General features: G+C 73.0%; 197 protein-coding genes and 2 tRNA genes (2 of these 199 only partly in view). 112 read left to right on the top strand and 87 right to left on the bottom strand.

Annotated features, from left to right (window positions below; genetic code table 11):
* A protein-coding gene (locus KG111_RS17065; protein WP_205289943.1) for an adenylate/guanylate cyclase domain-containing protein crosses the window boundary here: on the bottom strand, window positions 1-808 show its 5' portion. Its footprint begins 806 nt before the window's first position; 808 of the gene's 1,614 nt are visible here — the first part of the coding sequence; its start codon is at window positions 806-808; its stop codon lies beyond the left edge, outside the window.
* Window positions 809-875: 67 nt separating this feature from the next.
* On the opposite strand from KG111_RS17065, the gene KG111_RS17060 reads away from it, so the two are divergent.
* The 7 genes from KG111_RS17060 (at window position 876) to KG111_RS17030 (ending at window position 12,068) form a co-directional block, all read left to right on the top strand.
* Window positions 876-1,391: a nuclear transport factor 2 family protein gene (locus KG111_RS17060; protein WP_205289942.1), complete on the top strand. Its 516-nt coding sequence runs from the start codon at window positions 876-878 to the stop codon at window positions 1,389-1,391.
* Window positions 1,388-1,978: a PGPGW domain-containing protein gene (locus KG111_RS17055; RefSeq protein ID WP_205289941.1), complete on the top strand. Its 591-nt coding sequence runs from the start codon at window positions 1,388-1,390 to the stop codon at window positions 1,976-1,978. The genes KG111_RS17060 and KG111_RS17055 overlap by 4 nt, the downstream gene beginning before the upstream one ends.
* Window positions 1,975-2,595, top strand: a complete 621-nt coding sequence (locus KG111_RS17050) for a sugar O-acetyltransferase (protein WP_249666197.1) — start codon at window positions 1,975-1,977, stop codon at window positions 2,593-2,595. The genes KG111_RS17055 and KG111_RS17050 overlap by 4 nt, the downstream gene beginning before the upstream one ends.
* Window positions 2,596-2,672: 77 nt before the next feature.
* Window positions 2,673-6,077: an exodeoxyribonuclease V subunit gamma gene (gene recC, locus KG111_RS17045; RefSeq protein ID WP_205289940.1), complete on the top strand. Its 3,405-nt coding sequence runs from the start codon at window positions 2,673-2,675 to the stop codon at window positions 6,075-6,077.
* The gene (locus KG111_RS17040) at window positions 6,074-9,568 is read left to right on the top strand and encodes a UvrD-helicase domain-containing protein (protein WP_249666196.1); all 3,495 of its coding nucleotides are present in this window, start codon (window positions 6,074-6,076) and stop codon (window positions 9,566-9,568) included. Before recC ends, KG111_RS17040 begins: the two co-directional genes overlap by 4 nt.
* Window positions 9,565-11,352, top strand: a complete 1,788-nt coding sequence (recD, locus tag KG111_RS17035) for an exodeoxyribonuclease V subunit alpha (RefSeq protein ID WP_205289939.1) — start codon at window positions 9,565-9,567, stop codon at window positions 11,350-11,352. The genes KG111_RS17040 and recD overlap by 4 nt, the downstream gene beginning before the upstream one ends.
* Before the next feature lie 116 nt (window positions 11,353-11,468).
* A complete protein-coding gene (locus tag KG111_RS17030; RefSeq protein WP_372440118.1) occupies window positions 11,469-12,068 on the top strand; it encodes an ACT domain-containing protein in 600 nt (199 codons plus the stop codon).
* A gap of 48 nt (window positions 12,069-12,116) precedes the next feature.
* Here the strand turns inward: KG111_RS17030 and KG111_RS17025 are convergent, their stop codons facing one another.
* A complete protein-coding gene (locus KG111_RS17025) occupies window positions 12,117-12,566 on the bottom strand; it encodes a nitroreductase family deazaflavin-dependent oxidoreductase (RefSeq protein ID WP_205289937.1) in 450 nt (149 codons plus the stop codon).
* Between the two features lie 120 nt (window positions 12,567-12,686).
* Here KG111_RS17025 and KG111_RS17020 point away from each other — a divergent pair, with 120 nt between their 5' ends.
* The 3 genes from KG111_RS17020 (at window position 12,687) to KG111_RS17010 (ending at window position 14,867) form a co-directional block, all read left to right on the top strand.
* Complete coding sequence (locus KG111_RS17020) at window positions 12,687-13,541, top strand: sigma-70 family RNA polymerase sigma factor (protein ID WP_205289936.1); 855 nt, start codon at window positions 12,687-12,689, stop codon at window positions 13,539-13,541.
* A gap of 98 nt (window positions 13,542-13,639) precedes the next feature.
* Window positions 13,640-13,891 (top strand): DUF1059 domain-containing protein, encoded by a 252-nt coding sequence (locus KG111_RS17015; protein WP_205289935.1) that lies wholly within the window; start codon window positions 13,640-13,642, stop codon window positions 13,889-13,891.
* Between the two features lie 31 nt (window positions 13,892-13,922).
* A complete protein-coding gene (locus tag KG111_RS17010) occupies window positions 13,923-14,867 on the top strand; it encodes a 1,4-dihydroxy-2-naphthoyl-CoA synthase (protein ID WP_205289934.1) in 945 nt (314 codons plus the stop codon).
* Window positions 14,868-14,883: 16 nt separating this feature from the next.
* Here KG111_RS17010 and KG111_RS17005 read toward each other — a convergent pair whose 3' ends face one another.
* Entirely contained in the window at window positions 14,884-15,372 is a 489-nt protein-coding gene (locus KG111_RS17005) for a DUF4262 domain-containing protein (protein ID WP_205289933.1), read from the bottom strand.
* Between the two features lie 207 nt (window positions 15,373-15,579).
* Window positions 15,580-16,977 (bottom strand): MFS transporter, encoded by a 1,398-nt coding sequence (locus tag KG111_RS17000; RefSeq protein WP_205289932.1) that lies wholly within the window; start codon window positions 16,975-16,977, stop codon window positions 15,580-15,582.
* A gap of 139 nt (window positions 16,978-17,116) precedes the next feature.
* On the opposite strand from KG111_RS17000, the gene KG111_RS16995 reads away from it, so the two are divergent.
* The 6 genes from KG111_RS16995 to KG111_RS16970 all read left to right on the top strand — a co-directional run bounded on the left by KG111_RS16995 (window position 17,117) and on the right by KG111_RS16970 (window position 23,295).
* Window positions 17,117-17,800: an IclR family transcriptional regulator gene (locus KG111_RS16995; protein ID WP_205289931.1), complete on the top strand. Its 684-nt coding sequence runs from the start codon at window positions 17,117-17,119 to the stop codon at window positions 17,798-17,800.
* 153 nt (window positions 17,801-17,953) lie between these two features.
* Window positions 17,954-18,826 (top strand): alpha/beta fold hydrolase, encoded by an 873-nt coding sequence (locus tag KG111_RS16990; RefSeq protein ID WP_205289930.1) that lies wholly within the window; start codon window positions 17,954-17,956, stop codon window positions 18,824-18,826.
* Entirely contained in the window at window positions 18,823-20,685 is a 1,863-nt protein-coding gene (gene mhpA, locus KG111_RS16985; protein WP_205289929.1) for a bifunctional 3-(3-hydroxy-phenyl)propionate/3-hydroxycinnamic acid hydroxylase MhpA, read from the top strand. Before KG111_RS16990 ends, mhpA begins: the two co-directional genes overlap by 4 nt.
* Window positions 20,682-21,623 carry a 3-carboxyethylcatechol 2,3-dioxygenase gene (locus tag KG111_RS16980; protein WP_205289928.1) on the top strand — a complete coding sequence of 314 codons (942 nt, stop codon included), beginning with the start codon at window positions 20,682-20,684 and terminating at the stop codon, window positions 21,621-21,623. Before mhpA ends, KG111_RS16980 begins: the two co-directional genes overlap by 4 nt.
* 138 nt (window positions 21,624-21,761) lie before the next feature.
* A complete protein-coding gene (cobB, locus tag KG111_RS16975) occupies window positions 21,762-22,454 on the top strand; it encodes a Sir2 family NAD+-dependent deacetylase (RefSeq protein WP_205289927.1) in 693 nt (230 codons plus the stop codon).
* 97 nt (window positions 22,455-22,551) lie between these two features.
* Window positions 22,552-23,295, top strand: coding sequence for a hemerythrin domain-containing protein (locus KG111_RS16970; RefSeq protein WP_205289926.1), 744 nt, complete (start codon window positions 22,552-22,554; stop codon window positions 23,293-23,295).
* 6 nt (window positions 23,296-23,301) lie between these two features.
* Here KG111_RS16970 and KG111_RS16965 read toward each other — a convergent pair whose 3' ends face one another.
* Complete coding sequence (locus KG111_RS16965) at window positions 23,302-24,063, bottom strand: TetR/AcrR family transcriptional regulator (RefSeq protein WP_205289925.1); 762 nt, start codon at window positions 24,061-24,063, stop codon at window positions 23,302-23,304.
* Between the two features lie 106 nt (window positions 24,064-24,169).
* Here KG111_RS16965 and KG111_RS16960 point away from each other — a divergent pair, with 106 nt between their 5' ends.
* Window positions 24,170-26,383 (top strand): MMPL family transporter, encoded by a 2,214-nt coding sequence (locus tag KG111_RS16960; protein WP_205289924.1) that lies wholly within the window; start codon window positions 24,170-24,172, stop codon window positions 26,381-26,383.
* A gap of 43 nt (window positions 26,384-26,426) precedes the next feature.
* A complete protein-coding gene (locus KG111_RS16955; protein ID WP_205289923.1) occupies window positions 26,427-28,340 on the top strand; it encodes a serine/threonine-protein kinase in 1,914 nt (637 codons plus the stop codon).
* A gap of 45 nt (window positions 28,341-28,385) precedes the next feature.
* Here the strand turns inward: KG111_RS16955 and KG111_RS16950 are convergent, their stop codons facing one another.
* The gene (locus tag KG111_RS16950; RefSeq protein WP_205289922.1) at window positions 28,386-29,111 is read right to left on the bottom strand and encodes a CDP-alcohol phosphatidyltransferase family protein; all 726 of its coding nucleotides are present in this window, start codon (window positions 29,109-29,111) and stop codon (window positions 28,386-28,388) included.
* A gap of 193 nt (window positions 29,112-29,304) precedes the next feature.
* Between KG111_RS16950 and KG111_RS16945 the strand changes: the two genes are divergently transcribed.
* Window positions 29,305-31,125, top strand: coding sequence for an aminotransferase class I/II-fold pyridoxal phosphate-dependent enzyme (locus tag KG111_RS16945; RefSeq protein ID WP_205289921.1), 1,821 nt, complete (start codon window positions 29,305-29,307; stop codon window positions 31,123-31,125).
* 43 nt (window positions 31,126-31,168) lie between these two features.
* On the opposite strand, the gene KG111_RS16940 is transcribed toward KG111_RS16945, so the two are convergent.
* On the bottom strand, window positions 31,169-31,921 hold the full coding sequence (locus KG111_RS16940; protein WP_205289920.1) for an ABC transporter permease: 753 nt from the start codon (window positions 31,919-31,921) through the stop codon (window positions 31,169-31,171).
* A complete protein-coding gene (locus KG111_RS16935; protein WP_205289919.1) occupies window positions 31,918-32,994 on the bottom strand; it encodes an ATP-binding cassette domain-containing protein in 1,077 nt (358 codons plus the stop codon). The genes KG111_RS16940 and KG111_RS16935 overlap by 4 nt, the downstream gene beginning before the upstream one ends.
* 131 nt (window positions 32,995-33,125) lie before the next feature.
* Between KG111_RS16935 and KG111_RS16930 the strand changes: the two genes are divergently transcribed.
* Both KG111_RS16930 and thpR read left to right on the top strand, forming a co-directional pair.
* On the top strand, window positions 33,126-33,869 hold the full coding sequence (locus KG111_RS16930) for a VIT1/CCC1 transporter family protein (RefSeq protein WP_249666195.1): 744 nt from the start codon (window positions 33,126-33,128) through the stop codon (window positions 33,867-33,869).
* 2 nt (window positions 33,870-33,871) lie between these two features.
* Window positions 33,872-34,438: an RNA 2',3'-cyclic phosphodiesterase gene (gene thpR, locus KG111_RS16925; RefSeq protein WP_249666194.1), complete on the top strand. Its 567-nt coding sequence runs from the start codon at window positions 33,872-33,874 to the stop codon at window positions 34,436-34,438.
* Between the two features lie 77 nt (window positions 34,439-34,515).
* On the opposite strand, the gene pntB is transcribed toward thpR, so the two are convergent.
* The 3 genes from pntB to upp all read right to left on the bottom strand — a co-directional run bounded on the left by pntB (window position 34,516) and on the right by upp (window position 38,311).
* Window positions 34,516-35,955, bottom strand: a complete 1,440-nt coding sequence (gene pntB / locus KG111_RS16920; RefSeq protein WP_205289918.1) for a Re/Si-specific NAD(P)(+) transhydrogenase subunit beta — start codon at window positions 35,953-35,955, stop codon at window positions 34,516-34,518.
* A 2-nt stretch (window positions 35,956-35,957) separates the two neighbouring features.
* Window positions 35,958-37,493 carry a Re/Si-specific NAD(P)(+) transhydrogenase subunit alpha gene (locus tag KG111_RS16915; protein WP_205289917.1) on the bottom strand — a complete coding sequence of 512 codons (1,536 nt, stop codon included), beginning with the start codon at window positions 37,491-37,493 and terminating at the stop codon, window positions 35,958-35,960.
* A gap of 173 nt (window positions 37,494-37,666) precedes the next feature.
* Window positions 37,667-38,311 carry a uracil phosphoribosyltransferase gene (upp, locus tag KG111_RS16910; RefSeq protein WP_205289916.1) on the bottom strand — a complete coding sequence of 215 codons (645 nt, stop codon included), beginning with the start codon at window positions 38,309-38,311 and terminating at the stop codon, window positions 37,667-37,669.
* A 120-nt stretch (window positions 38,312-38,431) separates the two neighbouring features.
* Between upp and KG111_RS16905 the strand changes: the two genes are divergently transcribed.
* The 3 genes from KG111_RS16905 (at window position 38,432) to KG111_RS16895 (ending at window position 39,533) form a co-directional block, all read left to right on the top strand.
* On the top strand, window positions 38,432-38,914 hold the full coding sequence (locus tag KG111_RS16905) for a tRNA adenosine deaminase-associated protein (protein ID WP_205289915.1): 483 nt from the start codon (window positions 38,432-38,434) through the stop codon (window positions 38,912-38,914).
* A gap of 35 nt (window positions 38,915-38,949) precedes the next feature.
* Window positions 38,950-39,384 carry a tRNA adenosine(34) deaminase TadA gene (tadA, locus tag KG111_RS16900; protein ID WP_205290053.1) on the top strand — a complete coding sequence of 145 codons (435 nt, stop codon included), beginning with the start codon at window positions 38,950-38,952 and terminating at the stop codon, window positions 39,382-39,384.
* A 59-nt stretch (window positions 39,385-39,443) separates the two neighbouring features.
* Window positions 39,444-39,533 (top strand) — tRNA-Ser (locus KG111_RS16895).
* A 74-nt stretch (window positions 39,534-39,607) separates the two neighbouring features.
* Here KG111_RS16895 and KG111_RS16890 read toward each other — a convergent pair.
* Window positions 39,608-39,997: a hypothetical protein gene (locus KG111_RS16890; RefSeq protein WP_205289914.1), complete on the bottom strand. Its 390-nt coding sequence runs from the start codon at window positions 39,995-39,997 to the stop codon at window positions 39,608-39,610.
* 167 nt (window positions 39,998-40,164) lie between these two features.
* Here KG111_RS16890 and KG111_RS16885 point away from each other — a divergent pair, with 167 nt between their 5' ends.
* Together KG111_RS16885 and KG111_RS16880 are read left to right on the top strand one after the other, a co-directional pair.
* The gene (locus tag KG111_RS16885) at window positions 40,165-41,040 is read left to right on the top strand and encodes an AAA family ATPase (RefSeq protein WP_240195204.1); all 876 of its coding nucleotides are present in this window, start codon (window positions 40,165-40,167) and stop codon (window positions 41,038-41,040) included.
* Between the two features lie 2 nt (window positions 41,041-41,042).
* On the top strand, window positions 41,043-42,449 hold the full coding sequence (locus KG111_RS16880) for a VWA domain-containing protein (protein ID WP_205289912.1): 1,407 nt from the start codon (window positions 41,043-41,045) through the stop codon (window positions 42,447-42,449).
* 262 nt (window positions 42,450-42,711) lie between these two features.
* On the opposite strand, the gene KG111_RS16875 is transcribed toward KG111_RS16880, so the two are convergent.
* The 6 genes from KG111_RS16875 to KG111_RS16850 all read right to left on the bottom strand — a co-directional run bounded on the left by KG111_RS16875 (window position 42,712) and on the right by KG111_RS16850 (window position 49,930).
* Window positions 42,712-44,211, bottom strand: a complete 1,500-nt coding sequence (locus KG111_RS16875) for a flavin-containing monooxygenase (protein ID WP_205289911.1) — start codon at window positions 44,209-44,211, stop codon at window positions 42,712-42,714.
* Window positions 44,208-45,689, bottom strand: a complete 1,482-nt coding sequence (locus KG111_RS16870; RefSeq protein ID WP_205289910.1) for a hypothetical protein — start codon at window positions 45,687-45,689, stop codon at window positions 44,208-44,210. The genes KG111_RS16875 and KG111_RS16870 overlap by 4 nt, the downstream gene beginning before the upstream one ends.
* On the bottom strand, window positions 45,686-46,654 hold the full coding sequence (locus KG111_RS16865; RefSeq protein WP_205289909.1) for a hypothetical protein: 969 nt from the start codon (window positions 46,652-46,654) through the stop codon (window positions 45,686-45,688). Before KG111_RS16865 ends, KG111_RS16870 begins: the two co-directional genes overlap by 4 nt.
* Before the next feature lie 3 nt (window positions 46,655-46,657).
* Window positions 46,658-47,125: a WXG100 family type VII secretion target gene (locus KG111_RS16860; RefSeq protein ID WP_205289908.1), complete on the bottom strand. Its 468-nt coding sequence runs from the start codon at window positions 47,123-47,125 to the stop codon at window positions 46,658-46,660.
* 68 nt (window positions 47,126-47,193) lie between these two features.
* The gene (locus tag KG111_RS16855; protein ID WP_249666193.1) at window positions 47,194-48,363 is read right to left on the bottom strand and encodes a pyridoxal phosphate-dependent aminotransferase; all 1,170 of its coding nucleotides are present in this window, start codon (window positions 48,361-48,363) and stop codon (window positions 47,194-47,196) included.
* Window positions 48,364-48,436: 73 nt separating this feature from the next.
* Window positions 48,437-49,930 (bottom strand): FAD-binding protein, encoded by a 1,494-nt coding sequence (locus KG111_RS16850; RefSeq protein WP_205289906.1) that lies wholly within the window; start codon window positions 49,928-49,930, stop codon window positions 48,437-48,439.
* 173 nt (window positions 49,931-50,103) lie between these two features.
* On the opposite strand from KG111_RS16850, the gene KG111_RS16845 reads away from it, so the two are divergent.
* Window positions 50,104-51,609, top strand: a complete 1,506-nt coding sequence (locus KG111_RS16845) for a potassium/proton antiporter (RefSeq protein ID WP_240195203.1) — start codon at window positions 50,104-50,106, stop codon at window positions 51,607-51,609.
* A gap of 39 nt (window positions 51,610-51,648) precedes the next feature.
* On the opposite strand, the gene KG111_RS16840 is transcribed toward KG111_RS16845, so the two are convergent.
* The 3 genes from KG111_RS16840 to KG111_RS16830 form a co-directional block, all read right to left on the bottom strand.
* Window positions 51,649-52,185: a LytR C-terminal domain-containing protein gene (locus KG111_RS16840; RefSeq protein WP_205289904.1), complete on the bottom strand. Its 537-nt coding sequence runs from the start codon at window positions 52,183-52,185 to the stop codon at window positions 51,649-51,651.
* Window positions 52,186-52,190: 5 nt separating this feature from the next.
* Window positions 52,191-52,487: a type II toxin-antitoxin system VapB family antitoxin gene (locus tag KG111_RS16835; RefSeq protein ID WP_205289903.1), complete on the bottom strand. Its 297-nt coding sequence runs from the start codon at window positions 52,485-52,487 to the stop codon at window positions 52,191-52,193.
* 141 nt (window positions 52,488-52,628) lie between these two features.
* Window positions 52,629-52,856: a hypothetical protein gene (locus tag KG111_RS16830; protein WP_205290068.1), complete on the bottom strand. Its 228-nt coding sequence runs from the start codon at window positions 52,854-52,856 to the stop codon at window positions 52,629-52,631.
* A 94-nt stretch (window positions 52,857-52,950) separates the two neighbouring features.
* Here KG111_RS16830 and KG111_RS16825 point away from each other — a divergent pair, with 94 nt between their 5' ends.
* A complete protein-coding gene (locus tag KG111_RS16825) occupies window positions 52,951-53,424 on the top strand; it encodes a nuclear transport factor 2 family protein (RefSeq protein ID WP_205289902.1) in 474 nt (157 codons plus the stop codon).
* A 41-nt stretch (window positions 53,425-53,465) separates the two neighbouring features.
* Here KG111_RS16825 and KG111_RS16820 read toward each other — a convergent pair whose 3' ends face one another.
* Window positions 53,466-54,215 carry a helical backbone metal receptor gene (locus KG111_RS16820; RefSeq protein WP_205289901.1) on the bottom strand — a complete coding sequence of 250 codons (750 nt, stop codon included), beginning with the start codon at window positions 54,213-54,215 and terminating at the stop codon, window positions 53,466-53,468.
* Between the two features lie 44 nt (window positions 54,216-54,259).
* Complete coding sequence (locus KG111_RS16815; protein WP_205289900.1) at window positions 54,260-54,757, bottom strand: thioesterase family protein; 498 nt, start codon at window positions 54,755-54,757, stop codon at window positions 54,260-54,262.
* Between the two features lie 146 nt (window positions 54,758-54,903).
* Here KG111_RS16815 and KG111_RS16810 point away from each other — a divergent pair, with 146 nt between their 5' ends.
* On the top strand, window positions 54,904-56,190 hold the full coding sequence (locus KG111_RS16810; RefSeq protein WP_205289899.1) for an MFS transporter: 1,287 nt from the start codon (window positions 54,904-54,906) through the stop codon (window positions 56,188-56,190).
* 113 nt (window positions 56,191-56,303) lie between these two features.
* Here KG111_RS16810 and icmF read toward each other — a convergent pair whose 3' ends face one another.
* Complete coding sequence (gene icmF / locus KG111_RS16805) at window positions 56,304-59,468, bottom strand: fused isobutyryl-CoA mutase/GTPase IcmF (RefSeq protein ID WP_205289898.1); 3,165 nt, start codon at window positions 59,466-59,468, stop codon at window positions 56,304-56,306.
* A gap of 131 nt (window positions 59,469-59,599) precedes the next feature.
* Here icmF and KG111_RS16800 point away from each other — a divergent pair, with 131 nt between their 5' ends.
* Window positions 59,600-60,103, top strand: coding sequence for a MarR family winged helix-turn-helix transcriptional regulator (locus KG111_RS16800; RefSeq protein ID WP_205289897.1), 504 nt, complete (start codon window positions 59,600-59,602; stop codon window positions 60,101-60,103).
* 168 nt (window positions 60,104-60,271) lie between these two features.
* On the opposite strand, the gene KG111_RS16795 is transcribed toward KG111_RS16800, so the two are convergent.
* The 5 genes from KG111_RS16795 to KG111_RS16775 form a co-directional block, all read right to left on the bottom strand.
* Window positions 60,272-61,291 carry a hypothetical protein gene (locus KG111_RS16795; RefSeq protein WP_205289896.1) on the bottom strand — a complete coding sequence of 340 codons (1,020 nt, stop codon included), beginning with the start codon at window positions 61,289-61,291 and terminating at the stop codon, window positions 60,272-60,274.
* A 207-nt stretch (window positions 61,292-61,498) separates the two neighbouring features.
* Window positions 61,499-62,344, bottom strand: a complete 846-nt coding sequence (locus KG111_RS16790; protein WP_283770616.1) for a 3-hydroxybutyryl-CoA dehydrogenase — start codon at window positions 62,342-62,344, stop codon at window positions 61,499-61,501.
* Window positions 62,345-62,515: 171 nt separating this feature from the next.
* Window positions 62,516-63,022: a low molecular weight protein-tyrosine-phosphatase gene (locus KG111_RS16785; protein WP_249666192.1), complete on the bottom strand. Its 507-nt coding sequence runs from the start codon at window positions 63,020-63,022 to the stop codon at window positions 62,516-62,518.
* On the bottom strand, window positions 63,023-63,415 hold the full coding sequence (locus KG111_RS16780) for a phage holin family protein (protein ID WP_205289894.1): 393 nt from the start codon (window positions 63,413-63,415) through the stop codon (window positions 63,023-63,025).
* A gap of 46 nt (window positions 63,416-63,461) precedes the next feature.
* Entirely contained in the window at window positions 63,462-64,259 is a 798-nt protein-coding gene (locus KG111_RS16775; RefSeq protein ID WP_205289893.1) for an SDR family NAD(P)-dependent oxidoreductase, read from the bottom strand.
* A gap of 101 nt (window positions 64,260-64,360) precedes the next feature.
* Between KG111_RS16775 and KG111_RS16770 the strand changes: the two genes are divergently transcribed.
* The 11 genes from KG111_RS16770 (at window position 64,361) to KG111_RS16720 (ending at window position 79,312) form a co-directional block, all read left to right on the top strand.
* Entirely contained in the window at window positions 64,361-67,870 is a 3,510-nt protein-coding gene (locus KG111_RS16770) for a transglutaminase family protein (protein ID WP_205289892.1), read from the top strand.
* The gene (locus tag KG111_RS16765) at window positions 67,867-70,356 is read left to right on the top strand and encodes a circularly permuted type 2 ATP-grasp protein (protein ID WP_205289891.1); all 2,490 of its coding nucleotides are present in this window, start codon (window positions 67,867-67,869) and stop codon (window positions 70,354-70,356) included. The genes KG111_RS16770 and KG111_RS16765 overlap by 4 nt, the downstream gene beginning before the upstream one ends.
* A complete protein-coding gene (locus KG111_RS16760) occupies window positions 70,353-71,228 on the top strand; it encodes a transglutaminase family protein (RefSeq protein WP_205289890.1) in 876 nt (291 codons plus the stop codon). The genes KG111_RS16765 and KG111_RS16760 overlap by 4 nt, the downstream gene beginning before the upstream one ends.
* 56 nt (window positions 71,229-71,284) lie before the next feature.
* A complete protein-coding gene (locus tag KG111_RS16755) occupies window positions 71,285-71,521 on the top strand; it encodes a hypothetical protein (RefSeq protein ID WP_205289889.1) in 237 nt (78 codons plus the stop codon).
* A gap of 17 nt (window positions 71,522-71,538) precedes the next feature.
* Window positions 71,539-72,525, top strand: coding sequence for a zinc-binding metallopeptidase family protein (locus KG111_RS16750; protein ID WP_205289888.1), 987 nt, complete (start codon window positions 71,539-71,541; stop codon window positions 72,523-72,525).
* Between the two features lie 94 nt (window positions 72,526-72,619).
* On the top strand, window positions 72,620-73,699 hold the full coding sequence (locus tag KG111_RS16745; RefSeq protein ID WP_213450007.1) for a DUF2510 domain-containing protein: 1,080 nt from the start codon (window positions 72,620-72,622) through the stop codon (window positions 73,697-73,699).
* Window positions 73,700-73,781: 82 nt separating this feature from the next.
* Window positions 73,782-74,669, top strand: a complete 888-nt coding sequence (locus KG111_RS16740; protein WP_205289887.1) for a hypothetical protein — start codon at window positions 73,782-73,784, stop codon at window positions 74,667-74,669.
* Window positions 74,670-74,679: 10 nt separating this feature from the next.
* Window positions 74,680-75,516 carry a hypothetical protein gene (locus tag KG111_RS16735; RefSeq protein ID WP_205289886.1) on the top strand — a complete coding sequence of 279 codons (837 nt, stop codon included), beginning with the start codon at window positions 74,680-74,682 and terminating at the stop codon, window positions 75,514-75,516.
* A gap of 160 nt (window positions 75,517-75,676) precedes the next feature.
* Window positions 75,677-76,816: a pyruvate dehydrogenase (acetyl-transferring) E1 component subunit alpha gene (pdhA, locus tag KG111_RS16730; protein ID WP_205289885.1), complete on the top strand. Its 1,140-nt coding sequence runs from the start codon at window positions 75,677-75,679 to the stop codon at window positions 76,814-76,816.
* Window positions 76,813-77,790 carry an alpha-ketoacid dehydrogenase subunit beta gene (locus KG111_RS16725; protein WP_205289884.1) on the top strand — a complete coding sequence of 326 codons (978 nt, stop codon included), beginning with the start codon at window positions 76,813-76,815 and terminating at the stop codon, window positions 77,788-77,790. The genes pdhA and KG111_RS16725 overlap by 4 nt, the downstream gene beginning before the upstream one ends.
* 10 nt (window positions 77,791-77,800) lie before the next feature.
* The gene (locus KG111_RS16720) at window positions 77,801-79,312 is read left to right on the top strand and encodes a dihydrolipoamide acetyltransferase family protein (protein ID WP_205289883.1); all 1,512 of its coding nucleotides are present in this window, start codon (window positions 77,801-77,803) and stop codon (window positions 79,310-79,312) included.
* Between the two features lie 143 nt (window positions 79,313-79,455).
* On the opposite strand, the gene KG111_RS16715 is transcribed toward KG111_RS16720, so the two are convergent.
* Window positions 79,456-80,619 (bottom strand): serine/threonine-protein kinase, encoded by a 1,164-nt coding sequence (locus KG111_RS16715; RefSeq protein WP_205289882.1) that lies wholly within the window; start codon window positions 80,617-80,619, stop codon window positions 79,456-79,458.
* Between the two features lie 266 nt (window positions 80,620-80,885).
* Here KG111_RS16715 and KG111_RS16710 point away from each other — a divergent pair, with 266 nt between their 5' ends.
* From KG111_RS16710 to KG111_RS16695, 4 genes are read left to right on the top strand one after another with little or no spacing between them, the layout of a single operon-like run.
* A complete protein-coding gene (locus tag KG111_RS16710) occupies window positions 80,886-82,001 on the top strand; it encodes an LLM class flavin-dependent oxidoreductase (RefSeq protein WP_205289881.1) in 1,116 nt (371 codons plus the stop codon).
* Entirely contained in the window at window positions 81,998-82,876 is an 879-nt protein-coding gene (locus KG111_RS16705) for an ABC transporter permease (RefSeq protein ID WP_205289880.1), read from the top strand. Before KG111_RS16710 ends, KG111_RS16705 begins: the two co-directional genes overlap by 4 nt.
* Window positions 82,873-83,631 carry an ABC transporter ATP-binding protein gene (locus KG111_RS16700; protein ID WP_205289879.1) on the top strand — a complete coding sequence of 253 codons (759 nt, stop codon included), beginning with the start codon at window positions 82,873-82,875 and terminating at the stop codon, window positions 83,629-83,631. Before KG111_RS16705 ends, KG111_RS16700 begins: the two co-directional genes overlap by 4 nt.
* 55 nt (window positions 83,632-83,686) lie before the next feature.
* Window positions 83,687-84,670: an ABC transporter substrate-binding protein gene (locus KG111_RS16695; RefSeq protein WP_205289878.1), complete on the top strand. Its 984-nt coding sequence runs from the start codon at window positions 83,687-83,689 to the stop codon at window positions 84,668-84,670.
* 81 nt (window positions 84,671-84,751) lie between these two features.
* Here KG111_RS16695 and KG111_RS16690 read toward each other — a convergent pair whose 3' ends face one another.
* Entirely contained in the window at window positions 84,752-86,254 is a 1,503-nt protein-coding gene (locus KG111_RS16690; RefSeq protein ID WP_205289877.1) for a M1 family metallopeptidase, read from the bottom strand.
* A 223-nt stretch (window positions 86,255-86,477) separates the two neighbouring features.
* Between KG111_RS16690 and KG111_RS16685 the strand changes: the two genes are divergently transcribed.
* Entirely contained in the window at window positions 86,478-90,191 is a 3,714-nt protein-coding gene (locus KG111_RS16685) for a heterodisulfide reductase-related iron-sulfur binding cluster (RefSeq protein WP_205289876.1), read from the top strand.
* A gap of 170 nt (window positions 90,192-90,361) precedes the next feature.
* Window positions 90,362-92,470, top strand: coding sequence for a CocE/NonD family hydrolase (locus KG111_RS16680; protein ID WP_205289875.1), 2,109 nt, complete (start codon window positions 90,362-90,364; stop codon window positions 92,468-92,470).
* On the opposite strand, the gene KG111_RS16675 is transcribed toward KG111_RS16680, so the two are convergent.
* From KG111_RS16675 to dcd, 6 genes are all read right to left on the bottom strand, one after another.
* Window positions 92,437-93,468, bottom strand: coding sequence for a siderophore-interacting protein (locus tag KG111_RS16675; RefSeq protein WP_240195202.1), 1,032 nt, complete (start codon window positions 93,466-93,468; stop codon window positions 92,437-92,439). The two genes, KG111_RS16680 and KG111_RS16675, sit on opposite strands and share 34 nt — an antisense overlap.
* Entirely contained in the window at window positions 93,468-94,313 is an 846-nt protein-coding gene (locus tag KG111_RS16670; protein WP_205289874.1) for an ABC transporter ATP-binding protein, read from the bottom strand. The genes KG111_RS16675 and KG111_RS16670 overlap by 1 nt, the downstream gene beginning before the upstream one ends.
* Window positions 94,310-95,368: a FecCD family ABC transporter permease gene (locus KG111_RS16665; RefSeq protein ID WP_249666191.1), complete on the bottom strand. Its 1,059-nt coding sequence runs from the start codon at window positions 95,366-95,368 to the stop codon at window positions 94,310-94,312. Before KG111_RS16665 ends, KG111_RS16670 begins: the two co-directional genes overlap by 4 nt.
* Window positions 95,365-96,294, bottom strand: a complete 930-nt coding sequence (locus KG111_RS16660; RefSeq protein ID WP_275890030.1) for a FecCD family ABC transporter permease — start codon at window positions 96,292-96,294, stop codon at window positions 95,365-95,367. The genes KG111_RS16665 and KG111_RS16660 overlap by 4 nt, the downstream gene beginning before the upstream one ends.
* 100 nt (window positions 96,295-96,394) lie before the next feature.
* The gene (locus tag KG111_RS16655) at window positions 96,395-97,453 is read right to left on the bottom strand and encodes an ABC transporter substrate-binding protein (RefSeq protein WP_205289873.1); all 1,059 of its coding nucleotides are present in this window, start codon (window positions 97,451-97,453) and stop codon (window positions 96,395-96,397) included.
* 90 nt (window positions 97,454-97,543) lie between these two features.
* Window positions 97,544-98,119 (bottom strand): dCTP deaminase, encoded by a 576-nt coding sequence (gene dcd, locus KG111_RS16650; protein WP_205289872.1) that lies wholly within the window; start codon window positions 98,117-98,119, stop codon window positions 97,544-97,546.
* A gap of 73 nt (window positions 98,120-98,192) precedes the next feature.
* Here dcd and KG111_RS16645 point away from each other — a divergent pair, with 73 nt between their 5' ends.
* Window positions 98,193-98,966 carry an SGNH/GDSL hydrolase family protein gene (locus KG111_RS16645; protein ID WP_205289871.1) on the top strand — a complete coding sequence of 258 codons (774 nt, stop codon included), beginning with the start codon at window positions 98,193-98,195 and terminating at the stop codon, window positions 98,964-98,966.
* 30 nt (window positions 98,967-98,996) lie between these two features.
* A tRNA-Gly gene (locus tag KG111_RS16640) sits at window positions 98,997-99,072 on the top strand.
* A 33-nt stretch (window positions 99,073-99,105) separates the two neighbouring features.
* On the opposite strand, the gene KG111_RS16635 is transcribed toward KG111_RS16640, so the two are convergent.
* A complete protein-coding gene (locus KG111_RS16635; RefSeq protein ID WP_205289870.1) occupies window positions 99,106-99,327 on the bottom strand; it encodes a hypothetical protein in 222 nt (73 codons plus the stop codon).
* Between the two features lie 98 nt (window positions 99,328-99,425).
* Between KG111_RS16635 and KG111_RS16630 the strand changes: the two genes are divergently transcribed.
* Window positions 99,426-100,058: a DUF2461 domain-containing protein gene (locus KG111_RS16630; protein ID WP_205289869.1), complete on the top strand. Its 633-nt coding sequence runs from the start codon at window positions 99,426-99,428 to the stop codon at window positions 100,056-100,058.
* 58 nt (window positions 100,059-100,116) lie between these two features.
* Here the strand turns inward: KG111_RS16630 and KG111_RS16625 are convergent, their stop codons facing one another.
* Window positions 100,117-100,572 carry a nuclear transport factor 2 family protein gene (locus KG111_RS16625; RefSeq protein ID WP_205289868.1) on the bottom strand — a complete coding sequence of 152 codons (456 nt, stop codon included), beginning with the start codon at window positions 100,570-100,572 and terminating at the stop codon, window positions 100,117-100,119.
* Between the two features lie 138 nt (window positions 100,573-100,710).
* Between KG111_RS16625 and KG111_RS16620 the strand changes: the two genes are divergently transcribed.
* Complete coding sequence (locus KG111_RS16620; protein ID WP_205289867.1) at window positions 100,711-101,373, top strand: hypothetical protein; 663 nt, start codon at window positions 100,711-100,713, stop codon at window positions 101,371-101,373.
* Window positions 101,374-101,407: 34 nt separating this feature from the next.
* Here KG111_RS16620 and KG111_RS16615 read toward each other — a convergent pair whose 3' ends face one another.
* Complete coding sequence (locus KG111_RS16615; protein WP_205289866.1) at window positions 101,408-101,866, bottom strand: RrF2 family transcriptional regulator; 459 nt, start codon at window positions 101,864-101,866, stop codon at window positions 101,408-101,410.
* 204 nt (window positions 101,867-102,070) lie between these two features.
* Between KG111_RS16615 and KG111_RS16610 the strand changes: the two genes are divergently transcribed.
* From KG111_RS16610 to KG111_RS16595, 4 genes are all read left to right on the top strand, one after another.
* Window positions 102,071-103,945: an acyl-CoA dehydrogenase gene (locus KG111_RS16610; protein ID WP_205289865.1), complete on the top strand. Its 1,875-nt coding sequence runs from the start codon at window positions 102,071-102,073 to the stop codon at window positions 103,943-103,945.
* Between the two features lie 103 nt (window positions 103,946-104,048).
* Complete coding sequence (locus KG111_RS16605) at window positions 104,049-104,729, top strand: hypothetical protein (RefSeq protein ID WP_205289864.1); 681 nt, start codon at window positions 104,049-104,051, stop codon at window positions 104,727-104,729.
* A 21-nt stretch (window positions 104,730-104,750) separates the two neighbouring features.
* Window positions 104,751-105,566, top strand: coding sequence for a maleylpyruvate isomerase family mycothiol-dependent enzyme (locus tag KG111_RS16600; protein WP_205289863.1), 816 nt, complete (start codon window positions 104,751-104,753; stop codon window positions 105,564-105,566).
* A gap of 55 nt (window positions 105,567-105,621) precedes the next feature.
* Window positions 105,622-106,545: an oxidoreductase gene (locus KG111_RS16595; RefSeq protein WP_205289862.1), complete on the top strand. Its 924-nt coding sequence runs from the start codon at window positions 105,622-105,624 to the stop codon at window positions 106,543-106,545.
* Between the two features lie 21 nt (window positions 106,546-106,566).
* Here the strand turns inward: KG111_RS16595 and KG111_RS16590 are convergent, their stop codons facing one another.
* The 7 genes from KG111_RS16590 to KG111_RS16560 all read right to left on the bottom strand — a co-directional run bounded on the left by KG111_RS16590 (window position 106,567) and on the right by KG111_RS16560 (window position 117,959).
* The gene (locus KG111_RS16590) at window positions 106,567-107,361 is read right to left on the bottom strand and encodes a crotonase/enoyl-CoA hydratase family protein (RefSeq protein WP_205289861.1); all 795 of its coding nucleotides are present in this window, start codon (window positions 107,359-107,361) and stop codon (window positions 106,567-106,569) included.
* A 44-nt stretch (window positions 107,362-107,405) separates the two neighbouring features.
* Window positions 107,406-108,914 (bottom strand): sugar transferase, encoded by a 1,509-nt coding sequence (locus KG111_RS16585; protein ID WP_205289860.1) that lies wholly within the window; start codon window positions 108,912-108,914, stop codon window positions 107,406-107,408.
* Window positions 108,911-109,408 carry a glycosyltransferase gene (locus KG111_RS16580; RefSeq protein ID WP_205289859.1) on the bottom strand — a complete coding sequence of 166 codons (498 nt, stop codon included), beginning with the start codon at window positions 109,406-109,408 and terminating at the stop codon, window positions 108,911-108,913. The genes KG111_RS16585 and KG111_RS16580 overlap by 4 nt, the downstream gene beginning before the upstream one ends.
* A complete protein-coding gene (locus KG111_RS16575; protein ID WP_205289858.1) occupies window positions 109,405-109,851 on the bottom strand; it encodes a glycosyltransferase family protein in 447 nt (148 codons plus the stop codon). Before KG111_RS16575 ends, KG111_RS16580 begins: the two co-directional genes overlap by 4 nt.
* A 176-nt stretch (window positions 109,852-110,027) precedes the next feature.
* Window positions 110,028-110,711, bottom strand: a complete 684-nt coding sequence (locus KG111_RS16570; RefSeq protein ID WP_205289857.1) for a LuxR C-terminal-related transcriptional regulator — start codon at window positions 110,709-110,711, stop codon at window positions 110,028-110,030.
* Window positions 110,708-112,252, bottom strand: coding sequence for a sensor histidine kinase (locus tag KG111_RS16565; RefSeq protein ID WP_205289856.1), 1,545 nt, complete (start codon window positions 112,250-112,252; stop codon window positions 110,708-110,710). The genes KG111_RS16570 and KG111_RS16565 overlap by 4 nt, the downstream gene beginning before the upstream one ends.
* Before the next feature lie 199 nt (window positions 112,253-112,451).
* Window positions 112,452-117,959, bottom strand: coding sequence for a PKD domain-containing protein (locus tag KG111_RS16560; protein WP_205289855.1), 5,508 nt, complete (start codon window positions 117,957-117,959; stop codon window positions 112,452-112,454).
* A 263-nt stretch (window positions 117,960-118,222) separates the two neighbouring features.
* On the opposite strand from KG111_RS16560, the gene KG111_RS16555 reads away from it, so the two are divergent.
* The 5 genes from KG111_RS16555 to KG111_RS16535 are packed head-to-tail and all read left to right on the top strand — an operon-like array spanning window position 118,223 to window position 124,514.
* On the top strand, window positions 118,223-119,686 hold the full coding sequence (locus KG111_RS16555) for a GumC domain-containing protein (protein WP_205289854.1): 1,464 nt from the start codon (window positions 118,223-118,225) through the stop codon (window positions 119,684-119,686).
* Complete coding sequence (locus KG111_RS16550; RefSeq protein ID WP_205289853.1) at window positions 119,676-121,181, top strand: lipopolysaccharide biosynthesis protein; 1,506 nt, start codon at window positions 119,676-119,678, stop codon at window positions 121,179-121,181. Before KG111_RS16555 ends, KG111_RS16550 begins: the two co-directional genes overlap by 11 nt.
* Window positions 121,178-122,059, top strand: a complete 882-nt coding sequence (locus KG111_RS16545; RefSeq protein ID WP_205289852.1) for a sulfotransferase domain-containing protein — start codon at window positions 121,178-121,180, stop codon at window positions 122,057-122,059. The genes KG111_RS16550 and KG111_RS16545 overlap by 4 nt, the downstream gene beginning before the upstream one ends.
* Complete coding sequence (locus KG111_RS16540; protein WP_205289851.1) at window positions 122,056-123,306, top strand: ParB N-terminal domain-containing protein; 1,251 nt, start codon at window positions 122,056-122,058, stop codon at window positions 123,304-123,306. The genes KG111_RS16545 and KG111_RS16540 overlap by 4 nt, the downstream gene beginning before the upstream one ends.
* Before the next feature lie 14 nt (window positions 123,307-123,320).
* On the top strand, window positions 123,321-124,514 hold the full coding sequence (locus KG111_RS16535) for a hypothetical protein (protein ID WP_205289850.1): 1,194 nt from the start codon (window positions 123,321-123,323) through the stop codon (window positions 124,512-124,514).
* 49 nt (window positions 124,515-124,563) lie between these two features.
* Here the strand turns inward: KG111_RS16535 and KG111_RS16530 are convergent, their stop codons facing one another.
* The 3 genes from KG111_RS16530 to KG111_RS16520 form a co-directional block, all read right to left on the bottom strand.
* Entirely contained in the window at window positions 124,564-125,952 is a 1,389-nt protein-coding gene (locus tag KG111_RS16530; RefSeq protein ID WP_205289849.1) for a cellulase family glycosylhydrolase, read from the bottom strand.
* A gap of 216 nt (window positions 125,953-126,168) precedes the next feature.
* On the bottom strand, window positions 126,169-127,086 hold the full coding sequence (locus KG111_RS16525; RefSeq protein WP_205289848.1) for a glycosyltransferase family 2 protein: 918 nt from the start codon (window positions 127,084-127,086) through the stop codon (window positions 126,169-126,171).
* A complete protein-coding gene (locus KG111_RS16520; RefSeq protein ID WP_213450006.1) occupies window positions 127,083-129,107 on the bottom strand; it encodes a hypothetical protein in 2,025 nt (674 codons plus the stop codon). The genes KG111_RS16525 and KG111_RS16520 overlap by 4 nt, the downstream gene beginning before the upstream one ends.
* 153 nt (window positions 129,108-129,260) lie before the next feature.
* On the opposite strand from KG111_RS16520, the gene KG111_RS16515 reads away from it, so the two are divergent.
* Both KG111_RS16515 and KG111_RS16510 read left to right on the top strand, forming a co-directional pair.
* Window positions 129,261-130,115 carry a hypothetical protein gene (locus tag KG111_RS16515; protein ID WP_205289846.1) on the top strand — a complete coding sequence of 285 codons (855 nt, stop codon included), beginning with the start codon at window positions 129,261-129,263 and terminating at the stop codon, window positions 130,113-130,115.
* Window positions 130,093-130,788: a helix-turn-helix transcriptional regulator gene (locus KG111_RS16510; protein ID WP_205289845.1), complete on the top strand. Its 696-nt coding sequence runs from the start codon at window positions 130,093-130,095 to the stop codon at window positions 130,786-130,788. Before KG111_RS16515 ends, KG111_RS16510 begins: the two co-directional genes overlap by 23 nt.
* Window positions 130,789-130,807: 19 nt before the next feature.
* Here the strand turns inward: KG111_RS16510 and KG111_RS16505 are convergent, their stop codons facing one another.
* Window positions 130,808-132,067 (bottom strand): fatty acid desaturase family protein, encoded by a 1,260-nt coding sequence (locus KG111_RS16505; RefSeq protein WP_205289844.1) that lies wholly within the window; start codon window positions 132,065-132,067, stop codon window positions 130,808-130,810.
* Entirely contained in the window at window positions 132,064-133,227 is a 1,164-nt protein-coding gene (locus tag KG111_RS16500; RefSeq protein WP_249666189.1) for a ferredoxin reductase, read from the bottom strand. Before KG111_RS16500 ends, KG111_RS16505 begins: the two co-directional genes overlap by 4 nt.
* 95 nt (window positions 133,228-133,322) lie before the next feature.
* Here KG111_RS16500 and KG111_RS16495 point away from each other — a divergent pair, with 95 nt between their 5' ends.
* The 3 genes from KG111_RS16495 (at window position 133,323) to KG111_RS16485 (ending at window position 136,857) form a co-directional block, all read left to right on the top strand.
* Window positions 133,323-134,513, top strand: a complete 1,191-nt coding sequence (locus tag KG111_RS16495; RefSeq protein WP_249666188.1) for a PucR family transcriptional regulator — start codon at window positions 133,323-133,325, stop codon at window positions 134,511-134,513.
* On the top strand, window positions 134,510-135,460 hold the full coding sequence (locus KG111_RS16490) for an SGNH/GDSL hydrolase family protein (RefSeq protein WP_205289842.1): 951 nt from the start codon (window positions 134,510-134,512) through the stop codon (window positions 135,458-135,460). The genes KG111_RS16495 and KG111_RS16490 overlap by 4 nt, the downstream gene beginning before the upstream one ends.
* Before the next feature lie 104 nt (window positions 135,461-135,564).
* Complete coding sequence (locus KG111_RS16485; protein WP_205289841.1) at window positions 135,565-136,857, top strand: cation:proton antiporter; 1,293 nt, start codon at window positions 135,565-135,567, stop codon at window positions 136,855-136,857.
* A gap of 35 nt (window positions 136,858-136,892) precedes the next feature.
* On the opposite strand, the gene KG111_RS16480 is transcribed toward KG111_RS16485, so the two are convergent.
* From KG111_RS16480 to KG111_RS16460, 5 genes are all read right to left on the bottom strand, one after another.
* Window positions 136,893-137,759, bottom strand: coding sequence for an HpcH/HpaI aldolase/citrate lyase family protein (locus KG111_RS16480; protein ID WP_205289840.1), 867 nt, complete (start codon window positions 137,757-137,759; stop codon window positions 136,893-136,895).
* 3 nt (window positions 137,760-137,762) lie between these two features.
* Window positions 137,763-138,851 (bottom strand): HpcH/HpaI aldolase/citrate lyase family protein, encoded by a 1,089-nt coding sequence (locus tag KG111_RS16475; RefSeq protein ID WP_205289839.1) that lies wholly within the window; start codon window positions 138,849-138,851, stop codon window positions 137,763-137,765.
* A 59-nt stretch (window positions 138,852-138,910) separates the two neighbouring features.
* Window positions 138,911-139,462, bottom strand: a complete 552-nt coding sequence (locus KG111_RS16470; RefSeq protein ID WP_205289838.1) for a DnaJ family domain-containing protein — start codon at window positions 139,460-139,462, stop codon at window positions 138,911-138,913.
* A gap of 63 nt (window positions 139,463-139,525) precedes the next feature.
* The gene (locus KG111_RS16465; protein ID WP_205289837.1) at window positions 139,526-141,103 is read right to left on the bottom strand and encodes a potassium/proton antiporter; all 1,578 of its coding nucleotides are present in this window, start codon (window positions 141,101-141,103) and stop codon (window positions 139,526-139,528) included.
* Window positions 141,090-141,545, bottom strand: a complete 456-nt coding sequence (locus KG111_RS16460) for a hypothetical protein (protein WP_205289836.1) — start codon at window positions 141,543-141,545, stop codon at window positions 141,090-141,092. The genes KG111_RS16465 and KG111_RS16460 overlap by 14 nt, the downstream gene beginning before the upstream one ends.
* A gap of 154 nt (window positions 141,546-141,699) precedes the next feature.
* Here KG111_RS16460 and KG111_RS16455 point away from each other — a divergent pair, with 154 nt between their 5' ends.
* A complete protein-coding gene (locus tag KG111_RS16455) occupies window positions 141,700-142,698 on the top strand; it encodes a sensor histidine kinase (RefSeq protein WP_249666187.1) in 999 nt (332 codons plus the stop codon).
* Window positions 142,695-143,339, top strand: coding sequence for a response regulator (locus KG111_RS16450; protein ID WP_249666186.1), 645 nt, complete (start codon window positions 142,695-142,697; stop codon window positions 143,337-143,339). The genes KG111_RS16455 and KG111_RS16450 overlap by 4 nt, the downstream gene beginning before the upstream one ends.
* Before the next feature lie 6 nt (window positions 143,340-143,345).
* Here the strand turns inward: KG111_RS16450 and KG111_RS16445 are convergent, their stop codons facing one another.
* Both KG111_RS16445 and KG111_RS16440 read right to left on the bottom strand, forming a co-directional pair.
* Window positions 143,346-145,310, bottom strand: a complete 1,965-nt coding sequence (locus tag KG111_RS16445) for an ABC transporter ATP-binding protein (protein WP_205289834.1) — start codon at window positions 145,308-145,310, stop codon at window positions 143,346-143,348.
* The gene (locus tag KG111_RS16440) at window positions 145,310-146,005 is read right to left on the bottom strand and encodes a nitroreductase family protein (RefSeq protein ID WP_205289833.1); all 696 of its coding nucleotides are present in this window, start codon (window positions 146,003-146,005) and stop codon (window positions 145,310-145,312) included. The genes KG111_RS16445 and KG111_RS16440 overlap by 1 nt, the downstream gene beginning before the upstream one ends.
* Window positions 146,006-146,165: 160 nt before the next feature.
* Between KG111_RS16440 and KG111_RS16435 the strand changes: the two genes are divergently transcribed.
* Both KG111_RS16435 and KG111_RS18505 read left to right on the top strand, forming a co-directional pair.
* Window positions 146,166-146,315 (top strand): hypothetical protein, encoded by a 150-nt coding sequence (locus KG111_RS16435; protein ID WP_205289832.1) that lies wholly within the window; start codon window positions 146,166-146,168, stop codon window positions 146,313-146,315.
* A gap of 64 nt (window positions 146,316-146,379) precedes the next feature.
* Window positions 146,380-149,394 (top strand): helix-turn-helix transcriptional regulator, encoded by a 3,015-nt coding sequence (locus KG111_RS18505; RefSeq protein ID WP_205289831.1) that lies wholly within the window; start codon window positions 146,380-146,382, stop codon window positions 149,392-149,394.
* A gap of 103 nt (window positions 149,395-149,497) precedes the next feature.
* Here KG111_RS18505 and KG111_RS16425 read toward each other — a convergent pair whose 3' ends face one another.
* Entirely contained in the window at window positions 149,498-152,473 is a 2,976-nt protein-coding gene (locus tag KG111_RS16425) for a type II toxin-antitoxin system Rv0910 family toxin (RefSeq protein ID WP_205289830.1), read from the bottom strand.
* Window positions 152,474-152,544: 71 nt separating this feature from the next.
* Here KG111_RS16425 and KG111_RS16420 point away from each other — a divergent pair, with 71 nt between their 5' ends.
* On the top strand, window positions 152,545-153,204 hold the full coding sequence (locus KG111_RS16420; RefSeq protein WP_205289829.1) for a TetR/AcrR family transcriptional regulator: 660 nt from the start codon (window positions 152,545-152,547) through the stop codon (window positions 153,202-153,204).
* Between the two features lie 32 nt (window positions 153,205-153,236).
* Here KG111_RS16420 and KG111_RS16415 read toward each other — a convergent pair whose 3' ends face one another.
* Entirely contained in the window at window positions 153,237-153,701 is a 465-nt protein-coding gene (locus KG111_RS16415) for a hypothetical protein (RefSeq protein ID WP_205289828.1), read from the bottom strand.
* 157 nt (window positions 153,702-153,858) lie between these two features.
* Between KG111_RS16415 and KG111_RS16410 the strand changes: the two genes are divergently transcribed.
* The gene (locus KG111_RS16410; protein ID WP_205289827.1) at window positions 153,859-154,218 is read left to right on the top strand and encodes a VOC family protein; all 360 of its coding nucleotides are present in this window, start codon (window positions 153,859-153,861) and stop codon (window positions 154,216-154,218) included.
* A 16-nt stretch (window positions 154,219-154,234) separates the two neighbouring features.
* Here the strand turns inward: KG111_RS16410 and KG111_RS16405 are convergent, their stop codons facing one another.
* From KG111_RS16405 to KG111_RS16385, 5 genes are all read right to left on the bottom strand, one after another.
* On the bottom strand, window positions 154,235-155,392 hold the full coding sequence (locus KG111_RS16405) for a sulfotransferase family protein (RefSeq protein ID WP_205289826.1): 1,158 nt from the start codon (window positions 155,390-155,392) through the stop codon (window positions 154,235-154,237).
* Entirely contained in the window at window positions 155,389-156,183 is a 795-nt protein-coding gene (locus KG111_RS16400) for an SDR family oxidoreductase (RefSeq protein ID WP_205289825.1), read from the bottom strand. The genes KG111_RS16405 and KG111_RS16400 overlap by 4 nt, the downstream gene beginning before the upstream one ends.
* Window positions 156,184-156,223: 40 nt before the next feature.
* Complete coding sequence (locus KG111_RS16395) at window positions 156,224-157,105, bottom strand: alpha/beta fold hydrolase (RefSeq protein ID WP_205289824.1); 882 nt, start codon at window positions 157,103-157,105, stop codon at window positions 156,224-156,226.
* A gap of 65 nt (window positions 157,106-157,170) precedes the next feature.
* A complete protein-coding gene (locus tag KG111_RS16390; protein ID WP_249666185.1) occupies window positions 157,171-158,343 on the bottom strand; it encodes a hypothetical protein in 1,173 nt (390 codons plus the stop codon).
* On the bottom strand, window positions 158,340-159,230 hold the full coding sequence (locus KG111_RS16385) for a TIGR03619 family F420-dependent LLM class oxidoreductase (protein ID WP_205289823.1): 891 nt from the start codon (window positions 159,228-159,230) through the stop codon (window positions 158,340-158,342). The genes KG111_RS16390 and KG111_RS16385 overlap by 4 nt, the downstream gene beginning before the upstream one ends.
* 45 nt (window positions 159,231-159,275) lie before the next feature.
* Here KG111_RS16385 and KG111_RS16380 point away from each other — a divergent pair, with 45 nt between their 5' ends.
* The 9 genes from KG111_RS16380 (at window position 159,276) to KG111_RS16340 (ending at window position 168,152) form a co-directional block, all read left to right on the top strand.
* The gene (locus tag KG111_RS16380; protein ID WP_205289822.1) at window positions 159,276-159,761 is read left to right on the top strand and encodes a nitroreductase family deazaflavin-dependent oxidoreductase; all 486 of its coding nucleotides are present in this window, start codon (window positions 159,276-159,278) and stop codon (window positions 159,759-159,761) included.
* 102 nt (window positions 159,762-159,863) lie between these two features.
* Complete coding sequence (locus KG111_RS16375) at window positions 159,864-160,295, top strand: nuclear transport factor 2 family protein (protein ID WP_205289821.1); 432 nt, start codon at window positions 159,864-159,866, stop codon at window positions 160,293-160,295.
* A gap of 29 nt (window positions 160,296-160,324) precedes the next feature.
* Window positions 160,325-160,924, top strand: coding sequence for a hypothetical protein (locus tag KG111_RS16370; RefSeq protein ID WP_205289820.1), 600 nt, complete (start codon window positions 160,325-160,327; stop codon window positions 160,922-160,924).
* 210 nt (window positions 160,925-161,134) lie between these two features.
* Complete coding sequence (gene dnaK / locus KG111_RS16365) at window positions 161,135-162,988, top strand: molecular chaperone DnaK (protein ID WP_205289819.1); 1,854 nt, start codon at window positions 161,135-161,137, stop codon at window positions 162,986-162,988.
* A complete protein-coding gene (gene grpE, locus KG111_RS16360) occupies window positions 162,985-163,635 on the top strand; it encodes a nucleotide exchange factor GrpE (protein ID WP_249666184.1) in 651 nt (216 codons plus the stop codon). The genes dnaK and grpE overlap by 4 nt, the downstream gene beginning before the upstream one ends.
* A gap of 195 nt (window positions 163,636-163,830) precedes the next feature.
* Complete coding sequence (gene dnaJ / locus KG111_RS16355) at window positions 163,831-164,997, top strand: molecular chaperone DnaJ (RefSeq protein WP_205289818.1); 1,167 nt, start codon at window positions 163,831-163,833, stop codon at window positions 164,995-164,997.
* Window positions 164,997-165,533 (top strand): heat shock protein transcriptional repressor HspR, encoded by a 537-nt coding sequence (locus KG111_RS16350; protein WP_205289817.1) that lies wholly within the window; start codon window positions 164,997-164,999, stop codon window positions 165,531-165,533. The genes dnaJ and KG111_RS16350 overlap by 1 nt, the downstream gene beginning before the upstream one ends.
* 149 nt (window positions 165,534-165,682) lie before the next feature.
* Entirely contained in the window at window positions 165,683-167,011 is a 1,329-nt protein-coding gene (locus KG111_RS16345; protein WP_249666183.1) for a DUF445 domain-containing protein, read from the top strand.
* A gap of 31 nt (window positions 167,012-167,042) precedes the next feature.
* Window positions 167,043-168,152 carry an Abi-alpha family protein gene (locus KG111_RS16340; protein WP_205289815.1) on the top strand — a complete coding sequence of 370 codons (1,110 nt, stop codon included), beginning with the start codon at window positions 167,043-167,045 and terminating at the stop codon, window positions 168,150-168,152.
* A gap of 32 nt (window positions 168,153-168,184) precedes the next feature.
* Here KG111_RS16340 and KG111_RS16335 read toward each other — a convergent pair whose 3' ends face one another.
* Window positions 168,185-169,687, bottom strand: coding sequence for a helix-turn-helix domain-containing protein (locus KG111_RS16335; RefSeq protein WP_205289814.1), 1,503 nt, complete (start codon window positions 169,685-169,687; stop codon window positions 168,185-168,187).
* Window positions 169,688-170,202: 515 nt separating this feature from the next.
* Here KG111_RS16335 and clpB point away from each other — a divergent pair.
* Both clpB and KG111_RS16325 read left to right on the top strand, forming a co-directional pair.
* Window positions 170,203-172,836, top strand: a complete 2,634-nt coding sequence (clpB, locus tag KG111_RS16330; protein ID WP_205289813.1) for an ATP-dependent chaperone ClpB — start codon at window positions 170,203-170,205, stop codon at window positions 172,834-172,836.
* 138 nt (window positions 172,837-172,974) lie between these two features.
* Complete coding sequence (locus KG111_RS16325) at window positions 172,975-174,096, top strand: hypothetical protein (RefSeq protein ID WP_205289812.1); 1,122 nt, start codon at window positions 172,975-172,977, stop codon at window positions 174,094-174,096.
* 22 nt (window positions 174,097-174,118) lie between these two features.
* Here the strand turns inward: KG111_RS16325 and KG111_RS18610 are convergent, their stop codons facing one another.
* Both KG111_RS18610 and KG111_RS16315 read right to left on the bottom strand, forming a co-directional pair.
* Window positions 174,119-174,328 (bottom strand): DUF2510 domain-containing protein, encoded by a 210-nt coding sequence (locus tag KG111_RS18610; RefSeq protein WP_205289811.1) that lies wholly within the window; start codon window positions 174,326-174,328, stop codon window positions 174,119-174,121.
* A gap of 259 nt (window positions 174,329-174,587) precedes the next feature.
* The gene (locus tag KG111_RS16315; protein WP_205289810.1) at window positions 174,588-175,766 is read right to left on the bottom strand and encodes a pyridoxal phosphate-dependent aminotransferase; all 1,179 of its coding nucleotides are present in this window, start codon (window positions 175,764-175,766) and stop codon (window positions 174,588-174,590) included.
* Window positions 175,767-175,849: 83 nt separating this feature from the next.
* On the opposite strand from KG111_RS16315, the gene KG111_RS16310 reads away from it, so the two are divergent.
* Genes KG111_RS16310 through KG111_RS16300 form a run of 3 tightly spaced genes read left to right on the top strand, consistent with a single transcriptional unit; the run spans window position 175,850 to window position 178,608 of the window.
* Entirely contained in the window at window positions 175,850-177,313 is a 1,464-nt protein-coding gene (locus tag KG111_RS16310) for a hypothetical protein (RefSeq protein ID WP_205289809.1), read from the top strand.
* 48 nt (window positions 177,314-177,361) lie between these two features.
* The gene (gene pyrE, locus KG111_RS16305; protein WP_205289808.1) at window positions 177,362-177,901 is read left to right on the top strand and encodes an orotate phosphoribosyltransferase; all 540 of its coding nucleotides are present in this window, start codon (window positions 177,362-177,364) and stop codon (window positions 177,899-177,901) included.
* Complete coding sequence (locus KG111_RS16300) at window positions 177,898-178,608, top strand: DedA family protein (protein ID WP_249666182.1); 711 nt, start codon at window positions 177,898-177,900, stop codon at window positions 178,606-178,608. Before pyrE ends, KG111_RS16300 begins: the two co-directional genes overlap by 4 nt.
* A 42-nt stretch (window positions 178,609-178,650) precedes the next feature.
* Here KG111_RS16300 and KG111_RS16295 read toward each other — a convergent pair whose 3' ends face one another.
* Window positions 178,651-179,433 carry a DedA family protein gene (locus tag KG111_RS16295; RefSeq protein WP_249666181.1) on the bottom strand — a complete coding sequence of 261 codons (783 nt, stop codon included), beginning with the start codon at window positions 179,431-179,433 and terminating at the stop codon, window positions 178,651-178,653.
* Window positions 179,434-179,545: 112 nt separating this feature from the next.
* On the opposite strand from KG111_RS16295, the gene KG111_RS16290 reads away from it, so the two are divergent.
* Window positions 179,546-180,211, top strand: a complete 666-nt coding sequence (locus KG111_RS16290; RefSeq protein WP_205290043.1) for a TrmH family RNA methyltransferase — start codon at window positions 179,546-179,548, stop codon at window positions 180,209-180,211.
* A gap of 34 nt (window positions 180,212-180,245) precedes the next feature.
* Here the strand turns inward: KG111_RS16290 and KG111_RS16285 are convergent, their stop codons facing one another.
* Entirely contained in the window at window positions 180,246-180,740 is a 495-nt protein-coding gene (locus KG111_RS16285) for a SigE family RNA polymerase sigma factor (RefSeq protein ID WP_205289807.1), read from the bottom strand.
* Entirely contained in the window at window positions 180,737-181,645 is a 909-nt protein-coding gene (locus KG111_RS16280) for a hypothetical protein (protein WP_205289806.1), read from the bottom strand. Before KG111_RS16280 ends, KG111_RS16285 begins: the two co-directional genes overlap by 4 nt.
* A gap of 118 nt (window positions 181,646-181,763) precedes the next feature.
* On the opposite strand from KG111_RS16280, the gene fbaA reads away from it, so the two are divergent.
* The 4 genes from fbaA (at window position 181,764) to KG111_RS16260 (ending at window position 186,024) form a co-directional block, all read left to right on the top strand.
* Window positions 181,764-182,795, top strand: a complete 1,032-nt coding sequence (gene fbaA / locus KG111_RS16275; protein WP_205289805.1) for a class II fructose-bisphosphate aldolase — start codon at window positions 181,764-181,766, stop codon at window positions 182,793-182,795.
* 2 nt (window positions 182,796-182,797) lie between these two features.
* A complete protein-coding gene (ilvA, locus tag KG111_RS16270) occupies window positions 182,798-184,096 on the top strand; it encodes a threonine ammonia-lyase IlvA (RefSeq protein ID WP_249666180.1) in 1,299 nt (432 codons plus the stop codon).
* Window positions 184,097-184,350: 254 nt separating this feature from the next.
* Window positions 184,351-184,770, top strand: a complete 420-nt coding sequence (locus tag KG111_RS16265; protein ID WP_205289804.1) for a DUF3151 domain-containing protein — start codon at window positions 184,351-184,353, stop codon at window positions 184,768-184,770.
* Between the two features lie 225 nt (window positions 184,771-184,995).
* Window positions 184,996-186,024 (top strand): type IV toxin-antitoxin system AbiEi family antitoxin domain-containing protein, encoded by a 1,029-nt coding sequence (locus KG111_RS16260; protein ID WP_205289803.1) that lies wholly within the window; start codon window positions 184,996-184,998, stop codon window positions 186,022-186,024.
* A 159-nt stretch (window positions 186,025-186,183) separates the two neighbouring features.
* Here the strand turns inward: KG111_RS16260 and lysS are convergent, their stop codons facing one another.
* Window positions 186,184-187,881 (bottom strand): lysine--tRNA ligase, encoded by a 1,698-nt coding sequence (lysS, locus tag KG111_RS16255; protein WP_205289802.1) that lies wholly within the window; start codon window positions 187,879-187,881, stop codon window positions 186,184-186,186.
* An 11-nt stretch (window positions 187,882-187,892) separates the two neighbouring features.
* The gene (locus tag KG111_RS16250) at window positions 187,893-188,846 is read right to left on the bottom strand and encodes a diacylglycerol/lipid kinase family protein (RefSeq protein WP_249666179.1); all 954 of its coding nucleotides are present in this window, start codon (window positions 188,844-188,846) and stop codon (window positions 187,893-187,895) included.
* Between the two features lie 41 nt (window positions 188,847-188,887).
* Between KG111_RS16250 and KG111_RS16245 the strand changes: the two genes are divergently transcribed.
* Window positions 188,888-190,330 (top strand): carboxyl transferase domain-containing protein, encoded by a 1,443-nt coding sequence (locus KG111_RS16245; protein ID WP_205289801.1) that lies wholly within the window; start codon window positions 188,888-188,890, stop codon window positions 190,328-190,330.
* 65 nt (window positions 190,331-190,395) lie between these two features.
* On the opposite strand, the gene KG111_RS16240 is transcribed toward KG111_RS16245, so the two are convergent.
* The gene (locus KG111_RS16240; protein WP_205289800.1) at window positions 190,396-190,770 is read right to left on the bottom strand and encodes a nuclear transport factor 2 family protein; all 375 of its coding nucleotides are present in this window, start codon (window positions 190,768-190,770) and stop codon (window positions 190,396-190,398) included.
* A 101-nt stretch (window positions 190,771-190,871) separates the two neighbouring features.
* A complete protein-coding gene (locus KG111_RS16235) occupies window positions 190,872-191,915 on the bottom strand; it encodes a GGDEF domain-containing protein (protein ID WP_205289799.1) in 1,044 nt (347 codons plus the stop codon).
* A gap of 355 nt (window positions 191,916-192,270) precedes the next feature.
* Here KG111_RS16235 and KG111_RS16230 point away from each other — a divergent pair, with 355 nt between their 5' ends.
* A complete protein-coding gene (locus KG111_RS16230) occupies window positions 192,271-193,563 on the top strand; it encodes an adenylosuccinate synthase (protein WP_205289798.1) in 1,293 nt (430 codons plus the stop codon).
* 75 nt (window positions 193,564-193,638) lie between these two features.
* On the opposite strand, the gene KG111_RS16225 is transcribed toward KG111_RS16230, so the two are convergent.
* The gene (locus KG111_RS16225; protein WP_205289797.1) at window positions 193,639-194,670 is read right to left on the bottom strand and encodes a hypothetical protein; all 1,032 of its coding nucleotides are present in this window, start codon (window positions 194,668-194,670) and stop codon (window positions 193,639-193,641) included.
* A 120-nt stretch (window positions 194,671-194,790) separates the two neighbouring features.
* On the opposite strand from KG111_RS16225, the gene purD reads away from it, so the two are divergent.
* From purD to purB, 4 genes are all read left to right on the top strand, one after another.
* A complete protein-coding gene (gene purD / locus KG111_RS16220) occupies window positions 194,791-196,089 on the top strand; it encodes a phosphoribosylamine--glycine ligase (protein WP_205290040.1) in 1,299 nt (432 codons plus the stop codon).
* A 3-nt stretch (window positions 196,090-196,092) separates the two neighbouring features.
* Window positions 196,093-196,656, top strand: a complete 564-nt coding sequence (locus tag KG111_RS16215) for a GNAT family N-acetyltransferase (protein ID WP_249666178.1) — start codon at window positions 196,093-196,095, stop codon at window positions 196,654-196,656.
* Window positions 196,653-197,159 carry a GNAT family N-acetyltransferase gene (locus tag KG111_RS16210; RefSeq protein WP_205289796.1) on the top strand — a complete coding sequence of 169 codons (507 nt, stop codon included), beginning with the start codon at window positions 196,653-196,655 and terminating at the stop codon, window positions 197,157-197,159. Before KG111_RS16215 ends, KG111_RS16210 begins: the two co-directional genes overlap by 4 nt.
* A 205-nt stretch (window positions 197,160-197,364) precedes the next feature.
* Window positions 197,365-198,801, top strand: coding sequence for an adenylosuccinate lyase (purB, locus tag KG111_RS16205; RefSeq protein WP_205289795.1), 1,437 nt, complete (start codon window positions 197,365-197,367; stop codon window positions 198,799-198,801).
* Between the two features lie 17 nt (window positions 198,802-198,818).
* Here purB and KG111_RS16200 read toward each other — a convergent pair whose 3' ends face one another.
* Window positions 198,819-199,226, bottom strand: coding sequence for an SRPBCC family protein (locus KG111_RS16200; RefSeq protein ID WP_205289794.1), 408 nt, complete (start codon window positions 199,224-199,226; stop codon window positions 198,819-198,821).
* Between the two features lie 203 nt (window positions 199,227-199,429).
* Between KG111_RS16200 and KG111_RS16195 the strand changes: the two genes are divergently transcribed.
* The 6 genes from KG111_RS16195 (at window position 199,430) to KG111_RS16170 (ending at window position 206,322) form a co-directional block, all read left to right on the top strand.
* A complete protein-coding gene (locus KG111_RS16195; protein ID WP_205289793.1) occupies window positions 199,430-200,218 on the top strand; it encodes an ABC transporter ATP-binding protein in 789 nt (262 codons plus the stop codon).
* The gene (locus KG111_RS16190) at window positions 200,215-201,114 is read left to right on the top strand and encodes an ABC transporter ATP-binding protein (RefSeq protein ID WP_249666177.1); all 900 of its coding nucleotides are present in this window, start codon (window positions 200,215-200,217) and stop codon (window positions 201,112-201,114) included. Before KG111_RS16195 ends, KG111_RS16190 begins: the two co-directional genes overlap by 4 nt.
* Window positions 201,111-202,946, top strand: coding sequence for an AMP-dependent synthetase/ligase (locus tag KG111_RS16185; RefSeq protein WP_205289791.1), 1,836 nt, complete (start codon window positions 201,111-201,113; stop codon window positions 202,944-202,946). The genes KG111_RS16190 and KG111_RS16185 overlap by 4 nt, the downstream gene beginning before the upstream one ends.
* Window positions 202,943-203,830 (top strand): branched-chain amino acid ABC transporter permease, encoded by an 888-nt coding sequence (locus KG111_RS16180; protein WP_205289790.1) that lies wholly within the window; start codon window positions 202,943-202,945, stop codon window positions 203,828-203,830. Before KG111_RS16185 ends, KG111_RS16180 begins: the two co-directional genes overlap by 4 nt.
* Window positions 203,827-204,951, top strand: coding sequence for a branched-chain amino acid ABC transporter permease (locus KG111_RS16175; protein WP_205289789.1), 1,125 nt, complete (start codon window positions 203,827-203,829; stop codon window positions 204,949-204,951). The genes KG111_RS16180 and KG111_RS16175 overlap by 4 nt, the downstream gene beginning before the upstream one ends.
* A gap of 90 nt (window positions 204,952-205,041) precedes the next feature.
* Window positions 205,042-206,322: an ABC transporter substrate-binding protein gene (locus KG111_RS16170; protein ID WP_205289788.1), complete on the top strand. Its 1,281-nt coding sequence runs from the start codon at window positions 205,042-205,044 to the stop codon at window positions 206,320-206,322.
* Between the two features lie 74 nt (window positions 206,323-206,396).
* On the opposite strand, the gene KG111_RS16165 is transcribed toward KG111_RS16170, so the two are convergent.
* Entirely contained in the window at window positions 206,397-206,714 is a 318-nt protein-coding gene (locus KG111_RS16165; RefSeq protein WP_205289787.1) for an antibiotic biosynthesis monooxygenase family protein, read from the bottom strand.
* Window positions 206,715-206,820: 106 nt separating this feature from the next.
* Window positions 206,821-211,002, bottom strand: a complete 4,182-nt coding sequence (locus KG111_RS16160; RefSeq protein ID WP_213450004.1) for a hypothetical protein — start codon at window positions 211,000-211,002, stop codon at window positions 206,821-206,823.
* Window positions 211,003-211,186: 184 nt separating this feature from the next.
* Between KG111_RS16160 and KG111_RS16155 the strand changes: the two genes are divergently transcribed.
* Window positions 211,187-212,731 (top strand): MFS transporter, encoded by a 1,545-nt coding sequence (locus KG111_RS16155; RefSeq protein ID WP_205289785.1) that lies wholly within the window; start codon window positions 211,187-211,189, stop codon window positions 212,729-212,731.
* Here the strand turns inward: KG111_RS16155 and KG111_RS18500 are convergent.
* Together KG111_RS18500 and KG111_RS16145 are read right to left on the bottom strand one after the other, a co-directional pair.
* Window positions 212,688-215,318, bottom strand: a complete 2,631-nt coding sequence (locus KG111_RS18500) for a helix-turn-helix transcriptional regulator (protein WP_275889995.1) — start codon at window positions 215,316-215,318, stop codon at window positions 212,688-212,690. The two genes, KG111_RS16155 and KG111_RS18500, sit on opposite strands and share 44 nt — an antisense overlap.
* Window positions 215,319-215,377: 59 nt before the next feature.
* Complete coding sequence (locus KG111_RS16145; RefSeq protein WP_205289784.1) at window positions 215,378-215,812, bottom strand: hypothetical protein; 435 nt, start codon at window positions 215,810-215,812, stop codon at window positions 215,378-215,380.
* 116 nt (window positions 215,813-215,928) lie between these two features.
* Here KG111_RS16145 and KG111_RS16140 point away from each other — a divergent pair, with 116 nt between their 5' ends.
* Complete coding sequence (locus tag KG111_RS16140) at window positions 215,929-216,846, top strand: hypothetical protein (protein WP_205289783.1); 918 nt, start codon at window positions 215,929-215,931, stop codon at window positions 216,844-216,846.
* On the opposite strand, the gene KG111_RS16135 is transcribed toward KG111_RS16140, so the two are convergent.
* On the bottom strand, window positions 216,830-217,807 hold the full coding sequence (locus tag KG111_RS16135) for a sulfotransferase family protein (protein ID WP_205289782.1): 978 nt from the start codon (window positions 217,805-217,807) through the stop codon (window positions 216,830-216,832). The two genes, KG111_RS16140 and KG111_RS16135, sit on opposite strands and share 17 nt — an antisense overlap.
* Before the next feature lie 108 nt (window positions 217,808-217,915).
* Here KG111_RS16135 and KG111_RS16130 point away from each other — a divergent pair, with 108 nt between their 5' ends.
* A complete protein-coding gene (locus tag KG111_RS16130; protein ID WP_205289781.1) occupies window positions 217,916-218,833 on the top strand; it encodes a phosphoribosylaminoimidazolesuccinocarboxamide synthase in 918 nt (305 codons plus the stop codon).
* A 71-nt stretch (window positions 218,834-218,904) separates the two neighbouring features.
* A complete protein-coding gene (locus KG111_RS16125) occupies window positions 218,905-220,467 on the top strand; it encodes a long-chain-fatty-acid--CoA ligase (RefSeq protein WP_205289780.1) in 1,563 nt (520 codons plus the stop codon).
* 57 nt (window positions 220,468-220,524) lie between these two features.
* Here the strand turns inward: KG111_RS16125 and KG111_RS16120 are convergent, their stop codons facing one another.
* Window positions 220,525-221,037: a YflT domain-containing protein gene (locus KG111_RS16120; RefSeq protein ID WP_205289779.1), complete on the bottom strand. Its 513-nt coding sequence runs from the start codon at window positions 221,035-221,037 to the stop codon at window positions 220,525-220,527.
* A gap of 75 nt (window positions 221,038-221,112) precedes the next feature.
* On the opposite strand from KG111_RS16120, the gene purS reads away from it, so the two are divergent.
* A complete protein-coding gene (purS, locus tag KG111_RS16115) occupies window positions 221,113-221,358 on the top strand; it encodes a phosphoribosylformylglycinamidine synthase subunit PurS (RefSeq protein WP_205289778.1) in 246 nt (81 codons plus the stop codon).
* Window positions 221,355-222,023 carry a phosphoribosylformylglycinamidine synthase subunit PurQ gene (gene purQ, locus KG111_RS16110; protein WP_205289777.1) on the top strand — a complete coding sequence of 223 codons (669 nt, stop codon included), beginning with the start codon at window positions 221,355-221,357 and terminating at the stop codon, window positions 222,021-222,023. The genes purS and purQ overlap by 4 nt, the downstream gene beginning before the upstream one ends.
* A 19-nt stretch (window positions 222,024-222,042) precedes the next feature.
* Here purQ and KG111_RS16105 read toward each other — a convergent pair whose 3' ends face one another.
* Complete coding sequence (locus tag KG111_RS16105) at window positions 222,043-222,876, bottom strand: hypothetical protein (protein ID WP_205289776.1); 834 nt, start codon at window positions 222,874-222,876, stop codon at window positions 222,043-222,045.
* A 163-nt stretch (window positions 222,877-223,039) separates the two neighbouring features.
* Complete coding sequence (locus KG111_RS16100; protein WP_205289775.1) at window positions 223,040-224,518, bottom strand: glycoside hydrolase domain-containing protein; 1,479 nt, start codon at window positions 224,516-224,518, stop codon at window positions 223,040-223,042.
* Window positions 224,519-224,689: 171 nt separating this feature from the next.
* Here KG111_RS16100 and purL point away from each other — a divergent pair, with 171 nt between their 5' ends.
* Genes purL through KG111_RS16085 form a run of 3 tightly spaced genes read left to right on the top strand, consistent with a single transcriptional unit; the run spans window position 224,690 to window position 228,122 of the window.
* Window positions 224,690-226,984 (top strand): phosphoribosylformylglycinamidine synthase subunit PurL, encoded by a 2,295-nt coding sequence (gene purL, locus KG111_RS16095; protein WP_205289774.1) that lies wholly within the window; start codon window positions 224,690-224,692, stop codon window positions 226,982-226,984.
* A gap of 3 nt (window positions 226,985-226,987) precedes the next feature.
* Window positions 226,988-227,413, top strand: a complete 426-nt coding sequence (gene arfB, locus KG111_RS16090) for an alternative ribosome rescue aminoacyl-tRNA hydrolase ArfB (RefSeq protein ID WP_205289773.1) — start codon at window positions 226,988-226,990, stop codon at window positions 227,411-227,413.
* 16 nt (window positions 227,414-227,429) lie between these two features.
* Entirely contained in the window at window positions 227,430-228,122 is a 693-nt protein-coding gene (locus KG111_RS16085) for an alpha/beta hydrolase family protein (RefSeq protein WP_205289772.1), read from the top strand.
* A 6-nt stretch (window positions 228,123-228,128) separates the two neighbouring features.
* Here the strand turns inward: KG111_RS16085 and KG111_RS16080 are convergent, their stop codons facing one another.
* Window positions 228,129-229,193 (bottom strand): DUF2776 family protein, encoded by a 1,065-nt coding sequence (locus KG111_RS16080; protein WP_205289771.1) that lies wholly within the window; start codon window positions 229,191-229,193, stop codon window positions 228,129-228,131.
* A gap of 383 nt (window positions 229,194-229,576) precedes the next feature.
* Here KG111_RS16080 and KG111_RS16075 point away from each other — a divergent pair, with 383 nt between their 5' ends.
* Window positions 229,577-229,928: the 5' portion of a sterol carrier family protein gene (locus KG111_RS16075; RefSeq protein WP_205289770.1), read on the top strand. It continues 23 nt past the right edge of the window; 352 of the gene's 375 nt are visible here — the first part of the coding sequence; it begins with the start codon at window positions 229,577-229,579; its stop codon lies beyond the right edge, outside the window.

Raw genomic sequence — 229,928 nt, 5'->3', positions numbered from 1 at the left:
CCGAGAGCACCGGGGCGACGACGGCGCGGGCGCTGAGGTCGGTGAGCAGGAAGCCGAAGACCAGCACGGCGGCGCCGACCACGATGGTGACCACGGCGAGCTGCTCCAGGTCGGCGTCGTTGCTGGGGGTGAGCGCGAGGATCGCGGCGATCAGCAGCCCGATGACCGGCGCTCCCGTGCCGAGCAGCCAGAAGATGGTCAGCCGCGGCCCGACGCCGACGCCGCGCACCTGGTGGGTCACCCGGGAGTCGCTGAGCGCCCGCGCGGCGATGGGGCGCAGCGAGAACTCGGTGAGCAGGTAGGAGATGCCGGCGACGACGACGGCGCCGATGCCCACCGTCAAGCCGGTGCCGAGCGCACGGGAGGGCTGCAGCACCACGGTGAGCACCGTGAACAGCACCGTGCCGACCAGCCAGATCAGGAACTGCAGCACGGTCAGGTGCAGCGGCACCCGCAGGGCGCGGGTGCGTTGGGTGCGGTCCGGGTCGACCTCGGGCTGGGTGGCCCAGCGCAGCGCCCTCAGCGACTTGGTGGTGCCCCACACCACGCCGACCAGCGCGGCGAGGACCACGTAGCTGGGGATCGCGATGGCCAGCGCCACCACCATCGCCCGCGACGGAGCGGGGGAGGGGATCGCCCAGGTGTTGATCACGAACACCACGAGCGCACCGAGGAGGTTCGTGGTGAGCAGCAGCAGCGTGAGCAGCACCTGGATGCGGATCCGCAGCCGCAGCGGGTCCTGGTCGCGGGGGCCGAGCAGCCGGGAGCCGAAAGGGCCGCGCCGCGGGGGAGCGTGACGGCGCACCATGGGGCGAGCCTAGGGTGTGGGTCCGCATTGCCGGGCTCGTTCGCCAGGTACCTGATTGGATCTGTCCATGACCGGTTCGTCCGCAGTCGCGTTCACCGCTGCAGAGATCACCGAGGCGTACGCCGCCTTCCACGACCGGGTCGCCGGTTTCGCGGCCACCGGGGACTGGTCCGGCTACGCCGACCTGTTCACCCCCGACGCCGTGTACGTCGAGCACGCCATGGGCACCTTCGCCGGCCGTGAGGAGATCCGGGCGTGGGTGACGCGGACGATGACGTCGTACCCGGGGCGGTTGATGCCGTCGTTCCCGATCGGGTGGCAGGTCGTCGACGCCGAGCAGAACCGGCTGGTGTGCGAGGTGGGGAACCCGATGCCGGATCCCGGCGACGGCACCGAGCTGTGCGAGCCGAACATCACGATCATGACGTACGCCGGCGACGGGCTCTTCTCCCGCGAGGAGGACGTCTACAACCCGCTGCGCTTCCACGCCATGGCGCTGCGGTGGGCGCGGATCGCCGCCGCGCACGGCAACGCCGACGACGACGTGCTGGCCTGGCTGGAGAAGTTCGGGGGTGCGCGATGACCGGGGCGGCGAAGCGACTGCTGCTGGAGACCCTCGGCTGGCTGCTGCTCGTCGCCGGGGTGGCCGCCCTGGTGCTGCCCGGCCCGGGCCTGCTGCTGATCGCGGCCGGGCTGGCGGTGCTGTCGCGGCAGTACGCCTGGGCGGACAACCTGCTCGAACCGGTGCTGCTGCGCGCGCTGCGCGCCGCCGCCGAGGGCGTGGAGACCTGGCCGCGGATCCTGATGTCGACGCTCTTCGCGCTGGGCATCGGCGCCGTCGGCGTGCTGTGGCTGGCCGGCCCGGAAGCACCCGGCTGGTGGCCGCTCGACGCCGCCTGGTGGCTGCTCGGCGGGCCCTGGACGGGGGTCACCCTGCTGGTGTCCTGCGTCATCGCGCTGGTGCTGATCGTCTACTCCTACCGCCGCTTCCACGACAACCCCGACGCGGTCGCCGCTCTGCAGGGCGAGATCGAGGAGGCCGACGAGGAGGCCCACGAGCAGCGCGAGCGGATGCGCCACCTGCGGGAGCGGCGCGCCCACGAGCACCCGGAGGAGCCTGGGAAGCACTCTGGTGACGCGCCTGGGAAGCAGCCGGGGGACGAGCGGTGACGGAACCGACTCCTCGCGCCGGCGATCCGCTGGGCGCCGACCCGCTGGGCGACGACTCACGCAGCATGCACGAGCGGATGCTCGCCGGCGACCTCTACCTGGCTGATGACCCCGAGATCGTCGAGGCGCACCTGCGTGCCGTCGACCTGGCCACCGCCTACAACGCCACCACGGCGCGCGAGGACGCCGAGCGGGAACGGCTGCTCGGCGAGCTCCTCGGCGCGGTCGGGGCGGAGACCAGGATCCGCCCGCCGTTGCACGTCGACTACGGCAGCCGGATCCGGATCGGCGCCCGCTGCTTCGTGAACTTCGGACTGGTGGCCCTCGACGTCGTCGACATCGTCATCGGCGACGACGTGCAGATCGGGCCGAACGTGCAGCTGCTCACCCCCACCCACCCGCTCGAGGCCGGCCTGCGCCGCGCCAAGTGGGAGGCCGCACAACCGATCACGATCGGCGACAACGTGTGGCTCGGCGGCGGCGTGATCGTGTGCCCCGGCGTCACCATCGGCGCGAACACGGTGGTCGGCGCCGGCTCCGTGGTCACCGGCGACCTGCCCGCGGGCGTGCTCGCGCTCGGCACCCCGGCCCGTGTGGTGCGTGAGCTGCCCGACTGAGCCGGCTCGTCTTGCCGGCCACCTGACCTGCCTGCCCGGCTGACCTGGGTCGGACGCCCCCACTAACCTCGTCGCCGATGCCCCTGATCCTGCACCGCGCACCGCGCACCGACCTGCTCGCCGACGAGCTCGGTGCGCTGCTGGCGGTGCCGCTGCCCGACCCCTTCGCCACCGAGGTGGTCGTCGTGCCCGCCCGCGGCGTGGAGCGCTGGTTGACCCAGCGACTCTCCCACCGCCTCGGCACGGGCGAGCGTGGCGGCGACGGCGTCTGCGCCGGCGTGCAGTTCCTGCAGCCGGCCTCCCTGGTCGGGCTGCTGCTCGGCCGCGACCGCGAGGACCCGTGGCACCCCGACCGGCTCGTCTGGCCGCTGCTGGCGACCATCGACGCGAACCTCGACGACCCCGCGTTCCGCACCCTGGCCACCCACCTCGGCCACGGCCTGGGCGGCGAGGAGGGCGAGCTGCGCCGCAGCCGCCGCTGGTCGGTGGCCCGCCGTCTCGCCGACCGCTTCGCGTCGTACGGCGTGCAGCGGCCCGCGCTCGTCGCCGACTGGCGCGAGGGCCGCGACACCGACGGCACCGGGGCGGCGCTGCCCGTCGACCTGCGCTGGGAGCCCGAGCTGTGGCGCCGGCTGCTGGCACGGATGGCCGACCTCGGCCACCCCGAGCCGCCCGACCTGCGGCACGCCCGGGTCTGCGTCGGGCTGCGCGCCGGCGACCCGGAGGTGCTGGCCACGCTCGACCTGCCCGACCGGCTCTCCCTGTTCGGGCACACCCGGCTGCCGGCCACCGAGCTCGACCTGCTCGCCGCGCTCGGCGCGCACCGCGAGGTCCACCTCTGGCTCGCCCAGCCCTCGGAGGCCCTGTGGCAGGCGGTGCAGGCCGCCGCGGTGCCGATTGCGCCGCGCGCGGAGGCGCGCTGCGCCGACCTCGTCGCGCACCCGTTGCTCGCCTCGCTGGGCCGCGACTCCCGGGAGCTGGCCACCGTGCTCACCGACCGGGTCCGCACCGGGCAGGCCGTCGACGCCGGCGCCGTGCCCGACCCCGCCGCCCCCGACACGCTGCTCGGCTGGCTGCAGGCCGACATCCGCGGCAACCGCGCCCCCGACCCCGACCGGCGGGCGGCCCGCGTGCTCGCCGCCGACGACCGCAGCGTGCAGGTGCACGCCTGCCACGGCCCCGCCCGGCAGGTCGACGTGCTCCGCGAGCTGCTCGTCGGCCTGCTCCAGGACGACCCCACCCTCGAGCCGCGCGACATCGTCGTGATGTGCCCCGACATCGAGACCTACGCGCCGCTGATCTCCGCCGGCTTCGGTCTCGGCGAGCTCATCGCCGACACCCCGACGGGCGGCGCCGACCGGCTGCACCCCGCCCACCGGCTGCGGGTGCGCCTCGCCGACCGAGCGGTCAGCGCCACCAACCCGCTGCTCGGCGTGGCCGTCGCGCTGGTCGAGCTCGCCGGCGGCCGGGCCGGCGCCTCCGAGGTCGTTGACCTGCTCTCCCGCGACGTGTGCCGGCGCCGGTTCGGGTTCAGCGACGACGACCTCGCCCGGATCGGCACCTGGGTCGCCGACGCCGGGATCCGGTGGGGGATGGACGCGCGGCAGCGGGCGTCGTACGGGCTGGGCGGCTTCGAGCACAACACCTGGCGCGCCGGCATGGACCGACTCCTGCTGGGCGTCGCGATGAGCGGCGACGAGCACCGCCACCTCGGCCGCGGGCTGCCCGTCGACGACGTCGGCAGCGGCGAGATCGAGCTCGTCGGCCGGCTCGGTGAGGCCGTGGCCCGGCTGGGCGAGTGCCTGGCCGCCCTGGCCTCGGCGGTCGCCGCCGACGAGTGGTTCTCCGCGATCAGCACCGGGGTCCGCGACCTGTGCGAGGTCGAGGGCGACAACGCCTGGCAGCTGCCACAGTTCGAGCGCGAGCTCGCCCGGGCGCGGGCCAGCGCGGAGGAGACCCAGGGCGAGGTGCCGCTGCGGCTGGCCGACGTGCGGGCCCTGCTCGCCGCCCGGCTGGCCGGCCGACCCACCCGGTCCAGCTTCCGCACCGGCACCCTCACCGTGTGCACGATGGTGCCGATGCGCTCGGTGCCGCACCGGGTGGTGTGCCTGGTCGGACTCGACGACGGCGTCTTCCCGCGCGTCACCGGCGTCGACGGCGACGACGTCTTGGCCCGCAAGCCGCTGGTCGGTGAGCGCGACCTGCGCGGCGAGGACCGTCAGCTGCTGCTCGACGCGATCCTGGCCGCCGGTGAGCGGCTGGTCATCACCTACACCGGCGCCGCCGAGCAGACGGGGCAGCCCCGCCCGCCTGCCGTCCCCCTCGGCGAGCTGCTCGACACCCTCGACCGCACCGCGGCCGCGCCCGTCCGCGACGCCGTCGTGGTGCGCCACCCGCTGCAGCCCTACGACGCCCGCAACCACGTGCCGGGCGCCCTGGTGGGCGAGGCCCCGTTCAGCTTCGACACCGCCTCGCTGGCCGGGGCGCGGGCCGCGGTCCGCGAGCGCCGCGAGGTGCCTGCGTTCCTGACCGGCGAGCTGCCGGCGCTGCCGCCGGGCGACGTCACCCTCGACGACCTGCGCACCTTCCTGCACCACCCGGCGCGCACGTTCCTGCGGCAGCGGCTCGACGTGGCGACCCCCTTCGAGCCGGACCAGGTCGCCGACGCGGTCCCGGTGACCCTGAACGGCCTGGAGAAGTGGCAGATCGGCGACCGGCTGCTGCGGGAGGTGCTCGCCGCCCCGCACGACCCCGGCGGCACCGCCACCGCGGTGATGATCGCCGAGCAGCTGCGCGGCACGCTGCCGCCGTTCGAGCTCGGCCGCGGCGTGCTCGACGAGATCGCCCGCGACTGCCAGGCCCTGCTGCAGCAGAGCGCCGGGCTGCGCGCCGGCACCGCGCGCAGCCTCGACGTCGAGATCGACCTCGGCGGCGGCCGCCGGCTGATCGGCACCGTGCCCCGCGTCTTCGGCAACCAGGTCGTCACCGTCAGCTACTCCCGACTCAAGCCCAAGCAGCGGCTCTCCACCTGGCTCGACGTGCTCGCCCTCTCCGCCACCTACCCCGACGAGAACTGGACCGGCCACGCCGTCGCCAAGGGCCGCGCCGGCCCGCAGCGCGCCCTGGTCGGCCCGCTCGACCACCGCTGCACCGAGTGGCTGGCCACGCTGGTCGAGCTGCGCGACCGCGGCCTGCGCAGCCCGCTGCCGATCCCGCTCGGCACCGCCGCCGCCTGGGCCGAGGCCCGCGCCAAGCAGCTGCGGGGGATGGACATCGACCCCGTCGAGGCCGCGGCCCGGGAGTGGACCACCGACCCCTACAACGAGTGGGGGATCAAGGGCGAGGACGACGACCCGGTGCACCGGCGGATCTACGGACCCGGCGCGCCGGTCGAGGTGCTCGTCGCAGCCGGCCTGCCCGAGCACGCCTGGACGGTGTGGGAGCCGCTGCTCGGCGGCGCGGAGAAGGTGGGTGCGCTGTGAGCGTGCGCCACCCCGCCCTGCCGCCCGCCGAGCCGTTCGACATCGCCAGCGAGGAGCTGCCGCAGGGCACCACCCTGCTCGAGGCCAGCGCCGGCACCGGCAAGACCTGGACCATCGGCGCCCTGGTCGCCCGGTACGTCGCCGAGGTGGGGGTGCCGCTCGAGCAGCTGCTCGTCGTCACCTTCGGCCGTGCCGCCAGCCAGGAGCTGCGCGAACAGGTCCGCCGCCAGCTGGTCGAGGCCGAGCAGGCCCTCTCCTCCGAGCCCGCGACCCCGGAGCCCGACACCGAGCCGAGCGCGGTGATCACCAAGCTGCTCGACTGCGACCCGGACACCCGGCGGACCCGGCACGCCCGGGTCGTGCAGGCGCTGGCCGACTTCGACGCCGCCACCATCGCCACCATCCACCAGTTCTGCTCGCTCGTGCTCGACTCCCTCGGCGTCGCCGGCGACACCGACGCCCGCGCCCGGCTCGTGGAGGACCTCGACGACCGCCTGGTGGAGGTGGTCGACGACCTCTACCTGCGCGCCTTCGCCCGGCCCGCGGCGGGCACCGAGACCGGCCCCTCGTTCACCCACGCCGAGGCACTGGCCATCGCCCGCGCCGCGGTCGCCGACCCCCAGGCCCACCTCGAGCCGGCCGACCTGGACCGCACCCACCCCGCCGGTCGCCGAGTCGCGTTCGCGCACGCCGTACGGGCGGAGCTGGACCGGCGCAAGCGCCGCCTCGGCGTGCTCTCGTACGACGACCTGCTCAGCCAGCTCGCCGAGGCGCTCGCCGCGGACGACTCCCCGGCCCGGGTCCGGATGCGCGACCGGTGGCGGATCGTGCTGGTCGACGAGTTCCAGGACACCGACCCGGTGCAGTGGCAGGTGTTCGACCGGGCGTTCTCCGGTCACGCCACGATGGTGCTGATCGGCGACCCGAAGCAGGCGATCTACGCCTTCCGCGGCGGCGACGTGACGACGTACCTGACCGCGGCGGCCAGCGCCACCCACCGCCAGACGCTCGCCGTCAACCGGCGCAGCGACGCCGGCCTGCTCGACGGCATCCAGCAGCTGATGCGCGGTGCCGAGCTCGGCGACGACCGGATCGTGGTGCACGACGTCAGCGCGCACCACAGCGAGCCGCGGCTGGCCGGCGCCCCGCGGCCGGCGCCGTTCCGGCTGCGGGTGGTGCGCCGGGAGTCCTTCGGGCGCCGCGGCACCGCCACCCTTCCCGTCGGCAAGGTGCGTCCGTTCATCGCCGACGACCTGGCCCACGACATCCGTGCCCTGCTGGCCGCCCGGCCGACGTTCGAGGGCCGGCCGTTGCAGCCCAGCGACGTCGCGGTGATCTGCTACCGCCACGCCGACCTGGCCGCGGCCCGCGCCGCCCTGCAGGCGATCGGGGTGCCGGCGGTGATCGCCGGCGGCGGCAGCGTGTTCGCCACGCCGGCCGCCACCGAGTGGATGGCGCTGCTGGAGGCGCTCGAGCAGCCGCACCGCACCGCCCGCGTCCGGGCGGCCGCGCTGACCTGCTTCCTCGGCCACGACGCCGCCGGCCTCGCCGCCGGCGGGGACGACCTGACCGACGAGCTCGGCGACCGGCTGCGCGGCTGGTCCGAGGCGCTGGCCCGGCGCGGCGTGGCGGCCGTCCTGGAGGCGGCCACCTCCGGCGGCATGCCGGCGCGGCTGCTCGGCCAGGTCGGCGGCGAGCGGCTGCTCACCGACGTGCGGCACGTCGGCGAGGTGCTGCACGAGGTGGCGCTGCGCGACGGCCTCGGCGCGGTCGCGCTGCTCGCCTGGCTGCGCCAGCAGGTGCTGGAGGCGCGCGAGGGCCGCGGCGTCGAGCGCACCCGACGCCTGGACTCCGACGCGGCCGCGGTGCAGCTGGTCACGATCCACGCCAGCAAGGGATTGCAGTACCCGGTCGTCTACCTGCCCTCGCTCGCCGACCGCTACGTGGGCACCCCCAAGCGGCCGCTGTACCACGACGCCGACGACCGTCGCTGCCTCGACGTCGGCGGGTCCGGACCGCAGTGGGCCGAGCACTGCCGGCGCTGGGCCGAGGAGGAGGCGGGGGAGTGGCTGCGCCTGCTGTACGTCGCCCTGACCCGCGCGCAGAGCCAGGTGGTGGCCTGGTGGGCGCCGACCAGGAACGCCGAGTGCTCGCCGCTGCACCGGATGCTGATGCGGGCGGTCGCCGAGGACGGCTCGCTGCTCGCGGAGGTGCCCGACGCGCCGCCGGTGCCCGACGAGGACACCGCGACCCGGCTGTTCACCACCTGGCGCGACCGGGGCGGCCCGTCCCCGGAGATGGCACAGCCGGTGCCCAGCACCGACCCGCTGCCGCTGCCCGTGCCCGGTGAGCTCGGTGCGCGCCGGTTCACCCGCACCGTCGACGGCGGGTGGCGTCGTACCTCCTACTCGTCGCTGAGCAAGGTGGACGTCGCCGCCGACGCCGCCCGGCCCGGCGTGGACAGCGAGCCGGAGATCGACGCCAAGGACGACGAGCAGCTCGGCGACGTCGCCGGCGTGGTCACGGTGCCGGACCCGGGCCGGCCGGAGGAGTCGGGGGAGTCGGGACAGCCGGGGGAGCCTGGCCGCGCCGAGGTCGGCGCCGACCCGCTCGTGATGGCCTCGCCGATGGCGACGCTGCCCGTCGGGGCCACGTTCGGGTCGCTGGTGCACGCCGTCCTCGAGCACGCCGACCCCGCAGCGCCCGACCTGCGCGCCGAGCTGCTCGCCCACATCGACGAGCAGCTCACCTGGTGGCCGGTGCCGGTGGAGGCCGAGGACCTGGCCGACGCGCTCCTCGCCGTGCTGGACACCCCGCTCGGGCCGCTCTTCGAGGACACCACGCTGCGTCGGATCGGGGTCCGCGACCGGCTCTGCGAGCTGGACTTCGAGCTGCCGCTCGCCGGCGGCGACGCCGCTCGTCCCGCAGGCCGGGTGCAGCCGGGCGAGGAGGTGCTGCTGGGCGACCTGGCCGGGCTGCTGCGCCGCCACCTGCCCGCGGGCGACCCGGTCCGCGCCTACGCCGACGCGCTGGAGGACCCGCTGCTCGGCGGGCAGACGCTGCGCGGCTACCTGACCGGCTCGATCGACGTGGTGCTGCGGCTCGGGGACCCGGCCGCCCCCCGCTACGTGGTGGTCGACTACAAGACCAACTGGCTCGGCCCGATGGAGCAGCCGTTGACGGCGGCGGCCTACCGCCCCGCCGCGCTCGCCGAGGCGATGGGGCACTCCGACTACCCGCTGCAGGCGCTGCTGTACGCCGTGGTGCTGCACCGGTTCCTGCGCTGGCGCCAACCCGGCTACGATCCGCAGCGTCACTTCGGCGGTGTCGCCTACCTGTACCTGCGCGGCATGTGCGGCCCCGAGACCCCGGTCGTCGACGGCCAGCCGTGCGGCGTGTTCACCTGGCAGCCGCCCCTCGCGCTGGTCATCGAGCTCTCCGACCTGCTCGACGGCCACCGCCCCGACGACGCAGCAGGAGGGGCACGATGATCGGGCTGTTCGAGGCGACCTCCCCGCACGACCCCCGCCTGGCGCGTGGGGTGGACGGCCTGCTGGGTGCGTTCAACGCCGCCGGGGTGGTCGACGCCGCCGACGTCCGGGTGGCGCAACGGGTCGCCGCCCTCGGCGGGGAGACCGACGAACGGGTGCAGCTCGCCGTGGCGATGGCCGTGCGGTCCGTGCGGGGCGGCTCCGTCGGGCTGGACCTGGAGGGTCTGCCGGACCTCCTCGCCCTGGGCGCCGAGGTCGCCTGGCCGCCGTACGACGAGTGGACGGCCGCCATCGCGGCCTCCCCGCTGCTCGCCGCCGGCGTGTTGCACCACGAGTTCGGCCTGGTCTACCTGGACCGCTACCACCGTCTCGAGCGGCAGGTCGCCGACGACCTGGCCGAGCGGATCGCGCTCGGGCGCCCCGACGTCGACGAGCCGGTGCTCGCCGCGACCCTGCGCCGGGTGAGCGGTGCCCGGCTGAGCGAGGAGCAGGCCCGCGCGGTCGAGCACGCCGCCCGGCATCGCACCACCGTGCTCACCGGCGGGCCCGGCACCGGCAAGACCACCACCGTGGCGCGGGTCGTGCTCGCCCTGGCCGACCAGTTCCGCCTCGCCCACGACCGTCGGATGTCGATCGCGCTCGCTGCCCCCACCGGGAAGGCGGCGACCCGGCTGCAGGAGGCGGTGGCCGCGGAGCTGGGTGCGCTCGGCGTGCTGGGGGCCGGGCCGGACCAGCTGCAGCCGCCGGAGGCGATGACGCTGCACCGGCTGCTCGGTTGGCGCCGCGACAACACGACCCGCTTCGTGCACGGGCGCGACAACCGGCTCAAGTACGACCTGGTGGTCATCGACGAGGCCTCGATGGTCGACCTGACGATGATGGCCCGGCTGCTGGAGGCGGTGCGTCCCGACAGCCGCCTCGTGCTGGTCGGCGACCCCCGGCAGCTGACCTCGGTCGGGGCCGGTGCGGTGCTGTCCGACCTGGTCGCCGGGTTCGCCGAGCACCCAGACTCCCCGGTGGTGGCGCTGCAGGAGAACCACCGCTCCACCGAGGAGATCAAGGGCCTGGCCGCCGCGCTGCGCGGCGACGGCCCCGACACCGAGGACCGCGTGCTGGAGGTGCTGCGGGCCGGCACGGGTGAGGTCACCTGGGTGGAGACCGACGACCCGGTGCCGACGCTGCGCGCGGAGTGCACCGCCGCGGCGCTGCGGGTGCGGGCGGCCGCCGTCGAGGACGGACCGCAGGCCGCGCTGGGTGCGCTCGACTCCTTCCGGCTGCTGTGCGCGCACCGCGAGGGGCCGCACGGGGTGCGGGTGTGGAACGCCCACACCGAGCAGTGGCTGGCCGCGGAGCTGGGCACGCCGCTGAGCACCACCGGCTCCGCCTGGTACCCGGGCCGCCCGCTGCTAGTGACGGCCAACGACTACGCCCTCGACGTCTACAACGGCGAGACCGGGGTGGTGGTCGCCGAGCCCGACGGCCGGCCGCGGGCCTGGATCGCCGGCGTCGGTGCGCCCCGACCGTTCGCACCCGCCCGGCTGGGTGCGGTCGACACCATGCACGCGATGACGATCCACAAGTCCCAGGGCAGCCAGGCGCGGCGGATCGTGGTGCTGCTCCCGGACGCCGACTCCCGGCTGCTGACCCGCGAGCTCTTCTACACCGCCGTGACCCGCGCCCAGGAGAGCCTGCTCGTGGTGGGCTCCGAGGCGTCCGTGCGCGCCGCGGTGGCCACCACCGCCCAGCGCGCCACCGGTCTGCGGCAGCGGCTGAGCCTGCCCTGAGCCTGCCGACTTCTGCGGGTCCGCGCTCCTGAACGTCTCCTGTGGACCTGCCACCAACCCGGCGGGCCACGACCCACACGGCGCCCGCGACGGTTAATGTCGGCACCATGCCGTTCCTGCTTCGCGTGCTGCTTCCCGACGTCCCCGGTTCGCTGGGTCGCGTCGCGACAGCGATCGGTATGGCCGGCGGTGACATCGAGGCGATCGAGATCGTCGAGAAGCGCCCCGACGCCACGGTCGTCGACGACGTGCTGCTCGACCTTCCGGGCGGCACCATGCCCGACTCGGTGGTCTCGGCCTGCACGGCGCTGGAGGGCGTGGAGGTGCTGTGGATCAGCCGCTACCCGGCCGGCGGCAGCCTCGTGATGGACCTCGAGGTCGTCGAGGAGCTCACCGCCTCACCCTCCACCGCCTACGACCGGCTCGTGGACCTGCTGCCCGCGACGTTCCGCGTCGACTGGGGCGCCCGGGTGCACCGGGCGAAGGGACTGGTGCACCGCACCAACGCCGCGCCCGACGACCTCGAGTTCCTCGAGATCGAGGCACCGGTGCAGCTGGAGTCGCCCGAGGACGAGGTGACGCTGTTCGCCGCCGCCCGCTTGGACGGCAACGAGATCGTCATCGTGGGTCGTCGCGGTGGTCCGGCCTTCGCCGACTCCGAGATCGCCCGGCTCGGGCACCTGTGCGGCCTGGCGCACACCATCGCCAACCCCTGAGCCTGCGCGTCGTACGGCGCGCCAGCGCGAGGTCGCCGGTGAGATCGCTCAGTCGGTGACCGGCTCCAGCACGAACACCGGGATCTGCCGGTCGGTCTTCTCCTGATACTCCGCGTAGGTCGGCCACGTGGCGACGGCGTGCGCCCACCACTTGGTGCGCTCGTCGCCGGTGACCAGGCGGGCGCGGTAGGGGCGCACCTCGGCACCGTCCTGCACGTCCACCCGCGGGTGGGCGACGAAGTTGGCGTACCAGCTGGGGTTCTCCGGCGCGCCGCCCTTGGAGGCGATCGCGACGTAGGTGCCCTCCTTCTCCACGCGCATCACCGGGTTCTTGCGCAGCTTGCCGGACTTCGCTCCGACGGAGGTGATCACGATGATCTTGTCGTCGGTGCCGGGCAGCTTGTCGGCCTCCTTGCCGCCGGAGGCCTCGTATGCGGCGACCTGCTCGCGCACCCACTCCGAGGGGCTGGGCTCGTACTCACCTTCGAGAAGCGTCATGGCTGTGCAATGCCTCATTCCCGCATTGCTATTCCGCCGAGTCTCGCGAGGTCCGGTCACACCTGTCTGTTCTGCGTCGTCGACACCTATGACGACGCCGATCGTGGAAGGGTGAGGAACATGGACGTGACCGAGGCGTTCGCCGCGGAGCGCGCGCGGCTGGTGGGGCTGGCCGCCAGGGTGCTGGGGGACGCCGCCGAGGCGGAGGACATCGCGCAGCAGGCGTGGCTGCGGCTGCACGGCACCGACGCGCAGATCGACAACCTGCCGGCCTGGTTGACCACCGTCACCACCCGGCTGTGCCTGGACCGGCTCCGGGCGCGGACCCCGGTGCCGCAGGCCGACCTGGGGCAGGACGACGACCCCGGCCTCGGCTCCGAGCCTGCCTCCGATCCGGCCGAGGACGTCGCCCTGGCGGCCGCGGTCGGTACGGCGCTGCAGGTGGTGCTCGACCGGCTCAGCCCCAACGAGCGGGTGGCGTTCGTGCTGCACGACAGCTTCGGGTTCGACTTCCCGACCATCGCCACGCTGCTCGACGTCACCCCGGTCGCCGCCCGCAAGCTGGCCTCGCGCGCCCGCGCCAAGGTCGCCCAGCCCAGCACCCGCGACGCGTTGGACGACTGGGAGGTGGTGGACGCCTTCATGGCCGCGGCCCGTGAGGGCGACTTCGCCCGCCTGGTGCGGCTGCTGGCCCCCGACGCCGTCGTGGCGGGCGACGCGGCCGCGGTCGCGCTGGGCACCCCGGAGCGGATCGCCGGCGGCAACGAGATCGCCACGTTCTTCAACGGTGCCGCGCACGCCGCGCTGCCCGTCTACGTCGCCGACCGGCCCGGCTCGGCCTGGTTCGACCGTGGCACCGCCCGCGTCGTCTTCGACTTCACCGTCGTCGACGGCCGGGTGGCGCGCATCGACTTCCGCGCCGCCGACGAGGTGCTCGCGCAGGTCGTCCGGCGCCGTGGGGCGGAGCGCCGCTGAGACGCGGCGACGAGGAATTTCCGCGAGACGGTCACACCCGCGCGACGTCGTACGTCGAACAGATGAGGCAGCAAGTCCCGAACCGAAGGAGAACAGAGATGAAGTCCATGACGTGCCGCGACCTGGGTGGCCCCTGCGACCTGGTGCACACCGGCAAGGACGCCGACGAGGTGATCGTCGCGCAGGACAAGCACCTCAAGGAGGTGGTCAAGGCCGGCGACGAGGCGCACCAGCAGGCACGGCAGGAGATGAAGTACCGCTGGATGCACCCGAAGAAGTCGCTGGGTTGGTACAACGACGTGAAGGAGCGGTACGCGGCGCTCCCCGACGAGGCCACCTCCGAGGGGTGAGCGTGCCGGCGACGGGCTAGCGTTCGGTGCCATGAGTGCGATCGAGGGCGTGAGCGAGACGTTCGATGCGAGCCAGTGGGACGTGGTGCCCGGGTTCGAGGACCTGAGTGACCTGACCTACCACCGGGCCAAGGCGCACGGCACGGTCCGGATCGCCTTCGACCGCCCCGACGTGCTCAACGCGTTCCGGCCGCACACCGTCGACGAGCTGCTCCGCACGATGGAGCACGCCCGGACCTCCGCCGACGTGGGCTGCGTGCTGCTCACCGGCAACGGGCCGAGTGAGAAGAACGGCAAGCGCAGCTTCTGCACCGGCGGCGACCAGCGGATCCGCGGGCGCGCCGGCTACCAGTACGAGGACAAGACGATCGGCTCGGGTGACACCGGCGCCGAGGAGCCCAGTGCGATCGACAAGGCCAAGCTGGCCCGGCTGCACATCCTGGAGGTGCAGCGGCTGATCCGGTTCATGCCGAAGGTCGTCATCGCGGTCGTGCCCGGCTGGTGCGCCGGCGGCGGGCACAGCCTGTTCGTCACCTGCGACCTGGCGATCGCCTCGCTGGAGCACGCCCGGTTCAAGCAGACCGACGCCGACGTGGGGTCCTTCGACGGCGGCTACGGCTCGGCGTACCTGGCCCGGCAGGTCGGCCAGAAGTTCGCCCGGGAGATCTTCTTCCTCGGCCAGGAGTACTCCGCCGAGGACGCCGTGCGGATGGGTGCGGCCAACCGGGCGGTGCCGCACGCCGAGCTCGAGGCCACCGCGCTGGAGTGGGGCCGGCTGGTCAACGGCAAGTCGCCGACCGCGCAGCGGATGCTGAAGTACTCCTTCAACCTCCTCGACGACGGCCTGGTCGGCCAGCAGATGTTCGCCGGCGAGACCACGCGCCTGGCGTACATGACCGACGAGGCGCAGGAGGGCCGCGACCAGTTCCTCGAGAAGCGCGAGCCGGACTGGTCGCCGTACCCCTGGTACTACTGACCCGCCTCACGCCGCTTCACCCTGCCCGCACGTCCGCGCGCGGTCCGAGCACCGGCTGGTCACCGCGGAACCCGACCTGCCAGGGCCAGCGTCCCCGGTCGTCGACGTAGACGAGCTGCACCGCACGGATGTGCGGTCCGAAGATCTCCTCGGCCATGAGGAGGTGCGCGGTCGGCACCGCCACGTCGACGACCTCCATCTGGGCGGGTATCTCGGGGTGCTCCGGCCAGGCATGCAGGTCCCCGGCCACGTAGTCGGGGGCCGCGTGGAACCTGAGGCCATGGGCGATCCGGTTCAGGCACGGGCCCGCGCGGCGCTGGTGCATCCCGGTCACCAGCAGCTCGGGGTGACCGAGCATCGTGAGTCCCACGGTGTAGGTGAACGGTGGTCGCCACCGGTCCTTCTCCACGTGCTGGAGGAAGACGCCGTGCTCGGCGATCGTGCCCACGATCAGGTCCAGGTAGTCGGCTCGGGTCTTGTCGGGGTTGTCGCAGTGCCAGCACATGGGGTCCTCGTCTCGTGGGGAGGAGCCCAGAGTCGAGAGCACGTCCGACGTCCCAGGGCCGCTGTCCACAGGCAGGGCTCGGGCGAGACCGTCGTCCACAGGGGCGCGGCCCGTGTGGGACCGCCACGGGACGGAAAACGACGAAGCTCCCGGCGGCGGGGTGTGGGGCCCCGCCGCCGGGAGCAGCTCAGGTGGTCGAGCGGACCCTCAGTGGGCCGCCTCGACGGGCCGCCCGTCGGCCGGCTGCGCAGCGCGGGCCTCGTCGAGCGCCCGCTCCTCGGCGTCCTCGAGGTCCATCGCGTCCTTCTGGCCGCGGTAGGTCAGGTGCAGCGCGACGACCGCCACGGCGGAGACGGCCAGCACGCCGCCGTACAGCCGGTAGAGGTCCTCGGGGGAGAAGCCCCGGCTCTGCAGCGCGGTGGCGATGTTGGGGGCGAAGAAGGCGATCGCCCGGCCCAGGCCCATCATCAGGCCGACCGCGGCGGAGCGGATGGCCAGGGAGTAGATGGAGGGGCTGATCGCGTAGTACGCCGCGAGGCCGCCGTTGACGGCGAGACCCACCAGGACGGCGAGGATCAGCACCATCGTGTTGTTGGTGAAGTAGTTGGCGAAGGCGAAGAAGATGCCGAAGCCGGCCACCATCACGAGCCCGGTCACCAGGCGCGGGTGGATCCACCGGGCGAGCAGCGCGAACAGCAGGGCGCCGACGACGCCGCCGGCCGCGACCAGCGACTGCGCGGTGATGCCGAACTCGGGGTCCCCGGTGGTCTCGGCGACGAGCTTCGCGGTGAGGCTGTTGGCGAAGTAGAAGGACGCGATGAGCGTGCCGTAGGCCAGCCACAGCAGCAGGGTGCGCGGCAGCATGATGCCCTGGAACAGGCCGCGAGCGAAGGTCGCCGACGCGGCGCGCACGGGGGCGGGCGGCAGGGCCGCGGCGGGCGCGACGCCGATCCGGGCGGCGATCCGGTTGTAGCTGCGCAGGGCGCCCTTGGGGCGCTTGCCGACGAGGAAGGAGACCGACTCGGGCAGCACGGCCGCCGACAGCAGCACCAGCAGCGCGGTGAGGATGGCGGAGAAGAAGAACGGCCCGCGCCAGGTGAAGGAGTCGATCAGCCACACCGACAGGAAGCCGCCGAGCGCGGCGCCCAGCGGCAGGCCGATCCCGTAGACGCCCATCACCGCGCCGCGTCGGGTCTGGTTGCAGAACTCCGCGACCAGCACGTTGACGCTGGGCACGATCGCGCCCAGGAAGAGGCCGCTGATGAAGCGGAACACCAGGAACGTCTCGAACGAGCTCGCCATCCCGGACAGGCTCATGAAGACGGTGATCAGCACCATCGCGCCGATGATGTGGCGCCGGCGCCCGATCCGGTCGGCCAGCGGGCTGAGGAAGATCGCACCCACGCCCATGCCCAGGGTGCCGAGGGAGGCGACGAGGCCCTGCTGGCCGTTGCTCAGCGCCCACTCCTCGGTCAGGGCGGGCAGGGCGTACGACGTCACGAGGATCTCGTAGCCGTCGACCATCGTGATCAGGATGCAGATCGCCACGACGAGCCACTGGTAGCGGCTCATCGGGTTCTGGCGAATTGCCTGGGTGAGTTCCATGCTGCCTCGCGTTCAGAAGATTCTTTGCGTGTGCAAGTAACGCACGACATCGTGCATATAGCGAGAAAGAGTGTGGGTCGTCACAGGTGATGTCAACCCGACCGGGGCAATCGATGCGGTGCCGTTACGCTCGGGCGGCATGAGCGAGGCACGTCCGGCGCCCGGTGCGCAGACCTTGGCCCGCGGCCTGCGTGCCCTCGAGAGCATCGCCGTCGCCCCGGACGGGCTGAGCATCCTCGAGCTCGCCGAGATGCTCGGCGTCCACCGCTCCATCGCCTCCCGGCTGCTCGCCACGCTGGCCGAGTTCCGGATGGTGATCCGCGGCGCCGACGGCCGCTACCGGGTCGGGTCCGGGCTGGCCGCCCTCGCCTCCGGCATCCACAGCACGCTGCGGGTCGCGGCCGAGCCGGTGCTGCGCGAGCTCGCCGAGAGCCTCGGCGCCACGATCGCCCTGCTGGTGGCCGAGGGCGAGGAGGCGGTCGCGCTCTCCGTGGTCGCGCCCGCCCAGACGACGTACCACCTCAGCTTCCGCGCCGGTGGGCGTCACCCGCTCGACCGTGCCGCGGGTGGGGTCGCCCTGCTGGCGGGCATGCCGCCGCGTCCCGGCGAGCCCGCGCGGGTCGCCGAGGCCCGGGAGCGTGGCTATGCGCTGACCTTCGCCGAGGTCGAGCCTGGGGCGTACGGCGTCGGCGTACCGATCCCCGCGGTGCCCGGCATGCCGACCGCCTGCGTCAACCTGATCACCCACCGCGAGGAGATCGCGCGCACCTCCCCGCCGGCCCTGGTCGCCGCCGCGGCCCGGATCGCCGCGTCCCTGTCCTGAGCCGGGCCTGCCGCCGTCGGCCCGCCTTCGGCGCCAGGGCTCACGCCGGGACGGTTGACACAGGGGGAAGCGGCGTCCGATGATGCTGCTCGTTCACTGGTGTGTAAATAACGCTTAACACTGTGCATATAAAGCACGAAGGAGTGACGAGCTGTGACCCTGACCAAAGAGACCTCCGCCCGCGAGGTCGACCTCGCCTCCGGCCACCACCTGCGTTACTACGAGGCCGGCGACCCCGCCGCGCCCACCGTGGTGCTGCTGCACGGCTCCGGTCCGGGTGCCACCGGTTGGTCCAACTTCTCCGGCAACATCGGCCCCATCGCCGAGGCCGGCTTCCACGTGCTCGCCCCCGACATGCCCGGGTGGGGCGACTCCTCGGCCGTCGCCACCCGCGACATGGACCACGACGCCGACCTGGTCGGCTTCCTCGACGCGCTCGGCATCGACAAGGCCGCCCTCGTCGGCAACTCGATGGGCGCGCACACCGCCGTCCGGTTCACCACCCTGCACCCCGAGCGGGTCACCCACCTGGTCACGATGGGCGCCTCGCTCGGCCGCGGCCCCGCGTCCCTGTTCGTTCCCGGCGGCGGCCCCAGCGAGGGCCTCAAGGTGCTGGTCCAGGCCTACCGGGACCCCAGCCCGGAGAACATGCGTGCCCTCGTCGAGATCATGACCTACGACAACGCCCGCTTCGCCACCCCCGAGCTCGCCGCCGCGCGCTCCGAGGCCGCGCTGGCCCGCCCCGACCACCTCCAGAACTACGTCGAGGGCCTGGCCCACGGCGCCCCGATCCCGATCAAGGTCGACCGCTCCCTGCTGCCCTCGATCACCGCCCCGACCCTGCTGATCCACGGCCGGGACGACCGGGTGCTGCACTTCGAGGTCTCCCTCAACCTGCTCGCCAACATCCCCGACTCCCGCCTCGTGCTGCTCAACCGGTGCGGGCACTGGGCGATGATCGAGCACGCCGAGGAGTTCAACCGCCTCGTCGTGGACTTCCTGGCCCACGCCGGAGACCGCGCATGAAGAGCCCCGACGTCGACGTCCTGATCATCGGCGCCGGTCCCGTCGGCCTCACCCTCGCCAACCTCCTCGGCGCCCGCGGCCGCTCCGCCCTCGTGCTCGAGCAGCGCGCCACGCTCATCGACTATCCCCGCGGCGTCGGGCTCGACGACGAGTCCATCCGCACCCTGGCCACCGCCGGGCTGTGGGAGCGCATCGAGCGCTACACGGTGCCCCAGCACGTCGTGCGCTTCGTCAACGGCAAGGGCCAGGTGCTCGCCACCAACGACCCGCAGACCCGCGAGTTCGGCTACGTGCGCAAGCACGGCTTCATCCAGCCGCTGGTCGACCAGGAGCTCGCCGCCGGCCTCGACCGCTTCGCCGGCACCGAGCTCCGCTTCGGCCACCGCGTCGCCGGTCTCACCGAGCACGCCGACGGCGTCGACGTCACCGTCGAGGTGCTCGACGCCGACGAGCAGGTCGTCGGCACCGAGGTGCTCACCGCGTCGTACGTCGTCGGCGCGGAGGGGGGACGCTCCTTCACCCGCAACTGGCTCGGCGAGCACCACGGCGTCGAGTTCGAGGGCAAGTCGCCCTCGACCCGCTGGCTGGTCGTGGACGTGGAGAACGACCCGATCGGCACCCCGAGCGTCTACCTCGGCGCCGACCCGCGCCGGCCCTACGTCTCCATCGGCCTGCCGCTGGGCATCCGCCGCTGGGAGTTCATGCTCTTCGACGACGAGCCGACCGAGCTCGTCGACACCCCGGAGTTCCGGGCCGAGCTGCTCGCCCCGCACGTGCCCGACCCGGCCGCGGTGAGCATCATCAACCAGCGCGTCTTCACCCACCACGGCCGCGTCGCGACCTCCTTCCGCAAGGGCCGCGTCATGCTCGCCGGCGACGCCGCGCACCTGATGCCGGTGTGGCTGGGCCAGGGCTGGAACTCCGGGATCCGCGACGCCACCAACCTGGCCTGGAAGCTGACCGCGGTCCTGCGCGGCGAGGCCTCCGAGGACCTCCTCGACACCTACACCTCCGAGCGCCACGGCCACGTCGCCGCGATGATCGACGTCAACATGGCCGCCGGGTCGATCATGAAGTGCGGCCCGGTGAAGGGCTGGCTGCGTGACCGTGCCGCCACCGCCCTCAACGTGGTGCCGTCGGTGAAGGCCTACTTCTCCGAGCTCCGGTTCAAGCCGATGCCGCGCTACGACACCGGGGTCGTCGTCGACCAGGCCACGCTCACCCCCGGTCGCTCCGACGTCTCCTTCAAGCCCGGCGCCCTCAAGTCCGGCGCTCTCAAGCCCGGCAAGGGCCTGCGCCGCAGGTCGGCCGCGGCCACGGCGCTGCACCCGTTCACCGACAGCGCCGGCGCGGCCTCGCCGGTCGGCCTGCAGTTCATCCAGCCGCGGGTCAGCACGGCGAGCGCGAACGACGTCCTGCTCGACGAGGCCACCGGGGACTGGTGGACGCTGGCCGCCTGGGGCAACGACCCGGCCCGGCTGCTGTCGGATGAGGACCTCGCGCTCGTCGAGCGGCTGGGGATCCGGCTGGTCGCGTTCTACCCCGAGACCCAGCGCGCCTGGGCCGAGGAGCGCTTCGCCGGCTCGCCGACCACCGTCATCGGCGACACCACCGGCGCGCTCAAGGACTGGTTCGACACCCGCGCCTGCGGGTTCGTGGTGCTGCGGCCCGACCGGTTCGTCGCCGCGGCCTCGCTGGCCCAGCAGGCCTCCCAGGCATTCCGCGCCACCCTCACCGCGGCGTCGTACGACGTGGCGGAGCGGGCCGCGGTGGCAGGCGTCCTTGCTGCCGACATCGAGCCCACCGTCGCGGCCGCCCACACGGAGCTGGCCGGGCTGACCGAGGAGGTGCCCGCATGAGCATCGCGTTGGTGACCATGTCCCACAGCCCGCTGCTGGACTACAACGACCCCGCACCGGAGGTGAAGGCCGAGGTCGACGCCGCGTTCGCCACGGCCTGCGACTTCGTGGCGGACTTCGACCCCACCCTGGTCGTCTCGTTCGCCCCCGACCACTACAACGGCTTCTTCTACGACCTGATGCCGCCGTTCTGCATCGGCTACGAGGCGCTGGGGGTCGGCGACTACGGCACCGCCGAGGGCCCGCTCGACGTGCCCACCGAGCTTGCCGAGCGGATGGCGGAGTGGGTCGCCGAGCGCGACCTCGACGTGGCCATCTCGCGACGGATGGAGATCGACCACGGCGCGGTCCAGCCGCTGGAGATCCTCTTCGGCGGCATCGATGCCGTGCCCACCATCCCGGTGTTCGTCAACGGCGTGGCCAAGCCGTTCGTGAAGATGGCGCGGGTGCGCCGCCTCGGTGAGGTGATCGGCTCCTTCCTCGCCACGCTGGACGACGAGCGGGTACTGGTCGTGGGCTCCGGCGGGCTCTCCCACGACCCGCCGGTGCCGCAGTGGGCCACGGCCACCGAGCCGCAGCGGGCGCTGCTGCTCAACGGCCGGCACCCCACCGCGGCCGCGCGCGACGCCCGGCAGCAGCGGGTGATCGACGCGGGCCGCGCGTTCGCCGCCGACTCCACCGCGACCTCCATGCGCGACCTCAACCCCGAGTGGGACACCGCGCTCATGGACGTGCTCGCCTCCGGCGACCTCTCGCCCATCGACGCCATGGACCCCGCCCAGATGGCCGTCGACGCCGGCAACTCCGCCCACGAGGTCCGCACCTGGGTGGCTGCCTTCGCCGCGCTCGGTGCCGCCGGGCCGTACACGGTGCGCTCGCGCTACTACCGCCCGATCCGGGAGTACATCGCGGGCTTCGGGGTGATGACCGCCCGCTGAGGCGGGCGGTTTATCGGCGCCGCCTCCCAAGCAGATTTGTCGCAATAACGGCGAATCGCGACAAATCTGCTTGGGGCGCGGTGGTGGGCCACCGGGATGGTGAGGGCGGACCGCGACGCGGGCAGGTAGCCTCCCTGCGTGCCCCAGATCGTCGTGCTCACCGGTGCCGGTATCTCCGCGGAGAGCGGGGTGCCGACGTTCCGGGACGCCGACGGGCTCTGGGAGGGCCACCACGTCGACGACGTCGCCACCCCCGAGGGCTTCGACCGGGACCGCGGCACCGTGCAGCGCTTCTACGACGAGCGCCGCGCCGCGCTGCGCCAGGTGGAGCCCAACGCCGCGCACCGGGCGCTGGCCGAGCTCGAGGAGACCGTCGGCGACGCGCTGCTCGTGATCACCCAGAACATCGACGACCTGCACGAGCGCGCCGGCTCCCGCAACGTCGTGCACATGCACGGCGAGCTGCTCAAGGCGCGCTGCCGTGCCTGCGGGTCGGTGCACGTCTGGCAGGACACCCTGTACGACGAGCCCGACTGCCCCGGGTGCGGCGTGGCGGACCTGCGCCCCGACGTGGTGTGGTTCGGCGAGGTGCCCTACGAGATGGACCGGATCAGCGCCGCGCTCGCCGAGGCCAGCCACTTCGTCTCCATCGGCACCTCCGGTGCGGTGTACCCGGCGGCCGGCTTCGTGCAGCACGCCCGCCGGCACGGGGCGCACACCCTGGAGCTCAACCTGGAGAGGTCCGAGGGCAGCCACTTCTTCCACGAAGCACGCCAGGGCCGGGCGGGCGAGCTGGTGCCGGCCTGGGCCCGCGAGATCCTCTGGGCCTGAGGGCCCCCTCCTTCCCGGGGGCCCCCCGCGAGCCACCCCTGCGGGCTGCCAGCCGACCCCCAGCGAACTCCCAGCGGCCGCGCCGATGCTCGGCTCCATGACCAGCACACCTCCGGGCGGCGAGACGGCCGCCCCTCTTCTGCTGCCCGGCCAGGCCGCGGCACCCGCCGGGCCCTGCGACATGAGCGGCATGCACCTGATGCACCACGGTTTCCGCCGCGACCTCGACGACTTCATCGCCGCCGCCACCCACACCCCGCCCGGCGAGCGGGCCACCTGGGCCGCGATCTCGCAGCGCTGGGAGCGCTTCGCCCACCTGCTGCACGAGCACCACGACGTGGAGGACCGCGTGCTGTGGCCGCTGCTCACCGAGCGGGTCACCGCCGCCGGTGACACCGCCGGGGCCGGCGTCCTCGAGGCGATGGAGGCCGAGCACGCGCTCATCGACCCGTTGCTCGGGCAGGTGCGCGACCAGCTCGACCGCATCCTCGTCGGCGACGAGCAGGCGAAGGAGCGGGCGCGCACGGCACTGGTCGACGTCCTCGCCCGCACCCGTGAGGTGCTCGACGACCACCTCGCCCACGAGGAGCGCGACGCCGTCGCGCTGGTGCAGCGCCACGTCGCCGGGGAGGAGTGGGAGGCCCTGGAGCGCAAGGAGTTCCGCGGTCGGCCCAGCATGTCCGAGCTGCGGTTCCAGCTGCCCTGGATGGTGCACGAGGTGCCCGACGAGGTGGTCCGGCCGCTGGTCAAGGCCAGCGGTGCGCCGTTCGCCGTCCTGCTGCGCCTGTCCCGCCGTGGTTTCGCCCGCCAGCAGCGGGCCGCGTTCCGGTACGTGCCCTGAGCGGGCTCAGCCCGCAGCCAGCTCCTCGTCGAGGATCGCGACCAGCCGGTCGCGCTCGTCGCTGAGGCCGAGCCGGGGCAGCCAGTCCAGCAGGGTCGCCCGGAACAGGTGGCCGGACGCGATCACCCGGGGGTCGCAGTGCCCGGTCGACTCCAGCGCCACCACGCCGTACAGCGAGGACCAGGCGCGCATGTAGACCCACAGCAGGCCGCGTTGCTCGGCCGGTATCTGCTCGGTGCGGGCGGGGATGAGCGGGTCCAGCACGGCCTCGCGGACGACCGGGTCCAGCTCGTCGAGGGTCGGGTAGGCGAAGTGGGTGCGCTGCTGGATCTGCCAGAGCAGGTCGGTGAAGTGGTGCCCGGAGGTGGACAGGGTGTGCAGGTCGCGGCGCTCGGTGTGCTCGAGGGCGACGGGGTTGGCGAAGACGAGGGCGAAGCGGCGCGGCTTGGCCAGCGCCCAGTTGCGGAACCGCACGCAGCTGACGGTGAGCCGCGCGGCGGGGTCCTCGGCGTCGTACCGCTCGGCGGCGGCCGCCCACTCGGCGGTGGCGGCGCGGTCGAGCTCGAAGGCGACCAGGTCGACGAGGTCCTGGTAGCTGGCCACGTAGCGGTACAGCGCCGGCGCGGTCAGCCCCATCCGGGCGGCCACCGCGCGCAACGACAGGTCCGCCCCCTCGTCGAGCAGGGCGGCGGAGACCTCGACGATCTCGGCGTACGTCGCCTCGCGGTGGCGCTCGCGACGGGTGAGGGGGACGCGAAGGTTCCGCACGCAGGCAGCCTCCTCGGCAGGGAACTTCCTTGCGGCCAGGAGTTTACACCGTTTACTGTTTACGCCGTTCACTGATGGTTCTTCCCCCTGCTCCCGAGGAGACCAGATGCTCGAGCGTTGGGCCGCCGTGCTCGTACGACGCGCGGTCGCCGTCCTGCTGATCGGGCTCGGCCTGGCCGCAGCCGCCGGCGTCGCCGGCATCGGCCTGGAGGACCGGCTCGCCACGGGCGGGTTCGACGACCCCGGCAGCGAGGCCGTCGCCGAGCTCGACATCGAGCGGGCCACCTTCGGCAACCGCTCCGTCGACGCCGTCGTCATCTTCACCAGCGACACGCTGCCCGCCGACGACCCCGCCTTCCGCAGCGAGGTCGAGGAGGCGCTGGCCGCCGCCCCGCGCGACAGCGTCGTCTCGGTGCTCACCTGGTACGACACCGACGACCCCGGCATGCTCAGCAAGGACCGGCGCGCCACGCTCGCCTACATCTCGCTCGCCGGCACCTCCCAGGACGAGTTCGGCGACTCCTTCGCCCGGTTCCGCCCCGCCGTCGAGGACGCCGCCGCCGAGACCTCCCTCGACGTCGAGCTCGCCGGGCAGTACGCCGTCTACAGCGACGTCACCGAGCAGACCAAGACCGACCTGCTGCGCGCCGAGCTCGTCTCCCTGCCGGTGGTGCTGCTGCTCTCGCTGATCATCTTCCGCAGCGTCGTCGCCGCGCTGATGCCGCTCCTGGTCGGTGTCGTCGCCGTGCTCGGCGCCCGGGCGGCCGTCTCCGGGCTCAACGAGCTCGTCGAGGTCTCCATCTTCGCGCCCAACGTCGTCACCCTGCTCGGGCTCGGGCTGGCCATCGACTACGCGCTGTTCGTGGTCTCCCGCTTCCGCGAGGAGATCGCCGCCACCCCGGAGGAGGTCGGCGCGGCGATGGTGCGCACGATGGCCACCGCCGGGCGCACGGTCGCGTTCTCCGCCCTCACCGTGGCGGCCGCGATGAGCTCGCTGCTGGTCTTCCCGCAGACGTTCCTGAAGTCGCTGGGCTACGGCGGCATCGCGGCGGTGCTCGTGGCGATGGTCGGCGCGCTCACCGTGCTCCCGGCCGCGCTCGTGCTGCTGGGCACCCGGATCGACGCGCTGCAGGTGCCGTTCCTGCGGCGCTCCGGCGCCGTGGAGTCCGACGACGGCGCGTGGGCCCGGCTGGCGCGCGGCGTGATGCGCCGCCCGGTCGTCGTCGCGCTCGGCGTGGTCGTGCTGCTGCTCGTGGTCGCCTCCCCGTTCCTGGGGGTGAAGTGGGGCAGCGTCGACTACCGGGTGCTGCCCGCCGACACCCCCTCCTACGTCGCCTCCGAGCGCCTCAACACCGAGTTCGGTCCCGAGCGCTCCACCGCCAACGTGATCGTCACCGGCGCCGACGAGGCCGACCTCGCGGCCTACACCGCACGGGTGGAGCGGGAGGTCGCGGCCGTCACCGACGTGCGGCCCGTGGCCGCCGAGGGTGACGTCTCGTTGGTCCGGGTGAGCTGGGAGGGCAACAGCCAGTCCGAGGACTCCCAGCAGGTCGTCACCGCACTGCGCGCCGTGGCCGCACCTGAGGGCGGCGAGGCGCTGGTCGGCGGGATGACCGCCAACACCGTCGACCTCGTCGACTCCATCGGCGACCACCTGCCGCTGATGGGGCTGATCGTGGTCTCGGTGATGCTGGTGCTGCTCTTCATCGCCTTCGGGTCGGTGGTGCTGCCGCTCAAGGCCGTGCTGATGAACGCCTTCTCGCTGACCGCCTCCTTCGGCGTCGTGGCGTGGATCTTCAGCGACGGCCACCTGCACGAGCTGCTGCACTTCACCCCGCAGGGGTTCGTCGACATCACGCAGCCGATCGTGATGCTCGCGGTGCTCTTCGGGCTGTCCATGGACTACGAGGTCTTCCTGCTCTCCCGCGTCCGCGAGCAGTGGGACGCCGGTGCCGCCCTGGCCGACCCGGGCGCCCGCAACGACCTCGCCGTGCAGACCGGGGTGCAGAAGACCGGCCGGATCATCACCAGCGCCGCGCTGCTGCTCGCCGTGGTGATCGGCGCCTTCGGCCTCTCCGGGGTGGTGTTCATGAAGATGATGGGCATCGGGATGCTGGTGGCGATCCTCATCGACGCCACCGTCGTGCGCGCCCTGCTGGTGCCGGCCACCATGAAGCTGCTCGGGTCGTGGAACTGGTGGGCCCCCGCCCCGCTGGCGCGCTGGTGGCAGCGGCACGGGTTCCGCGAGACCGGCGACGCAGGGCCCCCGCCGGCGGGCGCGATCCGAGACCCGTCGCTGACCGGGGCGGTCGGGGAGTAGTCCGCTGCCCGGTCCGGCGCCTGAGTTCGGGTAGAACAGTCGTGTGTCCTCCCCTCCCGGCGCCGCGCGCGCACCCGTCCCGGGTTCGCGCATCGGCCGGTTCCTGCTGCTCGAGCAGCTCGGCCAGGGCGGGATGGGCGTGGTGTTCCGCGCCCGCGAGGAGAACCTCGGCCGCGAGGTGGCCCTGAAGGTCATCGCCCCGCTCTACGCCCACGACCCGGAGTTCCGGGCCCGGTTCACCCGGGAGGCGCGAGCGCAGGCCTCGCTGGAGTCGGCCCACGTCGTCGCCGTCTATGCCCACGGCGAGGAGGACGGTCACCTCTACATCGCCTCCCAGCTCATCAGCGGCGGCGACCTCGGGGCACTGATCCGCAACGAGGGCACCCCCAGCCTGGTCGAGGCGCTGGAGATCATCGAGCAGGTGGCCAGCGGGCTCGGCGACGCCCACCACGCCGGCCTGGTGCACCGCGACATCAAGCCGGGCAACGTGCTGGTCCGCCGGCGACCGGGCTCCGTGCGCGCCTACCTGGCCGACTTCGGCATCGCGCGGCGGATGAGCGCCGAGGCCACCCGGTTCAGCGCGACCGCGGCCGGCACGCCGTCGTACATGGCCCCCGAGCTGCACAGCGGCTCCCGGGCGAACCCGGGCAGCGACATCTACGCGCTCGGCTGCGTGCTGTGGGTGGCGCTCACCGGCACCCCGCCCTACGTAGGCACCTCCGACTACCAGGTCATCGCCGCCCACGTGCACGACCCGGTGCCGCAGCTCGCCGGCACCAGCCCGATGGTCAACGCCACCAACCGGATCCTGCGCACCGCGATGGCCAAGGACCCCGCCGAGCGGTACCGCACCGCCACCGAGCTCGGCGCCGACCTGCAGGCCGCGCTGCGCCTGCCCGTCACCCCCGGCGCCGCGGTTCCGGACGGCCCCGGCAGCACCGCGCTGCGGCCCGCCGAGCGTCCCGGCGCCCCCGGTCCCGGGTCCCGGCCGACCCCGCCCCGGGTCCCCGGTGCGGCCGCGCCGACCCCGGAGCCCATCGCGCCGCCGCCCACCATCCCCCCGGCCGTCGGACCGGCCACTCCGGCGGACCCCTCCACTCCGGCGGGCCCCTCCGCTCGGCCGGCCGCTCCGCCTGCCGCTCCACCGGCTGCCGCGGTGCCGGTGCCGCCGCCCCCGGCGTTCTTGCGCCCCCCGCCCGCCCGACGTCGTACGACGAGGGGCCGGTGGCTGGCCGCCGCGGGGGCGGCGCTGACGGCGCTCGTGGCCGGGGTCGTGGTGGCGCTGGTGGTCGACGGCGGCTCCGCCACGAAGCGCCCCGACCCGGAGCGCGACTTCCTGGACAGCGAGCCGAAGGAGATGGTGCGCGCCTCGGAGATGGCGATGGTGGTGCTGGAGACCGCCCGGATCTCCGGGCAGTTCGACGACGGAGGCGACCCGGTCGAGGTCGACGTGGTCGCGACCAGTCGCGGCGACTGCCAGGGCACCATGACGGCGACCAGCTCCGGCGGGGTCGCGGAGGTGCGCCGGGTGGACGACAACGTCTACCTGCGCGCCGACGCCGCCTACTGGCGCGGGGTCATCGGCACCGACGGCGTGGACCGGGTGCTCGACCTGATCGGTGACCGGTGGGTGAAGGAGAACGACCTGCTCACCTCCACCGAGTCGTTCTGCGACCTCGACGAGTTCCTGGAGCGTGACGGCCGGGAGGACGCCACGGCAGTGCTGCTCGGCACCGGCGAGGTCGATGGCGAGGAGGTCGCGGAGGTCGAGCAGACCGAGGGCGCGGACCGCGAGGTGCTGCACATCCGCGTCGCGGAGCCGCACTACCTGCTCAAGGTGGAGGAGAGCGACGTGGACTTCTTCGAGTTCTCCGAGTTCGACCGCGACGTGGACATCACCGCGCCGGCCGCCGACGAGGTCTTCGACATCGACGCCCTGCTGGAGTCGCTCGGCTGACCGGCGGCGCCGCGCAGAGGTGTCGCGCAGAGCGCGCCCGAGCCGTCAGGCCGCCGCGTCGAGGTGGGCGGCCACCCGCCAGACCCGACGGGCGTTGAGCAGGTCGGCGACGACGTAGAAGGCCAGTGCGGTCAGCAGCGCCGCCGGGAGCAGGCTCGCGGGCAGCAGCAGCGGAGCCAGGCCGAGGGTGGCGATCTCCATCTCCACCGCCCACGGGACCGCGGAGACCCCGCGGGCGTCGCAGAAGGCGACCCACCGGCCCACCGGGCCGCGCGAGCGACGCCACCGGTGCGCCGAGCCGCCGCTGCCCAGCCCGGCCTCCGCGGCCAGCCGCTTGCGGTGGCCCAGCAGCCAGTTGTAGAGCCCGAGCGCGCCGAGGAGCGCGAAGGCCCAGGTGGCGGCGAGGTCGCCACGCTCCACGACGTACCAGCCGAGGGCGGCGTACCCGGCCGTGACGCCGATGATGTCGGCGCCGAGGTCCGCGAACGCCCCGCGCGTGGAGCAGGTCCCCTGCATCCGGGCGACGGTCCCGTCGAGACAGTCCACGAAGTAGCGCAGCAGGAAGAGAGCCCCGGCCCCGCGCGGGTGGCCGGTCCCCAGGAGGACGGCGGCGGTGACGCCGAGCAGCAGCGCGAGCGCGGTGAGCCGGTTCGGGGTGACCCACGGGACCCGCGCCAGCCTCCGCGCCAGCGGCACGCCGACGGGGTCGACGGCGAAGAACGTCCACAGCTCGGTGAGCTGGCGTCCCGCTTCGGGCGGGGCGACGGGCATGGTCCTCACACCTCCGTGCTGGGTCGGGCCGATCCGAGACCCCAGCGAACCCGGCGGGGGCGGCTCACGAGTCACCAAATTGCGGGTTATTGCCCGGCGGCGGGCGCCTCGCCCGCCCTGCTTCGCCTTCACTTGCGCGGAGGGCACGGCCGGGAGCGGCCGGGGGAGAGGCCCGGGGGAGACGAGGTCGCACGTGCAGGCACTCATCCTGGCCGCAGGGGTCGGACGGCGCCTGGGGCGGCTGACCAGGGACCGCACCAAGTGCATGGTCGAGGTGCACGGACGCACGCTGCTCGAGCGCAGCCTGGACGCGTTGGTGGAGCACGGCATCGAGCGCGTCGTGATCGTGGTCGGCCACCACGGCCAGGGCGTCCGCGACGCGGTCGGCTCCGCCTACCGCGGCGTCCCGGTGACGTACGTCGAGAACGTCGACCACGCGACGACCAACAACATCCACTCCCTCTACCTCGCCGCGGGCGAGTTCGCCACCGACGACACCCTCCTGCTGGAGAGCGACCTGATCTTCGAGCCGCGGATCATCGAGCGGCTGCTCGCGCACCCCGCGCCCGACGTCGCCGCGGTGGCGGCGTACCAGCCCTGGATGGACGGCACGATGGTCACCCTCGGCCGCGACGACGTGATCGAGGCGTTCGTCCCCAAGCGTCTGGTCGACGGCTCCGCGATGGGGCAGTACTTCAAGACCGTCAACATCTACAAGCTCTCCCAGCAGTTCATCAAGGACAGCTACCTGCCGTTCCTGGAGGCCTACGTGCGTTCGGTGGGACCGAACGACTACTACGAGCAGGTGCTGCGGGTGATCGCCGGCCTGGACCACCACGGGCTCGTCGGCATGCCGCTCGAGGGTGAGGCCTGGTACGAGATCGACGACGTCCAGGACCACCAGATCGCCGAGACGCTCTTCGCCCCGACCGAGGTGCGCTACGACCACTACCTGCGCCGGCACGGCGGGTTCTGGCGCTTCCCCGGCCTCCTGGACTACTGCTACCTGGTCAACCCCTACTTCCCGACGCCGGCGCTGCGCCAGGAGCTCGCCCGCTCCTTCGAGACCCTGCTGACCGAGTACCCCTCCGGCTCGGCGGTGCAGAGCCACCTCGGCGCCAAGATGTTCGGCGGCGAGCCCGACTGCTTCCTGGTCGGCAACGGCGCCGCCGAGCTCATCGTCGCCCTCGGCGAGGAGGTCGAGGCCCGCACCGTCGGCGTGACGGTCCCGACCTTCGAGGAGTACGTCAAGCGCTTCCCGCACGCCGAGGTGATCACCGCCCGCGGCCCCGGCGGGGGCTTCGAGACCGACCTGGCCCACTACCTGCGCCTGCTGGAGCGGGTCGACCTGCTGGTGCTGGTCAACCCCGACAACCCCTCGGGCCGGTGCCTGCGCACCGAGGAGGTCCTCACCCTGCTGGACCGAGCCGAACGCTCCGGCAAGCGGGTGCTCCTGGACGAGTCCTTCGTCGACTTCGCCGACCCGGCGCACGCCACCAGCCTGCTCACCCAGGACGTCCTCGACGCCCACCCGGCGGCCGTCGTGGTCAAGAGCATCAGCAAGAGCTACGGCGTCCCGGGCGCCCGGCTGGGCGTCCTGGCCACCCGCGACGCCAAGCTCCTGGCCCGAGTCGCGCGGCGGCTGTCGGTGTGGAACGTCAACTCCGTCGGGGAGTACTTCCTGCAGGTCATCGGCCACCACCAGGCCGAGTACGTCGAGGCGTGCGAGCAGCTGCGCGCCGAGCGCGACCACCTCACCGCCGAGCTCACGGCGACCGACGGGCTGCGCGTGCTGCCCTCCCAGGCCAACTACCTGCTGTGCGAGGTGACGACGGGCGCCAGCGGCACGGACGTCGCCTCCCGGCTGCTCCGCGAGCACCGCGTGCTGGTCAAGGACTGCGCGGGCAAGCCGGGCTTCGGGGGCCTCGGCCCGCACCTGCGCGTCGCCGTCCGCGACCGGGCGGACAACGAGGTGCTGGTGCGGGCGTTGCGCGTGGTGCTCTCGACGGCCTGATCGACGGGCAGACCCTCCCGACGTACAGGGAGAGAGCGAGCCGTCAGGCGTTCTCCTTCTGGAACACCGCGGTGCCCCACCACACCGCCGCACCGAACAGCACCGCGGTCCACCCCACGCCCCACAGCATGGCGACGGAGAAGTCGCCGAAGAACGCGTCGCGCACCGCGTCCACGATGTGCCGGATCGGCATGAAGTCGCTGAGCCGCTCCAGCCACCCGGCCCCGAAGCTCATCGGCAGCAGGATCCCGCTCAGCAGCAGCACCGGCATCATCACGACGTTGATCATCGGCGCCATCACGTCCTCGGACTTGGTCATCAGCGCCAGCGCGTTGGAGGCCGCGGCACAGCCGCCCCCGAGGAACAACGTCAGCAGCACGCCGACCACGATCCCGCCGGGGGAGGCCTCCATGCCCATGGCGGTGCCCAGCGCCACCAGGATGACCGCCTGCACCAGCAGCTGTAGCAGGTCCCGGCCGAGCCGGCCCACGAGCAGTGCCGAGCGGTGCGCGGGGGTGACCCGCTCCGCCTCGATCACGCCCTCGCGCCACTCCCCGATGAGGGAGAAGCCGGCGAAGAAGGCACCGAAGATGCCGAGCTGGACGAGCATCCCGGGCACGAACCAGGTGTAGTGGTTGCCGCCGAGCTGGGAGATCACCGGCTTCAGCAGCGGCCCGAACAGCAGCAGGTAGAGCACCGGCTGCAGCATCCCGATGATCACCCAGGCCGGGTTGCGCAGGTTCATCCGCAGCTGGCGGTTGAACACGATCCACGACTCGCGCACGAACAGCGTCATGCCGACACCCCTTCCTCCGTGGCGGCGGAAGCGCCCGCCGGTGACCCACCCGGCCCGCCCTCGTCCGGACCCGGGCCCCCTGCGTCCAAGTCCGTGTCCGCCACAGCCGCGTCCGCCTCGGCGTCACGCAGCGAGCGCCCGGTCAGGGTCAGGAACACGTCGTCGAGCGTGGGGCGCAGCACCTCGATGGACTCGAGCGCGACGCCGGCGCCCTCCAGGTCGCGCAGCAGCCCGGGCACGGCCCGCCCGGCCCGGGGGACCCGGCCGCGGACGTGGTGACCCTCGACCACCACGTCGGCGCTGATCGAGGCCAGCTTGTCCCGGGTGATCGCCACCTGCTCGGGGCCGGCCACCTCCAGGTCGACCAGGTCGCCGGCGACGGCGGCCTTGAGGTTGTCGGCGGTGTCGCTGGCCACGATCTCGCCGCGGTCGATGATCACGATCCGGTCGGCCAGGGCGTCGGCCTCGTCCAGGTAGTGGGTGGTGAGGAAGATCGTGGCGCCCTCCTTGGTGCGCAGGTCGGCGATGTGCTGCCACAGGTTGATCCGCGCCTGCGGGTCCAGGCCGGTGGTGGGCTCGTCGAGGAACACCAGCGAGGGGGAGTGGATGAGCGCCATCGCGATGTCGAGGCGCCGCTTCTGCCCGCCCGACATGTTCTTCGGCATCCGCCGCCACAGCCCGTCGAGCTGGAGCCGGTCGAAGAGCTCGTGGCCCTTGGCCACCGCGGCGCGCTTGGACATCCCGTAGAGCATCCCGTGGTCGACGACCTCGTCCCCGGCGTAGGCGCCGGAGAAGGTCGAGCCGACCTGCGAGCAGTAGCCGATGCTGCGGCGCACCTGCACCGGCTGGGTCGCGACGTCGTACCCGGCGACGGTGGCGGTGCCCGCCGTCGGCTTGAGCAGCGTGGTCAGGATCCGCAGCGTGGTGGTCTTGCCGGCGCCGTTGGGGCCGAGGAAGCCGACCACCTCGCCCTCGGCGACGTCCAGGTCGACGCCGCGCACCGCCTGCACCTCGCGGCGCTGCTTGCCCTGACCGGTGTGGAAGGTATGCACGAGTCCTCGTGCTCGGATCATCGGTTCCTCCATGCTCTCTCGCCGCGGCCCCTGGTGGGGTCCGCCGCCGTGCAGACCATCCTGGCGGACCCGACTCATCGCCCGCACCCGGGTTTCACCGCGCCGGTCCGCTCACGGGTCATGATGGACCGGTGAGCACCCCTGAGGCGGACGGCGCCGCGGTGTCGGCCGGTGGCCCGCACCCGCAGGAGCCGCACGGAAGCAACATCGGCGACAAGCTGAACTGGCTGCGCGCCGGCGTCCTCGGGGCCAACGACGGGATCGTGTCGACGGCCGGCGTGGTGCTCGGCGTCGCCGGCGCCACGGCCGAGAGCTCGGCGTTGCTGGTCGCCGGCGTCGCGGGGGCCGTCGCAGGGGCGATGAGCATGGCGGCCGGTGAGTACGTCTCGGTCAGCACGCAGCGTGACTCCGAGGAGGCCCTGCTCGCCCTGGAGCGTCGCGAGCTGCGCGAGGACCCCGAGGAGGAGCTCGCCGAGCTGACCGGCCTGTACGTCGAGCGGGGGCTCGACCCCGACCTGGCGCAGCAGGTGGCCGAGCAGCTCACGGCGAAGGACGCCCTCGCCGCGCACGCCGAGGTCGAGCTGGGGCTGGACCCCGAGGCGCTGACCAGCCCGTGGAAGGCGGCGCTGGCTTCGATGGCCGCGTTCACCCTGGGGGCGCTGCTGCCGCTGCTGACGATCCTGCTGGTCGGGGCGGACCTGCGGGTGCCGGTGACGGTGGCGGCCGTCATCGTGGCGTTGGCCTGTACCGGCTGGATCAGCGCCCGGCTGGGGTACGGCTCCGTGAAGCGCGCCGTGGTGCGCAACGTGTTCGGCGGTGCGCTGGCGATGGCGGTCACCCACGGCATCGGCCTGCTGATCGGCACCCAGGTCTGAGCGTGGTGCGCCTCTTCGCCGCCGTCGTGCCACCGCCGCAGGCCATCGAGCACCTCGATGCGTTCCTCGAGCCGCGGCGCGCCGCCGCCGACCTGCGCTGGACCCGGCCCGAGCAGCTGCACCTCACCTTGGCGTTCATGGCCGAGGTCCCCACCCGCCGTCTCGAGCCGTACGTCGAGACGCTGGCCACCTCCCTCGACGACCTGGCGCCCTGCGAGCTGTCGCTGGCCGGCGCCGTGGTGTTCCCCGACGTGAGCCGCGCCCGGGTGCTCGCCGTCGGCGCCACCGGGGCGCCCGCGGACCTGGACCTGTTGGGCACGCTCGCGGTCCGCACCCGCAACGCGGCGGTGAACAGCGGCATCGCGGTCGACGGCCAACGGTTCCGCCCGCACGTCACCGTCGCGCGCACCGGCGGCCGCCCGATGGAGATGACCAGCTGGGTGCGGCTGCTGGACACCTACGCCGGACCGTCGTGGTCGCTCGACTCGGTCACCCTCGTCGCCTCGCACCTCGGCGAGGGGCCGCGCCGTACGCCGCGCTACGAGACCGTCGCGCAAGTCCTGCTCTGAGGCGAGGGGTGCTCCGCTGACGCGACGAGGGGCCGGTCCCGTGCGGGACCGGCCCCTCGTGCGGGGTGGCTCGGGGCTCAGCCCAGGGCGCGGACGATGTCCTCGACGCGGTCCTTGGCGTCGCCGAAGAGCATCTGGCTGTTGTCGCGGAAGAACAGCGGGTTCTGCACGCCGGCGTAGCCGGCGGCCATGGACCGCTTGAACACGATCACGTCCTTGGCGTTCCAGACCTCCAGCACCGGCATGCCGGCGATGGGGGAGGAGGGGTCCTCGGACGCCGCGGGGTTGACGGTGTCGTTGGCGCCGATGACCAGGACGACGTCGGTGCCGGCGAAGTCGTCGTTGATCTCGTCCATCTCGAGCACGATGTCGTAGGGCACCTTGGCCTCGGCGAGCAGCACGTTCATGTGTCCGGGCAGGCGGCCGGCGACGGGGTGGATCCCGAACCGGACGTCGACGCCCTTGGCGCGCAGCTTCGCGGTGAGGTCCGCGACGGGGTACTGGGCCTGCGCCACCGCCATGCCGTAGCCGGGGGTGATGACCACCGAGGAGGCGTTCGCGAGCAGCTCGGCGGCGGCGTCGGACTGGATCTCGCGGTGCTCGCCGTAGTCCACGTCGGCCCCGGCGGGGGCCGCGATGCCGAACCCGCCGGCGATGACGGAGATGAACGAGCGGTTCATCGCCTTGCACATGATGTAGGACAGGTACGCACCCGAGGAGCCGACGAGCGCACCGGTGACGATGAGCAGGTCGTTGCCGAGCAGGAAGCCCGACGCCGCGGCGGCCCAGCCGGAGTAGCTGTTGAGCATCGAGACCACGACCGGCATGTCGCCGCCGCCGATGGAGGCGACGAGGTGCCAGCCGAGCGCCAGCGCGACCAGGGTGATGACGCCGAGCAGGATGGTGGCGCCGACGCTGGTGTCGCCGTTGGCGGTGTGGGTGTCGAGGGAGACGTAGATGGCGGTGAGGACCGCGAACAGCACCAGCGAGCCGATGTTGATCAGGTTCTTGCCGGGCAGCATCAGCGGCGCGGACTTCATCTTCGCCGACAGCTTCAGGTTGGCCACGATGGAGCCGGTGAAGGTGACCGCGCCGATGAAGATGCCGATCGCGACCTCGGCCTCGTGGATGTTGACCAGGCTGGCCATGGACTCGTGGGAGCCGATGATGTGGCCGTTCCAGCCGATCGCGACGGCGGCGAGGCCGACGAAGGAGTGCAGCAGCGCGATGAGCTCGGGCATGCCGGTCATCTCGACGATCTTCGCGCGCCACAGGCCGATCGCGGCACCGATGACGATGGCGAGAAGCATCAGCGTGATGACCAGCGCCTGCCGGTCGAGCAGGTCGCTGACGTCGATCACGGTGGCGACGGTGGCGACCAGGGCGACGCCCATGCCGACGATGCCGTAGGTGAGGCCGCTGCGCGCGGACTCGTGCTTGGACAGCCCGGCCAGGGACAGGATGAACAGCAGGGAGGCGACGAGGTACGCCGCTCCGGTCATGGAGAAGATGTCCATCGTCAGGCTCCCTTGCTGAACATCGCGAGCATGCGGCGAGTCACCGCGAAGCCGCCGAAGACGTTGATCGAGGCGAGCAGGATCGCCGCGGACGACAGGCCGATGACCAGGAGGTCGTCGCTGGCGACCTGCACCAGCGCGCCGACCACCACGACTCCGGAGATGGCGTTGGTGACGCTCATCAGCGGGGTGTGCAGGGCGTGGGCGACCTTGCCGATGACGTAGTAGCCGATGACGATGGAGAGCATCAGCACGGTGAAGTGCCGGCGCAGGTCGTCGGTGGGGGCCAGGGCGTTGATCAGCCAGAACAGGGCGACCCCGGCGAGCACGAGCCCGACCTTGGCGCCCGCGGTCATCGGCTTCTTCTCCGGCTTCGGCTCTGCGGCAGCGGCGGGCGCCGCGGCGGGCGCGGCGGAGACCTGCACCGCCGGCGGCGGCCAGGTCGACTCGCCGTCACGCACCACGGTGATGCCGCGCTGCACGACGTCGTCGAAGTCCAGCGTCAGCACGCCGTCCTTGGCGGGGGTGATCAGCTTGAGCAGGTTGACGATGTTGGTGCCGTACAGCTGCGAGGTCTGCGCGGCCAGCCGGCCGGCGAGGTCGGTGTAGCCGAGGATCGTCACGCCGTTGTCGGTGACGATCTTCTGGTCGGTCACGGTGCCGGTGGCGTTGCCGCCGTTGGCGGCGGCCATGTCGACGATGACCGAGCCGTTGCGCATCCCGGCGATCGTCTCGGCGGTGATCAGCTTCGGGGCGGGGCGTCCGGGGATCAGCGCGGTGGTGATGACGATGTCGGCCTCTCGGGCCTCCTCGTCGTACATCGCGGCGGTCGCGGCGACCTGCTCGGCGGACATCTCCTTGGCGTAGCCGTCGGTGGAGACCTCGGCCTCGAAGTCGACGTGCACGAACTGCGCACCCATCGACTCGACCTGCTCTGCGACCTCGGGGCGTACGTCGAAGGCGCGGACGACCGCACCCATCGCGGAGGCGGCGCCGATCGCGGCCAGTCCGGCGACACCGGCGCCGACCACGAACACCCGCGCCGGGGGGATCTTGCCCGCGGCGGTGACCTGGCCGGTGAACATCCGGCCGAACTCGTGGGCAGCCTCGACCACGGCGCGGTAGCCGGCGACGTTGGCCATCGAGGACAGCACGTCCATCGACTGCGCGCGGCTGATCCGCGGCACCGCGTCCATCGCCAGCGCGGTCACACCGGCGGCCTGGAGCTGGTCGAGCAGCTCGGGGCTGCGGGCGGGCGCCATCATCGAGATGATCGTCGCGCCGCGGCGCAGGCGGGTGATCTCCTCGGGCGTGGGCGCGTTGACCTTGACCACGACGTCGGCGGACCACACCTGCTCCGAGGTACCGATCCGCACCCCGGCGTCGGTGAACGCCTGGTCGGACTGGTCAGCCAGCTCGCCGGCACCGGACTCGACGATGACGTCGTAGCCGAGATTGGTCAGTTGGGTCACGGACTTCGCCGTCGCCGCGACGAGAGTCTCGCCCGGTTTCGACTCGCGTGGTATGCCGATGAGCACGGGTCCTCCAGCCTTCTTTGGACAAAGTGCTGGTCAACCTACACACGGCTCAGCGTGTGCGGTCCCCGTCTCGGATGTGACGTACCTCTACTGCGCGGCTGTCCCGATGGGCGGAATTCGCACTGGACGGACAGGCCCGCGCTAGGCCTTCCCGGAGGGGACGTGACGGCGGCTCAGCCGGCGGCGACGCCGTACATCCGGTCGCCGGCGTCGCCGAGGCCGGGCACGATGTAGCCCTTCTCGTTGAGCCGCTCGTCGAGGGCGGAGGTGACGATGGTGACCGGCACGTCGAGGTCGGCGAGCTCCTCCTCGAGCCGGGCCAGGCCCTCGGGGGCGACCAGCAGGCAGACCGCCGTGATGTGGTCGGCGCCGCGGTCCACCAGGAACCGGATCGCCGCCGCCAGGGTGCCGCCGGTGGCGAGCATCGGGTCCAGCACGTAGCACTGCCGCCCGGACAGGTCGTCGGGCAGGCGCTCGGCGTAGGTGGCGGCCTCGAGCGTCTCCTCGTTGCGCACCATGCCCAGGAAGCCGACCTCGGCGGTCGGCAGCAGCCGCATCATGCCCTCGAGCATGCCCAGCCCGGCCCGCAGGATCGGTACGACGAGGGGGCCCGGGGTGGCCAGCCGCACACCGGTCGTGGGCGCCACCGGGGTGTGGATCTCGCAGGCCTCGACCCGGACGTCGCGGGTGGCCTCGTAGGCCAGCAGGGTGACGAGCTCCTCGGTCAGGGACCGGAAGGTGGGGGAGTCGGTGGCCTGGTCCCGCAGCACGGTCAGCTTGTGGGCGACGAGCGGGTGGTCAACGACGTGGGTGCGCATGGGGCTCAGCCTAGTGTGCGGAGACCGGCGGGCGTGCCTGGAGACCCGAGCCGGCCGGCAGGGGTGCGCAGCAGTCGGATCCCACTGGTCTCGCGCGGCGTGACATGTCACGCTGAGGGCATGCCTGCCAGCGATGAGGTCGACTTCGCGCTTGCTGCCTACCGCGACGAGGGGGTGTGGCAGGTCGCCGAGCTGACGCCCGACCACGCCGTCGACGTGGAGACGCTCGCCGCGGCGTTGCGTCGCTTCCCCGGCGACGGGGGCGCGGTGGGGCTGGTCGCGGTCGACGAGGACTTCTTCGTGCTGGTCCGGGTCTCCGGGCCGCGCACGCGGGTGATGCTCTCCGACGTCAGCGCGGCGACCGAGTGGGAGCTGGCCGCCGACGTCGTCGAGCACCTCGGCCTGCCGCTGGTGGCGGAGGACGACGACGCGGAGCCCGCCGGCGACCTCGAGCTGCTCGCCGACCTCGGGGTGAACGCGATGACGCTGGCCGAGATCCTCGACGACGACGAGCTCTACCCCGACGAGATGCTCTCCGAGGTGGCGCGCGGCCTCGGCTTCGGTGACCTGTTCGACGACGTCGTCGGACTCACCTCGGCGTGAGCCACCCGCCCGGCGACCGGCGCTGGCCGGAGGCGATGCAGGCTGCCCTGGTGCAGGCGCGGCTGGCCGGCGAGGCCGGCGACGTGCCCATCGGTGCCGTCGTGCTCGACGAGACCGGCGCGGTCATCGGCACCGGCCGCAACGTGCGCGAGGTCGACGCCGACCCCACCGGCCACGCCGAGGTCGTCGCGCTGCGCGAGGCCGCGAAGGCGCGCGGCGAGTGGCGGCTGTCCGGCTGCACCCTGGTCGTCACCCTCGAGCCGTGCACGATGTGCGCCGGCGCGGTCGTGCTGTCCCGGGTCGACCGCCTCGTCTTCGGTGCGTACGACGACAAGGCCGGTGCCGTGGGGTCGCTGTGGGACGTCGTACGGGACCGGCGGCTCAACCACCGCCCCGAGGTGCTGGCCGGGGTGCTCGCCGAGGACTGCGCCGCGCTGCTCGACGACTTCTTCACCGCGCAGCGCCGCTGACCGAGGCCGCGGCCGGTCCGATTTCCGGCGCCCGGAGGCGCTCCGGTATGGTTCCGCGCGGTGGCGTGTCCGAGCGGCCGAAGGTGCAACACTCGAAATGTTGTGTGGGGTCAAACCCACCGTGGGTTCAAATCCCACCGCCACCGCCACGTGATGTCGCACGACGTCGCAGACAGCGGGTCCACGCCAGGCGTGGGCCCGCTGTTCGGTTTCTCGGCGACGGTCAGGGCGCGAGGACCGAGGCGGGCCGGTGCCGAGCGGAGCGGCCCAGGCACACCGCGACGAGGTCTCCGTCCGCCGCACCGCTGAAGACGGCCCAGCCCCGCTTGAAGCTCACCAGCTCGGTGTCGCCGTCGGGCGTGCGCACGATCGCCTTGCGCGGGACGACAGAGCGGTCGAAGCCGGTGGGCGAGCACCGTTCGATCTCCATCATCTTCACCAGGGGACCGGAGCGCATGCCCAGGGTCTCGCGCGGCGAGCTGGGCTGCGGGGCGCTGATCAGGTCGAAGGCGGCGAGGCCGACCAGCAGGATCAGCCCGGCGACGCTGGTGGCCGTCCGGAAGCACACCACCAGGCGCGGGAACCAGTGCTGGGGCAGACAGAGTCGGTCCACCTGGGCCCCCGTTTCCTGCACACCGACGACGGCGTGCCGATCACCGATCCGTTGTCGAACTCAACGAGGATCGCCGGGCCGGGTCACGAGCAAAGGACGCGCTTCCCCCGCGGGCTGCGGGCGGGACACGGTCCGTGGATGTGCGCTCTACCGGCAGGATGGGGCCCATGACCTGGTTCCAATCCCCGGCCGAGGCCACCGAGCGGCTCGGCGCGGTGGGCTACCTGGCCGACGCGGCGACCGCGACCACCACGTTCCTCGCCGGCGCGCTGGAGAAGCCGCTGCTGCTCGAGGGCCCGGCCGGCGTGGGCAAGACGGAGCTGGCCAAGGCCGTCTCCCGGGCCACGGGCGCGGAGCTGGTGCGGCTGCAGTGCTACGAGGGCCTGGACGAGGCCCGCGCCCTGTACGAGTGGAACTACAAGAAGCAGCTGCTCGCCATCCAGGCGGCCAACGCCGCCGGCGCCGGCGCGGACTGGGACGCCACCCATGACGACATCTTCAGCGAGCAGTTCCTGCTCACCCGGCCGCTGCTCAGCGCCATCCGCCGCGACGAGCCGACCGTGTTGCTCATCGACGAGGTCGACAAGACCGACATCGAGGTCGAGGGTCTGCTGCTGGAGGTGCTCAGCGACTTCCAGGTCACCATCCCCGAGCTGGGCACCGTCGCCGCGACCCGCCGGCCCTTCGTCGTACTGACCTCCAACGCCAGCCGCGAGCTGAGCGAGGCGGTCAAGCGCCGCTGCCTCTACCTGCACCTGGACTACCCGGACGCCGCCCGGGAGCGGGAGATCCTGCACCGGCAGGTCCCCGGCCTGGAGGACCGGATCGCCGAGCAGCTCGTCGCCACCGTCGGCCGGCTGCGCGAGCTGGAGCTGAAGAAGGCACCCTCGATCGCCGAGTCGGTGGACTGGGCGCGCACCCTCATCGCCCTGGAGATCCGTGACCTCGACGCCAAGGCGATCGCGGAGACCCTCGGTGCGGTGCTCAAGCATCAGTCCGACCACGACCGTGCGGTCAAGGAGCTGAAGCTGGCACGGTCCTGACCATGGACCGCTCCCCGTCCGAGACCTCCGGCCTGCTCGACCGCCACCTGGCGTTCGTCGAGGCGCTGCGCGGCGCCGGGCTGTCGGTCTCGCTCGCCGAGGACCTCGACGCCGTCGCCGCGCTGTCCGCGCTGCACTGGGGCTCCCGCGACGCCGTACGGGACGCCTTCGCGGCCACCCTGGTCAAACGCCACACCCAACGTACGACGTTCGACGCGCTGTTCGACGTCTACTTCCCCGCCCTGGTCGGCGACGGCGCGGCAGCCGAGGAGCAGACGGGCGACGAGGCGGGGGCGCGCGACAACGCCACCGCGCTGCTGGCCTTCCGCGACCGGCTCGCCCGGCTGCTCGCGGCGGCCGAGCTGGACCCGGCCGAGCTGGCCCGGATGGCCGCGGAGATGGTCGGCGCCTTCGGGTCGATGCCCGGCCGCGGCCCCGGGCTGTCGTCGTGGTCGGCCTACACGGCGCTGCAGCGCGTCTCCCCCCAGGAGCTGGTGGACCGTCTCGTCGCCGGGCTGCTCGGGCAGGGCGCCGCCGAGGACGAGGCGCGCCGCGAGGCCAACCGGCGGATCGGTGCGTTCACCGCGCTGGTCGAGGGGGACGCCCGGCGCCGGATCGCGGAGGAGAAGGGACCCGACCACGTCGCCCAGGTCGCGGTGCGGCCCAGCATCGACAAGCTGGCCTTCATGTCCGCGCGCCGCACCGACCTGGACGAGATGCGCAAGGAGATCTTCCCGCTCGCCCGGCGCCTGGCCGCGCGGCTGGCCAAGGAGCAGCACTCCCGGCACGCCCGCAGCGCCCCGCTGGACTTCCGTCGTACCGTGCGGGCCTCCATGGCCACCGGCGGCGTGCCGCTGAGCACCCACCACCGGCCCAAGCGCCCGCACCGCACCGACCTGGTCGTGCTGTGCGACGTCAGCGGCTCGGTGGCGAGCTTCGCGGGCTTCACGCTGCTGTTCATGTTCGCGCTGCGCGAGGTCTTCCAGTCGATGCGCGCCTTCACCTTCATCGACCACGTGCACGAGGTGACCGGGCACTTCCGCCCCGGCGCCGACCCGGTCGACGTCCTCGCCGACCTGTCGGCCAGCGCCAGCAAGGCCGCCCTGTGGGGCCGCACCAACTACGGCCGCGCGTTCAGCAAGTTCGCCGAGCTGCACCCCGACGCGCTCACCCCGCGCACCACCCTGCTCGTGCTCGGTGACGCGCGCTCCAACTACAGCGACCTGCACGAGCAGACGCTGCGCGACCTCGCCGGCTCCGTGAAGCGCTCCTTCTGGCTCAACCCCGAGCACGAGCGCAACTGGGGCACCGGCGACTCCGCCGCTCCGACGTACCGCCAGATCGTCCCGATGTTCGAGTGCCGCAACCTCTCCCAGCTCAGCGAGTTCGTGCACGACCTGGCCTGGTAGCCGAATCTCCCCTCCTGCACCGCCGAATCACCCTCTGTGGTCCGCCGAATCACCTGGTGTGGTCGGTCGAATTGCTCGTTGTGCACCGTCGAATCGCCCCTTCTGGGTGTCTCGATGGCGACGGGACATCCACCCGACCACAAGAGGAGATTCGCCCAGCCACAGGGAGCGATTCGACCGACCACACCAGGTGATTCGCGCGACCACAAGAGTCGATTCGGCGGACCACAAGGGGGGATTCGGCGGGGCGGGAGGGGTCGGGTCAGGCCGAGTACTCCAGCGCGGGGTGGGTGACGGGGCGGGCGAGGACGCGGCGGTCGCGGAAGTAGTTCATCCGCAGCCGCCACGGCTCGCGCGACCCCTGCCGCGGGAACTCGTCGACGGCGCGCAGCACGTAGCCGGCGGCGAAGTCGAGGAACGGCTCCTCGGCGACGTCCGGGTCGCGCCGCGGTACGACGGTGCGTAGCCCGTTCTCGTCCATGTGCCGCAGCACCCGGGTGACGTAGGAGCAGACCAGGTCGGCCTTCAGCGTCCACGACGCGTTGGTGTAGCCGATGACGAACGCGAAGTTCGGCACGCCGCTGAGCATCATCCCCTGGAACGCCATCGTGTCGGGCAGCACGACGTCGGTGCCGTCCACGGCCAGGGTGGCGCCGCCGAACGCGAGCAGGTTGAGTCCGGTCGCGGTGACGACGAGGTCGGCCTCCAGCTCGCGCCCCGAGGTCAGCCGGATCCCGGTCGGGGTGAAGGTCTCGATGTGGTCGGTGACCACGTCCACGCTGTGCTTGCGCAGCGCCCGGAACAGGTCGCCGTCGGGCACCAGGCACAGCCGCTGGTCCCAGGGGTCGTACGGCGGCGAGAAGTGCTCGTCCACGTCGAGGTCGGGCGGCAGCTGCCGTGCGGTCATCCGGCGCAGGTAGCCGCGCGCGGCGTCGGGGAAGCGTTGGCAGAACTCGTAGAAGCCGATGTGCATCACCAGCGAGCGACCCCGGCCCACCCGCGCGGCGACCCGCGCGGGCAGCACGCGGCGCAGCCGGCGCACCAGCGGGTCGCGGCCCGGCTGGCTGACGACGTACGTCGGCGTGCGCTGCAGCATCGTGACATGCTCGGCGCCGCTGCCGGCCAGGGCCGGCACCAGGGTGACCGCGGTCGCGCCCGAGCCGATCACCACGACACGCTTGCCGGTGTGGTCGAGGTCGGCCGGCCAGTGCTGCGGGTGCACCACCTCGCCGGCGTAGTCGCCGATCCCGGGCAGCTCGGGGGTGTAGCCGGCGGCGTAGTCGTAGTAGCCGGAGGTGGCGAACAGGAACCCCGCCGTCAGCCGCATCGTCTCGCCGGTGTCGGTGCGCTGCACCGTCACCGTCCACCGGGCCCCGGCGGTGCAGAAGTCGGCGCGCACCACCTTGTGGTGGTAGCGGATGTGGGCGTCGATGCCGTGCTCCGCGGCGGTCTCGGCGAGGTAGGCCCGGATCGAGGCGCCGTCGGCGATGGCCTGCTCGGCGAGCCAGGGCCGCCAGCTGAAGCCGAGGGTGTGCATGTCGGAGTCCGAGCGCACACCGGGGTAGCGGAACAGGTCCCAGGTGCCGCCCAGGGTGTCCCGCATCTCCAGCACGGCGTACGACGCCCCCGGCAGCCCGGTGCCCACGTGGTAGGCGGCGTCGATGCCGGACAGCCCGGCCCCGATGATGAGCACGTCGAGGTGCTCCAGGGCCTGTTCGCCCGCCTGCTCGCCGACCTGTTCCTGGGTCTGCTCGCCGCTCATGCCGGCTGCCGCAGGTAGCCCAGCTCGCGCCAGCGCGTCAGGACCGCGACGAGGTCGGGGTGCCCGGCCCGGTCGGCGGCCCGGCCCCCGGCCACCAGCGGCGGCAGGTCGGACTCCTCGGCGGACTCGTAGACGACCGTGAGCCGGTTCGGTGCGCTGGCGTTGATCAGCGAGCCGAGCAGCCCCACCGGGTCCGCACGGTCCTCCATCGAGAGCACCCGTACGTCGTCGGGCAGGTGCGGCACCTGCGCCGAGGGCGCGTTCGCGGTCACCACCTGGTCGACCACGAAGCCGGGCAGGTCGCTGCGGGTGGCGATGTCGAGGGCGACCGCGCCGCCGGTGCCGCGGCCCACCAGCATCACCCGCACCGGCGAGTCGGACTGCGAGTCGGGCTGCGAGTCGCCGTGCTCGCCGTGCTCGGTGTCGGTCGCGGCGGCCAGCGCGCGCACCACCGCCGCGGCGTGGCCGGAGTGGTCGCCGGAGACCAGCCGCAGCCGGCCGGGGGCCGGGGCGGGGCCGAGGTCGCCGGCGAGGAACGCGACCAGGCGCCCCGGGCCGAGCGGCAGCACCCGCACCGTCTCGCCCGACCCGTCGGTCTCGCACAGCAGGGCCATCAGGTCCTCCAGCCCGGCCGGCGCCAGGTCCGCTCCGCCGCTCGCCACCTCGGTGACCGGCGGCGGGGCGGGGGCGGGGTCCACGGCGGCGACGGCGACGTCGCGCAGCGCGGAGGTCCAGTCGTCGTCCATCGCAGCGACCCCGATGGCGCGCAGCCCACCGGCCCGCGCGCTGCGCCCGGCCTCGCCGGACAGCACCCCGGCGGTGAGCAGGCCCCGCATCTGCAGGCTGTCCAGCAGCCCGCCGGCGGTGGTGACGTGCTCCATCAGGTCGGGGTTGGAGGCGGCCAGCTCGTTGAGGTAGGCCGTCACGCCGTCCCGGTCGAGCGCCTCGGTCTCGATCAGGCCCGCCGCCACGATCGCGCCGCCGAGGTTGACCTGCGGTGCGAGGTAGCCGATCGCGCGGCCCGCGATCGACCCGAGCGTCTGGTAGGCCGCAGCCTGCAGCTCGTCGATCCAGCGGTAGGTCAGCACCGTCGCACGCAGCACCAGCGCGTCGGCGTCGAGCTCGATCGAGCGGCTGAGCAGGCCGTGCTTGCCGCCGGTCAGCGCGCGCAGCTCGTCCTCGGCCCGGTTCCAGGTGCGCGGGGACAGCGCGGCTGTCTCGGTGACGTCGGGATCGGTGAGCACGGTGCGGCCCAGCTGCGCCCACTGCCGCATCTGGGCGCCGGCGTCGTCGAAGAGGTCGGCCAGCCGCAGCATCTGGTCGTACTTGTCCGCCAGGTCCGCCGACTCCACCGCCGTCCGCGGCGCCGTACGACGCTCCGCGGCCGCCGCCGCGACGACGTCCTGCGCCAGGTCGCGGCCCACGCCCCGGCCCTCGCCCTTGCCCGGGTGGTCCTCGGGACGCGACGGGCCGCTCACGACGCGCCTCCGGACGCGCTCTCGACCGCGGGCAGGGCGGCCGGCGCGAGCACCGCGGCCAGGTCGCCCGGCTCGACCGCGCGCAGCTCCAGGCGCAGCACCCCGTCACGTTGGTGGGGGCGCAGTGCCCGCCAGCCGTCGGCGAGCAGCGTCCAGGAGACGACGCCGACGGTGTCCACCGCGGCGCCGGTCACGTCGGCGACCATGGCCCGCAGCCGGCCCTGGGCCTCGCCGCCGAGGGCGACGAGCAACCGGGTCACGGCGTCGTCCGTGAGCACGGAGCCGTCCGGCCCGAGGACCGACCCGGTGTGCCGCGCGGCGAGCACGGCGACCAGGTCACCACGGCCGATCCGGACGGCCTCGGCGGCGGCGTCGGCCAGCTCGAACGGCAGGTCGACCAGCGCCGGCACCGCGGAGGTGCCCAGGGTGATCTCTTCCGAGGGTGCGGCCACCCGCGCCAGCTCGGTGGCCCACGAGTCGACGCCGAACCACGCGAGCTCGAAGACCGCGCCGTCGATGGTGGCCAGGGACGCCACCGCGCCCCGGTCGTGGCGGTGCCAGGCCTTCGCCTGCACCTCGCCCATCCGTACGTCGACGTCCAGGGCGATCCGTGGCGCGGCGAGCAGGCCGATCGCCCCGGCGATGCCGGGCTCCAGCACGCCGTCGACGACCAGACCGCGCTCGGCCAGCGAGGTGCCCGGGTCATTGAGCGCGGACAGCACGCCACGGTAGGCGTGGTCGTCGCTGGTGGCGGGGCTGCTGCCGAGCCGCGACTGCATGGCGTCGGCCTCGGTCGGTGCCGCGACCTCGAACGGCAGCGGAGCGTCCCCGGCGAGCCGCGCGGCGTGCTGCAGCTCGCGCAGCGAGAGCCCCACGCGGCGCGGCGCGGCGTCCAGCGGTGCCGGTGCAGCGGGTTCGACCGGCTCGACGGCCCGGGTGGGGGTGGTGAGGTCGATGGTGGGCACGGCTCAGCGCTCCAGACCGGGCAGCTCGACGTGCAGCCAGTCCCGGTGGCCAGGGGGCGGCGGGACGAACGCCAGGAGGGCCGTGTCGGTCGGGTCCGGCTCGACGGCGGGCGCGTCGCCACCGGCCTCGGCGAGCCTCGCGTTGCGCTCGGTGATCGCGCCCACGCGTGCCCGGGCGTCCGCGACCAGCGCCTCGGCCCGGGTCTCGATGCGGGCGATCTCCTCGCGCAGGGAGTCCACGGCGGCGGCGTGGTCGCTCAGCGCGTCGGCGGCACCGGTGTGGGCCTCGGCGACGTGCCGCAGGTGTCCGGCACGCTCGGCGACCCGCTGCGCCATCGCCTCGGCGGCCCGGCCGGACCAGCCGACGGCCTCGACGCGGGCCACGAGCTCCTCGGCCAGCGCGCGCACGTCAGCACCCTGGTCGCGCAGCTGGCCGGCGCGACGCCGGACGGTCTCCGTGTCGCCGTACATGGCTCTCGGCCTTCCCGGTCCGGGCTCAGCCAAACCTGAGGCGGCCGGGGGGCCCGCGTGTGAGCCTCTCAGAGGTTGCCGTCGAGGCGGTCCAGGGCGGTGGTGATGTCGTCGGCGGTGCCGGCGAAGCTCAACCGCAGGAACGAGCCGCCGTCGACGGTGTCGAAGTCGACGCCCACCCCGACCGCCACCCCGGTCCGGGCGAGCAGCGACTTGGCGTAGGCCATGGAGTCGTTGGTCAGGTGGCGCACGTCGGCGTAGGCGTAGAACGCGCCGTCGGCCGGCGCCAGCTCGGTGATGCCCAGGCGGCGTAGGCCGGCCAGCAGCAGGTCCCGGTTGTGCGCGTAGCGGGCCACGTGGGCGTCGAGCTCGGCGTAGGAGGCGTCGTCGAACGCGGCCAGCGCGGCGTACTGCGAGAGCACCGGCGGGCAGATGCTGAAGTTGCCGGTCAGCACGTCGACCGGGCGGCGCAGCCGCGGCGGGGCGAGCATCCAGCCCAGCCGCCAGCCGGTCATCGAGAAGTACTTGGAGAACGAGCCGAAGACGATCGCCTCGCGTGAGGTCTCCCAGGCGCTGCTCGCGGTGGCGTCGCCGTAGGAGATGCCGTGGTAGATCTCGTCCGAGACCAGCTGCACCCCGTTCTCCTCGCACCACCGCGCGATCGCGGCGAGCTCCGGGGGGAGCAGCATCGTGCCCGTCGGGTTCGCCGGGCTCGCCACCACCACGCCGGCCAGCGGGGTCCGGGCGTGGGTCTCGGCGAGCTGCTCGGGTGTCGGCTGGAACCGGGTCTCGGGACCCGCGGCGATCTCGACGACCTCACAGCCCAGCGCCGCCAGCACGTTGCGGTAGCAGGGGTAGCCGGGGCGCGCGATCGCCACCCGGTCGCCGGTCTCGAAGGCGGCCAGGAAGGCGAGCAGGAACCCACCGGAGGACCCGGTCGTCGCGATCACGTCGTCCTCGGTGACCTCGAGGCCGTAGGCCCGGCGGTAGTGGCCCGCGATCGCCCGGCGCAGCTCGGGGATGCCGGTCGCCGGGGTGTAGCCGAGCGCCTCGCCGCTGTTCAGCAGCCGGATCGCCTCCGCGTTGACCGGCGCCGGCGCACCCGTGCTGGGCTGGCCGGCCACCAGGTTCACCAGGTCGCCGTGGGTGCGCTGCCGCTCGGCGGCGCCGGCGAGCAGGTCCATGACGTGGAAGGGGGGCACGTTCGCCCGGGACGCGGCGGTGAAGCGGTCACTCACCCGCGTCATCCTTCCAGGGCCCCCGCGCACGCGGGCCGGGACCACCCGAAGGGCGGACGGCGGGAGGCCCGCCTCAGCCGGCCGTCGCGCCTGCCCGGACGGCGGCCGCCACCCCGGCACGGCGGCCGAAGTAGGAGCCCTCGCCGAGCTGGGTGCCCGAGCAGTAGCCGTTGCCGTCCTGGGCGATGTTCGCCGCGCACGCACCGGCGGCGTACAGCCCCGGCACGACGGAGCCGTCGGTGCGTCGTACCTCGCCGTCGAGGGTGGTGGCCATGCCGCCGATGGTGAAGCCGGCGTAGAGCGCCACGCCCAGGGACAGGTCGAGCACGGCCCACGGGCCGGCCGTCTGCGGCGTCAACCAGTCGGGGTGCTTGTGGAAGTCGGGGTCCTCGCCGGCGGCGGCGTGCTCGTTGTACCGGTTCACGGTGGCCACCAGGGCGCCCTCCGGCATCCCCAGCCCGGCCTCCATCTCCTCCAGCGTCTCGAAGCCGTCCTTGAGCGGCACCAGCGGCATATGGTCCTCGCCGAGGTGCTCGCTGTCGACGATGAGGTACGCGACGGAGTCGGGCTGGGCGAGCACGTGGTACGACGTCCGCGCGTGGTAGCTGTCCTCGGCCACGAACCGCTGGCCGAGCTTGTTCACGATGATCCCCTTCACCCGTGACGAGGGCGGGTAGAACGGGGCGGTGATGAACGGCTCCTCCATGTTCTCCAGGGCGGCGCCGACGGACTCGCCGAGCCGGATGCCCAGCCCGTCGTCGTACGTCGAGCCCAGGGTGAACAGCTTCGAGCCGAGCGCCGGGGTGTAGCGGGCGACCATGTCGGGGTTCATCACGAAGCCGCCGGCGGCGATGATCACCGCGTCGGCCGCGACGATCCCGGTGGCGTCGAAGGAGCGCCAGGCCAGGCCCACGACCCGCTGGTCCGCACCGTCGCCGTCCACGACGAGGTTGGTCGCACCGGTCTCGAACCGGACCTCCACGCCCGCCTTCTCGACCTCGGTGCGCAGCAGGTCCATCACGATCCGGGTGCCCTCGGTGTCGCCCGGGACCGGCACCTTGTGCCCGCGCGGGGCGGGCGGCACCTCGTCGCGGTAGGGCCAGACCTTCTCGTTGCCGGTGAACATCAGGCCCTCGGTGCCGGGCTGGATCACCGCCTTGCCGGGGAAGTAGCTGCGCTCGAACTCGAAGCCAAGCGACTCCAGCCACTCGAAGTGCGCCACCGAGTCCTCGCAGTAGGCGCGGATCTTCTCCGCGTCCGGGTCCTTGGTGCTGGCCATCAGGTAGTCGTACATCGCCTCGACCGAGTCGGTGTGCCCGGTCGCGGTCTGCACGGCCGTGCCGCCGCCGAGGTAGAAGTGACCGCCCGACATCGAGGACGTGCCCCCGTGCACGGCCGCCTTCTCCAGCAGCAGCACCCGGGCTCCGGACCGGGCGGCCTCGAGCGCCGCGCAGCCCCCGGCGATGCCGAAGCCCACCACCACGACGTCGAACTGCTCGGTGCTCTCCTCGATCCGGTCGGCGGGGAGGGGCTCTGGGAGGGCGAGGCCGGGCGCTGCAGTGCTCATGCGCCCCAATCTAGAACATGTTCTACCGATAGACTATGGACCCACCACCGACGAGAGCCCAGAGACCTGATGTCGCCCACGTGTTGCGTCCGTCGCGTGTCGCTCTCGGGCGCCCCGCACGCCACGCGGCGTCGCACGTCGGCCTCCGGAGCGGCGCGACGGAGCCTGGTCAGTTGACGTTCGACGCGCACCAGCTCGACACCTTCGTGCTGGTCGGCTCCTCGGTGCTGCTGCTCGCGCTGCTCGCCGTCCGGCTGTCGGTGAAGATCGGGATGCCCAGCCTCCTGCTCTACCTCGCCATCGGGGTGCTGCTCGGGGAGTCGGTGCTCGGGGTCCGGTTCGACGACGCGCAGCTGGCGCACGCGATCGGGTTCGGCGCGCTGGCGATCATCCTCGCTGAGGGTGGTCTCACCGCCAACTGGCGTGAGGTCAGACCATCGATGCGTCTGGGCACCTCGCTGGCCACGATCGGGATGACCGTGTCGGTGGCGGTCGTCGCCGTCGCCGGGCACTACCTGCTGGGGCTTTCCTGGGAGATCGCCGTGCTGCTCGGCGCCATCACGTCGGCCACCGACGCCGCCGCCGTCTTCTCGGTGCTGCGTGCGGTGCCGCTGCCCAAGCGGATCACCGGCGCCCTCGAGGCGGAGTCCGGCCTCAACGACGCGCCCACGGTCGTGATCGTCACGCTGATCTCCACCGGCGCCGTCAGCGACCACGGCCCCCTCGTGGTGGCCGGCATCGTCGTCTACGAGCTGGCCCTCGGCGTCGCGCTCGGTCTCGCCGTCGGCTTCGGCGGTGCCTGGCTGATGCGCCGCGCCGCCCTGCCCGCCTCCGGCCTCTACCCGATCGCCGTCGTCAGCCTCACCCTGATCGCCTACGGCGCCGGACCCGCCCTGCACGCCAGCGGCTTCGCCGCCGTGTACGTCGCCGCGCTCGTCCTCGGCAACACCGACCTGCCGCACCGCAACGCCACCCGCTCCTTCGTCGAGGGGCTCGCCTGGATCGCCCAGATCGGGCTGTTCATCATGCTCGGGCTGCTGCTCTCCCCGGCCGAGCTGACCTGGAGCGTGGTGGGCACCGCGGTGCTCGCCGGGCTGGTGCTGACCTTCGTGGCGCGGCCGGTCTCGGTCGTCGTCAGCTCCGTGGTCGCGCCGAGGCCCTGGCGCGAGGTCGGGTTCCTGTCCTGGGCCGGCCTGCGCGGCGCGGTGCCCATCGTGTTCGCCACCATCCCCCTCTCCGAGGGGGTGGTCGGGGCGCAGCGGCTCTTCGACATCGTCTTCGTGCTGGTGGTGGTCTACACCTGCGTCACCGGACCCACCCTGCCCTGGCTGGCCCGGGTGCTCGGCGTGAGCGACCGGGACGAGCCGCGCAGCATCGAGGTCGAGGCGGCGCCGTTGGAGCGGGTCGCCGCCGACCTGCTGCAGATCGCGATCAGCCCGGGCTCGCACCTGCACGGCGTCGAGGTCGGCGAGCTGCGGCTGCCCGTCGGGGCCAGCGTGTCGATGATCGTGCGCGACGGCGAGACGAAGGTGCCGGAGCGTCGTACGGTGCTGCGGCACGGCGACGAGCTGATCATCGTGACGCCGCGGCGGTTGCGCGAGGCCACCGAGCGGCGGCTGCGGCAGGTCAGCTCCGGCGGCCGGCTGGCGCAGTGGCTCGGCGACGACCGCCCGCGGTGACGCCCTGCCGGCAGGCGGCAGCGCACGACCGGGCGTGCCTCAGATCGGCTCCTCGGGCACCGAGCTCAACGGCGGGGTGCACACGAAGGAGTCCTTGTCGGCCCGGACCGCCGCCTTGCCCTTCGTCACGCCCTTGAACCGCTTGCCGACGACGATGGTGATCCCGGCGTAGCCCGAGGGCTGGTCCACGACCTTCACCTTCTTGCCCAGGTACGACGCCAGCAGCTGCACCGCGGGGTTGGCCGGGTCGTCCGACCAGATCTGTGCGGTGCCGGCACGGGTGCCGACGGGGGCGTTGCCCGCGGAGCCGGTCACGAAGCCCGCGTCGGCCAGCTTGGCCCGCGTCTTGCTGGCGAGCCCGTTGGGTCCGCCGGCGTTGAGCACGTTGACCCGCACCTGCGGCGGCGCCACCTTGTCGCCCTTCTTGATGAGGGTCTCGGTGCACGCGGCCGCCTTGACCCGCTCCGGCAGCGGCTGGGTGGCGTTGGACCAGCCCCACACCACGGAGGCCAGGAAGATCACGGCCAGCACGGCGAGGGTCATCGCGGAGCGACTGCCCTCCCTGACGTTCTCCACGGTCCTCAACCTTCCATCCGGATCACACGGGCGTGCAGGACGTTGCGCTGCTGCAGCGCGGCCCGCAGCGCCCGGTGCAAGCCGTCCTCCAGGTAGTACTCACCTCTCCACAACACCACGTGGGCGAAGAGGTCACCGTAGAAGGTGGAGTCCTCGTCCAGCAGCGAGGAGAGCTGCAGGGTGTCCTTCGTCGTGACCAGGCTGTCCAGCTTCACCTGGCGTGGAGGCACGGCCGCCCAGTCCCGGGAGGTGAGGCCGTGGTCGGGATAGGGACGCCCGACCCCCACACGCTTGAAGATCACGACTGCCCACTCTACGGCCCGACGCCCCGGGCGGACCCCCGGGCGGACCCCCGGGCGGACCCCCGGGCGGACCCCCGGGCGGACCCCGGGCGGACCCCCGGGCGGACCCCCGGGAAGGTCCCGAGGGGAGGTCGCCGGGGCTCAGGCCGACCAGCGCACCGCGTCGTCGACGAAGTCGGCGAGCGGGTGCACGCCGCGCAGGTCGCTGCGCTCGGCCATCAGCCGCAGCAGGCGCTGGGCGTGACGGTCGCGCAGGGCGTCACGGCGGGCTGCGCGCGCGACGGCGTCCTCGGTGCGGTGGCGGGTGCCGACGGGCTCCGGGTGACGGGCCGTGGAGCCGGGCACGACGGGGGTCGTCGAGGTGGTCATGCTGGCCAGGGTGCGCGCGCGAGGTTTCCGCCTGCGGGCCCTCAGGGTTAACGACGGGTGTCACCGCGTGTGATCGCCGTTACAGTCGGCGACCATGACTCCCTCACCGCTCGACGACATCACCGCGATCAGCCGCCTCAAGTACCGCTACCTGCGCACCCTGGACACGAAGCAGTGGGACGAGTTCGCCGACTGCTTCGCCCCGGACGCGACCGCCGACTACAACGGCCTGGCCTTCGAGGACCCGGCCGCCCTGGTCGACTACATGCGCACCAACATGGGGCCCGGCGTGCTCACGATGCACCACGTGCACCACCCCGAGATCGACGTCGACGCCGAGGCACCCGACCGCGCCTCGGCGCAGTGGTACCTGCACGACAAGGTCATCGTCGACGAGTTCCGCTTCGCCCTCGAGGGCGGCGCGATCTACACCGACCGCTACGTGCGCACGGAGCAGGGCTGGCGGATCCAGCACACCGGCTACCGGCGCACCTACGAGCTCACCTGGAGCCTCGACGACCCGGCAGGCATCAAGGTCAGCGGTCCCGGCGCCCACACGCACGTCTGAGCGCGCCGGGGGTCGGTCCGGCCCGGGCCTCGGGCCCGGGCTCAGGGGGACAGCTCGTGGTGCGCCTGCACCATCGCCGGCCCGTACCAGGTGAGCAGCCGGCCGGAGACGAGCCGGGTGGGCACCTTGCGGAAGGCCTCCGGACCGTCCTCGGCGGTGAACACGTAGGGCTCGTCGGGCAGCAGGACCAGGTCGAGGTCGTCGCGGTCGATCTCGTCCAGCGGCACTCGCGGGTAGCGGTCCTCGCCGCTGTCGTAGGTGTTCTGCCAACCCAGCAGGCGCAGCAGGTCACCGGTGTAGGTGCGCGGGCCGACGACCATCCACGGGTCCCGCCAGATCGGTACGGCGACCCGGCCGCGCCCCGGCGGCATCGGCATGCCCCAGCAGGCCCGCGCCGTGCGCAGCCACTCGGTCGGCTCGAGGCCGAGGACGGTGGCGTAGAACCGCTCCAGGGAGTCCAGCGCGCCGCCGACGGTCTCGATGTCGGTGACCCAGACCGGCACCCCGGCCTCGCGCAGCCGTCGTACGTCGAGCTCGCGGTTCTCCTCCTTGTTGGCCACCACCACGTCGGGGGCCAGGGCGCGCACCGCGTCGAGGTCGGGGTTCTTGGTGCCGCGGACCCGCGGCACGTCGAGGTCCGCCGGGTGCGTGCACCACTGGGTGGCGCCGACGAGCCGCTCAGGGACATCGGTGGCCAGCGCCTCGGTGATCGAGGGCACGAGGGAGACGATCCGGGTGGCCGGCCGGGCGAGGTCGAGGGGATCGCCGAGGTCGTCGTGCACCACTGCCATGGCGGCCACGGTAGCCAGCCGCCCAACCGTCGGCGGCCCGCGGGTCAGCGCAGGGAGAGGCTCCCCGACGTCACGGGCTGCCAGCCGAGCGCGGCGTGCTCGGCGATGCGGGCGTCGAGGCGGGTGGCGACGTCCTCGGGCCACGGCACGGCGCGCCGCTCGGCGACATCGACGCACAAGAAGATCTCCTCGAACGTGCACGCCAGGCGCTCGCGGGTGCCGTCGAGGACGTAGACCAGGGCGTGTGCCGCACGCTCGGCGCGGCCCAGCAGCAGCACCCGGACCGAGAGCTGGTCCCCGGTGCGCAGCTCGTGGAAGTAGGTGACGTGGTGCTCGGCGGACAGGCACGCCAGGCCCTCACTGCGCGGCCAGTTCGGCAGGATCCCCACGTCGACGAGCGACTCGTCCAGCCCCTCGCTGCCGATCCCGAGGTAGTGGCGCACGTTGAGGAAGCCGTTGCTGTCCTCGAAGGCCATCGGCACCGGCTGCACCGCCCACGCGGGAAGATCGACTAGTTGCTGGTAGGAGGGCTGGGCGCTCATGTGGCGCAGGTTACTCGGGTCCGGCGTTTGGGGACACGGCTCGCCGCGACCTACCATCGAAGCCGTCACAACCCTGGTGTAACAACCTCGCGTCGGCCCACCGACGGTCCAAGGCGGCACTGTCGTCGATGTGAGGTAGCCCGGAGATGAACCCCCAGAACACTCAGCAGGATCCCGCCCCGTCGTTGCTGCGCGCGACGGGAGCGACGTACTTCCCGATCGCGCTCGTGGCGCGGCTGCCCTTCGCGATGATGGTCGTCGGCGTGCTCAGCCTCGTCGTCGCCAGCCGCGGCTCCCTGGCTTTCGGCGGCCTCAGCTCCGCCGTGGTCGGGCTCGGCTCCGCCTGCGTCGGCCCGCTGCTGGGCGCTGCGGCGGACCGCTTCGGCCAGCGGCGCGTGCTGCTCGCCAGCGGGGCGGTCTCCGCCTCCGCGCTGGGAGTGATGGCGGCCGTCGCCTACAGCTCGCTGCCGGACGTCGCGGTGCTGGCGGTCGCGTTCGTGATCGGCGCCTCGGCGCCCCAGGTGGCGCCCATGTCGCGCACCCGGCTGGTGCAGCTGATCGCGATGCGGATCGCGCCGGAGCGCCGCTCGCGCACCTTCAACTCCACGATGGCCTACGAGTCCGCCGCGGACGAGGTGGTCTTCATCGTGGGGCCCTTCGCCGTCGGAGTGATCGGCACCTTCTTCGACCCGTGGGCGCCCGTCGTCGCCGCCGCGGTCCTCACCGCGGTCTTCGTCACCGCCTTCGCCCTGCACCCCACCGCCCGCGCCGCGCACACCGCGCACGCGAGCAGGGAGCGCCCCGGGCCGGCGCGCGACCTGCTCGCGCCGGCGCTGGTCACGGTCGTCGTCGGCACGTTGGGTGTCGGGTTGTTCTTCGGGGCCATGCTCACCTCGCTCACCGCGTTCATGGACGCTCGCGGCGAGGCCGCGAGCGCCGGGCTGGTCTACGGCTTCATGGGGATCGGATCCGCGGCCCTGGCGCTGAGCATGGCGCTCTTCCCCGCGTGGTTCACGCTGCGTGCCCGGTGGCTCGTCTTCGCCGGGGTGATGGTGCTCGGCACCGCCGCGCTCGGGCTGGTCGGCTCGGTCGCGGCGATGTGCGTCGTGCTGGCGCTGCTCGGACTGGGCATCGGGCCGACGCTGGTCACGCTCTACAGCCTCGGCTCCACGCGCAGCCCGCGCGGGCGTGCCGCGACGGTGATGACGAGCCTCGGCTCCGCCATCATCGTCGGGCAGTCGATCGCCTCCGTGGTGACGGGGACCGTCGCGGAGTCGTACGGCGCGTCCACTGCGCTGCTGCTGCCCGTCGCCGCCGCCGGGATCGTGTTCGCGGCCGGCCTGGTCAACGCCGCCCTGGGGGTGCCCGACGCCCCGGGCGCCGAGGGCCCCGAGGGCCCCGTGCCGGCGGAGGCGCCCCACCTCGTCGGGTGAGCCCCCGCTGCGGGGCCTGCCTGCGGGACGCCTACCGGTGCGGCTCGACGCCAGGACGACGAGGCCGGCATCCACGCGCGTGGATGCCGGCCTCGTGGCGTTCTCGGCCTCGCTCAGACGTTGCGCCGGTACTGGCCGCCGACCTCGAAGAACGCCTCGGTGATCTGGCCCAGCGAGCAGACCCGCGCGGCGTCCATCAGCACCGCGAAGACGTTCTCGTCGCTGGTGGCGGCCTGCTTGAGCCGCGCGATCGCCTCGGCCGCCTCGCCGGCGTGGCGGGCCTGGAAGTCGCGCACCCGGGCCAGCTGGGAGTCCTTCTCCTCGGTGGTGGCGCGCGCCAGCTCGATCTCGTCCGGCGTGCCGTCGCCGGCGTCCGGCTTGCGGAAGGTGTTGACGCCGATGATCGGCAGCGAGCCGTCGTGCTTCTTGTGCTCATACAGCATCGACTCGTCCTGGATCCGGCCGCGCTGGTAGCCGGTCTCCATCGCCCCCAGCACGCCGCCGCGCTCGGAGATCCGGTCGAACTCGGCCAGCACGGCCTCCTCGACCAGGTCGGTGAGCTGGTCGATGACGTAGGAGCCCTGCATCGGGTTCTCGTTCATCGCCAGGCCCCACTCCCGGTTGATGATCAGCTGGATCGCCAGGGCCCGGCGCACCGACTCCGCCGACGGCGTGGTGACCGCCTCGTCGTAGGCGTTGGTGTGCAGCGAGTTGGCGTTGTCGTAGATCGCGATCAGCGCCTGCAGGGTGGTGCGGATGTCGTTGAAGTCCATCTCCTGTGCGTGCAGCGAGCGACCCGACGTCTGCACGTGGTACTTCAGCTTCTGCGAGCGCTCGTTGCCGCCGTACTTGTTCTTCATCGCGACCGCCCAGATGCGGCGGGCGACGCGGCCGATGACCGAGTACTCGGGGTCCATGCCGTTGGAGAAGAAGAAGGACAGGTTCGGTGCGAAGTCGTCGATGTCCATGCCGCGGGCCAGGTACGACTCGACGTAGGTGAACCCGTTGGCGAGGGTGAATGCGAGCTGGCTGATCGGGTTCGCCCCGGCCTCGGCGATGTGGTAGCCCGAGATCGACACCGAGTAGAAGTTGCGCACCTGCTGGGCGATGAACCACTCCTGGATGTCGGCCATGCAGCGCAGCGAGAACTCCGTGGAGAACAGGCAGGTGTTCTGGCCCTGGTCCTCCTTGAGGATGTCGGCCTGCACCGTGCCGCGCACGGTCTTGATCGCCTCGTAGGGGTCGATCCCGCGCTCGCGGGCCTGGTCCATCACCGTGTTGAGGTAGAAGGCCAGCACGGTCGGGGCGGGGCCGTTGATGGTCATCGACACCGACGTGGTCGGGGAGAGCAGGTCGAAGCCGTCGTAGAGGGCCTTCATGTCCTCCAGCGTCGCCACGGAGACGCCCGAGGTGCCGATCTTGCCGTAGATGTCGGGGCGCTCGTCGGGATCGCGGCCGTACAGGGTGACCGAGTCGAACGCGGTCGACAGACGGGTGGCCGGCTGGCCCTCGGAGAGCAGCTTGAACCGCTTGTTGGTGCGGAACGGGTCGCCCTCGCCGGCGAACATCCGGGCCGGGTCCTCGTCGGCGCGCTTGAACGGGAAGACGCCGGCGGTGAAGGGGAACCGGCCGGGCAGGTTCTCGCGGCGCCAGAACCGGACGAGCTCGCCCTGGTCGTCGAAGCGCGGCACGGCGACCCGGGGGATGCGGTTGCCGGAGAGCGACTCGCGGCCGTTGGTGGCGGTGTCCTCGTCGTACGACGCGACGACGTCGCCCCACGCGGCGAGCTGGTCGCGCACGTCCAGCGGCAGGTCGTCGTTGGCGCGCGCGGCGGCAGCGGCGAGGTCCTCGATCTCGCTGAGCTCGGTGGCCACCGCGGAGAACCGCTGGGCGCGGCGCACCTTGGCGACGAGCTCCTCGGTCTCGGCGTGGTAGCCGCGGATCGTCTCGGTGATCTCGGCGAGGTAGCGGGTGCGGTCGGCGGGCAGCACCTGGGCGATGCGGGTGGAGTGCTTGGTCTCCACGACCGGCAGCAGCCCCTCGGCGACAGGCAGGCCCTTGTCGGCGAGCAGGCCGCGCAGGAACTGGTAGAGCGCGGTGACGCCGTCGTCGTCGAAGGTGGCCGCGGAGGTGCCGAAGACCGGCATGTCGGCGGGCTGGGAGCCGAACGCCTCGCGGTTGCGGACCATCTGGCGGCCCACGTCGCGCAGCGCGTCGGCGGCACCGCGCCGCTCGAACTTGTTGATCGCCACGGCGTCGGCGAAGTCGAGCATGTCGATCTTCTCCAGCTGCGAGGCGGCGCCGAACTCCGGCGTCATCACGTAGAGGGAGGTGTCGACGAAGGGCACGATCGCGGCGTCGCCCTGGCCGATGCCGGGGGTCTCCACGATGACCAGGTCGAAGCCGGCCGCCTTGATCACGTCGATCACGTCGATGAGGTGCTCGGGCACCTCGTGCGCCCCGCGGGTGGCGAGGCTGCGGAAGTAGACGCGGTCGCGGTCCAGGCCGGTGAGGTCGAGGCTGTTGGCGCGGATCCGGTCGCCGAGCAGCGCGCCGCCGCCCTTGCGACGGGTCGGGTCCACCGCGACCACCGCGACGCGGACCTTGTCCTGCTGGTCGACGCGCAGCCGGCGGACCAGCTCGTCGGTGAGGCTGGACTTGCCGGAGCCGCCGGTGCCGGTGATGCCGAGCACAGGCACGTGCCGCTCCGCGGCGGCCGAGCGCACCCGAGCCATCATGTCGTCGTCGAGGCGGCCGAGCTCGGCGCCGGTGACGGCGCGGGCCAGCGCGCCGCGGTCGCCGGACAGGACCTGCTCCGCGGTGACGGCGCCGACCTCCCACAGGTCGGTGTCGCAGTCCTTGACGACCGTGTTGACCATGCCGGGCAGGCCGAGGCGCTGACCGTCCTCGGGGGAGAAGATGGTGACGCCCGAGGCGCGCAGCCGGTCGATCTCCTCGTGCACGATGACGCCGCCACCGCCGCCGACGACGCGGATGTGGCCCGCCCCGCGCTCGGCGAGGAGCTGGGTGAGGTACTCGAAGTACTCCACGTGCCCGCCCTGGTACGACGACACCGCGATGCCCTGGACGTCCTCCTCGATCGCGGCCTCGACGACCTCGGCCACCGAGCGGTTGTGGCCCAGGTGGACGACCTCGCAGCCCTGGCTCTGGAAGATCCGGCGCATGATGTTGATCGAGGCGTCGTGGCCGTCGAACAGGCTCGAGGCGGTGACCAGGCGGACCGGGTTCGTCGGGACGTGCAGGGAGTCGTCGGACATGCTGTGCTTCCTCCAGAGTCTGTGGACCTCCGATAGTAGGATGTCCAACTATCAAATGCTAGGACGTCCTAGCAATCCGGAAAAGTCGGCATGCCGCACGCCGCACCCGTCGATCCCCCTAAGGTCACCCCATGTCCCAGCCGCGCCTGCCCTTCGATCCCATCGATCGAGCCGGCGACCTGTGGGAGGAGCACTTCGGCGACGCCACGGCGATGCGGCTGGCGACCTCGGTGATGCGCGTGCAGCAGCTGATGATCAGCGCCCTCGACGGTGCGCTGAAGCCCTTCGGGCTGACCTTCTCCCGCTACGAGGTGCTCGTGCTGCTGCACTTCAGCCGCAGCGGGATGCTGCCGCTGAGCAAGATCGGCGAGCGGCTGATGGTGCACCCCACCTCCGTCACCAGCGCCATCGACCGGCTCGAGGCCCAGGGGTACGTCGAGCGGGTCGCCGACGAGTCCGACCGGCGTCGTACGCTCGCCCGGCTCACCGCGGAGGGCCAGGTGACCGTCAAGGCCGCCACCGACGCCGTCACCGCCATCGACTTCGCCATCACCGGCCTCACCGAGCGCCAGCAGGGCGACGCCTACGAGCTGCTCCGCCGGCTGCGCCGCGCTGCCGGCGACTTCCCCGCCTGACCCTCCGCGCCCCTCGTCTCCGCTCCTCTCCGCTCCTCTCCGCTCCTCCATCGGGATAGTCCCTGACGAAAAGCACCGGATACGGGTGCCGAATGGTGCTTTTCGTCAGGGACTATCCCGGCGGCCGGTACGTCGAGCTGCCGGGGCCTCCGCGGGCGACAGGTGTGGTCAGGCGGTCCGGTAGCGCAGGAGGCGGGCCCGCTGGGACGCGCTCAGCTGCCGCCGGGCGGCGACGGTCGTGGTCGGCGTCCACCATGGCGGTGGAACGGTCGTCCAGGTCCGAGGTCCGTCGCGCAGCGCCGCGCCGCGGTGGGCCGCGGTGAGCCGGCGCAGGAAGTCGTCGACGCCGTCGCCGGAGAGCCAGCGGACCAGCTCGATGCCATGGGCGGCGAAGACCTCGTCGCGCGTGCGGTCGGCGCGCCGCTGCTCGCGACCGAGGTGCACCAGTCCGTCGTACTCGACGGCGATGCCCGCCGTCGGCTCCAGCAGGTCAGGAGTGCCGAGGTGGTGCCCCGCGAGGTCGAAGACGGGACGGTTGGCCTCGGGGCGGGCGTCCTCGACGTGGGTCGTCCAGGCCAGGCGGGCGCGCACCTCCATGGGTGACCAGGCGTTCTCGCTCCCGCGGGCCAGCGCCCACCGCGCCTGCGGCACGCCGGTCCACGAGGACTGCTGCGCGATGACGGCCGCGACCTCGTCGAGCGAGACGAGGTCGGAGTACGCCGTCATGTCGAGGTCGACCACGGCCTGCAGCGGCGAGGCGGCGCGGCGCATCAGGAAGGCGGTCGACCACGCCGGCGACGTCACCGCCAGACCATGGACCCGCAGGATGTCGTGCCGCCCGGCGCCCTCGCCGCACACCTCGATCCCGGGCTGGGGTCGGACGTCGTGCGTGCTGATCAGCAGTGTCACAGGCAGGGGCCGGCCGTCCGCACCGACGCCGGTGAACCAGCTGCCGCCCAGCCACCGCAGCGCTGCCCACCCCGTGATCGCGCACCGGTCGGGCAGGGCCGCGGCCGCCTCGACGATCCGCTGCTCCGGCAGCGTCGCGTCGACGTCCGCCGGCACGTAGTGACCGTGGCTCGAGCGGCGCCACCGAGACGCGTTGCGCGCCTGCCCGCGGGTCGGGCCGGTACGGCCGCTGGAGTCCAGCCGGACCGGACGCACCAGGCCGGGACGCATGTCGTCCATGCGCGCCATGCTGCAGCCGTCGTACGACGGGCCGGGCCGGGCCGGGCGGGACCTGTGGAGGGACTTACCTCGTCCCCAACGCGGGGGTTCCTGCTGGCACATCCCGGTAGTCCCTGACGAAAAGCACCGTCCCGGACTCCGGAACGGTGCTTTTCGTCAGGGACTACCCCAGCGGACGGGCGCCGAACGAGAGCCCGGGGGAGGGGGTCAGGAGTAGGTGTAGAAGCCCCGGCCGGTCTTGCGGCCGAGGAGGCCGGCCTCGACCATGCGCTGCAGGAGCGGCGGAGCGGCGTACAGCGGCTCCTTGAACTCCTCGTAGAGCGACTCGGCGACGGCCTTGGTGGTGTCCAGGCCGATCAGGTCGGCCAGCGCGAGCGGGCCCTGCGGGTGGGCGGCGCCGAGCACGAGGCCGGAGTCGATGTCCTCGGCCGAGGCGAAGCCGGACTCGAACATCCGGATCGCGGAGAGGATGAACGGGATCAGCAGGGCGTTGACGACGAAGCCGGCGCGGTCCTGGCAGTCGATCGCGTTCTTGCCGAGGTCGTCCTGCACGAACGCGCGGGCGCGCTCGGTGGTGGCGTCGTCGGTCATCAGCGACGGCACGAGCTCGACGAGCTTGAGCACCGGCACCGGGTTGAAGAAGTGCACGCCGAGCACGTGGCTGGGTCGCTTGGTGGCGACGGCCAGCTTCATGATCGGGATGGAGGAGGTGTTCGAGGCGAGGATCGCCTCCGGGCTGGTGACGACCTCGTCGAGGCGGCGGAACAGCTCCGTCTTGGCCTTCTCGTCCTCGACGATCGCCTCGATGACGATGTCGCGGTCGGCGAGCTGCTCGATGTCGTCGACGACGCGGATGCGCTCCAGCACGGCCTGCGCGGAGTCGATCTTGCCGCGGCTCTCGGCGCGCTTCAGCGAGCTCTCCAGGCGCCCGCGGGCAGCCTCCACGGCGGCGGCCGAGGACTCGACGACGATGACGTCCTTGCCGGCCCGGGCGCTGACCTCCGCGATGCCCGACCCCATCAGGCCGCCTCCGACCACGCCGACCCGCTCGATGTCCGTCATCGTGTCTCCCTCGCTCCCCGGCACCCGCATGGCGCCGTACCAAAATTACTTGGACGTCCTAGTGAACCGAACCTAGGGGTGACCCGCGAGTAGCACCATTCCCCGTCCGGTCGAGCGGACGGACCTGGCCGAGGCCGATCGGGCTGAGGGAGAGGTGTCGGCTCAGCGGCCGAGCGCGCTGGCGATGCTTGCCACGAGCACGTCGGCGGTGCGCTCCACCTGCGCCAGCACCGAGACGAACCCGTCGTCCCCGCCGAAGTAGGGGTCGGGCACCTCGCTGCCCGGCTGCACCGGGTCGAAGTCGCCGAACAGCCGCACGCGCTCGGGGTCCGTGTCGCCGAGGGTGCGCAGGTCGGCCAGGTTCGCGGCGTCCATGGCCAGCACCAGGTCGTGCTCGGCCAGCCAGGACGCGGCGACCTGCTGCGCTCGGTGCCGGCTGGCGTCGTACCCCTCGCTGCGGAGCAGGGCGGCGGCCCGGCGGTCCATCGGCGCACCGATGTGCCAGTCGCCGGTGCCGGCGCTGACGACCTCGACCGCATCGGCCAGGCCCGCCTCGGCGACCTTGGCCTCCAGTACGACGTCGGCCATCGGGGAGCGGCAGATGTTGCCGAGGCAGACCAGCGCCACGCGGTAGCGCTGGGGGGAGCGGGGGGCGGGTACGGCGGGCACTCAGTCCTCCGTGCCCACGAGCGCGTCCAGCAACCACGTGGTGATGCTGATGATCACCGCGCCGCCGACCGCCGGCCAGAAGCCCTCGACGGTGAAGCCCAGGTCGAGCAGGCCGGCCAGCCAGGCGGTGAGCTTGAGCATCGCCGCGTTGATCACCAACAGGAACAGCCCGAGCGTCACCAGCACGAACGGCAACGACAGCAGCGTCACCAGCGGCTTCACGAACGAGGTGACGATCCCCAGGATCAGCGCCACCAGCAGCAGCGGGACGATCTTGTCCTCGATCTCGGCGCGACCCTCGGTGGCGCCGCTGAAGCTGATGCCGTTCAGCAGCTGCGCGGCCACGGCGATGGAGGCGGCGGTGATCGCCCAGCGGACGAGGAATCTCAGCATGGCCTCACCTTAGAGCGCGCGGAAGCGCCTGCCGGTCGCGCCGGGGTCAGCCGCGGTGGTCCGGCACGAGCATCCGCATGACCTTCTCGGTGCCGGCCACGAGCCGGGCGCGGTCGCTGGTCGTCCGGCGTTCGACGAGCGCCTCGTTGCCGCTGATGACGTGCACCGGGCCCGCGGCCAGCGCGGCCAGACCCTCCCGGGCGACGTCGGCGGGCTCGGAGACGTGCAGGCCGGGCACGTCGAAGCGCAAGCCCGCGCGCTCCATCGCCGGGGTCCGGGTGACGCCCAGCACGAGCTCGAGCACGTGCACCCCGTGGTCACGCAGCTCCGCCCACAGGCCCTCGGCGAAGATCCGGCCGAAGGCCTTGGCCCCGCCGTAGACGGCCTCGGTGGACGTGCCGACGTAGCCGGCCAGCGAGCCGACGAGCAGGATGCCGCCGCGGCGGCGCTCCTTCATGGGTCGGGCGTAGTGGTGGGTCAGGGCGAGCATCGCGGTGATGTTGAGGTCGATGACGCCGCGGAACCCGGCCAGGTCGCCGTCGGTGAACGGGCGCCCGTGGCTGTTCGCGCCGGCGTTGTAGATCAGCAGCCCGACCTCCACGTCGGCGGTGGCGTCGGTGATCGCCTCGATCGCGGCCGGGTCGGTCAGGTCGGCGGCGACGGTGCGCACCTGCACGCCGAGCGCCCGGGCGGCCTCGGCGGTCGCCTCGAGCGGGCCGGGCTTGCGGGCGACGAGGACGAGGTGGAAGCCGTCCCCGGCGAGCTGGTGGGCGAGCTCGGCGCCCACGCCCTCGGAGCCGCCGGCGATGACGGCCCACGGGCCGTACTGGGACACGTCGGTCATGGCGACGATCATCCTCGGTCGGCCCGCTCGCCGGCGCCGGGGGTGGCGGGTGTCACCTGGGTGAAACCCGCGCCTCCGCGGGCCTGCCTAGGCTGACCTCCATGTCGATCAAGGTCGCGCTGGAACACCGTACGACGTACGCCTTCGAGCGCCCGGTGTCCGTGGCGCCGCACGTGGTGCGCCTGCGCCCCGCCCCGCACTGCCGCACGCCGATCGAGGCGTACTCGCTGCACGTCGAGCCCGCCGGGCACTTCGTGAACTGGCAGCAGGACCCGTTCGGCAACTGGATGGCCCGGCTGGTGTTCCCCGAGAAGGTCGACCGGCTCGAGATCACCGTCGGGCTGGTGGCCGACCTGATGGTGATCAACCCGTTCGACTTCTTCATCGAGGAGCATGCCGAGCGGTTCCCGTTCTCCTACGACCCCGACCTGGCCGCCGACCTGGCGCCGTACCTGCGCCCGGTCACCGACGCCGAGGCCGTCGAGGAGTGGCGGCGCAGGCTGCCCCCGCTGCCCGCCGACGGTGTGCCGACCGTGCAGTTCCTCGCCGACCTCAACACCGCGGTGCACGAGGCGGTGGCGTACTCGGTGCGGATGGAGCCCGGTGTGCAGACGCCGGATGAGACCCTCGAGCTGGCCGTGGGCTCGTGTCGGGACTCGGCGTGGTTGTTGGTCGCGCTGCTGCGCCGGTACGGGTTGGCCGCGCGGTTCGTCTCCGGCTACCTGGTGCAGCTCGCCCCGGACGCCTATGCGACCGAGGGCCTGGACGGCCCCACGGGTCCGGACACCGACTTCACCGACCTGCACGCCTGGGCCGAGGTGTTCCTGCCCGGCGCCGGCTGGGTCGGCATGGACCCCACGAGCGCGCTCTTCGCCGGCGAGGGCCACATCCCGCTGTCGGCGACGCCGCACCCCAGCTCCGCCGCGCCGATCGAGGGCGCGACCGAGCCCACCGAGGTCACCTTCGGCTTCTCCAACACCGTCACCCGGGTGCACGAGGACCCGCGGGTCACCGCGCCCTACACGCCGGCGCAGTGGGAGCGGATCGACGCGCTCGGCGCCGCGGTGGACCAGCGGCTGGTCGAGGGCGACGTGCGGCTCACGATGGGCGGCGAGCCCACGTTCGTCTCGCTGCACGACGCCTCCACCCCGGAGTGGAACACCGACGCGGACGGGCCGGAGAAGCGGCGGCTGGCCGGTGCGCTGGCCGAGCGGCTCCGCGATCTCTACGCCAAGGGCGGGGTGGTGCACCGCGGCCAGGGCAAGTGGTACCCCGGCGAGCCGCTGCCGCGCTGGTCGATCTCCCTGCAGTGGCTGGCCGACGGCACCCCGCTGTGGTCCGACCCGGCACTGCTGGCCGACCCGTGGTCCGCCACCGACTCCGCCCCGGCTACCGGCACCGGCACCGCCAGCGACCCCGCCGGCACCGACCCGGCACAGGCCCTCGGTCGCGAGGTCACCCGCCTGCTCGGCCTGCCCGACGAGCAGCTGCGGCCGGCCTTCGAGGACCCGTTCGCCGCCCTCGCCGACCACGTACGACGTCCCTCGGGCACCCCGCCCACCGCCGACCTCACGGTGCTGGACGACGACGCCCTGGCGCTCGTGGAGCGGCTGGACGCCGACGTCACCACGCCGACCGGCTGGGTGCTGCCGCTGACCACCGGCGAGCCGGGCTGGACCAGCCCGGTGTGGCGCCTGCGCCGCGGCCGGGTGGTGCTCACCCCGGGCACCAGCGCGGTCGGGCTCCGGCTGCCGCTGGACGCGATCGCCTGGACACCGCCGGAGGAGCCGGGCGAGCCGTCGTACCTGCATGCCGGCGAGCCCCTGGTGCCCGGCGTGCCCGGCGTGACGCTCGCCGACCCCGAGGAGGCGGAGCGGACCGCGCTCGCCTTCGAGGTGCGCGCTGCCGACATGCCGGTCGCCGACCCCGCCGACGCCGCCGACCCCGCCGACGCCGCCGATCCCGCCGACCCCGCCGACCCCGACCGGGGCACCGAGCACGTCCACGTGTTCCTGCCGCCGACCACCCGGCTGGAGGACTACGTCGACGTGCTGCACGTGGTGGAGGCCGCGGCCGCCGGGCTGGGCATGCCGGTCGTGCTCGAGGGCTACCCGCCGCCGCCCGACCCGCGTCTGGTGCAGCTCTCGGTCACCCCCGACCCCGGCGTCGTCGAGGTCAACGTGCAGCCCACCCGCAGCTGGGCGGAGCTGCGCGAGCTGACCACCACGCTCTACTCCGAGGCCCGGCACGCGGGCCTGACCACCGAGAAGTTCGACCACGACGGGCTGCACACCGGCACCGGCGGCGGCAACCACCTCACCCTGGGTGGGCGCCAGCCGGCGGACAGCCCGCTGCTGCGCCGCCCCGACCTGTTGGTCAGCCTGCTCACCTACTGGCAGCGCCACCCCTCGCTGTCCTACCTGTTCTCCGGCCGGTTCATCGGCCCGACCAGCCAGGCGCCGCGGTTCGACGAGGGCCGACCCGAGGCGGTCTACGAGATGGAGATCGCCTGCGCCGAGGTCGCCCGGCTGGTCGCCGCGGCCGCCCGCGCCGAAGGAGGCGAGGGAGCCGAGGGAGCCGAGGGAGCCGAGGCAGTGGGCGAGCCGCGGCCCTGGCTGGTGGACCGGGCGCTGCGGCACCTGCTCACCGACCTGACCGGAAACACCCACCGCGCGGAGTTCTGCATCGACAAGCTCTACAGCCCCGACTCCGCGCGCGGGCGGCTCGGGCTGCTGGAGCTGCGCGGCTTCGAGATGCCCCCGCACCCGCAGATGGCCCTGGTGCAGGCACTGCTGGTGCGCAGCCTGGTCGCGATGTTCTGGGAGCGACCGATCGACCCGTCGACGGCGCCGCTGGTGCGCTGGGGCACCCGGCTGCACGAGGACTTCCTGCTGCCCGCCGGCGCGCTCGCCGACATCGGGGAGGTGGTGGCGGACCTGGTCGACGCCGGCATCGGCTTCGAGGAGGCGTGGCTGGCGCCGTTCGCCGAGTTCCGCTTCCCCCGGATCGGCTCGGTCGACCTGCCGGCGGCCACCGTCGACGGGACCCCGCTGCGGCTCGAGCTGCGCCAGGGCGTGGAGCCGTGGCACGTCCTCGGCGAGGAGGCCACCGGCTCGGGGACCGCGCGCTACGTCGACTCCTCCGTCGAGCGGATCCAGGTCTCCGTCACGGGCCTCGACCCCGCACGCCACCTGGTGACGTGCCAGGGTGTGCCCGTGCCCCTGACGCCCGTCCCGACCGCCACCGCGCCCGCCGACGGCGTGGCCCGGTACGGCGGCGTGCGCTACAAGGCCTGGCAGCCGTGGTCGGCGCTGCACCCCTCCATCGAGGTGCACTCCCCGCTGACCTTCGACGTGGTCGACCTCGACGCCGGGGTGAGCCTGGGCGGGGCGACCTACCACGTGGTGCACCCGGGCGGGCGCAGCTACGACAGCCCGCCGGTCAACGCCTCGGAGGCCGAGGCCCGACGGGCTGCCCGCTTCGAGCCGGGCCGGCACACCGCCGGCCGGGTCGACGTGGCGGTCCTGCGCCGTCGGGCCCGCGAGGTCGCCTCCGCCGAGTACCCCCACACCCTCGACCTGCGCAGGGTGGGGCCGCGGAGCGCTCCGTGACCCTGCTGCACGACTACGCCGCCTCCGTCGGCCAGCCGACCCTCTCCGCCGAGACCGGGGCGGGGCAGCGGCACGACGAGATGGTCGGTCCCGACGGCTCGCTGCGGGCGCCGTGGAAGCGGCTGGTCGAGGTCGCAACCCGGATCGGCCCCGAGGACATGCGCCGGATCACCGCCGAGATCGAGCGGTTCCTCGAGGACGACGGCGTCACCTACTCCCGCCCCGGCCAGCGACCCTCCGCCTGGCAGCTGGACCCGATCCCGTTGGTCCTCGACGCCGCCGACGCCCAGCAGCTCGAGGTCGGGCTCGCCCAGCGCGCCGAGCTGCTCAACGCCGTGCTCGCCGACCTGTACGGCGAGCAGTCGCTGCTCGCCTCCGGCGTGGTGCCGGCTGCCGTCGTGCTGGGGCACCGCGGCTTCACCCGGGTGATGGCACGCGGCTCCGCGAACGACCCGCGCCCGCTGGTGCTCTCGGCCACCGACGTCGGCCGCGGTCCCGACGGCGCGTGGCGGGTGCTCGGCGACCGCACGCAGGCGCCCTCGGGGCTGGGTTATGCGCTGGAGAACCGCCGGGTGCTCAGCCGGGTGGTGCCCGAGCTCTACCGCGAGGCCGACGCGCACCGGATGGCGCCGTACCTGTGGGCGCTGCGCTCGGCGCTGCTGCAGTCCGCCGACGGTGACCTGTCGGACCCGCGGGTGGTGGTGCTCAGCCCGGGCCTGCACTCGGAGACGTACTACGACCAGGCGACGATCGCCGCGCAGCTGGGCTTCCCGCTCGTCCAGGGCGGCGACCTGACGGTGCGCGACGGCCGGGTGCTGATGAAGACGCAGCAGCGCCTCGAGCGCGTCGACGTCATCCTGCGCCGGGTGGACACCGCGTTCTGCGACCCGTTGGAGATGCGCGGCGACTCCCGCCTCGGCGTCCCCGGCCTCGCCGAGGCCGTACGACGTGGAACGGTCCGGGTGGTCAACGGGCTCGGCGCCGGCGTGCTGGAGAACCCCGGCCTGGCGCCGTACCTGCCGGCGGCCTGCGAGCACCTGCTCGGCGAGTCGCTGCGGCTGCCGTCGGTGGCGACCTGGTGGTGCGGCGACCCCGAGGGCCTGGACCACGTGCTGGGCCACCTCGACGAGCTGGTGGTGCGCACCATCGACGGCTCCGACCCCACCGTGGTGGGCGCGTCGGCGGAGCGGGTGCGGATGCTGGTGCTGGCCCGTCCTCATGCCTACGTGGGCCACGAACCGCTGGAGCTCTCGCAGGCACCGGTGTGGCAGGGCCGCGACGCCCGGCCGGCACCGGTCACCCTGCGCGCGTTCACGCTGCGCTACGGCTCGGCCTACCGGCCCCTGCTCGGCGGGCTGGGCAGCATCCGCGACGGCTCCTCGGCGGGCGGCTCCGTGGGCGGCTCGGTGGGGAGCAAGGACGTGTGGGTGCTCAAGGCCGAGCCGGGGCAGCCGGACCAGGGCCTGGCCGAGGTGCTGCCGATGACCTCGGCGCGCACCCTGCCTGCCACGGTGCCGCGGGTGCTGGAGGACATGTTCTGGTTCGGGCGCTACGCCGAGCGCGCCGAGGACCTGCTGCGCCTGGTGCTGGCCGCGCACGTCCTGGTCACCGACTACCGCGCCGGTCCGGGCAGCCACGGCGGGACAAGCCTCGGTGTGGTGATGTCCGCGGTGCACCGGCTCGCCGGCCGGGTGTACGAGGACGAGGGCGACGACCTGCGCTCGGTGCTGCTGGACGCGGAGCGTCCCGGCTCGGCGGCGCAGTCGCTGGAGCGGGTGCGCGACACCCTGTCCGCGGTGCGCGACCAGGTCTCCGGGGACGCCTGGCGGGCGCTGGGGGTCGTGGAGCGGGCGACCGTGGCGCTGGAGAGCTCGCTGCACCCGCGCCAGGTCGCCGAGTCGGCCGGTCGGATGCTCACCGGCGTGCTGGCGCTGCACGGCGTCACGGACAGCATGATCCGCGACTCCGGCTGGCACATGATCGGCCTCGGCCGCAGCCTGGAGCGGGCGCTGCAGGTGTGCCACCTGCTGCGGCTGTCCGGCGAGCGGCGCGGCATCGACGTGGACCGTGAGGTGCTCGGGGTGGTGCTCAGTGCCGCGGAGAGCTCGGTGACGCACCGGCGTCGCTACCGTGACTACGTGCGTCCGACGGGGGTCTTCGACCTGTTGCTGGTGGACCCGGAGAACCCCCGATCGCTGCTGTTCAACCTGCACCGGGCCGCCGAGCACCTCGCCGCCCAACCCGCCTCGACCGGATCCACCCGGCCGGAGCGGCTGCTGGCCGACCTGGTCGCCGAGGTCACCAGCACCGACGCCGCCGGACTCGCCGCGATCGGCGGTGTCGAGCGTCCCCGCCTGGTCGCCTTCCTCGACGACGTCACGGCACAGGTGGAGCGCGTCGCCGAGGCCGTCGCCGACCTGCACCTCGCCTCCGGCCCGGCGCCGCGGGCCTTCGGGGTGCTGCCCACGCTGGAGGCCGCGCCGTGACCCGCTACCGGATCGCCCACCGCACCACCTACGCCTACGACGACGTCGTCACCGACAGCTACGGCGTGGGCCACCTCGTGCCGCGGACGCTGCCCTGGCAGCAGGTCGCGTCGTACGACGTGCTGGTGGACCCCGTGCCCGGCGACCTGACCCGCGACGTGGACCACTACGGCAACACCGTGACCTACTTCCAGGTGAGCTCCGCGCACGAGCAGCTGGTCGTGCTGGGCGCCGGTGAGGTGGACGTGATGGTGCCGGTCGTCGACGAGGTCGCCCTGGCCCGGGACTGGGAGGGGCTGCGGCCGTTGGCCGAGCCACACCGTGCCGGCGCCTGGCAGGCCACCGACTTCGCGCTGCCCAGCGCCGCGGTGCCGCTGCACGCCGGAGCGCGAGAGTACGCCGCGGCCTCGTTGGCTCCCGGCCGGCCGATCGGGGAGGCGGTCACCGACCTGGTCCACCGCATCCACGAGGACTTCGAGTACGACGCCGCGGCCACCACGGTCACCTCCACCGTGCCGGAGATCCTCGCCAAGCGGGCCGGGGTCTGCCAGGACTTCGCCCACCTCACCCTCGCCGCGCTGCGCGGGCACGGCCTGGCCGCGCGCTACGTCAGCGGCTACCTGGCCACCGAGCCGCCGCCGGGCAAGGAGCGGATCGTCGGTGCCGACGCCTCTCACGCCTGGGTGGCGGTGTGGCTGGGCGGCGACGAGTGGCTGGCCGTCGACCCGACCAACGACCAGTGGCAGAACGACCGCTACGTCACCTTGGCCTGGGGCCGCGACTACGGCGACGTCCCGCCGCTCAAGGGCGTCATCTTCACCGAGGCCACCGGTTCTCGGCTCGACGTCTCCGTCGACGTCGCCCCGATCTGAGGATCGCCGCCGCGAGCCCCTGGAGCGGTGACCTGCCCCCTCCTAGGGTGTGGAGCATGAGCCAGCCTCCGTACGGCGTCCCGCCCCAGGGCGCCCAGCCGCCACCGCCGTCGTACCTCGGCCAGCCGCAGGCCTTCGCTGCACCTCCGTACGGCGTCCCCGTGGGGGCCGTGCTCCAAGGGCTCGCCCCGGCCAGCAAGCCGCGCACCGTCGGGCTCGTCGTGGGGCTGGCGACCGCGGTCGTGCTGTTCGCCTGGGTCGTGGTGGTCGCCGTCATCACCTCCACCAACTGAGCGCGGCCGGACACCGGGTGCGCACCTACCGCTGCCGGGCCTGCCAGAGCCCGCTCTTCTTCGACAACTCCGTCTGCGTCACCTGTGGCTCCGCGCTGGGTTACTCCCGCGCCGAGCGGGCCATCGTGTGCGTCGACGACGCTAGCCGCTACGTCGACGCTGAGGGCCGCACGTGGCACGTCTGCGCCAACCTGGACCTGTCGGGGTGCACCTGGCTGAGCCCGGTCGCCGGCGGGCAGTGCTCGGCGTGCGACCTGACTCGGACCCGTCCGTCCGACGACGACGCCGAGGGGCTGGCGCACTTCGCGGCTGCGGAGGCGGCCAAGCGGCACCTCGTCGCCGAGCTCGACGAGCTCGGCTTCAACATCTCGGGCCTGGTCTTCGACATGCTCTCGAGCAGTCCCGCCTCGGGCGAGGAGAACGTGGTCATCGGCCACGCCGACGGCGTGATCACCATCGACCTCGCCGAGTCCGACGACGCCCGGCGCGAGCGGATCCGCCAGGAGCTCGGCGAGCCGTACCGCACCCTGCTCGGCCACCTGCGCCACGAGGTGGGGCACTACCTGCAGTCGGTGCTGGTCACCGAGGAGCACCCCGAGCGGCTGGCGCGGTGTCGCGAGCTGTTCGGTGACGAGACGAAGGACTACCAGGCGGAGATCGACCGGCACTACTCGCAGGGGCCGCCGGCCGACTGGGCCGACTCCTTCATCACCACCTACGCGACGATGCACCCGTTCGAGGACTTCGCCGAGACGTTCGCGCACTACCTGCACATCAGCGACACCGTCGCCACCGCGGCCTCGTTCGGCCTGGTCTACTTCGAGCCCACCGCGCACGAACGCTTCTCCGACCTCGTGGTGGCGGTGTGGATGCCGCTGTCGGTGGCCCTCAACCAGATCAACCGGGCGATGGGCAAGGCCGACGTCTACCCGTTCGTCATTCCGCCGCCGGTGCTCGACAAGCTCGACTTCGTCGCGTCCCTGGCAGCGACACCCGGCCCCTGAACCCGCGTGCCTGGACAGGATTGGAGAGCCCTCATGGGTGGCATACTGCGCCCAGTCCGAGCGGACGGACCGCTCACCTGCACAAGGAGATCGCATGTCTGACCCGAACCAGCCGACGACCCCGGCAGGGTGGTACCCCGACGGTCAGGGCGGGTTGCGCTGGTGGGACGGCACGCAGTGGACCGAGCACACCCAGCCGGGCGCCGGGGGCCAGCAGGGCTCGGACAACGGCGGACAGCAGGGCTCGGGCGCCGGCACCGGGTCGGACGGCTCCGGGTGGGACGGCTCCGGGGTTGCTCAGGGCGCCGGTGACCAGGCCACGGTCGTCGCACCGAACACCGCGGCCGGCTACGCCGCCGGCGGCGCCGGCGCGAGTGGCCAGGGCACCCCGCAGCAGCCCTACGGCACCGGCGGCCAGTCGCCGTACGGCGCGCCCAGCGGCCAGCAGGGCTACGGAGCCCCGGCCGGTCAGCAGGGCTACGGCGCCCCGGCCGGTCAGCAGGGCTACGGAGCCCCGGCGGGTCAGGGCGGCTACGGCCAGCCCGGCTACGGCCAGCCCGGCCAGCCCGGCTTCGGCCAGGGCGGCTACGGAGCGGGCCCCGGCGGCCCCGGCGGTTCCGGCGGCGGCAAGGGCAAGCTGATCGCGATCATCGGCGGCGGTGTCGGCGCGGTCCTGCTCGTGGTGGTGCTGCTCTTCGTGCTGCTCAAGGTGCTCGGCGGCAACGGCCCCGAGAGCGTCACCGAGGACTACCTGCGCGCGGAGTTCGAGAGCGACATCGAGACCCTGTGCGAGCTGTCCACCAAGGACGACCTGGACGAGGAGTTCGAGGAGCGCAACGTCGACAGCTGCGGCGAGTACGTCGACGAGATCGAGGACGACTACAACGAGTTCCTCGAGGACTTCGAGAAGGAGTACGACGAGTCCGAGGAGGACATCCGCGGCGACATCGACTTCTCGATCGAGACCAAGGACGTCGAGGAGGACGGTGACGAGGCCACCGTCGACTGGGAGACCACCCAGGAGTACAAGGGCGACAACGAGAAGTACCTCGACGACGCCCTGAGCGGCGAGGAGAAGATCGAGCGCGACGGCACCGCCCTGCTCTGCAAGGAGGACGGTGACTGGAAGGTCAAGACGACCAACTACGACAAGGACTCCGGGGACGGGTGCTGACCCTGTCCCGACTCGTGTCCCGACTCGTGGCCCGGCTCGTGGCGCGGGCCCCGTCCGCTGAGGCAGACGGGACCCGCGTCCGATGAGGTCCTTCACCGCCGGCGCCCTGGTGCTGCTGGCCACCCTCGTCGCGCCGCTGGTCGTCGCCACGTCGTGGCTGGACGCCACGATCGCCGACCGCGACGAGTTCGTCGCCACCATGGCCCCGCTGGCCGACGATCGCGAGGTCCGCGACCTGTTGGCGCAGGCCACCGCGGACGCCGCGGTCGACAACCTCCAGCAGCACCTGCCGATCACGCTGCCCGACGCGGTCTCGGAGTGGGCGCTGGCCGGCGCGCGCGGCGTGACCGAGAGCCCCGGGTTCGCCGAGTTCTGGCGCCGCGCCAACGAGGACCTGCACAAGCAGATCCTCACCCTGCTCGAGGACCCGGACGCCTCGGTCGAGGGCAGCCTCACCGTGGACGCCAGCCCGCTGCTGGCCCAGGTGCTGCTCGGGCTGGAGGAGCGCGGCATCCCGCTGCTCGGGCTCCCCGAGGTCCAGCTCTCGGTGCCGGTCGGACCCCGCGCCGAGGTCGCCGACGCCGGCCCGAAGTACCGCGCTGCGGAGCGGGTCGCGGACCTCCTGCCGTTCGTGTGGGCCGGGCTGGTGGCGCTGGCACTCGTGGTGGTGGCGGGGTGGCGCGGCATGCTGCGCGTCGCGGGCTGCGCCGCGCTGGGCGTGGCGCTGGCCGCGCTCCTGGTCCCACTGGCGGTGGATCCGGTCACCGACCTGGTGGTCGACCGCGCCGACGTCCGGAGCCAGGAGCTCGCCCGGATCCTGCTCGACGCGCTGACCGGGTCGGTCGCGCCGTACGCCCGGACCTACCTGATCGCGCTGCCTGTGGGGCTGTTGTTGCTGGTGGTCTCCCTGTGGCCGCGGCGGCGACGAGTCCCCACGATTGACGGTGCGCCGGCGAGGTCGGCTGCTTAGTCTGCCGAGGGTGAGCCACCAGTTCCCCGGGCCTGGACAGCCAGGCGAGCAGCCGCCGACCCAGATCTCGCCGCAGGGCAGCGGGGGCACCCCGCCGCAGTACGGCGGCCCCGGCGGCTACCCGCCCCAGCAGGGTGGTGGCTACCCGCCCCAGCAGGGTGGTGGGTACGGCGGGTACGGACAGCCGCCCGCTCCGGGTGGCTACGGCCCGCCGGGACAGGGCGGCGGCTACCCCGGCGGCCCCCAGGGCTACGGTCCGCCGCCCGGCGGCGGGGGCTCCAAGAAGGGCCTCATCATCGGGATCCTCGTGGGCGTCGTCGCGCTGGTGGTGGTCGCGGCGCTCGTGGTGGTGCTGGTCGTCTCCGGCGGCGACGACGGCGACGACGACTCGGTGGCCGACGACACGTCCTCGGCCACGACGTCCGACTCGCCCACGGACTCAGCCACGGACTCGCCGACCGCAACGCCCACGGAGTCGACACCGACCGAGGTCGTGACCTCCGAGCCGCCCGTGACCAACGCCCCCAGCGGCGACCCGACCATCACCGCCCGCGCGTTCCTCGACTCCCTCCTCGAGGGCGACTGCCTCGCGGTGGAGGGGCTGACCACGGAGCGGTACTTCGTCCGGGAGTTCACCGACCAGGCCGGCTGCAAGCGGAGCGCGGGCAACCTGGAGATGTCGAACGCCGAGTACACCTTCGACGAGCCGGTCACCGTCGCCACGATCTCCACCGTCACCGGCGACGTCTACGCGCCCAACACCGGCAAGACGCTCGCCTCGACCTGGCTGCTCGACGGCAGCACCGGTGAGTGGCTGGTCAGCGCCTACTCCTACGTCGAGAAGTAGCCGCCGACCGCGCCGGTTCGGCGGTGACCGCGCCGCCGAGTAGGGTGACGCCCAAGTGTGGTTCGGGTCACAGTCGCGCACCCTTGTGGCCAGGCCGGGGCCGCGCGTGACCCGACCAAGAGCTCCGGCGATCCCGGAGCCCGTGGAGCAAGGAGTGGTGATGACCGACCCCGTCTTCGGCCCGGCCCCCGAGGCCGCCCCCGATCCCGAGCTGGTGCAGCTCCTGACGCCGGAGGGGGAGCGGGTCCACCACCCGGGCTTCGACGTCGACTTCTCCGCCGAGCAGCTGCGCGGCTTCTACCGCGACATGGTGCTGGTGCGCCGCCTCGACATCGAGGCGACGGCGCTGCAGCGCCACGGTGAGCTCGCCCTGTGGGCCCAGCTGCTGGGTCAGGAGGCCGCCCAGATCGGTGCCGGGCGTGCGCTCGCGCCGCAGGACTACGTGTTCCCGACCTACCGCGAGCACGGCATCGCCTGGTGCCGCGGCGTCGACCCGGTCACGCTGCTCGGCCTGTTCCGAGGCGTCGACCAGGGCGGCTGGGACACCGCGAAGCACAACCTCGGCCTCTACACGATCGTCATCGGCGCCCAGACCCTGCACGCCACCGGCTACGCCATGGGGGTGCAGCGCGACGGCGCCGTCGGCACCGGTGACCCGACCCGCGACACCGCGGTGGTGGCGCACTTCGGTGACGGTGCCTCCTCCCAGGGCGACGTGAACGAGGCGTTCGTGTTCGCGGCGTCGTACAACGCGCCGGTCGTGTTCTTCTGCCAGAACAACCAGTGGGCGATCTCCGAGCCCATCGAGCGGCAGACCCGGATCCCGCTCTACCGCCGCGCCCACGGCTTCGGCTTCCCCGGCGTGCGGGTGGACGGCAACGACGTGCTGGCGACGTACGCCGTCATGCAGGCCGCGCTGCAACGCGCGCGGGAGGGCCAGGGCCCGACGTTCGTGGAGGCGTACACGTACCGGATGGGCGCGCACACCACGACCGACGACCCCACCCGCTACCGGCTCAGCGACGACGTGGAGCGCTGGAAGCTCAAGGACCCGATCGCCCGCGTCGAGGCCTACCTGCGCCGCAACGGGCTGGCCGACGACGGCTTCGTCGCCGAGGTCGCCGCCGAGGCCGACGCGCTGGGGGAGCGGATGCGCGCGGAGTGCCGCACGCTGCCCGACCCCGACCCGCGCGAGATGTTCTCGTGGGTGCACGCCGAGCAGACCGCCGAGCTGGCCGCGCAGCAGGCGGGCTTCGACGCCCACCTCGCGTCGTTCGCGACCGAGGAGGCGGCCCGATGACCACGATGACGCTCGCCAAGGCGCTCAACGCCGGCCTGCGCAAGGCCATGGAGGACGACCAGAAGGTCCTCGTCATGGGTGAGGACGTCGGCACCCTGGGCGGTGTCTTCCGGATCACCGACGGGCTGAAGAAGGACTTCGGCGAGGACCGGGTCGTCGACACCCCGCTGGCCGAGTCCGGCATCGTCGGCACCGCGGTCGGCCTCGCCATGCGCGGCTACCGGCCCGTGGTGGAGATCCAGTTCGACGGCTTCGTCTACCCCGCCTACGACCAGATCGTGTGCCAGGTCGCCAAGATGCACTTCCGCAGCCGCGGCCGGATCCCGATGCCGATGGTCATCCGGATCCCGTTCGGCGGCGGCATCGGCGCGGTCGAGCACCACAGCGAGTCGCCCGAGGCGCAGTTCGCGCACACCCCGGGCCTCAAGGTCGTCGCGTGCTCCAACCCCGCCGACGCGCACGCGATGATCCAGCAGGCGATCGCCTGCGACGACCCGGTCGTCTTCCTCGAGCCCAAGCGGCTCTACCACTCCGCCAAGGCCGACGTCGACGAGACGGCGACCCCGCCGCCGCTGTGGACCTCGCGGCTGGTGCGCCCCGGCACCGACGTCACCGTCGTCGGCTACGGCCCGACCGTCTCCACCTGCCTGGACGCCGCCACCGTCGCCGCCGAGGAGGGCCGCTCGATCGAGGTGTTCGACCTGCGCACCCTGTCCCCGCTGGACCTGGCCCCCGTCATGGAGTCCGTACGGCGCACCGGCCGCCTGGTCGTCGTCCACGAGGCGCACGTGACGCTCGGCGTCGGCGCGGAGGTCGCCGCCCGGGTCACCGAGGAGTGCTTCCACTCCCTCGAGGCCCCGGTGCTGCGCGTCGGGGGCTACGACACCCCGTACCCGCCGGCCCGGATCGAGGAGCACTTCCTGCCCGACCTGGACCGGGTGCTCGACGCCGTCGACCGCACCTTCACCTTCTGAGGACGCCGAGATGAGCACACAGACCGCCCAGGAGTTCCTGCTGCCCGACGTCGGCGAGGGCCTGACCGAGGCCGAGATCGTGGCCTGGCGGGTCAAGGAGGGCGACGTCGTCGCCGTCAACGACGTCCTCGTCGACATCGAGACCGCCAAGTCGATCGTCGAGCTGCCCTCGCCGTACGCCGGCCGGGTGCTCGCCCTGCTCGTCGCCGAGGGCGAGACCGTCGAGGTGGGCACGCCGATCATCCGGATCGGCGACCCCTCCGCCCACGCCTCCGTCAACGCCGCCGGCGGGCCGCTGCCGACGCCGCCGGAGCCGGCCGCGCCGGCGCTGGACCTCGTGCCCGAGCTGCCCACCGAGCCCGCCGCCGTCCCCGGCTCCGTGCCCGGCTCGGTGCCGGCCGCCACCGCCGCCAGCAGGGGCCCGGAGATCATCGACACCAACGTGCCGCCGGTCGGGAACGCCACCCTCGTCGGCTATGGCCCCAAGCAGCGGGCGCTCGCGCGTCGGGCGCGGAAGGGTGCCGTCGCGGCGGAGGCTGGGGCGCCGGCTGGGGTGGACGCTGGGAAGGATGCTGCGGTGGTCGAGGTTGTCGAGACCCGCGCTCCCGCGTCCGCCGCCGCCATCCGCGCGCTGGCCAAGCCGCTGGTGCGCCGGCTGGCTCGGGACCTGGGCGTCGACCTCGCCGCGCTGACCCCGACCGGTCCGCGCGGCACGGTGAGCAAGGACGACGTGCTCGCCGCGGCCGGCGGCACGGGTACGGCGGCCCTGGGTGCCGCGGCCGGAGCAAGCGCTGCCGCCCGTCCGCTGCCGGTCGACCCGGCGGGCCGGGAGACCCGGGAGCCGGTGAAGGGCGTGCGCAAGCAGATGGCGGCGGCGATGTCGGCCTCCGCGTTCTCCGCGCCGCACGTGACGGAGTTCGTGACCATCGACGCCACGGCCACCGTGGAGCTCGTCGAGCGGCTGCGTGCGCGCCGGGAGCTCGCCGGCATCAAGGTCAGCCCGTTGCTCCTCATCGCCCGCGCCTGCCTGCTCGCGCTGCGGCGCACGCCCCTGGTCAACTCCGCGTTCGACGACGCGACGCAGGAGGTCGTGGTCAAGCACTACGTGAACCTGGGCATCGCCGCCGCCACCCCGCGCGGCCTGGTGGTGCCGAACGTCAAGGACGCGCACGAGCTGTCGCTCGTCGACCTGGCGAAGGAGCTGGAGGAGCTGACCACCACTGCCCGCGCGGGACGCAGCCAGCCCGCCGACCTCGCCGGCGGCACCTTCACCATCACCAACGTGGGCGTCTTCGGCATCGACGGCGGCACGCCGATCATCAACCCCGGCGAGTCCGCCATCCTCGCCCTCGGCGCCATCAAGCCGCAGCCGTGGGTCGTGGGCGACGCCGTGGTGCCCCGCCAGGTGATGACGCTGTCGCTGTCCTTCGACCACCGCCACATCGACGGCGCCACCGGGGCCCAGTTCCTCGCCGACGTCGCCGGCCTGGTCAGCGACCCCGCCACCGCCCTCGTCTTCTGACCCGCTCCTGACCCCGAGTCGTGAGTTCCCGCCCCCCGAGTCGTGAGTTTCCGTCCGCCGAGTTGTGAGCTTCCGTCCGCCGAGTCGTGAGCTTCCGTCCCGCGAGTCGTGACTTCGTGTCGGGGTCAGGGGGTGGGGCGGGGTCAGGGGGTGGGGCGGGGCCACAGGCAGTCGGCCGCCGCGGCCAGGGCCTGGCTCAGGGCCTCGGGGCCGGAGCCGGAGGCGGGGGCTGACGACCCGCTCGGACGAGCACGGCGAAGCAACGTCTCGGCGGTGCAGGACGCCTCCGTCTTGCTGAGCCCCGCCCGGGCCGCCAGCGTCTTCGCGAGCCTGGCCATCCGGGCGTCCTCGGCGACCGGTGCGGCGGACGGCCCGGAGCGATGCTCGGGGCGCTCGGGGCGCTCGGGGCGCGCGGGGGCGAGGACTGGCGCCAGCAGCAGCGCGCCGGCCGCTGCCACACCCGCCCCGCCCAGTACGACGCGCCGCGCCGACCGACGTCCTCGACCCCGCGACGTCGTACTGCGCAGGGCGGCCGCGAGCGCCGCGGCGGACGGACGCGCGGCAGGGTCGGGTGCCACGGCCGCCTCCAGCACCTCACGCAATCGGCGGCGTCCGGCCAATCGGTCCACGGCGGGCGGCGCCGAGCCTGGCGGTCCGCCGATGAGGGCCGTGGCGAGCAGGCGGCCCAGCGCGTAGACGTCGGCGGCTGCGCCGGCGGCCTCGCCGGCCAGCACCTCCGGCGCCAGGTACCCGGGAGTGCCGGCCGGTCCACCGTGCCGCGGACCCGAGGCGTGCGGCAGGGCCGGACCGGCGAGCCCGAAGTCGGAGAGGTAGGCGACCGTGTGGCTGCCGCGTCGGCGCAGCAGGACGTTGCCGGGCTTGACGTCGCGGTGCACGAGGCCGGCCCGGTGCGCCTCGGCCAGCGCGTCGGCCACCTGCGCCCCGACCTGCATCGCCTCCTCGAACGGCACCGGGCCGTGCCGCAGCAGCGCGGCCAGGTCGCCGTCGGGCACCAGCTGGGTCGCCAGGTAGAGCCGCCCGGCGACCTCGCCGTGCGCGAACACCTGTACGACGTGGGGTGAGTCGAGCGCCGCCTGCGCGCGCGCCTCCCGCACGAAGCGCTGCCGGAAGTCGGGGTCGGCCGCGTGCTCGGGCGCGATCAGCTTCAGCGCCACGGTCCGTTCGAGCACGGTGTCGAGCGCCTCGTAGACGATCCCCATCCCGCCCGCGCCGAGCCGGCGCACCACGCGGTAGGGGCCCAGCTCGGCGCCCGGTGCCGGTTCGTCGTACTGCCAGGGTCGGCTCACCGCTCGTTTCTACCGGCTCGGGGCGCCGCGGTGATCGCTCATCCCCAGACGCCCGGAAGGTCACGACTCGGCGCACGGAAACTCACGACTCGGCGCACGGAAACTCACGACTCGGCCCGCGGAAACTCACGACTCAGCGCACGGAAACTCACGACTCGGCGGACGAGAGCCCCCGCCACACCCTTGCTCACATGCCGGACCCAGCCTCTGTCCTACAGTTTGTTTAGTAGGTTGATCGAGTTAAAGCCCCCGCAAGGAGAAGACCCATGACCCTGACGTTCAACTGGTTCCTGCCGACCAACGGCGGCGACTCCCGCAACGTCGTCGGTGGCGGTCACGGGGTCGAGGCCGGTCCGGCCGGGCGCCCCGCCACGGTCGGCTACCTCGGCCAGGTCGCGCGCGGCGCCGAGCAGCTGGGGTTCAAGTCCGCGCTGGTGCCGACCGGCGCCTGGTGCGAGGACGCCTGGATCACCTCCGCGATGCTCTCCGAGGTCTCCGAGCGGCTGAACTTCCTGGTCGCGCTGCGGCCCGGCCTGATGTCGCCGACCCTCGCCGCGCAGATGGCCACCACCTTCTCCAACCTCTCCGGCGGCCGGCTGCTGCTCAACGTGGTCACCGGCGGAGAGAGTGCCGAGCAGCGTGCGTACGGCGACTTCCTCGACAAGGACGCCCGCTACGTGCGCTGCGACGAGTTCCTCACCGTCGTCCGGCGACTGTGGGACGGCGAGCGCGTGGACTTCGCCGGCGAGCACGTCCGGGTCGAGGGCGCCCAGCTGCACCACCTGCCGCAGGTGCGCCCGGAGATCCAGTTCGGCGGATCCTCCCCGGCCGCCGGCACGGTCGCGGCCAAGCACGCCGACGTCTACCTGACCTGGGGCGAGCCGCCCGCGGCGGTGGCCGAGAAGGTCCGCTGGATCCGCGAGCTCGCCGAGGCCGAGGGCCGCACCCTGCGCTACGGCCTGCGGGTGCACGTGATCAACCGTGACACCTCCGAGGAGGCGTGGGCCGAGGCCGACCGGCTGCTCGCCGGCATCGACGACGCCACCATCGCCGAGATGCAGGCCGGCCTGGCCAGGAGCGAGTCCGAGGGCCAGCGGCGGATGCTCGCCCTCAACGGCGGCTCCCGCGACAACCTGCAGATCCACCCCGGCCTGTGGGCCGGCGTCGGCCTGGTCCGCGGCGGCGCGGGCACCGCGCTGGTCGGCAGTCACGAGGAGGTGGCCGACCTCATCGAGGAGTACCAGGCCGCCGGCATCGACCAGTTCGTGCTCTCCGCCTACCCGCACCTCGAGGGCGCCTACTGGTTCGGTGAGGGCGTGCTGCCGGTGCTGGAGCGCCGGGGCCTGTGGAAGCGCCCGGTCGCGCAGGTGAGCACCCGATGAGCGTCGACGTCGTCACCCAGGCCGCGCGCCCCACCGCCGACGACGGTACGACGACCACCGCCGCCGCCAGCCCGCCGCGCCACCGTCGTCGGGGCGCCGGGCACTCGACCGGCGACGTGGTGCTGCGGGTGCTGCGGCTGCTCAGTCCGGTGATCCTGGTCGGCGTCTGGCAGCTCGCGTCGGCGACCGGCGTGCTGCCGGCGAGCACGCTGCCCCCGCCGAGCGTGGTCGCGGAGACCGCAGGGTGGCTGTGGGAGAGCGGCCAGCTCTCCGAGGCCATCCTGGTCTCCTTGCGCCGCGCCGCGATCGGCTTCCTCCTCGGCGGCGGCATCGCCCTGGTGCTCGGCACCGTGGTCGGGCTGAGCCGGATCGGCGACGCGCTCCTCGACCCCTACATGCAGATGCTGCGCATGCTGCCGCTGTTCGGGCTGGTGCCGCTGTTCATCATCTGGTTCGGCATCAAGGAGGAGCCCAAGATCTACCTGGTCGCGCTCTTCTCCCTGGTGCCGCTCTACCTGAACCTGGTCGCCGCGCTGCGCGGGGTGGACCCGGACCTCAAGGAGGTCGCCCGGGCGCTGCGGCTCAACCGGCTGGAGCGGGTGCGCCACCTCTACGTGCCGGCGGTGCTGCCCGGGGTCCTGGTCGGGCTGCGCCAGTCGCTGGGCGCCGCCCTGGTCGCGCTGGTCGTGGCCGAGCAGGTCAACGCCGGCGCCGGGCTGGGCTACCTGATCAACAACGCCCGCGACTTCCTGCGCACCGACATCATCGTCGTCGCGCTCCTCTGCTACGCCGTCCTCGGCCTGCTCACCGACGCCCTGGTCCGTGCCCTGGAACGGGCCGCCGTGCGCTGGCGCGACGAGGGGGTGCAGCGATGAAGGCCACCGACCCCGCCACCGACACCGCCGCGCACCACCGCTTCGGCGACGTCGTCGCCTCCGCGACCGGCGTACGACGCGTCTTCGGCGACCACGTCGTGCTCGACGGCGTCGACCTGCAGATCCGCACCGGTGAGTTCGTCGCCCTGCTGGGCCGCTCGGGCTGCGGCAAGTCCACGCTGCTGCGGATCCTCGCCGGCCTCGACGACGGGGCCGAGGGCGAGGTCGTCGGGGGCACCGAGCCGGCCGTCGTCTTCCAGGACCCGCGCCTGTTCCCCTGGCGCCGGGTGCTCGACAACGTCGCCCTGGGGCTGCGCACACCCGACGTCAAGGGACGGGCCACCGAGGTGCTCGCCGAGGTCGGCCTCGCCGGCCGCGAACGAGCCTGGCCGCGTCAGCTCTCGGGCGGTCAGCGCCAACGCGTGGCGTTGGCCCGGGCGCTGGTCCGCGAGCCCGACCTGCTGCTGCTCGACGAGCCGTTCAGCGCCCTCGACGCGCTGACCCGGATCTCCGCGCAGGCTCTGGTCAGCGACCTCGTCGCCACCCACCGGCCCGCGGTGCTGATGGTCACCCACGACGTCGAGGAGGCGCTGCTGCTCGCCGACCGGGTGCTGGTGATGGACGCCGGCCACCTGGTCCACGACGAGCGGATCGACGTCGCACGGCCGCGCCGCCGCGACCACCCCGAGATCGTTTCCCGACGGGCCGCCCTGCTGGGCCTGCTCGGCGTGGACGAGGCGGCGACCCCGGCCTGAGGCCACACGGTCGCCACCCCTGCTCAGCCCCACCCTCCCGAGAAGGACGAAAAGAATGCTGCACAAGACAACCTCCCGCCTGCGCCGCACCGCCGCCGGTGCCGTCGCCGCCCTGGCCGCCCTCACCGCGCTCAGCGCCTGCGGCGGCTCCGCCGACGGAAGCGATGGCGACAAGCCCGTCCTGCGGGTCGGCGTGCAGAAGGACGGTGTCCGCGCGGTGCTGAAGGAGTCCGGGCTGCTCGAGGACCTGCCCTACGAGATCGAGTGGGCCGAGTTCACGGCCGGTCCGCCGATCGTCGAGGCCGCCTCGGCGGACAAGATCGACGTCGCCTGGGTGGGCTCCGCGCCGCCGATCTTCGGCGCCGCCGCCGACGCGAACTTCAAGATCGTCGCCCAGGTGCAGGAGCAGGACCAGCAGGAGAACTCGATCCTCGTGCCCAAGGGATCGAAGATCACCGACGTCACGGACCTCGAGGGCAAGAAGGTCGCCGTCGGCAAGGGCACCTCGGCGCACGGCCTGCTGCTGCAGGCGCTCAAGCGCAACGGCCTGACCCTCGACGACATCGAGGCGAACTACCTGGCCCCGGCCGACGGCCTGGCCGCGTTCACCTCCGGCGAGGTCGACGCCTGGGTGGTCTGGGACCCCTTCGTGACGCAGGCGATCGAGCAGAACGACGCCGTGGAGATCACCGGCGGCAGCCCGGACGAGCAGGGCGTGCAGTTCGAGATCGCCTCCACCAAGGCGTTGGCCGACCCCGAGACCCGCGAGAACATCAAGCACTTCGTCGGCCTGCTGCAGCAGGCGTGGGTCTGGGCGCTGGACAACTCCGACGCCTGGGGCGACGGCTGGGCCGCCGAGTCCGGCCTCGCGCCGGAGATCACCCGCGTGGTGGCCAAGAACAAGGCGGCCGCCTTCGGCCGGGTCACGCCAGAGACCATCGCCGCCGAGCAGGCGCTCGCCGACGCGTTCTTCGAGGCCGGCGAGCTGCCGAAGAAGATCGACTTCGCCGCCATCGTCGAGCCCGGTCTGATCGAGTGAGCCTGATCGACTGATGCTCCTGGCGCGAGCCGGACGACGCCGTAGGCGGCGGGACCTGTGGGGCCCGCCGCCTGCGGCGTCTCAGTCCCGGTCGGGTGTCGTGGCGCCCAGCAGCCAGGCGTCGAAGAACGCCGAGAGCTCCTCGCCCGTGGTCTGCTCGATCCAGTCGAGGTACTCGTCGCGCTCGGCGTTGCCGTTCTCCTTGCGCGCCGGCCACTCGCGCAGCACCCGGAAGAACGACGTGTCGCCGACCTCCTCGCGCAGCTCGTGCCACATCAGCGCCGGGCCGTAGTAGATGTTGCCGTCCCCGAACTGCTCCGGGTCGTAGGCGCCCGGTGGGCCCGCGTCGCGGCGCATCTGGGACTCGAGCCCGGCCCACTCGTCCATCGTGGCGGCGACGTCGACCCCGTCCTGCTCGGCCTCCCACATGGCCTGCAGGTACATCGCCATGCCCTCGTTCATCCAGACCTCGGCCCAGTCCGCCGGGGAGACGGTGTTGCCGTACCAGTGGTGCGCCGCCTCGTGGACGACCACCTCCGGCGACAGGCTGTACGGCGTGTCGCCCAGGGTGACCATGGTCTGGGTCTCCATGCCGTTCTCGTTGTCCACCACGACGATGCCGAAGCTGTCGAAGGGATAGGGCCCCAGGTACTCCTCCAGCCAGTCGAGGGCCTCGGCGGCATAACCGGTGCCGCCGGGCAGCGGGTCGTCGTCGCGGTCGGTCCACACCTGGACCGGCACCCCGCCCGCCGAGGTGAGCTCGGTGCCGCGCAGGTCCCCGAAGGCCACCGTGACCAGGTACGACGATGCCGGCTCCGCCAGGTGCCAGGTGCGCCGCGCGAGACCGCCGCCGTCGTCGACGCCGACCAGCTGGCCGTTGGCCACCCCGACCATCGGGTCGGGGGAGGTGAGCACGAAGTCGTAGAAGGCCTTGTCGGAGGGGTGGTCGTTGACGGCGTACCAGGTGAACGCGCCGTACGGCTCCTGCACCGTCCAGGTCTCGTGCTCGTCGGTGACGTTCCAACCGACGCCGGAGGCGAAGTCGCTGCGCGCGCTGGGGGCAGGCGCCGGCTCCGGCGTGCCGGCGTAGGCCAGCTCGACGACGTACTGCTCGTCGGCGGCGACCGGGGCGGCGATGCGCAGGTCGTAGCCGCGCACGGAGTGCTCGACGGGGGTGCCGTCGACCGTGACCTCGCTGATCGCCAGCTGCTCGTTGAAGTCGAGCCGGATGTCGGGGGAGTCGGCGCTGGCGCGGAAGGTGAGGCGTTGGCGTCCCTCGAGCCGGTCGGATCCCGGGGTCCAGGTCAGGTCGAGCTCGTAGTGCAGGGCGTCGACGAGCGGGTCGCCCACGTCGGGGTAGACGGAGTCGCTGCGGGGCTCGCTGCGCGCCTCGGCGAGGTCGGGCTCGCTCGGGGGCGGTGCCACGGTGGGCGGCGAGCTCGGCGCGGAGGCAGGGGCCGCGCGCCACGGCGAGGCCTCGCGCCACGGCGATCCGGAGCAGCCGGCGAGCGCCAGCGCCAGCATCAGCGCCAGCAGCAGGGCCAGCGTCTTGGCCGGCGTCGTGACTGGTCGGCTACCAGGCATCGGGCTCCTTCCCACGTGCCGACATCATGCCCGGCGGGTCCGACCGGTGAGGCCAGTGTCACGCCCCGCGGAAGTTACCAGCGGGTAGGATCCGCGACGGTAGACCCCGACGCACCCAAGTGAGGCTTGCCTTCTGCGGGATGGTGCGGTGGGTGGCAATAGGCTCGGCGGGCGCACACCCGTGTGCGCGCCCGTGGCCTGCGGATGAGGAGCTGGTGTAGTCATGCAAGCGGTAGCGATCGTCGTCTCCCTTGTCTTCACGGCCGTAGCGGTCGCCCTGACGGTGCGGGCGGTGCTTGCCATGCTCGGAGTGATCCGCAAGGGCCAGCCGGCCCCGGGCCGCACCGGCAACCCGGGCGGCCGGACGTTGACCATGCTGAAGGAGACCTTCGGGCACACCCGGATGCTCCAGTGGACGTGGATCGGCATCCTGCACTGGTTCGCGTTCGCGGCGTTCATCGGTCTCTCCACGGCCGTCGCGGCGGCGTACGTGCAGCTCTTCGACCCCGAGTTCACCATCCCGGTCATCGGCCAGTTGTGGCTCTACGAGTGGGCCGCAGAGCTGCTCGGACTCCTGGGCACCATCGCGATCATCCCGCTGATCGTCTACCGGCTCACCCACCGGCCCTCGCAGATCGGCCGCAAGAGCCGGTTCTTCGGCTCCACGATGTGGCAGGCCTACTTCGTCGAGGGCATGGTGCTGCTGGAGTCCTCCGCGATCCTCTTCATCCGCGGTGCGGAGTACAACCTGGCCAAGGCCCACGGCGGCACGGCCGCCGAGCACGCCGACGGCCTGCACTTCCCGGTCTCGCAGTACTTCGGCAACCTCTTCCCCACCGGCGCGGACTCCATCCCGACGCTCGAGAACATCATCTACTTCATCGCGATGGTCAAGATCGTCTCCGCGATGATCTGGCTGATCGTCATCTCCACCAACCTGACCATGGGTGTGGCCTGGCACCGCTTCACCGCCTGGTTCAACATCTGGTTCAAGCGTGAGGACTCCGGTCGTACGGCGCTCGGCGCGGTCAAGCCGCTGACCTCCGGCGGCAAGGCGATCACCCTCGACGACATCGACGACCTCGACGAGGACGCCGCCCTCGGCGTCGGCTCCATCTGGGACTTCTCCTGGAAGGACATCCTCGACTTCACCACCTGCACCGAGTGCGGACGCTGTCAGTCGCAGTGCCCGGCGTGGAACACCGAGAAGCCGCTGTCCCCGAAGCTGATGATCACCGCGCTGCGCGAGCAGGCGTTCGCGATGGCCGGCGCCGACCCGACCGCCGAGGGCGGCGAGCCGCGCGCGCTGATCGGCAAGACGGACAAGGAGCAGTCCGACGGCGTCGACGAGTGGTTCTACCAGCCGCCCGGCGGTGACTTCGTCATCGACGAGGACGCCCTGTGGGCCTGCACCAACTGCGGTGCCTGCGTGCAGCAGTGCCCCGTCGACATCGAGCACGTCGACCACTTCGTCGACATGCGCCGCTACCAGGTGCTCGTCGAGTCGAACTTCCCCTCCGAGCTCAACGGCCTCTTCAAGGGCCTGGAGAACAAGGGCAACCCGTGGAACATGTCCGCGACCGCCCGCCTCGACTGGGCCAAGGACCTGCCGTTCGAGGTCAAGGTCGTGGGCGAGGCGATCGAGGACCTCGAGTCCGTCGACTGGCTGTTCTGGGTCGGCTGCGCCGGTGCCTACGAGGACCGCGCGAAGAAGACCACCCGTGCGGTGGCCGAGCTGCTCGACATGGCCGGCGTCTCGTTCGGTGTGCTCGGCAACGGCGAGACCTGCTCGGGTGACTCCGCGCGTCGCGCCGGCAACGAGTTCGTGTACCAGGGCCTGGCCCAGCAGAACATCGAGACGCTGACCGAGGCGAAGGCCAAGAAGGTCGTCTCCACCTGCCCGCACTGCATGAACACCCTCAAGAACGAGTACCGCCAGCTCGGTCTCGAGCTCGAGGTCATCCACCACACCCAGCTGCTCAACCGCCTGGTGCGCGAGGGCAAGCTCACCCCGGTCGCGGACGGCGACGGCGCCCACCAGCGCAAGGTCACCTACCACGACCCGTGCTTCCTGGGTCGCCACAACCAGGTCTACACGCCCCCGCGTGACCTGCTGGAGATCCTGCCCGGCGCCGAGTTCGCCGAGATGGAGCGCAACAAGGAGAAGTCCTTCTGCTGCGGCGCCGGTGGCGCCCGCATGTGGATGGAGGAGACGATCGGCGAGCGGATCAACCTCAACCGCACCGCCGAGGCGGTCGGCACCGGGTCGGACCAGATCGCGGTCGGCTGCCCCTTCTGCCGCGTGATGCTCTCCGACGGCCTGACCAAGATGCAGGCCGACGGCGAGGCCCGCGAGGAGGTCGAGGTCCTCGACGTCGCGCAGATGCTGCTCGCCTCGGTCAAGGGCGAGATGGCCACCAAGCTCGCGCCCGGCGCGGGTACGGCGACCGCGGCTCCGGCCGCCAAGCAGTCGGTGGAGACCAAGGCCGAGCCCGAGAAGGGCGACGTCACCGTCACCGAGAACACCGTGGTCGACACCGAGGACGCCGGCCCGGCGGCCAAGGCGTCGGGTGGCTCGTCGATGTTCGACGACCCGTCCTCGATGTTCGACACCCCGGCCGAGGCGAAGTCGACGGACAAGCCCGCGGAGAAGGCAGCCGAGAAGTCGGCAGAGAAGCCGGCGGAGAAGTCCGGTGGTTCGCTCTTCGACGACGCCGGCTCGCTGTTCGGCGACGCGCCTGCCGAGTCCAAGACGGACGCCGAGCCGGCGGCCAAGTCGGAGCCGGCAGCCAAGGCGGAGACCAAGACCGAGGCCAAGACCGAGCCCAAGACGGAGTCGAAGCCGGCAGAGCCTGCCGGCGACCTCGGCTCGGGCGGTTCGCTGTTCGACCTGGCGCCGGCGGAGCCCGCCGCCAAGGCCGAGAAGCCCGCTGCCGAGAAGCCGGCTGCGAAGAAGCCTGCGGAGAAGCCGGCCGCCAAGCCCGCCGAGCCGGCGCCGGTCGCCGACCTGGGGGCGGGCGGCTCGTTGTTCGACATCCAGCCGACCGAGGCACCGAAGGCCGAGACGCCCAAGGCGGAGACGCCCAAGGCGGAGGCACCCAAGGCGGAGACGCCCAAGTCCTCCGAGCCGGCCCCGAAGCCGGTCGAGGAGCAGGTCGTCGAGGCGCAGGTCGAGGGTGGCGTGGCTGCGGCCAAGCCGGAGCCGGCTGCCGCCGAGACGCCGAAGGTGGACCTCAACAGCGTCGGCTCGCTGTTCGACCTCGCAGCACCCGAGGCACCCGCCCCGGCGAAGGCGCCCCAGCCGTCGTCTGAGCCGGCGTCCGAGGCGTTGACGGAGACCCCGGTCACCGAGACCCCCGCCACCGAGGCCCCGGCCTCCGTGGTCGAGGCCGAGACCGCCGCACCCGCGCCGGTCGAGGAGTCGGCTCCGGTCGAGGAGGACGCCCGTGCCGAGGAGGCCGCGGTCGTCGGTGACGCCCCCGAGCCCAAGCCGGTCGCCTCGGACGCCGTGCCGAGCGCGACGCCCGCCAGCTCGGGGCAGGCCAGCCGGCCGCACACCGACGTGGACATCCACGCGGTGAGCTCGCTCTTCGACATCCCGGCACCCGAGGGTGCCGTCGTGGAGCGGCCCGCTGCGGCTGCTGCGGCTCCGGCCGCTGCGGAGGCCCCGGTTGCCGAGGCTCCGCCTGCGGAGGCGCCGGTCGAGAAGGCGCCGGTCGAGAAGGCGCCGGCCGCGGAGCCGGAGGTCGCGGCGGAGCCCGAGGCCGCTGAGCCGGAGCCCGAGCCGGAGCCCGAGGTCGAGGTCGAGGTTGCTGAGCCGGAGCCCGCGGAGGAGCCGGAGAAGCCCGCGGCCGCCGCGCCGGCCTCGTCCGGAGCGCGCCACGAGCCCCGCCGCGACGTCGACATCAACGCCGCGGAGTCGCTCTTCGACCTCTGAGTCGCGGACGTCGTACAGAAGGCCTCCGACCGCCCTCCCTGGGGCAGTCGGGGGCCTTCTGGCATTGCCGAAAGGGCTGCACCCCTCCTCCGGCGCCGTCCGGCCTCCGGAAAGGACCGTGACGGACGCCGCGGCCGGCTCGTTGCTCGGGCGTCATCGAGGAGGAGCCCATGCATGTCCCCGCTCGTCGCCGTCGCCGTCGCCTGCTGACCGCGCTGCTGAGCAGCGGCCTGGCGGTCGCGTTCGCCGTCCCCGCCTCCGCCGAGCTCGCCGGATCCGGCCGCGACGGCATCGGCAACGACGCCGGCACCGCCACCCGGGCCTCGGCACCCGGCGCCGGATCCGACGGCGGCACCTCCGCCCGGGCCGGCAAGGTCGACAAGCGCTGGGAGCCGTCCGCGGCGGTGCGCAAGGGCTCCACCGTCCGTGCCACACCGAAGCCCACGACGAAGCCGGGGCCGCGCGGCGACCGCACCCCGTGGACCCCGCGTGCGGCGTCGTACGCGGCGACCACGAAGACCTCCGACCTGGCGATCCGGATGGACGACGGCGTCGTGCTGCGCGGCGACCTGGTCCGGCCCGCCGGCCCGGACGGCCAGCCGGTGACCGGTCGGTTGCCGGTCGTGCTCACCATCACCGCCTACAACAAGTCGTTGATCGGCGGCGGGTTCGCCTCCGGGCTCACCGGCGCGGACTCCGACTACCTGGTCAAGCGCGGCTACGCCCAGCTCACCGTCGACGCCCGCGGCACCGGCTCGTCGGAGGGCACGTGGGCGGCGTTCAGCGAGCGGGAGGGCCGCGATGCCGCCGCGGTCGTGGAGTGGGCCGCCGCCCAGCCCTGGAGCAACGGCAAGGTCGGGATGACCGGGGCGTCGTACATGGGCATCTCACAGCTCTTCGCCGCCGCGCACCGACCCAAGGGTCTGAAGGCGATCTTCCCGCAGGTCCCGGCCGCGGACGTGTACCGCGACGTGGTCGCCTCCGGCGGCCAGATCGACGTCGGCTTCATGCCGCTGTGGATGGGCCTGGTCACCGCCACCGGGATCGTCCCGCCGGCGATCACGGCCACGGACCCGGCCTCGGGGGTCAAGGCGCTGCTGGAGCACCTGGCCGGCGCCACCACCTTCACCGCCCCGCTGCTGGCCCAGGCCGTGCTCGGCGGCGACCCGGCCTTCGACGGACCGTTCTACCGGGAGCGGTCCCCGATCGAGGTGCTCGACAAGGTGGACGTGCCGACGTTCCTGATCGGCGGCGAGTTCGACCTGTTCCAGCGGGGGACCCCGTTGGTCTTCGAACGGCTGCAACGCAACAAGGTGCCGACCAAGCTCATCTTCGGGCCGTGGGACCACCTGCAGGGCTCCTCGGGCGCCGAGGTCGGCGATGCCGGGTACGGCACGCTCGCCGAGCTCCAGCTGCGCTGGTTCGACCGGTACCTGCTCGGCCGGGACACCAAGCTCGACCAGATCCCCGCGCTGACCTACTACGAGCAGGGCTCCGGGGCGTGGGTGAAGAAGGCGAAGTGGATCGATGAGGACCTCTCCGCCCGCAGCTTCGCCCTCTCGGGCAGCTCGAGCGTCGGGGGCAAGGCCGGCGCCCTCACCACCGGCACCCCCAGTGCCGGCACCTCCACGGTGCTGCCGGTGCCCGTCACCGGCCTGTGCACCCGCTCGGCCAACCAGTGGACCGCCGGCCTGCCCGCCGCCGTGACCCGCGACCTGCCCTGCTTCACCGACAACCGGCTCAACGACCTCGGTGGACTCACCTTCGACACCGCGCCGCTGTCTGCGCCGATCCGCTTCCAGGGGCCGGTGAACGCCCGGCTGCACGTCTCGACGCTGACCGGCGACGGCATGCTGTCGGTGGCGGTCGAGGACGTCGCGCCCGACGGCACCGTGACCCGGATCAGCGGCGGCTGGCAGACCATCGCGCACCGGGAGCTGGACCCGCGCCGCTCCCGCTACCTCGACGGCAAGCTGCTGCAGCCCTTCCACCCGTTCACCCGAGCGGCGAAGAAGCCGCTGGCCGCCGGACAGGTGGCGCCGGTCGACGTCGAGATCTTCCCGACCGGCGCGAAGATCGCCGAGGGACACCGGCTGCGGATCGCGGTGCAGGCCTTCGACGTGCCGCACCTGCTCTCCACCGTCCCCGGACCTGGTCGGCCACCTCGTGCCGTTCACCCTGCACACCGGGCCCGAGCACCGCTCGGAGATCACCCTCGCCGTGCGCTGACCGGGGTGCGGCAGGGTCAGGACCGCATCGCGACGCCCTCGCGCCAGTAGCCCATGAACGCGACCTGGCCGCGGTCCAGGCCCAGGTCCTTGACCAGGATGCGCCGCAGCCCGGTCACCACCTTCGACTCACCGGCGATCCAGGCGTACAGCCCGGCGTACGGCGTGTCCGCGGGCACCGAGGTCGCGCCGACCACCTCCTCCCCGGAGGAGGAGTACGCCGGGGTCTCCCACAGCTCCGGGTCGACCTCGTCGTCGGCGACCACCGGCTCGGCCGCGGCCGCCACCGCCTCCGGGGTACCGGTCAGGTGGGCCAGCACCGCCGCGTGCACGAGCTCGCCGCGGGCCGCGCCGTCGCGGGGCAGCCAGTGCACGCTCACGCCCTCCGGCGCCCGTACGTCGTCGAGCACGTCCGCACCGAGGGGCACCTCCAGGAACACGGCCCCGGAGGCGTCGGCGGGCAGGTCACGCAGCACGCCGCGGATGGCGGGCACCGCCGTCTCGTCGCCGACCAGCAGCAGCCGGTCCGCGCCGTCGGGGGCCCACTCGATGCCGCCGAACGCGTGGCCGCGCCGCGGTGCGAGCACCATCAGCCGCTGCCCCACGGCCGCCTGCAGCGCCCACCGGTTCCCGGTGCCCTCGGGCGACCACGCAGCCGCCGGACTCGAACCGCTCGCGTCGTGCGGCTGGGTCGGCTCGTCGTCCTCGTGCACCACGATGTCCACGACCAGCCGGGTGTCGTTGCCCTCGCCGACGAGGTCGCGGATGGTGTAGGTCCGCATCACGCCGCGCTCGGGCTCCGGGATCGCGGTCCAGGTGCTCCACCAGTCCTCCGTGGCGTCGGCGAACGACGGCAGCCGGCCGGCGGCGTTGGGGAAGATGACCTTGAACCGCTGGTCGTACAGCGCGCCGTCGACGCCGATCCGGCCCACGGCGGGGCCGCCGAGCTCGACCCGCACGAACGAGGGCGAGACCCGCTCGACGCCGACCACCTCGACCTCGTCCAGGACCAGGGGCAGGGTGGCGACGTACTCGTTCTGCAGGGTCATCAGGTGACCTCCTCGTGGGTGGCGGCGTGCGCGGTGGCCGGGGTGGCCGGGGTGGTCCGGGCGGCCCGGCGCCCGATCGGCACCACCAGCGGGGTGTGCGTGACGGGGTCGTCGACGACCTGGCAGTCCAGGCCGAAGACCTCGCGGACCACCTCGGCGGTGACCACCTCGTGCGGGGTGCCGGCGGCGACGATCCGGCCGTCCTTCATCGCCACCAGCCGGTCGGCGTAGCGCGCGGCGAGGTTGAGCTCGTGCAGCACCATCACGATCGTGGTGCCGGCCTTCTCGTTGAGGTCGGCGAGCAGGTCGAGCATCTCCACCTGGTGGGCCAGGTCGAGGTACGTCGTGGGCTCGTCGAGGAGCAGCAGGTCGGTGCCCTGGGCCAGCGCCATGGCCAGCCAGACCCGCTGCCGCTGGCCGCCGGAGAGCTCGTCCATCGCCCGGTCGGCCAGGTGCAGGGTGTCGGTGGCGACGAGCGCGTCGGTGACCGCGGCCTCGTCCTCGGCGCTCCAGCGACCGAAGACGCCCTGGTGCGGCTGACGGCCGCGGCCGACGAGGTCGACGACCGTCACGCCCTCGGGGACCAGCGGCTGCTGGGGTAGCAGCCCGAGCACCCGGGCGACCTCCTTGGTGGGCCGGCGGTGGATGTCCTCGCCGTCGAGCAGCACCGTGCCGCCCCGGGGACGCAGCAGCCGGGCCAGGCCGCGCAGCAGCGTGGACTTGCCGCAGGCGTTGGCGCCCACCAGCACGGTGACCTGGCCGTCCGCGACCGCGAGGTCGAGGTGGTCGACCACGGTGCGGTCGTCGTAGCCGAGGACGAGGGACTCGGCGCTGAGCCGGCTCATGCGGCCGCCTTTCCGGCCGCTCCACGCGAGAGCAGCCACAGCAGGAACGGGGCGCCGGCGGCGCCGGTGACCAGCCCGACCGGCACGTTGACGTCGCCGATGAGGTAGCGGCCCACGTAGTCCCCGACCAGCACCAGCACGGCACCGACGAGGGCGGCACCGACGACGGTGTGCCGGCCGGCGTTGAGGGCGCGGGCGATGGGCCCGGACATGAAGCCGAGGAACGCGATCGGGCCCGCCGCGGCGACCGCGACGGCCACCAGGACGACCGCCGCGGCGAGCAGCAGGTCGGGCGCGTGGCGGCGGGTGCCGAGCGCGGTCGCCAGCTCGTCGCCGAGCTGGGCGGCCCGCAGCGTCGGCGCCAGGACGACCAGCACCGGCAGCGTCAGCAGCAGGCACAGCGCGACGATCCGGACCCGCTGCCAGTCGGCGGCCTGCAGGCTGCCGGCCAGCCACTGCAGGGCGACCTGCACGTCGAACAGCGACGCGCGGCTCATCAGGTAGTGCACCACCGAGGACAGGGCGAACGTCAGCACCACCCCGACCAGCACGATGCGCTGGGTGCCGGCCCGGCCGCCCACGGCCCGCACCACGGCGGCCGCGAGCAGCGCGCCGGCCACCGCCAGCAGCGAGATCCGCGGGCCCTGCCAGCCGGCGATGAGGACGCCCCAGACCGCAGCCGCGCTGGCGCCCATCGACACGCCGACCAGGTCGGGGCTGGCGAGGGGGTTGCGCAGGGTGGCCTGGAAGATGGCGCCGCCGGCGCCGAAGCTCAGCCCGACCAGCACGGCCAGCACCGCGCGCGGCAGCTTCGACTCCATCAGCAGGTAGCTGGCGACCGGGATGTCGGCGCCGAAGAGGATCCGGAAGAAGTCCGGCACCGTGTAGGTGTAGTCGCCGAGCAGCACGTTGGCCGCGAAGGCGCCGAGCAGCGCCACACCGAGCGCGCCGAGCACCAGCGCGTGTCGGCGCCGGGGCCGCAGGCGGGCGCGGTGCACCACGGCGGAAGCGTCGATGTCGGCCAGGTCGGGGTGGTGGTCGAAGGTGGCGCTCACAGCTTCGCCACCCGTCCCTGGCGGACCAGCCAGATGATGGCGACCAGGCCGATCAGCGTCGAGGTCAGCCCGACCGGCACCTCCGTGGGGGGCAGCACCACGCGGCCGAGGGTGTCGGCGGCGACGACCAGCACGGCGCCGTACCCGGCGCTGAAGGGCACGAGCAGCCGGTGGTCGGCACCGACCAGGCGTCGTACGACGTGGGGGACGACGAGTCCGACGAAGCCGATCGGGCCGGCGACGGCGGTGCCGGTGCCGGCGAGCAGCACGATGGCGGTCCCCACCAGCACCCGGTCGCGGCCGGTGCGGCGGCCGAGGCCGCGGGCGAGGTCGTCGCCGAGGGCGAACGAGTTCAGTGCGCCGGTCATCGCGAGCGCGAGCACCGCGCCGACGACGAGCGCGGGCAGCGCGGTGAGCAGCACGTCGGGGTCGCGGCCGGCCACGGAGCCGACCTGCCAGCGCCGGATCTGCTCGACGGCGCTGCGGTCGACGAGCAGCAGGGCGGTGGTCCAGCTGGTCAGCCCGGCGGTCAGCGCGGCGCCGGCGATCGTCAGCTTGACGGGGGTGGCGCCTCCGCGGCCGACGCCGGCGACGAGGTGCACGGTGACGGTGGCGAGCGCGGCACCGAGGAAGCCGAACCACAGGTACTGCTGCAGCGTGCTGATCCCCAGGACGGTGATCGCGACGACCATGGCGAAGGCGGCGCCGGCGTTGACGCCGAGCAGGCCGGGGTCGGCCAGCGGGTTGCGGGTGAGGCCCTGCATGCAGGCCCCGGCGAGGGCGAACGCGGCCCCGATCACCAGACCGGTCAGGGTGCGCTCGAAGCGCTTGACGAAGATCGCGTGCTCGGGGTGCGCGCTGTCGGTGATCGCGGCGGGGGAGACGAGGTTGGAGCCGATCAGCACCGACGCGGTGACGACGACCAGGAGCGCCGCGAGGAGGATCGCGGCGCTCCGGTGCAGTGACGGACCGGGCCGGGGCGTGCGCCCCGGCGCCGGTGCCGTCGTGGTCGTCGTCGTGCTCAGCTCAGGAGCCCGAGCCGTCGATCGCCGCGGCGAGCTTCGGGACGAAGTTCTCCATGGCGAACGGGATGGACAGGGGGCTGGGCGCCGACATCGGCAGCGCGATCGAGTGGTCGGCCTCGGCGTACAGGTTCCCGGAGGCGATCGCGGGGATCTTGGAGTAGAGCGGGTCGGCGGTGATCACGTCGACCTCCTCGGCGCTCTCCACGTCGGTCAGCAGCACGTCGGCGTCCACGTCGGCGGCCCGCTCAGACGACATCGTCTGGTAGAAGACGTCGGCGGGGACGACCTCCTTGACGACGTCCGGGGTGGTCAGGCCCAGCTCGGCGAGCAGCTTGGGCCGGTTCTCCTCGGCGTTGTAGAAGCCGATGGTGGAGGTGTCCGCGGGGTTCAGGTAGGCGTACGCGGCGCTGGCGCCCTCGAGCTGCGGGTGCGCCTCGCGGGCCTCGGCGATGGACTTCTCCGTCTCGGCGATGACCTCCTCGGCCAGCGCGGTGCGGCCGAGTGCCTGCCCGGCGAGCTCCACGGTGTCGCGCCACAGCGTGAACCACGGGGCGCCGGGGTAGCCGACCACGGGGATGCCGGCGCCGGTGAGCTTCTTGTAGTCCTGCTCGGTGAGCGCGCCGCCGGTGCCGACGACCAGGTCGGGCTCGAGCGCGATGATCTCGTCGGTGGGCACGCCGTCGGTCATGTCGAGCCGCTGGGGCGCCTCGGCGCCGTCGATCTCGGCGAGGGCCTCGTCGAACCAGACGGTGGAGCCGTCCTCGGTGCCGCCCCAGGTGACCTTCTGTGCGGCGATCGGCACGACGCCGAGGCTGAGCACGGCGTCGGCGTCGACGTAGTCGATGGTGACGACGCGCTCGGGCTCCTCGGGGATCTCGGCGGTGCCCAGGGAGGTGGTCACCTTCGCCGGGAAGGCATCGGCGTCGACGGAGGTGGTCGCCTTCGGTGCGGCCTTGTCGTCGTCGGCGGAGCCGGTGCTGCAGGCGGCGAGTGCGGGCAGCGCGACCGCGGTCGCGGCGACGAGGCCGGCGAGGCGGCGCAGACCAGGGAGGTTCTTCAAGGCAGGCTCGTTCCGTGCGTGAGTGGGGACGAACCCCACACTAAGGCGAGCCTTACCTAAAGAAAAGCCCCGGGTGGGACTTCGTCGTGCTCAGATCGTCGTGCGGTGGAAGCTCTGGAAGGAGCGCGACGGCGTCGGCCCGCGCTGGCCCTGGTAGCGCGAGCCGTACTTCTCCGAGCCGTACGGGTGCTGGCTGGGGGATGAGAGCCGGAAGAAGCAGAACTGGCCGATCTTCATCCCCGGGTAGAGCTTGATCGGCAGCGTCGCGACGTTCGCCAGCTCCAGCGTCACGTGCCCGGAGAACCCGGGGTCGACGAAGCCGGCGGTGGCGTGGGTGAGCAGCCCGAGGCGGCCGAGCGAGGACTTGCCCTCCACGCGGGCGGCGATGTCGTCGGGCAGCGTGATCACCTCGTAGGTGCTGCCCAGCACGAACTCGCCGGGGTGCAGGATGAACGGCTCGTCCCCCTCGGGCTCCACGATCCGGGTCAGGTCGGACTGGTCGGCGGCCGGGTCGATCGAGGGGTACTTGTGGTTGTCGAAGACCCGGAAGTACCGGTCGAGGCGCACGTCGATCGAGGACGGCTGCAGCATCGCCTCCTCGTAGGGGTCGAGGGCGATCCGGCCGGCGTCGATCTCGGCGGTGATGTCGCGGTCGCTGAGCAGCACGGAGGCACCCTATCGTCCGCCGGGGTTCCTGCCCGGCTGTCCGTGGTCGTGGTCACGGGCGCAGAATGAAGCGATGAGCCCCCGCAAGTACGTCGCCCTCGGCGACTCGTTCACCGAAGGCGTCGGCGACCCCGACCCGGCCCGCCCCAACGGGTGCCGCGGCTGGGCCGACCGGGTGGCCGAGGCGCTCGCCGCGGGCGCGGCCCGCGACGGCGCGGACTTCGGCTACGCCAACCTCGCCATCCGCGGCCGCAAGCTGCCCGCGATCATCGAGGAGCAGGTCGAGCCCGCGATCGCGCTGGGCCCCGACCTCGTCTCGATCCACGGCGGCGGCAACGACCTGCTCCGGCCCAAGGCCGACGTCGACGCCCTCGCCGCGTCGTACGACGCCGCGATCGGCCGGCTCGCAGGCTCCGGGGCGAAGGTCGTGATGTTCACCCTCGGCGACCCCGGCCTGAACCCGGCGATCCGGATCATCCGGGGCCGCACCGCGATCTTCAACGAGTTCGTCCGCGAGATCGCCGACCGGCACGGTGCCGCCGTCGTCGACATGTGGCGGATGCGCGGCTGGAAGGTCGCCGAGGTCTTCGACGAGGACCGGCTGCACCTCAACCCCGTCGGCCACCAGATGATCGCCATCGCGGTGCTCGACGCCCTCGGCCTGGCCCATGAGCTGCTTCCCCTGGGGCCGGTCGCGCTGCCCGTGCTCAGCCGGCGCGAGCAGCGCGCGGCCGACCTGGCCTGGGCGCGGACCCACCTCGCGCCGTGGGTGCAGCGCCGTGTCACCGGCCGCTCCTCGGGTGACGGGGTGGCACCGAAGCGACCCACGCTCACGCCCATCGGGTAGCATCCTCCACGCTCCGGCCAGCCGGGGCATGCGGGCGTAGCTCAGTTGGTAGAGCGCGACCTTCCCAAGGTCGATGTCGCGAGTTCGAGTCTCGTCGCCCGCTCCATGTCCCCGTGGGACACCGCCCCCGGTGACGGGCTCAGCGGCGGCGTCCGCGCAGGAAGTAGACGACCGGCACGACGCCGGCCGACGACACCGTGGCGAGCGCCGCGGTCCACAGCCGCCTCGATCCGTTCACCTCGCGGGCGTCGCGTCGGCGCAGGTCGACCAGCGCGGCCGTGCGCAGCGCTCCGTCGACGCCGGCGACCACGACGATCGCCTTGCGGGCACGGGGGGACAGGTCGCTCCAGCGCTTGGCCATGGGCACTCCTCGGGTCGGGGTCGGCAGCAGGCCCAGTATCGCGCCCGGCCGTGGGTGCCGCCCCCGGGCGGGCGTGGGCACGTCCGTAGGCTCGGGCCGTGGAGTTCACCGGCTTTCCCACTGCGGCGCTCGACTTCTACGACGACCTCGAGGTCGACAACACGAAGTCGTTCTGGGAGGCCCACAAGCACGTCTACGCCGAGTCCGTGCGGGCCCCGATGGTCGCGCTCACCGACGCGCTCGCGGCCGAGTTCGGCACGGCGAAGGTGTTCCGGCCCTACCGCGACGTGCGGTTCGCCAAGGACAAGACGCCGTACAAGACCCACCAGGGCGCCTTCGTCGCCGTCGGCCCGGCCAGCGGCTGGTACGTCGAGGTCGCCGCCCCGGGCGTCCGCGTCGGCGGCGGCGTCTATGAGGCCTCCGGCGAGCGGCTCGCCGCGCTGCGCGAGGCCATGGCCGACGACAAGGCGGGGCCTGCGCTGGAGCGGATCCTGCGCGACCTCGAGCGCAGCGGCTTCGAGATCAGCGGGCAGCGGCTCAAGACCGTGCCGCGCGGCTACGACAAGGACCACCCGCGCATCGAGCTGCTGCGGATGCGCACCGTGCTGGCCGGACGCTCCTACGGCTTCGAGCCGTTCGTGCACACCCCGGAGCTGCTCGACCGGGTGCGTCAGGACTGGCGCCGGATGCGGCCCCTGGTGAACTGGCTCGCCGAGCACGTCACGGGCTGATCCTCAGCCGGCGCCACTGTCCTCCAGGGCGACGACCTGGTGACACGGTGGGACCGCGTCAGCCGGCGGCGGTGAAGCTGGCCATGGTGCGCTCGGGCTCCCAGTAGGCCTTCATCGAGGCCACCCGGCCGTCCTCGTGCACGACGTAGACCATGATCAGCGTCGTCGTCGTGTACGAGCCGTCCGGGAACGAGGTGCGGATGGTGCCGATGTTGGCGCAGGTGTGGGAGCCCGGGTTCGCGAACGAGTCGGTGATGGTGAACTCGAAGGTGGCGATCGGTGCGATCGCCTTGTCCCAGAACGCCCGGATCCCGTCGTGGCCGTGGTGCCCCTTGCCCTCGGGGTCGAACATCGAGGGGCCCACGGGGTCCTCGATCACCGCGTCCTCGGCGTACACCGTCAGCCACTCCTCCAGGTCGCCCTTCGCGACGGCGGAGTAGGAGCGCTGCGACGCGGTCCGTGCCGGGTGCGGGTCGTTGGGCGCGTTCCAGGTGATGGCCTCGGAGGTGATCATGGCGCTCATCGTAGGGCTCATCTAGAACGTGTTCTAGTGCTGTCGTCGGGGCGTCCGTGCGTCCGGCGCCCCGCGACGTTCACCTGGCCGTGGCCCGGTCCTCACCGTCGGCTCACCTGGCACTGCCACGGTCGCGGCATGACCACCCGCGACCAGCCCCGGCGGCAGGCCTGGATCCACATCGGCACCCCCGGCGTGGGCGACGTGATCGGGCCGGCCCTCACCCGTCACCACCATGCGCTCGTCGAGCTCGGCGTGGTCACGCCCCGCAGCGCCACCGAGAGCCTTGCGGCCGCGGTCGAGGTGGCCCGCGGCCGCGAGGTCGCGGGCCTGCGGACCGTCGGGGCCGACGGGGCCGACGGGGCCGAGGAGGCCGGTGGGGCCGAGGGGGCTGAGGGGGCTGACGGCGAGTGGGCCCGGTTGCTGCGGCGCGCCGAGGCGTTCCGTGCCGACCTCGTGCTCAGCCATTCCCTGCTCGGCGACGCGGATCCCTCCCGGGTCGCCCTGCTCGCCGACGCGCTGGCCGGACGCCGCGTGCACGTGGTCGTCAGCACCGGCCGCAGCGACGTGGACGAGGTGCTGGGGCGCTGGGTGCCAGCGGTACGCCGACCGGAACGCCTGCACCTGCTGGAGACCCGCGGCCTCGCGCCGTACGAGGCCTGGCGCTCGTTCGGCCGCCTCGCCGGCTTCGGTACCACGTCCCTGCGACTCGACGCCGTGACGCACGGCCCGCGCAGTGGCGTCGCACCGCGGCATCCGGCGGGGCGAGGACTGCTCCGGCGGCGGCTCAGCCGCGTCTGACTCGCAGAGCCTCACGACTCGTGGATCGGGTGGGTCAGTGCGGGACCCAGGCGTCCTCGTCGGCGGTGCGGGTGGTCACCGCGTCCGGCAGGGAGCGGTCGGCGAGCTGCTGGATGGAGACGTCCTCGAAGACCTCGCGCAGGGCGCTGCGGGCGGCGATCCACACGTGCTGGAGGACCTCGGCGGCCTCGTTGTAGTTCACGGCCTCGGGCCGCAGGCCGTAGACGGAGACCAGGGGCCCGTCGACGGCGCGGATCACGTCGGCCACGGAGACCGCCGCGGACTCGCGTGCCATCCGCCAGCCGCCGGACTGGCCGCGCTGCGACATCACGATGCCCGCCCGACGCAGGTCGGCGAGGATCGCCTGCAGGAAGCCGTGCGGGATGTCCTGCAGTCGGCCGAGCTCCTCCGCGCTCACCGCACGACCGTCGTCGCGCGCGGTCATGGCGATGAGGGCGCGCAGTGCGTAGTCGGACTTGGCGGAGACGCGCATGGGGTCAGTCTGACAGATAGCTCGATCGAGTCACTCGACTACGCACCGCGGACCGGGTCCCGTGCGACGCGGCGGGACCGGCGCCCGGGGCTGCCCCCGGGCGGCCTCGGGGTCGGCCTGCACTTGTCGCTGTTTCCGAGGAGACGTATCATTAAGTTACTGGCGAGTAGCACGTCATCACACAGTCATAGAAACGGTGGGACAGTGAGTCACTACAAGAGCAACCTGCGCGACATCCAGTTCAATCTCTTCGAGCTGTTCAACGTGCAGGAGTACCTCGGTACCGGCCTCTTCGAGGACCTGGACGCCGACACCGCCCGCGAGATCCTCAACGAGGTGGAGCGCCTCTCCCGCGAGGACCTCGCGGCGTCGTACGTCGACTCCGACCGGAACCCGCCGGTGTTCGACCCCAAGACCAACACCGCGCCCATCCCGGACGCGTTCAAGAAGTCCTACCAGGCCTGGATGGACTCCGGCTTCTGGGCGCTCGGCCTGCCGGAGGAGATCGGCGGCCAGGCCGCGCCGCCGAGCCTGGTCTGGGCCGCCGGCGAGATGCTGCTGGGCTCGAACGCCCCGGTGTGGATGTACGCCACCGGCCCCTCGATGGGCTCGGTCATCTTCAAGAACGCCAATGGCGTGCAGCGCGACCGGCGCATCGCCGAGATCATGGTCGAGCGCCAGTGGGGCGCCACCATGGTGCTCACCGAGCCCGACGCGGGCTCCGACGTGGGCGCGGGCAAGACGTTCGCCACGCCGAACGAGGACGGCTCCTGGAACATCTCCGGCGTCAAGCGCTTCATCACCAGCGCCGAGTCGGACCTGCAGGAGAACATCATGCACCTGGTGCTCGCTCGCCCGAAGGGCGTCGAGGGCGTCGGCGGCCCGGGCACCAAGGGCCTGTCGCTGTTCCTGGTGCCGAAGTACCACTTCGACCACGAGTCCGGTGACCTCACCGGCGAGCGCAACGGCGTCTACGTCACCAACGTCGAGCACAAGATGGGCCTCAAGGTCTCCAACACCTGCGAGCTCACCTTCGGCGACCCGCAGGTCGGTGGCGGCGAGCCGGCGAAGGGCTGGCTGCTCGGCGAGGTGCACGACGGCATCCGCCAGATGTTCGACGTCATCGAGAACGCCCGGATGATGGTCGGCACCAAGGCCATCGCCACACTGTCGACCGGCTACCTCAACGCGCTGGAGTACGCCAAGAGCCGCGTCCAGGGCGCCGACCTGACCCGGTCGGCCGACAAGACCGCGCCGCGGGTGACCATCACCCACCACCCCGACGTGCGTCGCTCGCTGATGACCCAGAAGTCGTTCGCCGAGGCGATGCGCTCGCTGGTCATCTACACCGCGTCCTGGCAGGACAAGGTCGCGCTGGCCAAGGCGAGCGGCGAGCACGACAAGCTGGCCGAGGCGGTCAACGACCTGCTGCTCCCGATCGTCAAGGGCTACGGCTCCGAGCGCTCGTGGGTGCTGCTGGGCACCGAGTCGCTGCAGACCCTCGGCGGCTCGGGCTTCCTGCAGGAGTACCCGCTGGAGCAGTACGTCCGCGACGCCAAGATCGACACCCTCTACGAGGGCACCACCGCGATCCAGGGCCAGGACTTCTTCTTCCGCAAGATCGTCAAGGACCAGGGCCGCGCCCTGGGCCACCTGGCGAACGAGATCACGGCGTTCCTGGAGTCCGAGGCGGGCAACGGCCGGCTCAAGAACGAGCGCGCGCTGCTCGCCACGGCCCTCGATGACGCCCAGGCGCTGGTCGGGCTGATGATCAACGACCTGATGTCGGCCGACGCCAGCAACGGCGGCGACCTGCGCAACATCTACAAGGTCGGCCTGAACACCACCCGCGTGCTCATGGCGCTCGGTGACGTGGTCTGCGCCTGGCTGCTGCTGCGCGGAGCCGAGGTCGCCCTGGCCAAGCTCGACACCGCCGGTGCGGACAAGTCCTTCTACGAGGGCAAGATCGCCGCCGCCCAGTGGTTCGCGCAGCTCAACCTGCCGCGCGTCTCCGCCGAGCGGAAGATCGCCGAGAGCACCGACCTGGCGATCATGGACCTCGACGAGAGCGCCTTCTGAGCCTCCTCGAGCCACCTACGACGGCCGTCCCGCACCGCGGGGCGGCCGTCGTCGCGTCCGGGCGCCGGATTGCCGCCGGGGGTAGTGGGGTAGAACAGCGGGCGTGACCACGCCCGAGGACCCCACCCAGCGCGCGCCGCACAACCCGGCCCAGCCCCCGCCCTCGCCGTACGGCGCCCCGGGGCCCTCGCCGTACGGCGCATCCGGGCAACCGGCGCAGCAGTGGCCGCAAGCGGGACCCGTGTACCCGCCTGCCGGCCCCGCCCAGTCGCCGTACTCCCCGCCGCCGGGCAGCGGCAAGAGTGGCCGGACGGTCACCATCGTCGTCGGCGCCGTCGTGCTGGCGATCCTGCTGGTCTGCGGCGGCACGGTCACGCTCGTGGTGCTGGGCATCAAGAACGTGAGTGACGCGGTCGACGAGTCCATCTCCGAGTTCGACACCAACCGCCCCGGCGGCCGGGACAACCCGATCGAGGTCGAGATCGGTGAGGAGTTCGAGATCGACGGCGTCTCCTACGCCGCCGGTTGGCGCCTCGAGGCACCGCAGAACGAGTACGACGGGGACAGCATCGCCGGCCTGCGCGGCACCAACGAGCGTGACGACGAGTCCAGCGAGTCGGTCTCCTTGAGCTTCACGTTCATCGGTGCCGACGACGTGGAGATCGGCGAGGTCAGGTGCAGGTCCGACGGCACCATCTCCCACGGCAACACCGAGGAGCTGGACTGCGACGGCAACAAGCGGGTCGGCGGTGCCGAGCGGGTCGAGGTCGCCGCCTCGTACTGAGCCCGTCGCTAGCATCGCGCCATGAGCGACGCCGAGGAGCTGACCGTCCACGTCGACACCTGGTGGAGGTCGGTCGGCGACCTGCTCGCGCTGCTGGATGAGCTCGAGCCGGCGCACTGGCAGCGTCCCACGGACCTGCCCGGCTGGGACGTGCGTGCCGTGGCGGCCCACATCGCGCACCTGGAGTCGCTGCTCGCCGGCGGGCCCGAGGAGACCGCCGAGGTGCCCGACGCGCCGCACATCACCGGCCCGATGGGGCAGTTCACCGAGATCGGCGTGCTCACTCGGCGCGACCACACCCCGGACGAGATCGTCGCCGAGATCCGCCGGCGCACGAACGAGCGACGCGAGCAGCTGCGCGCCGCGCCGCCCACCGACGGCGCGAGCCCGGCCCCCGGCCTGTTCGGTGCGATCGGCTGGAACCAGCGCACCCTGCTACGCAACCGGCCCTTGGACGTGTGGATGCACGAGCAGGACATCCGCCGCGCCGTCGGCCGGCCCGGCGGCATGGACACGCCGGGGGCCCAGCACGCCGCGGACTACCTGGCGGAGGGCTTCGGGTTCGTCGTGGGCAAGCGGGTCTCGCCGCCGGCGGGCACCACCGCGGTCCTCGAGGTCGCCGGCAGCGCACCGGTCGCGGTGCAGGTCGGTGAGGACGGACGGGCGCGCCGGCTCGAGGACGTCCCCGCCGCACCCACGGTGGCTCTCGCCATGGACCGCGAGACGTTCATCGTGCTCGCGGGCGGACGGCGTGCCGTCGCGCAGGGCTCCGTCGTTTCGAGGGGGGACACCGCGCTGGCGGAGCAGATCGTCGCCCGGCTGGCCACCACTCCCTGAGCCCCACCGCCTGAGCCCCACCGCCACGCCCACCGTCGAGTCCCTGGAGGACCCCTTGACCTGGAACGTCGCCGACCTTCCCGACCAGTCCGGCCGCACGATCGTGGTCACCGGCCCCACCCTCGGCGGTCTGGGGCACCACACCGCCCTCGAGCTGGCTCGCCGCGGAGCGCGGGTGGTGCTCGGTGGACGCACCCCCGCCAAGGTCGAGGAGACCGCGCAGGCGATCCGCGCGGAGGTGCCCGACGCCCAGCTCGACGCAGTGCACCTGGACCTCGCCAGCCTCGCCTCGGTCCGCGCCGCCGCGGCCGCTGCCGAGCAGCTGGGCCCCATCGACGTGCTGGTGAACAACGCCGGCGTGATGGCGACGCCGTACTCCCGGACCGCGGACGGCCTGGAGCTGCAGATGGCGACCAACCACTTCGGGCCGTTCCTGCTCACCGGCCTGCTGTTGCCGCAGCTGGTGGCCAGTGGCGACGGCCGGGTGGTGACGGTGTCGTCGCTGATGCACAACATCGCCGGCCGGGCACCGCTGGCCGAGCCAAGCGAGGAGTCCGGCCGTTACCAGCGGTGGCGGGTCTACGGCCAGACCAAGCTGGCGAACCTGCTCTTCACCACCGAGCTCGACCGACGGCTGCGGGAGAAGGAGCTGCCGGTGCGCGCCCTGGCCGCCCATCCGGGCTTCGCGGGCACCCACCTGGCCGCCAACGGTCAGTACGGCCGCTCCCGCGGTGGCATCGCCTCGATCCTCGACGGCACCATCCGCGCGGTCTCCCAGCCTGCCGCCGCGGGTGCCTGGCCCACGCTGATGGCGGTCACCGAGGACCTGCCCGGCGACACCTTCGTGGGGCCCGGCAGGCGGGGGCAGATGGCCGGCCCGCCCCGCGTGGTCGGCCGCAGCAAGCTGGCCCAGGACGAGGCTGCGGCCCAGCGGCTGTGGGACCTCAGCGAGCGGACCGTGGACCTCACCTACCCGTAGGGAGGGTGGCCGGGCTGCGGCTCAGCGCACGCGTGGCCCGTAGACCGGCTCGCTCTTCTTGAACGCCGCCTGCCGGGCGACCTTGGTGTTCCGGGCGGCGAGCAGGATCGCCTGCTCGATGCGCTCGCGGGAGAAGGTGCGCCGGGCGGGGGCGTGCCAGGTGCCGTTGAACAGCCGCTTGGCGGCGGCCAGCGCGTCGGGCGACTTGCCCGCCAGCTCCTCGGCCAGACGCATCGCGCCGGCCAGCGGGTCGGCCTCGAGGCGGGTGACCAGGCCGAGCTCGGCTGCCCGGCTGCCGTCGAACACCTCGGCGGTCATGGTGAGCAGCTTGGCCTGGTCGATGCCGACCAGCTCGGAGAGGGCCTGGATGCCGGACATGTCCGGGATCAGCCCCCACTTGCCCTCGAGCACCGACCAGCGCGAGTCCGGGGTGGCGATCCGGAAGTCGGCGGCGAGCGCGATCTGCAGGCCGCCGCCCAGGCAGTGGCCGTGCACCGCGGCGATCACCGGCACGGGGATCCGGCGGAACGCCCAGGGCGCCTCCTGGAAAGTGTTGGTGCCGCGCCAGGGCCGCGGCACGAAGGCCTTCGCGATGCCGGCCGGGCTGCTCAGCACCGAGGCGAAGTCGAGCCCGGCGCAGAAGGCGTCACCCTCGCCGCTGACGACCACGGCGCGCAGGTCCTTGTCCCGGCGCAGCTCGTGGGCGACCGCCACCAGGTCCTCGAGGATGTCGAGGGTGAGCGCGTTGAGCTTGTCGGGCCGGTCGAGCCGGACGTGGGCGATGCCGTCGGAAACGGTGCGGGTCACGTTGCTCATGCGCCGATGCTACCGACAAGTAATGTCTCGGTCAGCCGACTGGGCTAGTAGGCGCCCCGGCCCCGCACCACGGCGCCGAAGGTGCGGGCCATGATCTGCAGGTCCAGCAGCAGCGACCAGTTGTCCACGTAGGTCAGGTCGAGGTGCACCGACTCCGCCCAGGTCAGGTCCGAGCGCCCGGAGACCTGCCACAGGCCGGTCATCCCGGGCGGCACGGTCAGCCGGCGTCGTACGTCGCTGTGGTACCTGCTCACCTCGGCGGGCAACGCCGGGCGGGGGCCCACCAGCGACATCTGGCCGCGCAGCACGTTGACCAGCTGGGGCAGCTCGTCCAGCGAGGTCCGGCGCAGCAGCCTTCCGACCCTGGTGGTGCGCGGGTCGTGGCGCATCTTGAACAGCGGCCCGGCGCCCTGGTTCTGCGTGACCAGCACGCCGAGGTGGGCGTCGGCGTCGGCGTACATGGTGCGGAACTTCCAGATCGCGAACGTCCGTCCGTCCCGGCCGACCCGCTGCTGCCGGTAGATCACCGGACCACGCGAGTTCACCCGGATGGCCAGCACGATCGTCAGCAGCAGCGGCGCCGTGAGCAGCAGTGCCGCGGCGGCGACGGCGCGGTCGATCAGCGACTTCACCGCCCGGGTCGGGCCCAGGCGCCGGGGAGCCGAGACGTGCAGCATCGGCAGGTCCTCGGTGATGTCGAGGTGGGTGCGCCCGGCGGGGGCGCGCCACAGGCCGGTCCAGGCGAAGGTCCGGACCACGTCGTCCTCCAGCGCCCACCGCAGCCGCCGCATCCGCAGCGGGTCCCAGACCGGGTCGGGCACCAGCACGACGGTGTCCGCGTCGTGCCCGGCGACGGTACGGCGACAGGCCTCGATCTCGGGATCGCCCGCCTCGCCCTCCCCGCCGTCGTCGCCGGCGGGCGGGGGGCCGGCCGGGTCGGTGTCCACCGCAGCAGCACTGGACCCGGCGGTCGGCGTAGGAGGGGTGCTGGGCACCGTGATCGGGCAGCTGGCCACCACCCGGAAGCGGTGGGAGTGCTGCGCGAGCCGCTCCGCCACCCCGGGCAGGACGTGGGCGGGACCGACCAGCACCACCCGGTGCGTCAGCCCGCGCAAGCGGGCCCCGCGGCGCACCGCCACCTCCAAGGAGCCCCGCGCGGTGCAACCCACCGCGGCGCAGGTCAGGGCGGCCACCGCGACCGGGACACCGGCGACCTTCACACCGACGACCTCGGCGAGCAGCAGCAGCCCGGTGGGCATGGCGAGCGCGACCACGAGCAGGCGACGCGTACGTGTGCCCAGCGAGCCGAACTGGCGGTACTCGCCGACCAGCGCGAGCCCGCCCAGCCAGGCCAGGGCGACCACCGGGGCCTGCAGTGCCAGCGTGTCGACCCCGGACAACCGGCCGCCGACGAAGCAGACCAGCAGCGCCGCCGCGAGGTCGGCCACCACCAGCACCAGCGTCACGCCGAGACGGCGCGGGCGCGTCGGTGCGGGAGCGGTGCTCCGAGGGTGGGTGAGGGTGGCCGGCGGCCTGGCCTGGATGACCGTCATCGGCGGACGAGCTCCTCGACCAGGGCCTCGAAGCGGTCGATGGTGCGGGTGGGGGTGCTGCCGGTCGCCGGTCCGCGGCCGGCGTGCACGGCCTCGTCGAGGCGCGCGCAGAACGTGGGGAGGTCGTACGCCGTCCGCACGGTGCCGGTGTGCTCCAGGTGCCGGGCGAAGTCGAGCTGGTGGCCGTCGACGTGCTCGCCCCAGCGCGGGTCGCGAGGCACCACGACGGGGAGGTGGCCGTGCTCCCGGGCGTCCATGATCGACCCGGGACCGCCGTGCGTCACGACGGCTGCGGCGTGGTCGAGGACGTCGGCCATCGCGCGCTGGTCGAACATGCTCTCGCCCATCAGTCCCCCCGGCAGCGGCGTGTAGCCGTGCTGGACCAGGAAGTGCGCGGTGCCCTGGAGCTCCAGCTGTCGGGCCCAGCCGAGCAGGCGGTCGAAGCGGTGGTGGTCGGTGCCGAGGAAGACCGCGACCAGGGGACCCACGCTCACCACAGGCCTCCGATCACGACGGACGAGCGGTAGAGCCGTTGCTGCTCGGGCCATTGCACCAGGAACAGGTCGGCCACCGGGCGGCACAGGCGGCCGGTCAGGGTGCGGCTGCGGACCCGGTCGTAGACCTCCAGGTACACCGTCGGTGTCGCGCGGCGGGACAGCCAGAAGTAGGGGACCGCGACGGCGGCTCCGGTCGAGAGCACCAGGTTCGGGCGGAACGACGCGAGCACCCCGCGTGCTTGGACCGAGTTGCGCAGCAGGTTCTTCACGTTGCGGGTGGTGGGGTGGTGAGCCCACGTGACGTCCTCGCCCTCGAGCTTGGCGACGGCGTCGGGGGTGTCGAACGTGACCCAGTGCCGCTCGTGCTTCTCCCACCACGGGCGCAGCGCCATGAGCTGAGCGAGGTGTCCTCCGGAGGAGGAGACGAGCAACAGACGCATGAACCGGCTCCCGAATCTGACGGGTGAAGTGTCCTGACCCTAGGAGTCCGCCACCGGCACAGGCATGCCTCAATTACGGCAAAGAGCCGCATCGTCCCGAGGCCCCGGGCAGGACGCACCGCCCGCGAACCCCGCGGCCTGCTCGCCGCGGGGTCTCGTCGTCCTGCCGGAGCCGCTCAGGCCGAGGGCGGTCGCCAGCCCGCCTTGAACGCCGCGCCGACGGCGGCGAGCTGCGAGTTGGTCTCGAGCTTGGCGAGGATCGCCTTGACCTGGGTGCGCACGGTCGCCTCGGAGACGACGCCGGTGCGGGCGATCTCGCGGACCTGGGAGCCGTTCATCAGCATCCCCAGGATCTCCATCTCCCGCTGGGTGAGGCGCTCCAGTCGGTTGCGGATGTCGCGCACCTCCGAGTGGTCGCGTCTGGCCAGCTCGATCAGGGAGAGCCGGTCCGCGGGCGGCATCAGGGGCAGCCCGTCCCGGGCACGTCGTACGACGGCCACGACCTCGTGGAGGGGACGGGACTTGAGCATCACGTGCTTGGCGCCGGCGTCCAGGCAGCGTCCCCAGCGCCCCTGGTCGTTGCTGCCGGTGATCACCAGCACCGAGGTCCCGGCCGCGGCCAGGGGCTGGATCAGCCGGCCCCCGTCGCCGAGGGCGCCGAGGTCGAGGTCGAGGATGACGACCCGGGGCGAGCTGCGCAGCGTCGCGGCGAGCACCGTCGCCAGGGTCGTCCCCGGCCGGGTCAGGTCGATCCGACGCACCGGGTATCCCTCGGTCTCGAAGGTGAGCGCGAGCGACTCCGCGAAGAGAGCGTGGTCGTCGATGATCGTGATCTGGGAGGAGGGTCGGCTGGTGCTCATGAGGCCACCCCGCGCGCCGCGGCGGCGCGGCTCAGGTCGGGTCGCACGCTGGCGGGCGCCTGTACGTGGGGCTCCGGCGGCTGCCCCTCGTCCCGCAAGGGCCGCTCGGTGCGGACGGCGGCGCAGGGCAGCCGGAGCACGAACGTGGTGCCGGAGAGCTCGTCGGAGGAGGCCAGGGTGAGGGTGCCTCCCTCCTCCAGCATCACCCGGTGGGCTCGCTGCAGCCCGATCCCCTCGCCCTGCGACGTGCTGCCCCGCGCACCCCACTCGAAGAGATGGGCACGAGCCACGGGGTCCAGGCCCGGACCCTGGTCCGCGACCCGGATCTCCACCATCGTGTCCCGGCGGGTCACCACGATCGTGGTGCCGGCGCCCCGGGCGTGCCGGTCGGCGTTGCTGAGCAGGATGCTCAGCACCTCGGCCACGGCGTCGGGGTGTCCGATGGTGCGGTGCCCGGTGCGGTTCCAGCAGACCACGTGCCCACGCGCCTCGTGGGCCACCACCAGGGGCTCGATCACGGCGTCGACGTCGACCTCGGACGGCGTTCCCGGGCTCTCCGCGGACAGGCTGCGGTTGAGCCGGGCCGCCTCCGTCTCGATCATCCGCAGCAGCGCGGTCTTCCGGGGGCCCGGGGAGACCTGGTCGTTGGCGAGCAGCTGCGCCCCGGCAACGACGCCGGCGACGGCCGCCCGGACCTCGTGCGCGACCTCACGGTCATGCTGGACGGTGGCTTCCGCGTCCGCGGTGCGGTGCACCAGGACGGCGAGGCGACCGTCGACCTCCGCGAGGGCACGGCGGAGCAACCCGATGACGGTCGTGGCCAGCAGGGCGCTGAAGAACACGATCGCCACCACCGTCACCGGCGGTGGCTGGGACGCCTCCGTCACGGTCGCCCAGACCCGCCCTGCGTACAGCGCCAGGACCGCGCCCGACAACCGCCACGCCGCCCAGAGCGGCAGGTCCGAGGAGATCAGCTGAACGGCGAGCCCGAGCACGAGCGCGGTGCTCACGAACAGCACGACCAGGTCGGCCGGCATGCGCACGTCGAGGAAGGTCGGTCCGCCGACCGCGACCAGGAGCAGCTGGGGCGCGAGCGTCACCAGGCCGAGCAGGAGCCCGACCAGGAGGGGGCTGCGGTAGGGACGCGGCGCTCGGCGCATCCGCACGGTCATCACCAACACGACGACGACTGTCAGCAGGTGGGTGATGGTCAGCCGGTACGCGTAGCCCTCGTGCTCGGGAACGACGATGGCGAGCGCGGTGAGCGGAAGGTCCTGCACGGCGAGCAGGACGGCGACAGCGGCGACGCGGTCGACGAGCGGGTCGCCGAGGGCCAGGTCGCCGAGCATCCGCGACCCCAGTGCCATGACGAAGCCCGCCAGCAGCAGCATGAGATCGGCCTGCAGGATGCACAGGTGACCCGCGATCGCGTGGGCCGAGGCCGTCCCGCCGCCGGCCACCAACATGCTGACCGGGTACGGGTAGAGCATCAGGACCCCGATGGCCAGAGCCAGCCAGAGCGTCGATCGTGCTGTCGTCAACGCACTCTCCCATCCCCCACGAAGCAGTGGCGGGAGGTTGGTGCCCGACCGCTTCCCATGCTCGTCACAACCGTTGCGACGAGGATGGTCTCGATTATGCGTCGGGTGCCGGTCGCGATCGAGGGACCTCGTGAAGGTACCCAATTGGGGGTAGATCCTTGGTGATCGCTCCCCAGAAGAAGGGGTGGCCTCAGGACGTTCAGGGCGCGGTGATCGTCACCTCCCGGTCGACTGTCGTCGCCACCCCCCAGCCGTCCGTCACCGTGAGCACCACGCGGTAGGTGCCGGGTGCCGGGAAGACGTGGGCGGGGGCGGAGCCGGTGCTGGCGGGCGTGCCGTCGCCCCACACCCAGCTGTAGCTGACGGTGTCGCCGGTGTCGGGGTCGCGTGAGCCGACGGCCGAGAAGTTGCAGCTCAGCCCGGAGCAGGCCGGTGCGTTCAGCACCGCGACCGGCGCCCGGTTGCCGGGCGGCACCGTGATGGTCACCGTGCGGGTGGCGGAGGCGGTGGCCCCCCACTCGTCGCGGGCCGTCAGCGTGACCGTGTACGTGCCCGCGGTGGTGTAGGTCCGCGTCGGTACCGGACCGGACCCGGAGCCGTTGCCGAAGCTCCAGCTGTAGGTCAGCGTGGTGGCGTTCTCGTCGGTGGAGCCGCGGGCGTCGAAGGTGCAGACGTTGTCGACACAGCTGGTGGTGAAGGAGGCCACGGGGGGGTCGTTCGGCGGATGGGTCACCGTGGCGTGCCGTTCGTAGACGGTGCTCACGAAGCCGTGCTGGTCCGTGGCCCGCACCCGGACGGTGTAGGCCCCCGGAGGGATCACCGGCGTGGTGTAGGAGAAGTTCGACCCGGGGGTCCCCGGGCTGTTCAGGAACGCCGTGCGCCAGCTCGGGTTGGTCGAGGTGAAGGTCCCCGACGAGCCCATGTACTGCCCGGCGGCGTTGACGATCCCCACCTCCACCGAGGCCATGGCCTGGTCGTCCTCGGCACGGCCGCTGACGAAGATCTTGCCGTCGGGGAAGGTGGTGCCCTCGATCGGGTTGAGCAGGTTCTCGTTCATCACCGGAGGCCGGTCACCGGGATAGATCTGGTAGCGAGCGGTGGCGCCGGTGGTCGAGGGGTCCTGCTGGCCGGCGGTGTCGACGGCGTACGCCGTCACCGCCCAGTCACCCTGCACCGGGAGGTCGACCCCCAGCGTCCAGGTGGTGCTCGTCGCCTCGGGCGAGGCCAGGACGGCGTTGATGGTGCTGAAGACCCCGCTGAGGCTGCCGTTGGGCAGGAGGTAACGGCCGCTGTCCCGCTCCTGGAGGGCCACCTTGACCTGGGCGACGCCCTTGTCGTCGGTGGCGGTCCCGGCCAGGTCGAGGCGGAGCACCTGGCCCCCGGTGATGGTGCCGGTGGTGTTCAGCAGGCCGTTGGGCGGGCTGTCATCGGGGATGGCGGCGTTCAGCGTCAGCCGGCCCTGGTTGCTCGACGTCGTGCTCAGCCCGATCCGGTCGGACGCGGAGACGGTGAACGTGTAGGTGCCGGGGGAGAGGTTGAAGGGCGTCGTGTACGACCAGTTGTAGCTGGCCTGGTTGAGGTTCGCCGGTGAGATCCGGTAGGAGCCGGCGATCACGTTGGCTCCCCAGGAGCCGTCGGCGGCGAGACGTTCGCCGGTCGAGGTGTTGCGCAGCGTGATCCACACCTCCGAGAGCGCCTCGTCGTCGGTCGCCGAGCCGGAGAAGGTCACCGGCTGCCCCGGCGTCACCGTGACGGTCTGCGCCGCGGTGGGCGGCACCATCACGGCGGGCTGGGTGATGGAGACCGTCGGCGGCTGTCCGTTCTCGGCCACGATCCAGCGTCGGTCGGCGTAGCCCAGGTCGGCCTGCCCGATGCTGTCGGTGGCCCGGGCCTGCGCGACCCACTCGTCCTCGTAGGGAACCGTGATCTCGTAGGACCAGGTCGTGCTGGTCGCGCCCACCACGTCGGGGTCCACCCGGAAGGTGCTGTAGGTCGCAGACACGGTGCCGTCCGCCTGCAGGTAGCGGTTGTTGCTGTCACGCAGGGTGAAGCTGACGCTGCGCACGCCGATGTCGTCGGTGGCGGTGCCGGTGATGGTGAACGTCCGTGCGCTGACCGGACTGCTCGGACCGGAGATGGAGGTGTTGGGTGGCTGGTCCGACAGCCCGAACGTCTCGAACTTCTTCGTGGCCTTGGTGTTGTCGGCCGTGCCGTTGGACGCGACCGCCCGTGCGCGCACGATCAGCTCGCGGTTCGCGGTCATCGTGATCGGCAGCCGCCAGGTGCGGTTCGGCCCGGTCCCGGGGTCGAGGGTCGCGTTGAACGTGTTGGTGGTGGTCGAGCCCCAGGTGCTCAGGTCGTCGTTCAGGTAGCGGCCCGTCGAGCGGTCCATGATCTCCAGCTCGACCCGCTGGACCCCGCTGGCCGCCGTGGCGGTGCCGGTGACCTCGAAGGCCTCACCGACGGGCTTGATCCGGCCCTCGATCGGGCCGGTGATCACGGTCTGGGTGCCGTTCTGGGCAGCGACGCTGGCGAAGTCGAAGAACCCGACCCGGCCGACGTTGTAGCCGCCCTTGGTGTTGCCGTCGCCACCGACGAAGAGCCCGCGCGGGGTGGCCTCGATGTGCTTGTCGCCCTCGTAGGACTGGGACGGGGCGAACCACTCCAGCGCATGCCCGTCGCCGGGGTCCAGCGCGGCGAGGTGGTACCGCTTGACCACCGCGTCCCCCAGGCCGTAGGCGCCCAGGCCCTGGCCGGTGCCGTAGCCGACGTCGTCCAGGCCGGGCCACGGCACGGGTGCCGTCGCCGACTCGGCCCACTGGAAGTGACCGCCGATGTAGATGCCGGCCTCGGTCGCCGCGACGGAGTAGATCGAGTCGAAGTGACGCGAGATCCACTGTGGCTTGGCGTCGCTGTCCCCGTCGAGGGCGAACTTGATGACCGTGTCGTTGATCGGCGGCCGGTCGCCGCCCGAGCCGCTGACGACGACGAAGTAGGAGTCGTCGGGCGCGACGTCGCCCCCGTAGGCGCGTTGGATGCCGCCGACGAACTGCAGGTTGTCCTCCCACAGGGTGGTCTTCCACGGGGTCAGCTTGTTGGTGCGGGTGTTGATGATCGCGACGCCGTAGCGGTCCTGGCCGTTGACCTGGCGGCCCGTGTGCACCACCAGCAGCCGGCCCTCGTCGTGGGTCAGCTTCAGCCGCTGCACGGCCAGGTCGCCGTTGGTGCCGATGCCTCCGGTGATGTTGTTGACGAAGTCGGCGCGCACCTGGCCGGTGGCCGGGTCCAGCGCGGCGAGCGCACCGCGCGGCACGTTGTTGACGGTGGTGAAGCGGCCGCCGGCGTACACCGTGGAGTTGGTGACCGCGAGCTCGTTGACCTTGCCGTTGGCGTTCGCCGTGAACGAGGTGATCGGTGCGCCGGTGACGGGGTCGATCCGGGCGATCGCCTTGCGGTCGACGCCGTTGACCGTGCCGAAGTTGCCGGAGATGAACAGCTTGGTGCCGTCGGGTGAGGCCTCCACCGCGTCGACTCCGCCGTTGGTGAACGTGGGTCGGAAGCCGGTGTCGACCTGCCCGGTGCTCCAGTTGTATGCGGCGAGGAAGGACTGGTTGATCACGGTGCCGTTGTTCGGCTGACGGATCGAGGTGAAGGTGCCGGCGACGTACACCCGGTTGCCGACGACCTCGATGTCCCAGATCTCGCCGGTGGTGATGGTGGGCTGGTTGGTGCGCGGGGAGTCCGGCACCAGGCCGGCATGTCCGGGGGGCGGGTTCGCGAGCACGGCGGTCGCGGTCGCGGTGGCCTGGGCGGTGTGGCCGTGGCCGTCGTCCACGGTGAGCCGCACGGTCCGGGACCCCGGGGTGGCGTAGCGGTGCTCGGGGTTGACGCCGGTGCCGCTGCTGCCGTCACCGAAGTCCCACAAGTAGGTCAGCGGGTCGCCGTCGAGGTCGTACGACAGGGAGGCGTCGAGCTCACAGGTGAGGCCGGCGCAGCCGGTGGCGAACTCGGCCACCGGCGCCTTGTTGGTCGCGGAGGTGTCCACGCCGGGGTCGATGACGACGGTGAACATGGTCGAGCGGGTGCTCGCGCTGCTGGTGGTCGCGGTCCGGCCGGCCTGCGGCCCGACGGGGAGCCCCGCGCCGGAGTCGCCGAGGACCGAGCTCACCTTGCCGTTGCCGGTGGCGGCGGCCTGGGTGCGAGAGGTCGTGCCCGACGGCAGGGTCCAGGTGGTGTCCGTGCTGGACTTCTCCCCCCACACGCTGACCAGCCAGGAGTTCGCGCTGAGCACCGTGGCGGCCGGGGTCGTGTGGCTGGTCGCCCCGGAGTTCGCCCCACCCACGGCGCTGGCCGAGATCACCGCGGCACCCGTGCTGCGGTAGGCGGCGACGCTCATCGTCGACTTCACGTAGCTGCTGCTGGGGACGTTGACCACGGAGCCGGCGTCGCTCGCGGTCGCAGAGCGGGTCCACACGCGTCCGCGGATCCCGTCACCGTCGCGGGAGTCCAGCAGCGTCCAGCCCGGGACGTTCGCGTCGATCGTGGCGGAGGTCGAGTTCAGCACGAGGAACAGCAGCAGCCGGTCGCCGGGACGCACCGAGGTGGGCACCGTGACGGAGTGGCCGGCCCGGTTGCCCGCGGTGCTCGCCGTGGCGACGTGGGTGATCGACCCCGCGGTGACGACCGCCGACGGGTTCACCTGGCGGGTCGTGCTGACGGTGTGGGTGCCGTCGTCGACGGTGAGCCGGACCGTCCGCTGCCCGTTGCTCGCGTAGGTGTGCTGGGCGGTGCGCCCCGTGCCCGCCGCGCCGTCGCCGAAGTCCCACGAGTACGTGAGGTCGTCGCCGTCGGGATCGGTCGAGCCGGAGGCGTCGAACGAGCAGGTCAGGCCGTCGCAGGACGCGGTGAACGCGGCCGCCGGCGGGTTGGCGGCCAGGTCGCCGGGGTCGATCACGATCGCGAAGGTCGCGCCGCGCGAGACGCTCGTGCTGGTGGTGGCGGTCCGTGCGGCGGCGGTCCCCGTCGGGACCGCGCCGGCGGAGTCGCCCCACACCGCACTGATCTTCCCGCTGCCGGTCGCCGCGGCGGTGCCCCGCTGGGTCACGCTGCTGGGCGCGGTCCAGACGGTGTCGGTCGACGACTTCTCCGACCAGTAGCTCACCAGCCACGAGCCCTGCCTCGGGGCCGTGATCGCCGGACTGACGTGGCTGGTGCTCGCCGCGTTGGAGCCTCCGGCCACCGCGGTGACCGTCGGCGACGCTCCGGTGCTGCGGTAGGCGCTCACCGCGACCACCGACTTCGCTGCGGCGCTGGTCGTGGCGGTGACGTTGGCGCCGGCGTCCTGCGCACCGGCGACCTTCGTCCACAGCCGGGCACGGATCCCGTCGCCGTCCCGGGTGGCTGCCGGCGTCCACCCGGCGATCGTCGGGGTGACCGTGCTGTTGGTCGAGTTGGTGGTCAGGCTGAGCAGGAGCACGTCACCGGGCCGCACGTCGGCCGGGGTGCGCACGGTGTGTGCCGTGCGGTTTCCGCTGGTGCTGGCGGCGGCCACGAAGCTCACCTGCCCCGGCGCCGCGGCGGCCGGGGGAGTGGGGGAAAGCGCGAGACCGGTGAGGACCAGGACGGCGATGATGGGGATCGCCAGTCGCGCCGGGTACCGGCCCAGCCATTCGGGGACGGGGTGAGGCTGGGGGGTCTTCGACGTCATCTGGGTCACCGGTCTCGCGCTCAGTGCCGCTCCTCGCGAAGCGACACACAGTGCCACTCCTTGTGGAGGGCACCGGCGATCGTGTCAACCGGCTCGGTGCACGGCATGACCGATATTGGGCAGGTATCTAGGGCCTCTCGCCCCGGCATGACACCGCTGCTCGCGGCCCTCTCCCACAAATGGGGGGTATCGCTGCGCAGCCCGTTGCGAGCGCATCGTCCCGCCTCATGATGAGTGCTCGATCGATGGGGCGAGGAGGGGGCATGCGACGAGATGGCTCCCGCGCCGTCCGCTCCCGGACGGTGCAGCAGCTGGCTGTGGCGTTCGTGGCTGTGGCGGCAGCGGCAGGACTCGGTGCCTGGTGGGCCGGTGGGCAGGAGACGGACGTCGCCAAGGCCATCGTGCTCGTGCACCCGCTGGAGGGGAACGCGTACAGCCCCGGCGGGCGCGGCGACGAGCTGGTGAACCTGGCGACCGAGGCGGAGGTGCTCCGCTCGGACGCCGTGGCTCGGGCCGTCGCGGTGAAGCTGGCCGGCGATGCCGACGCGGACGCGCTGCTCAGCGGCATCTCCGTCGCGGTGCCGCCGAGCACCCAGCTGCTGGAGATCACCGCGCGTGCCGAGGACGGCCGGACGGCCGCGACCCGGGCGACCGTGTTCGCCGAGACCTACCTGGAGTTCCGGCGGGCGCGCACGGAGTCCGACATCTCCGAGCGCACGGGGCGTCTGCAGGACCTGGTCACCGCGCGGGAGCGCGAGCGATCCGCAGCGGTGGCCCGGCTCGACAAGGTCAGCTCCGGCGGTCCCACCGGCGTCCTGCTCACGCAGCAGGTCCAGGACCTCACCAGCCAGATCGGGTCGCTGCGGGCGCAGCTCGCGGCCGCCCAGGCCGTCAGCCAGGATCCCGGCCAGGTCGTCACACCCGGCACCGTGGCCGCACCGTCGGTGCTGGCCGACCCCCTCGCGATGGGCCTGATCGCCGGTGGTGTCGCCGCAGCGCTGTGCCTCGGTGTGGTGCTCGCCCGACGCAGCCGCCGGGCCAACGACACGGTCCGCGGCCCCGACGACCTCCAGGGTCTCCGGCTCCCCCTGGTGCGTGACCTCGGCACCCGGGTCGCGCCCGACGCCCTGGCCCGCTTCCGCACCGAGATCCTCGCCCTCAAGCCGGACCGTCCGGTGGTGGTCACGGTCGGCGCCGTCGACGACGACGAGGTCGTGAGCTTCTGGGAGCTGGTCGAGTCGTTCCTCCGCGCCCGCTACGAGGTGGTCGCCATCGACCTCACCGACCACGCCGTGGCGGCGGCGGTGACCGAGGTGGTCCTCGGGGACGCCGGCCCTGCGGAGGTGCTCGTGGAGAGGCGGCCGATGCTCAGCGAGCCTCGGTCCGACGCGCTGGGCGACGGCCGTCACCGCGACGCCCCGTTGGCCGACGTGGTCGCCTCGAGCGGGATGGTGCGCGCCCTGGCCGAGCTCGGCAAGAACGCCGACGTGCTGCTGGTGCGCTGCGACGGTCTCCTCGCGCCGGTCGGTGCGACCCTGGTGCCCTGCTCGGACGCGGTCGTGCTCGAGGTGCACCCGGGCTCCTCCACCCGCACCGAGGTCGAGGACCTCGTGGAGGCGGCCGCCCACACGCAGACCCCGGTCGTCGGGGTGGTGGTGGTGCGGCAACCGCGCAGTCGGCCGATGCTGCGTCGTCGTACCCCTGCGGGCGGCGGCAGTGCCGACTGAGAGCACCGCCGCTCGCCACCACCTGGGCGCCGTCGCCCGCGGCAGCACGGCGACGTTGGCCGGCGCGCTGGTGAGCACGGTGGCCTCGTTCGCCCTGGCGCTCGTGGTCACCCGCAGCACCGGGCAGGAGACCGCCGGGGAGTTCTTCGTGGCCACCGCGATCTTCGTGGTCGCGCTGGCCGCGGCCAGCCTGGGCACCGAGACCGGTCTGGCCCGGTTCGTGCTGCGCAGTGAGACCGGTCCGGCGCTGCACGGCCTGCTGCGTGCCGCGGCGCTGCCGGTGCTCGTGGTGGCAGTCGCGCTGGCGGCTCTCCTGGCGTTGTGGGTCCCCGAGGCCCGCGGGCTGGCCTGGGCACTGCCGCTGGCCGCCGTGTCGGACTTCTGCCTCGCGGCGGTCCGCGCACACGCCCGGTTCCGGTCGACGGTGCTGATCGACCGGGTGGCCCGGCCGGTGCTGCAGATCGTCGTGGTCGCGGCCGCGCTCGCCACCGGGGCGGGTGCCGCGGGCCTCACCGCCGCATGGGCGTGTGCCTACGTCCTCACCGCGGGACTCGCCCTGCATGCGCTGCGGGGCATGCTGCGCGCCCCGGGCGTCACCGCCCACGCCGCTGCCGCCTCCACGGAGCGGATGCAGGTCGACGCCCGCTCCTTCTGGCGCTTCACCTGGCTGCGCGCCCTCGCCCGGATCGCGCAGGTGAGCATCCAGAAGCTCGACATCGTGCTCGTCGCCGCCCTGCTCGGCGCGACGGATGCCGCGGTCTACGCCGTGGCCACCCGGTTCGTCGTCTTCGGACAGCTGGCCAACCAGGCGGTCTCCTCCGTCGTGCAGCCCCGGTTCACGTTGATCCTCGCCGGGAACGACGACCCGCGACTGCTGTCCCGGGTCTTCGGCGTCACCACCGGTTGGAGCATGCTGCTGGCCTGGCCGGTCTACCTGTGCGCGGCGGCAGCCCCGATGGCTTATCTGGGGTGGTTCGGCGCGGGCTACGAGCGCGCCGAGGCTGCAGCGGTCGTCCTGGTCATGGTGGCCGGGATGCTCGTCGCGGTGGCCACCGGCCCGGTGGACACCTTGTTGCTGATGGCCGGGCGCAGCGGCTGGAGCCTGGCGAACACGCTGCTCGCCGCGGTCGTCAACATCGGGCTGTGCCTGCTGCTGGTGCCCTGGCTGGGCATCGTCGGTGCGGCCGTGGCCTGGGTCGTGGCGGTGCTGCTGCGCTGTGGGCTCGCGACCGTCCAGCTGCGCGCCGACGTCCGGCTCGCCCCCGACCTGCGGCCTCTCGGCCTCGCCGCGGCGCTACCGGTCCTGTGCCTGCTGCTGCCCGTCGCGGCACTCGGGCGGGTGGTGGACCTGTCCCCGCTCGGATGGCTCCTCGCCTGCGCCGTGGCCGCGGCGGCCTACGCGGCGGTGCTGTGGCGGTTGCGGGTGCCGCTGGCGATCGACGTGGTGCTGGACTCGCTGCTGGCCCGGCGTCGGGTCCCGGCGGTGGCCCGATGATCCGCCGGGTCATGGGCGCGGTGCGCAGCCGGATGTCGCCCCGCACCCGGCGCGTCGTCCGGGCGCTCCTGCTCGCCTGGGGCTGGGTCACCGCCGACCTGCGGCCGCCGCCGGAGCTGGTGGTGGTCGGCGCGCAGCGCGCCGGCACCACCACCATCTTCCGTCTGCTCAGCGAGCACCCCGACCTCGTGCGTCCCACCGCCGACAAGGGAACCGGCTACTTCGACGACCGCTTCGACCACAGCTGGCGCTGGTACCGCGCGCACTTCCCCGTACGTCTTCCCGGCCAGCGCCGTCGACAGGCCTTCGAGTGCAGCGGCTACTACCTGTTCCACCCGCTCGCCGCGGAGCGGATCGCCGCGGCCCTGCCGCGCTGCCAGGTCGTGGTGATGGTCCGCGACCCCGTGGCCCGGGCGCACTCGGCCCACAAGCACGAGCTCGCCCGCGGGTTCGAGGAGCTGCCGTTCGAGCAGGCGGTCGCCCAGGAGGCGGACCGGACCGCCGGGCTCGAGGAGCTCCTGCGCACCGAGCCGGGCAGCACCAGCTTCGCCCACCGCCACCACGCCTACCTGCAACGCGGGGAGTACGCCACTCAGATCGGCCGCTTCGTCGAGGCGCTGGGGCCCGGACAGGTGCACGTCGTCGATGCCGACGCGCTGTTCGCCGACCCGGTCACGGTCTGGATCGACCTCCAGCGCCGCCTCGGCCTGCGCGTGCACCGCCCCCAGCAGGTGGGCCGGTGGAACGAGCGCCCCGGCGGCCGGTTGGCACCCGACACGCTGGCCAGGCTCCGCCGCCACTTCGAGCCCCACGACGCCGCACTCGTCCCCTATCTCGGGGGACCGCCCAGCTGGCGCGAGGAACAGGAGATCAGATGACGAGCGTCCACCCTTCCCGCGCGTTCCGTCCCCGACTCGGCGCCGCCGGCCGGCACCGACTCGCCCGGGTGACCAAGTGGCGCCCCGGCGTGAAGGAGATCCGGCTGGACCGGCTGCTGCTGGGTGGCCAGAACGGCCTGACCGCACAACAGTTCGCCGGCGTCGTCGACGACCCGCTGTGGCCCTCGCGCCGCGTCGTCGATGGTCCGCACGCCGAGCTGCTGCGGCGTGCCCGGCGGAGCCAGCACGCGGGCCGGGAGCTCACCACGGAGGACATCCTCGCCTCGTCGTACGCCGAGATGGCGCTGGCGTGCATCCGCCACACCGGCAGCTACTTCGAGGCCGTCGACGCCGACGGCGTGCTGGCCCAGGCGCGGCGGTTCGTGGCGCGTGCCAGCGACCCGTCCGCACCCGTCGTCGCCGGCCACCAGCACTCCGCCCCCGGCCTGCCCGTGCTGGTGGTGCCGGTCGAGTCATCGGAGTGCTACCAGGTCCTCGACGGCCACCACCGGGTGGCGGCGATGGCAGAGGCCGGCGTGGAGTCGGTCCCGGCACGGGTGCGGCGAGGTGTGGTGCGCACCCCGCTGCAGGAGCTGCTGCAGGAGATGTCGTGGCTCGACGGCGGCCATGAGCTCTACCAGCCGATCGATGCTCCCGAGGTCGCCTCCTGGCCGACGGTGCGCCGGTGCACCGACCGGTTGGAGTCGATCTGGGCGTTCCTGGTCCGCAGCGACATGCCTGCCGGCTCCGGCGCCAGCTACCTCGACGTGGCGAGCTGCTACGGATGGTTCGTCTCCCGGATGCAGGAGCTCGGCTTCGAGGCCGAAGGCATCGAGCGGGACCCGCTCGGCGCCCGGCTCGGCTCGCTGATGTACGGCCTGGACCCGGCCCGGATCCGGACCGGCGACGCGGTGCAGCTGCTCCGCTCGGCCCAGCGGCGCTGGGACGTGGTCAGCTGCTTCAGCCTGCTGCACCACTTCGTGCTCGGCCGCGGGGACTGCACCGACGTCGAGCTGGTCCAGCTGCTCGACTCCGTCACGGGCAAGGTCCTGTTCCTCGACACCGGGCAGGAGCACGAGCATTGGTTCCGCAAGTCGCTGCGTGGCTGGGACACCGACCACGTCCGGGAGTACCTGCTCGCGAACACCACCTTCGACCGTGTCGTCGACCTCGGTCCCGACAGCGACGACGTCGCGCCGTACGCCGGCAACTACGGACGGCACCTGTTCGCGTGCGTCCGCGACTGAGGGCAACCGGAACCATGCGCGGGGGACTCATGGACGTCGCCGCAGAGCTGTGGCCCGGCTCGCAGGTGGTCCCGGCACAGACGGCAGCGGACGACCGGCCGGTGCACGCACGGTTCGCCGTGCTGCGACGCAACGGCGCGCCGCACATGCTGGTGCCCGCCGAGCCGTCGCGCGCCGCCGCCGAGTCGATCCGGCGGATCAGTGCCGCCTCCTCGCTGCGGGAGCAGGCGACCCGCAGCGCCGTCTCCGCCCTCGTCCGCCGTGCACCCGTGCTGCTGCGCGAGCAGGTCGAGGTCCGCGGCGGTGCGGGAGGGCTCGTCGACCACCTCGGCGAGCTGCTCGGCACCCAGGTCAGCGTCAGCGTCAGCGTCGGCTCCGCCCGGGTCAACCGCAAACCGGTGCTCCAGGTCTTCGACGCACAGGGACGCAGCCTGGCGTTCGCGAAGATCGGTTGGTCCGCGCACACCAACGCCGACGTCGCTGCCGAGGGCCAGGCGTTGCGGACGCTGTCCGGGCACGACTTCCGGCACCTGGCCCATCCCGCGGTGCTGGCGCAGAGCTCGTGGCTCGACCACCTGGTGCTGGTGATCGAGCCGCTGCGGCCCCGGCCGCTGGTCGGTGCCGGGCACCGGTGGTCGCCGCCCCTGGAGGCCATGGAGGAGCTCGCCTGGCTCGGCGCGGCAGGTCCGGGGGCGAGCGGCGTGGAGGAGGGGCCCCTGGACCGGGCGCCGTGGTGGCGTCGGCAGTGGGTGCAGGTCGGTCGGCTGCCGGACCCCGTGTTCCGGGCCCGGATGGGCCGCGTGCTGTCCAGGATCGAGGCCGCCCACGGGGGCAGGAACGTGGTGTGCGGGGCCTGGCACGGCGACTGGACGCCGTGGAACATGGCCGCGGGACGCGGTGGCCGGGTGCTCGTGTGGGACTGGGAGCGCTTCGAGACCGGGGTGCCCGTCGGGTTGGAGCCGTTGCACTACGCGCTCAGCGCCGCGCATCCTGGTGGTCCGCCCAGCTCCGCGGGGCTGCTGCGGACGCTGGAGTGGGCGGCCGAGGCCGACATGCGCGGCGCGAGCGATCCCCATCTGCGCGAGCTGCTCTACCTGGTGGCGGTGCTGGTCCGGTACCTGAGCCTGACCGGGGTGCCCGGCGGGGAGCACATCGCGCCACGTGCTGCCGTGACGCTGCTCGCCCTGGAGGAGCTGGCGGCGGCTTGAGCACTCCGCTTGAGCACTGCGAGCGGGCAGCCGACGGGACCATCGAAGGTCAGTGGGTGAGTGCCGGTGCCGCCTTCAGCGCCTCGGCGAAGGCGGAGCGCTTGGCCGCCGTCGTCAGCGCCCACGGCGCGATGCTGTTCAGCGTGGTGTCGAAGTAGGTGTAGGCGATGCCGCCATAGGTCCGCATCAGCGCGACCGTTCTCGGGATCTCCTCCGGACGGACCGCGGCGGCCGTGTTGGTCACACCCGTCTCCGCCAGCCCCCAGGCGACGTCGTTCGCCTTCGCCCACTCCGCGATCTTGGCGAAGTACGACGTGCCCAGGTCGGTCCACCTGGACCTGGTCTTGCCCGCCTTGACCACGCCGTACGACTGGTAGATGTCGAACCCGGCGACGTCGATCTTCACGTCGCGGGGCCAGATCTTCGCCAGGCTGTACTCGGGGTCCCCGTAGAACTGGTGCCAGCCGGTGGTGATCACGGTGAAGGCGACGTTCGGGGCACTCTTGCGCACGATCGGTGCGAGCCGCTCCTGCATCTTGCGCCACTCCTGGATGTCGCCGTCGCCCTCGGGCTCGTGGTGGAAGGCCACCCAGACGGGTCCGTCCAGCGCGGCCAGGCGGGTGGCGAGGTCACGGGCCCAGTCGTCGCCCTCGCCGGCGGCCATGTCGGCCCACGAGTAGGGCAGCTTGAAGCTGATCCAGGGCAACCGGTCGGCGGCCAGGTCGGCCTCGGCGGTGGCGACGGCCTTGTCCACCTGGCCCGAGGTGTAGTAGGTCCGCCGGATGCCCAGGTGGGCACCCAGCTGCTCCTCCAGCGGGGCCGGATCGGTGTTCGAGCCGTAGGCCGCGCCGACCAGCGTGCCGCAGCTGGGGATGCCGCGCTCGGAGGTGGTGCAGCCGTTGGTCAGCCTCCGCCCCGACGTGTCGCCGTCGGCGTCCGGGGCCTCCGCGCTGGTCGCGGCCATGACGCCGGCGGTCTTCGCGACGGTGAGGTGGTCGACGAGGATCCTCTGGTTCGCCTGGGCCCGGGGCGCCTTGACGACGACCACGACCTGTGAGCCCGACTTCCTGGTGGTGACCGGGACGAGGACGCTCGTCCACCGGCCGCCGCGGACCTTGACCCGCTTGGTGGTGCTCTTGACGGTCTTGCCGGCGTACCGCTCCTGCACCTTCAACGCCACCCGGACGGTGGACTGCGTGCGGAGCCACACCCGCGCCTTGAACCTGGTGCCCGCCGCCTGGTTGCCGGTGGACGTCCGGCTCCGGATCTGGACGGTCCCGGGGCGCTTGCGCTCGGCCTCGGTGGGGAGTGCGTCTCGCGCGACGACGTGCTCCGCCTCCGGGAGGCTCTGGGCGGCCGCCCTCACTCGGCCCGGCTGCGCCGTGCCCAGGGCCGCGAGCACGAGGGCCGCGAGCACGAGGGACACGAGTGTCGCCACTCGTGTCCATCTCCTCGATGCGGCCATCACGTAGAACCTCCGATGTCGTGGGCGCCGGGGAGGAGCAGCGCGACCCGGGTCTTCTCTCTGTTCTCCGAGCCTGTCACCTCCCGATGCCCGACCACGAACGAATCCCCCAGGAGGGGGACGAGCTGATCTGTGGCAGCAGAAGGGCGGGCTTGGCCCGCGGTGGTGCGGGGGTGGCGGAAGGGCGACTCAGATGCCGTGGCCGCGGCGGTGTGCCAGGTCCAGCAGGCGGTCGGCGCTGACCAGGCGCAGGGCGACCGCGGCCGCGAGGTATCCGCGGCGCTCGCCGGGCCACGCCCTCAGCGACTGCCCGGCGCAACGCAGTGCGCCGCCCTCGCCGAGTGCGGCGAGGGCGAACGCCTTGCGCCCGTAGAGCCGCGCGAGCGCCCGCCGGTCCTCGTGGAACACGCGGTGCTTGGCCAGTCCGTAGTCGATGGCATCGGCGATCACCCGCCAGTTCCGGGAGAACTGCGAGTCGCCCCAGCGGACCCGGACCAACGGAGCCGGCACCACCGTGATCGGGCCGCTGCCGGCGGCCCGGATCATCCAGTCGAAGTCCTCGCCGTAGCTGCCGGGGATCTCCTCGTCGACGAGGCCGATGCGCTCCAGCAGGTCGGCGCGGCGGACCAGCACCGTCGACGGGTGGGCCGCCATCACCCGGCGGCGGACCAGGTTGTGCAGCGCCAGCTCCTCGGCGGTGGGCACGCGCACGGTGCTGGTCCCGGCGTACGTGACCTCGATCCCGGTGACGCACACCGCGCTGTCGGCGGCGAGCATCGCCGTCACCTGTTGGTCGAGCTTGCCGGGCAGCCACACGTCGTCGTCGTCGCAGAACGCGACCAGATCGGCGTCGGCGGCGAGGATGCCGGTGTTGCGCGCGCCTGCGAGACCCCGGGCGTGCGTGTTCGTCATGACCTCGATGCGTCGCATCGCGTCGGAGTGGATGAGCCCGGTGTCCGGCTCGGTGCCGTCGAAGACGACGAGACAGCGCACCCGGCCGCGGTAGCGCTGCCAGAGCACGGCGTCGATCGCCTCGCGCAGCATCTCCGGACGGTCGTGGGTGGCGATGACGACGTCGACGGAAGGGCTCTGATCGGTGCCGGTCATCGTCGGCTCCTTCCGGTGGGCGCCAGGTGCAGCACGACGACACCGATGAGGAGACCGAGTGCTGCTCCGCTGGAGACCGGCACCCGCGGGTCCGGCGCCAGGGCGCGTGGCGGATCCACCCGGATGACCCGACCGACGGTGCCGGAGCCGGCCCGGAGGTGCTCGATCGCGTTGACGAGGTAGGTGCGCGCGGGCAGGGACAGCGCGTCCGCGGGATCCAGGTTGGCGAGCTGCTGGGTGAGGTCGGCGATCAGGTCCGTGCGCCGCAGCTCGAGGAAGTGCTGTCGCTCCGTCAGGTACGCCCCGACCACGGCGAGTGCCGCGGTCCGGGGGTCGCGGGTCGCCCCGGTGGTCACGCTCACCTCGAGGACGCTGGAGTTGCTCGGCGCGGTGACACCGACGGTCTCGCGCAGGCGAGCGGCGCTGAGGTGCACCCGGCGTCCGGCCTCGGCAAGGACACCCTCGGAGCGCAACAGCGCCGCCTCGGTGTCGATCGAGGTCGGCCGCGGTGTGTCGATCTCCGTCTCCGGCCCACTCGGGCGCGCTGCGGTCCCGGTGGCCAGGTAGGTCGGGGTCGAGGTCAGCTCCACCGCGACCGTGCTGCGCTCCTGCACGGTGTGCCCGGTCAGCGTCGCCGCACCCAGCGCCGCGCCGCCGAGGGCGAGGGCGCCCACCCGCGTCATGTCGCGCAGGCGAGGCACACGCAGCACCGCGTGTCGGGCCCCCGCCTTCTCGCTCTGCTCACGCCAGACCAGGGCGACCGCGACCATCACCATCAGCTGGGACAGCCCGAGGGTGTCGTAGATGGCCAGCTGGACCAGGAACGTGCCCATCGCGAAGGTGGCGGCCGCCTCGTTGGTGGTGCGACATCGCCAGGTGCGGGTGAGGGTGAGCAGGAAGAACGTCAGGAAGAACAGGCCACCGAGCCAGCCCTGGGAGAACAGCACCAGCCACAGCTGTCCCTGGGTGCCCAGCGGCGGCACACCGCAGGCGGGGCACTCGGGAGTGGAGCCGCCGGCGATGGAGGCGAAGCTGCCCTGGACGTCGCGGGTGCCGCCGAAGCCGACCACCGGGGAACCCTGCGTCATCGACTCGACGGTCGCCTCCACCAGCTGGCCGCGACGCTCGTTGCTGTGCGGGTTCTCCAACCGGGAGGCGACGGTGTCGCCCAACGAGGTCGAGGGCAGCAGCACGCCGAGCGCCAGCACGACTCCGACGAGCGCGGCGAGCGCCGCGTGCCGGTGTCGCAGCGAGAGCAGGACCAGGACACCGATGCCCGAGACGGCCAGCGTCAACCACAGGCCGCGGTTGAGGCTGGCGACGACCGGCACCGCCGCCAGCACGCCCACCGCGACGGCGATCCAGCGCCACACGGGTGCCAGGTCCCGGGCGCGGCAGACGAGGAACACCAGGGACAGCGCCATCACGCTGCCCCAGGTGTTGGTGAACGGGAACGGCGCCTTCGGCCGTGCCCGCGGATCGCCCAGCACCTGCTGCACGTCCGCGGTCTCGGCGGCGATCATCGAGTGCACGAAGTTGTTCGAGCGCAGCCCGGCCGGCGTCAGGCGCTCGGCGAGCGTCGTGATCCCCAGGTCGGGGGCGAGCAACCCGAGCAGGCCGCCGGCGGTCGTGACGACGAAGACCCAGGCGAACAGCCCGTACACCACCCGGTCGGGCAGCTTCTCGCGCGAGGTGTTGCCCAGCCAGACGAGCACGATCGTGATCGCCAGGTACCAGTAGAACCGGTAGCCGAAGACCATCAGCCGGCCACCGCTCTCCTCGGCACCGGGTGCCACCGCGCCCAGCGTGCCCAGCCCGAGCAGCACCCAGCCCAGGAACAGCAGCCACCAGCCGAAGTGCCGCGGCAGCCTGACCTGCCCCCGGGTCCACAGGTCGACGGCCATGGGGACCGCGATCAACGGCAGCAGCGCGGAGACCCCGAGGAACCACCACAACGGCAGCCCGGCGATGCCGATGACCAGCGCCAGCCGGGCGTGCCGGCCCGCACGTAGGCTCGCCACGGTTTCCGTCCCCATGGCGGAGAGCCAACCCTCCGCGTCCCTACCGCGGCTCATCAATTCTGGGTGAGTCTCGCCGCCCGTCGGCGGTGGTGCTCCCGGACCGCCCTACGCTCGCCGCGAACGCATCCCCGGGGTGCGAGGAGGTGAGGCGAGGTGGATCGTCAGCGACACGTCCTGAGCCGGACGGCAGCGGCCGCGGTGCTCTCCCTGCTCGCGGTCACCTCCTGTGGTGGCACGGAGTCGGGCCGTGCCCGGAGCATAGACAAGCGCTGGGAGGCGTACGTCGAGCCGACAGTGACTCCCGGAGCAGTGCTCGACCTGGACTTCGACCAGGCGGCCGGACCGGGGGACGTCGTACCGAGGCTGAAGAACGAGGGGAGCGCCCGCGTCCAGATCGCCCTCGCGCTCACCGGCGGGGGACGGTTCGTCTGGGCCCGTGGCCGTGACGGCGGTGGGGCGGTGCGGACGCCCGCCTACGCGCCGTCCGGCACCATCCCGGGTGCCGCCATCGTGGTGCAGCCGGTCGCCGGCGAGCCGGACCGGCTGAGTCCCGGGCGGGCCGACTTCAGCTTCGGCCTGGACTTCAGGCCCGACGCGGCACCGCCCGGACGGCCCGGTGACGACGGCGACAACCTGCTGCAGCGCGGCAGGTACGGCGCCGCGCCGCAGTACAAGCTGCAGCTCGACCAGGGCGTGCCGTCCTGCCGGGTGCAAGGCAGCGCGGGCGAGGCGCTCGTCAAGGCCGACCGCGCGGTCCAGGCCGGGCGCTGGTACCGCCTCGAGTGTGGCCGCCGCGGCGGGCGGGTCACCCTGACCCTGCTCGACCTCGGCACCTTGCAACGCAAGCAGTGGGTGCACAACGGCGACGTGGGCGCGATGGACTTCTCGGGCGGCTCGGCCGCACCGCTCTCGGTCGCGGCGAAGGTGGGCAGCAACGGCCAGCTCGACACGGGGTCCCTGGACCAGTACCACGGTGAGGTCGATCGTGTTTTCCTCGACGTCCGCTGAACGCAAGGACGACCGGATCGCCCTCGTCGCCGAGCGCCGTCTGGTCGGTCAGGCCGTCGAGGCCGCGCTGCGCGCCCGGGAGCTGGACCCCGTGCTGTTCGCCTGGCCCCGGCACGGCGCGCTCGGTGTCTTCCGCGCCGGCCTGGACCGCAGCGCGGCCCGGGTGGGGGTGATCCTGTGTGCCCTGGACTCCCCGGACCTGCTCCACGACGTCGAGGTGGTGGTGGGGCGTGGGCCGGTGCCGTGGCTGGTGCTCACCGACAGCCGTGAGGGCCCGCGCTGGGGCGCGGTGCTGGAGGCCGGGGCGACCGCGGTGCTGCCCACCTCCACCACCACCGCCGGACTGGTCCTTGCGATCCGGGAGACCCGGGCGGGCCGACCGTCGATGAACAAGATGGCCCGGGCGCGGGCGATCCGGCAGTGGCACGAGGTCGCCCAGGAGCAGCACGTCCTGATCCGGCGCATGGAGCAGCTGACCCGCCGGGAGTTCGAGATCCTCGGCCACCTCTACGACGGCTGGTCGGTCAGTCGCATCTCCGCGGCCGCCGGGGTCTCGGAGTCCACGGTGCGCAGCCAGGTGAAGTCGCTGCGCCGCAAGCTGGGGGTCCATTCCCAGCTTGCGGCGGTCGCGGCGTACCGCCGCTCGCTCGAGGTCTTCCCTCGCTACCGCTGAGTGGCAGCGTCAGGCGGCCTCAGGCGGCGGTGACGGTGTTGCCCCGGGTCTGCTCGGCGAGCTTGCTGGCCTCGCGGTCCAGGCGCATCTGGATCACCCGGCGAGTGCGCTTGTCGGCGGTCGCCATGCCGTAGAGCAGCTTGAGCTGGCTGGGCAGGTTCTTGGTGTTGGTGGTGGCCAGCCAGCCGTTGGGGAACGACAGCCGGACGACGCGGTGCCAGGCGCTGCCGACCTGCTTGGGAAGGGACGCCTCGTGGTAGTTGAGGTCGTACTTCTCGAAGATCGCCTTCACCCGCGGAGCGATCTCGGCGTACCGGCTGCTGGGCAGGTCCGGGTAGAGGTGGTGCTCGATCTGGTGGGAGAGGTTGCCGGTCATGAGGTGCATCAGCTTGGAGCCGGAGATGTTGGCCGAGCCGAGCATCTGGCGCAGGTACCACTGGCCCCGCGTCTCCTTCTCCGGGATCGAGTTGAGCTCGAAGGTCTCCACGCCCTCGGGGAAGTGGCCGCACATGATCACCGAGTGCGACCACAGGTTGCGCACCACGTTGGCGGTGAAGTTCGCCGCCAGGGCGGGCAGGAACGAGCCGGTCGGGATGGCCAGCGCCGGGTTGACGACGTAGTCCTTGGTGGCCTGCTTGCGGATCTTCTTCAGCGTGTTGGAGAGGCTGCGCTTGAACTCCTCGCTGCGCTTGTCCTTGGGCTTGCGCAGGTTCTTGCCGAGCTCCAGGTCGTAGGCCGCGATGCCGTACTCGAAGAAGCAGGCGTTGATGAAGTTCCACAGCGGCTGGGCCAGGTACATCGGGTACCAGCGCTGCTCCTCGTCCACGCGCATGATGCCGTAGCCGAGGTCGTTGTCCTTGCCGACGATGTTCGTGTAGGTGTGGTGGATCTCGTTGTGCGAGTGCTTCCAGCCGTCCGAGGTCGAGGCGTTGTCCCACTCCCAGGTGGTGGAGTGGATCTTCGGGTCACGCATCCAGTCCCACTGGCCGTGCATGACGTTGTGCCCGATCTCCATGTTCTCGAGGATCTTGGCGACCGAGAGGCCGACGGTGCCGACCACCCAGGCCGGCGGGAAAGCGCTGGCCAGCAGCACCGCGCGCGAGCCGAGCTCGAGCTTGCGCTGCACGTCGACGACCTTGCGGATGTAGGCCGCGTCCTTCTCGCCGCGCTTGTCGAGGAACTCCTGGCGGATCGCGTCGAGCTCGGCGCCGATCTCCTCGACCTGCTCGGGGGAGAGGTGGGCGATCGGGTTGACGGGCTTGTTCGTGATCGTGGTCATCGGTGAGAACCTCCGAGGTCGATGTGGCAGTCGCCGGCAGCGGCGCTGATGCAGGTCTGGATGGCGACGCCGCCGGGGTTGGTCTCCCCGGGCACGGCGACGGTGAGCTCGCCGTTGCGCAGGTCGCGCACGGCGCCCGACGTCATCGGCAGCACGCAGCCCATGCAGATGCCCATCCGGCAGCCGCTGGGCATCAGGACGCCGGCGGACTCCGCGGCGTCGAGGATCGGCACAGAGCCGTCGGTCTCCACGACCTGCTCGGAGCCGGTGCCGGCGAAGGTGAGGGTGCCGCCCTCGGCGTCGACGTCGACGACCGCGGGACGGAACCGCTCGGTGTGCAGGGTGAGCCGGTGCTCGGCGTAGTACGCCTCGAGCGTGTCGAGGAGCCCGGCGGGGCCGCAGGCGTACGCCGTGCGGTCGGCGAGGTCAGCGACCTCGGCCTCGAGGTCGGCGGTGGTGAGCAGGCCGTCGGTGTCGGTGTGCCGCTCGATCAGCCGCAGCCGACCGGCCGCGGCGTGGGCGCGCAGCTCGGCGCCGAAGATGACCTCGTCGCGCTTCATCGCCGAGTGCACCAGGACGATGTCGTAGGCGGCGATCGCGTCGGCCTCGTTGCGCGAGAACAGGTTGCGCAGCATGCCGATCACCGGCGTGATCCCGGAGCCGGCGGTCACCATGAGCAGCTTGCGCCGCACGCCGGCCTGCGGCGGGTCGAGGACGAAGTCACCCTCGGCCTGGCCCAGGTGCAGCAGCTGTCCGGGCTTGGCGCGGTGCACCAGGTAGCCCGACACGGTGCCGTCGGGGATCGCCTTGACGGTGATCGAGATGTTGCCGTCGCGGCGCGGGCCGTGGGTCAGCGAGTAGGTGCGCCAGGTGCGCACCCCGTCGACGTCGATCCCGATCCGCACGTACTGCCCGGGGATGTGCCCGGCCCAGTCCTTGCCCGGCTTGATCACCAGGGTCGCGGCGTCGGCGGTCTCCGCGACCACCGAGACGATGCGGCCCTGCAGGCCGACGGCGGCGCCGGGGCGCAGCGGGGCGAAGTGGTCCAGCAGGTCGTCCACGGACAGCGGCGTGACCGCGGCGTCGAGGAGGCTGCGCAAGCCTCCACGCAGCCGCCCGGCACGGGCGCTGCTCGCGGATGCTGCGGTAGTCGTGCTCACGGTACCCAGCCTCGCAGTCCGATCCGGTAAACTCCTGATCGTAGGTGGTGAATCGGTCACCATTTTTTGTTCATTGCGAACAAACTGGAGGAATTGTGGCGCGACGTCCCACCCTCCGGCCCGACGAGGTGGCCGACGTGCTGCTGCCGCCCAGCACGGTGCGCGCACTGCGCTCGGTGCTGCCGTCGGTCGCCGACGCCGCCGTCGACCAGATCATCCACGAGGTCCCCGCCTACGAGGACGCCTTCGGCGGGCCCATGGGCGAGACGATCCGCAGCGCCGTGCAGCTCGCCCTCGGCGGCTTCCTGTCTCTGGTCAGCGACCGCCGCGGCCCCGACGCACTCGCCCCGCGCGCCGGCGCGCTCGACGCCGCCTACCAGCTCGGGCGGGGCGAGGTCCGCAGCGGCCGCACCAGCGACGCCCTGCTGTCGGCCTACCGGATCGGCGCCCGGGTGTGCTGGGAGCGGCTGGCGGCGAAAGCGGTCGAGGAGGGCATGGACCCCGCCACCATGGCCTCCTTCGCGGCCCTCGTCTTCGCCTACATCGACGAGCTGTCGGCCGCCAGCGTCGCCGGCCACCGCGACGAGTCCGCCACCGCCGGCCGGATGCAGCAGCGGATGATGGAGCGCCTGGCCCGGCACCTGCTCGGCGGAGCGGCCGAGGCCACGGTGCTCGCCTCCGCCGAACGCGCCGCCTGGGCGCCGCCCACCACGCTCACCGCCGTCATCGCGCCCGAGTCGCGCGCCGGGACGCTGCAGCAGATGCTGCGCAAGGGGACCCTGCTCGTCACCGACCTGCCCGAGCTCGACGGCGTCGCGCTGCTGCTGGTGCCCGACGCGCACGACTCCCGGCGCGCCGCGCTGCTGCGTGTGGTGCGCGACACCGACTGCCTCGTCGGGCCGCCCCGGCCGTGGCTGGAGGCGCGGGCGTCGTACGACCGGGCGCTGCGGGCGCGTGCGCTGGGCCTGAGCGGGGACACCGAGGAGCACCTGCCGCTGCTGGTGCTCACCGCCGACGAGTCCGCCCTGGCCGACCTGCGCCGCCGGGCGCTCGCGCCGCTGGCCGAGCTGCGCCCCTCGAGTGCGGAGAAGCTGCGCGAGACATTGCGCTGCTGGCTGCTGCACCAGGGGCGCCGAGACGACGTCGCCGCCGCGATGTTCGTGCACCCGCAGACGATCCGGTACCGGATGAACCAGCTGCGCGAGCTGTTCGGGGACGCCCTGGACGACCCGGATACCGTGCTGGCACTGACCCTGGCGCTCGGGGCCGGGGAGAGGCAGGCATGAGCCGACTGCGTGGCTGCGTCGCCGCCGGCCTGGTGGCGGTGCTCGCCCTCGCCGGCTGCTCGACCGACGGCGACGACGGGCCCGACGGGCCGGACAGCAAGGCCGGTGCGTCGCCGCGCAGCTCTGAGGCGGCCTCCGAGTCGCCGACCGCGACGCCGCGCCCCGACCTGCGCCCCGACCTGCGCTACGTCGCGCTCGGGGACTCCTTCACCGCTGCGCCCGGCGTCGGCAAGCAGGTCGGCCCGGCGGGCTGCCTGCGCACGGACGCCAACTACCCCCACCTCGTGCAGGAGCGGCTCGGCCTGGAGCTGGTCGACGTGAGCTGCTCGGGCGCCACCAGCGCCGACCTCACCTCCCCGCAGGCGGCCGCCGGTGCCGGCGTGACGGCACAGCTCGACGCCCTCACCCCGCAGACCGACCTGGTCACGCTGAGCATGGGTGGCAACGACGGCGGGCTGTACGCCTCCTTCGTCTCGCTGTGCGCCGACGTCCAGGGCGACGGCGCCCAGGGCCGCGGGCTGTGTCGTGACAACCCCCGCTTCGCCCCCGACGCGCTCGACGAGGAGATGGCCGACCTCCGGCGTCGTACGGCGGCCTCGGTGGCGGCGGTGCAGGAACGCGCGCCGCAGGCCCAGGTGGTCGTGGTCGGCTACCCGCAGGTGGTCCCCGTCGGCGAGTCCTGCCACCAGCTGCCGATGGTCGACGACGACGTCGCGTTCGCCCGGTCGGTCAACCGGCGCCTGGCCGGTGCGCTCAAGGGGGGCGCCAAGGCCGCCGGCGTGTCCTACGTCGACGCGTGGCGGCTGAGCGAGGGCCACGACGCCTGCTCCGAGGATCCCTGGGTCGCCGGGCTGCGGCCCGAGCGACCGGGCTTCCCGGTGCACCCCTACGCCGAGCTGCACGTCGCCATCGCCGACGCCGTGGCCGGCCTCGTCGCCGACGGCTGAGGAGCGGGTCGGCCCGGGTCGGCTGAGGCGGGCCGGTGAGGCGGGTCGGGTGAGGCGAGGGAGAGGGGGTACCGCGCAGGGGTGAAGCGCGAACGCCGGACCGGATGATCGCCGACCTGGTCTACGCGGTGGCGGGAGCCGGCCTGCTGCTGGCGATCGTGCTCCCCGCCCTGCTCGACCGGTGGGCGGTCTCGGTGCCGATGGTGCTGCTGGCCGTGGGCGTCGGCCTCGGCCTCACCCCGCTCACCGACGGCCTGCCGATCGATCCGCTCGACCACCGCGCCATGATCGAGCACGTCACCGAGCTCACCGTCATCGTCGCGCTGATGGGCGTCGGCCTGGCCCTCGACCGGCCGCTGCAGCTGCGGCGCCGCGCCTCGTGGCGGGCCTGGGGATCGACCTGGCGGATGCTCGGCATCGCCATGCCGCTGTGCATCGGCGCCGTCACCCTGCTCGGCGTCGCGGCCGGCGTGGGCCTGGCCACCGCGCTGCTGCTGGGTGCCGCGCTCGCGCCGACCGACCCGGTGCTCGCCTCCGACGTGCAGGTCGCGGGGCCGCGCACCGGGGAGCACGAGGTCGACGAGCCGGACGAGCTGCGCTTCACCCTGACCAGCGAGGCCGGGCTGAACGACGGCCTCGCCTTCCCCTTCGTCTATGCCGCGATCCTGCTCGCCCAGCACTCTCGCGGCGACGTCGACTGGCTGGGCTGGTTCGCCTGGTACGGCGTCGCGAAGGTCGTGCTCGGGGTGGCGGTCGGGATCGCGGTCGGCCGGCTCCTGGCCTACCTCGCGTTCCGCTCGGCCAGCCACTCGCTGCGGGTCGCCGAGCGCGGGGAGTCGCTGACCGCGCTCGCGGCGCTCCTCACGGCGTACGGCCTGGCCGAGATCGCCGGGGGCTACGGCTTCCTCGGGGTCTTCGCCTGCGCGATGACGTTCCGCTCCGCCGAGCGCTCCCACGACTACCACGCCGCGATGCACGAGGTCACCGAGCGGCTGGAGCGGCTGCTGACGCTGTTCCTCCTGCTGGTGCTGGGCATCGCGCTCAGCCGCGGCCTGCTCGCGCACCTCGACTGGCGCGGCGTGCTGATCGGGTTGGGGCTGATCCTGGTGATCCGGCCAGCCTCCGGGGTGACGGCGCTGCTCGGCTCCCGGTCCGGCATGGACCGGCCCCAGCGCGCTGCCGTCGCCTTCTTCGGGGTGCGCGGCATCGGCTCGCTGTACTACCTCGCCTACGCCATGGGCGAGTCCTCCGCGCTCGCCTCACCGTGGCTGTGGTCCACCGTGGGGTTCACGGTGACGGCGTCCGTGGTGATCCACGGTGCCCTGGCGACGCCGGTGATGCGCCGGGTCGCGCCCCAGGAGCTCGACCCGGCAGAAGGCCGGCCGCCCGGCGGCTGAGCGCCGGGCCGGCCGGCCCCCGACGAGCTGCGGGTTCAGCCCTGCAGGGCCTCGATCGCCGCGGCGATCGACAGCGTCCGCTCGGCGGACTCGACGTGCAGGTTCTCCACCATCCGACCGTTGTAGGTCACCACGCCGGAGCCCTTGCCGTCCTCCCAGGCCTGGATCAGCCCGCGCGCCTCCGCCACGGCCTGCTCGCTCGGCGCGAAGGCGGTGTTGGCGCCCTCGACCTGCCCGGGGTGGATCAGCGTCTTGCCGTCGAAGCCCATCTGGCGGCCCTGCTCGCACTCGGCGAGGAAGCCCTCGGTGTCCTTGACGTTGTTGTAGACGCCGTCGATGATCACGATCCCGGCGGCGCGGGCCGCGAGCAGCGCGAGGCCGAGGCCGGTGATCACGGGCTGGCGGCCGGGGACGTGCTCGGCGTACAGCTCCTTGACCAGGTCGTTGGTGCCCATCACGAAGCCGGTCAGCCGCGGCGAGGCGGTGGCGATCGACAGCGCGTTGAGCATCGCGATCGGTGTCTCCACCATCGCCCACAGCGTGGTCTTCTCGGGCGCACCCGCGGCCTCGAGGGCGGCGACCAGCTGGCGCACCTCGTCGGCGGAGTTCACCTTCGGCACCAGCACCACGTCCGGACCGGCCGCCGCGGCGGCGGCGATGTCGGCGTCGTGCCACTCGGTGCCGATGCCGTTGACGCGGATCGCGAGCTGGCGCTCGCCGTACTCGCCGGAGCGGACGGCTGCTGCGGCCGCCTCGCGGGCGGCCGGCTTCGCGTCGGGGGCGACGGCGTCCTCGAGGTCGAAGATGATCGCGTCGGCGGGCAGCGTCTTCGCCTTCTCCAGCGCCCGCTCGTTCGAGCTGGGCATGTACAGGACGGAGCGCAGCGGCTTGAAGTCACTCATGTCTCAGGCCTCCGGGGTCTCGATGGCGTCGTAGGCGGCCTTGAGCTCGGGGTCGATCTCGGCCAGCTGCTCGGCCAGCTCGACGAGCACGAGGCACTGCTTCAGGGAGGCGTCGTCCTCCATCTTGCCGTCGATCATCACCGCGCCGGTGCCGTCGCCCATCGCGGCCACCACCCGGCGGGCGTGGGCGATGTCCTCGACCGACGGCGCGAACACGCGGTTGGCGATCGCGATCTGCTTGGGGTGCAGCGACCAGGTGCCGACGCAGCCGAGCAGGAAGGCGTTGCGGAACTGGTCCTCGCACGCGACGACGTCGGCGATGTCGCCGAACGGGCCGTAGTAGGGGTAGATGCCGTGCGTCGCGCAGGCGTCGACCATCTTCGCGATCGTGTAGTGCCACAGGTCCTGCTGGAAGACGGTGCGCTGCGCGTCGATCTGCGCGGTGCCGTCGTCGCCCTTCGGCGGGTCCTGGCGGACCAGGTAGCCGGGGTGGCCGCCGCCGACGCGGGTGGTCTTCATCTTGCGGTCCGCGGCCAGGTCGGCCGGGCCCAACGAGAGGCCCTGCATGCGCGGGCTGGCGCCGCAGATCTCCTCGACGTTCGCCACGCCGCGGGCGGTCTCCAAGATGGCGTGGATCAGGATCGGCTTGGTCAGGCCGGCCTTCGCCTCGAGCTGGGCGAGGAGGCGGTCGACGTAGTGGATGTCCTCGGCGCCCTGCACCTTCGGCACCATGATCACGTCGAGCTTGTCGCCGATCGCGGGCACCAGCGTGGTCAGGTCGTCGAGCACCCACGGGGAGTCCAGCGAGTTGATCCGCGTCCACAGCTGGGTCGGGCCGAAGTCGGTGGACTGCGCGATCCGCACCAGGCCCTCACGCGCGGCGACCTTGTTGTCGGCCTTGACGGCGTCCTCGAGGTTGCCGAGCAGCACGTCGACCGTGCCGACCATGGCGGGGATCTTGGCCGCCATCTTCTCGTTGCTCGGGTCGAAGAAGTGGATGGCACGGCTCGGCCGGGCGGGGATCTCGCGCGGCGGCGCGGGGGCGCCGACGGCGAGCGGGCGGAAGAAGTCCTTGGCGCTCTTGTGGCTCACGGCGGTCAACTTACCGGCCGGTCACCTGGACCCGGACGGTGTCCGTCGTGACGGGCGTCTCACCGGCGCGGGCGCGGCCACCACCGGCCCCGCCGCGACGGCGACGGGGGAGCGGCGGCCTGTGCCGCGGCCCGGGTACGACGCCGCTGCGCCCGCCGTTCGCGCCAGGCCGCCAGCGTCGCCTCCACGTCGCGCGGCATCGTGACCAGCGGCGGTCCGTCCACCGGGGTGTAGCGCGCCCGGATCACCCGGGCGTTGAAGTCCTCCACGAATGCGCGCGCCTCGCGCTCGCCGGCCAGGGCGTCGATGGCCTCCTCCAGTGCGGCGTCGTCCTTGCGCAGCTGCAGCGCCGGCGGCAGCACGGTGATCTGCTCCCGCTCCACCAGCCGCTTCACCCACCACTGGGGATCGTGGGTCTCGCTCAGGCCCTCGATCGGCTTCCCCGCGCCGGGGAGGTTGTCGAAGTCGCCGCGTTCCATCGCCTGGCGCACCTGCAGGTCCACCCAGGTGCCCTGCTGCTCGATCCGGGCGCGGGCCGCCTTCCGCTCCGCCGCACGCGCATCGATGGCGTCCTGCTGCGGGGAACGCTCGGGCTCCGGTGTCTCGGGCATCTCGCTCACCCCCAGGGATCGACGATAGCCCCGGCGCCGCGACCCCCGGCGGGTGTGACGAGGTCAGGAGGCGAGGTCGCCGCGGTCGGGCCCGCGACCGGCGTGGCGGAGCGAGCCGTGCGCCAGCCTGCGGGTGGGCTCCTTCGGGCCGGTCGGCAGGTCCGCGTACCAGCCCGCCAGCCGGCCGTTCCGGCTGACGGCGTCGAGCCGGTCCTCGATGGCGTTGCGCTGCTCCCGCGGCGCCGCGATGAGCACGTGGTCGCCGCAGCGCAGCACGGTGCTGGGGGAGGGCGCGAAGATCTCGTCGTCGCGCAGCAGCAGCGACACCGCGGAGCCGTGCGGCAGCCGCAGCTCGGCGACCTCGACGCCGGCGATCTTCGAGCCCGCGGGCACCGAGAACTGCAGCAGCGTGGCGCCGAGGCCTTCCAACGGCGCGGACTCCACCGCGAGCTCGCGCGGCGACTCCTCGTGCGCGGCACCGGTGGCCCGTGCCAGGAACGGCAGGGTCGGCCCCTGGATCAGGGTGAACAGCACCACCAGCAGGAACACCACGTCGAAGATCCGCTCCGCGCCGGGCAGCCCGACCGAGAGCGGGATGGTGGCCAGCACGATCGGCACGGCCCCCCGCAGCCCCGCCCAGCTGATGAAGACCTGCTCGCGCAGCGGCACCCGGAACGGCAGCGAGCACAGCGCCACCGACAGGGGCCGGGCGATGAGGGTGAGCGCGCCGCCGACGACGATCGCCCACGGCAGCGCGTCCAGCAGCCGGGCCGGGCTGGCCAGCATGCCGAGCATCACGAACAGGCCGATCTGCGCGAGCCAGGCCAGGCCCTCGGCGAAGCTCTGCGTGGTCTGGCGGTGCGGCAGCGCCGCGTTCCCCAGGGTCAGGCCGGCGACGTAGATCGACATGATCGCGCTGGCGCCGAGCACGCCGCCGATCGCGAAGGCCAGGAACGCGATCGCCAGCGTGGCGATCGGGTAGAGGCCGGAGGCCGGCAACGCGCTGCGGGCCAGCAGCCACACGCCCGCGCGGGCCACCAGGTAGCCGACCAGCACGCCGGCGACCAGCTGGTAGGCGACCTGGCCGAGGATGCCGGCCGCCCCGGCGTCGTACCAGGCCGCGGAGGTGACGACGGTGACCAGGATGATCACGGGCGGGTCGTTGAAGCCGGACTCCGCCTCGACCGTGGCCCGCAACCGGCCGCGGATCGGCATCCGGCGCAGCACCGCGAAGACGGCGGCGGCGTCGGTGGAGGAGGCGACGGCGCCGAGCACGATCGCGGTGCGCAGGTCGACGTCGAGCACCAGGTAGACCAGCCCGGAGGTGACCACGACGGAGATCGCCACCCCGACGGTGGCCAGCACCCCGGCCAGCGTCGCCACCGGACGGATCACCTTCCAGTCGGTGGTGAACCCGCCCTCGGCGAGGATCATCGCCAGGGCGACGGTGCCGAGGAGCTGCGCCATCTCGGCGTCCTCGAAGTCCAGGCCGATGCCCGACTCGCCGATGACCAGGCCCAGGCCGAGATAGATCAGCAGTGTCGGCAGACCCGCGCGCGTGGACAGCCGCACGGCGGCGACGGCGGCGATGAGCACCGCGGTGACACCCAACAGCACCAGGTTGAGGTCACCGGGCTCCATCGATCACCTCCGCCGAGGGCGAGAGCAGCAGGTGCTCGCCGGCGACCAGGGTGAGGGCGACCAGGTCGCCGCCGAGCGCGGCGACCTGGTCCCGGGCGGTCTCCTCGACCGCGGGCAGCGTGGGGTTCGCGTCGATCGCGGTCTGCAGCTCCGACAGCGGGTGGCGCCGGACCCAGGCCGCCGCGGCCGGTACGACGACGCCGAGGGCGATCCGCTCCAGCTCGGCGCGGTCGATCCGGCCGCCGTGCGCATGGCTCACGGTGGCCTCGATCAGCAGTCGGATCTCGGCGTCGTCGGCGGTGTGGCTGCGCACCGTCAGCGGGACGACCAGGACCTCCCGCAGCTGGCCGGCCTCACCGGGCACGGCCGCGGTGGCCAGGGAGCCGTCGCCGGCGAGGAGGCGGCCGAGGTCTCGGCGGATCCGGGCGAAGGTCGGCGGCATGCTTCCAGCCAAGCCGAAGCGTGCTGGCGGCGGTATGGGTGCTGCCCCCCATCTTCTGCTCCGGCCACCCTCCGGCCACCCCCGGTCCGGTCCGGTCCGGCCGGTCCGGCCGGACTGGTTGGTCCTCGGGGCCGTGGTGGGCGAAGGTGGGCTCGTGCGCCTGACGAACTCCTCGCTGTACTGGAAGGTGTGCCTGACCAACGGCGTCGTGCTGTGCGCCGCGGTCGCGGTGCTCCTGCTCTCCCCGGCCCGGGTCTCCGAGCGGGTCGTGGTCTCCGAGGCCCTGGTGCTCGTCGTCGGGCTCGCCCTGGTGCTGGTGATCACCGCGGTGCTGCTGCGCTCGGCGCTCGGCCCCGTCGACCAGGTCATCCGCGAGATGGCCACCGTGCACCTCGGCGGCACCGGGCAGCGCATCGGCGCCGAGCCTGCCGGGGAGAGCCCCGGCGCTCGGCTGGTGCGCAGCTACCACGCGATGCTGGACCGGCTCGAGGCGCAGCGGCGCACCAGCAACGCGCACGCGCTCGCCGCACAGGAGGCGGAGCGGCAGCGGATCGCCCGTGAGCTACACGACCAGGTCGGGCAGAGCCTGACCGTGGTGCTGCTCGCGCTGAAGCGGCTCGAGGACGCCGCGCCCGCGGACCTGCGTGAGGAGCTGCGCCAGGTGCGCGAGAGCGCCCGCACCGGCCTGGACGACGTACGACGGGTGGCCCGTGAGCTGCGGCCCGGCGTGCTGGAGGACCTGGGACTCTCGGCGGCGCTGTCCGCACTGGCCTCCGAGGTCTCCGCGCACGGCGGTCCGGCGGTGCGTCGTACCTTCCCGCCAGGGCTGCCGGACCTGGGCGCGGAGGCCGAGATCGTGGTCTACCGGGTGGCGCAGGAGGCGCTGACCAACGTCGTGCGGCACTCCGGTGCCCGCACCGTCGAGCTGTCGCTGGCCAAGCTGGGCGACGAGGTGGTGCTGGAGGTCGGCGACGACGGGTGCGGGTTCGACCCCGCCGGCCCGGCCGGCGGCGGCACCGGGCTGCTCGGGATGCGCGACCGGGCCGCGCTGGTGGGCGGCGAGGTGCAGGTGAGCTCGACCGATCGCGGCACGACCGTGCGGCTGCGGGTGCCGCCGGCGGAGGCGGCGCGCTCGGTGCAGGGGGCGTCGTGATCCGGATCCTGCTGGCCGACGACCACGCGCTGGTGCGCAACGGGGTGCGGCTGATCCTGGAGCAGCAGCCCGACATGCAGGTCGTCGCGGAGGCCGCCGACGGCGCCGAGGTGCTGGCGCTGCTGCGCGACGTCGAGGTCGACCTGGTGGTGCTGGACATCGCGATGCCGACCATGACCGGGTTGCAGGCGGCACGCGAGATCACCCGGCGCCGCAACCCGCCGAAGATCCTGATGCTCTCGATGCACGACAACGAGCAGTACTTCTTCTCCGCGCTCCGCCTCGGCGCCAGCGGCTACGTGCTGAAGTCGGTCGTCGACGAGGACCTGGTCGGAGCGGTGCGGGCAGCGGTGCGTGGCGAGGCCTTCGTCTACCCGGGCGCCATGGGGTCCCTGGTGCGCGACTACCTGGACCGGGTCGCGCGCGGCGAGCGGGTGCCGGAGACGGTGCTGACCCCGCGCGAGGACGAGGTCCTCAAGCTGGTCGCGGAGGGCAGGTCCACCCGGGAGATCGCCGACCTGCTCTCGATCAGCGTCAAGACGGTGGAGAAGCACCGCTCGAGCATCCTGGCGCGGCTCGGGATGAACGACCGCACCCAGCTGACCCGGTACGCGATCCGGGCGGGGCTCATCGAGCCCTGAGCGCGGCTACAGCGCCACGTCGGCGCGCCGCGCGTCCCGCGGCGCATCCGGCGACCGCGGACGGGAGAACTGCTCGTCGTACAGGCGACGGTAGAGGCCGCCGGCGGCGAGCAGGACCTCGTGCGTGCCCTGCTCGACCAGCCGGCCGTCCTCGAGGCCGAAGATCACGTCCGCGGCGCGGATCGTGGAGAGCCGGTGCGCGATCGCGATCGTGGTCCGCGACCGGGTGGCCCGGTCCAGCGCCTCCTGCACCAGCCGCTCGGTCTCGGTGTCCAGCGCCGAGGTCGCCTCGTCCAGGATCAGGATCGCGGGGTCCTTCAGCAGCACCCGGGCGATCGCGAGCCGCTGCTTCTCCCCACCCGAGAGCCGGTAGCCGCGCTCCCCGGTGATCGTGTCGTAGCCGAGCGGGAAGCCCATGATCCGCTCGTGGATGTTCGCCTCGCGGGCGGCCTTCTCGATCTCGGCCGCGCTGGCGTCCGGCTTGGCGTAGGCGATGTTGTCGCGGATGGTGCCGTGGAACAGGTAGGGCTCCTGGGTGACCATGCCGACGGCGTCGGCCAGCGAGGACAGCGTCAGGTCCCGCACGTCGTGGCCGTCGATGAGCACCGCGCCCTCGGTGACGTCGTAGAAGCGCGGCACCAGGTACGTCGCCGTGGTCTTGCCGCTGCCCGAGGGACCCACGATCGCGGCCAGCTGCCCCGGCTCGACGACCAGCGAGACGCCGTCCAGCGCCCAGCCGTCCCCGGTGCTCTCCGGGTCGGGCGCCGGCATCTGCGCACCGTCGGTGAACCGGCTCCGCTCCGCCCCGCCGGTCAGCGCCCGCGGCTCGGGGTAGCGGAACCGCACGTCGCGCAGCTCCACCCGCCCGCGCAGCCGCTCGGGGTCGAGGTGCACCGCGTCGGGGCGCTCGGTGATCGCCGGGACCAGGTCGAGGTACTCGAAGATCCGGCGGAACAGGGCCAGCGAGGTCTGCACGTCGAGGGTGACCCGCATCAGCTGCATCAGCGGCATCTGCAGGCGGCCCTGCAACGTGGTGAAGGCGACCAGGGTGCCCGCGGTCAGATCGGCGCCTCCGCTCGCGCCCACCGGCAGGGAGCCGGTGAGGATCCAGCCGCCGGCCAGGTAGATCAGGGCCGGGGTGATCGCGAAGAACGTCTGCACCACCGCGAAGAACGTGCGCCCGGTCATCGCCTGCTCGACCTGCAGCCGGGTCTGGCGCCGGTTGGCCTCGCGGTAGCGCTCGACCTCGGAGGCGGAGCGGTTGAACACCTTCGCCAGCAGGATCCCGGAGACGCTGAGCGCCTCCTCGGTGATCGCCGTCATCTCCGAGAGCGACTCCTGGGTGCGCCGCGCCAGCCGCTGCCGGCGCCGACCCACCCGCAGCTGCAGCACCACGAACAGCGGCATCAGCACCAGCGTCAGCAGCGTCAGCTGCCACGACAGCACCACCATCGCCACCAGCGCCGCGGTCACCGTCACCGTGTTCTGCACGATCGTGGTCGCGGTGTCGGTGAGCACCGTGCGCACCCCGGCCACGTCGTTGGCCAGCCGGGACTGGATCGCCCCGGTCTTGGTGGCGGTGAAGAACGCCAGCTCCATCCGCTGCAGGTGGGCGAAGAGGTCGCCGCGCAGGTCGGCCATCGCCGCGTGCCCCACCGTCGAGGTCAGCCAGTTCTGCCCGATCCCGATCAGCGCGGTGAGGACCGGGATCACGCACATGCCGGCCACCAGCCAGCCCAGCAGACCCAGCCGCGGCGCGCCGCCGTCGAGCGGGAACAGGGCGTCGTCGAAGACCGCCCGGACCAGGAACGGCACCACCGACTGCAGTGCCGCCGAGACCAGTACGGCGACGAGGACCAGCGCGATCTTGCCGCGGTAGGGCCGCAGCAGCCGCGCCACGCGGGGCAGCACGTCCTGGTTGCCGCCGATCTCCTCGGGCGAGAGATGGGTGACCGCGGGGCCGGGTCGCATCAGCGCTCCTCCCCGTCCGGGGCGTGCTCGGCGGGCTCGGACGTGGACGGCCAGCCGGCGCCCCAGCGGCCGCGGTGGGCCACCTCCGTCCAGGGCGTACGACGTCGCCGGCTCGCCGACCCGGCAGCGCCCGTGCCGCGCGGTGCCGGGTGCCCGATCGTGATCGCGCCGATCGGGTGCGGGGCTTGGGCCTCAGCGGTGTCGACGAGGCCGAGGTGCTCCTTGAGCGCACCCACCCGGTCGGGCACGAGCCCGAAGAAGCAGGCACCGAGCCCGGCGTCGGTGACCGACTGCAGGATCAGCAGCGACGCCATCGCCGTGTCCAGGTGCCAGTACGGCATCGCCCACCGGCTCTCGTCGTGCCCGCCGAGCCCGGCCCGCGTCTTGTCCGCCTCCGCGTAGCGGTCCAGGTAGGCCTCACGCCGGCTGCACGGCACCACGACGACCGGGGCCGACATCATCCCGGCCAGCCAGCGGTCCGGGTTCGCCCGCGCGGCCTCGTCGGTCTGCGCCGCCCAGAACCCCGCGACCGACTCCGGGGTGTCCAGCACCAGGAACGCCCAGCCCTGGGAGAACCCCGCGCTGGGAGCGCGGGTGGCGTGGGCGAGCGCCCGCTCCACGATCCGGAGGTCGACCGGGTCCGAGGTGTAGGCGCGCGTCATCCGGCGACGTCGTACCACCTCGGAGAAGTCCACCCGTCGATTTTCCCACCCCTGTGAAGATTCGCTGATTCCGCAGCCGGGTGTCCTAGGTGGTGCCTGTCCCTGTCCTGCCTGCCGCTCTCCGCACCTGCCCGGCACAGATAGGGCACTCGCCCGATGCCCCGGCCTACCTCAGAGGCGGATCGTCTACGCCATGACGAACTACCTGAACAACGCCGAGTACCAGTACCGCCGCCAGCGCATCGCACGCGAGGTGGCCGCCAGCCGCGGCGGTCGCAGCCGGTCGGACTGGTTGCGACGCCTCGCTGCCACCGACCCCGCTCGCCCCCGCCACCTCCGCTGAGCACGGCGGTGCGCCCCGGACGGGGTGCTGGAGCGACGTCGGTGCCGGACGTCATGATGATGGCGTGACCCACAGCAGTCCCCGGATGATCGGCCGGGACAGCGAGCTCGACGAGCTGGCCGGCCTGCTCGACGACGCCGCCCGGGCCGCCGCGGGCGGGGCCGGCCGGCACGTGCTGCTGCTGTCCGGCGACGCCGGCGTCGGGAAGACCCGGCTGCTGCGGGCGCTGCACGACCGCGCCGTCGACCGCGACTGGCAGGTGCTCGCCGGTCACTGCCTGGACTTCGGTGACAGCGCGCTGCCCTACCTGCCGTTCAGCGAGGTCATCGGCCGGCTGGCGGCCGGCGCCCCGGACCTGGTCGAGGCCGTCGCCGTCGAGCATCCCGCGCTCGGCCGGCTGCAACCCGGCCGTCGCACCCGCGGCAGCGAGGAGGGCGCCGACGCCGACGCGCCGCAGGCCACCGACCGCCGGGACCTGTTCGCCGCCATGCACGCGCTGCTGGAGTGCGCCGCCGAGCAGGCGCCGGTGCTGCTGGTCGTCGAGGACCTGCACTGGGCGGACCAGTCGACCCGCGACATGCTCGGCTACCTGTTCGGCCGGCCCTTCGCGCACCCGGTGGCGGTCGTGGCGTCGTACCGCTCCGACGACCTGCACCGCCGTCACCCGCTGCGCCGCCAGGTCGCCGAGTGGACCCGGATGGCGCCGGTGAGCCGAGTCGCTCTCGCGCCGCTGCCCGAGCGCGCCGTGCGGCAGCTGATCCGCGAGCTCTCCGAGGGCCGCCGGCTCCTCGACGACCCCGCGGTGAGCCGGATCGTCGACCGGGCCGAGGGCAACGCGTTCTTCGTCGAGGAGCTCGTCTGTGCCGGCTGCCCCGTCGACGACCTGCCCGCCGACCTCGCCGACCTGCTGCTGGTGCGCCTCGACCGGCTCAGCGACGCCGCCCGCGAGGTGGTCCGGGTGGCCAGCGTCGCCGGGCGCCGGGTCTCCCACGAGCTGCTGCTCGCGGCCAGCGGCGTCGACGAGGCCGCCTTCGACGCCGGCGTGCGCCAAGCCGTCGAGATGAACCTGCTGGAGGCCGTCGGCGAGCGGTACTCCTTCCGGCACGCCCTGCTCGGCGAGGCCGTGTACGACGACCTGCTGCCCGGCGAGCGGGTCCGCATCCACGCCCGTTACGTCGCCGCGCTCGCCGACGGCGGCCTCGGCACCGCCGCCGAGCTCGCGCTGCACGCGCGGCGCGCCAACGACCTCGACCGCGCGGTCGGTGCCGGCATCGCGGCCGGCGACGAGGCCATGGCGGTGGGCGGGCCCGACGAGGCGGCCCGCCACTACGAGCAGGTCCTCGAGCTGCTCGAGGACGCCGAGCGGGTGCGCCGCCTCGACGTCGACCACGCCCGGATCGTGGTGAAGGCCGCGGACGCGCTGATCACCGGCGGCGACACGCTGCGGGCCGCCGCGCTGCTGGAGCAGCACATCGCCCGGCTGCCCGCCGACGCCGACCCCGCGGCCCGCGCCCGGCTGCTCAGCACCTACGCCGACCTGCTCACCATCATCGAGACCGACGTCGACCACGTCGCGCTCTCCCGGCGCGCCGTCGAGCTCGCCGGCACCGACGACACCCCGCTGCGCGCCAAGGTGCTCGCCGTGCACGCCCGGGTGCTGTCGTACGAGGGCCACGAGGACGAGGCCCAGGGATTCGCCACCGAGGCGTTGGCGCTCGCCGAGCGGCTGGCCCGACCGGTCCTGGTCTCTGAGGCGATCACCACGCTCAGCGGGCTGCGGATGAAGCGGGTGGTCGGCACCGAGCAGGAGTCCCTGCGCGCCGCGCTGCGCACCGCGGTCGAGCGGGCCGAGGCCTCCGGTGCGCAGCAGGCAGAGGTCCGCGGACGCTTCCTGCTCGGCCGCTCCCACCAGGACAGCGCCGAGTGGGAGACCGCGGCCGAGTGGTTCCGCTCCGCCGTGACCTGCGGCGAGCGCGCCGGGTTGCCCTGGGCGCCGTACATCCTGGAGTCGCGGTGGCAGCTGGCCGCGGTGCAGCACGCCCGCGGCGAGTGGGACGACGTGCTGCAGCTCACCGGTATCGCCGAGGACCCCGACGGCCCGCCGATCCCGCGGGCACTGCTGATGCCGGTGCGGCTCGCGGTCCTCAGCGCCCGCGGTCACGACGTGAGTGCCCGGCTCGCCGAGCTGCGCCCCCTGTGGGACGACGAGCGCGGCGTCGCGGTGCACGCAGCGGGTGTCGGGCTCGAGCTGCTCGAGGGCGTGGCGGCCCTCGCGCTGTACGACGACGTCGTCACCGTGGTCGCCCGGCTGTGGGAGGAGCGCTTCGGTGCCCGGCTGCGGCTGGCCGCGCAGACCCTGGCCGCGCTGAGCCGGGCGATGCCCGCAGCGAGTGCGGCCGAGCGGCGCCAGCTGCTCACCCACGTGGACCGGCTGCGCAGGGACGGCGAGGAGGTGCTGACCGACCAGCGGGAGAGCGGCAACCGGTGGGGACCCGAGGGGCAGGCCTGGGCCGTCCGGCTCGTCGCCGAGCACGCCCGGGCGCACTGGCTCGCCGGGGGAGTCGGCGACCGGGAGGCGCTGCTGGACACCTGGCGCCGCAGCGTCGAGGCGATGCAGAAGCTCGGGCACGTGCCGGAGCAGGCCCGCGTGCGGGCGTCGTACGCCGAGATCCTGCGGCACGTCGGCGAGCCGGCCCGGGCACAGGCCGAGGCCGAGGCGGCCCGCGAGCTGGCCGACCGGCTCGCCGCACCCGGGCTGCTGGCCGGCACTGCTGCCGCCCGTCACGCCGGGTCTCACGCCGGCCGGGACCCCGCGAAGGGCTCGGTGACGGGCTCCGGGCGGACGGCGTCGCGGCGGGCTGCGGGACGGAGCGTCGGCTCGGCGCTCACGGCCCGGGAGTCGGAGATCCTGGCGCTGCTCGCGCAGGGACGCAGCAACGGCGAGATCGGCAAGCAGCTGTTCATCGCCACGAAGACCGTGAGCGTGCACGTCTCCAACATCCTGGCCAAGCTCGGTGCTGCCGGCCGGACCGAGGCGGCGGCCATCGCGCACCGCGACGGACTGCTGCCCCGGGAGTAGGCATCCTCCGTGCTGTCGGTGAGGGCCGATCCGTCGGGCGCTCCTCCCGGACGCCCGACGGACCGGAGTCAGTGGTGCTTCAGCGGTGCACGGCCCCGTCGCCTCAGCGCCCGGTCCACACCGGGTCGCGGTTCTCGGCGAACGCGGCGACCCCCTCGGTGGCGTCGTCGGAGAACAGGGCGCGACCGGCGAGGTCGGACTGGCGGGCGAACTCCTCCTCGCGGCTCCAGTCCGGGCTCTCGGTGATGATCTGCTTGCCGACCTCGAGCGAGATCGGGGCGTTGCGCAGGATCTGCTCGGCGAGCTCCAGTGCCGCGTCGAGCACCTTGCCGGGCTCGGCGAGCCGGTTGACCAGGCCGAGCTCGGCCATCCGGGTGGCCGGCTGCGGGTCGCCGCTGAGCACCATCTCCATCGCCACGTTGCGCGGCAGCCGCTGCGCCAGGCGCAGCACCCCGCCGGCGGCGGCGACCAGGCCGCGCTTGGGCTCGGGCAGGCCGAACTGGGACTCGGTGGAGGCCACGATCAGGTCCGCGACCAGCGCCAGCTCGCACCCGCCGGCCAGGGCGTGGCCCTCGACCGCGGCGATCACCGGCTTGCGGATGGGCGCACCGGTGATGCCCAGCGGTCCGCGTCGCTCCGTGAGCGGGAACTGTCCGCCGGCAGCGGCCTTGAGGTCCATGCCGGCGCTGAACGTGCCGCCGGCGCCGGTCAGGATCGCGACCTTGGCGGTGGGGTCGGCCTCGAAGGCGTCCACGACCCGCTCCAGCAGCTCGGCGGTGGGGTGGTCGATCGCGTTGCGCCGGTGCGGCCGGTTCAAGGTGATGACCCGTACGGCGCCGCGCTTCTCGACCAGCACCGTGGGCTCCGGCACCGCCGGCACCTCGACCGGCTCGCGGCCGGTGACGGTGAGCTGCTTGCTGCCGGACACCTCGACCTGCCAGCCGAGCGGGTCGGCGGTGGCGAGCTCGGTGGCCACGCCCGGCTCCTCGCTGCGCACCAGCACCCGGGCACCCTCAGGGGTGATCGCCGAGACGATCGCGGTCGACGGGGTGTTGTCGCGGTCGTAGATCACCGTGTACGACTCCACCACCGCGGGACCGGAGTAGCCCAGCAGCGCCGGGCGGCTCGGCTCGGGGTCCAGCACCGGGTGCAGGAACTCGAACGGTGCGGCCGGCGGCTCGGTGGAGTACAGGCCCAGGGCGTGCTTGGTGACGTACCAGCCCAGCGAGGTGGTCAGGCCGTAGCCGCCCGGGTCCTGGCGCAGCGCGGCGACCATCGCGGCGATGTTGTGCCCGCCGTAGTTGTTGCCCGGTCCGCCGCCGAACGTCAGGCCGCCGGTCAGGCTGAGCGGACGCTCGGGGTCGTCCAGCGGCAGGCCCAGCTCGCTGGCGGCGATCTGCACCGCGACGGGGAAGCAGGAGTAGAGGTCCACGTGCCGGACGTCGTCGATGCTCAGCCCGGCGTGCTGCAGCGCGGCGGTGCCGAGGGCGCGGATCGCCGGGGAGGAGGCCAGGTCGCCTCGCTCGGAGACGAACCACTCGTCGTGCCCGGAGGCGCCGACCTGGGGGAAGACCCACAGGTCCTGGTCGATGCCGGCGGCCTCGGCGGCGGCGACGGAGGTGACGATGATGCCGCTGGCCAGGTCCACGGTCATGTTGGCGCACAGCAGCTTGGAGTACGGCGCGGAGATCATCCGGTTGTCCGCGTCCGCGGTGGCCAGCTGCTCGGGGGTGTACGCCTCGGGCTGCCAGGCGTAGGGGTTGGCGGCGGCGATCTCGGAGTAGCGCGACCACAGGCCGGTGATCCGGGCCTGGTGCTCCTCGCGGCTGTTGCCGAGCTTGGCCCGCATCGCGTTCTCGAGCAGGGCGTAGACGTAGATCGGCGCCATCAGCCCGGCCTGCGCCTCGGCCTCGTTGTTGGCGTCGCGGTCGTTGCCGAGCACCTGGTCGGGCTTCGTGCCGGCCGGCTGCTCGGGCCAGTCGACCTCGACGCCCTGCTTCTGCGCGTGGGCGAAGGAGGCACCGGCCTCGGCGCCGCAGACCAGGACGACGGAGGCGTCGCCGGCGGCGACCGCCTCGGCGGCGGCGTTGACGAGCACCTGGCCGGAGTCACCGCCGAACGGCACCGACTGCACGGTCCGCTCCGGGGAGATGCCGAGCGCGTCGGCGGTGGCGCGGGCCTGGTCGCCATAGGTGTACGACGCGCTGGAGACGGCGTACACCGCGTCGGCGGCCTGCAGCAGGCCGGGCGCGCCGGCGTCGTCGGCGGCCTGGCGCAGCGCCTGGGCGGCGAGCGTGGCGGGGTCCTTGGTGGGGTCCGGGGTGCGCTGGACGACCTGGCCGACGCCGACGATCACCGGGGTGCTCGGGTCGAGCACCCGGCCGGTGCGGCGGTGGGTGACCGGTGCCGCACCGGTGCCGCCCTTGCCCTCCACGCCGGCCTCGTGCAGCGCGACCAGCTGTGCCAGGGAGTCGGCCATCTCGGCGCCGACGGTCTTGGAGATGGTGGCGCCCATCGGGCCGCGCAGCGGCTCGCCGCCCATGCCGGCGTCGATCCAGGCGCGGGTGCCCTCCGGCGTCGCCTCGACGCTGAGCCACAGGCCCAGGCTCAGGCCCATCGGTCCGGTGCCGAAGAGCCCGACGGTGGTGTCGTCGGCCTGGGTGACCTCCCAGGCGATCTCGGCGGGCACGCCCATGATCTTCAGCTGCTGGGTGTAGGTGACGCCGGCGGCGGCGCCGGTGGGCGCGGCGCCGCGGAAGCCGCCGTGGATGGTCATCCACTGCGGCAGCAGGCTGAGGTCGCCGGCCAGGGCGCGGATCTGTGCAGGCGTGGCGGGGGAGTCGGCGGAGGCGGAGACCTGCCGGTCGAAGTCGGCGAGACCGGCGGGGACGACCCGGTCTCCGGCCGCCGCGGCGGCGGCGCTCGTGCCGGTGTCGGCCTCGCCGCGCCCGATCTTGGCCCGCACGGCGCCCACGGCGAGGTCGCGCACGACCGCAGGGTTGTCGGCGAACCAGCGGGCCGTGGTGGCGGCGGCGCGCATCTGCTTGCGGGTCTTGCGGAGGTCCTTGCGCAGGTCCATCGGGGTCCTTCGGGGCAGCGGGGACGAACAAACAATATGAGCGTACTGGAAATGTGGGTAGGGTGCAGCGCATGGCGAGGAAGGCAGCGCGCCGCTCCCAGGACGAGCGCCGCACCGAGACCCGAGCCCGGCTGCTGGCCGCGGCGGTCGAGTGCCTGCTGCGCGAGGGGTACGCCGCCACCTCGATCACCGCGATCCAGGAGCGCAGCGGCGCCGGGCGCGGCACCGTGCAGCACCACTTCCCGACCAAGGCCGAGCTGATGGTGGCCGCCACCGCGCACGTCGTCGAGCAGCGCCTGGCCGCCACCCGGGCCGCGCTCGAGCAGGTGCCGGCCGACGCGGACCGGATCGAGACGCTGGTCGAGCTGGTCTGGACCGACCTGACCAGCGACACGTTCCTGGCGGCGCTGGAGCTGTGGGTCGCCGGTCGCACCGACGCCGAGCTGCGTACGGCGCTGCGCCCGCACGAGGCGGGCCTGATGAGCGCCACGCACGAGCTGTTCGTCGCCGCCCTCGGCGACGAGCTCGCCGCGGATCCGCGGGCGGCCACCCTGGTCACCCTCACCATCGACGCGCTCACCGGGATCGTGATGACCACCCTGCTCTCCGGCGGCGCGGACCGGCTGCGCGACACCGACCTGCCCCTGGTGCTGCGCGAGCGGTGGACGCAGGCGCTGCGGATCCTGCTCGGCCGAGCCGGCCCGGAGACCCTGCTCGACCCCGAGCGCTGAGGGCTGCGGACGGCCCCTCGGATGGCAGGGGCTCAGGGCTCCCATCCGGCCGCGCCCGGGATGCGCACCGTCGTCGCGACCTCCTCGAAGACGTCGCCGTAGTCCAGGTAGTCCTCCCGGGCCACCGAGCCGGTCAGCGTCACGCCCAGGTCCCCGAGGGCCCAGGCCCACTGGTCGCACACGACCGCCACGTCACCGACCCGGTGGCCGAAGCGGCGGTAGTCGACCTCCTCGCCGCCGAGGTCGTAGCGCTCCGCGTCCTCCAGCTCGAAGTCCGCGAGCTGAGCGGCGAGCAGCGCCGTCGCCTCGGTGCGCCACGCGTCGAGGCCCGAGGTGATCGGCACCGCCCGCAGCACGAGCTCCGGGGCCAGTCCGCTGGCCGGCAGCTCGCGGGCGCGGGCGGCGAGCACCACGCCGCGGGCGGGGTCGCTGCGCCGCCGCCAGTGCCGGGGCACGGCGAGGGTGATGTCGCCGGCGGGGTGGTGGAGCTGGGACATGGCGTCTCCCGGGGCTGGTCCGTGGGGGTCGCCGGGAGTGTCGGCCGGTGCCGCGGCCGGGCAAACCGCGCCGCTGCCTGCCTGTGGATCGCCGCCTGGGTGCGCGGTTGTGCCGAGAACCCTGGTCGTTGTCGGCGCTGGGGCCTAGCGTCGGCGCATGGCTATCGCACGCAATCCCCACGTCGTCCTCGATTGTCCCGACCCGGCGGTGCTCGCCGAGTTCTACGGCGCCGTCCTCGGCTGGTCCCCGTCGCTGGCCGAGGACGGAGGCTGGGCCACGATCAGCTCCGGAGACCACTACCTGCACTTCCAGCGCGTGGAGGGCTTCCAGGCGCCGAGCTGGCCCGGGCAGGAGGTGCCGCAGCAGTTCCACGTCGACGTCGACGTGGACGACCTCGACGAGGGCGAGGCCGCCGTGCTGGGGCTGGGGGCGACCAAGCACGCGCACCAGCCCGGGACGTCCTTCCGCGTCTTCCTGGACCCGGCCGGGCACCCGTTCTGCCTCTGCCAGGCCTGAGCCTGCGGGCTCGTCCTCAGCGGGCGAAGGCCGCCCGCACCGTGTCCTCGTCCAGGCCGTAGTCGGCCAGCTCGTAGCGGTGCGCGGGCCGGGCCCGCCCGGTGCGCGACTCCGCGTCGATCCGGGAGACCTCGGCCCGGGCGGCCGGTGACCACTCGATGCCGAACGCGTCGTAGATCGCGCCCACGGTGCCGACGGGGTCGGAGACGAACGCGCGGTAGTCGACGTCGAAGAACTGGCCCGCGTCGTACTTCTCGCGGGTGTCCCAGAACGTGTGCCAGGAGCGCGAGAGCATGTCGAGCTGGGTGCGGCCGATGGTCTTGCCCACGAAGGTCGTCGAGGTGTCCGCGGTGGCCTCCGCCGACAGCGAGCAGGCCGAGGCGATCGAGGTCACCGGGTCGCGCTGGGTCATCACGACGAGCGCGTCGGGGTAGACGGTCATCAGCGCGTCCAGGGCGACCAGGTGCGAGGGGTTCTTCAGCACCCACCGCTTGTCGGTGTCGTTGAGCCCGATCAGCTGCAGGTTCTGCCGGTGCCGGGCGTAGGCGTCGGTCCAGTCCTGCTCGGCCAGCCAGGCCGAGTAGCGCGGCACGTTGGCCAGGGACTCGAAGGAGATCGACTTGCCGGTCTGGCGCAGCAGCCGCCAGCACTCCTCGACCGAGGTGGCATCCATGTAGTGGATCCCCATGAACTCGGGGTTGGTGACGTGGTGCTGGTGGAAGGCCGCCTGCATCGCGGCGAAGATCGGGTCGTCCTCCCAGGTCGCTCGCGGCGGGCGCGGCTGCGGGAACTCCGTCAGCCACGCCTCCAGGCCCTGGTGTGCGGGGTCGGCGCACAACAACCGGTGCAGGGCGGTGGTGCCGGTACGGGGCAGCCCGACCACGAAGATCGGCCGCTCGATCACCACGTCACGGTGCTGCGGGAACTCGGTGAACCGCGCCTGGGTCATCAGCCGCCCGACCAGCGCGCTCTTCACCTGCGCGCGGTGGAAGTAGTTGCCGACCTCGGTCAGCCCGGCCTCCGGGGAGGCGAGGTCGTCGACCAGCAGCCGCAGGCCCTCCTCGTGCTCCCGCTCGCCCGGCCCGCCGAAGTCGCTGAGCCCGGTGGTGCGCACCGCCGCGGTGCAGATGTCCTCGTAGCTGCCGACGTCCGCACGCCGCCGCGGCTCGCTCATGCGTGGAACTCCCCGCAGTCGACGTTGAGGATCTGCCCGGTCACCGCGGAGGCGAGGTCGGAGGCCAGGAACAGCGTCGCCCGCGCCACCTCATCGGGCGTGGCGAGCCGCTTGAGGTCGGTGGGCGCGGCCTTCTCGGCGTACACCTCGGCGTGGGTGCGGCCGGTCTCGGAGGCGATCCAGTCGAAGTAGGCCTTGTTCACGTCCTCGTAGATGTAGGACGGCGCGACGCTGTTGACCCGGATCCCGCGCGGCCCGAGCTCGGTGGCCAGCGAGGAGGCGAGGTGCTCGAGCGCCCCCTTGGACAGCTTGTAGCCGGCGTACTCCGGCTGGCTGGAGTAGAGCACGCAGGAGTTGACCATGATCACCGAGCCGCCGGGCTTGTCGTCGGTCTGCGCGAGGGCGTCGGCGAACAGCGCGGACAGCCGCAGCGGCGCGAACACGTTCGTCTCGTTGGCGGTGCGCAGCCCGTCCAGGTCCAAGGTGGTGAGCGGGTCCATCGGCGGGATGCCGAAGGCGTTGTTGATCAGGCAGTCGACCTTGCCGAACTCGGCCACCGCCGCGTCCACGAGCGCTTGCCGGGCGTCCTCGTCGGTGATGTCGGTCGGTACGACGAGCGCACGGCGCCCGTGCGCGCGGACCACCTCGGCCATCTTCTCCAGCCGCTTCGGGGTCCGGCTGGCCAGCACCAGGTCCGCCCCCATCTTCGCGGCCTCCTCGCCCAGGGCACGCCCCAGGCCGGGGCCGACTCCGGACAGCACGACGACCTTGTCGGTCAGCAGGTCCACCATGGCGGACACACTAGAACGTGTTCCAGTTTTGGGGAAGGAGTCAGCTGCGCGGGACGTGGGCGAGCAGCTCGTCCAGCATCGGGCCGAAGGAGCCGACCGCGATGGACAGGTGGCCCTCGCCCGGCACCAGGTGCGGCACGACGCCCGGGATGCGGGCGGCGAGCCACTCGCCGTGGTGGAACGGCACCATGAGGTCCTCGCTGCCCTGCCACAGGTAGGACGGCACGGAGAGATCGTCGAGGGCGAAGCCCCAGTCGCGGGTGAACGCCAGGTCGTCGTCCAACCACCCGTACAGCTCCTGCACGCCGCTCTTCAGTCCGGTGACGAGGTCCTCGCCCACCTCACTGGTCAGCACGGCGCGGTCGACGTCGGGCAGCAGGGACGCCATGGTCGCGACGACGCCCTCGGCGTCCGTGGCGAGGACGGCCTCGCGTTCCCGCTCGAGGAACGGCATCAGCGCCTCCTCGCCCTGCAGTGCGAGCCCGAACTCCTCGACGTTGTCGGCGCCCATGCCGTCCAGGAAGTCCGGCTGGTCGACGTACGGCTTCACGCAGCACACGGCGAGCACGGCCAGCACCCGGTCGGGGAGACCCGCGCCGGTGGCCAGCGCGTGCGGACCGCCGCCGGAGGCGCCGCCGGTCAGGAACTCCTCGACGCCCAGGTGGTCGGCGACCGCGGCCATGTCGTCGGCGACGTCCGCGACCAGACGTCCCGGCCGCCGGGTGGAGCCGACCGCGCCGGCGCGGGAGTAGGTGACCAGCCGCAGCCCGCGCTCCGCGGTCGCCGCCGCCATCGCGCGGGTCTGCAGGCTGCAGCCCGGCGTGCCGTGGTGCCACAGCAGCGGGACCCCGTCCGCGGGCCCGGAGACGCGCACGTCCAGCACGCGGCCGTCGGGCAGGTCGAGTGCGATGCGTTCGTCCATGCCGCGATCCTCACACGCCCGACCCGTGCTCGGCGGCGCTTTGCGACCCGCCGTGGCGCCGGGCGTCAGCTGATCATCCGGCGCGCCACGGCCCGCTGCCGCGCGGCGATCCGGGCGGTGTGCTCATCCTCGGTGAGGCCGACGATCCCCGGCACCCGCGCCGGCACCTCGTCCACCTTCATCACCTCCACCACGGGGCCGTCCGCGGCGCCCAGGGGGCGGCTCAGCTGCTGCCAGCGCAGCATGATCGGCCCGGTGCGGTGCCCCAGCGTCTCCAGCCAGTTGGCACTCGGGGAGCCGCCCGGTCCCGGTGGGCGCTCGGAGATCACGAACCGCAGCAGACCGTCGTCGCCCGCCACCGCCTGTGCCTTGGTCAGCGAGGTCTGGTGGGTCTCGTAGTCGGTGGAGGCGTACCAGTCCGAGCCGATCTGGATCGCCTGGTAGGCGCAGTCCTCGCACACCGGCACCGTCACCACCATCGCCTCGTCCTCGGCGAGCTCGTAGTGCCCGATCGAGGAGAACTGCGACGGCAGCCCGCCCGGCGTGGACGCCGGGACGGTGAGGGTGTTGACCGGCTCCTTGTACTGGAAGAAGTGCGGGAACGCGAACCACGTCTGGATGGAGCCGACCAGCGAGCGGGCCGCCACCTCGTACTTCTTGCGCAGCAGTGCCTCGGTCAGCGGCGCCCGCGGCTTCCCGATCGTGTCGGTGCGCTCGATGGTGAGCGTGCCGCGGGTCTCGGCGTCCCAGTCGTTGAAGACCTCGCGCACGATCAGCGTCTTCGCGCCCGGCTCGGCGACGTAGGTGAACTCGAACGAGCCGTCCTCGGCGATGTCGAGCTCGCGGTCGTCGAACGCCAGCAGCGACGGCGGTGCGGAGTCGGCGCTGTAGCCGCCGCCCATCACCTGGAACGACAGGTCCGCCGACGTGCCGCGACGGCCGCGGACGACGTACTCGGCGCCCTCGACGAGGTAGGCGTAGAAGTAGATCGCGTCCGGGTTGTCCAGGCCCTGGCGGGAGAACTGGTGGGTGGGGTTGATGAACAGCGGCTGGGCGAGGTCGTAGTCGAACGCCGTCTGCATCGCCATCCGGATCCGGCCGGCGAGGTAGTCGTAGCCCTCGAGCCGGTCCGCCTCGGTGCGGATGAACGGCGCGTTGGCGATCAGCTCCTCCGCCTCGGTGATCGCCTCGGTCAGCGGCGCGGTCAGGCCCAGGCTGCCGGGGGGAGCGGCGCTCACCCGTTCACCTTCGCGATCACGCTCTCGGCGTACTGCTCGAGGTGAGCGACCTTCTTCTCCAGCGGCTCGGGGTCGGGGCCTTGGATGTAGGGGATCCGGAAGCCCACGATGCAGTCGGTGACGCCGCGGTCCTCGAGGCGTCGTACGCCGTCGGGGGTGTAGGCGTCGTAGGAGATGACGTGCACCTCGAAGTCGTCGCGGTCGTCGCCCTCCTCCTTGCGGATCTCGGCGAGCCGGTCGAGGAGGCGGTCGAGCTCCTCGCCGTCGCCGCCGGCGTGCATCCAGCCGTCGCCCTTGCGCACGGCGCGGCGCAGGGCCGCGTCCGAGTGGCCGCCGACCAGCAGCGGGATCCGCTCGGTCGGGGCGGGGCACTGCTGCAGCGGCTCGAAGGAGAAGAACTCGCCGTCGTAGCCGAAGAAGGTCGGCTCCTCGCCGGGCTGGGTGAGCCCGCGCAGGATGTCCATGCACTCGTCCATCCGCTTGCCGCGGCGCTCCCACGGCACGCCGAGGGCGGCGAAGTCTTCGGGCCACGGCGAGAGCCCGACACCCAGGCCGAGCCGGTTGCCGGACAGGAACGCCAGGGAGGAGGCCTGCTTGGCCGCCAGCACCGGCGGGCGCACCGGCAGCTTGAGCACGAACGGGGTGAGCCGCAGCGTCTCGGTCACCGCGAACAGGTGCGCGCACAGGATGAAGGTCTCGATGAACTCCTTGCCGAGCAGGAACTCCCGGTCCCCGGTGTCGGTGTAGGGGTACTTGGAGTCCGACTCCTTCGGATAGATCAGGCTGTCCGCGATCGTCATCGAGGTGAAGCCGTTGGTCTCGCAGGCCTGGGCCAGGGGCGCGTAGTAGCGGGCATGGGTCATGCCCTCCGCGAAGGAGAAGCGCATCCCCGCACAGTAGAACGTGTTCTAGGTTTGTGCCAGAGTGAGCCCATGGCGCTGCCCAAGGAGAAGCCGCAAGGACTCGACAAGCCGATCGTCGCCTCGCTCATCAAGTACGGCGCCAAGGGCAACGTCGCGCTCTTCCGGCTGACCAACGGGCGGATCGGCGCGACGTGGCGGATCGGGGCGGGCTGGAAGAAGCCGGTCCCGGTGCTGCTGCTCGACCACGTCGGTCGCAAGAGCGGCAAGCGGTTCACCACCCCGCTGCTCTACCTGCCCGACGGCCCGCGCACCGTCGTGGTCGCCTCCCAGGGCGGGCTGCCGAAGAACCCGCAGTGGTTCCACAACCTGCTGGCGAACCCGGAGACCACCATCCACCTGCCCCGCGAGCGCGACCGCAAGGTGCGGGCCCGGGTCGCCGACCCGGTCGAGCGGGCCGCGCTGTGGCCGCGCCTGGTCGACCTCTACGCCGACTTCGACAACTACCAGTCCTGGACCGACCGGGAGATCCCGGTCGTCGTACTCGAGCCTCGCTGAGCACCGCTTCCCAAGCAGATTTGTCGCGATCGGCCGGATTCTCGACAAATTCGCTTGGGAAGCGGTGCGCCCGGCAGTGCAACACCGTGCAAAGGAGCATCCATGGACCTGCAGGAGCTGATCGACCGGGCGCAGATCACCGATGCGCTGACCCGCTACACCGTCGCGGTCGACACCGGTGACTTCGACCTGCTGGACACGGTCTTCACGCCCGACGCGCTCATCGACTACTCCGAGTCCGGTGGCGTCGTGGATGCCTACCCGGCCGTCAAGGCGTGGCTGGCCGAGGCGCTGCCGGCGTTCTCCCGCCATCGGTTGCACACTGTCGGCCAGGTCGGCTTCGACTTCGCCGAGGGCGACGACTCCGCCGACGTGCTGGCCTACTTCGACAACCCAATGCGGATCTCGGACGGCCGCGGCGGGGAGCGGGTCGTCGAGGTCGGCGGCATCTACCGCCACACCTTCGTGCGCACGCCGGCGGGCTGGCGCTCGCGGCGCCTGTATGAACAGGTCGTCTGGACACGCGGTTTCTGATTTCACCCACCCTCCCGGACAATGGCCGAGTGAGCGAGCAGCGACCCGGACCAGGCGCGGACCGAGCCGTCATCAACGGGCTGGTGGCGCTGGTCGCGGTCGCGCTCGGGGTCGGGCTGGTGGTGGCGCTCGTCGCGCTCGCCGGCACTCGCATGCTCGGCCTCGGCGGCGACGACGCCTCCGCTGCCGGCGGCAGCACCACCGGCGGGTCGATGTACCTGCCCAGCCCGGTGGAGACGACCTCGGAGACCGGGCCCCGGATCACGCTGCACACCGACGGCGCCGACGAGGTCGTCCCCGAGGAGGAGGGCGAGGCCGAGGCCGAGCCCTCGGAGTCCGAGAGCGAGTCCGAGGACGCCGAGAAGATCTCGCTCCAGGCCGCCACCAACGCCGTCCGCGCGGACGAGCGGATCCAGTTCAGCGGCGTCTACCCCGGCGGCGAGGGCGCGATCCTGTGGGTCGAGCGCTGGCAGGACGGCGGCTGGTCGGAGTTCCCCGCCAGCGTGAACGTCACCAACGGCACGTTCTCCAGCTACATCTTCACCGGCCAGTCCGGGCTGAACCGGTTCCGCGTCGTCGACCGCGACCGCAACATCGCGAGCAACGAGATCCGCATCCAGGTCGGCTGACCGCCGCCCCGTCGTTCGCCGCCCGCGCCGTCCCGGCGCCCTCTGCGGCGACCCGCCGAAAACTTCTCCGCCGGCCGGGAACAACCCCCGGCCAGGTGCCGTTGAGACCTGTGACAGACTTGAGTCCAACAGGCTCAACTATCTTGCTTCGACGTCCCGCCCCGCGGGACGCGCGGACCGGATCACGCACCACACAACGGAGGAATCAACATGGCACGAGCTGTCGGCATCGACCTCGGTACGACGAACAGCGTCGTCGCGGTCCTCGAGGGCGGCGAGCCCACGGTCATCGCCAACGCTGAGGGCGCCCGGACCACGCCGTCGGTCGTCGCCTTCGCCAAGAGCGGCGAGGTGCTCGTCGGCGAGGTCGCCAAGCGGCAGGCGGTCACCAACGTCGACCGCACCATCCGCTCGGTCAAGCGCCACATGGGCACCGACTGGACCCAGCACATCGGCGAGCCCACCAACAAGGACTTCACGCCGCAGCAGATCTCGGCGTTCATCCTGCAGAAGCTCAAGCGCGACGCCGAGGCGTACCTGGGCGAGACGGTCACCAACGCGGTGATCACCGTCCCGGCGTACTTCTCCGACGCCCAGCGCCAGGCCACCAAGGAGGCCGGCGAGATCGCGGGCCTGAAGGTCGACCGGATCGTCAACGAGCCGACCGCCGCCGCGCTGGCCTACGGCCTGGACAAGGGCGACGACCAGACCATCCTCGTCTACGACCTCGGTGGCGGCACGTTCGACGTGTCCCTGCTGGAGATCGGCGAGGGCGTCGTCGAGGTCAAGGCCACCAGCGGTGACAACCACCTCGGTGGCGACGACTGGGACCACGCGATCGTCCAGTGGATGGTCAAGAAGTTCAAGGACGCCAACGGGGTGGACCTGGGTGCGGACAAGATCGCCGCCCAGCGCCTCCAGGAGGCCGCGGAGAAGGCGAAGATCGAGCTCTCCTCCTCCTCCGACACCACCATCCACCTGCCCTACATCACCCACGGCGAGAACGGCCCGCTGCACTTCGAGGAGCGGCTGACCCGCGCCGAGTTCCAGCGGCTGACCGCCGACCTGCTCGAGCGGACCAAGGCGCCGGTGCAGAACGTGCTGCGCGACGGTGGGCTGAAGCTCTCCGAGATCGACCACGTGGTCCTGGTCGGCGGCTCCACCCGGATGCCGGCCGTCACCGAGCTGGTCAAGGAGCTGCTCGGCGGCAAGGAGCCCAACAAGGGCGTCAACCCCGACGAGGTCGTCGCGGTCGGTGCCGCCCTGCAGGCCGGTGTCCTCGCCGGTGAGGTCAAGGACGTGCTGCTCCTCGACGTCACCCCGCTCAGCCTCGGCATCGAGACCAAGGGCGGCGTGTTCACCACCCTGATCGAGCGCAACACCACGATCCCGACCAAGCGCTCGGAGATCTTCACCACCGCCGACGACAACCAGCCGTCGGTGGAGATCAAGGTCGCCCAGGGCGAGCGCGCGATCTGGTCGCAGAACCAGCCGCTGGGCAACTTCGAGCTCACCGGCCTCCCGCCGGCCCCGCGCGGCGTGCCGAAGATCGAGGTCACCTTCGACATCGACGCCAACGGCATCGTGCACGTCTCCGCCAAGGACCAGGCCTCGGGCCGCGAGCAGTCGATGACCATCTCCGGTGGCAGCTCGCTGTCGAAGGACGAGATCGACCGCATGGTCAAGGAGGCCGAGCAGTTCGCGGCCGAGGACGCCAAGCGTCGCGAGGCCGTCGAGGCCCGCAACCAGGGCGACCAGCTCGTCTACACCACCGAGAAGTTCCTGACCGACAACGGCGACAAGATCCCCGACGAGGTCAAGACCGAGGTCACCGCCGACGTGGACGCGCTCAAGCAGGTCCTCGCCGACCCCGAGGCCGACGTCGACGCGCTGAGCGCCGCGATCAGCAAGCTCGGTGAGTCCAGCCAGAAGATGGGTGCGGCGATGTACGCCGCCGCCGAGGCCGACTCGGCCGCGGCCGGCGGGTCCACCGGCGCCACCGGCGAGGCCGACGACGACGTCGTCGAGGCCGAGATCGTCGACGACGAGGGCGAGACCAAGTGAGCGACGACAACGTCGGCTCCGTGAACCCGGAGGAGGGGCCGCCCGCCGAGGGCGGGACGGCTCCCTCCCCGCAGGGCGGCGCCGTGGCGCCCGACGCGGCAGATGCCGCCGAGGGCGCGACGGGTGCCGCGGACGAGTCCGGCGAGGGTGCCGGCTCGGAGCCGGACGCCGGCGCCGAGCCGGCCGCCGAGCCCGACCCGGAGGCCGACGAGCTCGCCGTCACCAAGATGGCGCTGGAGGAGCGGACGCTCGACCTGCAGCGGCTGCAGGCGGAGTTCCTCAACTACAAGCGCCGCGTGGAGCGCGACCGCGAGCTGATCCGGGAGAACGCGACGTACGCCGCGCTCGCTCCGATCGTCGAGGTCCTCGACACGATCGACCGAGCCCGCGAGCACGAGCCGCTCGAAGGTGGCTTCAAGGCCGTCGCCGAGCAGCTCGAGCACACCGTCGCCGGGCTGGGCCTGGTCAAGTTCGGTACGCCGGGCGACGCGTTCGACCCGACGGTCCACGAGGCGCTGTCCCACGTGGGCACCGACCCCGACGTCGAGGTGACCACCTGCAAGGTGGTCGCCAAGGCCGGCTACAAGATCGGCGAGCGCGTCGTGCGCGCCGCCCAGGTCCTCGTGGTCGACCCGGCCGACGGCTGAAGGTCGTGGCACCTCGCGTGGCGCACCCGGTCACCCCGGGTGCGCCACGCGACACTGCGTGGGAGCGCAGCGCCCGCGGTCGCCGTACCGGCCAGCACACCGGCCGCGGCGCGGATGGCCCGCGGATGACAACGCGGATGACAGCGCGGATGACAACACCGACCACACCAACGAGAGGAAGGGGGAGGAGTCGCGATGAGTGACGACACGATCCGGTCCGACTGGGCCACCAAGGACTTCTACGCCGAGCTCGGCGTGGCCAAGACCGCGTCCGCGGACGAGATCAAGAAGGCCTACCGCAAGCTCGCCCGCGCCAACCACCCTGACTCCAACCCCGACGACACCGCCAAGCACGAGAAGTTCAAGGCGGTCGCCGAGGCCTACGACGTCCTCGGCGACGCCGACAAGCGCAAGAAGTACGACGAGGCCCGCGAGCTGTTCAGCCGCGGCGGCTTCCCGGCCGGCGGCGGTGGCTTCGGTGGCGGCGGGGTCAACATGGAGGACCTGTTCCGCGAGCGCGGCGGCGGCGGCGGGTTCGGCGACCTCTTCGGGGACCTGTTCGGGGGCGGCGGAGGCTTCGGCGGTCGCCGGGCGCCGCGCGCCACCCGGGGCGCGGACCAGGAGACCTCCACCACCATCGGCTTCACCGACGCCCTCGAGGGCGTCACCGTCTCGCTGCGCCTGGCCTCCGACGCCGCCTGCCCCACCTGCAACGGCACCGGCGGCAAGCCCGGCACCCGCCCGCACGTGTGCGCGACCTGTGAGGGCACCGGCTTCGTCACGGCCTCGGTCGGCGGGGCGTTCTCGATGAACGAGACCTGCCCGGCCTGCGGTGGTCGCCAGCTCGTGTACGACGAGCCGTGCCCCACCTGCCACGGATCGGGACGCGGCCGCTCCACCCGCAAGATCCAGGCCAAGCTGCCCGCCGGCGTCAAGGACGGACAGCGGATCCGGCTGCGCGGCAAGGGCGCTCCCGGTGAGAACGGCGGCCCGGCGGGCGACCTGTACGTCACCGTCAAGGTCGCCCCGCACCGCGTGTTCGGCCGCAAGGGCAATCACCTCACCGTCGACGTGCCGGTCTCCTTCCCCGAGCTCGCGCTCGGCGCGGAGATCTCCGTGCCCACCCTGGACGGGCCTCCGGTCACCCTGCGGGTGCCCGCCGGGACCCCCGACGGGCGCACGTTCCGGGTGCGCGGCAAGGGCGCCACGCTGGCCGACGGCACGAAGGGCGACCTGCTCGCCACCGTGCAGGTCCAGGTGCCCAGCCACCTCGACCCTGCCGCGCGGGAGGCGCTGGAGGCCTACGCCGCCGCGACCGCCGGCACCCGGCTGCGTGCCGGGCTCTTCGAGGCAGGGAACTGATGGCCGCCGGCACTCGCGCCGGCGGCCGGGACGGCCGCAGCGGCGGCCGCGGCGACCAGGTTCCTGCGGCCGGTGCCCACACCGCCCGCGCGCGGCCGGCGAGTGGCGCGGGTGTCCCCGGCCCGCCGGGGGAGAACGAGGCCGTCTTCGTGATCAGCGTCGCCGCCCAGCTCTCCGGGCTGCACCCGCAGACGCTGCGCACCTACGAACGGGTCGGCCTGATCACGCCCGGGCGCACCGGCGGCGGCGGGCGCCGCTACTCCTACCGCGACATCGAGCGGCTGCGGATGATCGCCGACCTCACCGCCGCGGGCATCGGTATCGAGGGCGTGCGCCGCATCCTCGACCTCGAGAACGCCGTCGAGGCGCTGCGGGACCGCAACGCCGAGCTCGTCGCCGAGCTCGAGGCCACCCGCGAGGCGCTGCGCGAGGCGGTCCGCAGCCCCGCAGCCCCGCAGCCCTCGCGCAGCAACCTGCCCGCACTGCGGGCCACCACGGCCGGGCAGGCCGTGGTCGTCTGGCGTCGCCGGCCCTGAGCACCCGCCGCGCGGTGCATCTCCCGGGCCCGACTCGGGGTGTGACCGGGACGGCACTGTGCGTCGGCCGCCACAGGCACTAACCTCGGCGCGTCGGAGCGGCGAGGCAATGGGGCACTCGTCCGGCACTGGCGGGACGAGGAGTGTGCGTGGACGCCGTACTGCGCTGGCTTGAGGACTGGGCTGCCGGAGTCAACTGGTTCGCGTTCCTCACCATCCCGCTCTTCACCGGCATCGTCGGCTGGCTGATCAACGCCTCCGGCCTGTGGATGCTGTTCAAGCCGGTCACCTTCGTCGGCGTGCGGGTGCCCGGGCTGCGCGAGGTCGCCGGCCTGCTGCCCCGCAAGGCCCAGGAGATCCCCGGCTGGATGGACGGCGGCCTCGGCTGGCAGGGCATCGTCCCGGCCCGCGCCGCCAAGATGGGCAGCATCGCCGTCGACAAGGTGATCGCCAAGCTCGGCACGCCCGCGGAGTTCTACGCCCAGCTCGAGCCGGACCGGATCGCCGAGCACATCGTCACCGTCTTCCGCCCGGACCTGCCGGCGCTGGTCGACGAGGTGATGCTGCGCGAGCACCCGCGGTTGTGGCGCGACCTGCCGCGCGGGCTGCGCCAGGCCGTCGTCGACCGGGTGCAGGCCCAGCTGCCGGGAGTGGTCAAGACCATCACCGACGAGATCGGTGTGCACATCGACCAGCTGCTCGACCCCAAGATCATGGTCATCGACCACTTCCGGGCCAACCCCGACCTGGTCGTGCGGGTCTTCAAGGACGTCGGGCAGCGCGAGCTGAACCTGATGGTCTCCTTCGGCTTCGTCTTCGGCTTCCTCCTCGGCATCCCGGTCGCGTTCGTCGACCAGACCTGGCACGTGTGGTGGCTGCTGCCGCTGCTCGGCGTCGTGGTCGGCTGGGTCACCAACCTGCTCGGCATGTGGCTGATCTTCGACCCGCCCGAGGAGAAGCGGATCCTCGGCATCAAGGTGCAGGGACTGTTCCTGCGCCGCCAGAGCGAGTGCGCCGAGGTGTACGCCCGGATCATCGCCGAGGACGTGATCACCCTCGAGCGGATCGGCGACTTCCTGATGGACGGACCCCGCGGTGACCGCACGCGCCAGATGATCGCCACCGCGATGCGCCCCGCGATCGACCGCGCCGCGGGCCCGCTGCGACCGGCGGTCAACGTGGCCGTGGGCCGCCGGCGCTACGACTCGATCAAGACGTCGTTCGCCGCCGAGGCGGTCGGGCGCACCATCGTGCCGTTCAAGGACGTCGAGTTCTCCCGCCAGCAGGCCGACCGGATCCGGATCCTCCTCGCCCAGCGCACCAAGGAGCTCCCGCCGCGGGACTTCGTGGAGATGATGCGCTCGGCGATCAAGGAGGACGAGTGGATGCTCTACGCGCACGGCGCCGTGATGGGCGCCGCCGGCGGCTTCCTGCACCTGGGGGTCTTCAGCTGGGGGTGGGTGCCGTGGTTCTCCTGAGGCCGTACGACACCGCGCGGAGGTGGCGCCGGTGACGGAGCAGATCACGGGCCGGTGGACCGGCCGGACGAACGAGGCGGGGGAGGACGACGTGGTGGTGGAGCGCAGCGCCGAGTCCCGCGACGTCCCCGCCCCGACGGTGTCGCCCGTGCCGCCGGTGTCGCCGGTGCCGCCCGCGCCGCCGGTGACCGAGGGGCCTGAGGCGCCCGAGGCGGCCCAGGTGCCCGGAGCGACCGAGGAGCAGGCCGCCCCCGCGGCGCCGTACCTGGCGCCGAACCTGCGGCTTCCGCTGCCGAAGCCGCCGCCGGAGGTGGTGGAGGCGCTGCCCGGACTGGCGCGGGTGGCGTCCTCGGTGGCGCTGCACACCGCCGGCTGGGGGCTGCGGGCCACGCGGAGCAGTGCCCGCCGGCTCGGCCGGGCGGCGACGGACGCGCACGAGGCGGCCGCGCTGATCCACGACGTCACCGGCTACGTCACCGCCGCCGGCGAGGTCGCCCGCCAGGTCTCCGAAGGCGTGCCGGTGGGGTCTGCGCTGGTGCAGGCCGGCGAGGCGCTCGATGCGGAGCGGCGCCGCCCCGCGGCCGAGGGCGGGACGAGCCGTGGTGGCCCCTCCCTGCGCGAGCGCGGCCACGAGCTGCTCGAGCGCTCCCGTGACGTGTGGAGCAGCGACGACCGGCACCCGGCGTTCGACCGGATCCTCGACGACCTGGCGCCCGACGAGGCGCGGATCCTGGTGATGCTGCTGCGCGAGGGTCCGCAGCCGAGCGTGGACGTGCGCACCGGCGGCCCGATCGGCATCGTCGGCAGCCAGCTGATCGAGCCGGGGTTGAACATGATCGGCGCCCGGGCCGGGCTGCGCCACGTGGACCACGTGCCGTCGTACCTGAACAACCTGTTCCGCCTCGGCCTGGTCTGGCTCTCCCGCGAGCCGGTGGCCGACCACCAGGAGTACCAGGTGCTGGAGGCCCAGCCCGACGTGCAGGCCGCGCTGGGCTCGGTGCGGTTCGCCAAGGTCGTACGGCGCAGCGTGCACCTCACCCCGTTCGGTGAGGAGTTCTGCCGGCTCGCGCTCGTCGACGAGGAGACCGCCGGCAGCGTCCTGCCCGAGCACGAGGCGCCGCCGGAGGTCGACGGCGGCTGAGCCACGCCCCGGCGCGGTCTCGCGAGCCGTCCTCAGCGCAGGATCCGGCCCCCGGTGCGCAGCCACCACCGCGCAGCCTCGCGCACGTCACCAGGCAGCTGCTCGTCGTCCGCGACAGCGGAGAGCTCGGGCTGCTGCGCCATGCCGGCGGCGAACAGGGTGTCGCGGGCCAGCTCGGGGTCGCTGCGCAACAAGGTGGTGAGAAGGTCGGCGGGCAGCGGCACCCCGGCGAATCCGCACACGATCAGCCCCGCGCCGCGGATCACCGGGTCGTCCGAGGCCAGCCAGGGCCCCGGGTCGTCGGCGCGGACGGTGGGCATCAGGTTGGCGAAGGCGTACGCCGCGCCGTGCCGGGTCAGCTCGTCGGGACCGTGCAGCGCGGTGTGGCACAGCGTGTCGGCGACGTCGCCGGCGTACGGGGAGGCCGTCAGCAGGAACGACGAGGTGACCACGTGGGTGGCGCGGAAGTCGTAGAGCAGCTCGAACAGCATCCGGGCCAGCAGGGTCTCGCCGGCCCGGCCGGCGCAGATCCGGGCGGCGAGGTCGCCGGCGTGGTTGAAGTGCACGTTGTGCCGGCTCCGCGTCCAGCTCCGGGTCCGCCGCGGCTCGGGCGGCTCGTGACGGAGCAGGGCGCGCACCTCGGTCCGCACCCCCGGGGGGCAGCACGCCAGCGTCGCGGCCAGCATCGGCCCGCGCAGCGGGTCGTCGTGGTCGGCGTCGCACGCGGCGGCGAGCACCGGCACCAGGTCCGTCCACGTGCGGGCGTCCAGCTCACCGACGCTGCGCAGGTTCTGGATGCCCAGGCAACCCGCCCGCACCACCACCCACGAGGGGTGGCTCAGCAGCTCGCCGCACCACTGGGCGGCGTCGGCACTCGCCAGCTCCGTGGCGGCGCTGACCAGGTCCGCGGCGCGCTGCACGCCGGGTTCGGCCACCAGCTCGCGCACGACGTCCAGCACCACGTCGCGGTAGGGGCTGCAGCGCAGCTTGGCCAGGGCCTCGTAGCGCAGCTGGTAGGCGGTCCCGGTGGCGCGGCCGACCTCGCCGGCCAGGCGGGCCAACGCCGGACGGATCGCGTCGGCGGGCAGGCCGAACGGGCCGGCGGTGTGGTGCTCGGCGAACCGCAGCCAGTCGTGGCCGTCGGGTTCGGTGCCGGCCACGGCGGCACAGGCGGCGGTGAAGTCCGTGAGGTCCGCCGGCGGGCGGAACGGCTCCAGGTCCGCCGGGGCGTAGGCGAAGGTCCGGCACAGCACGTCGATCGGCGCCCGCAGCTGGCCGTAGGGCAGGCCGAGGGTGCGCTCGTAGGCCGCGACCACGGCGCCCCGGCGCCGGCCGAGGGTCTCGGTGCGCGACAGGGTCGCGGCCGACAGCGGTGCGGCTCCGGCCTGGTCGCCGGCGCGCTCGGCCAGCTCGCGCAGGCCCGCCCCGGCGGCGATCCGGGTGGTGCGCAGCAGCCAGCCGATCCGCGCGCCGATGTCGATCCGCTCGCCGGTCAACGGCGTGGGGTCGTCGATCTCCTCGGGCTGGCGCGCCACGGCGGTCATCGTGGCAGCAATCGCGCTGTTTCATGGGCGAGTGGCACAGAAACATCTGCTGACTGGGTTCTGTCGCGTGTCACGCTCGGAGAAGGAGCGGCGTGCGCACGCGCGCGCCGCCGGGTGTGGGGACTGTCCCGCGCTCTGCCTGGGGGGCAGAGCGCGGGACCGTGGGCGCCCGGTCGCCGCCGGATCCGACCGCCTCGGGATCCGGGCGCCTTCCGGCGGCGCTCCGGTCCCGGGTCGCCTCCGTCTGGTTCCTCCCGCCGGCCCAGTCCGCCGGCAGCTCGAGGGCGTCGCCCGCCGCGATCCGTGGTGCCTGGCGTCGCGCTTTCGGGGGTGGCCCGGTGGGGTGCGGTCGCGGATCGGGCAGGATCCCCAGAAAAAGGCGAAGTTGAGTGGAACAGACTCAACTTTTCGCACGTTACCCAGGTGAAGGCGAGACCCTCAGGGTCCCGCCCCGCGACGTATCCGCACCATCACGCACCACCACGCACGATGAGGAGAGCAGGCCGATGAGCCAGTTCGGGGCCGACAAGTTCACCACCCGCAGCCGCGAGGCGATCGAGGCGGCGCAGCTCGCCGCAACCACGGCGGGCAACACCACCGTCGAACCGATCCATCTGCTGGTCGCGCTGCTGCTGCAGCCCGCCGAGCAGGGCGGCACCGCGGCCAACTTGGTGGCGAAGGCCGGCGTCGACGCCCCCGCGCTGGTCCGCCGCGCCTCCGAGGTCCGCGACGGCCTGCCGCGCGCCAGCGGCGCGACCGTGCAGCAGCCCGCCGGCTCCGCCGCGCTCACCCGGGTGCTCGCCTCCGCGATCGACCTCGCCGGCTCGATGAAGGACGACTACGTCGCCACCGAGCACCTGCTCATCGCGCTCGCCACCGTCGAGTCGTCCGCGCAGCGGGTGCTCGCCGACGCCGGGCTCAGCGCCGAGAGCCTGCGTGAGGCGCTGACCGCCGTGCGCGGCAACCGCCGGGTGACCTCGCAGGACGCCGAGTCCACCTACGAGGCGCTGGAGAAGTACGCCGTCGACCTCACCGCCGCCGCCGAGCAGGGCAAGCTCGACCCCGTGATCGGCCGCGACGCGGAGATCCGGCGCGTGGTGCAGGTGCTGTCGCGTCGTACCAAGAACAACCCGGTGCTCATCGGCGACCCCGGTGTCGGCAAGACCGCCGTCGTCGAGGGCCTCGCCCAGCGCGTCGTCGACGGCGACGTGCCCGACAGCCTCAAGGGCAAGCGGGTGCTCAGCCTGGACCTGATGAGCATGGTCGCCGGCGCGAAGTTCCGCGGCGAGTTCGAGGAGCGGCTCAAGGCGGTCCTCGACGAGATCAAGCAGTCCGAGGGTCAGATCATCACGTTCATCGACGAGCTGCACACCGTCGTCGGCGCCGGTGCCGGCGGCGACTCCTCGATGGACGCGGGCAACATGCTCAAGCCGATGCTGGCGCGCGGGGAGCTGCACATGATCGGCGCGACCACGCTGGACGAGTACCGCGAGCGGATCGAGAAGGACCCCGCCCTGGAGCGTCGCTTCCAGCAGGTCTTCGTCGGCGAGCCGAGCGTGGAGGACACCATCCAGATCCTGCGCGGCATCCAGGAGAAGTACGAGGCGCACCACGGCGTGCGGATCACCGACGCCGCGCTGGTCGCCGCCGCCACCCTGTCCGACCGCTACATCCCCGGGCGCCAGCTGCCCGACAAGGCGATCGACCTCGTCGACGAAGCCGCCAGCCGGCTGCGGATGGAGATCGAGTCCTCCCCCGAGGAGATCGACCAGCTGCGCCGCCAGGTCGACCGGATGAAGATGGAGGAGTTCGCGCTCGCCCGCGAGTCCGACGAGGCCTCCGCCGAGCGGCTCGCCGCACTGCGCGCCGACCTCGCCGACAAGTCCGAGGAGCTGCGCGGGCTCGAGGCCCGCTGGGAGCGGGAGAAGGCGTCCCTGGAGGGCGAGGGCGAGCTGCGCCGCCGGCTCGACGGGCTGCGCATCGAGGCCGACCGGCTCACCCGGGAGAGCGCCGTGCTGCCCGAGGGCGAGGAGAAGTACGCGATGCTCGAGCAGCGCTACCTCGCCGACAAGCAGATCCGCGACCTCGAGGCCGAGATCGAGCGGCTCGCCGCGTCCCCGCAGACCGACGACGGCACCGAGAAGCTGGTCGGCGAGCAGGTCGGGCCCGCGCAGATCGCCGAGGTGGTGGAGGCCTGGACCGGCATCCCCACCGGCCGGATGCTGCAGGGCGAGACCGCCAAGCTGCTGGAGATGGAGAACGTCATCGGCAACCGCCTGATCGGGCAGCGGGCCGCCGTGGTCGCGGTCAGTGACGCCGTACGACGCGCCCGGGCCGGCATCGCCGACCCGAACCGGCCGACCGGCTCGTTCCTCTTCCTCGGCCCCACCGGCGTCGGCAAGACCGAGCTCGCCAAGGCGCTGGCCGACTTCCTCTTCGACGACGACCGCGCGATGGTGCGCATCGACATGAGCGAGTACGCCGAGAAGCACTCCGTGGCGCGCCTGGTCGGTGCCCCTCCGGGCTACGTCGGCTACGACGAGGGCGGCCAGCTCACCGAGGCCGTGCGGCGGCGTCCCTACTCCGTCGTGCTGCTCGACGAGGTGGAGAAGGCGCACCCGGAGGTCTTCGACATCCTGCTGCAGGTCCTCGACGACGGCCGGCTCACCGACGGCCAGGGCCGCACGGTGGACTTCCGCAACACCATCTTGATCCTGACCTCGAACCTCGGCTCGCAGTTCCTCGTCGACCCGCTGCTGGACCCCGACGCTCGCAAGGAGGCGGTGATGGGGCTGGTCCGGTCCTCGTTCAAGCCGGAGTTCTTGAACCGCCTCGACGAGATCGTCACCTTCGAGGCGCTCACCAAGGAGGACCTGGCCAAGATCGTCGACCTGCAGCTGGCCCTGCTCGGCAAGCGGCTCGAGGCGCGCCGGATCACGATCGAGGTCTCGCCCCAGGCCCGGCAGTGGCTCGCCGACACCGGCTACGACCCGGCCTACGGCGCCCGACCCCTGCGTCGCCTGATCCAGTCCGCCATCGGCGACCCGCTCGCCAAGCTGCTGATCGCCGGCGACGTCCACGACGGCGGCTCCGTCTTCGTCGAGCGCGGCGACGACGGGCTCGCCCTGATGGTGGTGTGAGGCGGTCGCTGAGAGGCGCGGTGCAGGGATCCCCGGTCACCCGGGGATCCCTGCGCTCTTCGGGGGTTGCAACCCCCGAGGAGCGCCAGCAAACCACCGGCCGTGTGAGCGGTGGGACGCTCTGATGGAATGGGGGCCATGAGCCAGCAGGAGTCACGCCCCGGACACGCGACGCTCGCCGGCGTGCTGATCATCGTCGGCTCGATCGTGCTGGTGCTCTCCGCGTGGGAGCGGATCGCCGCCCTGCACACCCTCGAGGTGCAGGAGGAGCTCGGCCGGATCATCGCCGACCCGCCGTTCGCCGACGCCGGGATCACGATCGACGGCCTCTCCGCCCTGGTGCGCGTGCTGTGCCTGGTCGGCGCGGGTGCGGCCGCGGCGGCCACGATCCTCGGCTTCCAGGTCTTCAAGCGCTCCCTCAGCGCCCGGATCGCGCTCACCGCGCTCTCCCCGCTGCTGCTCATCGGCGGCATGGCGACCGCGGGCTTCCTGGCCCCGATGGTGGTCGCCGGCATCGCGCTGCTGTGGCTGCAGCCCACCCGTGACTGGTACGCCGGTCGTCCGTGGCGCGAGCGCTACGAGGCCCGCCGCGCCGAGCGGCTCGCCCGGACGCGGCCGAGTGAGCCCGGCGCCGACCGGCCGGGTGCCGGTGGTCCTGGCGCCGAGCGGCCTGTCCAGGCGGTACCGGCGGCCTCCCAGCCCCAGGGTCAGCCCCACGCCCAGCCTCACGCTCAGCCCCACGCCCAGCCCCAGGGTCAGACCGACGGCCGGCCCGCCCCGGGTGCTCACCCGGCCCCGGCCGCACCGCACGACGCCGTACGGGGGCCGCGGCCGCAGGCGCTGGTCATGGCGTGCGTGCTGACCTGGGTCGCGTCGTCCACGGCGCTGGCGGGGCTGGCGCTGGTCGCCGCCCTGCTGCCCTCGCAGAGCGAGACCCTGTACGACGAGATGTCGGCCGAGCAGCCCGCGCTGGTCGAGGCCTACCAGCTCACCGAGGCCTCCCTGGTCGGTGGCCTCTACGTGCTGATCGCCGGCCTCGCCGTGTGGGCCGTGGCGGCGATCGTGCTGGCCGGGCTGGCGTTCGCCGGCCGCAACTGGGCGCGGATCACGCTGGCCGTCTCCGCTGCCTGCGCCGGCTGCCTGTGCCTGCTGATGGCGCTCGGCGCCTGGCCGCTGGTGATGCTGGTCGCGGTGCTGGCGGTCAGCACCTGGCTGTTGCTGCGCGCCGACGTCGCCGCCTGGTTCGCCCCTCGCCGCTGAGGCGCCACCGGGCCGCGGACGCTCACCGTCGCCGCCACCAGGCCCATCGGCGCCGGTGCCGGGGCCGGGGCGCAGGAAAGCGGCCCGCATCAGCCACGGCGGCATCCGGCGGCCGCGACCGGAACTGATCGGTCCAGCGGCTGCCGTCCCAGTAGCGGTGGTGGGTCCTGCTCGCCGCGGGGTCGATGTACCAGCCTGCGGGCCGTGGTGACGGGGATGACGGGTCGTTCATCGGTCCTCCGGTCGGCACCCAGCGCCCAGCACCCGGTCCGGCGGTGGGCTCGGTGGGGCGCGAGACGGGTCCCCGGCACGGACCCCACATCCGCGATCCCGAGACCCGCCTCGCTGATCCCCCGGACGACATTGAACGCGACCCGTCCGACGTGTGCCGGCTGATCCGGGCGCGCCGGTCGCCTCGAGCGCGACCCCGAACGAATCCGAACACGTTCGGAGCCTGCCCGCAGCCCTCCGGGCGCCGCTCTGTCCGACGCTCAGGCCCGCAGGTCGGCGGCGGTGAGGCGTCGTACGGCCTCGGCGACGACCTCGGGACGCTTGCAGAACGCCCAGCGGACGAGGTGGCGGCCCGCGCCCGGGGCGTCGGGGGCGTCGTAGAAGACCTCGGTCGGGATCGCGACCACCCCGGCCCGCTCGGGCAGGGCCCGGCAGAAGTCCAGCCCGCTGGCCCAACCGAGGTCGGCCACGTCGGTGGTGGCGAAGTAGGTGCCCTGCGGGCAGTACGTCGTCAGCCCGGCCGCGCGCAGCCCGGCGACCAGCTCGTCGCGCCGCTGCTGCAGCTCCGCACGCAGCCGGACGGGGAAGTCGTCGCCGGAGTCCAGGATCGCAGCGACGGCCGGCTGCAGCGGCGCGCCGGAGGTGTAGCTGAGCCACTGCTTGGCGCCGGTGAGGGCGGCGACGAGGTGTGCCGGGCCGGTGGCCCAGCCGATCTTCCAGCCGGTTACCGACCACGACTTGCCGGCACTGGAGAGGGTCAGCGTGCGCTCGGCCATCCCGGGCAGCGTCGCGATCGGCACGTGCCGGTGGCCGTCGAAGGTGAGGTGCTCGTAGACCTCGTCGGTGACCACGACCAGGTCGTGCTCGGTCGCCACCCGCGCCACCGCGGCCAGCTCCTCGGCGTCGAGCACCCGGCCGGTGGGGTTGTGCGGGGTGTTCAGCAGGATCAGCTTGGTGCGCGGACCGACGGCGGCCTCCAGCTCGGCGGGGTCGAGCCGGAAGTCGGGGGCGCGCAGGGTCACCGGGCGGCGTACGCCGCCGGCGAAGTCGATCATCGCGGGGTAGGAGTCGTAGTACGGCTCGAGCACCACCACCTCGTCCCCGGGGTCGACCAGGCCGAGCATGGCGCCGGCGATGGCCTCGGTGCAGCCGGTGGTGACCGCCGCCTCGGTGTCGGGGTCGAGCCCGATGCCGTAGTGGCGCTGCTGGTGCGCCGCGATCGCCCGGCGCAGGGCGGGCACCCCGATGCCCGGGGCGTACTGGTTGGCGCCACCCAGCACGGCGTCCGCGGCGGCACGCAGCAGGGCCGGCGGCCCGTCGGTGTCGGGGAAGCCCTGGCCGAGGTTGACCGCCCCGGTGCGGGCGGCCAGGGCAGACATCTCCGCGAAGATCGTCTCGCCCGTCCCGGCGACCCGGCGTGCGGCGGCAGGCGTGCGCATGCGGCTCAGCCTAGGTCGCGCTCGGGCGTCCGCTGGGCGGACGCGATGCGATCACATAGTCATGTTAGTCAACAATATTGGTTGTGTTCGGCTCCCGTGCTCTCGTCCTGTCCACGCTTCTGGCCACCCTCCTCGCCGCGGTCCTGGTCCCGCCGCCCGCCCAGGCGAAGCCACGACCCGGCCTGCCGCCGGTCAACCCGTACGCCGGCCCGGTGGGCTCCTCGACGATGCACGGCGACCCGGCGTCCTCCGACACCACGCGCTACCGCGGCCCCGGCCCCGGCGCCCGGGCCACCACCCGCACCCTGCTCTCGGTGTGCCCGACGATCCTGGCCGGCAAGGACGGCTACATCCAGGCGCTGTGCACCGAGTACCTCGACCGAGCGCCCACCCTGAACATCATCGACCCCACCACGCTGCGCACCGTCGCCCGCAAGCACCTCACGGCCGGCAGCCTGCTCGGCGGGGTCTACGCCTACCTCGACCACCGCGACCGGCTGGTCACCGTGGACGGAAGCGGCCGGGTGCTGTTCCTCGAGCACCGGCGTGCCGGAAGCACCGGCCGCACCATGACGATCACCGAGGCCGCGGCCATCGACCTCAAGCCGGCCTTCACCCGCGCCTGCGGTGCCGCCGACTGCGACGCCGTCACGACTGTGGCGCCCGGCTACAACGGCCTGGTCTGGTTCGCCACCGCGCAGGGCCGCGCCGGGTACGCCGACCCCCGCACCCGCAAGGTCGCGCTGCGCGTCCTCGGGCGCGGTGAGCAGGTCGCCAACTCGATCTCCACCTCCCCGGCCGGGATGGCCGTGGTCACCGACCACGCGACGTACCTGGTCAAGGCGAACCGGAACCGGGCCGGCCGCCCGGGTGCGGTCAAGCAGGTCTGGCGGCGCGCCTATGACCGCGGCCCCGCCCGCAAGCCGGGCCAGCTCAGCCACGGCTCGGGAGCCACGCCCACCTTCTTCGGTCCGCGCACCGGGCGGGAGTACGTCGCGATCACCGACAACGCCCGGCCCCGCGAGCACCTGGTCGTCTACCGCGCCGCGAGCGGCAGGACGGTCTGCAAGACGCCCATCCTCGGCCGGGCGAACAGCGGCACCGAGAACTCCGCGATCGCGCTGCGCAACCAGGTCTACGTCGCCAGCACCTACGGCTACCCCTACCCGGCCACGCCCGACGGGGCCGGGGAGGCCGTGCCCGCGAAGGCCGACTTCGTCGGCGGCATGCAGCGCCTCACGCTGTCCGGCAAGGGTCGGAAGAAGACCTGCCGGGTGCGCTGGACCAACACGGTCGCCTCCGCGGCGGTGCCGAAGCTCTCGGTCGCCGAGAACGTGATCTACACCGTGGAGCGCCTCGCGCAGGGCAGCCGGTGGGACCTGGTGCGCATCGACCCCGCCCGCGGCAGGGTGCTCAGCCGCACCACGATCGGGCGCGGCCCCACCGCGGACACGCTGCAGATGGTGGGCACGTTCCTGCCCGACGGCACCCTGCTGCAGGGCACCGTGACGGGGCTGGTCGCCGTCCGCCCGGCGCCCGCCGGGTGAGGCGGGTGCGTCCCGGGCGCCCCACCCGTGCCCACTAACCTGAGGCACGTGACGACCACGGACACCGACCTCGCCGCCGACATCGACGCCACCTGCCGCCTGACGGGGGAGTTCACGCTGCGCTCGGGCCAGGTGAGCAACGAGTACTTCGACAAGTACCTGTTCGAGGCCGACCCGCAGCTGCTCGCCCGGGTCGCCCGCGAGGTCGCGCAGCTGCTGCCCGCCGAGGTCGACCTGCTCGGCGCCCTGGAGATGGGCGGCATCCCGATCGCCACCGCCGTCAGCCAGCTGGTCGGCATCCCGGTGGTGTTCGTGCGCAAGAAGGCCAAGGAGTACGGCACCGCCAAGCTCGCCGAGGGGCCCGCCTTCGCCGGCAAGAAGGTCGTGCTGATCGAGGACGTGATCACCACCGGTGGTGCGGTGCGCGACGCCACGAGCGCGCTGCGCGCCGGCGGCGCCGTCGTGGAGACCGTGATCTGCGCGATCGACCGCAGCCCCGGCGAGGAGAACCCGCTGGCCGACGTCGGCCTGCAGGTGCGCGCGGTGCTGACCAAGGCCGAGCTCGACGCGGCCCGGGCTACCGCGTGAGCGACGCTGCAGCAGCGCTCGCGTCCCTCGCCTCCGCCGCGAACGGCACGGGCGAGGGCGGCGAGGACCTCACCGGGATCGCCGGCTGGGCCGTCGACCTGATGGAGAAGCTCGGCCCGGCCGGGGCCGGTCTCGCCATCGCCCTGGAGAACCTGTTCCCCCCGCTGCCCAGCGAGATCATCCTGCCGCTGGCCGGGTTCACCGCGAGCCGCGGCGAGTTCTCCCTGATCGAGGCCCTGCTGTGGACCACCGCCGGCTCGGTGGTCGGTGCCGTCGCGCTCTACTGGATCGGCGTGCTGATCGGCCGCGACCGCGTCTACTGGGTCTGGGACCGGTTGCCGCTGACCAAGACCAGCGACCTGGAGCGCACCGAGATCTGGTTCGCCCGGCACGGCAAGAAGACGGTCTTCTTCGGCCGGATGATCCCGATCTTCCGCAGCCTGATCTCCCTGCCCGCCGGCGTGGAGCGGATGCCGTTCTCGATCTTCCTGCTGCTGACCACCGCCGGCAGCGCGATCTGGAACACCGTCTTCGTGCTCGCCGGCTACCAGCTCGGCGAGCAGTGGCACCGGGTCGAGGACTACGCCGGCACGTTCCAGAAGCTCGTCATCGTCGCCGTGGTCGCCGCCGTGTGCTGGTGGCTGGTGCTGCGGGTGCGTTCGATGGTCCGCACCCGGCGCGAGGGCGGCGGAGGCGGCGGGGCCTGACCCGCGCCTGCCGGTGGCTGACGCGCGCCGGCGGGCCCCCGCTCAGTCCTCGTGCGGGCGGGGCTTGACCGGGAAGCCGGCGATGTCGCGGTCCGGGCGGCCGTCGTGGTCGCGGTCCTCGGCCTCGGGGGCGTCGGTACGACGCCGCCGGATGGCCTCGATGACCATGAGGATCCCGCCGAAGCCGATGATCGCCAGGATCACGTAGTCGATGTTGTCGCCCAGCCAGGGCACCCGCTTGCCCAGGAAGTAGCCGAGCATCGAGATCGAGGCGACCCACAGGAACGCGCCGATCGCGCTCCAGGTGTAGAAGCGGCGCCGGTCCATGCCGGTGACACCGGCGACGACGGTGATGTAGGTGCGCACGAAAGCGACGAAACGGCCCAGCACGAGCGCCTTGTTGCCGTGCACGTCGAAGAAGACCTGGGTCTCGTCGATGTATCTCTGCTTGAACAGCCTGCCGTCGCGGGCATAGATCCTCGGCCCGATCTTGCGGCCGATCTCATAGCCCGCCACGTTGCCGGCGAACCCGGCGGCGACGAGCAGCGCGATGCCCAGGAACAGCTCCAGCAGCGGGGAGCCGGGGAAGACATCGAGTCGCTCGGTGGCGACGAAGATGCCGAACGCGAACAGCAGGGCGTCACCGGGCAGGAACGGGAAGAACAGCCCGCACTCCACGAAGAGGATCAGCAGGCTGATCCACAAGAACTCGGCACCGAATCGCTCCAGCAGCCACTCCGGGTCGAGCCAGTCGATACCGAGGAACATCGGAGCCAGGTGCCCAACCGCGCCCGAAAGCATCGTCGAGACGTCGTACAGGGCCACGGTCCCACGCTACCTGCCGGGTATCGGTGAGGTGGCCACTAGGGTTCCCTCCGTGAACGACCCGGCCGACGAGACCCGCGCCGAGGGCGACCGGCGGGCGCCGTACGACCCGATGCCGCACGGTGCCCCCCAGGTGGGGGTGGGGCCCTGGCCGGGCCCGTGGCCGAGCGGCCCCGGCGCCGAGGTGTACGACGAGCAGCTGCTCGCCGAGGGCGACCGCCGCAACGTGGTGGACCGTTACCGGTACTGGTCGGTGGAGGCGATCGTCGCCGACCTCGACACCCGCCGGCACGGCTTCCACGTCGCGATCGAGAACTGGCAGCACGACTTCAACATCGGCACCATCGTGCGCTCGGCGAACGCGTTCCTGGCCGCCGAGGTGCACATCGTGGGCAACCGGCGCTGGAACCGGCGCGGTGCGATGGTCACCGACCGCTACCAGCACGTGCGGCACCACCCGAGCGTGGCCGAGCTGCACGAGTACCTCGCCGTCGGTGGTCGCGACGGCGGCGCGGCGGTGCCACTGCTGGGCATCGACAACCTGCCCGACTCGGAGCACCTGGAGACGATGACGCTGCCGCGCCGCGTGTGCTTCCTGTTCGGCCAGGAGGGCCCGGGGCTCTCCGCGGCCGCCCGCGAGACCTGCGACGGCACCTTCTCCATCGCCCAGTTCGGCTCCACCCGCTCCATCAACGCCTCCGCCGCCGCGGCGATCGCGATGCACTCCTGGATCGTCCAGCACGCCGACCTTGGCAGCGACGAGGCCTGGCGCGGCTGACGTCCTGGCTGGGCTGTGGCTGGCTTCGGTGGGCCTACGGCTCCACCACGCTCAGCGCGCCCCGCAACGCGCTCAGCCCACGCGAGGTGTGGCTCTTCACCGTGCCCTCGCTGATCCCGAGCTCGGCCGCCACCTCGGCGACGCTGAGCCCCAGCCAGTGCCGCAGCAGCACCGTCGCGCGCTGCTGGGCGGGCAGCTGCTGCAGGGCCGCCACCAGCGAGTCCCGGTCCTCCACGGTGACCCCGACCCGGCCGGCGGTCTCGGGCAGCACCTCGGTCGGTCGCTCCCGGCGCACCGCGCGCCGGGAGTCGTCGATCGCGGCGTTGAACAGCACCCGGCGCACGTAGGCGTCCTCGGTGCCGCTGCGGTGCACCCGCGGCCAGGCGACGTACAGCTTCACCAACGCGTTCTGGACCAGGTCGTCGGCGCGGTGCCAGTCCCCGCACATGCCGTAGGCGATGCGGCGCAGCCGGTCGCGTCGCGCGGTGGCGAACTCGACGTACGCCGCCTCGCGCTCCGTGCGCCTCACCGGGTCCCCTCGCCTTCGGGGCCGGTGAGCCAGGCGGCGAAGTCGGCCACCGTGGCGCCCTCGGCCGGGGCCCAGTCGTCGGCCGCTGTGACGTCGGCCAGCGCGGTCTCGGCGCCGGTGCCAGTGCGCTGGACCACCACCCACAGCTCCTCGGCGCCCAGCGCCAGGCGGGCGGCGAACCGGGTGGCCGACGTCGGGCCGCCGGCGGCCAGGACCTCCTGGTCCCGCACCTGCACGCCGTGCCGGCCGCGGACCCGGTCCCGCTCGTCGACGGTGACCAGCTCCGTGGAGGTGCCGGTGGTGAGCAGGCCGACCCGCACCTCGAGCCAGGTGGCCAGGTCGGGGAACGTCGCGCCGGGCTCGAGCTCGACCTCCGCCCCGCCCGAGCCGGACGCCGACCCGTCGGCGTCCTCGGTGTCGGGCTCGCGGAAGAGCAGCACCCAGCGCTCCTGGTCGCCGCGGTGCACCGCCAGACCGACCGATTCCGCCACCGGGGCCGCCGCCGCGTCCCGCGTGCCGCGCAGCCCGGCGTCGCCCAGCGGGTCGTCGACCCGCTCGGTGACCCGCCAGCCCTCCTGCAGCGCGATCGCACCATCCCCGTCACCGTCCCCGTCACCGTCGTCACCGTCCGTGTAGGCGACCGGCACCTGGTCGCCCAGGTCGGTGACCGGGACGTAGGTCGCGCCCTGGCCGGCCAGCGGCGCCTCGGCCCGGTCGACGCCGGGCAGGCCGGCGCCCCAGGCCACGCCCCCGGCGAGGAGCACCACGCCGAGCACGGCTGAGCCGGCCGCGAGCCGGCGGCGTCGTACGGACCGGCGCCCGGCGGCGACGGTGGCGGCCACGTCGAAGCTGGCCGGGGGAGGTGCCCCCAGCTCGGCGTCGAGCCGATCGATGATGGCGCGCACGTGTCCTCCGCCTCCGTCGGGTCGATCCTCACTCACCGACAGATACGCGCGCCACCGCCTATCGGTTGTCGCGGTAGGTTGGGAACACCAACCCGGACCCTGCGCAGGAGCCAACAGCATGCCCATCGCCACCCCCGAGAAGTACGCCGAGATGCTCGACGCCGCGAAGGCCGGTGCGTTCGCGTTCCCCGCGATCAACGTCTCGTCCTCGCAGACCCTCAACGCGGCCCTCAAGGGCTTCGCCGATGCCGGCTCCGACGGCATCATCCAGATCTCCACCGGTGGTGCGGAGTACCTGTCCGGCCCCTCGGTCAAGGACATGATCACCGGCTCGGTCGCGTTCGCGGCCTACGCCGCGGAGGTCGCCAAGAACTACCCGGTGCAGATCGCCCTGCACACCGACCACTGCCCCGAGAACAAGCTGGACGGCTTCGTCCGCCCGCTGCTCGAGATCTCCGCGGAGCGGGTCAAGGGCGGCCAGGCGCCGCTGTTCCAGTCGCACATGTGGGACGGCTCCGCGGTGCCGCTGGAGGAGAACCTGCGCATCGCCGAGGACCTGCTCGCCCGCGCCGCGGCTGCGAACATCGTCCTCGAGATCGAGGTCGGCGTCGTCGGTGGCGAGGAGGACGGCATCGTCGGCGCGATCGACGAGAAGCTCTACACCACCCCCGAGGACGCGCTGGCCACCGTCCGCGCGCTCGGCATCGGCGAGAAGGGCCGGTACCTGACCGCCCTGACCTTCGGCAACGTGCACGGCGTCTACAAGCCCGGCAACGTGAAGCTGCGCCCCGAGATCCTCAAGACCGCCCAGGAGGCCGTCGTCGCCGAGCTCGGCCTCGAGGCCGGCGCGAAGCCGTTCGACCTGGTCTTCCACGGCGGCTCGGGCTCCACCGCCGAGGAGATCGCGGCCGCCGTCGACTACGGCGTGGTGAAGATGAACATCGACACCGACACCCAGTACGCCTTCACCCGGCCCGCCGCGGACCACATGTTCCGCAACTACGACGGCGTGCTCAAGATCGACGGCGAGGTCGGCGACAAGAAGGCCTACGACCCGCGCTCGTGGGGCAAGGCCGCCGAGGCCGGCATGGCCGCGCGCATCGTGGAGGCCTGCGAGCACCTGCGCTCGGCCGGCAAGACGATCAGCTGATCGTGCCTGACCTCCTCCAGACGCCCACGCTTCCCACCGCCACCGACGTCGACGCCGCGGCGAGCCTGCTCGGACCGGTCATCGCGCCGACCCCGCTGCAGCGCGCGCACCGGCTCTCCGCGCTGACCGGGCTCGACGTCTGGCTCAAGCGCGAGGACCTCACCCCGGTGCGCTCCTACAAGGCCCGCGGCGCCTACACGGTGCTCGCCGGGCTGAGCGAGGAGCAGCGCGCCCGCGGCGTGACCTGCGCCAGCGCCGGCAACCACGCCCAGGGGGTGGCGTTCGCCTGCGCCCGGGCCGGCGTGCACGCCACCATCTTCCTGCCCCGCACCACGCCCCGGCAGAAGCGCGACCGGGTCGCCGCGCTCGGCGGTGAGCAGGTCGAGGTCGTCATCGCCGGGGAGGCGTACGACGACGCCGCGGTCGCCGCCGCCGACTTCGCCGCCGCCTCCGGCGCCACCGCCATCCCCGCCTTCGACCATCCCGGCATCATCGCCGGGCAGGGCACCGTCGTCGCCGAGGTGCTGGCCCAGGCCGGCGAGCTGGGTTGGCAGCCCGACGCCCTGGTGCTGCCCGTCGGCGGCGCCGGGCTGATCGCGGGGTCGCTGACCGTCCTCGCCGAGCGGCTGCCCGGGGTGCAGGTCGTCGCCGCGGAACCCTCCGGCGCCACCTCGCTGGCCGCGGCGCTCGAGGCCGGCGGACCGGTCGAGCTGGACCACGTCGACCCGTTCGTCGACGGCGCCGCCGTGCGTCGCGTCGGCGAGCTGACCTACGCCGCCGTGGCCGCCGCCCGCGACGCCGTGAAGCTGTCCACCGCGTCGGTGCCCGAAGGGCTGATCTGTGTGGAGATGCTCGACCTCTACCAGGTCGACGGCATCATCGCCGAGCCCGCCGGTGCGCTCGCCGCCACCGCGCTGCGGCTGCCCGAGGTGGTCGACACGCTGCCGGCGGGCGGTCACGTCGTGGTCGTGGTCTCCGGCGGCAACAACGACGTCTCCCGCTACGCCGACATCGTCGAGCGGGCGCTGATCCACGAGGGCCTCAAGCACTACTTCCTGGTCGAGTTCCCCCAGGAGCCCGGTGCGCTGCGCCGGTTCCTCGACGAGGTGTTGGGGCCCGACGACGACATCACGCTGTTCGAGTACACCAAGCGCAACAACCGGGAGACCGGGCCGGCGCTGGTCGGCATCGAGATGCAGGACCCGAACGACCTCGGACCGCTGCTGGAGCGGATGGCGTGCTCCCGGCTGCGGGTGGAGAAGGTGGCTCCGGACAGCCCGCTGTTCGGCTTCGTGTCCTGACGCTCCTCGGGCGGCGGGCGGCGGGCTGCGGGTCGCTCGGGCGGCGGGCTGCGGGTCGCTCGGGCGGCGGGCTGCGGGTCGCTCGGGCGGCAGCGTCGCCGGTCGGTGCCCGGTCGCTTCCCGGTCGCTGCCTGTGGGGTGGCGACGGACGCGTCGTGCCGGTGGACGCGTCGAGGTGGACGCGGCCTGGGGGAGCGTCCCGGGCTCGACACCCGCCCACCGGCATCCGTCCCTGGCCGGACACAATGGCGAGCATGAGCATCACGCCCGGCGCCGACCTGATGGCCGGCCCCCCGCCCACCCACCTGCCCGTCGACCCCGCCGCCGAGCTGCTGGCCTCCGGCATGGTGGCCGTGGACGTCGTACGACGCCTGCCGGCCTCGCCGCTGGCCTGGGCGACCCTGGCCGAGGAGGCCCGCGCCGCCGAGGTCGACTGGGTGACCGTCTACGCCTACGCCCGCGTCGGCTACCACCGCTCCCTGGACCTGCTGCGCCGCAACGGCTGGAAGGGCCACGGCCCCGTGCCGTGGGACCACGAGCCCAACCGCGGCTTCCTGCGCGCCCTCGCCCTGCTCGCCCAAGCCGCCGACGCCATCGGCGAGACCGACGAGGCCGAGCGCTGCGCCACCTTCCTGCGCGACTCCAGCCCCGCCGCCGCCGACGCCCTGCTGTGAGCCGGGCGGCCACGGCTCGCTTGTAACTACGAGTTATGGCCTCTACCCGGGTGGTAGACCACCCGGGTAGAGGCAACAGCACCCGGGTAGATGCGCCCGAGCGGCGTCACCTGAGCGTGCTCAAGAAGTCCACGACCCCTCCCGTCGTACGACGCGCCGCGCCGCCGTCCACAGCTCGCTAGCGCGCCCTGGCCCGGACCGTGTGTGGCGTCGACGCTGGGCTGCGTGGACCCACGCGTCACCGCCGCCATCGCCGCCAACGACGGTCTCATCACCCGCGCTCGCGCGCTCGACCTCGGCCTGAGCCCCGGCGAGGTACGACGCCTGCTCCGGCACCACGAGTGGGTGCCGCTGCGCCGCGGCATCTACACGCCGGCTGAGACCTGGGCCGAGCTCGACGAGCACGTCGGCCGCCCGCTGCTTCTGGCCCGCGCCGCCGTGCTCGCGATGCGTCGCGGGTGGGTGCTCAGCCACGACTCGGCGGCGCACGCGCTCGGCATGCCGATCCTGGCCGCGCGGGACGGGTTCGTGCACATGACGCGCCCGGGCTGGACGAACGCGTGGACCGAGAACGGCGTCAAGCACCACCTCGCCCGGTACGCCGACCAGCAGGTGCTGCGCGTCGGCGGGGTGCCGGTGCTCGACCGGGCCCGGACGGCGGTCGACATCGCCCGCGAGCACGGCATCCTGGCCGGGATCGTCGCGTGCGACTCCGCCCTGCGCGCCGGTGCGACCCGCGCCGAGCTCGAGGCCGCCTACGTGATCATGCAGTGCTGGCCCGGTGTGAAGGCGGCGCGGCGCAGCGTCGCGCTCGCCGACCCGGGTGCGCAGACGCCGCACGAGTCGCTCGGCCGGCACCTCGTCATCGAGGCCGGGATCGGCGAGCCCGAGACGCAGTTCCCGGTCCGCACGCAGCGCGGCATCGCGTGGTGCGACATCCGCGTCGGTCACCACGTCATCGAGACCGACGGCCGGCTCAAGTACCGGTCCCTCGAGCGCGGCGGGGTCGCCCACGATGTGGAGGAGGCCGTCTGGGAGGAGAAGCTGCGTGAGCGCGCGGTGAGCGACCGCGGCCTCGTGGTCAGCCGTGTCGTCTGGGCCGACCACTGGGGTCCGCGCCGCGCGGACGCCGTACGACGGCTGCGGTCCGCGCAGGCCGAGGCCGATGCCCGGTTCGGCCGTGAGCTGTCGCCGACGCTAGCAGCGGAGGCGGAGCGGATCCGGCGCGAGCACAGCGCCCGTCGGCCCGCCTGACGCACCCGGGACGTCGTACCGCGGCCCCGTGCGGGGTCGGCCCGGTGACTCCCGAGCACGGCGCCCCGAAGGCATCTACCCGGGTGCTGTTGCCTCTACCTGGGTGGTCTACCACCCGGGTAGAGGCCATAACTCGTAGTTACAAGCCCTCCGCCCGGCTCACGCGGTGAGCAGAGCCCGCACGCGGTCATCGCCGAGGGCGGCGAAGAGGGTGGGCAGGCGGGGGCCGCGCTCGGCGGCGACGAGGAGCTCGTAGAGCAGCTTGAAGAAGGCCTTCTGGTCGGCCTTCACCTCGTCGGTGGGGGCGTCGTCGACGCTCAGCCCGCGGGCCAGCTTGGGCACGCCGTAGATGAGCGAGGTCAACGCGTCGGTGTCGGTGAAGTCGGCGGGCAGGCCGGCGAGGAGCAGCTCCAGCCAGCGGGACTCCTCGGGCGTCAGCGCGGACAGCCGGGCGGTGTCGGCCTCGGTGCGCACGGTGGTGCGGTCCTCGGGGTCGACGTAGTCGGTGATCCAGGTGGCGGCCTTGGTCAGCCGCGGCTCGAGGTCCGCCTCGCTGGCACCGACGGTGCGGGCGATGATCTCGCGGGAGCCGGCGGTGACGTCGGCGATCGAGGAGAGCATGCGGAACGGCACGGGCACGGCGGGGGTGGGCAGGGTGCCGGCGGTGGAGGTGGCCGAGGCCCGCTCCCAGGCGAGCACGGCGGCGTCGCGCTTCTCGGGTACGGCGGCCTTCTTGGTCAGCGCGTCCCACTCGTCGTACAGCCGCAGCACCTCGACGCCGAAGTCGACGTTGAAGGCCTGCTTGGGCTGGCGGCGCACGTAGAGCCAGCGCAGGATCGGCGCCTCCAGGATCCGCAGCGCCTCGGCCGCGGTCGGCACGCCGCCCTTGGACGACGACATCTTCGGCATGCCGGCGACCCCGACGAACGAGTAGCCGACGAACGACGGCGCGGTGCCGCCGAAGATCGGGCCGACGATCTCCTTGCCGACCGTGTACGACGACCCCGGGCTGGCGTGGTCGACGCCGCCGGGCTCGAAGTGCACGCCCTCGTAGGTCCAGCGCATCGGCCAGTCGACCTTCCACACCAGCTTGCCCTCGTTCTGGGTGGCCACGTTGGTCACGTGAGACTCCCCGCAGGCGTCGCAGGTGTAGGCCAGGTCCGTCGTGTCGTCGTCGTACGACGTCAACGTGACCGTGTCGCGGCCACACCCGCGGCAGTAGGGCTTGTAGGGGAAGCGGGCCAGGTCCTCGCTGGTGCCGGCACCGCCCTCCACCTCGGCGGTCGACTCGGCGGTCGACTCGCCGTCCTCGACCGGGTCGGCCTTCTTGGTGCGGAACCGGGACATGACCGACTCGATCTCGCCGCGCTTGCGGATCGCGGTGAGCACCTGCTCGCGGTAGGCGCCGGCGCGGTACATCTCGGTCTGGTTGACCTCGACCATGTCGCAGCCGAGGTCGGCGAGCGCGGCGCGCAGCGGCGCCTTGAACCGCTCGGCCCAGTTCTCGAACTCGCCCGTCGGGTCGGGCACGGCGGTCAGCGGCTTGCCGATGTGCTCGGCGAAGGACGGGTCGACGCCGGCGGGCACCTTGCGGAACCGGTCGTAGTCGTCCCAGCTGTGCAGGTGGCGCACGGTGATGCCGCGGCGGCGGATCTCCTCGGCGACGAAGTGCACGGTGAGGAACTCGCGCAGGTTGCCGAGGTGGATCGGGCCGGACGGGCTGATCCCGGAGGCGCAGGTGACGACCTCGGGCAGGGTGCCGCCGTTGACCTGCTCGGCGTGTCGCAGCGCCAGGTCGGCGGTGCGGGTCACCCAGTCGGTCGGGTCGGTCTGCTGATCGCGCTGTCCTCGTGCCACGACGGGCAACTCTAGTTGCCGGAGGCCGTGGCTCCCGACTCGGCGGGCAGCACCATCGTGTACGCGTCCGGCACGACGCGCCAGGTGCGTCGACGCACGGGGCCGGAGATCTCGCCGTCGCTGTTGCAGTCGAACGGCGTGCCCGCCACCCGGACCTCACAGCCGCGGACGATCTTCACGTCCTCGTGCTTCTCGTGGCTGGCGAACGGCAGGCGCAGCAGGTAGGCCAGGCGCGCCCAGGTGCCGACCGGGGTCGCGATGAGCACGTCGAGGGCGCCGTCGTGCGGCAGCGCGTCGGGGGTCAGCGCGGTGCCGCCACCGACGGAGGTGCCGTTGCCGATCGCGACCATCAGCACCTGCTGGTCGAGGTCGACCAGCAGCTCGCCGTCGACCTCGACCCGCACCCGCAGCGTGGGCGGCTTGAGGGCGGTCTGCAGCGTCCCGATCGGGTAGCCCAGCCGGCCGAGGTTGAGCTTGCCGACGCCGACGGAGCCGAGCCGCTCCTTCCAGACCGCGCCCTTCGCGCCGGCGTCGGCGCCGGCGCCGAGGTGCACGCTGTTGACGGTCACCGTGTCGGTGTCGTCGACGACCACGTCGAGGCGGCGGGTGGCGCCCTCGAGGATCACCCGCGCAGCCGCGGCGGGCTCCAACGGGATGCCGAGCCCGCGGGCGAAGTCGTTGCCGGTGCCCAGGGGGAGCAGGGCGATCTCGGCCTCGCCCAGCTCGCCGCGACGGTGCAGCGCGGCCACCACCGCATGCAGGCTGCCGTCGCCGCCGGCGACCACGATCCGCCGTCCGCCGGCGCCGGCGCGGGCGAGCACGGTGTCGAGCTCGTCGGGGGAGGAGGTCGCGGCGACCTCGACGTCGGCGATCGCGCCGAGCACGGCGAGGGCGGTGTCGACGGCCTCGACGTCGGCGGTGCCCGCCTCCGCGTTGGTGATCAACAGCAGGGAGGGGGTAGGCACGGCCCCACGCTACCGGCGGGGCCGTGGTTGGATGCGCAGCCATGGGGACCTCGAGCCGATTGACCGCGCGTGAGCTGATCGATCTGGTGCTGGACGCCGGTTCGTACGAGTCCTGGGACACCCCGGTCGACATCAGCGGCCACCCCGCCTCCTACCAGGAGGCGCTGCGGGCGGCGGCGGAGAAGGCCGGCACCGACGAGTCGGTGCTCACCGGCCGCGGCACCGTCCGCGGTCGTCCGGTGGCGTTCGTGGTCAACGAGTTCCGATTCCTGGCCGGGTCGATCGGGGTCGCCGCGGCGGGACGGATCGCGGCGGCCGTGCGCCGTGCCAGCGCCGAGGGCCTGCCGGTGCTGGCCAGCACCTCCTCGGGCGGCACCCGGATGCAGGAGGGTACCCGCGCGTTCGTGCAGATGGTGGAGATCTCCCGGGCCCTGATGGCGCACCGCGCCGCTGGGCTGCCCTACCTGGTGCACCTGCGCCACCCGACCACGGGCGGCGTCTACGCCTCCTGGGGCTCGCTCGGCCACATCACCGTCGCCGAGCCCGGTGCGTTGGTCGGCTTCCTCGGCCCGAAGGTGTTCGAGGCGCTCAACGGCGAGCCGTTCCCTGCCGGGGTGCAGGTGGCGGAGAACCTGGCCGCGAAGGGCGTCATCGATGCCGTCGTACCGGCCGACGAGCTGCCGGCGCTGGTCGACCGCGCCCTCGGTGTCCTGGTCGACCCGCCGGCGGCCGCCGACCTGGACCGGCGCGACCCGGTGCCGCCGGGCACGGCCGCGGAGCGCCCGGTGTGGGACGACATCGTCGCGACCCGCGCGCAGGGACGGGCCGGCGTGCGCGACCTGCTGCGGTACGGCGCCACGGGCACCGTGCGGCTGCGCGGCACCGACGAGGGCGAGCGCGACGACACGGTGCTCATCGCGCTCACCCGGCTCGACGGCCAGCCGTGCGTGCTGGTCGGGCAGGACCGCTCCCGGCAGACGCCGGCCACCCCGATGGGACCGGGGGCGCTGCGTGAGGCGCGCCGCGCGATGGCGCTGGCCGAGGAGCTGGGCCTGCCGCTGGTGACCGTCATCGACACTCCCGGCGCCGAGCTGTCGCCGAAGGCGGAGGAGGGCGCGATCGCCGGCGAGATCGCCCGCTGCATCGCCACCTTGGTCACCATGACGGTGCCGACCGTCTCGGTGATCCTGGGGGAGGGGTGCGGGGGTGGGGCGCTCGCGCTGCTGCCCGCCGACACCGTCGTCGCCGCCGAGCGGGCCTGGCTCTCCCCGCTGCCGCCGGAGGGCGCCAGCGTGATCGTGCACGGCGACACCACGCGCGCCGCCGAGATGGCCGCGAACCAGAAGGTCGGGGCGCTGGAGCTGCTCGCCGGCGGCGACGTGCACGCCGTCGTCCCCGAGCCGTACGACGACTCGGCCGAGACCCTCGCGCGCGCCGTCGTCGCGGAGGTCGCCGCCCACCTGGTCGCCGCCCGCGCGGGCTGACCGGGCGGGCTGACCAGGCGGGCTGACCAGGCGGGCTGACCGGGCGGGCTGACCAGGCGGGAGCGTCAGCTCCAGACCATGTCGTCCTCGGACCAGAAGGCGCGCATGCTGGTGATCCGGCCCTCGTCGTCGAAGGTCATCACGTCCACCGGCGCCAGGGTCAGCTTCTTCTCCCCGACGATGGTGACGAGCTCGAAGGCGAACGCGGCCTCGTTGCCCGCGACCCGGGCGTGCAGGACCCGGGCCTCCTGCTCGAGGCCGTCGAGGGCGGCGTAGAACTCCGCGATCGACTCCCGGGTGGTGCGCACCTCGCTGCCCACCGGGTCCTCCACGGTCGCGCCGTCGGCGTAGAGCGCGACCACGTCGGCGGAGCTGCCGGTGGCGACGAGCTCGACGTAGCGGTGGATGGTGTCCAGCAGGGTCTGCTTGCTCGCGGCCACGAGGGGCTCCTTCACGTCGGCACGCCCAGAAGTAGAACGTGTTCTCGGCGCTGAGTATGGCCGAGTATGGAGGGCGTGGCCGCCGGGGTCCAGCCGCGCGCTCAGCCCACCGGGTCGGCGGAGCTGGCGGTCACCACGCAATCGCGGCCGAGCTCCTTGGCGCGGTAGAGCGCGGAGTCGGCTGCGGAGTAGAGCGCGTGGAGGTCCGAGGCGTGCGTGGGCAGGTGCGCGCAGCCGATGCTGATGCTCACGGCGATCGGGTCGCCGCTCCCGGTGTGGAACGGCTCCTCGCGCACCGCGGCCATCAGCTCCGCTGCGCGTTGTTCGACGTCGTCGAGGCCGCACGCCGGCATCAGCAGCGCGACCTCGTCACCGCCGAGGCGACAGGCCACGTCGTTGGCGCGGCCATGCTTGCGCAGCAGCGCCGCCAGCTGGACCAGCACCGCGTCGCCGGCCGGGTGACCGTGCCTGTCGTTGATCGACTTGAAGTGGTCCACGTCGAGCAGGATCAGGGCGGTCCCGGACTCGTTGCCGGCCCCCGACAGCGCCGACCCGGCCGCCTCGTCGAGCACTCGGCGGGTGGCCAGCCCGGTCAGCGGGTCCACCGCCGCCATCTCCTCCAGCCGCGCGACCAGCCGGGCGTTGCGCTCGCTGGCGATGGCGAGCAGCATGGTCGTCGTGCCGATCGCGGCGGCGACGTACCAGGCGTCGACCAACGCCTCACGCGCCGGCAGCTGGGTCGCCACGACGACGACCTCCCCGGCGATCGCCAGCACCGCCAGGAAGGCCGCACCGGGCGGCCGCAGCTGCGAGGCGCCGTAGAGGGCGGGGAAGAGGAAGAACAGCTGTGCGGTCAGGGTCGCGTCATCGGTGAGCAGGTCGATCAGCACCAGCGCCGGCACCGAGAGCACCGGCGCCAGCGCCCAGCCGAGACGGTGCTCGGGGCCGATGACCAGCGACATCGCGCTGACCCCCATGACGAGCGCGAGCAGAGCTGCGGCGAGGAGCGCGGTGGTCCCGCTCGGCGTCGTGGCCTGCAGCGGGGCGGTGAACAACGCCGTGGTGACCGCGACGCCGCTGAGCGTGGTGACCGTGCGGGCTGCCACGACGTGGTCGCGGGGCTGCAGCCAGTGCAGGACATCCATGGGCGGTCTCGTCCGGTCCTCTCGGGGGTGGTAGGCGGCCGGTGTCCCGGTCGTCCCCAGACCGTAGGTGCCGTTGCGGGTTTTCGCTACACAACGCCGCAACTTGTCTGTAACCCCGGGCCCCGGGACCGCAGCCCGGCCGGAACGGGCCGGGTCCGGGCCGGGGTCGGGCCGTGCGGGGACGGGCCGGACCGGACCCGGTTTGGTAACGTGGGTGCGCAAGAGCCCCGGTCTTGCCGGGGCTGTTTGCTTGTCAGACGCCGGCGACGGCGGCCAGTGGCGCGTTGAGCAGCCGACCGGGAGCACCCGTTCCACACCGTGCGGACGGACACCGTGGCGTAGCGAAGGAGCAAGCATGCCCGCGATCGTGATCGTCGGAGCCCAGTGGGGCGACGAGGGCAAGGGCAAGGCCACCGACCACCTGGGCAGCCAGGTCGACTACGTGGTGAAGTTCAACGGCGGCAACAACGCGGGACACACCGTCGTCATCGGCGACGAGAAGTACGCGCTGCACCTGCTGCCCTCGGGCATCCTCACCCCGGGCTGCACCCCGGTCATCGGCAACGGCGTCGTCGTCGACATCGACGTGCTGTTCCACGAGATCGACGGCCTCGAGGCCCGCGGCATCGACACCTCCTCGCTGAAGCTGAGCGCCAACGCGCACGTCATCGCCGACTACAACCGCACCCTGGACAAGGTCACCGAGCGGTTCCTGGGCAGCCGCAAGATCGGCACCACCGGCCGCGGCATCGGCCCCACGTATGCCGACAAGATGAACCGGATCGGCATCCGGGTCCAGGACCTCTTCGACGAGAAGATCCTCACCGCCAAGGTCGAGGGCGCGCTCGAGCTGAAGAGCCAGATCCTGACCAAGATCTACAACCGCCGCGCGCCGTCGGTGGAGCAGACCGTCACCGAGCTGCGCAGCCACGCCGAGCGGCTGGCGCCGTACGTCTGCGACACCAGCCTGCTGCTCAACGAGGCGCTGGACCGCGACGAGGTCGTGCTGATGGAGGCCGGCCAGGCCACCCTGCTCGACGTCGACCACGGCACCTACCCGTTCGTGACGTCCTCCAGCGCGATCTCCGCCGGGGCGTGCACGGGCACCGGCATCCCGCCGACCCGGATCGACCAGGTCATCGCGATCGTCAAGGCCTACACCACCCGCGTCGGCGAGGGCCCCTTCCCGACCGAGCTGCTGGATGGCCCCGAGGGCAAGGGCGAGTTCCTGCGCAAGGCGGGCTGGGAGTACGGCACCACCACCGGCCGCCCCCGCCGCTGCGGCTGGTACGACGCCGTCATCGCCCGCTACGCCGCGCGGATCAACGGCGTCACCGACTTCGTGCTCACCAAGCTCGACACCCTCACCGGCCTCGAGGAGCTCCCGGTCTGCGTCGCCTACGACGTCGACGGCGTGCGCCACGAGGAGATGCCGGTCAACCAGTCCGACTTCCACCACGCCGTGCCGATCTACGAGACGCTGCCCGGCTGGAGCGAGGACATCTCCGGGTGCCGCAGCTTCTCCGACCTGCCGCAGGCCGCGCAGGACTACGTCACCTACGTGGAGGAGCGCTCCGGCTCGCGGATCTCCGTCATCGGGGTGGGGCCCGAGCGCGAGCAGGCGATCGTGCGGCACCCGCTGCGCTGACCGCGCAGACCTGACCGCGCAGACCTGACCGCGCAGACCTGACCGCGCTGGCCGACAGCGTGGGCCCGGCGGGGCTCAGCCGCGCCGGGCGAGATGGGCCCGGGCGGCCTCGTCCCAGCCGAGGGAGCGCGGGTCCGTGGCGACCTCGGTGCCGTCGACCTCGAGCAGCACGATGCCCTCGGCGTCCGGACCGGGGTCGGTGCTGCCGGTGCGCCGCACCCGCAGCAGCGACGGCCCGGCGTCCTGGGCAGCGTCCACCAGCGCCCTGAGCATCGGCCACAGCTCCGGCCGGTCGTCGCGGCCGTAGTCGGCGTGCGACACGTCGCGGGCGTGCGAGAGGTGCACGGTGAGCACCGGCCGGTCCTCGCCGACCGCGAGCTCGCTGAACTGGGCGAGGTCGGGATGGGCCGCCAGCGCTTGCTCGGTCCCGCGCACCAGCGCCACGGTCCCGGCGTCCAGCGGTGCGCCGTCGATCTCGATGTCGTCCAGGGCGCCGTCGGCGGAGCGCACCAGCCAGCGTCGTACGACGTTCGCGGACCCGCGGCGCACCACCGACTCCAGGATCGGCGCCACCGCACGGTCCGAGGCCGGCACCACGACCGCGGTGAGCGGGGTGAGGTCGAGGCGGTGCAGGTGCCCGGCGAGGTCACCCTTCGCGGCGGACAGCATCAGGTCGGCGACCGCAGCAGTGTCCAGGGCGGTGTCGACGCTCTCCTCGTCGACCACCAGCTCCACGCTGGGCGGGGTCTCGGGCGAGCGCAGCCGCAGCGTGATCGCGAAGACGTCGAGCCCTGCCCCGCGCCCGAGTCGGCGCACGTCGTCGATCCGGTCGGCCAACGCCTCGGCATCGAGGCCGGGGGACACGGCGACGGTGAAGTCGTTGCGGTGGCCCGCGGTGACGTCGCGGCTCTGGGACAGGTCGACCTCGCCCACCCCGGGCAGTGCCGCCAGCTCACCGCGCAGCTGCTCCGCGGCCCGGTCCTCGTCGACGTCGCTGCCGCAGCCGGCCACGACGAGCGGCAGCAGCACGACGAGCACGACGAGCAGCGCGCGGCCGGTGCGCGCGCGAGGGCGGACGCGAGGGTGCAGCGGCGGGGAGAGACGCACGGGCTTGCACCTACCCCCGGAGCCGGCAGGTGATGCGCCGCGCGTGCTCCCGCCGTCCGGGGGCTCAGGCGCCCCGGCGGCGCCGTAGGATCGTGGCCTGTGAGCGACGCACCCGAGCCCTTGACCTGTCTCGTGATCGGCACCGGCGGCCGCGAGCACGCGCTGGCGCTGGCGTTGTCGCGCGACCCGGGCGTGAAGGCCGTGCATGCCGCCCCCGGCAACCCGGGCATCGGCGCGGTCGCCGCGCTGCACGAGGTCGACCCGATGGACGGCGACGCCGTCGCCGCGCTGGCGGTCGAGGTGGGCGCGGACCTGGTCGTCATCGGTCCCGAGGCGCCGCTGGTCGCCGGCGTGGCCGACGCCGTGCGCGCGGCCGGCATCGCGGTCTTCGGCCCCTCCGCGGCCGCCGCCCGGCTCGAGGGCTCCAAGGCGTTCTCCAAGGAGGTGATGGCCGCGGCCGGTGTGCCCACGGCCGGCTCCTTCACCTGCACCACCCCCGAGGAGGTCGACGCCGCGCTGGACGCCTTCGGGGCGCCGTACGTCGTCAAGGACGACGCGCTCGCCGCGGGCAAGGGCGTCGTGGTCACCCGCGACCGCGCCGAGGCGAAGGCGCACGCCGCGTCCTGCGGGCGTGTGGTGATCGAGGAGTTCCTCGCCGGCCCGGAGGTCTCGCTGTTCGCGGTGTGCGACGGCACCACCGCCTACCCGCTGCAGCCGGCGCAGGACTTCAAGCGGATCTTCGACGGCGGCCGCGGGCCGAACACCGGCGGCATGGGCTCCTACTCGCCGCTGTCGTGGGCACCCGCCGACCTGGCCACGACGGTCATGGAGAGTGTCGTGCAGCCCACCCTGGACGAGATGAACCGCCGCGGCGCGCCGTTCGTCGGCTGCCTGTACGTCGGCCTGGCGCTGACCGAGACCGGCCCGCGGGTCATCGAGTTCAACTGCCGCTTCGGCGACCCCGACGTGCAGCCCGTGCTGGCGCTGCTGGACTCCCCGCTCGGCGGGCTGCTGCACGCGGCCGCGCAGGGCCGGCTGGCCGAGGTCGAGCCGCCCCGGTTCCGTGACGGCGCCTCGGTGACGGTGGTGCTCGCCTCCGCCGGCTACCCCGAGTCCTCCTCCAAGGGCGACGTGATCCGCGGTGTCGGGGTCGCGGGCGGCGTCAACGACGTCGACGTCATCCACGCCGGCACCGCGATCGTCGACGCCCCCGAGCCCGGCGACGCCGAGCACCGCCACCTGGTCACCGCCGGCGGACGGGTGCTCGCTGTGCGCGCCGTCGGGTACGACGTCTCCGACGCCCGGGCTCGCGCCTACGCCGCCGCCGACCTGATCTCCTTCGATGGCCTGCAGCGTCGCTCGGACATCGCCGCCGAGCCGCTCGGCGTGGTCGAGGGCGCCTCGCTCGCCGAGGGCTGAGCCGTGAGCGCCCCTGCCGCCGGCCGGTCGGCACACGTGCGCCCCGCCACCGAGGGCGACATCGACGCGGTCGCGGCGATCTACGCCACCGAGGTGCGCGAAGGCACCGCGACCTTCGACCTCGAGCCGCCGCCGCGGGCGAAGTGGCAGCAGATGCTGGCCTCCGCGCACCCCGGCGACCACTTCGTGGTGGCCGAGGAGGACGGCGTGGTGCTCGGCTACGCCTACTCCACCGCCTACCGCACCCGCGGTGCCTACACCCACACCCGCGAGGTGAGCGTCTACCTCGACCCGGCCGCGACAGGGCGCGGCCTCGGCCGCCTGCTGTACGACGACCTGCTGGCCCGGCTCGCCGCCGGCGGCACCCACACGGCGCTGGCGTGCATCACGCTGCCGAACCCGGCCAGCGAGGGACTGCACCGGGCGTGCGGCTTCGAGCCGGTCGGGGTCATGCGCGAGGTCGGGCTCAAGCACGACCGGTGGATCGACGTGGCGTGGTGGCAGCGGATGCTCGACGCGCCCCCGCTCCCGCCCACGCCCGCGCCCACGCCTGAGGCCGGGCGATGAGCGGCCCGCCTCCCGGCGCGCGGCCGGGGATCCACACGGCCCGGCTGCGGCTGGTGTTGTGGGACGCCGCGACCGTCGCGGCGATCCGCTCCGGCGAGCGGCTGGCGGACTGGCACGCCGACTTCCCCCGTGAGGACGACCGCGGCGCCGCGGTGCTGTGGCGCGAGGGCGACCCCTGGGGTCCGCGCTCCATCGTCCGATCCGGGGCGGAGCTGGTGATCGGCTCGATCGGCTTCTTCGGTGCCCCCGAGCCGGCCGACGACGGCGTGCTCGAGGCCGAGGTGGGCTACGGCCTGGTGCCGCAGGCCCGCGGCTACGGCATGGCCACCGAGGCGCTGCTGGCGCTGATGGGTCCGGTCGACGCCCAGGGTGTGCGGGTGCGTGCCGGTGTCGCGCCGACGAACCGGGCCGGCATGCGGGTCGCCGCCAAGGCCGGGTTCACCGAGATCCGCGGCAGCGACGAGGACGGCCGGCTCGTCCTGGTCCGTCCGGCGCGCGGCTGAGGCCCGCGCTCCGAGGGCCACGACAGACGACTCGGCCGGCCACAACCGACGACTCGGGCCGCCACAGCGGGCGATTCGGCCAACCACAGGGGGAGACTCGGCCCACCACAGGGGGCGATTCGGCCAACCACAGGGGGCGACTCGGCGGTGCCCGTCCGCGGCAGCGCCGACGGTTCGGTGGCCGGTGCGGTGCGTGGGAGAATCGATGCCCGTGACCGTCTCGCGCACCGTGCCGAATGTCCTGGCGACCCGCTACGCCGCCGCCGACCTCGCCCAGATCTGGTCGCCGGAGCACAAGATCGTGCTGGAGCGGCAGCTGTGGATCGCGGTGCTCAAGGCGCAGCGCGACCTCGGTATCGAGGTGCCCGAGGGTGTCGTGGAGGCCTACGAGGCCGTCGTCGACAAGGTCGACCTCGGCTCCATCGCCGCCCGGGAGCGGATCACCCGCCACGACGTGAAGGCCCGGATCGAGGAGTTCGCGGCCCTCGCCGGCCACGAGCACATCCACAAGGGGATGACCTCGCGCGACCTCACCGAGAACGTCGAGCAGCTGCAGGTCAAGCAGTCGCTGACCCTGATGCGCGACCGCGCGATCGCCGCCCTGGCCCGGCTCGGGCGGCTGGCCGCCGAGCACGAGACCACCGTGATGGCCGGCCGCTCCCACAACGTCGCCGCCCAGGCCACCACGCTCGGCAAGCGGTTCGCCACCGTCGCCGACGAGCTCATCATCGGCGTGGAGCGGATCGAGCAGCTGCTCGGGCGCTACCCGCTGCGCGGCATCAAGGGCCCGATGGGCACCGCCCAGGACATGCTCGACCTGCTCGGCGGCGACGCCGACAAGCTCGCCGACCTCGAGCAGCGCGTGGCCGGCCACCTCGGCTTCGACCGGGTGCTGACCAGCGTCGGCCAGGTCTACCCGCGCTCCCTGGACTTCGACGTGCTCTCCGCGCTGGTGCAGCTGACCGCCGCCCCGTCGAACCTGGCCACCACGATCCGGCTGATGGCCGGCAACGAGATCGTCACCGAGGGCTTCAAGGAGGGCCAGGTCGGCTCCTCGGCGATGCCGCACAAGATGAACACCCGCTCGTGCGAGCGGGTCAACGGCCTCGCCGTCGTCACCCGCGGCTACCTGTCGATGGTGGGCGAGCTCGCCGGCGACCAGTGGAACGAGGGTGACGTCTCCTGCTCCGTCGTACGACGGGTGGCGCTGCCGGACGCGTTCTTCGCCGTCGACGGGCTGTTCCAGACCTTCCTCACCGTGCTCGACGAGTTCGGCGCCTTCCCGGCGGTGATCCAGCGCGAGCTCGACCGGTACCTGCCCTACCTGGCCACCACGAAGGTGCTGATGGCCGCGGTGCGCAACGGGGTGGGCCGCGAGGCCGCGCACGAGGCGATCAAGGAGGCCGCGGTCGGCACCGCGCTGGCGATGCGCCAGGGCCAGGCCACCAACGACGTCTTCGCCAAGCTCGCCGCCGACGAGCGCCTCGGCCTGACCAGCGAGCAGCTGCAGTCGCTGGTCGCCGAGCCGATCACCTTCACCGGCGCCGCGGTCGCCCAGACCCAGGCGGTCTGCCGGCAGGTGGCGGTCCTCGTCGAGCGGCACCCGGCCGCGGCGGCCTACGCCCCGGGCGAGATCCTCTGACCCGCTGACCCCGCGCGTCAGCCGGCGGCCACGAGCCGGGCGGCCCGGACCAGGTCGGCGCGCACCGGGCGGCGGGCCAGGGTGCTCAGCAGCCGGCCGACGCCCGGGGCGCGCACGGCGAGGTCGACGTGCACCAGCGTGCCGCCCTCGGTCGGCTCCAGGGTGAGGGTGAGCCGCGCGGTCACCGGACCCCAGGTGCCCACCTCGGCCCAGTGCCGCGGCGCCTCGCTGCGCTCGGTGCGCATCCGGGGCCGTACGCCGGGCACGGCGGTGACGTCGGTCCAGGTCGCGCCGGCACCCGACGGGGCGCCGTCCGGGCCGGGCCGCAGGTCCTCGACGCGGCGCAGCGAGGACTGCCACGCGGGCCGGTTGCGGGGGTCGGCGAGGTAGGCGAACGCGCGCTGCGGCGGGACTGCGAAGAGCACCGGGCGGCGGGATCGGGGAGTCGCGGGCTCAGGTGACATGACGGTGCCCAGCCAACCAGCCGGCGCCGCTCGCGGCCACGGGGGCCGCCGGGGAGCCGCGGGACAACTCTTCGGACCAACCCGCGCGTTGTCGCCTCCGACGACGCCCGGAGCCGCTAGATTCCATCTCACTGTGACGCGAATCACAGCCTTGGGAGGCGCGGTTGCTCGCCGTACAGAACCTGGAAGTCGTCTACGACGACGTGGTGCTCGCCCTGCGCGGGGTCAGCCTGGCGGTGCCCGACGGCCAGGTCGTCGCCCTGCTCGGCGCCAACGGCGGCGGCAAGTCCACGCTGCTGCGGGCGCTGTCCGGGCTGCTGGACATCCACGACGGTGAGATCCGCAAGGGGACGGTCACCCTCGACGGCGACGACATCAGCCACCTCGCGGCCTCGGCGCTGGCCCGTCGGGGGATCAAGCACGTGCTCGAGGGCCGCCGGGTCTTCAAGGAGCTGACCACCGACGAGAACCTCCGGGTCGGTGCGCATGCGGACCGGCGCAACCTCAAGGCCAACCTGGAGCGGGTGCACACCCTGTTCCCGGTGCTGCACGAGCGCCGCGACTCCCCCGCCGGCCTGCTGTCCGGCGGGGAGCAGCAGATGCTCGCGATCGGGCGGGCCCTGATGTCCGACCCGCGCTACCTGCTGCTCGACGAGCCCTCGCTGGGCCTGGCGCCCAAGGTGGTCGAGCAGATCCGCGACATCATCGTGGAGATCAACGCCCAGGGCACCGGGATCCTGCTCGTCGAGCAGAACGCCGTCATGGCGCTCTCGATCGCGCACCACGGCTACGTGCTGGAGAACGGCCGGGTGGTGATGGACCGGACCGCGGAGCAGCTGCGCGAGGACGCCGACGTCCGCGAGTTCTACCTCGGCCTCGGCGCCGAGGGTGAGGTGGCACGGTCCTTCCGCAGCGTCAAGCACTACCGCCGCCGGAAGCGGTGGGCCTCGTGAGCGCCGACCCGGGCAGCCCCGGGGCGGCGGCCGCGCCGGTGCTGGAGGTCGACGACGTGCACCTGTCCTTCGGGGCGGTCAAGGCGGTCAACGGGGTCGGCTTCACCGTCGGCGCCGGCGAGCTGTTCGCCGTGATCGGCCCGAACGGTGCCGGCAAGACCAGCATCTTCAACGTGCTCTCCGGGGTCTACCGGCCCCAGCGCGGGCAGGTGCGCCTCGAGGGCCGCTCGCTGGTCGGGCTCCGCCCGCCGGCGATCGCCCGGCTCGGGATGGCGCGCACCTTCCAGAACATCGAGCTGTTCACCAACCTGACGGTGATCGACAACCTGATGCTCGGCCGGCACCAGCACCTGCGCTACGGCACCCTCGCCGCGATGCTGTGGGTCGGCCGGGCCCGCAACGAGGAGCTGCGACACCGCCGCCGCGTGGAGGAGATCATCGACTTCCTCGAGCTCGCGCAATGGCGCCGGATGCCGGTCGGCCTGCTGCCCTACGGCGTGCAGAAGCGCGTCGAGCTCGGCCGGGCGCTGGCCATGGAGCCGCGGCTGCTGCTCCTCGACGAGCCGGTCGCCGGGATGAACCTCGAGGAGACCGAGGACATGGCCCGCTACATCCTCGACATCCGCGACGAGCTGGGGATCTCGATGATCATGGTCGAGCACGACATGGGCCTGGTCATGGACATCGCCGACCGCGTGCTGGTCCTCGACTTCGGCACCCCGGTCGCGATCGGCACGCCGGCCGAGGTCCAGCGCGACCCGGAGGTGATCCGGGCCTACCTGGGCGGTGAGGCGCTCCAGGAGCCCCCCAGCGACTCCACCGGGGAGACCACCGGGGAGACCACCGGGGAGACCACCGCGGACCCCGCCGCCGCCGGAGAGGGGGCACCGGCATGACCCGCACCCTCGTCACCCGGATCCGCGACCGGGCGAGCGCCACCCCCGACCGGGTCGCGATGCGCGAGAAGCGGCTCGGGCTGTGGCACGAGATCACCTGGGCGCAGTACTGGGACTCCATCCTCGACGTCGCCCACGCGTTGCTGGCGCTCGACGTGCGCCCCACCGACCGGGTCGGGGTGCAGAGCGAGAACCGCCCCGAGTGGCTGATCCTGGACATGGCCGCGGTCGCGGTGCGCGCCACCACCGTCGGGCTCTACCCGACGAACCCGACCGCCGAGACGTCGTACCTGCTCTCGCACAGCGGTGCCTGCGTGCACCTGGCCGAGGACCAGGAGCAGGTGGACAAGGTCCTCGAGGCCGGCGACCTGCCCGACCTGCGCCGGATCGTGTACGTCGAGCCGCGGGGCCTGCGCACCTACGACGACCCGCGGCTGCTGTCCTGGGAGGAGCTGGTCGCGATGGGCCGCGCGCACCGCGCCGCCCACCCGGGCGCCGTCGAGGCCCTCGTCGCCGCCGCGGAGCCCAGCGACGTGATCACGCTGGTCTACACCTCCGGCACCACCGGGCCGCCGAAGGGCGCGATGCTCACCGTCGCCAACGCGGAGTTCGCCCTGGAGACGGTGCTCGAGCGCAGCCCGCTGACCGACCCGATCCCGGGGCCCAAGGACCTGACGCTGTCCTACCTGCCGCTGTGCCACGTCGCGGAGCGGGTGCTGACCACCTGGTACAACGCCGGCGCCGGCACCCAGGTGAACTTCGCGGAGTCCATCGAGACCGTGCCGCAGAACCTGCGCGAGGTGCAGCCGACCCTGTTCTTCGCGGTGCCCCGGATCTGGGAGAAGCTGCTGGCCACGACCCGGATCAAGCTGGACTCCGCCACCCCGCTCAAGCGCCGCTACGCCGCGTTCTGGATGCGCCGAGCGGACCGGCTCGGCGCCACCCTGGCCGCCAACGACGGCCGGCACACCGCCGGCACCCGCGTCGTCTACGCGATCGGCTGGCTGCTGTTCTTCCGCGCCCTGCGCGAGCGGCTCGGGCTGCGCCGCGTGCGGCACGCCAGCTGCGGCGCGGCCCCGGTGGCGCCCGAGGTGCTGCAGTTCTTCATGGGCATCGGGGTGGCGATGCATGAGCTGTACGGGATGACCGAGAACACCGCGATCGCCACCTGCAACCGCGTCGGACGGGTCCGCCTCGGCACGGTGGGCGAGGTGCACGACGGCATCGAGCTGCGGCTGGACGAGACCACCGGGGAGATCCTGACCCGGCACGCCGCCAACTTCGTCGGCTACTGGCGCGACCCCGACGCCACCGCCCGCACGCTGAGTGCCGAGGGGTGGCTGCACACCGGCGACGTCGGGGAGTGGGTGGAGGGCACGCACCTGCGGATCACCGACCGGATGAAGGACATCATCATCACCGCCGGCGGCAAGAACGTCGCCCCCTCCGAGATCGAGAACGGGCTGAAGGCCTCGCCGTACATCAAGGAGGCGGTGGTGATCGGCGACGGGCGCCGCTACCTGACCGCGCTGATCGGCATCGAGCTCGACACCGTCGGCGCCTGGGCGCAGCAACGACGCCTCGGGTTCACCACCTACCGCGACCTCGCCGAGAAGGAGGAGGTCCGCGCGCTGGTCCAAGGCGTCGTCGACGAGGTCAACGCCCGGCACAACCCGGTCGAGCAGATCAAGCACTTCCGGATGCTGCCCAAGGAGCTGGACCACGAGGACGGCGAGCTGACCGCGACCCAGAAGGTGAAGCGGGCCGCGATCGACCGGGCGTTCGGTGACCTCGTCGAGTCGATGTACGCCACCGAGAGGACCCCGTCATGAGTCAGTTCCTGGGGGCGGTCATCGGCGGCCTCGGCCTCGGCTCGATCTACGCCCTGCTCGCGCTGGGCTTCGTGATCATCTACAAGTCGATGGGCGTGATCAGCTTCGCCCAGCCGGCCTTCCTGCTCGCCGGCACCGTGCTCGTCACCTACCTGACGCCCGAGCTCGGCTTCGCCCTCGCGGTGCTCGTCGGCGCGATCGCGATCGCCGGCGTCGCCCTGGTGGTGGAGCGGGTCGCGATCCGCCCGATGGTCGGCAAGGCGGTCTTCGTGATCGCGATCATCACCATCGGCGTCGACATCATCGTGCGCATCCTCACCGGCATGTTCGTCGGCTCCGACCAGCGCAGCGTCGGCGACCCGTGGGGCATCGACACCTGGCAGGTCGGCGGCGTGTACGTCGAGCACCGCGACGTGGCGGCGTTCGCGGTCACCTCGGTCCTGGTCCTCGCCCTGTTCGCGTTCTTCCGGTGGACCCCGATCGGGCTGGCGATGCGGGCCTCCGCGCTCGACCAGGAGGCCGCCATGGCCCAGGGCGTCAGCGTCGGGACCGTGTTCGCGGTCTCCTGGGGCCTGGCCGGCGCGCTGGCCACCGTCGCCGGGGTGTTCGCCGCCGCCGGGCGCACGGTGGACCAGAACCACTGGCACATCGCGCTCCTGGCGTTGCCGGTGATCATCCTCGGCGGCCTGGACTCCCTCGGCGGGGCGGTCCTCGGTGGGCTGCTGATCGGCGTCGCCCAGCAGGTGGTCACCGCCTACCACCGCGACTGGTTCCCCGGCCTGGACACCAACGTCGGCTCGATCACGCCGTACGTCGTGATGCTGGTGGTGCTGCTCGTGCGGCCCTACGGGTTGTTCGGCACCCGGGAGGTGGCGCGGGTATGAGCATCCTGACCAGCTGGGGCCGCCCGGAGCTGTACACCAGCTACCGCCAGGACACCGCCCTGCTCAACACCCGCTCCAAGATGCTGGGTGCGGCGGCGGTGCTCGTCGTGGCCGCCCTGGTCCCGCTGATGGTGGCCGACAACCTGCTGATCATCCTCGCCGGCGGGCTGGTGCTGGCGATCGGCGCGATCGGGCTGAACCTGGTCACCGGCTACGCCGGCCAGGTCTCGTTGGGGCACGCCTTCTTCGTCGGCGTCGGCGCCTACACCGCGGCGGTGATGGCGGGCGAGGAGGACGGGCGCTACCTCGGCCTGGGCATCGACTTCATGCCGGCGTGGCTGCTCGGGGCGGGGGCCGTCGCGGCGCTCTTCGGTGCCGTCGTCGCCCCCCTGGCGACCCGGCTGCGCGGGCTGTACCTGGCGGTGGTCACCCTCGGGCTGGTCTTCATCGGCCAGTACTTCTTCTTCGAGCTCGACTCGGTCACCGGTGGCCCGCAGGTCGGTCGCGAGGCCGCGTCCCCGGAGCTGTTCGGCATCCAGTTCACCGTCGACAACGGCTGGCAGGGCGGCTGGACCGAGGAGCAGAAGCTCTACTGGCTGTTCCTCGCCGTGCTCGTGGTCCTCGGTGTCCTCGCCCGCAACATCGCCCGCTCCCGCATCGGCCGGGCGTTCTCGGCGATCCGGGACCGCGACGTCGCCGCGGGGGTGATGGGCGTCGACCTGACCCGCTACAAGGTCATCGCCTTCACCATCTCCTCCTTCTACGCCGGCGTCGCCGGGGCGCTGATGTTCTCGGCGAGCGGGCACTTCACCCCCGAGTCCTTCGGCCTGCTGATGTCGGTGCAGTTCATCGCGATCGTGCTGATCGGCGGGGTCGCCACGATCTCCGGCACGATCATGGGCGCGATGCTGATCGCCCTGTTGCCACGGGTGGCCAGCGAGCTGCCCGCCTTCGTGCCGTTCCTGTCCTCCTCGGCCAGCGAGCACCCGAACGTCTTCGAGTTCGAGCAGGTGATGTACGGCGTCCTGATCGTCGCCTTCCTGCTCTTCGAGCCCAGGGGGCTGTTCGGGATCTGGCACCGGATCCGCACCTACTGGAAGAGCTTCCCCTTCTCCTACTGACCGCCTCGGCCCGGGTCAGTGCCCGGGCCGGCAGCACCGGCTCGGCCCGCACCATCCACAACCCCAGGAGGAACCGTGAATCGAAGGTCGATGAGAGCAGGGGCGATCGTCACCGCCCTGACCGTGAGCCTGGCCGTGGCTGGTTGCGGCCGCGACGACGACTCCGGCGGTGACGGCCGCGCCGCGCCCGGGGTCACCGAGGAACCGTGTCCCGACGCCGTCGACAAGGACAAGGGCTGCATCTACCTGGGCACGATGACCGACCTGACCGGCGTCTTCAAGGGCGTCGGCGAGCCGTTCACCGCCGGCCAGAAGGCGTTCTGGGACAAGGTCAACGCCGACGGCGGCATCGGCGACTACGAGGTCGACGTGACCGAGTACGTCAAGGACAGCGGCTACGACCCCGAGAAGCACGCCGAGCTGTTCAACGAGATCAAGGACAAGATCCTCGCCGTCAGCCAGTCGCTGGGCACCGCGCACACCAACGCGATCCTGGAGGACGCGACCAACGAGTCGATCCTGGTCGGGCCGGCCTCGCTCGGCTCGAACTGGATCTTCGACGACATCTCCATCGAGGTCGGCACCAGCTACTGCACCGAGGGCATGAACGCCGTCGACTACGCCGCCGACCAGGGCGCCAAGTCGGTCGCGGTGGTGCACTACCCGGGTGACTACGGCGACGACGCGATGGTCGGTGCCCGGATCGCCGCCAAGGAGCGCGGCCTGAAGTTCACCGACATCACGACCGGCCAGGTCGACGGCGGTGACGACCAGTCCGCCGCGATCGGGGCGCTGCTGAAGGCCAAGCCGGACTTCGTGCTGATCGCCACCGGCCCCAAGGAGATGGCCTCCGTGGTCGGCGGCTCGGCCGCGCAGGGCTTCAAGGGCCGGTTCATCGGCTCCGTGCCCAGCTGGAACGCCGCCGTGCTGGACTCGCCCGCCGGTCCGGCCATCGAGGCGCTCTACATGCAGGCGACGTCGTTCCCGACCTGGGACGCCGACACCAAGGGCTCGGCGGAGATGCGCGAGGCGGCCGGGGACATGGCGCCCAACGACTGGTTCGCGATCGGCTACAACTCCGGCTACGTGATGGAGGCGCTGCTGACCAAGGCGATCGACGACGACAAGCTCGACCGCAAGGGCCTGGTCGAGACCGCCAAGGCGATGAAGGGCGACATCGACAGCGAGGGCACCCTGCCCGAGGGCACCGGCAACTGGGTCGGGGACCCGAACGAGGACGCGGTCCGGGTGACCCAGCTGAACAAGGTCGACCCGAAGGCCTCCTCGAAGCTGTCGCTGGCGGTGGAGCCGTTCACCGGCAAGACCGCCGAGGGCTACAAGTTCACCGAGCCCTGCTACCTGATGAAGTAGCGCCGGGCTGCGGCGGGCCGCCGGTCCTCGTGATCGGCGGCCCGTCGGGCCTCAGGTGGCAGGTGGCAGGTGGCTCAGGACGGCTTGACGTCCAGCACGACCTCGAACTCCAGCAGGTCCGCGCCGGTGGCGACGGGCTTCTGCGGGGCCTCGCCCGGCTGGTGGGCGTGCGCGGCCCGGGCGTCACCGTCGCGCCACGCGGCGAAGGACTCCTCGTCGGCCCACCGGGTCACGACGAAGTACCGCTCCTCGCCGGCGGTGGGGCGCAGCAGCTGGAAGCCCTCGAAGCCGGGGGAGCCCTCGACGGCGCCGGCGCGGGCGGCGAACCGCTTCTCCAGCTCGGGACCGGCGTTCGGGGGGACCTGGATGGCGTTGATCTTCACGACAGACATGGTCCGAGCCTAGAGGCGGACATGGTTCGAGCCTAGAGGCGGCGTCGTGCGGGAGATGGCGTGCCCGGGCGCGCTGGGGGGGACGTTGCCCGGGCACACCGGTCCCTCAGCCGGCGGTGCCCCGTCGGCGGCGGGTGGCGAACCAGACGCAGCCCACGCCGGTGGCCAGCATCAGCAGGCCGGTCGGCGCCTGCCACCAGGTCGTCGTCGAGCCGGTTGCCGGCAGCGTGGCGGTGGGGGCCTTGTCGGGCACGACCCCGCTCACCGGCTCCGCGGTGACCACCAGGATCGCCGCGGCCCTCTGGCCCTGCGCGCTGGCCCGCACCCGGTAGCGCCCGGCCTTCGGGGCGGAGCAGGCCGCGTCCGTGCACGAGGCCGCACCGCTGGCCCGGAAGCGCGTGCGGCCGGTCAGGTCGCCTCGGCTGTTGCCGAATCGGTCCAGCCCCTCGACGCGGTATGCCTGCTCCTCGTCGACACCGACCTCCGCGCGCGGAGGGGTGAGCTCGATCGCCGCGAGCGCCGCGGGTGCGACCCGCAGGGTCGCCGTCGCGGTCACGCTCTCGCCCGGTGCGAGCGGCGCGAGCCGCACCACGATCGGCGGCGCGGGCTGGGTGAACGTCCCGGTCACCGTGTAGTCGCCGGTCCGTTCCGACCCGCACACGTTGGCGGTGCAGGTCCCCGGCGCGTCGATGCTGAACACCGTGGTCTCGGTGGCGTCCTCGATCAGGTTGTCGAACTCGTCGTACGTCGAGGCGGCGTACTCCTGGCCGCCACCGGCGGTGATGGTGCCGGTGGCCGGGGAGATCTCGAGGCGCGCCACGTCCGCGGGGGTGACGGTGAGCGTCGCGGAGTCGGTCAGCCCGCCCTGGGTGCCGGTGATGGTGTGCTCGCCGGCCTTGGTGGAGCCGCAGGTGTGGGCGGTGCACTCGGCGTCGGTCGAGGCGGTGAAGGTGGTGGTCGTGGTGACGTCGCCGACGAGGTTGTGGAACCGGTCGTAGGTGCGGGCGGTGTAGTCCTCGGTGTCGCCGGCGGTGATGGTGGCGGTGTCGGGGGTGACGTCGAGCCGGTCGACGGCCGCGGGGGTGACGGTGAGCGTCGCGGAGTCGGTCAGCCCGCCCTGGGTGCCGGTGATGGTGTGCTCGCCGGCCTTGGTGGAGCCGCAGGTGTGGGCGGTGCACTCGGCGTCGGTCGAGGCGGTGAAGGTGGTGGTCGTGGTGACGTCGCCGACGAGGTTGTGGAACCGGTCGTAGGTGCGGGCGGTGTAGTCCTCGGTGTCGCCGGCGGTGATGGTGGCGGTGTCGGGGGTGACGTCGAGCCGGTCGACGGCCGCGGGGGTGACGGTGAGCGTCGCGGAGTCGGTCAGCCCACCTTGCGTGCCGGTGATGGTGTGCTCGCCGGCCTTGGTGGAGCCGCAGGTGTTGGCGGTGCACTCGGCGTCGGTCGAGGCGGTCAAGGTGGTGGTCGTGGTGACGTCGCCGATCAGGTTGTCGAACCGGTCGTAGGTCCGGGCGGTGTAGTCCTCGGTGTCGCCGGCGGTGATGGTGGCGGTGCCGGGGGTGAGGAGGAGATGGTCCGCGGCGGCCGGGGTGACGGTGAGCGTCGCGGTGTCACTCAGGCCGGTGTGCGTGCCCGTGACGGTGTGCTCGCCGGCCTTGGTGGAGCCACAGATGTTCGCGGTGCACTCCGCGTCGGTCGAGGCGGTGAAGGTCGTCGTCGTGGTGACGTCGCCGACCAGGTTGTCGAAGCGGTCGTAGGTGCGGGCCGAGTAGCTCAGGCTGTTCCCGGCGAGGATCGTGCCGGTCGCCGGCGTGATCACCAGGTGGTGCACTGCTGCCGGAGTGACGGTCAGGGTGACCGTGGCCGACCGGCCGCCGGCGGTGCCGGTGACCAGGTAGGTGCCGGAGGTCTCCGAGCCGCAACGGTTCGCAGCGCAGTCGGCGGCGCCGTCCACGGTGAACGAGGTGGCGCCGGTGACGTCGGCGACGAGGTTGTCGTAGCGGTCGTAGGTACGTGCGGTGTAGGCCTGGGTCGCGCCGGCGGCGATCGTGCTCGCCCCGGGGGTGACCTCGAGCCGGTTCACCGCGGCTGCCGTGACGGTGAGGCTCGCGGTGTCGCTCTGCCCGAGGTGAGTGCCGGTGACGGTGTAGCCGCCCGCCCGCTCGGCGCGACAGGTGTTGGCGGCACAGGTCGCGGCGCCGCTCGCGGCGAACGTGGTGCTCGCGGTGACGTCGGCGATCCGGTTGCCGAAGCGGTCGTAGGACGCCGCCGTGTACGGCTGGCCGGTTCCGGCGCTGACGCTGGCGGTCCCCGGCGAGATCTCGATGTGGGCGAGTGCCGCGGCGGTCACCGTCAACCGGGCGGTGTCGGTCCACGCGGGCACGCCCGGGGCGTCGACGCGGGCGGTGACCGTGTAGCTGCCGGTCACCTCCGAGGTGCACCGGTCGGCTGTGCAGGTGGCCGCCCCGTCGGCGGTCAGTACGACGTACCCGGAGATGTCGCGGTTCAGGTTCCCGAACCGGTCGTAGAGGTTGGTCACGTAACTCTGGGTGGTGCCGGCGGTGATGGTGCTGGTGCCAGGGCTGAGCACGATGTGGTCCGGGTCCGCGGCGCCGACCTCGAGGTCGGCGGTGGCGGTCAGCCCGCCCTGGGTGGCGGTGACGGTGTAGTCCCCGGCGGTCTCGGAGCCGCACACGTTGCCGGTGCAGGACGCGGCGCCGGACGCGGTGATCCGGGCGCTGGCGGTGACGTCGGCGACGAGGTTGTCGAAGCGGTCGTAGGTCGACGCGGTGAACCGAGCGGTGTCGCCGGCCTGGAGGTGGGCGGCCCCGGGGCGGAGCACCAGCCGGTTCGCCGCGGCGGCGGTGACGGTGAGGCCCGCGGTCGCGGTCTTGCCCCGGTAGCTGCCGGTCACGGTGTAGCTGCCGGCACGCTCGGCGCCGCAGCGGTTGTCGGTGCAACCGGCGACGCCGGAGGCGGTGAAGTCGGTGTCGGCGGTGACGTCGCCGAGGTCGGTGCCGGCCGGGCTGTAGGCGTGCGCGGTGTAGGTCGCCGTCGCTCCGGCGGCCACGGTCGAGGACGCGGGGGTCACCACGATCGTGTCGACCGAGGGCGCCACGGTCACCATGACCGTATGGGTCTCGGCGACCCGTGCACCGACGGCGAGAGCGGCGACCGTCACCGAGAAGCTGCCCTCGACCGAGGCGCCCGGGGCGAGGACGAGCTGGCAGGAGCCGTTGATGCCGGTCAAGGAGGTCTTCACCCACGCCGGAGCCGCCCCCTCCGTCCGGCAGCCGACCGTGTTGGTCACCGGCAGGTCGACGGTCGTGGAGACGCCTGCAGGGGCGGCTGCGGTGGCCGGGCCGGTGAGCGTCGGCTCAACGCGGACGGCGGTGACGTTGGCGATGCCGCCCTGGGCGTCGTCGGTGGAGGTGACGTTCCCGGTCCGGTAGGTGAAGCTCAGGGACTTCGACGTTCCGTCCGCTTCGGTCAGAGCCGTGTACCGGACCCAGGCGCCCAGCGAGGTGCGGGAGACCGCTACCCGACCGCTGGCGAGCTCGGTGACCGCCCCTCCCGTGGAGCTGACGTCCCAGCTGATCAGGTACTGCCCGTCGACCACCGTGTCGGGGATGCGCCGGGTCACGTTGACGTTGCCGCGGTAGACCCCCGGCGATGCCTCGGTGGGCTTCAGGTGGATCCAGGCGCCGCCGCCCGGAGGTGCGGGCAGCGCGCCCTGCGCGCCGGTGACCAGGTCCGCGGAGCCGTTCTCGTCGCTCGCTTGGGGGTGGACGGCGGTCCAGCCCGGGCCCAACGGCGCGAGTGCAGCGGCCGCGACCGCGCTCCGGTTGCCCGGGGTCTTCGACGTCCCAGCCTTCTCCGATCGGTCCGGCTTCTCCGCCGGGCCCGGCTCCGCGGTCGGCGCCGCGACCGGCCTGTCCGAGGGCTCTTCGGTCGGCGACTCCCTCGGCGACTCCCTCGGCGACTCCCTCGGCGACTCCCTCGGCGACTCCCTCGGCGACTCCCTCGGCGACTCGGTCGGCTCCTCCGAGGGCTCTTGCGACGGCTCGGCCTTCGGCTCGGTGGAGGGCGAGGCGCTCGCCTCCGGCGTCGGGGCGACCCCCGAGGTCGGCGCCGCAGAGGTGGCCTCCGCGGCGGCGATCGGCGTGGCCGGGGCGTCGGCGACGGTGGGTGGCACCGCGCCCAGGGTGAGGGCGGTGCCGGCAAGGGCAGCGGCGGCGATCAGCCGGACCGATCGCCGAGCTCGAGCCGCGGGGGAACGACGTGCACGCATGGAAGGACCATTCCGATCGAGGGACTGCGGCAGGAGGGGCCTGCTGCCAGCGACCCAGCGAACGCTCACCAAAGCAGGGCTGGCAACAGTAAGGTCCGGATGTCGCCCGGCATGTCACCCGGCAGGTCGCGCGGTGTCTCGTTCCCCGCCGCTTCCTGCAGGAGAACCCGATGACGAGCACGCCATGACCGCGTTCGCCGCGCCCCGCGCCTCGGTGCGCGTCCACGGGCTGCTGGGCGTCGTCGCGGTCCTGGCCGCCGTCGAGGTCGCCAGCGGAGCCATCCAGGGCTACTACGGCCCGGTCATGGTCGACATCGCCGACGGCGTCGCGATCGGGTACGGCGACCTGAACTGGCTCGAGGCGTCCCAGCTGATCTTCTCGGCGCTGGTGGTGGTGCCGCTGGCCCGGTTGGGTGACCTCGTCGGCCACCGCACGGTGCTGCTGGGCGCGACTGCCGTGACCGCGGTCGCGACCTGGGGCATCGCGCTCGCGCCGTCGTTCCCCGTGCTGCTGGCCGCCTGGACGCTGCAGGGCGTCTACGTGGTGTGGCTGCCGATCGAGGTCGCGATCATCCACCGCCGTACCGCCGGCAGCCCACGCCAAGGGCGCACCACTCGTCGGGTGGCGGCGCTGCTGGTCGCGACGCTGGAGCTGTCGATCATCCTCGCCGCGATGCTCGCCGGCCAGCTGGCCGAGCGAGTCTCGTTGACCACGATGCTGACGCTGCCGGCCGTGGCGGTGACCCTCTGCGTGCCGGCGCTGTGGTGGCTCGGCGACACCCCACGCCGTGGTGCCCGCCGCTTCGACGGCGTCGGTCTCGGCCTGCTGGTGCTGGCGGTGTCGGTGACGATGGCCGGTCTGGTGCTGGTCCGGCTGCAGGGCGTCTCCTCGCCGATCGCCTGGCTGCTGGTGCTCGCCGGCTGCCTGCTGCTGGTGCCGTGGTGGCGCCACGAGCACGGGCACACCGACCCGCTCGTCGACGTCCGGCTGCTGGCGGACCCGGCGCAGTGGGGCATCCAGCTGACCGCGCTGCTGCTCGGCATGTCGCTGCTCGGCGCGCAGGTGCCGTTGTCGACGTACTTCCGCAGCGATCCTGCGGTGACCGGCTACGGCTTCGGGATCTCCGCCGCCGAGGGGTCGCTGCGGCTGACCAGCTACGTGGCCTGCCTCGCGATCGGTGCCCTGGCGCTGCCGCTGACCAGCCGGGTGTTCGGTCCGCGCGGCGCGATGGTGGTCGGCTGCCTGGTCTACGCCGCCGGGTACGCCGCCTGGCTGCCGCTGCACGGCAGCGAGGCCGGCACGTGGTTGCTGATGGCGGTGGTCGGCCTGGGCACGGGCGGGCTGGTCGCGGGCATCCCCGCCGCCGCGGTCGCCGCGGCACCCCCGGACCGGGTCGGCTCGGTGACGGGGCTGACGAACGCCGCCAAGGCGATCGGCGGCGGCCTCGCCTCCGCGGTGTTCGCGATCTGCCTGGCCAGCACCGGCACGCTGCGGATCGACGGCGGCAGCCTCGGCGGGTACTACGCGGTGTGGTCGATCTGCGCCGGCTCCGGGCTGCTCGCGGCCGCGGTGCTCGCCCTGACCGCACGAACAGTGCGGCCGACGAGGCCACCGCGACCAGCGGGCGGCGTACCGGGTGGTGGCGGCAGCCCGGGCCGAGCCGCCGGTGAGGACCGGACCGACCTCAGCCGCGGCCCAGCAGATCCAGCTCGATCGCCCGCTCGATGACCGCGGAGCGCGAGTTCACCCCGAGCTTGCGGTAGATGCGCTGCAGGTGCGTCTTCACGGTGTTCTCCGAGACGTGCAGCGCGGCGGCGACCGCGCTCCGGGTCGAGTGCAGCACCATCGCCGCGATCACGGCCCGCTCCTGCGTGGTCAGCGACACCGCGGCCCTCGAGCCGGGGAAGCAGTCCGGGAGCAGGCCGGTGAGGTAGGTCCGCAGTGCGCCGTTGTCGGCTCGGTCGGCGAGTGCGCGGAGCGCGGCCAGGTCCGCGGCCGGCAGGTACATCAGGTGGGCCCGGGCGCCGTCCACGCCGCTCAGCGCCAACGCCCGCTCCAGCAGTGCGAGCGCGCTCTCCTCGTGCCCGGCCCGCAGCGCCGCGGCTGCTCCCAGGGTCAGCACCGCGACCGTCGACCGCAGGGTGTGGCCCGGCCGCTGCTCCAGCGCGGGAAGCCCCAGCAGCACGTCGTCGGAGCCGCCGGCCAGAAGCCGGCTGAGCAGCACCGCCGGGGCGAGCTGCCCGGCGTGTCGGCCACCACCGCGCAGCAGCGGCAGCGCCTTGGTCCGGTTCCCGGCGGCCAGCCAGAGCACGGCCAGCGCGCCGCGCACGGCCGCGGCGCCCAGGCTGCCCGTCTGGTGCTGGCCGTCCGCGGTCCTCGGGCCGTTCGGCTCGGGGGTCATGCCCGGCGGTGGCGGCGTGCGGCGCAGCAGCTCGGCCACCCGGCGCGCCTCGGCGGCGGCCTCACCGCGCCCGAGCCGGGCGTGCATCAGGGTCCAGGTGCTGAACGGCCAGAACTCCGAGGTGTGCAGGAACGACTCACAGCCGTCGTACTCGGCCAACGCGCCGTCGAGGTCGAAGGCGTCCAGCAGCAGCGTCGCGCGGCCGATCCGGCCCAGTGCGTTGACGTAGGTCCGGCGCTCACCCGGACCCCATGCCTCGTCGTCGACGAGCGTCATCGCCGCGCGGGCCTCAGCGGTGCGACCCTCGACCGCGCTCAGCCCGACGGCGTAGACCGCCGTGTGGTTGAGCACCTCGGGACGGCCCGCGCCGGCGACGGCGCGCGCGGTGGCGCTGCGCGCGGCCTCGAGGTCGCCGGCCTGGAAGTGGGAGTAGGCCAGGTGGCGCAGCGCGAGCGTCCGGACCTCGCCCAGCTGCTCGGCGTCGGCCTCCGGCAGCGCGGCGAGGAACGCTTCCGCCGCTCGAGCCGCCCGGTGCGACTGTGCGAACCGACCCAGCAGGCGCAGGCTGACCGTCTTCGAGAGGTGTCCCAGCAACACCTCGCCCGGCGTCGGGTCGCTCAGCCGCGGCCCGTCCCAGGCGGCGCTGATCCGGAAGAAGTCGCCGGCCGCGCCGCGCAGTGCCGGGTCCCGGTGGCAGGCCAGGCCACGGCCGAAGGCGAGCGCGGGGTACTGCCGCAGCGCCCGGCTCGGCACTGCGGCCAGGTGGTGGTCGAACAGGGTCGAGGTGATCGCGTCCTGGTTGCCCGCCACCAGCAGCGCGTAGACCCGCGCCGCCACGCCGTACAGGCCGTGGGAGACCGCGACCTCGAAGGCGGCCTCGTGCGAGCCCTGCCGGTGCAGCCACCACGCGGAGAGCTCGGCGGCGCGCAACCGCTCAGCGGCAGGCTGCTGCGCGGCGTCGGCCAGCATCGCGTCGCGCAGTGCGTCGACGTACTGGAACACCTGCCGATCGGGCGTGAACGGGATCCACCGACCGAACCCGTTCCACGCCAGGTCGTCGAGCAGCTGCTTCACCTCGGTGCTTCCGGCGAGCTCGGCGGCCAGGGCCTCGTCGAAGTACGGCGGCACGACCGTCGCCCGGACGAGCTCCGCGCCCGGGCCGCTGCCCAGCTGGCCGCGCAGGTCCTCGGCGACCAGCGCCTGCCAGTCGGCGTCGGGGAGCCGGTCGCTCGGCCGCGCCCGGCCCAGTGCCAGCAGCGCGGCGCGCAGCGCGAGGGGGTAGCCGCGGGTGGCTCGGTGCAGCTGTGCCGGGGAGGCCGCCACCCCGGGCGCGAACGCAGCCACCAGCGCGGCCGTCTCGGACTCGGTGAAGGCCAGCTCCTCGGCACCGATCAGCTGCACGTCGCCGCGCAGGCTGCGTCCGGGACTGCCGAGCCCGGTGCTGCCGCGGGTGGTCACCACCACGCGGAGACCGGGAGCGTCGCGGACCAGGGCGAGCAGGTCGGCGTCGACCTCTGCGGTCGCCTCGCGGAGGCGCTCGTAGGCGTCGATGACCAGCGTCACGGGGCCGCGGGTCGTCACGTGCTCGCCGAGCGCGGCCGCGAGCACCGCGCCGGGGAGGTCGCTGCGGTCCAGGTCCTCCGCGTGGGCCGGGAGCGGGAGGTCGGCGTCGAGCACACCCAGCCGCGTCGCGGAGGCCAGGACGCTCTGCCAGAACGCCGGGCGGGAGACCAGGTCACCCTCGAGACTGACCCAGATGACGGGGCACGGCACCGTCTCCACCCAGCTGCGCACCAGGCTGGTCTTGCCGAACCCGCTCGGTGCGGCAAGGACGCTCAGCGGCGCCTCGGGTCGGTCCAGCAGCCGGTGCAACCGCTCACGGGGGAGCAGCAGCGGCACCCCGCCGGTCATCATCGCCTCGTCCTGCCCGAGTCGGGGTGCTCTGTGCCTACGTCGTTCCTGCGTCGCCCGGGTCAGGCCCGGGCGTCGCCGCCCCAGTTCGCGAGCTTGGTGGCGATCGCGTGCAGGTCGGCCGGCGTGTTGGTGCCCGGCGCGAAAGGTGCGAAGAACCACACGTGGAAGTGGCCGCGGTGCGCGCCGTAGCGGCTCACGTCGACGTAGGAGGTCTCCGGCAGGTTCTCGATGATCCGGGTCAGCCGGTTCGAGATGCGGCCGAACTGCGAGGCGATCTCGTCGTCGAGCTGGCCGACGCGGGTGTGCTCGCGGGTCTGCAGCAGCAGCGAGGCGGCCATCTCCGCGGGCCCGTCGGTGTAGGAGAGGATCCAGAACTCGTCCTCCCAGACGATCCGCTCGGGGGCGACCCCGGCGCACTCGGGGCACTCGCCGCCGATCTCCTGGCGCTTGGCGCCGACGATCCGGGCCCAGACTTCCTCAGCAGACTCCGTCATGGGCACATGCTGCCACCAGCCACCGCTCGAGGGGTGAGGACCCCCGGGATCGGTCCGGAGCCGGACGGACCCCGACGAGCCAAAGTCGAGCCGATCAGTCGAGTAACATCACCGGCATGACCCACGACACCCTCGCGGTCCCGACGTACGACGACCCCACGGTCGTGGTGGCGGCGCCCGCGGCGGGTGCGGGAAACTGGGCGGGCGCAGCCAGCGCGGTGCTGGTCGACGGCGTGTTCTGGCTGACCTACCGGGTGCGCCGCCCCCTGGCCGCCGGCCGGGGCGTCACCGTGGTGGTGGCCCGCTCGGACGACGGAGAGCAGTTCGAGCCGGTGGCCGAGGTGCACCGCGACGCCTTCGGCAGCGAGTCGTTCGAGCGCCCGGTGCTGGTCCCCGTCCCGGGCGTGGGCTGGCGGCTCTACCTGTCGTGCGCGACCCCCGGCTCCAAGCACTGGTGGGTCGACAGCCTGAGTGCCGCGACGCCCGAGGCGCTGCCCGGCGGCGAGCGTCGGATCGTGCTCCCCGGCGACGACACGATGGCCGTCAAGGACCCGGTGATCGAGCACCGCCCCGAGGGAGACGGGCTGACCGGCCGCGCCGGCTGGGAGATGCTGCTGTGCTGCCACCCGCTGACCGAGCCCGGCCACGAGGACCGGATGACCACCCGGCTGCTGCACAGCGACGACGGCCTGGCGTGGACCGACCTGGGCGAGGTGCTGGCCGGCCGGCCGGGGGAGTGGGACGCCCGCGGTGCCCGGGCCACCGCGGTGCTGCCGCGGCGCGACGACGGCCCGCTGCGGGTGCTCTACGACGGCCGTCGCGACGCGATGTCGAACTGGTTCGAGACCACCGGTGTGGCCACCTGGGACGGCAGCCGGCTGGTACCCACCGACGCCGACCCGATCGCCGCCCCGCACGGCGACGGCGCCTGGCGCTACGCCAGCGCGGTGGCGCTGCCTGAGGGCCGGACCCGGTTCTACGTGGAGGCCGCCCGCGCCGACGGCGCGCACGACCTGGTCACGCTCCTCCGCTGAGCCCGCCCGCCTGCCGCTGCGCGAACGAGCCGCGGTCGCGCGTGGAGAGCCAGTCGCTGTAGTCGTCCCCGGTCAGCTCCATCAGCAGCCGGATGTCGGCCTCGAAGGCCGGCAGCAGCCGCGCCCGCTGCTCGGCGCTCAGCGAGGGCCGGTGGGCGTCGGTGGTCTGCAGCCGCGCCACGACCGGCGTGCTGAGCCGGCGCCACACCTCGGGCGGGGCGAACTGCCCGGCCCAGGCTCCCGCCCGGACCATCGGACCGACGAGACGAGGGCGCAGCCCGGGAGCGACGTAGGGCCGGGAGTTCTCCCGCGCGATGCCGGGCACCGCGCCCTCGCGCAGGCCGAGGAACCGGCACGCCCGGTCCACGGTCTCGACGGGCCGGTCGACGATGTCGCGGTAGCGCACGACCAGCACCCGGGAGGGATCGACCAGCTTGAGCAGGTCGGCCAGCTGCTCGCCGTACAGGCCGAGGTCGCGGTAGCGCCAGAACGGGGCGTACCCGGCCGCGACCCGCTCGTCCTGGCGCGCGAACGCGGTCTCGAAGTCCGCCTCGGGCTCGAGGCCGTCGGACCACAGGTGCATCCAGTTGCTGTAGGCGCGGTCGATCGGGTCGCGCACCACCGCGATCAGCCTGATGTCGGGCAGCGCCTCGGCGATCCGGCGCTGCGCGCCGCGGTGCCACAGGTAGAAGGGCGTCGACTCGCCGCGCGCCGCGTGCGGGGGAGCGAGGCGGAAGAGGTCGGCGTAGGCCTCGCGGTGCCAGATCCACTCCCGTTGCGAGTGCCGGTCGCCCGGTCCGCGCCAGTGCGGCGGCGGTGCGTCCTCGCAGAGCCAGAACTTCGGCTCCTTGGGCGTGGTGACGAACACGTCCGGGTGGGCGGCCAGCGCCAGGTGCAGCGCACTGGTGCCGGCCTTGGGCGCGCCGACGAGGAGGAAGTCGGGGCGGGGGTCCCGGGTCATCGCGCGCTCCGATCCTCAGGCGATCCGCAGATGATGTCCAGTAAGTCAGTCTAGATACGCCGAAGGGGTTGCGGCAACGGGATCGCGCGGCTCAATAGGCTGTCGCCCGTGACCCTCGCGAACATCCCGCCCGCCCCCGAGCTGCCCGGGGCCCGCCACCTGCACTCGGGCAAGGTGCGCGACCTCTACGAGGTCACCGACGGCGAGCACGCCGGCAAGCTGCTGATGGTGGCCAGCGACCGGCTCTCCATCTTCGACTTCGTGCTGGAGACGACCATCCCGGACAAGGGCGAGATCCTCACCCGGATGTCGCTGTGGTGGTTCGAGCAGCTGGCCGACCTGGTGCCCAACCACGTCATCTCCACCGACGTGCCCGAGGCGGTGCGCGGGCGCGCGGTGATCTGCGAGCGGCTCGACATGTTCCCCGTCGAGTGCGTGGCCCGCGGCTACCTGACCGGCTCCGGCCTCCTCGACTACCGCGCGAGCGGCGAGGTGTGCGGCGTCGCGCTGCCCGCCGGCCTGGAGGACGGCAGCCGGCTGCCCGCACCGATCTTCACCCCCGCCACGAAGGCCGAGCTCGGCGACCACGACGAGAACGTCTCCTTCGACGCGATCGTGGAGACCGTCGGCAGCGGTACGGCGGAGACGCTGCGCGACCTGACGCTGGCCGTCTACGGTCGCGCCGAGGAGATCGCCCGCGAGCGCGGCATCATCCTGGCCGACACCAAGCTCGAGTTCGGCGTGCTGCCCGCCGTCGCCGGCGACGTCACCCCGCCGCCCATCGTGCTGGCCGACGAGGTGCTCACCCCCGACTCCTCGCGGTACTGGCCCGCCGACGACTGGCAGCCGGGGCGCACGCAGCCGTCGTACGACAAGCAGATCGTGCGCAACTGGGCGCTCTCGCCCGAGTCCGGCTGGGACCGCTCCTCCGGCGAAGCGCCGCCGCCGCTGCCGGCCGAGGTCATCGAGCGCACCCGCAGCCGCTACCTGGAGGCCTACGAGCGGCTCACCGGCGAGCGCTTCTGACGGATCCCGGGGCGCGGGAGCGCTGGTCCCGGGGCGCGGAGGCGCTGCGGCCGGGCACGTACATTGCCTGCATGACGAACCTCGCCGGTTTCCTCGAGAACAGCGCCCGGGAGTTCCCCGAGCGCACCGCGATCGTCCTGGGTGAGACCCGGCTGAGCTATCCGCAGGTCGACGCCGCGGCCAACCAGGTGGCGAACCTGCTCGTCTCCCGCGGCATCGGGCCCGGCGACAAGGTGGCGCTGAGCTGCCCGAACCTGCCCTACTTCTCGATCGTCTACAACGGCATCCTCAAGGCCGGGGCGACGGTCGTGCCGCTCAACGTGCTGCTCAAGGGCCGGGAGGTGGCCTACCACCTCGGCGACTCCGACGCGAAGGCGCTCTTCGCGTTCGAGGGCACCCCGGACCTGCCCATCGGCAAGGAGGCGTTCGAGGGCTTCGGGACGGCCGAGGGGTGCGAGCACTTCTTCCTCATCACCGCCGACCCGGCGGCGCCGTCGCCGATCGAGGGCGCACAGACCTTCGGTGCCGCAGTGGCCGGCCAGCCGGCCACGTTCGACACCGTCGACGTCGCCGACGACGACACCGCGGTCATCCTCTACACCTCCGGCACCACCGGGCAGCCCAAGGGTGCCGAGCTCACCCACCGCAACATGCGCTCCAACGCGCTGGCCAGCGAGTCGCTCTTCGGCGCCGACGCCGCCCACCCCGACACCTACCTGTGCGTGCTGCCGCTGTTCCACTCCTTCGGCCAGACCGTGATCCAGAACGGTGCCTTCGCCTACGGCGGCACCGTCGTCATGCTGCCCCGCTTCGAGCCCAAGGCGGCGATCTCGCTGATGCTGAGCGAGAAGGTCACCTTCTTCGCCGGCGTGCCCACCATGTACTGGGGCCTGCTGGGCGCGCTCGACGACAGCGTCGACGTCGCCACCCTGGCCAACAACCTCCGCGTCGCGGTCGCCGGCGGGGCGGCGCTTCCGGTCGAGGTGCACCACCGCTTCGAGGAGCGCTTCGGCGTCACGATCCTCGAGGGCTACGGGCTGTCCGAGACCTCGCCGGTCGCCAGCTTCTCGCCGTACGGCGAGCCCGTCCGGGTGGGCTCCATCGGCACCCCGATCCGCGGTGTGGAGATGAAGCTGATCGACCCGGACGGCTGGGACGACGTCCGCGAGGACGGCGCCGAGCGGATCGGTGAGATCGCGATCCGCGGCGACAACGTGATGAAGGGCTACTACAAGCGGCCCGAGGCGACCGCCCAGGCGATCAGCCCGGACGGCTGGTTCCGCTCCGGCGACCTCGGCCGCAAGGACGCCGACGGCTGGTACTACATCGTCGACCGCTCCAAGGACATGATCATCCGCGGCGGCTACAACGTCTATCCCCGTGAGATCGAGGAGGTGCTGCTCACCCACCCCGCGATCTCGCTGGCCGCGGTCATCGGGGTGCCGCACGAGACCCACGGCGAGGAGATCAAGGCCGTGGTCATCCTCGAGCCCGGTGCGTCCGCGACGCCGGAGGAGATCGTGGCCTGGGGCAAGGAGCAGATGGCGGCCTACAAGTACCCGCGGATCGTCGAGATCGTCGACGCGCTGCCGATGACCGCCACCGGCAAGATCCTCAAGCGCGAGCTGTCCTGACCGGCGCCGCTGCGCTCAGGTCAGCGGCCGGTCGGCCGGACCGGTCGGGCCGGTCGGTCAGCTGAACGGGTCGGGCAGCGCGCCGGGGAGCGTGGCGAGCAGGTCGCGGGCCTGGCCGGCGACCTTGTGCTCCACGAGCACCTCGTAGCGGGTGGCGACGACGGCGTTGACCGAGGAGAAGTCGCGTCGGCCCCGGGTCGCCACGAAGCTGAGCAGCGCGAAGACCACGCCGAACGCCAGGCCGATCAACGCCGAGGACAGCACGATCGCCAGCACCTCGCCCTCGCCGCCGAAGAAGCTGAGCAGGAGGCCGACGAACAGGCCGAACCAGATCCCGCTCATCGCACCGCCCGCCGCGACCTTCCCGGCGGTCAGTCGTCCGGTGATCCGTTCGACCTGCTTGAGGTCGGTGCCCACGATCATGCAGTTCTGGACCGGGAAGCCCCGGTCGGAGAGGTAGTCGACCGTGCGCTGCGCGGCCGGGTAGTCGTCGTACACGGCCAGGGACTGGGGATAGTCGAGCCTGAGCAGTGAACGGTTGGGGTCGTTTCCTGTGGTGGGGATGCTCATGGAGCCAGTCTGCACCCGTGTCCGAGCGGGAGCGTGGTGTCAGGTTGGCGCTCGCCCGCCACTAGACTCCGGGGCGTGGCCCGAGTCGTCGTAGCTGTCATGCCGAAGCCCGAGATCCTCGACCCCCAGGGGAAGGCGGTGCTCGGTGCGTTGCCCCGCCTGGGCTTCACCGGCGTCACCGACGTCCGCCAGGGCAAGCGGTTCGAGCTCGAGCTCGACGGCGAGGTCACCGACGAGGTGCTCGCCGAGGTCGAGAAGATGGCCGAGACGCTGCTGTCCAACCCGGTCATCGAGGACTACTCCGTGAGCGTCGAGCGGTGAAGATCGGCGTCGTCACCTTCCCGGGCTCGCTCGACGACGTCGACGCGCGCCGCGCGGTCCGCATCGGCGGCAACGAGGCGGTCGCGCTGTGGCACGGCGACGCCGACCTCAAGGGCGTGGACGCGGTCGTCCTGCCCGGCGGCTTCTCCTACGGCGACTACCTGCGCTGCGGCGCCATCTCCCGGTTCGCGCCGGTGATGGAGAAGGTCGTCGAGGCCGCGCGCGCCGGCATGCCGGTCCTGGGCATCTGCAACGGCTTCCAGATCCTGTGCGAGTCCCACCTGCTGCCCGGCGCGTTGATCCGCAACGACCACCGCAAGTTCGTCTGCCGTGACCAGCTGCTGCGCGTGGAGAACAACCGCACCGCCTGGACTTCGGCCTACGAGCAGGGCCAGGAGATCCGGGTCGTGCTGAAGAACGGCGAGGGCGGCTTCGTCGCCGCCCCCGAGACCCTGGCGCGCATCGAGGGCGAGGGCCAGGTCGTCGCCCGCTACCTCGAGGTCAACCCCAACGGCTCCCTCAACGACATCGCCGGCATCGCCAACGAGCGCGGCAACGTCGTCGGCCTCATGCCGCACCCCGAGCACTCCGTCGAGGAGCTCACCGGCAGCGGCACCGACGGGCTGGGGTTCTTCACCTCCCTCGTCGAGTCCGCCTTCGCCTGAGCCGAGGAGGGCTCCGCCGCTACTTGGTCTTCTCGAGTACGAGGTCGAGGTAGTGCACCGTCTCCTCGGGCGTCAGGCCCGAGGTGTAGATGTCGTAGGTGAGGCCGTCGCGCTCGGCGCGGCACTCGACCTGATAGTTCCCGGCCGTCGGCTCCCCGTTCGTCGGCTGATCGCTGGACGGGTCTACCGGCCGCGTCCAGTACGTGGCGCAGCGGTGACCGTCGATCTCGCTGAGCCGCGTCCCCTGGCCAGGCTGGTCGATCTCGAACGGGCCGTGGGGGATGACCAGGCCCGCGTCACCCGGGACCACGGTGACGGCGAACTGGGCCGGGCGGGCCGCCCGGCTGTCGTCCGCGGCCGCGGCGACGTCCATGTACGAGCGCGCCGTCGCCTTCCCGTGGAGGGCGCCGAGGACTTCCCCGGCCTTCTTGTCCTCGGCCTCGGCGGCCTGGTTGAACCTCTCCACCCCGGACCTGTCGGAGCTCGTGGTGGCGCCGCTCTCCTCGGGCGTCACGGCTGACTTTGCGACGAACCGCTCGTCGAGCCGGTCCGGCAGCGCCGGCAGGTCGGCGGCTGCGGGGTCGTCGGAGACGACCAGGTACGTCGCCCCGGCGCCCGCGCCCGCACCCACGAGCAGCGCCCCGAGGGCGAGCGGTACGACGAGCAGCGCCTTCCCCCGCCCGCGCGGGTGGCCGTTGTCCCCACGTCGGCCTGCCGTGGCCGGTGCCGTCGGTGCCGTCGGTGCCGTCGGTGCCGTCGGCAGCGGTGGCAGCGTGCCGGGCACCGGCCGGCCGGCCCAGGCGCCCAGAGCGCCCTGGTCCCGCGGAGCGGTCGGGACCGTCGGCGGAGGCACGGGCGGGCGCCGCTGCTGCGTCGGATCGTTCTCAGGAGTCCCCACGGCGCCACGTCTGCCCCGAGCGCGGCTGCCGAAACCGCCCGGGTGCGACCCCGGTGCGTCCTCGAGGTGCACGTCAGGGCCGCGGCGAGTGCCGCGGCCCTGACGACTGCTCTGTTGCTCAGTACACCCCGCGGGCGAGCCGGGCCCAGGTCGCACTCTTGACCTGGCCGGTCTTCCCGGCGCCGGCGACCTTGTTGTAGGCCGCGACGTGGGCGGCGGTCGTGGCGTCGTAGCGGCCGGTGATCGGGACCTTCCGCTTCGGCATCGCGGCGCCGACGGCGCGCTGCACCCGTCGTACGTCGGGGCCGGTGGAGCCGGTCTTCAGCATCGGCCGGGTGCCGGCCGACAGCAGGGTGACCCAGTCCAGGCGACGCCAGCGGACGGTGGAGGTCGGCCGGCCGGTGGCCTGCTGCCACGCGCCCGCGGCCTTGCCGGTGGCCTTGTTGAAGTTGCCGGTGATCCGGCCGCGGTAGAGGCCCTTCTCGGTCAGCAGGCACTGCAGCGCCTTCACCACGGGAGCCGAGGGCGTGTAGCTGGCGGTCTTGGGCTTGAGCGCCCGGTAGCGGATCAGGTCGACCCGCACGCCGCCGCAGTGCGTCTCCTTGGCCGGGGTCGAGTCACCGAGGTCGAGGTAGTTGGAGTCGATGTTGATCTTCACGCCGCCCCAGGTCTCGTCGTGGCCGCCGCGGTACTGCTTGATCCGGGCCTTCTTCCAACCCGCGTCGGAGATGTAGCTGGTGGAGGTGTTGGCCTTGCCGTCCCAGCGCGCGATCCAGATCTGGTCGGGCAGGGTGACGTCGCTGCGGCGCTCCTTGCGGGCGTCGTCGAGGACGCGCATCCCGGAGCCGGCGCTGGAGTAGACACCGGACTTGTAGCCGAGCTTGCGGACCTGGACGGTCCAGGCGCTGAGGAAGGCCAGGGAGGCCTCACGGCACGTCGCGTTGCGGTAGTCGCTCCAGCCCTCGAGGTCGTAGAACAGGGTGCTGCCCGGGACGATGCCCAGGTTGCGCGCGGTGGCGACGGCGGTGTCCGCCTCGGCCACCGCCTGCTTGCGGGCCGCGGCCCACGAGCCGGTCTTCGACGTGCTGATGGTGGGGTCGATGTTCTTGCCGTACTTCGGGTAGCGGCCCACGCACGAGGACTGCGGCCCGAGCGTGATCGGCAGCAGCTTCCAGCCCTTGGCCAGCTGGTTGGAGACCCAGGTCGGGGTCAGGTTGGGCTGGTTGCGGCAGTGCCGGGAGTTGCCGGAGATGTAGATGCCGACGGCCAGGAACGGCGAGTGCTTGAGCCAGACGTCCATCGCGGCCTGGCTGGGCGCCAGGCACTGGTCGAAGCCGTAGCCGGTGAATGCGCCCGGGGTGGGCGGGTTGGTGCTCTTCTTCTTGGCCGCCACCTGAGCGGCGACCAGGGTGGCGGCGGGCTCGGCCGCGCCGGACCCCTGTGCCGCCGTCTGGGTCGAGGCCTGCACGGTGACCAGGCCGGCGAGCGCGACGACGGCGCTCAGCGTGCCCACCGCGGTACGCAGCGACCTGCCGCGGCGGCGCGCGGACGGCGCCGGGGATCGGCGGATGGAGGTGGGCGTGAGCCGGGCAGACATCGGAGAAACTCCAGGGGAAGGTGGGGCTGGTGGTGCGAAGCCTGGTCACCATAACCACACCAATCACACGAGTAACAGGCCTCGTGTTGAACTACAAACCTGTAGTTCTCGCCGGGGTTGCCGCGCCCGACCGGCTGAACGGACCGGCGTCGGCGCCGATAGCCTTGCCCCGTGGCCGACACCCGATCCGCACCGTCCCGTTCCACGCTCGACACCGTCGCCGTGGCGGCCGGGGACCCCGACCGCGATCAGCCGTGGGCCGACCTCGGCCTCAAGGCCGACGAGTACGACCGGATCAAGGAGATCCTCGGCCGCCGGCCGACCGCCTCCGAGCTGGCCATGTACTCGGTGATGTGGAGCGAGCACTGCTCCTACAAGTCCTCCAAGGTGCACCTCAAGCAGTTCGGCGAGCTGCCGCAGGAGACCCCGATCGGCCCGATGCTCGCCGGCATCGGCGAGAACGCCGGCGTCATCGACATCGGCCAGGGCTACGCGGTCAGCTTCAAGGTCGAGTCGCACAACCACCCGTCGTACGTCGAGCCCTACCAGGGCGCCGCGACCGGCGTCGGTGGCATCGTCCGCGACATCATCGCGATGGGCGCGCGCCCGATCGCGGTCGTCGACCCGCTGCGCTTCGGCCCGCTGGATGCCGACGACACCCTTCGCGTGCTGCCCGGGATCGTGGCCGGCGTCGGCGGCTACGGCAACTGCCTGGGCCTGCCGAACATCGGCGGCGAGGCCGTCTTCGACGCCACCTACCTCGGCAACCCGCTGGTCAACGCCGGCTGCATCGGCGTGCTCAAGCACGAGGACCTGCACCTGGCCAACGCCACCGGCAAGGGCAACCTCGTCGTCCTCTACGGCGCCCGCACCGGCGGCGACGGCATCGGCGGCGTCTCCGTGCTGGCCTCCGAGACCTTCGACGCCGACGGTCCGGCCAAGCGCCCCAGCGTCCAGGTCGGCGACCCGTTCATGGAGAAGCTGCTCATCGAGTGCACGCTCGAGCTCTTCGCGGCGAAGGTCGTCAACGGCATCCAGGACCTCGGCGGCGCCGGCCTGTCCTGCGCGACCACCGAGCTCGCCTCCGCCGGTGACGGCGGCATGCGCTGCGAGCTCGACCGGGTCCCGCTGCGCGACTCCACGCTCTCGCCCGAGGAGATCCTCATGAGCGAGTCGCAGGAGCGGATGATGGCGGTCGTCGAGCCGGCCAACATCGACCGCTTCATGGAGATCTGCCGGAAGTGGGACGTCGAGGCCGTCGTGATCGGCGAGGTCACCGACACCGGCCGGCTCGAGATCACCTGGCACGGCGAGACCGTCGTCGACGTGCCGCCGCGCACCGTCGCCCACGACGGCCCCGTCTACCAGCGCCCCTACGCCCGCCCGGACTGGCAGGACACCCTGCAGGCCGACGCCGCCGAGGCGCTGCCCCGCCCGCGCACCGGCGAGGAGCTGCGCGCCACCCTGCTGCAGCTGGTCGCCAGCCCCAACCTGTGCGACAAGTCCTGGATCACCGACCAGTACGACCGCTACGTGCAGGGCAACACCGTCCTCGCCCAGCCCTCGGACTCCGGGATGGTGCGCGTCGACGAGGAGACCAACCTCGGCGTCTCGATCGCCACCGACTGCAACGGCCGCTACGCCAAGCTCGACCCGTACGCCGGCGCGCAGCTCGCGCTGGCCGAGGCCTACCGCAACGTCGCCACCGGCGGCGCCACCCCGCTCGCGGTCAGCGACTGCCTCAACTTCGGCTCGCCCGAGGACCCGGCCGTGATGTGGCAGTTCGCCGAGGCCTGCCGTGGCCTCAAGGACGCCTGCGCCGAGCTCGGCGTCCCGGTCACCGGCGGCAACGTCAGCCTCTACAACCAGACCGGTGAGACCGCGATCCTGCCCACCCCCGTCGTCGCGGTGCTCGGCGTCATCGACGACGTCACCAAGCGCACCCCGTCGGCCTGGTCGGCCGCCGGCGAGCGGATCGTGCTGCTCGGCGAGACCGCCGAGGAGCTCTCCGGCTCGGAGTGGGCCCACGTCGTGCACGGTCACCTCGGCGGCCGCCCGCCGCGCGTCGACCTGGCTCGCGAGAAGGCGCTCGCCGCGCTGCTGCGCGAGGCGAGTGCGCTCGACGCCGGGCTGCTCACCTCGGCCCACGACCTCTCCGACGGCGGTCTGGCCCAGGCGCTGGTCGAGGGCGCGCTGCGGCACATGGTCGGCGCCCGCGTCGACGTCGCCGCCGTGGCCGAGGACCCGTTCGTCGCGCTGTTCTCCGAGTCCGTCGGGCGGGTGCTGGTCACCGTCGCCGACGGCGAGGAGGACCAGCTCGTCGCGCTCGCCGAGCGCCACGGCGTGCCGGCCACGGTCCTCGGCACCACCGGCGGCGACAGCCTCGCCGTCGAGGGCCACTTCGACGCCGCGCTGTCGGAGGTCCGCTCGGCCTGGACCGCGACCCTGCCCGCCGCCCTCGGCTGACAGGTGGCGGGGGACCTCCCGGTCTCGCGGTCGTGGGTGGTGCCCGCGGCCGAGCTGGGCGAGCGGTTCTCCCGCTCCTCGGGGCCCGGTGGCCAGGGGGTGAACACCACCGACAGCCGCGTCGAGCTCAGCCTCGACGTGGCCCGCGCGGCCTCGGTGCCGGAGACGCTGCGCCCGCGCCTGCTCGCCCGGCTCGCGCCGCGGCTGGTCGACGGCGTCCTCACCGTCGTCGCCTCCGAGCACCGCACCCAGCTCGACAACCGGCGTGCCGCCCGCGAGCGGCTGACACTGCTGCTGCGCGAGGCGTCCGCGCCACCGCCCGCCAAGCGGCGCCCCACGCGCCCCACCCGGGGGTCGAAGGAGCGTCGGCTGGGCGCCAAGAAGCGGCGCGGCGAGGTCAAGCGCGGCCGCCAGGGCCGCTTCGACTGACCCGCATCATGGCGCCATGACCACGCACACGCCGTACGGCGACGACCCCAGCCAGTACGCCGAGCTCACTCTGCCCGACGGCGCGCCGCGCGGGGTGGCGGTGCTCGTCCACGGCGGCTTCTGGAAGCCCGAGCACGACATCGAGCACGCCCAGCCGCTGGTGCCGAGCCTGGTCGAGGCCGGGTGGGCGACCTGGGCGATCGAGTACCGCCGCGGCACCGGTGCCGCCGACACCCTCGCCGACGTCCGCGCCGCGATCGCCGCCTGCCCGGTGGAGCACCCCGTCCGTGTCGCCATCGGCCACTCCGCCGGCGGACACCTCGCGGCCTGGGCCGCCACCCAGCAGGTGGGGCTGACCCACGTCGTCTCCCAGGCCGGCGTCCTCGACCTGCGTGCCGCCCACGACGCCGGTCTCGGCGGCGGCGCGGTCGCGCGGTTCCTGGGTCACCCGCCGGGTGAGGCCGACGCCGGTGTCGACCCGATCCGGCAGGTGCCGCTGGCCGTGCCGTTGTGGTGCGTGCACGGGCGCGCCGACGACGTCGTACCGCTGGCGCAGTCGCAGGCGTACGTCGCCGCCGCGACCGCCGCCGGCGGCGCCGCCGAGCTGATCGAGGTCGCCGGCGACCACTTCGACGTCATCGACCCCGCCTCCGAGGCCTGGGCACGGGTGCTCGGACTGATCGAGCAGCTCGGCCGGCCCGCCGGCTGAGCGCACTCACTTCGAGGACGAGGTGCCGCTCTCCAGGATCGAGACGATCGAGTAGAGCGTGAAGCAGATCGCGCCCAGCCCGGTGAGCACGCGGGCGGCGACGAAGACGGCGCTGTCGGTCACCGCGGCCTGGAACGTGAACGCCGCGAGGAACAGGCAGGTCAGCGCCGTGAGCACCGGGATCAGCGGCACCCGGTTGGCCAGCGCGAACGTGCGCCGCCACACCAGGGCGAGCAGGCCGACCTTGCTCAGGATGGAGAAGCAGACCAACCCCAGGCCGATCATCACCAGCCCCGGGGTGCGGTAGTACGGCTCGGAGTCGAGGATGAGCAGCACGATCCCCCAGACCAGGCTCAGCGTCCCCATCACGATCACCAGCCACGGCCACACCACCCGCTCGCGCGGGGTGTAGGCGTCGTTGACCTGGCGCACGATGCTCACCACCAGGGCGATCAGGCTGGTGCAGATCGTGGCGATGCCTGCCAGCACGTGGCCGACGGTGAAGCGCGAGGGCGTGGTCGTCTGGGCGAGGTTGACCACGACGATGGCCCAGGCGGCGGCGGCGAGCAGCACGGGGATGGCGCACAGCACGCCGGTCGCGGCCCCACCGAACGCGCCGGCCGGCGGCGCGTGGTCGCCGGCCGGGCGCGCGGAGTTCGCCGGGATCAGGGAGAACCGGGTCGAGGCGGTCGCTACCGTCGCGACGCAGCCGCTGATCAGGCCCAGCCCGAGCACCACGTGCCCGGCGACGTAGTCGGGGTCGCTGCCCGCGGCGCTGGCGCCGGAGAAAAGGACGACGCCGTACGCCGCCGCCCCGGCGGCGGTCAGGTACCCCAGGATCGGGTAGCCCCAGCGGTCGAGGGTGTTGAAGCGGTGGATCAGCTGGCGGATGATCGTCGCGGCGGTGCAGAACAGGCACACGCAGATCGCGGCCAGGAACGTCACCACCCGGCCGGCGACCTCGTTGCCGGGCTGGTCGGCCGCGGTCCACACGTCGACGCCGAGACCGACGCACACCGCCCCCATCGCCAGCGGGATCGCCCGGAACAGGACGCTCACCCAGTAGTTCATGCCGGACCACATCCCTCGGTGGGTTGCACGCCCGGGCGCCGCCCGGGCGTGTGGTGCCTCTCCAGCGTCCGTTGGCCGTCCGGTGCTGTCAACGCTCCCGCCGCGGTCAGCCTGGTCAGCCTGCCTCGGTGGAACTGCGGTGGAAGCTCTGCGCGGTGTGTCGGAATCCCCGGTCGACCGGGGATTCCTGCGCTGTTCGGGGTTGCCACGCCCAAGAACCGCCAGCAAACCTCCGCCCGCGTGACCCCTGGGGCGTACGACGTATGCCGGGCCCGGCTCAGCCGACGTGGGCGGCCGCCGACGTCGATTCGACTCGCCTCGCCGCAGGAGCGCGGCAGGGGAGCGCTCCCCGGAGATCGGGCGTGGGTGAGAATGGGCCCACCATGCCCGCACGACTCCGCGTCCAGCCACCCGCCGAGGTCGCCGCCGCCCGCGCCCGGATCGCCGAGGCCACCGCCGCCGGTACGACGCCCGAGCGCGCCGACCTCCGGCTGCTGGTCAAGCACTACCTGGCCGTCCTGGAGACCCGGGCGCCCGGCCGCTCCGTCGAGGTCCGGGTGCCGCCGTTCGCGGCGGTGCAGGTGATCGAGGGGGTGCGGCACACCCGCGGCACGCCGCCCGCGGTCATCGAGACCGACGCCGCCACCTGGATCGCGCTCGCCACGGGCGAGCTCGACTGGACCGCCGCGACCGACGCCGGGCGCGTGGTGGCCAGCGGTGAGCGGACCGACCTGA

The organism is Nocardioides faecalis (assembly GCF_018388425.1).
GTDB classification, from domain to species: domain Bacteria; phylum Actinomycetota; class Actinomycetes; order Propionibacteriales; family Nocardioidaceae; genus Nocardioides; species Nocardioides faecalis.
Note: the sequence above shows the minus strand (reverse complement) of the source record. Positions and strands in the feature narration are given on the sequence as shown.

Bases quoted from the DNA above. Each gene is read 5' to 3' on its own strand.
- KG111_RS16535 (WP_205289850.1), top strand. From the start codon at position 123,321: ATGCGCGGGGGACTCATGGACGTCGCCGCAGAGCTGTGGCCCGGCTCG.
- KG111_RS16795 (WP_205289896.1), bottom strand. From the start codon at position 61,291: ATGGACGACATGCGTCCCGGCCTGGTGCGTCCGGTCCGGCTGGACTCC.
- KG111_RS16620 (WP_205289867.1), top strand. From the start codon at position 100,711: ATGACCACCCGCGACCAGCCCCGGCGGCAGGCCTGGATCCACATCGGC.
- KG111_RS17010 (WP_205289934.1), top strand. From the start codon at position 13,923: ATGAGTGCGATCGAGGGCGTGAGCGAGACGTTCGATGCGAGCCAGTGG.
- KG111_RS16290 (WP_205290043.1), top strand. From the start codon at position 179,546: ATGCCGCACGGTGCCCCCCAGGTGGGGGTGGGGCCCTGGCCGGGCCCG.
- KG111_RS16885 (WP_240195204.1), top strand. From the start codon at position 40,165: ATGACCTGGTTCCAATCCCCGGCCGAGGCCACCGAGCGGCTCGGCGCG.
- KG111_RS16100 (WP_205289775.1), bottom strand. From the start codon at position 224,518: ATGTCTGCCCGGCTCACGCCCACCTCCATCCGCCGATCCCCGGCGCCG.
- KG111_RS16590 (WP_205289861.1), bottom strand. From the start codon at position 107,361: ATGAGCAACGTGACCCGCACCGTTTCCGACGGCATCGCCCACGTCCGG.
- KG111_RS16825 (WP_205289902.1), top strand. From the start codon at position 52,951: ATGACTCCCTCACCGCTCGACGACATCACCGCGATCAGCCGCCTCAAG.
- KG111_RS16120 (WP_205289779.1), bottom strand. From the start codon at position 221,037: ATGAGCATCCCCACCACAGGAAACGACCCCAACCGTTCACTGCTCAGG.
- KG111_RS16325 (WP_205289812.1), top strand. From the start codon at position 172,975: ATGAGCCAGCAGGAGTCACGCCCCGGACACGCGACGCTCGCCGGCGTG.
- KG111_RS16690 (WP_205289877.1), bottom strand. From the start codon at position 86,254: ATGCCTGGTAGCCGACCAGTCACGACGCCGGCCAAGACGCTGGCCCTG.
- KG111_RS16155 (WP_205289785.1), top strand. From the start codon at position 211,187: ATGACCGCGTTCGCCGCGCCCCGCGCCTCGGTGCGCGTCCACGGGCTG.
- KG111_RS16465 (WP_205289837.1), bottom strand. From the start codon at position 141,103: ATGGAGCCCGGTGACCTCAACCTGGTGCTGTTGGGTGTCACCGCGGTG.
- KG111_RS16740 (WP_205289887.1), top strand. From the start codon at position 73,782: ATGAGGTCCTTCACCGCCGGCGCCCTGGTGCTGCTGGCCACCCTCGTC.
- KG111_RS16265 (WP_205289804.1), top strand. From the start codon at position 184,351: ATGAGCATCACGCCCGGCGCCGACCTGATGGCCGGCCCCCCGCCCACC.
- KG111_RS16995 (WP_205289931.1), top strand. From the start codon at position 17,117: ATGAGCGAGGCACGTCCGGCGCCCGGTGCGCAGACCTTGGCCCGCGGC.
- KG111_RS16435 (WP_205289832.1), top strand. From the start codon at position 146,166: ATGACGAACTACCTGAACAACGCCGAGTACCAGTACCGCCGCCAGCGC.
- KG111_RS16415 (WP_205289828.1), bottom strand. From the start codon at position 153,701: ATGTCCCAGCTCCACCACCCCGCCGGCGACATCACCCTCGCCGTGCCC.
- KG111_RS16315 (WP_205289810.1), bottom strand. From the start codon at position 175,766: ATGCGCACGCCTGCCGCCGCACGCCGGGTCGCCGGGACGGGCGAGACG.
- KG111_RS16905 (WP_205289915.1), top strand. From the start codon at position 38,432: ATGCCTGCCAGCGATGAGGTCGACTTCGCGCTTGCTGCCTACCGCGAC.
- KG111_RS17005 (WP_205289933.1), bottom strand. From the start codon at position 15,372: ATGTGCTGGCACTGCGACAACCCCGACAAGACCCGAGCCGACTACCTG.
- KG111_RS16235 (WP_205289799.1), bottom strand. From the start codon at position 191,915: ATGGATGTCCTGCACTGGCTGCAGCCCCGCGACCACGTCGTGGCAGCC.
- KG111_RS16980 (WP_205289928.1), top strand. From the start codon at position 20,682: ATGAGCATCGCGTTGGTGACCATGTCCCACAGCCCGCTGCTGGACTAC.
- KG111_RS17015 (WP_205289935.1), top strand. From the start codon at position 13,640: ATGAAGTCCATGACGTGCCGCGACCTGGGTGGCCCCTGCGACCTGGTG.
- KG111_RS16675 (WP_240195202.1), bottom strand. From the start codon at position 93,468: ATGACCCTGCAGAACGAGTACGTCGCCACCCTGCCCCTGGTCCTGGAC.
- KG111_RS16815 (WP_205289900.1), bottom strand. From the start codon at position 54,757: ATGAGCGCCCAGCCCTCCTACCAGCAACTAGTCGATCTTCCCGCGTGG.
- KG111_RS17025 (WP_205289937.1), bottom strand. From the start codon at position 12,566: ATGACGCTTCTCGAAGGTGAGTACGAGCCCAGCCCCTCGGAGTGGGTG.
- KG111_RS16850 (WP_205289906.1), bottom strand. From the start codon at position 49,930: ATGAGCACTGCAGCGCCCGGCCTCGCCCTCCCAGAGCCCCTCCCCGCC.
- KG111_RS17020 (WP_205289936.1), top strand. From the start codon at position 12,687: ATGGACGTGACCGAGGCGTTCGCCGCGGAGCGCGCGCGGCTGGTGGGG.
- KG111_RS16445 (WP_205289834.1), bottom strand. From the start codon at position 145,310: ATGCGACCCGGCCCCGCGGTCACCCATCTCTCGCCCGAGGAGATCGGC.
- KG111_RS16420 (WP_205289829.1), top strand. From the start codon at position 152,545: ATGGCGAGGAAGGCAGCGCGCCGCTCCCAGGACGAGCGCCGCACCGAG.
- purB (WP_205289795.1), top strand. From the start codon at position 197,365: ATGCCCGTGACCGTCTCGCGCACCGTGCCGAATGTCCTGGCGACCCGC.
- KG111_RS16140 (WP_205289783.1), top strand. From the start codon at position 215,929: ATGACCCACGACACCCTCGCGGTCCCGACGTACGACGACCCCACGGTC.
- KG111_RS16935 (WP_205289919.1), bottom strand. From the start codon at position 32,994: ATGATCCGAGCACGAGGACTCGTGCATACCTTCCACACCGGTCAGGGC.
- clpB (WP_205289813.1), top strand. From the start codon at position 170,203: ATGAGCCAGTTCGGGGCCGACAAGTTCACCACCCGCAGCCGCGAGGCG.
- KG111_RS16950 (WP_205289922.1), bottom strand. From the start codon at position 29,111: ATGCCCGTCGCCCCGCCCGAAGCGGGACGCCAGCTCACCGAGCTGTGG.
- KG111_RS16775 (WP_205289893.1), bottom strand. From the start codon at position 64,259: ATGACCGACGTGTCCCAGTACGGCCCGTGGGCCGTCATCGCCGGCGGC.
- KG111_RS16485 (WP_205289841.1), top strand. From the start codon at position 135,565: ATGATCGCCGACCTGGTCTACGCGGTGGCGGGAGCCGGCCTGCTGCTG.
- KG111_RS16480 (WP_205289840.1), bottom strand. From the start codon at position 137,759: ATGAGTGACTTCAAGCCGCTGCGCTCCGTCCTGTACATGCCCAGCTCG.
- KG111_RS16615 (WP_205289866.1), bottom strand. From the start codon at position 101,866: ATGCGCGTCTCCGCCAAGTCCGACTACGCACTGCGCGCCCTCATCGCC.
- KG111_RS16175 (WP_205289789.1), top strand. From the start codon at position 203,827: ATGAGCATCCTGACCAGCTGGGGCCGCCCGGAGCTGTACACCAGCTAC.
- KG111_RS16800 (WP_205289897.1), top strand. From the start codon at position 59,600: ATGTCCCAGCCGCGCCTGCCCTTCGATCCCATCGATCGAGCCGGCGAC.
- KG111_RS16705 (WP_205289880.1), top strand. From the start codon at position 81,998: ATGAGCGTCGACGTCGTCACCCAGGCCGCGCGCCCCACCGCCGACGAC.
- KG111_RS16970 (WP_205289926.1), top strand. From the start codon at position 22,552: ATGACCAGCACACCTCCGGGCGGCGAGACGGCCGCCCCTCTTCTGCTG.
- mhpA (WP_205289929.1), top strand. From the start codon at position 18,823: ATGAAGAGCCCCGACGTCGACGTCCTGATCATCGGCGCCGGTCCCGTC.
- dnaK (WP_205289819.1), top strand. From the start codon at position 161,135: ATGGCACGAGCTGTCGGCATCGACCTCGGTACGACGAACAGCGTCGTC.
- KG111_RS17055 (WP_205289941.1), top strand. From the start codon at position 1,388: ATGACCGGGGCGGCGAAGCGACTGCTGCTGGAGACCCTCGGCTGGCTG.
- KG111_RS18500 (WP_275889995.1), bottom strand. From the start codon at position 215,318: ATGATGACCGGCGGGGTGCCGCTGCTGCTCCCCCGTGAGCGGTTGCAC.
- KG111_RS16405 (WP_205289826.1), bottom strand. From the start codon at position 155,392: ATGAGCGAGCCGCGGCGGCGTGCGGACGTCGGCAGCTACGAGGACATC.
- KG111_RS16960 (WP_205289924.1), top strand. From the start codon at position 24,170: ATGCTCGAGCGTTGGGCCGCCGTGCTCGTACGACGCGCGGTCGCCGTC.
- KG111_RS16685 (WP_205289876.1), top strand. From the start codon at position 86,478: ATGCAAGCGGTAGCGATCGTCGTCTCCCTTGTCTTCACGGCCGTAGCG.
- KG111_RS16170 (WP_205289788.1), top strand. From the start codon at position 205,042: ATGAGAGCAGGGGCGATCGTCACCGCCCTGACCGTGAGCCTGGCCGTG.
- KG111_RS16555 (WP_205289854.1), top strand. From the start codon at position 118,223: ATGCGACGAGATGGCTCCCGCGCCGTCCGCTCCCGGACGGTGCAGCAG.
- KG111_RS16875 (WP_205289911.1), bottom strand. From the start codon at position 44,211: ATGAGCGGCGAGCAGACCCAGGAACAGGTCGGCGAGCAGGCGGGCGAA.
- KG111_RS16545 (WP_205289852.1), top strand. From the start codon at position 121,178: ATGATCCGCCGGGTCATGGGCGCGGTGCGCAGCCGGATGTCGCCCCGC.
- KG111_RS16860 (WP_205289908.1), bottom strand. From the start codon at position 47,125: ATGTACGGCGACACGGAGACCGTCCGGCGTCGCGCCGGCCAGCTGCGC.
- KG111_RS16570 (WP_205289857.1), bottom strand. From the start codon at position 110,711: ATGAGCACCAGCCGACCCTCCTCCCAGATCACGATCATCGACGACCAC.
- tadA (WP_205290053.1), top strand. From the start codon at position 38,950: ATGCAGGCTGCCCTGGTGCAGGCGCGGCTGGCCGGCGAGGCCGGCGAC.
- KG111_RS16180 (WP_205289790.1), top strand. From the start codon at position 202,943: ATGAGTCAGTTCCTGGGGGCGGTCATCGGCGGCCTCGGCCTCGGCTCG.
- KG111_RS16725 (WP_205289884.1), top strand. From the start codon at position 76,813: ATGACCACGATGACGCTCGCCAAGGCGCTCAACGCCGGCCTGCGCAAG.
- KG111_RS16745 (WP_213450007.1), top strand. From the start codon at position 72,620: ATGTCTGACCCGAACCAGCCGACGACCCCGGCAGGGTGGTACCCCGAC.
- KG111_RS16575 (WP_205289858.1), bottom strand. From the start codon at position 109,851: ATGCGTCTGTTGCTCGTCTCCTCCTCCGGAGGACACCTCGCTCAGCTC.
- dnaJ (WP_205289818.1), top strand. From the start codon at position 163,831: ATGAGTGACGACACGATCCGGTCCGACTGGGCCACCAAGGACTTCTAC.
- recC (WP_205289940.1), top strand. From the start codon at position 2,673: ATGCCCCTGATCCTGCACCGCGCACCGCGCACCGACCTGCTCGCCGAC.
- KG111_RS18610 (WP_205289811.1), bottom strand. From the start codon at position 174,328: ATGAACGACCCGTCATCCCCGTCACCACGGCCCGCAGGCTGGTACATC.
- KG111_RS16145 (WP_205289784.1), bottom strand. From the start codon at position 215,812: ATGACGGAGTCTGCTGAGGAAGTCTGGGCCCGGATCGTCGGCGCCAAG.
- KG111_RS16385 (WP_205289823.1), bottom strand. From the start codon at position 159,230: ATGCGCTTCTCCTTCGCGGAGGGCATGACCCATGCCCGCTACTACGCG.
- KG111_RS16125 (WP_205289780.1), top strand. From the start codon at position 218,905: ATGACGAACCTCGCCGGTTTCCTCGAGAACAGCGCCCGGGAGTTCCCC.
- recD (WP_205289939.1), top strand. From the start codon at position 9,565: ATGATCGGGCTGTTCGAGGCGACCTCCCCGCACGACCCCCGCCTGGCG.
- KG111_RS16720 (WP_205289883.1), top strand. From the start codon at position 77,801: ATGAGCACACAGACCGCCCAGGAGTTCCTGCTGCCCGACGTCGGCGAG.
- KG111_RS16380 (WP_205289822.1), top strand. From the start codon at position 159,276: ATGGCGCTGCCCAAGGAGAAGCCGCAAGGACTCGACAAGCCGATCGTC.
- KG111_RS16135 (WP_205289782.1), bottom strand. From the start codon at position 217,807: ATGACCCGGGACCCCCGCCCCGACTTCCTCCTCGTCGGCGCGCCCAAG.
- KG111_RS16585 (WP_205289860.1), bottom strand. From the start codon at position 108,914: ATGACGGTCATCCAGGCCAGGCCGCCGGCCACCCTCACCCACCCTCGG.
- KG111_RS16165 (WP_205289787.1), bottom strand. From the start codon at position 206,714: ATGTCTGTCGTGAAGATCAACGCCATCCAGGTCCCCCCGAACGCCGGT.
- KG111_RS16425 (WP_205289830.1), bottom strand. From the start codon at position 152,473: ATGGACCTGCGCAAGGACCTCCGCAAGACCCGCAAGCAGATGCGCGCC.
- upp (WP_205289916.1), bottom strand. From the start codon at position 38,311: ATGCGCACCCACGTCGTTGACCACCCGCTCGTCGCCCACAAGCTGACC.
- KG111_RS16700 (WP_205289879.1), top strand. From the start codon at position 82,873: ATGAAGGCCACCGACCCCGCCACCGACACCGCCGCGCACCACCGCTTC.
- pntB (WP_205289918.1), bottom strand. From the start codon at position 35,955: ATGGACATCTTCTCCATGACCGGAGCGGCGTACCTCGTCGCCTCCCTG.
- KG111_RS16830 (WP_205290068.1), bottom strand. From the start codon at position 52,856: ATGACCACCTCGACGACCCCCGTCGTGCCCGGCTCCACGGCCCGTCAC.
- KG111_RS16625 (WP_205289868.1), bottom strand. From the start codon at position 100,572: ATGATCACCTCCGAGGCCATCACCTGGAACGCGCCCAACGACCCGCAC.
- KG111_RS16160 (WP_213450004.1), bottom strand. From the start codon at position 211,002: ATGCGTGCACGTCGTTCCCCCGCGGCTCGAGCTCGGCGATCGGTCCGG.
- KG111_RS16635 (WP_205289870.1), bottom strand. From the start codon at position 99,327: ATGGCCAAGCGCTGGAGCGACCTGTCCCCCCGTGCCCGCAAGGCGATC.
- KG111_RS16505 (WP_205289844.1), bottom strand. From the start codon at position 132,067: ATGACCACGATCACGAACAAGCCCGTCAACCCGATCGCCCACCTCTCC.
- KG111_RS16670 (WP_205289874.1), bottom strand. From the start codon at position 94,313: ATGAGCCGGCTCAGCGCCGAGTCCCTCGTCCTCGGCTACGACGACCGC.
- KG111_RS16460 (WP_205289836.1), bottom strand. From the start codon at position 141,545: ATGCCGCCGACCTTCGCCCGGATCCGCCGAGACCTCGGCCGCCTCCTC.
- KG111_RS16780 (WP_205289894.1), bottom strand. From the start codon at position 63,415: ATGCTGAGATTCCTCGTCCGCTGGGCGATCACCGCCGCCTCCATCGCC.
- KG111_RS16490 (WP_205289842.1), top strand. From the start codon at position 134,510: ATGAGCCGACTGCGTGGCTGCGTCGCCGCCGGCCTGGTGGCGGTGCTC.
- KG111_RS16350 (WP_205289817.1), top strand. From the start codon at position 164,997: ATGGCCGCCGGCACTCGCGCCGGCGGCCGGGACGGCCGCAGCGGCGGC.
- KG111_RS16810 (WP_205289899.1), top strand. From the start codon at position 54,904: ATGAACCCCCAGAACACTCAGCAGGATCCCGCCCCGTCGTTGCTGCGC.
- KG111_RS17060 (WP_205289942.1), top strand. From the start codon at position 876: ATGACCGGTTCGTCCGCAGTCGCGTTCACCGCTGCAGAGATCACCGAG.
- KG111_RS17000 (WP_205289932.1), bottom strand. From the start codon at position 16,977: ATGGAACTCACCCAGGCAATTCGCCAGAACCCGATGAGCCGCTACCAG.
- KG111_RS16820 (WP_205289901.1), bottom strand. From the start codon at position 54,215: ATGGCAGTGGTGCACGACGACCTCGGCGATCCCCTCGACCTCGCCCGG.
- fbaA (WP_205289805.1), top strand. From the start codon at position 181,764: ATGCCCATCGCCACCCCCGAGAAGTACGCCGAGATGCTCGACGCCGCG.
- KG111_RS16525 (WP_205289848.1), bottom strand. From the start codon at position 127,086: ATGACCGGCACCGATCAGAGCCCTTCCGTCGACGTCGTCATCGCCACC.
- KG111_RS16880 (WP_205289912.1), top strand. From the start codon at position 41,043: ATGGACCGCTCCCCGTCCGAGACCTCCGGCCTGCTCGACCGCCACCTG.
- KG111_RS16410 (WP_205289827.1), top strand. From the start codon at position 153,859: ATGGCTATCGCACGCAATCCCCACGTCGTCCTCGATTGTCCCGACCCG.
- KG111_RS16680 (WP_205289875.1), top strand. From the start codon at position 90,362: ATGCATGTCCCCGCTCGTCGCCGTCGCCGTCGCCTGCTGACCGCGCTG.
- KG111_RS16470 (WP_205289838.1), bottom strand. From the start codon at position 139,462: ATGCCCGAGACACCGGAGCCCGAGCGTTCCCCGCAGCAGGACGCCATC.
- KG111_RS16645 (WP_205289871.1), top strand. From the start codon at position 98,193: ATGAGCCCCCGCAAGTACGTCGCCCTCGGCGACTCGTTCACCGAAGGC.
- KG111_RS16080 (WP_205289771.1), bottom strand. From the start codon at position 229,193: ATGAACTACTGGGTGAGCGTCCTGTTCCGGGCGATCCCGCTGGCGATG.
- KG111_RS16375 (WP_205289821.1), top strand. From the start codon at position 159,864: ATGGACCTGCAGGAGCTGATCGACCGGGCGCAGATCACCGATGCGCTG.
- KG111_RS16710 (WP_205289881.1), top strand. From the start codon at position 80,886: ATGACCCTGACGTTCAACTGGTTCCTGCCGACCAACGGCGGCGACTCC.
- KG111_RS16230 (WP_205289798.1), top strand. From the start codon at position 192,271: ATGCCCGCGATCGTGATCGTCGGAGCCCAGTGGGGCGACGAGGGCAAG.
- KG111_RS16940 (WP_205289920.1), bottom strand. From the start codon at position 31,921: ATGACGCTGTTCGTGCGCGAGTCGTGGATCGTGTTCAACCGCCAGCTG.
- KG111_RS16245 (WP_205289801.1), top strand. From the start codon at position 188,888: ATGGGGACCTCGAGCCGATTGACCGCGCGTGAGCTGATCGATCTGGTG.
- KG111_RS16770 (WP_205289892.1), top strand. From the start codon at position 64,361: ATGTCGATCAAGGTCGCGCTGGAACACCGTACGACGTACGCCTTCGAG.
- KG111_RS16085 (WP_205289772.1), top strand. From the start codon at position 227,430: ATGACCACGCACACGCCGTACGGCGACGACCCCAGCCAGTACGCCGAG.
- KG111_RS16560 (WP_205289855.1), bottom strand. From the start codon at position 117,959: ATGACGTCGAAGACCCCCCAGCCTCACCCCGTCCCCGAATGGCTGGGC.
- pdhA (WP_205289885.1), top strand. From the start codon at position 75,677: ATGACCGACCCCGTCTTCGGCCCGGCCCCCGAGGCCGCCCCCGATCCC.
- icmF (WP_205289898.1), bottom strand. From the start codon at position 59,468: ATGTCCGACGACTCCCTGCACGTCCCGACGAACCCGGTCCGCCTGGTC.
- KG111_RS16400 (WP_205289825.1), bottom strand. From the start codon at position 156,183: ATGGTGGACCTGCTGACCGACAAGGTCGTCGTGCTGTCCGGAGTCGGC.
- KG111_RS16210 (WP_205289796.1), top strand. From the start codon at position 196,653: ATGAGCGGCCCGCCTCCCGGCGCGCGGCCGGGGATCCACACGGCCCGG.
- KG111_RS16395 (WP_205289824.1), bottom strand. From the start codon at position 157,105: ATGGACGAACGCATCGCACTCGACCTGCCCGACGGCCGCGTGCTGGAC.
- KG111_RS16540 (WP_205289851.1), top strand. From the start codon at position 122,056: ATGACGAGCGTCCACCCTTCCCGCGCGTTCCGTCCCCGACTCGGCGCC.
- KG111_RS16600 (WP_205289863.1), top strand. From the start codon at position 104,751: ATGAGCGACGCCGAGGAGCTGACCGTCCACGTCGACACCTGGTGGAGG.
- KG111_RS16695 (WP_205289878.1), top strand. From the start codon at position 83,687: ATGCTGCACAAGACAACCTCCCGCCTGCGCCGCACCGCCGCCGGTGCC.
- KG111_RS16185 (WP_205289791.1), top strand. From the start codon at position 201,111: ATGACCCGCACCCTCGTCACCCGGATCCGCGACCGGGCGAGCGCCACC.
- KG111_RS16755 (WP_205289889.1), top strand. From the start codon at position 71,285: ATGAGCCAGCCTCCGTACGGCGTCCCGCCCCAGGGCGCCCAGCCGCCA.